Here is a 229,997-nt window from a genome sequence, read left to right on the forward strand (position 1 = left end):
CACCTTGACCTTGCCCGACTTGAACTCGCCAAGCGCGCGCTCGCGCTGCGGCTGGCTCTTGTTGCCGTGGATCGCGTTGGCGGCGATGCCGGCATGGCCGAGCAGCTTCACGACGCGATCGGCACCATGCTTGGTGCGGGTGAAGACCAGGCAGCGCTCGATCTCCGGGTTGCGGAGATGAATGGTGAGCAGCGCCTGCTTTTCCGACTGGTTGACCAGGGTTGCGTACTGCTCGACGCGCTCGGCCGTGGTGGATACCGGCGCGACCTTCACGGTTGCCGGGTCCTTCAGGAACTGGTCGGCCAGCTCGCGGATCGCGTTGGGCATGGTCGCCGAGAAGAACAGGGTCTGGCGATCGCGCGGCACCATCTTCACGATCTTGCGGAGCGCGTGGATGAAGCCGAGGTCGAGCATCTGGTCGGCCTCGTCGAGGACGAGGATCTCAAGCGTCGCGAGGCTCACGAAACGCTGCTCGATCAGGTCGAGCAGGCGGCCCGGCGTGGCGACGAGGATGTCGATGCCACGTGCCATGTCCTGGCGGTTCTTGTTGATGCTGGTGCCGCCGAACACGGTCGCGACCGACATCTTCGAGAACTTGCCATATTCGCGCGCGCTGTCGGCGATCTGGCTGGCCAGCTCGCGCGTCGGCGCCAGGACGAGCATGCGGCAATGAGTCGGCAGCACGTTCTTGGGCGCGTTGACGAGGCGCTGGATGGAGGGAAGGACGAAGGCTGCGGTCTTGCCGGTGCCGGTCTGCGCGATGCCGAGGAGGTCGCGGCCGTCGAGCAGGGTCGGGATCGACTGCTTCTGGATCGGGGTGGGGGTGGTGTAGCCCTTGGCTTCGAGCGCGCGGACGAGCGGCTCGGCCAGGCCGAGATGTGCGAAAGACATATTAGTATAGTCCAATATTAGCCGGGTTCGCGAGTCCGGTGGACGCACGAGTGGCGGGGGAGAATGACACCCCGCGTGAAAAGGGAAGCCCGTTAAAAACGACCGAGGCGGAGCCTGGACCCTGGAGTCCGATCACGCTGCATGACGCCTCGATGGGCGGCATATGCATGCTGCGGCGCAAAAAGTCAATGACGATGGCGAAACGGTTGATGCAGATCATCCCGGAGTCAGGTGACGCGACTGCGGATCCCGCCTAAGAAATGGAGGTGGACACAGGGGACTCCGCTCAGCCGACCGCGTTCGAGCTCGATATCGCCGCGATCAGGCGGATCGACGCCGTGCCCACGATCCTCGACGTGGTCTGCCGTACCACCGGCATGGGCTTCGCCGCGGTCGCGCGCGTCACCGAGGATCGCTGGATCGCCTGCAGCGTGCGCGACGACATCGCCTTCGGGCTGGTGCCGGGCGGCGAGCTCAAGATCGAGACGACGATCTGCAACGAGATTCGCGACAGCCGCGAGCCGGTGATCATCGATCACGTCGCCGAGCATCCCGATTTCTGCCATCACCATACGCCGGCGATGTACGGCTTCCAGAGCTATATCTCGATGCCCATCCTGCTGCCCGACGGGCGCTTCTTCGGCACGCTCTGTGCGATCGATCCACGCCCGGCACAGGTGGACAATCCCGAGACCATCGGCATGTTCCGCATGTTCGCCGATATGATCGCCTTCCATCTCGACGCCCAGGCCCAGATCGACCGGAGCGCCGCGACCCTGTTCGACGAGCGCAGGACCGCCGAACTGCGCGAGCAGTTCATCGCGGTACTCGGCCATGATCTGCGCAATCCGCTAGCCTCGATCGACGCGGGCACCCGCCTGCTGGCGCGAGACCCGGCGCCTGACAAGGCGGCGAAGGTGCTTGGCCTGATGCAGAGCAGCGTCGCGCGCATGGCCGCGCTGATCGACAATGTCCTCGATCTCGCACGTGGACGGCTCGGCGGGGGGCTTACGCTGCAGCGCGCGCCGGTCCAGCTCGAGCCGGTGCTGCGCCAGGTGATCGAGGAACTGCGCGCCAGTCATCCGAAACAGCCGATCGAGGCCGTGCTTGAACTCGATGCCGAGATCGATTGCGATCGCGGCAGGATCGCGCAATTGCTGTCGAACCTGCTCGGCAACGCGTTGACGCACGGCGCCGCCGACCAGCCGGTGCTCGTGCACGCCGCGACTCGGGACCGGGTCTTCGAACTCTCGGTCAGCAATGCCGGCGAGGAAATCCCGCCCGCTGCGATCGAGCGCCTGTTCCAGCCTTTTGCGCGCGGTGCTGTCAGGCCTGACCAGGCCGGGCTCGGCCTTGGTCTCTATATCGCTTCCGAAATCGCCAAGGCGCATGGCGGTTCGCTCAGCGTGGCGTCGTCGCCGATGCAGACGCGCTTCACCTTCCTCATGCCGCTGGACTGACGCGCAAAAAAATTGTGGCGGCTCGTACCCGTTTTCCCCGGTGGTACGTTGATATTCTCTGGGGAGATCGCCGGTGTGCCACGTGCTGATCATCGAGGATGAAGTCCTGATCGCGCTCGATCTTCAGGACATACTGACACTGGCCGGGGCGAAGACCTTCTCTTTTGCCGAAACCGAGCGCGAGGCGCTTGACGCAGCGCGCGAGCATCGGCCCGACGTCATCATGTCCGACGTGATGCTGCGCGAAGGCACCGGCCCGCACGCGGTCGAGGTGATCCAGGGCGAAATGGGGCCGCTCCCGGTGATCTTCATCACCGCCACGCCGGAAGCCTGCCTCAGTTGCGATCCGCCCGCGATCGTGCTGGGCAAGCCGGTGATCGACGCCAGGCTGCGCGAGGCGTTCCGGCTGGTGGCGCCGCACTGAAACAAGCACATCGTCATGCCGGACTTGTTCCGGCATCCACCGCTCCGCAGGAACGAAATCCGGTTATTGTCGCGGAACGGTGGAGCCGGAACAAGTTCGGGGTGACGAATAGTCTTAAAGCGACCGCCCGATCAGTTCCTTCATGATCTCGTTGGTCCCGCCATAAATCCGGCTGACCCGTGCCCCGCGCCATGCCCGCGCGATGGGATATTCGTTCATATAGCCCGCACCGCCATGAAGCTGGAGGCATTTGTCCATCACTTCCCATTGCAGCTCGGTGTGCCACAGCTTGGCGGCGGCGCCCTCGGTCGGGGTCAGTTCCCCCGCCAGATGCCGCTTGATCGCCCAGTCGAGATGCGCCCACCCGACCTGAAGCTTGGTCTTCAGGTCGGCGAGCACGAATCGGGTATTCTGGAAATCGAACACCACGCCGGCGAACGCCTTGCGGTCCTTGGTGAAGGCGACCGTCTCGTCGAACGCCTTTTGCGCCGATGCCTGAACGCCGACCGCGATCGACAGCCGCTCCTGCGGCAACTGGCTCATCAGATAGATGAAGCCCTTGCCCTCCTCGCCTAGGCAATTGGTCATCGGCACGCGCACATCCTCGAAGAACAGCTCCGAGGTATCGGCTGCGTCCTGCCCGATCTTGTCGAGGTTGCGGCCGCGCTTGAAGCCTTCCCGGTCGCTCTCGACCAGGATGATCGACATGCCCTTGTACGCCGGCTTCGCGTCGGGATCGGTCTTGGCGACGACCAGGATCAGGTCGGCATTCTGGCCGTTGGTGATGTAGGTCTTTGACCCGTTGACGATATAGTGGTTGCCATCCTTCTTCGCACTGGTGCGGATCGATTGCAGGTCGGATCCGGTACCGGGCTCCGTCATCGCGATCGCGGTGATCGTCTCGCCCGAAACGAGGCGCGGCAGCCACTGCTTCTTCTGCTCTTCGGAGCCGTACTGGACGATATAGTCGCAGACGATGTCCGACTGGAGCGAGAAGCCGAGCGGGGTGCCGGCATAGCTGATCTCCTCGTCGATGATCGCGTTATAGCCGAAATCAAGGCCAAGCCCGCCATATTCCTCGGGCACCGTGGGGCAGAGCATCCCGATCGCGCCCGCCTTGGTCCAGATCGACTTGTCGACGATGCCGGCCTCTTCCCATTCAGTGACATGGGGAACGGCTTCCTTCTGCAGGAAGCTGCGCACGCTCTGGCGGAATGCCTCGTGATCCTCGGTATAGGCGAATCGACCGGGCACGGTATCGAGGGACATTTCAGTTCTCTCCTGCAACCTTTTGCAGCGGTGTGCGGTTCGTTTACGCGAACGTCAAGCTCGCCGACGCTCGACAGCCGGAGCGATCGGACTATGCTTTGCCGAAACACAGGAGAATGCATGAAACTGGCCAGCCTCAAGCATGGACGCGACGGGAAGCTCGTCGTCGTTTCGAACGATCTGGCCTGGTATGCCGATGCGGGGCACATCGCCCCCACGCTGCAGGCGGCGCTTGACGATTGGGACCGGCTGCTGCCCGATCTCGCCAATCTCGCGACCGATCTCGACCATGAGATGATCCCGATGCGCCGCTTTCACGAACATGGCGCGGCGGCGCCCCTGCCGCGCGCCTATCAATGGGCTGACGGCTCGGCCTATGTGAACCATGTCGCGCTGGTGCGGCAGGCGCGGGGCGCCGAGATGCCCGAGAGCTTCTGGCACGATCCGCTGATGTACCAGGGCGGCTCGGACGGTTTCCTCGGCCCGCGCGATCCGATTCCGCTTGCCGACGCGGCATGGGGCTGCGACCTCGAGGCCGAGGTGGTGGTGGTGACTGGCGACGTGCCGCTCGGCGCGAGCCGGGAAGAGGCGCTGGCGGCGGTCCGCCTCGTCGGCCTCACCAACGATGTTTCCCTGCGCAACCTGATCCCGGGCGAACTGGCCAAGGGCTTCGGCTTCTTTCAGTCGAAGCCGGCCAGCGCCTTCTCGCCGGTGTTCGTCACGCCCGACTCGCTGGGGGACTGGTGGCGGGACGGGAAGCTTCACCGCAAGCTGATGGTCGACCTCAACGGCAAGCCTTTCGGCCGCGCCGAGGCGGGCGAGGACATGACCTTCGATTTCGGCACGCTGATCGCGCATGCGGCGAAGACGCGGGCGCTGGGCGCCGGAACGATTATCGGTTCGGGCACTGTCTCCAACCGCGATGCCGATGGCGGCCCGGGCAAGCCGATCACTGAGGGCGGCGTCGGCTATTCGTGCATCGCTGAAGTCCGTACGGTCGAGACGATCAAGAGCGGCGCGGCGGTCACCCCGTTCCTGAAGAAAGGCGACACGGTCCGTATCTGGGCGGAGGACGACAAGCACCACCCGATCTTCGGCGTGATCGAACAAACGGTGGAATAAATCCTCCCCGTGCCGGGGAGGATTAATGGAAATCGTGCGATTTGATCGGGATCACTGCCTCCATCCCGTCCCCGAACAACGGCAGTCTCGGCCGGTCGCGCGGGTCGATCGTGCCGCCATGAGTCGCCCCGTCGCCGGGGATGGTCATGGTCGGCAGGTCCAGGTCGCCGATCCCGCGCAGCAAATGGGTGTGATCGACGATCCGGTCGGTGACGACATGGATCACGCCGCTCTCGCTCTGCACCCGTCCCTGCACGCTGATCATCGACGCCGACATCAGGATGCGGCGCTGCGCCTCGAACCGGTCCTTCCACAGGATCGCGTTGGCGATGCCGGTCTCGTCCTCGATGGTCACGAACACGACGCCCTCGGCGCTGCCCGGTCGTTGCCGCACGAGGATGATCCCGGCCACCTCGACTCGTGTCCCGTCCTTCAACGTCTTGAGATCGCTGCATCGCCGGATGCGCAGCCGGTCAAGCGCGCCGCGCAGGAAGCTGACCGGATGATTGCGCAAGGTCAGTTGAGTCGCGCGATAATCCTCGACCACTTCGCGGCCGGCGGTGAGCGGGGTCAGCGCGACGGCTGGCTCGCGCGCTTCGGGAATGATGGCACCCGCCCGCATGTCGGCGGCGGTCAGCAAGGGGAGGGGCGCCTGACCCAGCCCCCTGATCGCCCAGAGCGCCTGGCGCCGGTTGAGGCCGAGGCATTGAAAGGCATCGGCCCGGGCGAGCTTTTCCAGCGCTGCCGGTTTCACCCCGGAACGGCGCCAGGCATCCTCGACCGAGGTGAAGGGGCCGGTCGCGCGGGCCTTTAATATCTCCCCGGCATCATCCTCGCTGAGCCCAAGAACGATCCGCATGCCGAGCCGGAGCGGCAGCAATGCCTCCCAGTCCGCGCCGGTGCCCCAGAACCGGTCATCGCGCGGCCGCGCATTCGGCTGGCCCGGAACGACGATCGTGTCCCAGTCGCTCCGGTTGATGCACACCGGCAACGCCTCGACCCCATGCTCGCGCGCATCGCGGATGATCTGCGCCGGGGCATAGAAACCCATCGGCTGCGCGTTGAGCAGGGCGGTGCAGAAGATCTCGGGATGATGGCATTTCATCCAGCTCGACGCATAGGCGATCTTGGCGAAGCTGGCGGCATGGCTCTCGGGAAAGCCGTAGCTGCCGAAACCCTCGATTTGTTTTACCAGCCGTTCGGCGAAATCGAGGGAAATCTCGTTCGCGAGCATGCCGCTGATCAGCGGCTCGCGGAATTTGCCGACACCGCCCGTCTGCTTGAACGTCGCCATCGCGCGGCGCAGCCGATCCGCTTCGCTCGCCGAGAATCCGGCACCCACCATCGCGACCTGCATCGCCTGTTCCTGGAACAGCGGCACGCCCAGCGTCTTTTTCAGGACCCCTTCCAGCGCGGGGCTCGGATATTCGATCGGCTCCTTCTGCTCGCGCCGCTTGAGATAGGGGTGGACCATGTCGCCCTGGATCGGCCCGGGCCGGACGATCGCGACCTGGATGGCGATGTCGTAGAAATTATCAGGGCGCATCCGCGGCAGCATCGACATCTGTGCCCGGCTCTCGATCTGGAACACGCCGAGGGTGTCGGCCTTGCAGATCATCGCGAAAGTTTCGGCATCGTCTTCCTGCATGATAGGACTATCCAGCCTGAGGCTGATGTCCTTGTGCTCGCGCAGCAAGTCGAAGGTCCGGCGCATGCAGCCGAGCATACCGAGACCGAGAATATCGACTTTCATCAGGCCGAGTTCCTCCACGTCCAGCTTCTCCCACTCGACCACGCGGCGGTCGACCATCGCGGCCGGCTCGATCGGCAGCAATTCATCGAGGCGGTCATGGGCCAGTACGAAACCGCCGGGATGTTGCGACAGGTGCCGGGGTGTCCCGATCAACTGCTTGGCCAGATCGAGCGTGAGGGCTAGCCGCTGTTCGGTCGGATCGAGGTTGAGTGCCTCGACATGCTCGGCGGGCAGGCCGTCGCTCGACCAGCCCCAGACCTGCCCTGAGAGCGCGGCGGTCATGTCCTCCGACAGGCCCAGCGCCTTGCCGACCTCGCGCAGGGCGCCGCGCGTGCGGAAACGGCTGACCACCGCCGTCATCGCGGCATGATCCCTGCCATAGGTCTCATAGATCCACTGGATCACTTCCTCGCGCCGCTCATGTTCGAAATCGACGTCGATATCGGGCGGCTCGTGGCGCTCGGTCGAGATGAAGCGCTCGAACAGCAGCTTGTGGAAGACCGGATCGATCGAAGTGATGCCGAGCACGAAGCAGATCACCGAATTGGCCGCCGAACCACGGCCCTGACACAATATCTCCTGGCTGCGGGCGAACCGCACGATCGAGTTCACGGTCAGGAAATAGGGTGCGTATCCCATCTGCTCGACCAGCGCGAGTTCATGCTCGAGAAGCGTGGTGTAATCGGGCGGGATCGGCTCGGGCGCGAACCGTTCCGCGAGCGCGGTGCGTGCCATCTTCGCCAGCGCGTCCTGCGGCGTCCTGCCGCTGATCACCACCTCGTCGGGATAGCGATATTGTTCCTTCAACTCGCGCAGCGAGAAGGTGCAGCGCTCGACGATCGCCTCGGACGCGGCGAGCGCCGCCGGATAGCGCCTGAACCGCCGCGCCATCTCCTCCGGCGATTTGAGGTGGCGATCGGCGCTCCGCTCCCGCCTGAAACCGAGATCGTCGATCGTGCAGGTGTTGCGGATCGCGGTGACGACATCCTGCAGCATGCGCCGCTCGGGCGTGTCGTAGAGCACGTCCCCGGTGGCGAGCGGGGTCAGGCCGAACGCCCGTGCCTTCTGTTCGAGCAGGTGCAGGCGCATCGCATCGCCGGGGCGGCGATGCTGGGTCAGGCAGAGATGCCCGCGCTCGCCGAACACGTCAGCCATCCAGCGCAGCGCGAGATCGTCCTGTTCGAACGTTTCGGTCAGGCCGGGTACGATCGCGCCGACCAGCCCCCGGGCATGGTCGGCGACGTCCTCCCAGTGCAGGAAACACTGCCCCTTCTCGCCCTTCTGCGCATCGGCACGGCCCTTGCCGAGCGTCAGCAGGCGGGTGAGGCGGCTCCACGCCGCCCGGTCCTCGGGCCAGACGAGCAGGGAGGTGCCGTCGACCAGGTCGAGCCGGCACCCCGCGACCATGCGGATCGGCACGCCCTGTTGCGCGATCTGCTCGGCGGCCACCAGCGCGCGCACCACCCCGCCCACCGAATTGCGATCGGTGATGCCCAGCGCCGGCATGCCGTCCAGCGCGGCGGCTTCGAACAACTGCTCTGGCGAGGAGGCGCCGCGCAGGAAGCTGTAATGCGTCGTCACCTGGAGTTCGGCATAGGTCATTGGCGGGCGTCGCCCGTTTCATCGTCACCCCGGACTCGTTCCGGGGGCCATCGTTCCGCAAGCGCAACGCTGATGATGTTCGCGGAACGATGGATGCCGGAATGAATCCGGCATGACGAAAGAAGGCGATTCACCCGCCCGGTGCCGCCTTGAAAGGACCGATTCGGGGCCGACGCATCGCGCACCACCTCACCCGAACGCCCCGTGCATGAACCAGGCGAGGTCGCCGGTCTCCGTCCGCTCGCCATCGCCGCGGCGGAACAGCCAGAAACGCTGGCCGGCCTCGTCCTCAACCCGGAAATAGTCGCGTACGCTGTCCCGTTCGGTCGCGCGCTTCCACCATTCGCCGTTCACCCGCTCGGGGCCGTCGGCGCGTACCACCTTGTGGGTCGTGCCGCGCCAGGTGAAGCGGCGGGGCGGATGATCGGGCATTTCGGCGATGACGTGATCCAGCAGTTCGGGCCGGCGCAGCATGCGCACCGGGCGCGGCCAGCGAGGGTGCCAGGGATGGAGATCGGGCGTCCGGTCGAGCCGGCGCACATCGCCTGGCTTGAGCGGCGCCGCGGGTCGCCCGGGCGGGTCGAGCGCCGGTGCCGGTTCGACCGATCGTTCGGGCACGTCGCTCTCCACCGGCCGGCTGCGCCACAGCCGCGTCTCGCCGATCCGGTTGGCCAGCGTGTCGACCAGTGGCGCGATATCGGCCGGGGTCTCCTCAAGCCGTTCCTCGACGGGCAGCGGGCCAAGCGGATCGGCGCGGCGGACATGCAGCGCCAGCGCGTCGATGCCATAGCCGGGGGCGATCTCCTCGATACGCCGGACGATCAGACGAAGCAGATGCGCCGGGTCGCGGTTCGGGCGGGCGAGGCCGATGCGCAGCCGCTGCGGCACGCCGTCGATCCGGTCGGCGACCAGCTCGATCGCGCGCGCGCCCCGGCCCGCCTGAGCCAGCGCGGTGACGAGGCGCGGCATGAGGTGCGCCAGCCAATGCTCGATCGCCTCGGCGGTTGCGATCGGCTCGGCGAAGCGCTGGATCACGGCGATATGTCCGGGCGGGACGACGGGATCGAGCGGCTCGCCGATCCGCCCGCCCGCCTGGTCGAGGCGCAGTACCAGCGCCTTGCCGAACCGGCGCGCGAGCGGCGCGCGGGGCATCGCGGCAAGCTGGCCGATCGTCTCCACGCCGAGACGCTTTAGCAGCTCGATCGCGGCTGGCTCGACCCGCAACGCGGCGATGGGCAGGGGGGCGATGGCATCGTGCTGCGTGCCGGGTGGGCAGATCGTCACGCCGTCCTGCGGCTGGCGGCCGTGGCGCGCGAGCGCCCAGGCAGCGCCCGTCGTGTCCGCGACAGCGATCCGTGCCCTCACGCCTAGCCGTGCGAGCAGCCGAACGATCCGCCGCGCCATCCTCTCTTCACCGCCGAACAGGTGCGCGGTGCCGGTCAGCTCGATGAACAGCCCATCCTCTCCCGACAGCGCGACGATCGGCGACCAGCGCCGCGCGGCGGTGATGGCGAGGCGTTCGAGATCGGCCCGGTCGCCCTCCGGATCGGCCGGCCGGATATCGAGATCAGGCACCTGGGCGCGCGCCTGAGTCACCGCCATGCCGGCCCGGATGCCGAGCAGATGCGCGGCATGGCTGGTCGCGGCGACAAGGATCCTGCTGCCTTCGCGGATCGAGGTGACGAGGGGTGGCTTCAAATCCTCCCTGGTACGGGGTGGGGGGCTTCCCCCAACGTTGCGCTTGCGGAAGGGCACCTCCACCGCCTGGAGTGGTCCCCCTCCCTGTGCCGGGGAGGAATCCGCCGCTTCCCCTCGTGCCCAGCGCGCGCCGGGGCGCCAGCCGCGGTTTCGCGGGGCTGCCTTGATGTCGACGATCGGCTGCGCGCGCGGCGGTGCGTCAGGCGGCGCGGCGGTGCGTTCCGCCCGCCGCAGCCGATCGATCGGCCAGTCGGGCAGGTAGAGCGAGGCGACCCGTTTCATCGCATGCCTCCATCGTCCAGTTATGGGGTTCGCCGCCGCGCTGCCGGACCAGCTCGATCCGCCAGCGCGGGCAGCCGACGCCTTCGACCGGAAGCGGGGTCGAGGGCGCGGCGGCGATTCTCCAGCGAGTCACCGCGGCTGACGGCACGGCGAGCGGGTTGCCGCCCTCGCGGGCATGGCGCTTGAGCAGCAGCGCGATCGTCTTGCCGCCCTCCGCCGCGAGTTGCAGCCGGCGGGTATTCGCCATGGAAGCGCTCTTCGCCTCGCCGATCACCGCGCCAAGCCCGCGATGGCGCAGCCCTTCCTCCATCAGCGCGAGCAGTTCGGCGTCATCGGCCGCTTCGGCATAAAGGATGCGTTCGGGTGCCAGCCCCGCCTGGTACAGGCCGGGCGCGAACAGGTCCCGCCGGCGTACCACCCACAGGACCGGCCCCCAGGCGCGCGCGGCGATGCCGGCCATGAACAGGGTGGCGGCGGCATCGTCGCCCATGCCGGGACTGGCCGCCGCGACCTCGTGCAGAGACCCGAGCGTGAGCCCGCCGCTCGCGATCCGCGAATCGATCGGGCCGATCCCGAAGGGCAGCACGGCGCGTCGGCGCAATCCATCCCCCTCGATTGCGCGAAGGGTTTCGCGTAAGGCGGAAAGGGCGGCGGCAGACGACAAGGACACGACTCGCTGAATGAGTTTGTTCCTATTTTGTTCCTATCGGCACAGGAGTCAATCGCAGAGTGAATTTGGCCGTGACTGATCCAGCCCTTCGGCCAATAGTGTTTTCCAATCGGAAAACACTACGAGAGGGCGAAGAAAAAATGCTGTCATGATCGGCACAGCCGCAGGGGCCTATCGCCAAGCGCTTTGAAATTTTATAACAAGGCTCGAACAAGCGATTCCCTGTGTTCGCCCGATGCGGACACGACGATCTCGCACTGATTGGAGAGAGCATGGCAAGCGACAGTCCGCGCGCCAATTTACAACCATTGTCGCTTTATGTGCCGGAACCCAAGTTCCGCCCGGGCGACACGGTCGATTTCACCGAGGTCGCGATTCCCGCGGCCGGCGAAGCCCGTCGTCCCGACACCGCCGACCGGCCCGAGACCTTCATCGATCTCGCTTATGAGTTGGTCCGCGTGCTCGACGACGAGGGCAATGCCGTCGGCCCGTGGAACCCGCGGCTTTCGCCCGATACGCTCCGCGCGATGCTGCGCAGCATGGTGCTGGTCCGGGCGTTCGACGAGCGCATGTTCCGCGCCCAGCGCCAGGGCAAGACCAGCTTCTACATGAAGTGCCTCGGCGAGGAGGCTGTCGCGGTCGCCGCGGCGTTCGCGCTCGATTACGAGGATATGTGCTTCCCCTCCTATCGCCAGCAGGGGCTGCTCGTCGCACGGGGCTGGAGCCTCGTCGACATGATGAACCAGATCTATTCGAACAGGGGCGACCGGCTTCAGGGCAAGCAGCTCCCGATCATGTATTCGGTCAGGGACGCCGGCTTCTTCTCGATCTCCGGGAACCTCACCACGCAATATCCCCAGGCCGTCGGCTGGGCGATGGCGTCGGCGGCGAAGGGCGACACCCGAATCGCCGCCACCTGGTGCGGCGAGGGCTCGACGGCGGAGGGCGATTTCCATTCGGCCTGCACCTTCGCCAGCGTCTATCGCGCGCCGGTGATCTTCAACGTCGTCAACAACCAGTGGGCGATCTCGAGCTTCTCCGGCTTCGCCGGTGCCGAATCGACCACCTTCGCGGCACGTGCGATCGGCTATGGCATCGCCGGCCTGCGCGTCGACGGTAACGACGCGCTCGCCGTCTATGCCGCGACCGCCTGGGCGGCGGAGCGCGCCCGCACCAACCAGGGCCCGACCCTGATCGAGCATTTCACCTATCGCGCCGAAGGTCATTCGACCTCGGACGATCCCGGCCAGTATCGTTCGGCCGGGGAGCCGACCGCCTGGCCGCTGGGCGATCCGATCAAGCGGCTGAAGGACCATCTCATCGCGATCGGCGAATGGGACGAGGATCGCCACGCCGCGCAGGATCTCGAACTCGCCGAGGAAGTGAAGCGCGCGCAGAAGGAGGCCGAGCAGAACGGCATCCTCGGCCATGGCCTCCACCAGCCGCTGGACACGCTGTTCGACGGCGTGTTCGAGGAGATGCCGTGGCATCTCAGGGAACAACAGGCACAGATGCTCGCGGAAGAAACCGCCTCGGGCCGGCCATGGGCACGCAAGTCATGAGCGACCTCACATCATATCCCCATTCGTCTGGGTCCTTTGCAGGGCTCGCGACGTCCACCCCTTCTTCCGTCACCCCGGACTTGTTCCGGGGGCCACGGTCCCGCAAAATCAAGGGTCGATGAGTATGCGGAGCAGTGGATGCCGGAACGAGTCCGGCATGACGGAGTGGGGCCTTTTCGAGGAAACAGGCGCATGAGCGACATCACCGACCCAGCCGACATCATCGCCTCCGGGGCGCCCGGCGAGGTAGTCGCCCCTGAAGGCGGTCCAGACGGCACTGCCCGCATGAACATGATCCAGGCGATCAACTCCGCCATGGACGTGATGATGGCGCGCGATCCCGACGTGATCGTGATGGGCGAGGATGTCGGCTATTTCGGCGGCGTGTTCCGCGCGACGGCGGGGCTGCAGGCGAAATACGGCAAGACCCGTGTGTTCGACACGCCGATCACCGAATGCGGCATCATCGGCGTCGCGGTGGGCATGGGCGCCTATGGCCTGCGTCCCGTGCCGGAGATCCAGTTCGCCGATTACATCTACCCGGCGCTCGACCAGCTCGTGTCGGAGGCGGCGCGTCTGCGTTACCGTTCGGCGGGCGAGTTCATCTCGCCGATCACGGTGCGCTCGCCGTTCGGCGGCGGCATCTTCGGCGGCCAGACCCACAGCCAGTCGCCTGAGGGCATCTTCACTCATGTCTCGGGCATCAAGACGGTGATCCCGTCGACGCCCTATGACGCGAAGGGCCTGCTGATCGCCGCGATCGAGGATAATGATCCGACGCTCTTCTTCGAACCGAAGCGTATCTATAACGGCCCGTTCGACGGCCATTGGGATCGCCCGACGAAGAACTGGTCGCAACATCCCGCGGGCGAGGTGCCGACCGGCTATTACAAGATCCCGCTGGGCAAGGCGAATGTGGCCCGCGCCGGGGAGGCGCTGACCATCCTTGCCTATGGCACGATGGTGCATGTCTGCCTTGCGGTGGTCGAGGAGGCCGGTGTGGATGCCGAGGTCATCGACCTGCGCACCCTGGTGCCGCTCGATATCGAGACGATCGAGGCCTCGGTGAAGAAGACCGGGCGTTGCATGATCGTGCATGAGGCGACCCGGACCAGCGGTTTCGGTGCAGAGCTGTCGGCGCTGGTGCAGGAACGCTGCTTCTACCATCTCGAGGCACCGATCGAGCGCGTGACCGGTTTCGACACGCCTTATCCGCATAGCCTGGAATGGGCCTATTTCCCCGGCCCGGTCCGCATCGGCGAGGCGCTGAAAAAGGTGATGAAGGACTGATTTCGATGGCTCTGCCCATCCCCGTTCGTGTCGAGCGAAGTCGAGACACCAACGCGGCCCCCTGTTTCTCGACTTCGCTCGAAACGAACGGATTACGCTAATGGCACGCTTCACCTTCAAGCTTCCAGACATTGGGGAAGGCATCTCCGAGGCGGAGATCGTCGCGTGGCACGTGGCGGTCGGGGATCGCGTGGAGGAGGACCAGGGCCTTGCCGACATGATGACGGACAAGGCGACGGTGGAGATGGAATCGCCGGTCGCGGGCGTGGTGGTCGAACTGGCCGGCGAGGTCGGCGACCAGGTGTCGATCGGGGCTGCCTTGGTGGTGATCGAGACCGATGCCGCCGAGACGGTGGCCGATGCCGCGCCAGCCGAGACCAAAGCCGAAGAGGTCGAGGAACAGATCGAGGCGGAAACGCCAGGGGCCGAGGAGGTGGCTGAAAAGACCTCTCCCCATCGCGGAGAGGGTTTGGAAGAGGCGCAGTCACAAGCGCCATCGCCCGAAACTGCCCCTCTCCCCGACCCTCTCCCCCAAGGGGAGAGGGAGAAGAGCGCCCATGTCCTCGCATCCCCCGCGGTCCGCGCTCGCGCGGCCGACCTCGGCATCGACCTTGGCAGCGTGAAGGCCGAGGGCGACCGGATCCGCCACGCCGATCTCGATGCGTATCTGCGTTATGGGTCAGGCCAGGGCTATCACGCGCCGCACGTGTCGCGCGCCCGCGCCGACGAGCCAATCAAGGTCATCGGCATGCGCCGTCGTATCGCCGAGAACATGGCCGCCTCGAAGCGGACCATCCCGCACTTCACTTATGTCGACGAGATCGACGTCACCGCGCTGGAGGAGATGCGTGCAGACCTCAACGCACACCGCGGCAACCGGCCCAAGCTGACCATGCTGCCGCTGATGATCGTCGCGATCTGCAAGTCGATCCCCGACTTCCCGATGCTCAACGCGCGCTATGACGATGAGGCGGGCGTGGTGACGCGCCACGGATCGATCCATCTTGGCATGGCGACGCAGACCCCGGCCGGCCTGATGGTCCCGGTGATCCGCGACGCGCAGGACCTGAACGTCTGGCAGCTCGCCAGCGAGATCACCCGCCTCGCCGAGGCAGCCCGCACCGGCAAGGCGAAGTCGGAGGAACTCAGCGGCTCGACGCTGACCATCACCTCGCTCGGGCCACTCGGCGGCATCGCTACCACGCCCGTCATCAACCGGCCCGAGGTTGCGATCATCGGCCCGAACAAGATCGTCGAGCGCCCCGTCTTCCGCGGCGACGACATCGTCCGCGCCAGGCTGATGAACCTCTCGATCAGCTGCGACCACCGCGTCGTCGACGGGTGGGACGCCGCAAGCTACGTCCAGGCCCTCAAGAAATATCTCGAAACCCCCGTCCTCCTCTTCACTGACTGAGGATGTCGAACCGCCTCGTCCCCGGATCGATCGAGGCGCAGCAGCGCGCGCTTGTCATGGGCGTGGTGCTTGCCTTGCCGGTGGCGATCGGGCTGTGGTTCTTCATCGATCGATCGCTGCCGCCGGTCCCGGGCATGGCGACCCAGACGGCGCGCTTCTTCTTCGCGCTTCACTGTGTCGGCATCGCGACCCTGCTCGCGCTGTTGCCGGGGATCGAGGCGGTCGCGCACGAACGGCTCGTCACCCCTGCGATCGACCCGCTGGCCGGGGCCGAATCGCGGCGGATGCGGGTCAACCAGCGCTACGTCCAGAATACCATCGAGCAGCTCTGGCTGTTCGTGCCGGGGCTGCTGATGCTCGCCGTCCAGGCGCGCGATGGCGCGTCGATGCGCGCGGTGGTCGCCTGCACCATCGTGTGGGTGCTCGCGCGCTGGGCCTTCTGGATCGGCTATATGCTCGGCGCGCGATTCCGCTCGGCCGGGCTGGTCGGCATGGTGCAGAGCATGATGGTCCTGCTCTATTGCGTCGGGCGCTTCGGCTATCTGTGGCTCGGCTGGGCCGGCGCGGTGGCCTTGATCGCGCCTTTCGTCGCGGCCGAACTGTTCATCATCGGCATGCTGCGCTGGGAAAGCTGGCGGGCTCAGGACGAGGCCTGATTCTCCCGCGCGGTTGCGTCAGCGCCGCCCGGCCGCGCCCCGGCGTGCCGCGGATCGCCGTTCCCGTTCGTGAAAGGCGGCACGCTGCAGCAGCAGGTCGAGATCCTCGCGGCTGACGTCGAAGGTCTCGCCCAGATCGGCCAGTGCCTGGTCGATCGCCTCGGGATGGAAACCGGCATGCTTGTCCTGCGCCATGGCCGGCCGGTGCGGATAGCTGTGGCCCGAGAAGCGGTGGAACAGCAGCCCGACCAGCACCAGCGCAAGGGAGTTGGTCGCAACCGGCATGAGCGCGAACAGATAGCCCGATCCCGCGATCACCGGTCCGCCGATCACCGCGGTCAGGGCCACCGCGCCGCCCGGCGGGTGAAGGCAGCGCAGCAGCGACATCGCCAGGATCGCGCCGGAGACCGCCAGTCCGGCCGCCAGCATCGGCGGCAGCATCAAATGGGCCATGGTCACGCCGGCGATCGCCGACACTATATTGCCGCCGACCACTGACCAGGGCTGGGCGAGCGGGCTGGCGGGAACGGCGAACACCAGCACCGCCGACGCGCCGATCGGTGCCAGCAGGAACGGCAGTTCAGCCATGCTCAGGTGAAGGCCGGTGCAGGCAAAGGCGGTGAGCGCGATGCCGATCAGCGCGCCGATACAGGCGATCAACCGATCACGCAGGCTCGCGCCCGCCAGCAATGGATTGAAGAGACGCGGTAACGTGTTGCCCAGCTTCATTGATCCCCCAGGCGGCCCGGGCCGAATGCCCGCCGCCTGAGTGTCAGTCACCCGTGCAGAGTCAATGACAGCGTTTCTATGGCCGCCGCAACAAGGATACCGTGCCGTGCCCGCCATCAGCGCAGACGCTGACCACGGCCCAGCTTCCGCCCGGCAGCGCCCACAGTTCCTTCACTGCCTGGCTGAGATCGCGCGCGCCGGTCGCTGCAAAAGGATGGCCGATCGCCACCGATCCGCCATTGGGATTGACCCGGTCCCAGGGGAAGGGCCCGAAATCGAATGCCACGCCGGCGCGGTCGCGCGTCCAGTCCGGTTTCTCCAGCGCGGCGACATTGGCCAGCACCTGCGCTGAAAAGGCCTCGTGGATCTCCCACAGGGCGATGTCCTCGTAGCGCAGTCCATGCCGTGCCAGCAGGCGGGGAATGGCGAAGCTCGGCGCCATCAACAGCCCGTCGACCGCGTGGTCGACCGCAGCGATCTCGTGGTCGACCAGCTCGGCATGGGGCGTGTCCACGGGCAGCTTCTTCAGCCCGGCTTCGGTCGCGACCCAGCAGGCGGCCGCGCCGTCAGTGATGGGGGAGCTGTTGCCCGCGGTCAGCGTGCCCTTACCGCTGGTCTTGTCGAACGCGACGGGGAGGCCCGCGAGTTTCTCGGCGGAGGTGTCGGCGCGCGGATTGGCGTCGCGCTGGATTTCCGGGAGCGGGATGACGAGATCGTCGAAGAAGCCGTTCTCCCATCCCGCGACGGCGCGTTGGTGGCTCTTGAGCGACCAGTCATCCTGAGCTTCGCGGGAAATCTCCCAGATCTTCGCCGTTTCCTCCATATGGTCACCCATCGTCCGGCCGGTGATCCGATTGGCGAAGCCCTTGATCGGCAGCACCAGGTCGTTCGGGGTGAGTGCCTGCAAGGCGGCGAGCGCTTCGGCCGGGTTGGTGCGGAACAGCTTCACGATCCGCTTCGACGCATCGAGCTTCAGCCCGATCGGCGGGTTGCTCATCACTTCGGAGCCGCCGACCAGGGCGAGGTCCTTGTCGCCGCCAAGCATGCCGGCCGCGGCCCATGCCGCGATCATCGAGGTCGAGCAGGCAAGTACCGCCGAGAAGGATGGCACGGTCGGGTCGAGGCCCGCATCGAGCCAGATCTCGCGCCCGATATTGCTCCAGCCAAGGCTCGGGATCACCGTGCCCCAGACGAACAGGTCGGGCCGTGCCTTCGCCGCCATCGCCTGCGCCACCGGTACCGCGAGCGTGATGGCGTCATGGTCGGCGAGCGCCCCGCCGCCGCGCCCGAACGGGGTTCGAAGGCCGGATGCGATATAGATGGGCTGGGCAAAGCGCTGCATGACCGGTCTCCTTCGTTTCGGCCCTGAACCTGATGTCTCCCGGCCGCGACCGCAAGGCCGGAGCCCCAAGAAGAATTGTTCAACCAGTTAGTTGACAATTCCGCCGAATCCACAGATATTGAACCTCATGGTTGAACGACTCGACATCACCTTCGCCGCGCTGGCCGATCCCACTCGCCGCGCCATGCTGGCCAGCCTGTCGGCGGGCGAGCGCAGCATCGGCGAACTCGCCGCGCCGCATGCGATGAGCTTCGCTGGCGCCTCAAAGCACGTGCGCGCGCTTGAGCGGGCCGGGCTGGTCGAGCGCCGCAAGGCGGGGCGCCAGCAATTGTGCCGGCTGAAGGCCGAGCCGTTGCGCGAAGCCCAGGCCTGGCTGCGTCAGTGGGAGAAATTCTGGAACGAGCGGCTCGATATCCTCGAAGACCTGCTAAAGGCTGAGAAGGAGAGGGCCGAATGACCGCCCCCGTTATCCTCACCGTCGTCCGCGATTTCGATGCCTCTCCCGAGGCTGTGTTCGACGCCTGGCTCGACCCGGCCAGGGCGGCCGCCTTCCTGTTCAGGACGCCCGACGGCGCGATGCTGAAGGTCGAGATCGACGCGCGAGTCGGCGGTCGCGCGCTGATCGTCGAGCGCCGCGCCTCGGGTGACGCGCACCACCATCTGCGTTTCGAGGAGATCGACCGTCCGCGCCGCCTCGTCTTCCTCTTCGCGGCCGATCCGGCGGTGGAAGGACAGTGGACCCGCGTGTCGATCGATATCGTCGCCCGGGGCGACGGCTCGACGCTGACGCTCACGCACGAAATGGCCCCCGAATGGGCGGCCTATGAAGACCAGACCCGCGCGGGCTGGACGATGATCCTCGGCAGCCTTGCCGATCTTTTGGAGAAACGATGATGATTGCCATCGAAACGACCGCCCCGGGCACTATCCGTCTCGAACGCATCCTCGACGCGCCGATCGACACCGTCTGGCATTATCTGGTCGATGCCGATCTGCGCGCCCAATGGTTCGCGGGCGGCAATCTCGAACCGCATGTCGGCGGTTCGCTGGAACTCGTCTTCGATCATGACAATCTCTCGACTGACGATGTGCCCTATCCCGAGAAATATTGCGCGCACAGGTGCACCGTATCGCGCGAGCAGGTGACGGCGTTCGACGCGCCGCATCTGGTCGCCTGGAGCTGGGAAGGCGGCAAGCAGGGCGAGGCCCGGTTCGAGCTCACGTCGCTGGGCGACAAGACCCGGCTCGTGCTGACGCACAGCGGCATCGCCGGTCCGGCCGGCATGCTTGATTTCGGCGGCGGCTGGCACTCGCATCTCGCGGTGCTTCAGTCGAAATTCGCCGGCGAACCAGTCCGCGATTTCTGGGCGCTCCATGCGCGATCCGAAGCCACGGTCAGGGAAGCGCTCGGTCAGGACGCCTGACTCATGTGCCCTCTCTCCTCTTCAGGGGAGAGAGGGATACGCCTCAGACGATTTCGAACAGCCCCGCCGCGCCCATGCCGCCGGCGGTGCACATCGATACCACGACATAGCGCACGCCGCGCCTGCGTCCCTCGATGAGCGCATGGCCGACCAGCCGCGACCCGGTCATCCCGAACGGATGGCCCACCGCGATCGCCCCGCCATTGACGTTATACTTGTCGGGATCGATGCCGAGATGATCGCGGCAATAGAGGCACTGGCTGGCAAAGGCTTCGTTCAGTTCCCACAGCCCGATATCGGCCACTGACAGCCCGGCGCGCCGGAGCAGCTTGGGGATCGCGAACACAGGCCCGATGCCCATCTCGTCAGGTCCGCACCCGGCCGCCTGGAAGCCGCGATAGATGCCGAGGATCTCCTTGCCCTCCGCCTCGGCGGTCGCCCGGTCCATCAGGATCTGCGCCGACGCGCCGTCGGACAGCTGGCTGGCATTGCCCGCCGTGACGTTTGATCCCGGCCCGGTGAATTCGCCGCCCTGCCACACCGTCTTCAGGCCGCGCAGCGCCTCGATCGTGGTGCCCGCGCGGATTCCCTCGTCCCGCGACACGGTCACCGTTTCGGTTCCGGTGCGGTTGCCTTCCTTGTCGAACACTGCCTTCTCGACCGTGATCGGCGCGATCTCCTTGGTGAATGCCCCGTTTTCCAGCCCGGCGGCCGCGCGCTGCTGGCTTGCCGCGCCATAGGCATCCTGTGCCTCGCGGCTGATGCCATAGCGTTCGGCGACGATCTCGGCCGTCTCGATCATGGGAATGTACGCGGCGGGTTCGTTGGCGATCACCGATTTGTTGACGAAGCGCGGCGCGTCCTTGGTCACCGTCAGGCTGATCGATTCCATGCCCCCGGCCAGCGCCACGTCCATCTCGTCGCACAGGATCGATCGCGCCGCGAGCGCCACCGCGGTCAACCCCGATCCGCATTTCCGGTCGAGCGAAAAGGCCGGCACGGTCTGCGGCAAATTGCTCGCGAAGATCGCCATCCGGCCGGCATTTCCCCCTTGAGTCCCCCATTGGTTGCCCACGCCCCAGAACACCTCGTCGATCCGCGCCGGGTCGATCCCGGCCCGTTCCGTCGCCGCGTTCATCACATGGCCGGCCAGCACCGGCGCCTCGGTGATGTTGAACGCGCCGCGATAGGCTTTCCCGATCGGGGTGCGGGCTGTGGCGACGATGGCTGCTTCACGCATGACAGGGCCTTTCGAGGATCGGGTATGGTATGACCTTTAGGTGGAGGGACACCGTTTTGAAAGGGGTGTTGGCCAGCATCGCCCTCTTCCTGTTCAGGGGCGAGGGCGATGCAGGTCTGCACCATTTCTCCATATGCACCGGATGATGAGTCGATGGCGCGGGTCTAGATCGTACCCGTCACCCCGGACTTGTTCCGGGGTCCACTGTCCCGCGCGCGCAACGCCGATTGTGCTGGGGGAAGGGTGGATGCCGGAACAAGCCCGGCATGACGGAGATGATTGAACCGTTGACCGCCAGCCCCGCAGGACCACAATGAAACCCATGAGCCACCGCATCCTCGTCGTCGACGACGATCCGCACATCCGCGAGCTGCTCGTCTTCGCGCTCGGTAAAGCCGGCATGCGGCCGAGCGAGGCAGCCGACGGCGAGGAGGCGCTTGAGGCGATCGGGCGGGAGATGCCCGACCTGATGGTGCTCGACATCAACATGCCGCGCCTCAACGGCCTCGACCTGTGCCGCCGGTTGCGCGCTGCGGGCGGGGCCGGGGCGGGGTTGCCGATCCTGTTCCTTTCCTCGCGCGACGACGAGATCGACCGGATCGTCGGTATCGAGATCGGCGGCGACGATTATGTCGTGAAGCCCTTCTCCCCACGCGAGGTGGTCGCCCGGGTCGGTGCCATCCTCAAGCGCGGCGTGCCGCCGCCCGAGCCGGAAAATGTCGTCCGCAACCGCCTGGCGCTCGATACCGACGGGTGGGAGGCGCGTTGGGACGGCATGCCGGTGCCGCTGACCGCCACCGAATTCCAGCTCCTGCTGCTGCTCGCGGCCACTCCGGCCAAGGTCTATACCCGCGACGCGATCATCGACCGGCTGCACGGCCCCGGCTTCGCCATCACTGACCGCACGATCGACAGCCATGTCCGCAACCTCCGCGCGAAGTTCGATTCGGCCAACCTGATCGAGACGCGCGCCGGCATCGGCTACCGGATCGGCGCCTGCGATTGATCGGGGGTTCGATCCGGGCGTTCAAGACCTTCGCCAAGGCACATTGGCCGACGCTGAGGCTGCGCTCGATCCTGCTCGGCACCCTGTTGTTCGTCGCGGCGCTGCCCGGTGTCGCGGCGCTGTTCCTGCGTGTCTATGAAAACACCATCGTCCAGCAGACAGAGGCCGAGCTGATCTCGCAGAGCGTGGTGCTCGCCTCAGCCTATAAATCGGCCTGGCGGGACGGTGTGCCCGACGCCAACCGGCGCTTCCTCGCGCCCGAGATCCCGACGATCGACCTGCGCACCATGCCGGTCCTGCCGCCCCGCCCGGCCGAGACCCGGCGCGGGCTGCCCGATCGCCATGCCGCCATGGTCGCGCGCACGCTGATGCCGATGGCGAGCGACGCGGCCGCCATCACGCTCACCGCGACGCGCCTGCTCGACGCGCGCGGCGTAGTCGTGCTCGGGCGGGACGATGTGCTGCTCAGCTACGCCAATCTGCCCGAGGTCCAGTCGGCGCTTGCCGGCCATCCGCGCACCGTGTTGCGCGCGCGCGGGCAATATGAGGCGCGGAGCTGGCTCGCCCTGTTCAGCCGCGCCTATGCGATCCGGGTCCATCATGCCCGCCCGGTGATCGATCAGGGGCGGGTGATCGGCGTCGTCATGCTGTCGCGCACCCCGCGCGGCCTGTTCGTCGGCCTCTACCAGGATCGCGGCAAGATATTGCTCGGCATCGGCCTGATCCTCGGCACCTTGCTGGTGCTGGTCGCGCTGCTCTCGCGCGGCATCGCCCGGCCGATCGACGCGCTGGCCCGGGCGAGCGAGGATGTCGCGCGCGGCCGCGTCGCGATCCCCGAGACACCCGTCACCGCGGCGATCGAGATCGCGCAACTCTACGACAATTTCCGCGCCATGGCCGACCGGATCGAGCGCCGCTCGCGCTACCTCAAGGATTTCGCGGCGGCGGTCAGCCACGAATTCAAGACGCCGATCGCGGGCATCCGCGGCGCGCTCGAACTGCTTGACGAGCACGGCGCGGAGATGAGCGAGGAGGAACGCCGCCGCTTCATCGCCAATGCCGCCGCCGATGCGGATCGTCTGTCGCGCCTCGTCCAGCGCCTGCTCGATCTCGCCCGCGCCGACATGGCGAGCATCGATGCCGGCGCGCGGGCCGATATCGTCGCCTCGGCGCGCCGCGTGGCTGATTCCTTCCGGTCGGATCGCTTCGCGGTCGATGTCGCGGCGGGCAATGCCCCGATGGCGCGGATCACGCCGGAGGTGGTCGAGACCCTGCTCGAAACGCTGGTCGAGAACAGCCGTCAGGCCGGGGCCGGGCGGGTGAGCATCCGCATCGAGCCGGATGATGGCGGCGTGATCCTGTGGGTTACCGACGACGGTCCCGGCATCGCGGTGGCCGATCTGGAGCGTATCTTCGAACCTTTCTTCACTGGCCGGCGCGAGGCGGGCGGGGCCGGCCTCGGCCTCGCCATCGCGCGGTCCCTGCTGTCGGCGACGGGCGGGACGATCGAGGCGAAGGACGTGCCGGCCGGCGCGTGTTTTCGCCTGCGGCTGCCGGTGGCGTGACCTTTCCTCTTCTTTTCCCTCTCCCCCTGTGGGAGAGGGAAGGGGCCCGCGCCGAAGGCGTGGGAAGGGTGAGGGGGACACTCGTTAGTGTCGCGAACCTCACTTCCCCTCATCCGGCCCTTCGGGCCACCTTCTCCCACAGGGGGAGAAGGAAGAAGGCTTAATGACCCATCCCCACCCCTACGACACCATTATCCTCGGCGCCGGCGCGGCCGGCATGATGTGCGCGCTTACTGCCGGCCAGCGCGGGCGGCGGGTGCTGCTGCTCGACCACGCCGACGCGCCCGGCAAGAAGATCCTCATCTCGGGCGGGGGGCGGTGCAACTTCACCAATATCAACACCGCGCCCGACCGCTATCTCTCCGCCAACCCGCATTTCGCGAAGTCGGCGCTCGGTCGCTATTCGGCGCAGGATTTCATCGAACTGGTCGATCGCCACGGCATCGCCTGGCATGAAAAGACCCTTGGCCAGCTTTTCTGCGACGGCTCGGCGAAGCAGATCGTCGCGATGCTGCTCGACGAATGCGATGCGGGGGGCGTCACGCTCGGCCTCGGCCATGTGATCCGCGAGCTGGACCATGCCGATGGCCAGTACCGCGTCACCTTCGGCGACCGCATCGCGACCGCGCCGTCGCTGGTGATCGCGACCGGCGGCCCCTCGATCCCCAAAATGGGCGCGACCGGCTTCGCTTATGATCTCGCCCGCCGCTTCGGCCTCAAGGTGGTCGAGCCGCGCCCGGCGCTGGTGCCCTTCACGCTTGGCGGGGAGGAGACGCTGTTCCGCTCGCTGTCGGGCGTCGCGGCGGAGGTCGTCGCCCGCTGCGGCAAGACGGCGTTTCGGGAAGCGGCGCTATTCACCCACAAGGGCCTGTCAGGCCCGGCGATCCTCCAGATATCCTCCTATTGGCGCCACGGCGACTCGATCGGGATCGATTTTCTGCCCGATCTCAATGCCGGCTGGCTGGCCGAGGCGAAGCGGGCGAGCCCGCGCATGGCCTTTCGGAAACTGCTCGCGAGCCACCTCCCGGCCCGTCTCGCCGAAACCCTCGCTGACCGGCTTGCCATCGAGGGCGATCTAGTTGGCCAGACCGACAAGCGTCTCGACGAAGCCGCCCGCCGCCTGGCCGACTGGCGCTTCACCCCGAACGGCACCGAAGGACTCGCCAAGGCCGAGGTCGTCGCCGGCGGCATCGCCACCGACGGCCTGTCCTCGCAGACGATGGAGGCCCGCAAGGTCCCCGGCCTCCATGCGATCGGCGAGGCGGTGGATGTCACCGGCTGGCTCGGCGGCTATAATTTCCAATGGGCCTGGGCCAGCGGTTGGGCGGCCGGGCAGGTGGTGTGAGGATGGCCCGGCAGTCCGATGCTGGGTAGCGCAATCAACTTCAGCGCGAGGCAAACAAGGCATGTCGAACGAGGACGACGGCACCAGGATCATTCCCCGCAGGACGTCGGAATCGGCGGCCATGGTGGCCAGTGTCAGGCGGGCGATGGCGATCACCCCGGTGCTCAACCGGCTGACGTTCGAGGATGCCGACGAAATCCGGGCCGTGTTCAGCGACCTGATCGGCAGCAAGGTCGACGACGGCTTCTCGCTGATCCCGCCATTCTACACGACCGGCGGCGAGAACATCCGTGTCGGGCGCAATGTGTTCATCAACCAGAATTGCACCCTGTACGATCTTGGCGGGATCGACATCGGCGATGACGTGATGATCGGGCCGAACGTCAGCATCATCACCTCGGGCCACCCCGTCGAACCCTCCCGGCGACGTGACGGCGTGATCGCGAAGCCGGTCGTGATCGAGCGGAACGTCTGGATCGCAGCCGGCGCAACGATCATCGGTGGTGTGACGGTGGGGGAGAACGCCGTCGTGGCCGCTGGTTCGGTGGTCACCCGCGACGTTCCCCGCAACAGCCTTGTCGGAGGCAATCCGGCGCGGGTCATCCGGTCGATCGGCGATTGAGGGAAGGGAGTAGCGGTTGACACGACGTCATCATGCATCATACAAAGTTACATGATATAAGGCTGGTTGCCCGGCGCGTTCGGCGTGTGGCGCAGGGCGGCGGCTTTATCCGTGGAGAACCTACATGAAGCATGATGCCATCATCGTCGGCGGTGGTTTCGCCGGTCTGGCCGCCGCGACCTACCTCGCCCGCGCGCGGCGTAGCGTGTGCGTCATCGACACGGGCCAGCCGCGCAATCGCTTTGCCACCGCCTCGCACGGCTTTCTCGGCTTCGACGGCAGCCGGCCGCAGGCGATCCTCGCCAGGGCGCGCGATCAGCTCTCCGCTTATCCCGGGGTGCGCATGATCGACGCCGAAGCGGTCGCCGCCCGATCCAGTGAAGATGGCTTCTCCGTCTCCCTGTCGAGCGGCGAGGAAATCTCGGCGCGCAAGGCGGTTCTCGCCTTCGGGCTGCGCGACATGCTGGAACCGATCCCCGGCCTCGGGGAACGCTGGGGCAGGACGGTGCTGCATTGTCCCTATTGCCATGGCTTCGAGTTCGCCGACCGCCGGCTCGGCGTACTCTATCGCACGCCCATGTCGGCGCACCAGGCCCGCCTGATCGCAGAATGGGGGCCGACGACCCTGTATCTCAACGGTGCCGGGCTCGATCCGGAAAGCGCGGCAACGCTGGCCGAACAGGGCGTCGAGGTGGAGCCGGGCAAGGTGAGGCGACTGGTCGGCGAGCACGAGGCCCTTTCCGCCATCGAGTTGGAGGACGGGCGGACCAGCCCGGTCGAGGCGCTCTATGTGGCGCCCCAGTCCTGCCTCTCGAGCCCGATCGCTGAACAGCTCGGTGTGGTGATCGACGAAGGGCTGATGGGACCCGTCATCAGGACCGATGCCGACAAGATGACCAATGTGCCCGGCCTCTATGCCGCCGGCGATATCGCACGCGCGCCGCACAGCGTGAGCTGGGCGGTCGCGGACGGGGTCACGGCGGGCACCTCAGCTCATCGCGCGCTCGTGTTCGGCTGAACGATGCAGCCGAATCAACCTTTCACCGATCCCGCGATGGTGGCCGGCTATGCGGAGGGCACGCCGCAAAAGGTGCCCGGCTTCGCCGACCTTCACCGCATGGCGGCGCTCCTGCTGGCTGAGCATGCGCCGGACGAGGCGGCTATTCTGGTGCTCGGCGCGGGCGGGGGCCTCGAGCTGAAGGCGTTCGTCGAGGCGCAACCGCGGTGGCGCTTCACGGGCGTCGACCCCTCGGCCGAGATGCTGGGTCTGGCGCGGTTGATCCTCGGGCCGCTTCAGCAGCGGGTCGAGTTGAAGCAAGGCTATGTCGATACGGCGCCGCCGGGGCCGTTCGACGGCGCGACCTGTCTGCTCACCCTGCACTTCCTTCCAAGGGAGGAACGGCTGCGCACGTTGCGCGACCTGCACCGGCGGCTGAGGGCGGGTGCGCCGCTGGTCGTCGCCCACCATAGCTGTCCTGACGACGGCGATCTTCACCGCTGGCTGTCGCGATCGGTGGCCTTCGCCGGTGGGGCAGGCGCGGATGTCGCGCGGGCCTCGGCCTCGGCCGCCGCCATGGCGGAGCGCCTGCCCGTCCTCCGGGCCAGCGAGGACGAAGCGCTCCTCCGCGAGGCCGGCTTTTCCGGCGTCGCCCTGTTCTACGCCGGCTTTTCGTTCCGCGGCTGGGTCGCCCTTGCCTGATGATGCCGCCCGCGCGCCTCGTGCAGCGCGAACAGGATCAGGCCGACCGCGAGCGGCAGCAGATAATAGATGAACCGATACACCAGCAGCGCGGCGAACAGCGTCGCGCGGTTGATGTCGTGCAGCGCCACCAGCATCACCGCTTCGAACACGCCGACACCGCCGGGCGCGTGGGTGATCAGCCCCGAAACGAACGCGGTGATATAGCCGACCAGAACGGCAGGGAAACTTGCGAGATCGAGGCCCGGGACAAGGACGAACAGCGCCGCAGTCGCCAGCGTGATGTCGATCATCGCGAGCGCGAACTGGCCGAGCGCCAGGCCGACCGTCGGCAGCACCAGCGACCAGCCGAACAGGCGCACGGGCCGTCCCGCGCGGAAATGGAGTAGCACCAGATAGCCGACAAGGCCGGCCAGGATCACTGATCCGCCCAGGGCCTGGTATCGGTACGGCACCTGCCATCCTTCCTGGGCGAACACGCCCGGAATGGCGATCAGGGCGATGCCGAGCATCAGGAAGACGCCGAACCAGAAGGTGATGCCGGCGAGCGCGATAACCTGCGCGACCTCGCCGAGGCTCAGCCCCTTGCGGCGATAGATTCGGTACCGCGCAAGCCCGCCGGTGAGCACGGCGAACCCGAAATTATGGCTGAAGATGTAGCTGGTGAAGGATGCCAGCGCGGCCGTCCGGTACGGGACTTTCCGGCCGATCGAGCGCAGGGCGAGCACGTCATAGCCGGTCAGCACCAGATAGCTGAGCGCGGTGAGCGCCACCGACGCGGCCAGGTTGACGATGCCGATCCGCCCGAACGCCGCGCGGATATCCTCCCAGCTCGTCTCGCTCAGGATGTTGAACAGCGCCGCGACCGCGATCCCGACCACCGCGATCATCAACACCCCCGCCGCCAGGTTGCGGGTGGCTGAATGGGCAAGGATCTGGCGAAAGGCGGAAGGGGGCGCTGGGGAGGTGGTCACGCGACTGGCTTGTCCGCCCGATCCTGACTCGGCGATGAACGCCCGCCCCATATCGTCGCCGGTTTCAGCACGGCTCGGCCCGGATGCGACCGTGTCTATGCCGCGAGCTGCCAGCGGCTGCGCCCGGCGCGCTTCGCCGCGTACAGTGCCTCGTCGGCCCGGCAGACCAGCTCGCGTAGCGAAACGTCGCCGTCTTCGGTGCAGGATACGCCGACGCTCGCGCCGATATGGGCGAAGGCCCCATCGACTTCATAGACGGTGCCGAGCTGCTTCACGATCCGCGCCGCCGTGCGTTCGGCCAGCGCACGGTCGGCATGATGCATGATGATGCCGAATTCGTCCCCGCCGACCCGGGCGACGACATCGCCGTCGCGAATCTGGCGGGGCAGGCGCCGGCCGACCTCGGCCAGCACCATGTCGCCGGCCCTGTGGCCCAGCCGGTCGTTGATATGCTTGAAATGGTCGAGGTCGATCAGCAACAGGCTCGCCTGATGTCCCAGCGGGCCGGCCAGCGCTTCCTCGAAGCCGCGCCGGTTGTACAGGCCGGTCAGATGGTCGGTGACGACCTGGTGCTGCAACCGGCTATTGGCTTCCTGCAGCGCCTGGCGCGCCTCAAGGCGTTCGGTCAGGTCGACCACCTCCGAAAGGAAGCTGATCGGCGTGCCGTCCTCCTCGCGCACCACCGTCGCGGTCAGCAGGACATGGACGATGCCGCCGTCCTTGTGAAGATAGCGTTTCTCCATCTGGTAGCTGTCGCGCTCGCCGCGCATCACTTCCTCGAACAAATGCAGGTCGGCCCGGATATCGTGCGGATGCGTGAAATCGGCGAAATGCATGCCGGCCAGCGCGTCGGGGGCATGGCCGAGCAACGCCGCCAGCGACGCATTCACTTCGACGCAGATGCCCGTCACGTCGACGATCGCCTTGCCCGTCGCCGCCGCATGGAATGCCGCCCTGAACATCTGTCGGCTGGTCCGAAGCTCCCGCTCCAGCGCGCCGATACCACCATCCGTCATCATGCCCGATCCTGCAGCCTGATCGCGAAGTCCATCAGCGCGTCGAAGGACGATAGGGGGGCTGGGTTAACGAGTGATGGGCAAATGGCGGGATGCGTTATTTCTGGCAGGCGACGATGGCAGCGATCGCGGCCAGCGTGTCCCCCGGGTCGCGCACCCGGACCGTGTCGAGCCCAAGCTCCTTGGCCGGATAGTCGTTGCCGCCGGGGAAGATCGCGTCGCCGATGAACAGCATCGCGTCGAGCGCGATGCCGCTCGTGTCGCGCAGCTTCTTCAGGCCATAGGCCTTATCGACGCCTTCCCGCGTGACGTCGATCGAGGTCGCGCCGCCCATGTTGATCGACAGGCCGGGCAGGCGCTTGCGCAGGTCGGCCTGGATCACCTTACGCTTGGCGAAGTCAGGGTCCCAATGCTCCTTCGCGTCGAGCGGCGCCTGCTGGCCCAGCGCGGAAAAGGTGATCTGGCTGCCGCGATCCTCGATCCGCTCGCCCCAGGTCTTTTCCGGCACGAAGCCGGTCGCCTTCAGTGCCGCGTCGAACGCGTCGAAGATGGCATGTTTCTGGGCATCGTCGAACAGTTCGGCGTAAACGGCACGCCAAGACCCGTCATATCGGTAGAGCTTGGTGCCGGTCGTCGGCATCAGCCAGAGGCGGGTCAGGTCGGCGCGGGCGGGCAGTCGGCTCGCCACCTGCTTCTCGAACTGCGGCCAGTCCCCGCCGGAGATCACCGCGACCTGCGCGACGCCGAGCAGGTCGGCCAGCGCCTCGCCCATCGGCTCCTGCAAAGGCTGCTTGCTCTCGGCGAGCGTTCCGTCGAGGTCGAAGGCGACCAGCTGCTTCATGCGCGGCTCCTGAAAAAATCCGCCGCGCAAGGCGACGGGACGGCATGCAAGCGCCCGATCCGGCAGGAAGTTCCCGTGACGATGGAACAGTTGTGGAATCGCATCGTTGGTCCCGAAACAAAAGGGGCCATCATGTCATCGCAGACTCCGTTCACCTGGTCGGGAAGGACTCAAGCCGGCCTTGGGCTGTTCGCTGCCTCCCTGCTCTATCTCGCCATCGCCGCGCCCAATCCGGTCTCTATCGCCTTCGCTGTCGGTGCGGGGGCGTGCCTCGCCCTGTTCGGGGTCACCGGGGCGCGGCTGGTGCTGGTCGCGCTCACCCTGCTGATGCTCGCCGTCGCCGCCGCAGGATTGTTCGCGGCGCTGGTGGTCGGCAGCTACCTGCTGCTGCCGGTGGCGCTGGCGCAGATCGTCGCGGTGGCGCTGGTCGAGGCGCGTGACCAGGACTGGGTGAACGACGCCGCGGCCGAGGCTTCGCCGGCCCGATCCGGGCTGCCGGCCGGCCTTGCGCGCCAGCGTATCTGATCGCGTTACCGACGGGCGTGCTTTAATCCGGATTATCTGCTAGGGCCCCGCTTTGCGCGCGAACACGCGGCCCCCCAAATCCGGAATAACATGCCCTTCTCACATCTGCCCACGCTTCTCGCCGAAGCGCTCTCCGCCCGTGGCTATGCCGCGCCCACTCCAGTCCAGGCCGCGGTGATCGAGCCCCAGGCCGAGGGCCGCGACATGATCGTCTCGGCGCAGACCGGCTCAGGCAAGACAGTCGCTTTCGGCCTCGCCATCGCGCCGCAGCTTCTTGGCGAGGAAGGCGCGCTGCCCCCGGCTCGCGCCCCGCTCGCCCTGGCCATCGCGCCGACGCGCGAGCTTGCGCTCCAGGTCAGCCGTGAGCTCGGCTGGCTTTATGAAAAGGCCGGCGCGCGCATCGCCACCTGTGTCGGCGGCATGGACGCGTCGAGCGAACGCCGCGCCCTGTCGCGCGGCGCGCATATCGTCGTCGGCACGCCGGGCCGCCTGCGCGATCATATCGAGCGCGGCGCGCTCGATCTCGGCGCGCTCAAGGCAGTCATCCTCGACGAAGCCGACGAGATGCTCGACATGGGCTTCCGCGAGGATCTCGAGCAGATTCTCGACGCGACCCCCGATCAGCGCCGCACGCTCCTCTTCTCGGCGACCATGCCGAAGCAGATCGTCGCGCTCGCCAAGCGTTACCAGCGCGACGCGCTGCGCATTTCGACGGTGGGCGAGGATCGCGGGCATGGCGACATCAGCTACCAGGCGGTCACCGTCGCCCCGGCCGATATCGAGAATGCCGTGGTCAACCTGCTCCGCCTGCACGAGGCCGAATCGGCGATGCTGTTCTGCGCGACGCGCGACAATGTCCGCCATCTCCATGCCAGCCTGGTCGAGCGCGGCTTCGCCGCCGTTGCCCTGTCGGGCGAGCACACCCAGAACGAGCGCAACGCGGCGATGCAGGCGCTGCGCGACCAGCGCGCCCGGGTCTGCGTCGCGACCGATGTCGCCGCGCGGGGCATCGATCTGCCGACGCTGAGCCTGGTCATCCATGTCGAGCTGCCGCGCGATGCCGAGACGCTTCAGCACCGTTCGGGCCGCACCGGCCGCGCGGGCAAGAAGGGCACCGCCGTCCTGATCGTCCCCTATCAGCGCAAACGCCGGGTCGAGATGATGCTGCGCGGCGCGCGCATCGCGGTCGAATGGGTCAATGCGCCCACCGCCGACGACATTCGCAAGGCGGACCGCACCCGCCTGATGGAAATGCTGCTCGAGACGATCGAGGTCGATGATGACGATCGCGCGCTCGCCGCGCAGCTCATGGAGCAGAAGTCGCCCGAGGATATCGCGGCGGCGCTGGTCAAGACCTATCGCGCGCGCCTGCCCGCCCCGGAGGAGATGCTGACCCAGGGCGCCGCCCAGCCGGCCGGCAAGGAGCATCACCGCGAAGGCTTCGACGACATCGTATGGTTCCGCATGGATATCGGCCGCCGCCAGAACGCCGATCCGCGCTGGATCCTGCCGCTGATCTGCCGCCGGGGGCACATCACCAAGAACGAGGTCGGCGCGATCCGCATCGGCCCGAACGAGACCGCCTTCCAGATTCCGCGCGCCATTGCCGGCAAGTTCATGGCCTCGGTCAAGCGCACGGTGGGCGAGGAGGCCGAGGGCGGCGTCCAGTTCGAAGTGCTCGAAGGCGGTCCGCAACAGGCCGCCCGCGAGCCGCGCCGCCACAACGGCCCGGCCCCCGTGCGCCACCAGCCGCGCCCGACCCTGCGCAAGCGCCCGCGCGGCTAGGCACGCCCCACCGTCATGCCGGACTTGTTCCGGCATCCGCTCCTCCGCGCACGCGTCGCTGGTTGTCCGTGCGAATCCCCTGACCTCACTCTTCCCCGGCGAAGGCCGGGGCCCAGTCGGGAAGGCCGATGTAACGACGCGTCCTGCCATCCACGGTCGCCCCCCAACTGGGCCCCGGCCTTCGCCGGGGAAGAGTGAGAGGGCGGCGGCACCGGGACGACCTTGAGCGTGAATGGGCTAACTTTGCTGTTCCAGTCGGCCCTGAATCCCTCTAGTGCCCGCCGCCATGAGCAAATCAGCCACCGACGTGATGCAGGACATCGTCTTTTCCGCCATCATCGATTCGATCGGTGCGCTGAAGGCAGCGTCGAAGGGCGTGCCCAACACGCTGCTGCGCGATCTCAATTCGGTGCACGCCAACACCACGCTGGCCGATCTGCCGCCTGAGCTGCAGGCGGCGATCGCCACCAACGTGCGCGCTGCGTTCACGCGGCTGCTCAAGGAAGGCTATACGGTCGCGCCGGCCGGCTCGACCGTGCCGAGGACTGCGCCGCCGCCGCCGCGGCCAGCCTCGCGCGATGCCCAGCGCCATCGCCGCCCCAACGCGCCGCCGCCCAAGCCGGGCGGCAACGATCCGGCCAAGCCGCGCGGCCCGCGCCCGAACCGCCCGCCCAAGCCGCGTTCCTGATCCTCCCCGTTTTCGGGGCGGATCGCTCGCCTTCCAATCCGCCCTGCACCCCGCTAGGGCCGATCGCATGACCGCACCGAAACCCAAAGACTGGATCATGGCGATCGCTCCCTATGTGCCGGGGCGTTCCACCACTGATGCCGGCGCGCCGATCGCCAAGCTCTCCTCCAACGAGAACCCGCTCGGCACCAGCGATCAGGCGCGCGCCGCCTTCTCGGCGCATGTCGGCGATCTCTATCGCTATCCCGATGCCAGCGCGGCCGACCTGCGCGAGGCGATCGCGGCCTATCACGATCTCGATCCCGCCCGGATCATCTACGGCACCGGCTCGGACGAGGTGCTCCACCTCGCGGCCGGGGCCTATGCCGGGCCCGGCGACGAGGTGATCTTCGTCCAATATGGCTTCGCGGTGTACGAGATTGCGACCCGCCGAGTCGGCGCCACCGTCGTGGTCGCCCCCGACAAGGACTATGCGACCGATGTCGACGCGATCCTCGCTTGCGTCACGCCGCGCACGCGAATCGTGTTCGTCGCCAACCCCAACAACCCGACCGGCACCTATGCCCCGCGCGGCGAGATCCTGCGCCTTCACGCGAACCTGCCGTCGGACGTGATGCTGGTGATCGACCAGGCCTATGCCGAATATCTGACGCCGGAAGAGGATGATGGCGGCCTCGATCTTGCGCGCAACGCGCCCAATGTGATCGTTACGCGCACCTTCTCCAAGATCCACGGCCTCGCCGCGGAGCGGATCGGCTGGGGCTATGGTTCGGCCGAGGCGGTCGCCGCGATGCACCGCATCCGCGCGCCCTTCTGCATCACCACGGCTGGCCAGCGGGCGGCGATCGCCGCGCTCGGCGCGACCGACTTCATCGAGCATAGCCGCGCGCACAATATCGAATGGCGCGCCTGGCTGGCGGGCGAGATCGCCAAGCTCGGCAACGCGGGCCTGCGCGTCGTGCCGAGCCACGCGAACTTCCTGCTCGTCCTGTTCGAAGGCGCGTTGACGGCGGAGGTCGCCTATCGCCAGCTGATGGAGCGCGGCATCATCGTGCGCTGGCTGCCGGGGCAGGGGCTTGCGCAGGGGTTGCGCATGACGATCGGTACCGAGACGGAAACGCGGGTACTGGCCGATGCGCTGCGCGATATCGTCGCCGAACACAACTGATGGCCGCGCCGATCGAGGCGCTGGCATTTGACGTCTTCGGCACGGTGGTCGACTGGCGCACCAGCATCGCGCGCGAGGCTGCCTCCTTCTTCGCCGACTTCGGCCGCCGCGATATCGATCCGGCTGGTTTCGCCGATCAGTGGCGCGGGCTCTACCAGCCGGCGATGGAGGAATGCCGCTCGGGGCGCCGACCGTTCGTCCGGCTTGACGTGCTCAACCGCGAGACGCTCGACACGCTGCTCGATCGCCACGGGGTCATCGGTGCGGATGAGGACGATATCGCCCGGTTCGCCCTTGCCTGGCGCCGGCTCGATCCCTGGCCCGATGCAGTCGAGGGGCTGACCCGGCTCAAGGCGCGCTACCCGATCGTCACCCTTTCCAACGGCAATATCGCACTGATGCTTGAGATGGCGCGGCGCGGCGGCCTGCCCTGGGACGCGATCCTGGGCGCTGAGGTGACGGGCGCCTACAAGCCCGAGCCACGGGCTTATCTCGGTGCAGCCGAAACATTGGGTATCGATCCTTCCGCCCTGTGCCTCGTCGCCGCGCATCACAGCGATCTCGCCGCTGCCCGTGCCTGCGGCCTCGCCACCGCCTATATCGATCGTCCGCTTGAATATGGCGGCAGGCCAGCGCCCGACCGTCATTTCCGGCAGGAATGGGATCATACGGCCGGCAGTCTGGTCGATCTCGCTACCCGGCTCGGGTGCTGATCGCGCTGGACTTGTCGGCGCCGTCGTGATCCTGCGTCCGCTGTCATAAAAGTGACATGCGAGAGAAAAGACCATCGACCAGATTGCCGCCCTTCCATACCGAATCGAGCCCGATGGCAGCGCGTGCGTGATGCTGATCACCTCGCGGGATACGGGGCGCTGGGTGATTCCCAAGGGCAATCCGATCAAAGGGCTGGCCCCGCACGAGGCTGCCGCTGAGGAGGCGTTCGAGGAGGCCGGCGTGCGCGGCATCGCCTGTCCCTCGCCGATCGGCAGCTTCTCCTATCTGAAACGCCGCCGCGCCGGGCGCAGCCGTCAACTGGTCGTGACGGTGTTCCCGATCGCGGTGGTCGAGCAGGTCGGCGACTGGCCGGAGCGGCATCAGCGCGACACGCGCTGGTTCGATCTGCCCTCAGCAGCGGCGGCAGTCGACGAGCCCGAGCTCAGGACGTTGATTGCGTCTTTCCGCGAACCGGTGATTCCGGCTAGACTGGCGCAGCGCGTCCTTCCCGCGTTCCGGACCCAGGCAAGAAAGAGAATTCCCATGGTCGCTTGGTTCCAGGCCCTGATGCCGACCCAGGGTCGGTTCTTCGACCAGTTCGAGGCGCATGCCGCGACGCTCGTCGCCGGCGCGGACGCGCTTGCCAAGCTGCTCCACAATGAAGGGCCGATCGCCGATAATATCGCGACGATCGTCAATCGGGAGCATGACGCTGACGATATCACCCGAGAGGTGCTTCAGGATGTGCGCCGCGTGTTCGTCACGCCGTTCGATCGAAGTGCGATCACCAGCCTGATCGGCGTGATGGACGACGCGATCGACCAGATGAACGGTACCGCCAAGTCGATCGAGCTGTACGAGGTCACGACCTTCGAGCCGCAGATGCGCGACATGGCGGGCATCGTGGTCGAGGCCGCGCGTGTAACGGCGGAGGCGATCCCGCTGCTCCGGTCACTCAACACCAATTCGGCGCGCCTGCACGAATTGACTTCGCGGCTGATCCAGATCGAGGGCCATGCCGACGACATCCATGATGCCGGGCTGAAGGCGCTGTTCAAGGCGCATGGCGCCACCGCGCCGATGGATTTCATCGTCGGGCGGGAAATCTACAGCCATCTGGAAAAGATCGTCGACCGGTTCGAGGATGTCGCGAACGAGATCCAGGGTCTCGTGATCGACCACGCCTGAGCCGCTGGTGACGCTTTCCCTTCCCCTGCTGATCGGCCTGATCGGCGTCGCGCTGCTGTTCGATTTCCTGAACGGCCTGCACGACGCCGCCAACTCGATCGCCACCGTCGTTTCGACCCGCGTGCTGAAACCGCATCACGCGGTGCTCTGGGCCGCCTTCTTCAACTTCATCGCCTTCGCCGTGTTCGGCCAGCATGTCGCGCAGACGGTCGGCACCGGCATCATCTCGACCCAGATCGTCGATCCCCAGGTCATCTTCGCCGCGCTCATCGGCGCGATCGTGTGGAACGTCATCACCTGGATGCTCGGCATCCCGTCGAGCAGCAGCCATGCGCTGATCGGTGGCCTTCTCGGCGCCGGCATCGCCAAGGCGGGGCTCAGCGTCGTGGTGTGGGCCGGCGTGCTCAAGACGGTGGTCGGCATCTTCGCCTCGCCCGCGGTCGGGCTGGCGCTCGCGCTGGTGCTGGTGCTGCTCGTCGCCTGGACCAGCCTGAAGCTCACGCCGATGGGTGTCGACAAGCGTTTCCGCAAACTCCAGCTCCTCTCCGCCGCCGCCTATTCGCTGGGGCATGGCGGCAATGACGCGCAGAAGACGATGGGCATCATCACCGTCCTGCTCTTTTCGCAGGGCGTCTATCACGGCGACTTCCATGTGCCCTTCTGGGTGGTGCTCTCCTGCCAGGCCGCGATGGCGCTCGGCACCATGTCGGGCGGGTGGAAGATCGTTCACACCATGGGCTCGAAGATCACCCGGCTGACCCCGGCCCAGGGTTTCTGCGCGGAGACGGGCGGCGCGATCACCCTGTTCATGGCGACCTTCGGTGGCGTGCCCGTCTCCTCCACCCACACCATCACTGGCGCGATCGTCGGGGTGGGTGCGGCGCGGCGTTTTTCCGCCGTCCGCTGGAACGTCGCGAGCAACATCGTCATCGCCTGGTTCGTGACGCTCCCGGCGGCGGCGCTGGTCGCGGCGCTGACCTGGTGGATCACGGGGCTGTTCGTCTAGCGGCCGGGGCCGTGAGGCCCGGCATGCGCTATGTCACGCATCTTTCGGCCTTTCTTGTTTGCGCGAAGCGTCGCGATGCCATAGCGCGCGGGGCGCGGGAAACGAGAGTGTGCATGACCGGCCAGACAGGAAAACAGTCGGCAACCGACCTGGCCCTTGCCGCCGCGCATGGCGCCGGCCGGCTTCGGTTCAATGCGGAAGCCAATCGCTGGCTGCTTACCTCGTTCGACGGCGCCCGGGCCATGGTGGCCGATCAGAGCTTTCACCTGACGCCGGTCACGGCCTCCGCGCCCCGTCCGGATTCGGGGGCGATCGGCATGCTGCTTCAGCGCGGGACACATCTCCAGGCGCTATGGCACGAATCCCATATGCGAATCCGTCCGGTCGCGGCGAGCGCGCTGAAGCCCGGAGCGCTGGCCGGATTGGATACCGCGATCCGCGCTCGCGCCCGGCGGCTGATCGAGGCGGCCATCGCGTCCCAGGCGGGGGATCTGGAGGCAGCGTTTGTCATGCCCCTGGTCGGCGACACCTTCATGGACCTGTTGGGCGTACCGGAATCACGGCGGACCTTCGTGCTTCGCTGCGGCACGATGTTCGGCGGCTTTTTCGGCCATGGCGCCACGATGATCGATGCGGCGATGGCGCAGGCGTCGGTCGGGCAGTTCTTCGAACGCCTGTTGCGGGAGCCGCCGGCACAGGGTGCCGTCATCCTCCAGACCGCGCAGGCCGGGTTGGCCGATGGGGCGCTGACCGGGGATGAGGCGGTGACCCTGTTGTCCGACCTGCTGTTCGGATCGATGCACGCGACCCCGGTGACGCTCGCTTTCCTGCTCGGGCAGCTCACCGATCCGGCATTGCGGCAGGCGATCGTCGGTGGCGAGACATCGATCGAGACCGTGATCGACGAGGCGGCCCGGCTGCGCTCGGCGCGCTACCCCCAGGGTCGCGTTTCGACGCGCGAGGTGCGGCTTGATGGAGAAACCATCCCGGCAGGCGCGCGCTTCGGGCTCGATTATGACGCGATCAACCGCGATCCTGATCGTTTCGCCAGCCCGCGCGACTTCGATCCCGATCGTCGGGACGCTGACGCGATGGCATTCGGCGGGGGGATGCACCGCTGCGTCGGGCGGCATCTGGCGCGGATCGAATTGCGGATCGGCGCTGAGACCTTTCTGGATGCGGTGTCGCATCTGTCCGTCGAGGGACTGGCCCGGCTCGCGGCGCTGACCAGGGATTGAACGGCACCGACATGCTCGATCTTTATGGTTTGCGTATCGCGGTCGTTGACGGGCCGGACGCCCCCGCATCGGGCGCGTATGACCTGCTCTGGCGACGGCTGACCGTTAGCGAACTGCAACCGCCCGGAGCGCCGAACGTGACGACGAGCGATCGCGCCGACGGACGATGGACCCATCATGTCTTCGGTGATGCCCGGCGCACCGGCAGCGAATTCGACGTGTCGCCCGATGGCACGATTGTCATCTCGCGCAGCCTGCCGATCGCGATCGAAGGCGATGTGTTCAGCCTGTTCGCGGAACCGGTGATGCGCAGCATCCTCCATCGCCGCGGGCTTGTCTCGCTCCATGGCGCCACGCTGAGCCGGGACGGCCGCTGCATCATGCTGGTCGGCGACAAGGGGGCGGGCAAGTCCACGCTGGCGGGTGCGCTGCTTCGCCATGGCTGGTCGTTGCTGACCGACGATCTGTCACGGCTGCGTCGATCCGATGGCGGGTGGAGCGTGCCGGTCGGATTCCGCCAGTTGAAGCTGCGCGAGGATGCGATCGCACAGCTTGGCTATGATTCAGCCAGTGTCGATCGGCGCTGGCGGCATCCCGAAGCGCCCGGGGATAGCGAGATCAACAAATATGCGGTCCATGACGACGAAGCATTGGAGGGCGAGGCCCGGCTCGATGCCATCTATATCCTCGGCCAGCGCACGCACGGGGCGATCAGCGCCGCTGTCGCGCGCCTGTCGCCGGTCGATCAGCTTCGTGCTCTGCTCGACAATATGAGCGAGGATCCCGCCGATCCCCGGGCCGCGCCGACCCGGTCCGAGGTTGCCGCGGCTGGTGCTGTCCTGCGCGACGTGGGTGTCTATCGCCTGACCATGCCGGGGGATATCGCACGGGCGATCGTCGCCGCCGCCGATCTTCCGCTGGTGCCGGCATGACGAACGACACCGATATGCCGGCACCGCTGACCGAGTATCAGCGTGAGCTCGGCACCGAATATGAACGCATGTTCCGGTCGAAGATCTACCAGCATGAAGGCTGGGAGGGCTTCACCAATTTCGGCCTGTTCGAGGCTGGCGTGAGCGGCCAGGCCGACGCCAGCCGGAACCTGGCGGACAGGGTGATCGCGTTGCTCGATGTGGCGGAGGGGCAGGCGCTTGACGTTGGCTGCGGGCTTGGCGGGCCAACGCGGCGGCTGGGCGAACGCTTTGGTGCCGGCAACGTCCATGGCATCAACATCTCGGATTATCAGCTCGAACGGTGCCGCCACAATGCGCCCGGCGTCAGCTTTCACCGCATGCCCGCCGAGTGCATGACCTTTGGCGATGCGACGTTCGACGCGGTGATCAGCGTCGAGGCCGCACCCCATTTCCGGGGGCGGCGCGAATTCCTGGCCGAGGCGTTTCGCGTGCTCAAGCCCGGCGGCGAACTCGCGGTGGCGGATTTGCTGTTTCATGGGCAGCCCGTCGGTTTCGATGGAATGCTGGAACAGCAGGAACTCCATCCCGCCCAGGATGCGTATCGTGCGCTGTGGGAGGAGGCCGGGTTCGTCGATGTGCGGTGCCACGATGTGACCGACGCCTGCTGGAAGGGCTATTACCGGAGCATCCGCAACCAGGCGCTGCACGATCGCCTTGCCAACACGATCGATGCCAGGGGCTTCCAGCAACGGCTTGGCGTGGCCTCGCAGCTCGAACAACTGCCGGTATCCTGGTATCTGCTGGTCCACGCGATCAAGCCGTGCTGACCGGATGATCCCGGACGCCGATCTTTCCGAACATCATCAAGCGCTCGATGCGCTGTATCGGGATCTCTTCCGTGCTGCGGGCGGCGTGGGGACCGACGGTTTCTACACCAATATGGGCTATTTCGAGCCCGGTACCGCGAACCAGAGCGAGGCAAGCGAAGCGCTGGTCGAACAGGTCATCGGGTTGCTGCGCCGCCGTCAGGGAATGGTGCTCGATGTTGGATGCGGCCTGGGTGGCGGCACGCATCATCTCGGGCGCTATTATCCTGCGGGAAACATCCATGCGATCAACATCTCGGCATCGCAGCTGGAGGTGGCCCGGCGGCATGCGCCCGGAAGCCATTTCCACCTGATGCCGGCGGAGCACCTGTCCTTCGGCGATGCGACCTTCGATGCCGTGGTCAGCGTCGAGGCCGCGCTTCATTTTCAGGGGCGGCGTGAGTTCCTCGCCGAAGCCCGGCGGGTCCTCAAGCCCGGTGGGGAGATTGCGGTGGCCGATCTGCTGTTTCGCGAACAGCCGCCGGGCCCGGGCGGATTTTTCGCGCGGCAGGAAGCTTATGACTCGCTGAAGGCCTATCGGGCGCTGTGGGAAGAGGCCGGCTTCACCGACATCGCCTGCCGCGACGTGACGTCGCAATGCTGGCGGGGCTTTATCGCCTATCTGCGGATCAAGGCCCTGCGCGATCTGCGGGCCGGCGGCATCTCCGCCGATGCGTTTGGGCGGTCGATGGCGGTGGCGGACGGCATGGCTGCCTTGCCGGTCACAGCCTATGTCCTCGTCCACGGAACCAGGCCGGCCTGACGCCGGCCCGGTTTATCGTGAATGTCGGGGGTCAGGACGTATAGACGCTCATCCCGCCGCCGTCATTGATCGCACCCGTGTACGGATTCCGCGTCTCGGTGATTTCTGCCGCGTCGCCATACAGGACGATCTCGGGTGTTTCGTAGCGACGTTTTTCGTTCGAAACCATGTCTTCCATGCGAAGCCCCCTTGGGTGGATATGGGGTGGAGCCATAGCGATGGCGGCTCCGGTCGAGAAGCCATAATCTGGCGCCATGGCATTGTTTTTGCCGGGCTAGTTCGATCAGCGGGGCGTCATTGGCGGCTGCGACGCCGGTGTCGCACTATCAGGCGGCGGCGAGCCAATAGGCGAGACCTTCGGCCCAGCTTAGGGAGAAGGTGGTTTCGATTTCCGGCGCAGCGATGCAACGGCGGAGCGTGGGGAGATCGATATAGGCACCGATTCCCGGGGCGGCTGCGATCCCGGCCTCCTGTCTGGCCTGCACCACGGCCTCCCGCTGGTTGGCGAGGCTGGCATAGCCGAGCGGTGTCTTCGGGCGGCGCACCACTTCTTGCGGGAGTAGCGGTGCCATCGCGTTGCGCAAGACCTGCTTGTGGCGCAGTTGCGCCGCCGGCAGGCGCGCGGCGAAATCCGCGAGCCTGACGTCGAGGAACGGATTGCATGATTCGATCGGCAGGCCGGTTTGCCCGGATGCGCCAAGCGACACCAGGTTCGACCAGAACACGCCGTTCAGGCTCGCCAGGCCGGCGGCGTGGCTCGCTGCGAAATAGTCACTCAGCCGCTCCTGCAGCCGGATGCGGCGCGCGAAATCAGCAGCGATCCACGGAGGCGGTTTGAGCGCATCGATCCGGCGACGGTGATGGTGCGCGCGCACCACGTCGCGCAGGCCGGTTCCCGGCAACCCGAGCCGCGCGACATACCGCGCCGTGGCCAGCGGCGATCGCCAGCCTTCCGCGCGCACGATCCGGGTCACATCCTCCACCTGGTCCACCAGCAATGCGTCGCCGGCCAGGCCGGAGAACAGCGCGCCGCCATAGGGGGCGATCGCCATCGCCGCGGCGAATTGTGGCGATAGCTGCGGAATGATCCCGGGCTGGGCCGGTCGCCAGCGTGCATCGCCGGCCTTGGATTGGCGGATATAGTCCTCCGCCACGGTAAGCGTCAGTGGAATGCCGAGATGCTTCGCCGCCAGCGCCGCATAATGGCCTTCCTGCTCCTCGAAGCTGTTCATCACGACGGTATAGCCGGTTACGCGCCCGGCGGTTTCGGTGGCGCCAAGTCGATGGCGGATTCCGGCCGCAACCGCGGTCGAATCCATGCCGCCGCTCAGGAGGATGGCGATCGGCCCCTTTTCCGGAATCCGGTCGCCGACCGCGTCGAAGAACAGGTCGCGGAACTGGTCGGCATAGTCCTGCGGGTTCCGGTACAGCAGCAACGGCGCATGCGGTGCGATCCGGTAATAGGCATCGACCCGCAACGCGCCGTTGGTCACGGTCAGGCTATGCCCGGCCGGTATGCGGCGGATGGCGGTATAGACGGTAATCCCGGGATCGGTGGCGAAGCCCAGGCACAGCATGTCGCCGATGAAATCCTCATCCAGCGCAAGGTCGATCGGTCCGCTGTCGCGCAATACGGGAATCGAATCGCTGATCAGCAGCCTGTTGCCGGCCCGGGCATGGAAAAGCGGTCGTGTGCCGAATTGATCGGTCGCCGCGATCAGGGTCTGGCGCGGGGCGTCCCACAACACAAAGGCGAAATCGCCCGAGATGTGGTGGAGCAGATCGTCGCCCCATGTCTCATGCGCGAGCAGCAGCAGGCCGGCGTCGTTGGTGCCGGCCGGCGCCGACAGCGTTGCGGCCAGCGCCGTGCGCGCATCGAAGCGCGACAACGCGACGACGAAGACGCCGCGATCCGACTGCGCATGGCTCGGCTTGCGGCCCACCGGCGAGGTTGCCAGCACGCAGGCGAAGCGGCCCGCGCCGGCGGTCTCGACCTTGGCCCCGAACGCGGCCCCGAACGCGGCTAGGGCGTGGGTCAGCCGCGCGGTGATATCCCGGTCGGCCTGTGGCGCCTCCAGGTCGAGACAGACGGCGAAGGCCGACATTGGATCAGCGCCGGCGGAGCACGCCGTGCGTCTCGAGATCGGCAACGACCCGTGCGACATCGGTGCGGGCCGTTGCGATATCGACGTCGAATTCCTGCGTCATGATCTCGACGATATCGTCGGCGCTGTATTTGCGCTCATCGATCAGCTGCCAGATCCGGACGCCCGACCCGCGCAGCCCGAAATAGACCGGTGTTTCCGAGTTCATTGTCAGGAAGACGATCTCATCCTCGACCTGGGTGCAGATCGCGTCGTCGGCCGGTTCGAGCAACAGGGAGGCGGTCATCGGGGGGTCATCCGGCAGAGAGGGGAAGGGCGCTGGCGCGGGGCGGTATCGGCGCCTCCTAGAAACGAAGGCCCGCTGTATCAACCGCGTCGCGAATAATGGGCCCACCGCGCGGTCCAGTCGATGCGGAACGCCTCGGCAAGCTCGTCCCCGGAAAAGGCGAAATCGGCGGTGCAGGTGCAAAGGGCGTCCGCATCCGCATCGGCGGGCAGCGCCGCGATCCGAGCACGCAGGTCAGCATCGGTGCGGGCCGCGCGGATGAATTTGAGCGCGTCGGGAAGGCTCACAGGCCGCTCCCGTGGCGGCGGATCATGCCGAGCGCGCCGGCCACCGCCGCGGTCGTGAAGGACCGGCGCTGGTCGATCGTCACCCGCCCCGCGTCAAGTGTCGCATCCGTCGATCCGGGCATCGGCACCCGAAGCCGGGCGCCCTCCCGCCAACTGCCGTCATCGTCCTGATGCTCCAGAAGCCGGGCGATGGCCGGGCCGATGACGTCGTCATGCGGCCCCGGGTCCGCCAGCAGGATGCGAAGGCAGAAGGCGGCATCGAATGCCGTGGGGCCGCCCTCGCTGCCCAAGGCCCGCAGCCAAGCACGCGCGCGTTCGGCCGCCGCGGCGATGCGGGGCCCGTCGCCGGCAATCGGCGATCCGGCCAGTCCCTCGACCGCCAGCGCGGTGGCATAGGCGTCGTGCGCCCACCAATAGCCATGCCATTGGCCGTCCTGCTGGGTCGTGCGCAGATAGGACAGTGCCGTGCCGGGGAGGAATGGCGCGGCTGCCGCGGTCACGCATTGATGCGGCTGGCGCCATCCAGCGAAGGAGGCATTGGCGGGCAGGCCGATCCGCGCGGCCAGCGCCGCCTGCTCGGCATAGGTGGTCACACCACCCTCGGGCATCGCATGTCGGGCAAGGAAAGCGCGGCCCCGATGCGCCGTCTCTTCCGTCTCATGGCCTAGCGCCGTGGCCAGGCGGAGCGTCCAGGCGGTGCTGTCCGCATCGGGCGGATAGTCGCGACTATACCCCCAACCACCATCGGGCCGCTGGCATCGTTCCAGCCGCCGCCACGCCCGGTCGGCGCCGCGCCGCGCCGGGGCTCCCCCGGCAAGCATCAGGTGTGTCGCGACAAAGGCGGTGACCCATTCGTCCGCGATGCCGTCCCCGATCCTGAAATCGCGCCAGAAATCGGATTGCTGCTGCCGGGCGCACAACAGGGTGACTGCCGCCTCGATCGCGCGGTCCAGGCCGTTGCCGGTCGCCTGTACCGGGTCCGCCGGCCGGGCGGCGGCGGGCCTGGCAAAGGTCGGTTGCCCGCGTTGCCCCGTCCGGCCCGGCGTCAGCCACAAATGCCCCGCGCCGAAATAGGCCTTGGCTTCGCGGTGCATGCCCAGTGTTTCGGTCACCTTGATATGGGCGACACGACGGGCAAAGGCGGAAAAGTCGGTTTCTCCCTGCAGCAGGGCGGCGCGCAGGAACGGGGTCGGCCAGTCCTGCCCGGCCCTTGGCGGGACGGTCTCGCCGGGCACTGCCAGGAAGGGGGCGATCTTGTCGGGGGCGCACAGTCCCTGATCGGCAAGGTCGCGCAGGAAGATGCCCCAGCGCTGGTCCTCGCCGGGCTGATCGTCGAAGAGGCATTCGATGCCGATCCGTGGGAACGGCGCATGGCCGATATCCAGCGCCAGGGTCACGCGATCGGACCGGAGCACCCCGTCGTCCAGCAGCCGCACCGCGCCGTCCGGATCGCCGGGCCATGCGCAATCCGCCAGGAAGCGTGGCAGGTCGGCCGGCCGCATGCCTTTGATGTTGACCCGAACCGCATCGACCTGCCGGCTCAGCATCATGCCGATATGCGAGACGCGGGCTTCATCGGGGCATGCCGAAAAGCAGCGTGCTATGGATACCGCCATGCCATCGGGCAGGGGTTCGCCGCGCAGCAGCGTTGCCGCCTCGATGGTGATGGCGCGCGCCACGGCCTGATCCTCGGGCAGTGAGAAGAACACCGACGGCGCGCTGGGGGGAGCAGCGGCCACCGGCAGGTCGAACTCAAGGAATATCTCCGTGATGCCGGGCGACAGCGCCGAATCCGCATGCGCCACCGCCTCCGCGAACGCCTTCAGTCCCCTGGCCCATGCCGCGTCCGGATGGGCCAGGGCGAGCGCCCGCGCATGCTCCGCCAATACAAGGACTCCGTCGTCCTCGTGCCGGAAACATTGCTGGATATCGACCTGGTCATTCGCCGCCGCCAGCCGGCACTCAACCGCGATCCTGGGAATGCCGGGCATGGTGCGTGCCGCCGCCGCGATCCGGGCACGCGCTGAAGGTGGGATGAGCTGACCCATCTCCCCCGGCAGCAGCAGATCGAGATAGGCCGCCAGGGTCCGGCGTGCTGGAATTTCGTCGTCGAAACCGTTCTGTAGCCACATGGGCGCGGCAATGATCGGCTGCGCGATTCCTGTCCAGTGGCGAAGCCGGGCCATGGCATGGCCCGACTGGCGTTGTTTCCACAGGCGCGCGCCCGGCGCCGATCTTCAGAAGTCGACCGTCGCCGATAGCCAGAGCCGCCGACCCTCCTGAAGGTTGGCATATTCGGCTGCATAGACCGTGTTCGCGCCGCTCCGATATGGCAAATACCGGACAAAATCGGTGTCGAGCAGATTGTAGATGCTCGCGCTAAGCCGGAATTGCCTGCTCACCTGGAGCGATCCGCCGAGGTGGAACAGCGCATAGCCCTTATAGTTGCCAAGGGCATCCTGGACGACGCCGGCACCACGATATCGGTCCGAGCGGATATCGGCGCGCAGCCAGGTGCTCACCTTGTCGCTCGGTTTCCAGCGCAGATTGCCGTTGACCATGTGCCGGGGCGTGTTGACGAGCGGCTGGCCCCGTTCGCTGCCGCTCTTCTGCTCGCTCTCCGTATAGGTGTAGTTGAGCCCCAGCGAGAGCGCATCGGTGAACGCGAACCGCATCGCGACCTCGCCGCCGCGGGTCACCGCCTCGTCGATGTTGATCGACTGGCCGAACAGCTCGACATTGGGGAAGGCGCCCACGTCCAGGCAGCCGGGTCGATTGGGGTTGCCCGCGAAGCGGCAATTGGGGATGCCGGGGCCGCTGGCGATCTTGTCCTTGAACTCGTTGTTGAAGACCGTGACGTTGCCGCTGAAGAAGCCGCCATTGTCGAAATAGACCCCCGCCTCATAGGTGGTGCTGGTCTCCGGCTTCAGGCCCGGGCTGCCGAGCAGCGGGATCGTGCCCTGGCCACCGAAACCGGTGATGCCTTCAGCGATCTGGTCGAGCCGGGGTGTCTTGAAGCCGCGGCTGACGCCGCCCTTCAAGGTCAGCGACGGCGTTGCGTTCCACACCAGATAGCCGCGCGGCGACAGCTTGCCGCCAAAGGTCGAATGATCGTCATACCGCGCGCCGAGGGTGAGGCGCAGCGTCTCCATGATCCTCAGTTCGTTTTCGGCAAACAGCGCCCATTGCTGGAACTTGTAGGGGGCCGGGGCGACGGCATCGATCATCTTGGCGTCCCAATATTGCCCGCCGAGCGTGAAGGTGAAGAGGCCCGCCTTGCCCACAAAGCGCGTGTCCGCGATGGTGTTGGTCGCCTCCAGCGTGCGGGGCGTACCCGCGACCACGCCCGGCGTGTTCGGCGGTACGGTGCGGCCGATCGTCTCGGTGACGTTGCGGGTCAGCGTGGTTTCGAGGCTGGCCGAGGTTCCCATCCGCCAGGTGTGGGCTAGCACATAATTGTCGCGGTTGAACTTCTGATAGGGGCCATAGCCGCCCGCGACGCTGTAGGTGCCAAGCTGGCCCTTGCGATTGTCATAGGTCTGCTGGGACCGGTCGAACTCAACCCACAGATCATGGTCCGGCCCCGGTGTCAGCGACAGGCGGCCGCCATAGGTATAGATGTCGGCCTTTACCGGGCTCGGCCCACGGGTGCTGACCACCACCGGCTGGCCGCTGATATTCTCATATTCGAGGGTGGCTGCATCGCGGTGATAGACGCTGCCGCGCAACGTCAGCCCGATCAGGTCGCGTACCACTGGCCCCTGCGCATAGCCGTTGATCGACTGGACGCCGCCGAAGCCGCGACGCTCCTGGATCGTGCTCTCGGCACTGACCGTGCCCGCCCAGCGGCTGCCCACCTTGCGCGTGATCAGATTGACCACGCCGCCCATCGCGTCCGATCCGTACAGGGTGGACATGGGGCCGCGCACCACTTCGATCCGCTCGATCGCGGAGAAGGGGGGCAGGAAGCCTGAGGAGGTCTCGCCAAAGCCGTTCGGCGTCACGCTGCCCGGTGCATTCTGGCGGCGGCCATCGACCAGCACCAGCGTATAGTCGCTCGGCATGCCGCGGATCGAGATGGTCAGCCCGCCGGTCTTGCCAGCGGTCGCGCCGACATCGACCCCTTCGACGTCGCCCAGCGCCTCGGCCAGGCTGCCGAAGCGTTTCTCCTGAAGCTGCTCGCGGCTGAGCACGCTGATGCTGGCCGGGGCGTTGGTGATCTTCTGCTCGAACCCGGCGGCGGTGACGACGATGTCGGCGCCATCCTGGGCGGCATCAGCCTGGCTTTCGCCGGCGGGCGCGGCTTGGGGCGGTTGCGCCGATGCCGGCTGGACGGCGGCGAGCGCGGCCAGCGCCGCGCCCGAGCAAAGCCGGGCCGCGAGCCGGCGCGTGGAATCGATCATGGAACCCCCGAATAATATTGCGAATGATTAGCAATTGGCGGGGCGCTTGATCCGCGTGCGGGTTCGGGTCAACGCCGCGAGGGGGAGGAGCAACGCTTTATTACAATGGTCCGGCCTATCGCGGGGCCGGGACTCGCCATTCGGCATGGCGGCACCAGAGAGAGGCGGGAACAGATGGATCGCGACGGCTGCCCCAGCGACAAAGAGGTGGAGGCGCTCGGGTCGTTCACGGTGTCGCCGGACCGGCCGGCAGCATGAGCGGCGCCCTGCCCGATGTCCGTTTCCCGCCGGTCGGCCGCTGCATCTATTGCGGTGCCACCACCGCCCGTCCGGGCGGCAGGGGACGGCTCACCGAAGAGCATATCATTCCCTTCGCGCTCGACGGCCACATGATCCTGCCTGAAGCGAGCTGCGATTCCTGCCAGAAGATCACCTCCGGGTTCGAGACCGCCGTGCTGCGGGGCGGCTATCGGCCCATGAGGGAATGGCTCGGGATGAGCAGCCGGGCGAAAGGGCGGCCGAAGACGCTGCCGATGTTCGTCGATACCGGCAAGGGAACGAAGCGGGTCGATGTGCCGGTGGATATCTATCCGGTCAGCCTGCTCGTGCCGGTGCAGCCGGTGCCCACGCTCTTGCTCGATCGCTTCGGGCCGTCGCCCGCCGGTGGCCCGCCGATCTGGGCGCGCATGATCGCCGGCGATTCCGCCGCGCTTGAAGCGATGGGCCTGCCGGGGGCGGCGTCGCAGTCGCTCGATGCGTTCGCCTGTTTTCGCATGGTCGCCAAGATCGCCCATTGCATGGCGATCGCGACGTTCGGCTTCGGCTCGTTCGAGCCGTTGCTGCTGGACTGCATCCTCAACGGATGGGACGATGCGCAGGAAGCATTCATCGGGTCGTTGCCCGGCATCGAACCGCCCGCAACGGCGATGCACCGGGTCGACCTGAGCCCGCCGGGATGGCGTGACGGGGATGGCGATCTGCTGATCGCCAAGGTGCGCCTGTTCGCCCGCTATGGCGCGCCCACCTTCCTAGTGGTCGTTGGCCGGCGCCCGCCATCGCGACGACGCCGATATCCCGATCGCGCCCTTTGTATTCGCCCCGGCAAAGGCTTATATCATGACGTCAGGGCCGTGTGGCCACATCGAGGGCCACGGAGTAACTCGAACGCGAGACGGGCGGCGGCCCGCTCTGCCTCGCCTGGAGAGGCACGTCATGGTCGCCATTGCCCCCGTCACACCTGCCGCATCGATTGATCCGCCTGTCGTCCGGGAGATCGGCCGCGCCGACCTCTATTGGGCGCTGCGCGAAGGCTGGTCCGATTTCCGGGAGAAACGCGGCGATCTCGTGCTGGCTGCCCTGCTGTATCCCGTGGTGATGCTGGTCGTCGCCGGGGTCACGCTCGGCGGTGCGCTGTTCCCGCTCATGCTGCCATTGCTCGCCGGCCTGTCGTTGCTCGGCCCGCTCGTCGCGGTCGGCTTTTACGAACTGGCGCGCCGCCGCGAAGAGGGGCGGGATGCGCGCTGGGTGCATTTCCTCGATCCCTTCCGGCGTTCCTCGGCGACCCAGATCGCCGCGCTCGGCACTTTTCTAGGCCTGTTGTTCTTCGCCTGGATCGGTGTGGCCTGGACGATCTACCACGCCACGCTCGGCACGCTTCAGCCTGCCGATCCGGCGACTTTCCTCGGCCTGCTCTTCACCACGCGCGAAGGGTGGGAACTGATCCTGTTCGGCAATCTGGCCGGCTTCGCCTTCGCCGCGATCACGCTGGTGACGACGGTGGTGTCCTTCCCGCTGCTCGTCGACCGGCCGGTCGATTTCGTCCTCGCGGTGCAGACATCGCTTCGCGCGGCGCGGCGCAACCCGGTGGAGATCGCCATCTGGGGCCTCATCGTCGCTGTCCTGCTGGCCATTGCCTCGATCCCGCTGTTCATGGGCCTCGCGGTGGTGCTGCCGGTGCTCGGCTATGCGAGCTGGCATCTCTACACCCGGCTGGTCGACCGCGGCGTCTAGAGGTTTATCCAGCCGACCTCGCATGCCGGCCAGGATCGTCATGCCGGACTTGTTCCGGCATCCCCTGTTCCGCAAGAGCCGCAACCGGTTGGTACAGGGGCACGGTGGACCCTGGAACAAGTCCGGGGTCACGATTCGAGCGGGATGGATCGGAATCCGGGAGCATCGTGCATGAAGTCTGGACCAGCCGCTCCCGCTCGTGCCGGGTAGATCGAGACGCCACGACAAGCCTGATGCTGTTTCAGACGGGCGGATGACGGGACGAGTCAGCTTGTGCATCCTAAAATTGCTGCACCTGCACACAAACGATTGACTCGCCCGTTTCCCGAAGATACCGGACGGTCGGTTTCAATGGCCTGATCGGTTCAACGCGTGCTTCCACCCATCGGCTATGAACGGCGCAAGGAGCCTGAAAAGGTCCGTGCCGCGCTGATCGCGGCCGCGGCGCAGCTCATTGCCGAACGCGGGTTGCCCCGGCTGACGGTCGATGCCGTCGCCAGGGCCGCCGGCGTCACCAAGGGCGGGCTGTTCCATCATTTTCCGACCAAGCAGGATCTGGTGCGCGGCGTGCTCGGGGCCATGGTCGAGTTCGCCGACGCGACGATCGATGCCCAGATGGCGACCGATCCGGAACCGCATGGCCGCTTCACCCGGGCCTATCTCGACGGTGTCTTCGCCGACCACCGGCTTGACGGCACCACCTCGTCCCGGACCCTGTGCCTGGCGATGCTCGCCGACCCGGACCTGCAGGACGGCTGGTCCGGCTGGGTCGAGGGCCGAGTCGCGATCCATGCCGAGACTGACGACAATCCGGCCTGCGCCCTCGTCCGCCTCGCGGCGGACGGTGCCTGGCTTAACTCGCTTCAGCATCCCGATCATCCACCGCCTCTGCCCGTGGAAGTACACGACATGCTGATGGATCTGACCCGCCCGGGTCGCTGACCGCACCCGTTACCGACTTGTTTTTCACCGGCCGCTGAACCCGGAGTTTCCCCGTGACCTACACCATCGCCCGCCGTTTTGCCTTTGGCTCTATCCTTCTCGCGCTCTCCGCCTGTGGCGGGGGTGGCCCGCAACAGGGCGGCGGCGGGGGCGGTATGGGGGCGATGCCGCCCCCGCTGGTCGTCGCGATGACCGTGCGCACCCAGGAGGTGCCCAACATCGTCGAGCTGCCGGGCCGCATCCAGGCAGTGCGCACCGCCGAAGTCCGCGCGCGCGCCGACGGCATCGTCGAACGCCGGCTGTATCAGGAAGGCACCGACGTCACCGCCGGCCAGCCGATGTTTCGGATCGATCCGCGCGATCTCTCGCAGCAGGTCGAGCAGGGCCGCGCCGCGCTCGCCCGCGCCGAGGCGGCGCGCGCCAATGCCGCGTCGGTGGTCCGCCGCTACACGCCGCTGGTCAACGAACGCGCCGTCAGCGCGCAGGAATTCGACCAAGCCCAGGCGACCCTGCGCCAGGAAACCGCCAATGTCGCCGATGCCCGCGCCGCGCTCGCCCGGTCGCGCCTCCAGCTCAGCTACACGATCGTCCGCGCGCCGATTTCCGGCCGCGCCGGACGCGCTCAGGTGACCGAGGGCGCGCTGGTCAGCGCCAGCCAGGCGACCTTGCTCGCCACGATCGAGCAGCCCTCGCCGATCTACGCCGTGTTCACTCAGTCGAACGCGGCGATCCTCGACATGCGCCAGGCCGGCAGCGCGCCCGCCGCCAAGGCCCTCTCCCAGGTCGAGGTGCGCCTGCTCCTCGCCAATGGCCGCGAATATGGCCCAGTCGGGAAGCTCGATTTCGCCGACCAGGTGGTCGATCCGCAGACCGGCAGCCAGGTGATCCGCGCGGTCTTCCCGAACGCCGAGCGGCTGTTGCTCCCGGGCCAGTTCATCCGCGGCCGAATCGCGATGGGTACCAGCCCCAACGGCATCCTGCTCCCCGCCCGCGCCGTGCAGATCGGGGAACGCGGCGCCAGCGTCTCGGTCGTCGCCAAGGACGGATCGGTCACCACGCGCGGGGTCCAGCTCGGCGGCCAGACCGGCAGCAACTGGCTGATCAAGTCGGGGCTCAAGGCAGGCGAGCGAATCATCACCGACGGCTGGCAGAAGGTCCAGCCGGGGCAGAAGGTGCAGATCCAGGGCGATCCAGCGCCCGCCGGCCAGCAGCCTCAGCCGAAGCAGGGGAACTGATCGTCATGGACAGCTTTTTCGTCCATCGCCCGGTCTTCGCCTGGGTCATCGCCGCCTTCATCGCGCTGTTCGGCACGATGGCGCTGCTCAACCTGCCGATCGAGCAATATCCCTCGGTCGCGCCGCCCTCCCTGACGCTCAGCTATACCTATAACGGCGCCGACGCCGACACGATGGACAAGAACGTCACGGCCGTGATCGAGCGAGAGCTCAATTCGGTCGAGAAATATCTCTACATGTCGTCGACCAGCCGCGCGAACGGCACCGGCGAGATCATCGTGACCTTTAAGTCGGGCACCAACCTGGATGTCGCCCGCACCCAGGTGCAGGACCGGCTGAACCGCGCCGAGCCGCGCCTGCCCGAGGACGTGCGCCGCCTCGGCATCCAGATCACTGACAATTCCGCCGGCTTCCTCGAGGTCATCGGCATCCAGTCCAAGTCGGGCAAGACCCCCGATCTGGAGCTTGGCGACTTCGCCTCGACCAAGATCGTGAACGAACTGCGGCGCGTGCCGGGCGTTGGCAACGTCCAGCTCTTCTCGTCCGAAAAGGCGATGCGCATCTGGCTCGATCCGGAAAAGCTCGCCGGCTTCAACCTGTCGCCCTCCGACGCGCTTGCCGCCGTGCAGGAGCAGAACAGCCAGACCGCGGGCGGCGGCATCGGCGACCAGCCGGTGGCGCGCGGCACCGAATTCAACGCCAAGATCATCACCCAGAACCGTTTCCAGACGCCGGAGCAGTTCCGCGACATCATCATCCGCGCGAACCCGGACGGATCGACCGTGCGGCTCGGCGATGTCGCCCGGGTCGAGATCGGCGCCGACAACTATCAGTTCAAATCGACGCTCAACGGCAAGGAAGTCGCGGGCATCGCGGTTCAGCTCGCCACCGGCGCCAACGCCATCGCCACGCGCGACGCGGTGTCGGCGCGGATGGCCGAGCTCGAGCGCAACTTCCCGCCCGACATCAAATGGTCGCTGTCCTACGATACCACGCCGTTCATCTCGAGTTCGATCACCAACGTGATCCGCACGCTGGCGGAGGCGATGCTGCTCGTCTTTCTCGTGATGTTCCTCTTCCTGCAGAGCTGGCGCGCGACCATCATCCCGGCGGTCGTCGTGCCGATCGCGCTGGCGGGCGGCTGCCTCGGCCTCTGGGCGTTCGGCTTCTCGATCAATACGCTGTCGCTGTTCGCGATGGTGGTGGCGATCGGCATCCTGGTCGACGACGCGATCGTCGTGGTCGAGAATGTCGAGCGGATCATGGCTGAGGAGGGGCTGTCGCCGCCGCGCGCCACGATCAAGGCGATGGGCCAGATCCGCGGCGCGATTATCGGCATCACCCTGGTGCTGATCGCGGTGTTCATCCCGATGGCGTTCTTCCCCGGGTCGACCGGCGGCATCTACCGCCAGTTCTCGGTCACGCTCGCCGTGTCGATCTTCTGTTCGGCGCTGCTCGCGCTGACGCTGACGCCTGCGCTCTGCGCGACCCTGCTGAAGCCGCACAAGGAAGCGCCCGGCGAACGGCGGGAGCCGCGCGAGGGCTGGAGGGGCTATCCACAGCGTTTCTTCAACTGGTTCAACGACCGTTTCGGCCGGGCGACCGACGCCTATGTCGGCGGCGTGGGCAAGATGCTGTCCCGCCCGCTGCGCTGGCTTGCCGTGTTCGCCGCGCTCTTCGCGGTGACGCTGCTGCTGTTCGCGCGCCTTCCCGGCGGGTTCCTGCCCGACGAGGACCAGGGCTATTTCATCGTCAACTATGACGCGCCGGTCGGCGCCACGTCCGACCGCACCACCGCGGCGGTCAAGGCGACCGAGGCCTATCTCTACAAGCAGCCGCAGTTCGAGCAGATGTTCTCGGTCATCGGCTTCAACTTCTTCGGCCAGGGCCAGTCGGCGGCGCTCTCCTTCGTCAGCCTCAAGCCTTATGAGGATCGCAAGGGCGCCGCGAATTCGGTGCAGTCGGTGATCGGCGGCACCTTCGGGGCGACCGCGGGCATCACCGGCGCGACGATCTTCGCGCTCAACCCGCCGGCGATCCAGGCGCTCGGCAACGCCACCGGCTTCTCGATGAAGATCGAGGACCGTGTCGGCAACGATCCGCAAGGCTTGCAGGCGGCGATGGGCGAGATCCTCGCCCAGGCGGCGAAGAGCCCGAAGCTTGCCGGCGTCAGGCCGGAAGGGCAGGCGCCGTCGCCGCAGCTCTATGTCGATATCGACCGGGTCCAGGCGCGCGCGCTCGGCCTGTCCATCGCCGACGTCAACGCGACGCTCGCGATCAGCTTCGGCTCGGCCTATGCCAACGACTTCTCGAACCAGGGCACGGTCCAGCGCGTCTATCTCCAGTCCGACGCATCAAGCCGGATGACCGCCGAGGACGTGCTTGCCCTCAGGGTCCGCAACCAGGCCGGGACGATGGTGCCCTTCTCCGCCTTCACCAAGGTGTCGTGGACGGCGGGCGCGACTCAGCTCCAGCGCTATAACGGCTATCCGTCGGTCACCATTTCGGGCCAGGCGGCACCGGGCCAGAGCTCGGGTGCCGCGCTGGCCGAGATGGAGCGGATCGCCGACAGCGTGCTGAAATCGGGCTTCGGCCATGAATGGACCGGCACCGCCTATGAGGAGAAGCAGGCAGGTGGCCAGATCGGGCTTCTGCTCGGCCTGTCGTTGGTCGTCGTCTTCCTGCTGCTGGCGGCGCTCTACAACAGCTGGGCGATCCCCTTCTCGGTGCTGATGGTGGTGCCGTTCGGGGTGCTTGGCGCGGTGGTCTTCACCATGCTGCGCGGGCTGTCGGCCGACGTCTATTTCAACATCGGCCTTATCACGATCATCGGGCTGGCGGCGAAGAACGCGATCCTGGTCGTCGAATTCGCGATCGACGATGAGGTCGGCGACCGCGGTCCGCTTGAAGCGACGCTGGAGGCGGTTCGCCAGCGTCTTCGCCCGATCCTGATGACCAGCCTCGCCTTCATCCTCGGCATGGTGCCGCTGGTCATCGCGGCCGGGGCAGGGGCGGCCAGCCGCCATGCGGTCGGCACGGGCGTGATGGGCGGGATGATCGCGGCCACCGCGTTCGGCATCTTCTTCACCCCCGTCTTCTATTATGCCGCGCGCAAATGGCTGTCGCACAAGCGTCGGCCGATCGACGACGACACGTCCGATGGCGCGGCCGATCATGGAGCACCCGCTCATGCGTAAGTTCCCCGTCCTGACTGTTCTGGCCGGTGCCACCACGCTCGCCTCGTGCAACTTCGCGCCGGCCTGGCGCCAGCCGGTCGCGCCGGTCTCGGCCACCTTCCCGGAGGCGCCGGCCGCGGCCGGCGCGCGGGCGGCGACGGATATCGGCTGGCGCGACTATTTCGGCGATCCGCGCCTCCAGGTGCTGATCGCCGCCGCGCTCGCCAACAACCGCGATCTCGCCCAGTCGGTCGCCCGTGTCGCCCAGGCGCGTGCTCAATACCGCATCCAGGATGCCGACCGTCTGCCCCAGCTCGGCCTGCAGGCGGGCGCCTCGCGCACGCGCACGCCGCTCAATTCGCTTGCCTTCCCCACCTCGGGCGGCGGCGGCGCCAATACGCCTGACGCCTTCACGCTCAACCAGTTCTCGGTCGGCGCGTCGGTGTCCAGCTTCGAGCTCGATTTCTGGGGGCGCGTCCGCAACCTGTCCGACGCGCAGCGCCACGAATATCTCGCGACCGTGGAGGCCGAGCGCGCTTTCCGCCTGTCGCTCGTGGGTCAGGTCGCCGCGACCTATCTCCAGATCCGTGCCGGCGAGGAGCAGATCGCGCTGGCCGAGCGCTCGGTCGCCGGCCGCCGCGAAGGGCTGGTCATCGCGCGCAAGCGCATGGATGCCGGCGTCACCTCAACGGTCGATTACGACCAGTCGGCGCTGCTGGTCACCCAGGCCGAGACCGAGCTCGCCGAACTGCGCCGCACCACGCAGCAGTCGGAAAATCTGCTGACCGTCCTGGTCGGCGGCCCGATCGCCGATCCGCTGCCGCCAGCGCGGCCCTTGTCCGACCCGGGCCAGTACACAACGCTTGAGCCCGGCCTGCCCTCCGCGCTGCTCGTCAACCGGCCTGACATCCTGCAGGCCGAACAGCGGCTGCGCGCGGCGAATGCGAATATCGGTGCGGCGCGCGCTGCGTTCCTGCCGCAGATCTCGCTCACCGGCTTGCTCGGCTTCGTCTCGCCGGCGCTGAGCGGCCTGGTGTCGAGCGGGTCGTTCCAGTACCAGACGGCGGCGAACGCGACCCTGCCGATCCTCACCTGGGGCAAGACCTCGGCGGGCGTCGCCCTCAGCAAGGCGCAGGCCGACGAACTGGTCGCCGCCTATCAGCGCGCCGCCCAGGGCGCCTTCCGCGAAGTCGCCGACGCGCTGGTCGCGCGGCGCCAATATGCGGAACAGATCGAGGCGCAGGTCCGCACCGTCGACGCCCAGCGCCGCCTCGCCCGGGTCGCGCGCATGCGCTACGACAATGGCCTGTCGATCTATCTCGAAGTGCTCGACGCGGAGCGCAACCTGTTCTCGGCCGAGCAGCAGCTTCTCGCCCTGCGCAGCGCTCAGTTGCAGAGCGAAGTGTCGCTCTATGTGGCGCTGGGCGGGGGATTGCGGGAGACCGTGGCGGGCAGCTGAGGCCCCCGCCGGCCCGACGCGATTTCCCGCAAGTTGGACAATGTCGAGCCGCATCGATCCCATCGCCGAAATTCCCCCTTGAACTCTTTGGCGCTTGATCGGCCAGGGGATGCGGTGGATGCTGGCACGCCGGCGAAGTCTATCGCTAGTCGCCGTTGGCTGAAATACCGCGGAGGGTGGGATCATGCAGACATCTGCCGAGTTACGCGCAAGATACGCAACCATTCGGCAGCTTCACGATCGCGGTATCTGGCGTCATGGTCCTGTACGGCAAACCAATCTCAGATTGACATCCACGAGCGAGACCCCTGACATCTCCGTGAAAGCGCTGGAAAGTCTCATCGGCTACGCCCGCGATCGGCTCGATGTCGATCTGGATTTGCAGGGCGGGGGCACCGGATGTTTCGATCTGGTTCTCGGATCGAACGACGATCGCGGGAAGGCGATCGAGCATGCGATACTGAACGACCCTCATTTCCAGGTTCTGCTCGGGGAGGTGAACGTCAACCTCGCGCGCGTCCGCCTTGGCGGCGGCTATCAGGCCTATGCGAGCCATATTCGATTCAATGCGGGCATCGCCACCAACAGGGCGCGCAACCCGAACCCCGCCGCCGATGATCTTCGCACCTGCTTCAACGCGCAACTGGCCGATAACGTGTCGTTTGCCGTCGCCGAATTCCATATCCTCGATCTTGCGCGGAGCCCCGGGACCGTCCCCGTCGCCAATCGGATCTGGAAGGCCATCACGCTTACCCTGGGGGACATTCGCAATCGGCGTGAAGACTATGAAGTCGCGCGGATCGAATACATGGCGGCATCCGGGTTCGAAACGCTGCTGAAGCATGCCGACGCGCAGTCGCTGATCCTATCCCTGCATGGGTACGCAAATGATTTTTCCGCCGCGATGATGTCGTTCGCCAAATTCGTGGACAAGACCCGCATCTATCAAATGGGCCATTTCCCCATCTTGTTCAGCTGGCCATCGCCCGGCGAACCGATGCTGTATTTATCCGATACCGATGTGGCCGCCAACAGCCAGGACCCGTTCGCCTCGGTGGTGAATCTGATCGGGCGCGCGGCGGGGGATCGACCGATCAGGGCGATCGCGCACAGCCACGGCAACAAGATATTGGTGGAGGTCGCGCGCGACCGGGCAAATCAGGGCGCAAAGCCTTTGTTCAAACGCATGATATTCGTCGAGCCGGACGTGAACGCCCACTATATGGCGGGCAAGCTGGAGCTGCTGACGGCGGCTACGTCGGGGATGACATTCTATCACTCGGAGAATGACCGCGCGCTCGCGATCGCCGAGATGGTGTTCAAGGGGAAACGGGCGGGCCAGACCGGTGTGCAGGTTCCCGGGAATATCGCCAATATAGCGGACATTGAGGTCGTCGATGCGTCCAGGGTCGCGGTGGGGTGGACGAGGCACGCCCCGCATGTCGACGCGATCCAGGTGATTTACGATATTCGCGACGTCATCGAGGGCAAGCCTCCGCTCAAGCGAGGGCTGATCCCGTGCCCGGGCGTCGGATGCTGGAGCATTTCCTGATCGTCGTGAAGGCACGGCCCCGTGGGCAAGAACGGGTAGCAGCTCACCGGCGGTTCCATGCCATGGTCGCCGCAGCCCGGTGAATGCAGCCGAGTTGGATCGCCGATATCAGATAGGCGCCCGCCACCGCCGCGGCGACCGCGCCAACTCGGTTGCCCGGGCACAGCAATTACGCCATGTCACCGTTATTCCCTGCCCGATCAGCGGTGAACTGGTTCACGCCTGGACGACATGATCTTTCCTGATGAATTGGAAAGGCACGAGCAACACAGCCGCGCTAGCGGCATGCCCATGCCCAACATCCTGCGCGCCGCGCCGATTGCCGCCGTTCTGCTTTGCATCTCCACCAACGCGCATGCCCAAACCCGCGAGGACGAGCACGTCTGGATCAACCTGACATCCATTGGTCCGCTTTCCGGCGATCTCGTCTATTTTGCGGAGGTGCAGCCAAGAATCGGCGACGGATCATCGCGCCTTGACCAGATGATCTTGCGCGGTGCGATAGGTGTGAAGCTGAACCGCGCCGTCACCTTCTACCAGGGCTATGCTCATGTCGTGCTGCCCGTGGAGGGCAGGCGTGACGTCAATGAGGAGCGTAGTTTCCAGCAACTGAACTGGACGATCGGTCAGAAGATGGGCGGGGAGCTATCCTCCCGGACCCGGTTCGAGCAGCGTTGGCGTTCGGACGGTCGGGACATGGGCTGGCGATTGCGCGAGATGCTCCGCTACGAGACTCCGTTGAAGCCGGGCACTCAGGGGCCGAGCGCGCTCCTCTATTCCGAACTCTTCGTGGCGTTGAACACTACCGACTGGGGCGCTCGAGCTGGCTTCGATCAGATACGCAATTTCGTCGGCCTCGAAATCCCGGTCGGTGGTGCCTCGACGATCGAGGCCGGGTATCTCAACCAGTTGGTCGATCAGTCAGGCAAGCGCAGCCGGATGAACCATGTCGCCTCGTTAAGCTTGTTCTTCCGGCACTGAGGCCGCGACCATTGGCCCGATTCCGGTGACAGCGATTCCGGTGACAGTGCATTTAATTGCTCCGGCGGTACGGCTGTGGTAATATCCGGCCCATGGCACGCCTGGCACGCGCGATATTTCCGGGACATCCTCACCATGTGACGCAGCGCGGCAACGGTCGTGCCCAGACATTTTTCGGCGACGGGGATTATGCGCTCTATCGCGATCTGCTCGGCGAGCATTGTGCAGCGTCTGGTGTCGACATCTGGTCCTGGGTGCTGATGCCGAACCATGTTCATCTGATCCTCGCGCCGGGTGACCCGGACGGGCTGCGGCGGGCGCTGTCAGCGGTGCATCGGCGCTATGCGGGCCATATCCACGCCCGATTGAAGCGCACTGGCCATTTCTGGCAGGGGCGCTTCGGCTGCGTGGCGATGGACGAGGCGCATCTCGGCGCCGCGCTGCGGTACGTCGCATTGAACCCGGTGCGCGCCAGACTGGCGGCGCGGGCGGTGGACTGGCCATGGTCGAGCGTTCACGCCCATCTCGGCCGCATCGACGATGGTATCACGGCGCGTGAGCCCGTATTCTCGCGCTATCCGGACTTTGCCGGGCTGCTCGCTGCCGGAGAGGATGAGGAAGGGGTGAGGCGACTGCGCAAGGCGGAACAGGTCGGTCGGCCGATCGGTGATACCGCATTTCTCGATCGGCTTGAGCGCGAGGCGGGCCGAGCGCTCAGGCCCGGCAAACCCGGCCCCAAGCCAAAATAAGCGCACTGTCACCGGAATGCCCTGTCACCGGAATGCCCAACTTCGCATCAAGCAGGGGGATGGCTACCTCAACTATGCAACATCGTAACTATCTGGTTGTCCTGGATCATCGTTGGGCGCCTGCGCCTTTGCCCGTTCCAATGACGACAGCCGATCTTTGAACCTCCGAACCGCCTCACCGATGGATATTCCATCAATGATCTTGCTCTCCAGTTCGATCTCGATGTCCTGGCCGATCCCCGCCTTCTGGGCAGCATCGGGAGTGAGGCTCACAACAATGCCCGCATCGGTTTCGCGGATGTCATGAACCAGATCATAACCCTCGACATCCAACGTCCCGGTATCGATATGCACTCCATCTAGCCCAAGCTGCAGCTCCTGTTCGTCAGGTTGATTTGGCAGGTCGAGCATGACGTAATTCACAGGTTCAAGCGGGTCGTCGGCGAACGCTAACAGCGTCGCATCTCCGTCATCGCTGAAGCTGGCTACCTTGGCTAAAAATGCAGTCTTCATACCCTCACTTCCGCTTTGGCGTCGCTACCCAGGTTAGCGTCTTTCCATCCTGACGCCATTGATATTTAATTGTTGCGCCAGTTTCAGCTGCAGCTCGATTCATCGACCCGCGGCATGGCTTGCAGGGGGGCAGCTGGCCTGTGATCGTCATAGTATCGCCAGGTCGTAGATCGATCCCGCGAACCGCACGAGCTTCGGTATGTGTAGCCAGCATATTCTTGGGGAAACCAAGCGCCTTCTCCTCCGCAGTCATGCTTCCGCTAACAAGGCGCTGGTGAGTGACGATCTTTCCTGACGCATCGCTAACGAGTACGTTTGCATTATGGCGAGCTGCATCCACTGAACCGCGCCGGGTCTGCCGGAGGCCTTGGGTTGTGAGTCACGCTGCCATATCGAGGTTGCTTGCGGCAGCATAATATTGATCTTCGGCTTCGGCAGGCGGGATGTTGCCGATAGGCTCCAGCAGCCGGCGATGGTTGAACCAGTCGACCCATTCGAGCGTGGCGTATTCGACGGCTTCGAAGCTGCGCCACGGCCCGCGCCTGTGGATCACCTCAGCCTTGTAGAGGCCGTTGATCGTCTCGGCCAAAGCGTTGTCATAGCTGTCACCGACGCTGCCGACCGAGGGTTCGATCCCGGCCTCGGCGAGGCGCTCGGTGTATTTGATGGACACGTATTGCGAGCCCCGATCGCTGTGATGGATGAGGCCGCCCCGATGGGCCGGCCGGCGATCGTGAAGCGCCTGCTCCAGGGCATCGAGGACGAAGCTGGCATGCGCCGTCCTGCTGGCCCGCCAGCCGACGATCCGCCTGGCGTAGGTATCGATGACGAAGGCGACGTAGACGAACCCCGCCCAGGTCGCGACATAGGTAAAGTCCGACACCCACAGCATGTTCGGCGCTGGCGCGTAGAACCTGCGATTGACGTGATCGAGCGGGCACGGCGCCGCTTTGTCACTGATGGTCGTGCGCACCGGCTTGCCCCGGATCACCCCTGCCAGGCCCATCTCGCGCATCAGCCGTTGCACGGTGCAGCGCGCTATCGGAAAGCCCTCCCGCATCATATGCCGCCAGACCTTGCGTACGCCGTAGACCGCGAAGTTCTCGGCAAATACGCGCGCGATCTCCGGCTTCAAGGCGACATCGCGCTGCGCCCGCGCCGACAGGCGTGTCGGATCCTGTCGCTGCGCGACGCGCTCGTGATAGGTGGATGGGGCGATCGGCAGAACGCGGCAGATCGGCTCGACCCCATAGGCATCGCGGTGATCGTCAATGAAAGCGATCATCGCCGGAACGGGCGGTCGAGCTCCGCCTGCGCAAAATATGCCGACGCCTTGCGCAGAATCTCGTTGGCCTGCCGCAGCTCACGGACCTCGCGCTCCAGCGCCTTCACCTTGTCGGCAACCTCGGTCGGGACGCCCGCCCGCTTGCCGCTGTTCACCTCGGCCTTCTTCACCCACTCCAGCAGCGTGTGGCCTGAACAACCGATCTTCTCGGCAATGGATATGATCGCTGCCCATCGCGACGGGTGATCGTGCTCGTGATCCAGCACCATCCGTACCGCTCGCTCGCGGACCTCAGGTGCAAACTTGTTCGTCGTCTTGCTCATACAGGCTCCACCTTCTCAGGAGTTGGAGCCTCCGGCAAACCCGGAGCGGTTCACACGCCCTTCTGCCCCAGGCGCGGAACAAGGTTTATAGTTCCTTTGTCTGCAATGCTAAGTCCGGTTCTCAGAAAGCCTGTGGCCTTCGCCCAAGGGAAAACCGCTGCCAAATCGAGAACTCCAGCAGCAATGCCATTGCCGGTCAAATGCCACTTGTAGATACTTGAATTCTCAGACGGATAGTCGAAGAAGGAAAATCCGGGATTTATCGCATAGTAATCCGAGCTGAGGGGCGCGGACATCGCTCTGCGTATTCCATGCTCCTCCGCCAACGCTTGTTTTTCGACCGATGCCTGTCGGGCGCGTTCGAATGGCTCCGCGGCGGGCCGCGCGGGAAGGCCCTTCAAGCTCCGGAGGATGTCTGCGGGATTGCCGCCCCTTTTCTCGGCGAGGTCGAGCGCGACGGCGCGATCCTGGGCAAAGGAACCGCCGTCCTGCATCATGGCGGCGGGCAGGAAGGCGGGCGCTCCAACCCCGCCGGCGGCGAGTGTCGGGGCAGGTGATATCCGTCCGTCGAGCGTCCCGCCAAGCCGCTGCCGCGAGACGGCCTCGCCGCCCGGCGGATAGCGCCCGATCGCCTGTTGTTGCCGAACAAATGCATCATATTCAGTCGGCGCAACCAGATCCCGCACCAGACGCAGGTCCTGTCTGCCAAAATCGGCCGGCTGATAGGTTGCCATCAGTTGCAGTTGTAGGGCGGTCATGCCCTGCGGTGCGATCGGGACAGGATCGAGATTCCGCTCCGCCTGTCGTGCAAGCGAGGTTGCCGTGGCCTCGTCGAGGTCACGGCGTATGGCAGCGGGAAGCTGCGTGATTGAGGTGAAGCCCGAACCGAGCTGCTGCGCTGTGGCGAACGCTGCCTCCTTCGCGGCGTCTGCCGTCTGCCTGCGTCGCCGTTCCTCGCGCAGGCCCCGCTCGGCAAGGTCCGCGCGCGCATAACGCTTGCGCGCCTCGGTCCAGTCTTCCGCCTCGATCTTTCGTGCAGCGTCCTCGCGCTGTCCCGGCGTCAGCGGCGACGCCGCTTCGTCAGGGGCCTGCTTCGGCAGCAGCCCGTCCACATCTCCTGTCGCCAGCGCGCGGGCGAGCGGCTCGAACAATTCCGCCTCGGTTGCCTGCCGGTCGGCCTGGGTCATCCCGTCGCGCATCAGCCGGTAGCGGTTGGCGGCCGCGATTGGATCGCGGTCGGTCAGGCCCTGCACCACGCGGCGCCGGATGCCCGAGCCATAGGCCATGGTGTTGCGACCGATGGCGGCCGGATCGTCACCGCGCCTCATGCCCCGCGCCACGATCGAATCGATCCCGGTGTGGAGATGCTTGTCGAACAGCATTGGATCGTCGGCATTGTCGGCCGCGTCGTCCGCCGCATTGCGTTCGAGCAGCACGCTCTGCTGGTCCTGCCCCCGGCGCAGCGCCTGTTCGGCCCCGGCAACCGCACCCGAAATATCATAGTCGAAGCGCTCGGCGATCACCTGGTCGAACTGGCCGCGCTGGCGATCGTTCTTCAGCCCGCTCCTGATCCAGTCGCGCAGCCCGCCATAGTCCCGCGTCATGCTCTCCAGCATGTCCTGGGGATCGGCCTCGGCCTTGCCGAGCGCGTCCGTCCGAATGCCACGCGCGCCCTCGGCATAGGCGTTCCACGCCTTCTTGACCTCGAATTCGTCGTTGCGGGCTTGCCGTTCCTGCAGGTCGCCCGCGATCCGCGCGCCCGTTCCACCGAGCTGCTGCATCCCGGCGCCCAGCGCCTGCAGCCCGGTGCCGGAATAGTCGCCGGGCTGGAGCTTCGCGTTCGTCACATCGGCGATACCGACGCGGTTCTGTTCTCTCGGGACCGTCGGCATCTCAGCGTACCGGTCGCGGGTTGGGGAATAGGGCGGCCACAGGCACCTCCTTGATTGGAAGATAGGCTTAAGCGGCCAGGGGAAAGCTTTGAATCAAACCAACCGAGGCGATCGACGGATGGGAAAATTTGATCGGTCAAAGGTGACAATTAATAAACTGGCACCGTAATTGTGGCACCGTAATTGTGGATGCGTCACGCGTCGCGGTGGGGTGGACGAAGCATGCTCCGCACGTCGATGCCATCGAGGTAATCCATGATATTCGCGATGTCATCGAAGGTAAGCCCCCACTCAAGCGCGGGCTGATCCCGTGCTCCGGCGTCGGGTGCTGGAGCATTTCCTGATATGGCGAGCGCACCGCCTCAATTAATGATCTTCAAAATTGATGCCACCCCACATCGCCGTGAACAATGGCATCGCTATTTCTCTGCGCTTCTGATGCACCTCCGTTATGGTCATTTAATTTTACGCCGAAGCTCAATTTCACTCTGCGTTAGCATTCGAACATATGGGCAGGTCTTCGGGTTTATTGTGACGATCCGGGCCCTGATGAGCGGCCCGATCAGTTCATCGGTCAGGGGTGGCGGGCGTGAGTCCCATTTTCCTCCTGCCGGCTCAATCTTGTACTTGAAGAATCCTTCGACCACTACTTCATGGCCGTAGGTGCGCCATAATTCTTCCTCTGCGTTCGGCAGTTTCCTGATCAACAAATTTGGATGAACATCGTCTTTTGGTCTGAAACAATCGTCAAGAGAGGGGCCGTAGCCGCTCTCGTCTAAATAGCCGACGACCCTGATTCTGGTGTTTTTGAAGCGAGGCCTTCTTTCTGCAACTGCTCCAAGCTTATCGTTTCGGGGACGCGGTCTGAAAAGGCTGGCTCGCCAAGGGTGGAGCAACTCGACAAAAGGGTCAGCCAAGCGGTCTTCGCTACGATCTCATCTTCCATCTCGCTCAAGTGCGCTGTTGATCAGCCCGGCATGTTCCGATTCGGCATCATTGTTCTTCTTTCGTTCCGAATTGTCAACGAAAAGGATCGCAAGCGAACGCGTCCTATTCTTCATCGCAGTCTGAAAAAGAGCGCGTTCCAAAACCAAGTGCGGCAGGCGAAGTAGAGGATGGGCTCGCCAGACTGCGCTGCTCAAATATGTGGTCCAGGAGACCCCGTTCAATTGAAAATTAAGAAATGTAAGGTTCGAAGGGTTGATTGTATTTCTCTTCAATGAATCTTCCGGTTTCGTAATTGCATTCGTTATCAAAATCGAAATCTTTCGCCAATCTAAGTCCGTATTCCTTTTTTGTGATAGTCAGTCTTTCAAGCACTCCTGGAACGCTTGCTGGCTGCAACAAGGTTATGATAACAGAAAACTGTCCTATATTGATCATTCTAGGACAATAAGCGCGACGAGAGTGGTCGATAGATTTTGTTGTCCATGCGACATTTCCCTTCCAGCTCGGCATAAAGTAGTGAATAAGGCGAATTGCGTTGCTGTTGGTGGCGTCAACGAATTTCTGATCTTTTCGGAAACCGAAATTGATCGTAACTTCAACTGTTTCGATAGCCGATCCCTTTGCGCTGATCGCGATACGATCAATCCCGGCGGCGGTGGATGTACACATATCTGCGCCATAGCGTCTCGAACAGAAACCCAATATAGTCAGGTCGTCGATTGCCGCCGACGGGCTCTTTTCCATTCCAGCCACGGATTCTTTTGGTGTGGCAGGAGTGTGCTTTCCGCAAGATGCTAACCCCAGCGAGAACAAGGCTAAAAACAGACATCCGGCAATTCGCAAATCGATCATCTGCTCAGACCTCATGGTACACTGTTCTGCCTCCGTATGATGTTCACTCTACGTTCGCGGTTTGTCAACAGCTTGGCGGGCGGAGTGTCCGATCAGTGGGAAGGGCTTGAAGGCCCAAGCTTCTTCTCCCAAATGGCCCTCAGGCGTTTGTACATCGTGACCGCCTCGGCGATGTCGATCGACGGCTGAAGCCTCTTCGTCCCGCTCTTCATATACTTGCTGGTATTCTTGACTGGATCAGGAAGGGACGCCCATTCGTCGGCTCCCTTCGCTATCGCTCCTTCGATATCGCCGGCGAGTAGGCGCTCACGAACACCTCTTTTCCGCAGCAGAAACATCGCGGTCATACGTTGCGTCTGGGGGCTGAAATCATTCAGGCCGAGGCGGGCCACCGCAATCTCGTCATAGGTCCTTCCCTGTATTTGGAACATGCCAGAGGCATCTGAAATGCCAGTACCGTAGTAGAATTTTTTCAAATCCTTGAGACGTTTGCGCCCGTAACGTTCATAATATTGGTGATGTCCATTCGTGCCCTCGGTGATGGAAACCAGGGTGAGAAAAGCCATCAGAGCCGGGTTCTTCATATCCTCCTCGGTGATCTTGCGATTGCTCGCCTGATCTTCGGGAGACCGGATATGCTGCGTGCCGATATGGGGCTCTCCATCAACCACATAAATTTCGTGAGGCTTCCGAGCTTTCTCCTTGGCCTCAGTCCCCGTGGCGAATGCCGGGCCCTGTGCGTTCCGTTTGGTCGTCTCGACGACTGGAAACACTCTAGGGTTATCGCCCGCCCGCCAAGCAGCGTCACGCGGGTAACTTGCTTGTTCCAATGTCCGACGTTGAATGACTGCGTAGATAGGGGGCCTGCTTCCACTCAGGCCGTGCTGGATCTGCACGAATCGGTCATATTCCTCCCGTGTCACCTTGCCCCGCACCAGTCGCAGATCCTCCTTGGCGAAGGCGGCTGGATTCTCCGACGCCATGATGTTCATCATCAGCGCTGCCTCGCCGCCCGGGGCGATCCGCGTCGGGTCGAGGTTCGCTCGCGCCAGACTCCTCAGCGCCTGATCGGCCTCCTCGTCGAGATCGCGGCGCACGGCGGCGGGGATCTGCGTGATGGAGGTGAAGTCTGATCCGAGTTGGTCGGCCCTCGCCAACCCGATTTCCCGGGCCGCGTCCGCTACCTGCTTGCGCGAACGTGCCTGCAGGGAGGCGCGTTCGTCCAGATCGTCCAGGGCGTAGCGCTTCAACGCCTCGGTTAAAGGCCAGCCTTTGATCTCCTGCGCGATTGCCGCCTGCCGTTCGGGGGAGAGCGTGCCGTCCCTCTCCCCGGGAGGCAGGAGCTTGTCCACCTCCTTCGCCGCGAGCGCGCGGGCGAGCGGTTCGAACAGTTCCTCCTCGGTCGCCTGCCGGTCGCTCGGGGTCATCGCGTCGCGCATCAGCCAATAGCGGTTGGCTGCCGCCACCGGGTCCCGGTCGGTCAGCCCCTGCACCACGCGCCGCCGGATATCCGAGCCATAGGCCATGGTGCTGCGATCGATCGCGGCCGGATCGTCACCGCGTCTCATGCCCCGCGCCACGATCGAATCGATCCCGGTGTGGAGATGCTTGTCGAACAGCACGGGATCGTCGGCATTGTCGGCCGCATCGTCCGCCGCATTGCGTTCGAGCAGCACGCTCTGCTGGTCCTGCCCCCGGCGTAGCGCCTGCCCGGCCTCGGCAAGCGCGCCCGAAATGTCATAGTCGAAGCGCTCGGCGATCACCTGGTCGAACTGGCCGCGCTGACGATCGTTCTTCAGCCCGCTCCTGATCCAGTCGCGCAGTCCGCCATAGTCCCGCGTCATGCTCTCCAGCATGTCCTGGGGATCGGCCTCGGCCTTGCCGAGCGCGTCCGTCCGAATGCCACGCGCGCCCTCGGCATAGGCGTTCCACGCCTTCTTGACCTCGAACTCGTCGTTGCGCGCTTGCCGCTCCTGCACCTCGCCCGCGATCCGCGCGCCGGTGCCGCCGAGCTGCTGCATCCCGGCGCCCAGCGCCTGCAGCCCGGTGCCGGAATAGTCGCCGGGCTGGAGCTTCGCGTTCGTCACGTCGACGATGCCAACGCGGTTCTGTTCTCTCGGGACCGTCGGCATCTCAGCGTACCGGTCGCGGGTTGGGGAATAGGGCGGCCACAGGCACCTCCTTGATTGGAAGATGGGCTTAAGCGGCCAGGGGAAAGCTTTGAATCAAGCCGGCCGAGGCGATCGACGGGTGGGAAAATGTGATGGCGATTTGTTGATGGGCCTTTGCGATGCGCCTGCCGCGTCAGTCGATCACCACCCCTAGTCGCCACCCAATTCCCCCGATACGCTGGCCCCAAAACCACAAACCGGCACGGGGGCATCATGATCCAGACGAACAGGCGCGAACTCCTCACGGGCGCAGGCGCACTTGGGTTGACCGCGGCACTCCCCGCCTGGGCCGTCCAGACCGCCGCCGCCACCCCCGCCGACTCCGCCGCCCAAAGCCTGCTCTCGGCCATGGCCGAGGACCTCCTGTCCGACTCTCCCGAAGCCGCCCTCACCCTCGGCATCGACAAGGGCGCGCGCGCCGCGCTGCACGGGCGTTTCATGGATCGCAGCGCCGCCGGGGATCAGGCGCGCGCCGCCCGCTGCACCGCCCGGCTCGGCCAGCTGCGCAAGCTCGACCGCGCCGGCCTTACCCCCGCCACCGCGCTCGATGTTGATACCGCCGAGACCGCCTATGCCCTGGCGGAGGAAGGCTGGCGGGCCATGCCGGTCGGTGAGGTCGCGGTACTCGATGCCAATGCCAGCTTCCGCAGCACGCCCTATATCGTCTCCCAGCTCGGCGGCGCCTATTCGGACCTGCCCGACCTGCTCGAAAACAAGCATGATGTCGCGGGCGCGGCCGATGCCGACGCCTATCTGTCGCGGCTCGAAAGCTATGCGGCGGCGGTCGACGGGGAAACCGGCCGAATCCATGCCGACGCCGCGAAGGGCGCGATCCCGCCGGTGCTGGTGATCGACATCACCGCCGGCCAGTTGAAGGGCATTCGTAGCACCCCCGTCGCCGATTGGGGCATCGTCAAGAGCTTCGGGGAGAAATGCGCCAGGGCCGGGCTGCCCGCGTCCTTCGTGCAGCGCGCCGCGACACTCTGCGCCGAGAAGGTCTCCCCCGCGCTCGATCGCCAGATCGCCGCCTTCGCCGCGATCCGGGCGAAGGCGAGCGAGGTCCCCGGCGTGTGGCAACGCCCGCACGGCGACGACTGGTATGGCTGGCTGGTCAAGGCGGGCACCACCACCAATGCGACCCCGGACGAGATCCACGCGCTCGGCCTCGCGCAGAACAAGGCGATCAATGCTGAGATCGACACGCTGCTCAAGGGCCAGGGCCTGACCAGGGGCAGCGTTGGGGAGCGGCTGACCGCGCTGAGCAAGCGGCCCGATCTGCTGTTCAGCAACGACGATGTCGGGCGGGAAAAGCTGCTCGCCTATCTCAACGGCCGCATCGCCGATGTCCGCACCCGCCTGCCGCGCGCCTTCGGCAATCTGGTGAAGGGCAATCTCATCATCAAGCGCGTGCCGCCCGCCATCCAGGACGGCGCGCCCAATGGCTATGCCGGGCCTGGCTCGATGGACGGGTCCCAGCCGGGCATCTATTACATCAACCTCAAATCGACCGGCACCTGGCCGCGCTATTCGCTGCCGACGCTCTGTTATCACGAGGGCATTCCGGGCCATGTCTGGCAGGGCGAGTACAGCTATCGCCTGCCGCTGATCCGCTCGTTGCTCGCCTTCAACGCCTATTCGGAAGGCTGGGCGCTTTATGCCGAACAGCTTGCCGGGGAACTCGGCGTCTATGACGACGATCCGCTCGGCCGGATCGGTTATCTCCAGTCGATGAACTTCCGCGCCTGCCGGCTGGTGGTCGATACCGGCATCCACGCCAAGCGCTGGACCTTCGAGCAGGCGCTCGCGTGGTTCCAGCAGGCGACCGGCATGCCGCTTGGGCAGCTCACCGCTGAGCTGCAACGCTATTGCGCGATGCCGGGCCAGGCCTGCGGCTACAAGATGGGCCATAACGAGATCAACCGCCTGCGCGACCGGGCCAAGGCGGCGCTCGGGCCCCGCTACGATCTCAAGGCCTATGACGATGTCGTGGTGGAGACCGGCAACGTCCCGCTGACCCTGCTTGAGCGCGTGGTCGACGGCTATATCGCGAAAGCGAAGGGGTAGGATCTCCCCGCTGCTCGCGGGCAATCTCGGTCGTCATGCCGGACTTGTTCGGGCATCCACCGTCCCGCAAGCTCGCCGGCCTCTTGATTGCGGCGCGGTGGACCCCCGGGACGAGCCCGGGGTGACGATGTGATGTTTGGTGAGGCGTCTCGATTCAACCCGACCCCAAAATCGTGCAGCGCTCACCAAGACCGGCCACCCATCCGCGCCGCTTCGCTCTTTCTCATGACCGCACAAGAACAGACGAAACCCCGCATGGTTCGCCATGAAAACAGCGCCGTTTTCGCGTCATATCGCGCGGATTTACCGCTGTTATGCATAACAGCGGTAAAAGCCCGTATCCGATTGAACAGAAAGCGAAATTTCGCCCGGAAAATCCAACATAACAGCGGAAGAAAAAATCATCCGCGCGAATGGCGAAAGAGCGCCCCGGCCCGCCTCTTTATCCGGGCGTCAGCAGGTCGAGTTGCGCCGCATCTTCCTCCCCGCCATCGAAGGTCGACAGCGTCACCCCGATCAGCCTGATCCCGGCCCGCAGCGGATATAGCGTCCGCACCAGCGCGACCGCTGTCTCGTGCAGCGTCTCGCGATCGTTCACCGGGGCGTTCCTGGTCCGGCTGCGCGTCACCGTCCGGAAATCGGCATAGCGGCATTTCACCGTTACCGTTCGGCCCCGCCCGCCCGATTTCTCGCACCATGCCCATACATCGTCGGCCATGTCGCACACGCCCGCCTCGACCTGTTCGGGCGTGATCAGGTCATCGCTATAGGTCGTCTCCGATCCCGATGATTTGCGCGGCCGGTCCGGCGTGACCAGCCGGTCGTCCTCGCCGCGCGATATGGCGTGGTACCAGGCGCCCGCCTTGCCGAAATGCGCCTGGAGGAAGGCGAGGTCGTGCGCGCGCAGGTCGGCGCCGCTGTGGATGCCGAGCCGGTTCATCTTCTCCGCTGTCTTGGGGCCGATGCCGTGGAATCGCCCGACCTCGAGCTTCTCGACGAACGCGGCGCCGGCGCCGGGCGTGATGACGCATTGCCCGTTCGGCTTGTTCTGGTCCGAGGCGAGCTTGGCGAGGAACTTGTTGTAGGAGATGCCGGCCGAGGCGGTCAGCCCGGTCGTGTCGAAGATACGCGCGCGGATCTCCGCCGCCGTCTCGGTCGCCGAGGGGATGCCGCGCAGATTTTCCGTCACGTCGAGATAGGCCTCGTCGAGCGACAGCGGCTCGACCAGCGGGGTATAGTCGAGGAAGATCGCCCTGATCTGCTGCGAGACGGCGCGGTACACCTCGAAGCGTGGCGGCACGAAGACGAGCTCCGGGCAGCGCCGCAGCGCGGTGACCGAAGGCATCGCGCTCCGCACCCCGAACCGCCGCGCTTCATAACTCGCCGCCGCCACCACGCCGCGCCCGCTCGCGCTGCCCACCGCCAGCGGCCGGCCGCGCAGGGCCGGGTCGTCGCGCTGCTCGACCGACGCGTAGAAGGCGTCCATGTCGACATGGATGATCTTGCGGGTCACGGTCCCGCCTTCTGGCACTGTACGCTGTTTTCAGGAACATGCGTTCCGGCGACGGCAGGCTCAAACCGGTTGGCGCGCTGGCTCCTCATCGCCGACGATATCGCACAACAGCCCGTCGCCGAGCCAGCGGCCCAGCAGCGTTCCGGCCAGCGCGATGCCGCTTTCTTCGCCATGCTGCTCGACCAGCGCGGTGCAGAGCGAGGCGAACGGCATGCCGGCACGGGCAAGCGTCAGCGCGCCGAGTTCCTCGCTATCGATCGCGCGGAACCGCGATATCTGCGCGTGCCGCCACACCAGGATCGCCCCGGCCTCCGGCAGCATCGCGACAGGCGGCGGCATCTCCCCGGCATCGAGCGCCGACCAAAGCGCCGGGGCGTTGGTGATCGAGGCCCGGTGGTCGAGCGTGGGGGTGAAGCGCAGTATCGCCGCGTCCCAGTCGACCGCCGCGACCTGGTCGGGGCCGATCGCGGGGGCGTCGGGCCCGACAAAGGCTTCGCCAAGCGCCAGTTCGATCCAGGCGAGCTCGGCGATTTCCGGATCGTCCGGGTTCAGCGCGGCGAGCGTCGCGGGGAAGTCGCGCGGATAGGCGTCGAGCGTCCAGCTGCTCGGCGGGAAACGGTCGATATGCGTGACCACCGCCGCGTGAAACGCCTCGCCGCCGATCCACGCCAGCGTATGCGGGAAGCTTTGCTCGAGACAGGCGATGAGCTGAGCGCGATAATTATTCTGGTACACGCGCAGGCCCGGGGCATGGCGGTGCCCGATGCGGTTCATCGAGTCCTCGCTGCCGCTTTTCAGCCAGCCGCTGAAATCGCGCTGCATCGCCAGCAGGCTCATGCCGCGATCCTCTCGCCCGCGCCGCCGATCCGGCGCGCGATCGCCAGTTCGGCGAGCAGGTCGGCGAGCGGCGGGATATCGTCGTCGCGCTCGATCATCGTCGCCACCGGGCCGAGCCGCGGCAGGACATGGGCGTACAGGTCCCAGACCGAGACGGGCACTGGCTGGTCGTGCGAATCGATCAGCAATTCCTCTCCCTGGCTGTGCCCGGCGAGATGGATCTGGCTGACCCGGTCGTGCGGCACGCCGTCGAGATAGGCGATCGGGTCGAAGCCGTGGTTCGAGGCGCTGACGAACACATTGTTGACGTCGAGCAGCAGCCCGCATCCGGTTCGCGCGCACAGGGCGTCGAGGAACTGCCATTCGGTCCGGTCGGCGCCGTCGAAGGCGAGGTAGCTCGAGGGGTTTTCGATCAGCATCGCGCGCCCGAGCGAATCCTGTGCGCGGCCGATATTGGCGCAGACCAGGTCGAGCGCCTCGTCGGTATAGGGCAGGGGCAACAGGTCATGCGAACTGAACCCTTCGATCCGGGTCCAGCTCAGATGGTCGGATATGAACAGCGGCTCGATCTCGTCGGCAAGCGCGCGCAGGCGGCGCAGATAGGCGCCGTCGACCCCGTCGGCCGATCCGACCGACATCGACACGCCGTGCAGCGCGACCGGGTAGCGCTCGCGCACCTCGCGCAGGATCGCGCGGGGGCGGCCGCCATCGACCATGAAATTCTCCGAGATCACCTCGACGAAGTCGACCGCGACCCGGTGAGTCAGGAACTCGGCATAATGCGGCTTGCGCAGGCCCAGGCCGTAACCTGAAAAGACTGGCTGGATCATGGTGATGCTCTCCCGGGGCGGAAAGGAGGGTGGCCCGGACGCACCGCGCCCGGGCCCTGCGCTTGTCAGTTGGGCGCGGTCAGGCTGCCGCCCGCCTTGGTGCAGGCCTTGGCGCTGAGTTCCTTGAAGCCCTGGCCCTTGCAGTCGTTCTGGCCCTTGCAGTCGTTCTTCGCTGTCTTGCAGTCGGACGTGCCCTTGCAGGTGTTGATGCCGTAGCAATGGACCTTGGCGGCGCCGGCACCCGCGGCGAAGGCGGGGGCGGTCGGCGCGGCGGCGGCGATTGCGATGACGGCGGCGGAAGCGGCGAAGCTGACGCTGGTACGGAACATGGTCATGGTGGAAACTCCTGGAAAGGATCTGCCTGATTGGCCCCTCCAGTTCGCCGCCCGCCGCCCGCCGGTTACAGCGGCGGAATATTTACCAGCGCAGCAGGCGCGGGCCGAGCAGCGCGCCCAGCAGGGTCGCGAGCAGGATGCCGAGCGAATACCAGGTGAGCACGAAGATCGCCGAGACCTCGGGACAGTGGAGGCAATAGACCGTCGCCGCGAAGGCGCCCGCCGCCAGCCCCGCCGCCGCGCCCGCGGCGCGCAACCGGGTCGGCGCCAGCCGCCGGAACGACCAGAGCAGCCCGGCGAAGATCGGCATCGCCAGCGCGAACACCCGCCAGGGGCACAGCCTCCAGCTATGCCCGAGCCACATCGCCAGCCATTCGGTTTCGGGGGTGCGGATCAGCTCCACCGCGGCGAGCCCGGCGAGCAGGCTGACGGGCACGGCCAGCAGCCATAGCCAGCGCAGGCTCCCGCTGTCAGGCCGCGCGAGCCGCACGGTCGCCACGATCGCGCAGAGCGAGAGCGACAGCGTGTAGCCCCACTTCACCCAGAACGGGAAGCCGTGCATCGCGGTGCCGAGATCGGGCCTGACGCCCATGCCGATCACGACATAGGCGATCGACACCAGTGCCCCGACCGCGGCGCCGATCGCGATCCGGCGGCCGACCGCATTGCGCCGCACCGGCGGCACGTCGCGCGAAAGCTGGTCGATGAGCTGGTCGGTATTCATCGGCCGATCCCCTGGACGCGCGCCATCAGCGCCTTGAGTCCGCGATGTACCGATACCTTGACGTCGGATTCGCCGATCCCGCCGGCGGCGGCGGCTTCGGCGATGCTCTCGCCCTCGATCCGCGTCGCGCGGATCATCCGCGCCTGCTTGGGCGGCAGGGTTTCGAGGAGCTGGTCGATATCCATCCGCGCATCGCTCGATTCCTCGAAACCTTCGGCGACCAGCAGTTCCTCCAGCCCCTCGACCGGCACGAACCGCCGGGTGCGCCGGAAATGATCGATCATCTTGTAGCGCGCGATCGCGAACAGCCATCCGGTGAAGATCCGGGTCCGGTCATAGGTGCCGCGACGGCTATGCACGGCGATCAGCGTTTCCTGCACCAGGTCCTCGATATCGTCGCCGCCACCCGACCAGCGGCGGCGGTAAAAAGCGCGGAGCAGCGGCGCCAGCGCGCGCAGCAGCGCGGCATGGTCGGCGGCGTTGCCGTCCAGCCCGCTGATCATCAACGCTCGCAACTGGTCCTCGCTCGCCCGCATCAGCGCTCCTCGAGTCCTTCTTCGCCGCCCGCGGGGAAAAGGTTACGGCATTGCGGCCGGGCATGCGCGAAATAATTCGCGACCCGTGCGTAACCTTGGCCGTCCTCCGGGCGAATTGCCATCGTGACCCGGTTTCGACCCTCTCCTCCGGTCACCGCACGGCCCGGATCGTCCCGTCCGGGTCGTGCGCGAGGTGTCCCATCATCAAAGGATTTCCATCATGCGTCCCACCCATGCCCGTTTCGCCGCCGCCATCGCGCTTGCCGCCGCCGGTACCGCGATCGCAACTTCTGCCTCGGCCCAGGCTCCGGCAATGGAGAAATGCTACGGCGTCGCCCTTGCCGGCAAGAACGACTGCAAGGCCGGCGCGGGTACGAGCTGCGCCGGTACCTCCAGGGTCAATTACCAGGGCGATGCCTGGAAGCTGGTCAAGGCGGGCACCTGCGCCGGCATCAAGACCCCAAAGGGCAATGGCTCGCTCACGCCCAGGGCCTGATGGTTCCGGCCGGGGCTCCTCCCGCCCCGGCCACCCTTTCTCGCGGAGACCCGCCATGATCTCGCTCGTCGCGCTCTACGATCGCGCCGCCGGCCGCCTGACGGCGCTGGTGCCCGATGCCTTCCTCCTCCTGATCGCACGGCTCGGCATCGCTGGCGTGTTCTTCCAGTCCGGCCGGACTAAGGTCGAAGGGCTGATCAGCATCACCCCCGGGACCTATGAACTGTTCCGCACCGACTATCGACTGCCGCTCATTCCGCCCGACATCGCCGCGGTCGCTGCGACATGGTCTGAACATGTCTTCTCGATCCTGCTGGTGATGGGCCTGATGACGCGCTTCTCCGCCGCGTCGCTGCTTGGCATGACGCTGGTGATCGAGATCTTCGTCTATCCGGATGCATGGCCGACTCATCTGAGCTGGGCCGCGATCCTTCTCCCGCTGGTCGCCCGCGGTGGCGGTGCATGGTCGCTTGACCGGCTGATCCACGGGGTCGCCAGCCCCTTGCACCGCGGTGCGGCCCGCTAGGGCATTGGTTTCGACCGAGCGGGCAGCAGCGCCTTGTCGATCCGCGCCGAGACGCCGACGCTGCGTCCAGCGAGGTTGGCCACGGTGAAGCTGACCGCGCTGCCCATCACCTGCGCGCCCTGCGACAGGGTCAGGCCGTAATCCTGCTGGAGCCACTGGAGCAGCCCGGTGCTCGCTGCCTTCAGGGCCTCGTCGAGCGATCCCGCCTGGCCGAGCACCATGATCTGAGTCGGCGATTCGACACGCGGCGATCCGAAAGACCTGCCCTTGATCACGTCGACGCTGAATTCGACGTCCATCGACGTCTCGAGCGCATATTGCGATGTCTCCCCGTCGCCCTGCAGCGCATGCGCGTCGCCGAGATAGAGCAGCGCGCCTGGCTGCTGCACCGGCAGGTAGACGGTGTTGCCCGCGACGACTTCGTTGAAATCCATGTTGCCGCCGATGCGCCCGGTGTCGCCGGTCGACATCGGCGCCGAGCCGAAGCCCGGCGCGACGGCGAGGCCGCCAAGCATTGGTCGCATCGGCACCGACAGGTCCTTCAGCGCCCCCGTTGCTCCCTCCGGGCTGGCCCGTCCCGCCGCGCGATCGAGCTTCCACCGCACCGGCTTGCCGAGGTCGCCCGCCTTCGCGACCAGGCTCGATCCGAGCGCGCGCCCGACGACGCTGTCCAGGCTGTCGGCATAGTCCCGGTTCGGGGTCAGGCGCTTGAGATGGATCGCCAGCGTATCGCCAGGCACCGCGCCCGCGACATAGAAGGGCCCGGTCTGCGGGTTGCCGAACAACGCGCGGGTGACGCCCGCCGCGTCGACCCCGCCGGAATCAACCGTGCTGGTGCGCACCGTGTCGCCCGGCCAGATCGTCAGGACCGGCGCGCGGTCGGCGCTGAACAGGTTGGAATAGTCGGTCGGGCTGAAGTCATGGGTGCGTGGCGGGCCATCGGGCCGCTCGGGCAGGCGGCGGGCAGTGAAGCGGTGGCGCACCCGCGTGCCGGGCGTGTTGGAATCGGCGAGATCGGCCTCGCCCGCCATCGCCGCGCCGTTCCGCGTGCCGGCATAGCGATAGTCGGTGCCCTTCGCGTCGGTCGCGACGAAGCGAAGCATCTTGCCCGACGCGTCGCCCTTCAGGGGATCGCCATCCAGGTCGCCCGACAGCCGGCCGCCGTCGCTGACCAGCGTCAGCGTCGAATAGGCCGGGGTGCCCCACATGTCGGTGACAAGAAGCCAATGCTCGTCCACCCGTGCCGCGTCGCGGGCAGAACCCGGTGCGGAGAGGGTAAGGGCGACGGGCGCCAGAATAGCGATGGCAAGCAGCTTCTTCACATGGAGCTCCGGTATTGTCGATTACATCTGTAGTCGATAGCGCCGTTATGCGCCGATGCAAGCACCTATCGGGTCAGTTTAGTCCTGCCCGCGCCTCGAGCGCCGGGCGGTCGCGGATCGTCACGGCCCGCGCGCCGGGGAGGGCGACGATGCCCGCGTCCCTTAATCCGGTCATCTGCCGGCTGACCGTTTCGATGCTCAGGCCCAGCACATCGGCGATCTGCCCGCGCGACAGCGGCAGGTCGAAGGTCACTGGTCCTTCGGGGGTCGCTCGGCAGCCCGACCCGGCCACGCGATCGGCCATGCCCAGCAGCAGGCCCGCGACCTTCTCCGCAGCCGAACTGCGCGCCAGCATGAGCATCCTGCTCCGTGCCTCCTCAAGCGCGGCGAAGGTGCGCTGGAGCAGCAGCCGCTCCATCCGCGCATGATCCTCAAGCACCTTCTCGAACGATGCCCTGGGGAAGACGCAAAGCTCGGCATCGGTCAGCGCGGTGACGGTGACATCCGCCTCCCCGGCATAGGGACGCCCGACGAAATCGGCGGGATAGAGCAGGCCGACGATCTGCTCGCGCCCGTCCGGGGTCGACACGCTCAGCTTGAGCACGCCCGTCAGGAGATTGGCGCAGACCACGCTTTGCCTCCCGGCCCAGATCAGCGTCTCGCCGCGCGCGACCTTCTGCCGGCGGCCGAGCGTGTTGAGCGCGCCCAGTTCGCGATCGGTCAGGCTGCCGCACAGCGCCCGGTCCCTGACGGCGCAGTCGGCGCAGATGTCGCTCGCGATCATGGTCCGCCTATAGGATCGTGCGCGTGCCTTGTCTGCGGACATGAATTTGACGCGGGTCAAAGCCTCCCCACCGGGAAGCGCGCACGCTTCGCTCCTCACCTGGATGGAGCAGTTCGATGGACGGCAGTTATTTCCTGTATCTCGTGGTCGGCGGCATGAGCCTCTTCCTGCTGGTGCTCGGCTCGCTCGGCATCGAGGACGCGATCAGCCATCGGGAACCATAGGATCGTCAGGCAGCGGGCTCGATCCGGTAATGGATCGGCTTGAAGCTGCCGCCGTTCGAATCCGGTGCCGAGCAGGCGGTCAGGCCGATGATCAGGTCGGCCGCAGCTCGGAAGGCGATATGGTCGCCTGCCTTGCTCAGCGGCGGCAGCACCTTGAGTTCGCCCGTCGCGCCGTCGACCGGCACGTTCATGAAACAGTTGAACGCTATCGGGATTCGGTCGGGCGCGATGCCGTGAGGCTCGAGCGCCGCGGCGAGATTGCCGAAGCACCCCCGGTGTGGCGCCAGGTCGTCGTAGAGCAGGCGAAAGGTGTCGGCCGAACAGGGCGTCAGCAGGAAATCATGGCGTCCGACCGTGTCGGCGACGATTTCGAGCAAGATGTTCGACCGGTTCGAATAGAGCTTGTCGCCCGTGGTGAGATAGAGGCGCGACGCATAGTCGAGCGTCCTTCCGGACGATATCACCTCGTTCACGTCAGCCGCGCTGAACGCAAGCAGGTCAGCCACCTGCTCGCCGCGGGGATCGATCACCACCAGCGTCTCGCCTATTGCCAGAGGGAACGCCGTTCCGCTTCTTTCGGGAATCTCGGTCACAGCGTTCAAGGCGTATCTCCTGCATAGCGGAACGGGCAGCGCCAGTCGGCGCCCACTTCCCGGCCACTATATTGCCGGGCTTCGCTTGTCTCGCCGTGCCGCGCGAGCATCGGATTGCGTGATCCGGCCAGCGCTTCGTCGCGCACCAGGATCTTCTCGCGCATCCCTTCATATTTCCCCTGGGCGCGCAGGGTCTCGAACTGGTCGTGCAGGTTGAAGATCATCGTCGGCCGGGCGAACCGACGTGCCGGACGGCTGGCATGGGGATGCAGCCCGACGATGAAGAACGCCTCTCCGCCGAAGCTCAGCGAGAAATGCGGATTCTCCGGATCGGGGCTGACCGCCGGATCATAGTGCTGGCCGCGCCACACATCCTTGTCCGAGAGCGACTGGACTCTATCCCACAGCGCCGCTTCGAAATTGGTTTCGCGCAGGTCTTCGGGCCCTTCGAACACTACGGCGAAGCTGCGAAACAGCGCGGGAGCCTCGCGATAGGCGGTGGCGAAGGCGAGCAGCCCATCATGGATGCGCAGATCGTCCCATGCGCTGTCGATCCGGTTGCACGCGAGCACCTCCAGCGTGCCGCGCGCCAGTGCCGCCTTGGCGCCGACACAAGGAAAGCGCGTCTCGTCGACGAGATCGTGCAGCATCGCCTGCAATGCGTCCTGTGCTTGGTGCCGCCAGGGGTGAAGGGGAGTGCTGGGTGGTGACATGGTGGTGGGAAGACGCCCCGCCGCCAGGGTCGTTCCGGGGATTCACACTGATCGAAAGCAAGCAAATGCGGTGAATTGGATCGACATTGGGGCCACCTGCGCTTGGGTGGCTCCGCAGAGTATGACATTTCTCCGGCATGCCGATGTTCGAACCGACTTCGCGGCCGATGACCGATTATGGCGGATTCCATCAGAGTAGCGGCATCTATTGGCGCTTCGCTCCGCCGGACGTGGGGTCGCTATGGGCCGGCCTTGCCGAGGTGAAGGGGCGCGGCATGGCGGTGCGGATCAGGGGTGCCGGCTATTCGATGAACGGCTCGTCGATCCCGCGCTCGGGCGAAGTGCTGATCGAGACGAAGGGCCTCGATTCCTATGTCTTCGCCCATCCCGGCACGATCACCGCCGGCGCGGGCGCGACGATGTGGGACGTGCAGCGCCTGCTTCAGCCGTTCGGCTATGAACTGCTCGTCCTCGATGACGGCAATATGGCGGCGGCCACGATCGGCGGCTATATCTCGGCGGGCGGCTTCGGGGCGCAGAGCCCCCGCCACGGCGGCTTCTGGGAATGTGTCGAGAGCATCGATATCGTCACCCTGGAGGGCGCGGTGCGGACCGTCGGGCGCACCGATCCGCTTTTTCCCTGGCTGTTCGGGTCGATGGGCCAGCTCTGCATCATCGTTTCGGCGACCCTCGCGGTCAGGCCGCGCTCCGGTGCCGGCCAACCCTTCCCGGCGGGCAAGCGCGGCCGCGTGCCGTCGAGCCGCCGCACCTGGGAGAAGGCGATCTGTTTCTCGGCCTTTGTGCCTCGCCCCGTCTGGAACCAGGCCCGGAAGGAGCTGGCGGCGATCGGCGATCGGCATCGCCATGCGTGGCTGGCACGGCCGGCCTATGCCTGTTCGCTGCCCTTCCGCCACTTCACCCCGCCGCTGATCCACCCGGGCCAGCAGGACCTGGTCGCGGTCGGCATCTGGGGCGAGGAACCTGAAGGCGGCTGGGACCATATCGCGATCCGCGCGCTAGATGCGGAATTCAGCCTGTGGCTGCGGGCCCATCCGAATTTCCGCCGCTATGCCCAGACTGAGCTCCTCTATCCCGGCTTCGATATCGCTGCCCATTTCGGCGTCGAGTGTTTCGACCGCTTCCGCGACTGGAAGACGATGCTCGATCCGACCGGCCGGCTCGCGCCGGGCCTGCTCGACCTGCCCGCCCGGCGCGAAAGCGCCTGAGCGACGGAAGGCCGCATTCCGATCGCCGCCCGGACGAACGGCGCTTGGCGGCGGGCGCGGCGCAGGGCATGGTCGGCCGCGGCGCCGACTGACGGGGCCTTCCGGGGAACTGGCTTGGATCTCGACGCGCTGCTTCATCATTATTTCGGTACGACCGCGATCGAGACGCTCGACGATCCGGCGATCGAGCTGGGGATCGAACGGCTCGGCACCGCCTTCTGGACCGAGCGCGAGCCCGGCCGCCGCTTTGCGCTGTGGGCGCTGCTCCATTCGCTCGGCGACGCGCCCGATCCGGCCACCGCCTTCAAGGACCAGCGCGAGCGCGATGCGGCCATTGACTGGATCCGCGCGGCCGAACGGGCTGAACGATCCTGAGCGCAATCCCGTCCGAGACGATGTCGCAGGCCCAGGCGCGACGGATCGCGCTCGCCGCGCAGGGCTTCGGTGCCGAACATCCTGCGCGCGCCGATCAGGGCCATTTGCGCCGGACGATCGAGCGGCTGGCGCTGCACCAGATCGACAGCGTCAACGTGCTTGCCCGCGCGCATTATTTCCCCGCCTTTTCCCGGCTCGGGAATTACGACCGAACGCTGCTCGACACAGCCGCCTGGGGGCGCAAGGCGGAACGGCGGCTGTTCGAATATTGGGCGCACGAGGCATCGCTCCTGCCATTGGGGCTTCATCCCCTGCTGCGCTGGCGCATGGCCCGGGCCGATGCGGGCGGCGCCGGCTGGAAAAGCATGCGCGCCTTTGCCGGCGAACGTCGTTCGGAAGCGGAGGCCATCCTCGCCCGTATCCGCGCTGAAGGTCCGCTTGCCGCGTCCGATTTCGAGGAGGGGAAAAGCAGCACGGGCTGGTGGGCCTGGGGCCCGACCAAGCATGCGCTCGAATTCCTGTTCTGGGCCGGCCATATCACCACGGCGACCCGCCGCCGCAGCTTCGAGCGCGTCTATGACCTGACCGAGCGTGTCATCCCGCCGCGCATCCTCGCGCTGCCGACGCCGCCCGAAGCCGAGGCTCACCGCGCGCTGATCGAGCGTGCCGCCCGTGCGCACGGCATCGCCACCGCCACTGATCTGCGCGACTATTTCCGCCACAAGCCGGCCGAGGCGAGCACTGCCATCGCAACGCTGGCGGAGGAGGGGGTGCTGATCCCCGTCGCGGTGAAGGGCTGGTCCCAGCAGGCCTGGCTCCATCGCGACGCGAAGCGCCCGCGCCGGATCCGGACGGCGGCCCTGCTTGCCCCGTTCGATCCGCTGGTGTGGGAACGCGACCGTGCCGAGCGGCTGTTCAATTTCCGTTACCGGATCGAGATCTACACGCCCGCCGAGAAGCGCATCCACGGCTATTACGTCCTGCCCTTCCTGCTCGACGACCGGATCGTCGCGCGCGTCGATCTCAAGGCCGATCGCCAGTCGTCACGCCTCGTCGCGCACCGCATCACGCTTGAGCCCGCCGCGGCCGCCGGGACGATGGAGCGCCTGACCGCCGAACTGCGCCGCATGGCCGACTGGCTGGCGCTGGACGATGTGGCGATCGGGTCGGTCGTCTGACGTCGTCCGGGGAGCTTGCTGCAACCGATCTACTTCAAGCACGCGCAAGCCAAAATAGCAGCTTCCTATCATCGGACACTTCATGAGGCGGCCAGCGCGTCGACCTCGTGGGCAGGGGCAATGTATAGCTGCGTCGGTACTATGGAGTCGGTGAGCACGCTGCCGCGAGAACCGGGCGAGGCGTCGCTTTCCAAAGCGCGGCGGTGCGTATGGTATATGACGCGTTTACCGAAGAACGGGTCAATACTAGGATGAAGTCTCGGTCGGACCTTATCTGACCATGTGCAATCCGGCTTGCCGGCAGAGTTCGCCTCGCCTCATGCCCTCGTACAAGCCGCTTGACCGAAACCTGCGTGTCGAAACGGCCGTGGCCGAGCACGTCATCATTGCCGGTCATGTCGGTATAGGCGAGGGTCTTCACGCGTCCGATCGCCACGACATCGTTGCATCCCCAATCGAGAACACCGCCTTTTTCCGCGGCAGCAGCAACGTTACCGTTCAATAGCAAGAGCGCCGCTAGCGCGGCAACGTGCTTCAGAGACATGGCCTTAGATTAGCTGGCTGCGGGCCGATCGTCGAGCAGGTCACAGTAGAGTAGACGAGGGACTTGTCCCTCGAACCGCAATCCGACAACGATTGCACGTGACGATGAACGATCCGGCGCGCATGCCGTTGTCACTCAGCCCGGATATCGGCCGCCTCATCAAGGATCGCTGCATGAAGCCTGAAGGCAGTAAACCCGGGCTGATCAAGCAACTCGGCCCCGGCCTCATCACCGGCGCGGCCGATGACGATCCGAGCGGTATCGCCACCTATTCGCAGGCCGGCGCGCAGTTCGGCTTCGGGCTGCTCTGGACTCTGGTGCTCACTTATCCGCTGATGACCGCGGTGCAGCTGGTCAGCGCGCGGATCGGCCGCGTCACCGATGCGGGGCTGGCGAGCAACATGGTGAAGATCATGCCGCGCTGGATCGTCACCGGCCTCGTCATGATGCTGTTCGTCGCCAACACGATCAATATCGGCGCCGATCTCGCGGCGATGGGGGCGGCCGCGCAGCTCGTGCTTGGGGCGGGGGACCACATCTTCACCGCGATCTTCGCGATCGTGTCGCTGCTGCTCCAGGTCTTCGTGCCCTATCACCGCTATGCCGGGATCCTGAAATGGATGACCCTGGTGCTGCTCGCCTATGTCGCCCTGGTCTTCATGGTGAAGGTCGACTGGGCGGCGGTCGGCTGGGGCATGGTCTGGCCGACCGTGGCCGGCACCACCGCCATCACCACCGTGGTGGCGATCTTCGGCACGACGATCAGCCCCTATCTCTTCTTCTGGCAAAGCTCGCAGGAAGTGGAAGAGGTCGATCGCGACGACGCCAAGCACGCCCTGAACGACGCGCCGGGCGAGGCGCGCGGCGAATTCAGCCGGATCAATTTCGACACCTTCAGCGGCATGGCGGTGTCGAACCTCGTCGCGCTGGCGATCATGATCGGCACGGCGGCGACGCTGCACGCGGCAGGCAAGACAGACATTGCCACCGCCGCCGACGCGGCCAGCGCGCTGAAGCCGGTGGCGGGCCAGTTCGCCTTCCTGCTGTTCAGCCTCGGCATCATCGGCACCGGCCTGCTCGCCATTCCGGTCCTTGCCGGCTCGACCGCCTATGCCATCGGCGAAGCGCGCGGCTGGAAGATCGGCCTGGAAAACAAGCTGTTCGAGGCGAGGGGCTTTTACTCGGTCATCGCCGTATCGACGCTGCTCGGCATCGGCATAGACTGGTCGCCGATCGACCCGATCAAGGCGTTGTTCTGGAGCGCGGTCATCAACGGCGTGGTCGCGGTGCCGATCATGGCGGTGATGATGATCGTCGTCTCGCGCCGGTCGATCATGGGCGACTATACGGCGACGCTGAGACTGCGTTTCTTCGGCTGGGCGGCGACGGCGGTGATGGGCGCCGCCGCGGTGGCGATGGTGGTGATGTAGGGCGCGGGCGCCCGAGTCACCATCGTGCGTATCGAGCCAGGCTGGCGTGCTGCGCTTGTCCCTCGATACGCCGCCCCGACACGCTCGACGGCTATTCGCGACGAACGGAAGAGGGGGTGAACAAATCCCGGTGCTGGCGCGGCTGTGACCTCAGATACTGGTCGGGTGCCTTCACCCGTCCACCGAGATGCGCGGCCGCGTGCCAGGGCCAGCGCGGATCGTAGAGAATGCCGCGGGCAAGCGCGACGAAGTCGGCATCGCCGGTGCCGATGATCGCCTCGGCCTGCTCGTAGTCGGTGATCAGCCCGACCGCGACCACCGGCAGGCCGGTCGCCTGCTTCACCGCGCGGGCGAGCGGCACCTGGTAGCTGGGGCCGACCGGGATATCCTGCCGCGGGTCGAGCCCACCGCTCGATACGTGCACGGCGCTGCAGCCATGCGCCTCGAGCGCCTGGGCAAACGCGACGGTCTGCTCGACGTCCCAGCCGCCCTCGACCCAGTCGCTGCCGGAGAGTCGCATCGTCACCGGCCGGTCGGCGGGGAAGGCAGCGCGGACAGCATCGAACACCTCGAGCGGAAAGCGCATCCTGTTCTCAAGGCTGCCGCCATAATCGTCGTCGCGGCGGTTCGACAGCGGCGACAGGAACTGGTGGAGCAGATAGCCATGCGCGCCGTGGATCTGCACCGCGTCAAGGCCGAGCCGTGCCGCACGCCGGGCCGAAGCGGCGAACGCCTCCCGCACCCGATCGAGCCCGGCCCGGTCGAGCGCCAGCGGGGCATTGTCCTTGTGATGAAAGGCGATCGGGGAGGGCGCCACCGTCTGCCAGCCGAGCGGGGCGCCCGGCGCGATCTGCGCGCCGCCCTTCCACGGTACTTCGGTCGATGCCTTGCGGCCGGCATGGGCGAGCTGGATCGCGACCGGCATGTCGGACCAGCGACGGACGCTGTCGAGCGTCCGGGCGATCGCCGCCTCGGTCGCGTCGTCGTAGAGGCCGACATCGGCATGGGAAATGCGGCCTTCGGGGAGCACCGCGGTCGCCTCGATCGTGAGCAGCGCCGCGCCCGACAGCGCCAGATTGCCGAGATGGATCTGGTGCCAGTCGGTCATGCAGCCGTCGACCGCCGAATATTGGCACATCGGCGCGATCACGATCCGGTTCGACAGCGTCAGCGCGCCGATCGACCGGGGTTCGAACAGCCTGGGTCCCGCCATCTTGCGTCTCCGAATTGCAACCCGGCGCGAATGTCGCCGCGCCGTGCAGATCGGGATGCTCCAACCAACAGTCAACCGCACCCATATCCACTGATGGATGCATGTTCCTTTTCTGGCAGGCGATCCTCTTCCCCGCTCAGAGCCGAGGCCAGCCATTAGCCGACGAAGGCGCGCTCGATCACATAATGGCCGGGCTTGTTGTTCGACCCTTCCTCGAACCCGCATGCCTCGAGCATCGCCGCGGTGTCGCGGATCATCGCGGTGCTGCCGCACAACATCACCCGGTCATGCTCCGGATCGAACGCCTTCGCCCCGGTCAGCGGCGGACCGAACAAATGGCCATTCTCCACCAGCGTGTCGATCCGCCCGCAGGTCCTGAACGGCTCGCGCGTCACCGTCGGCACATAATGGAACTGAAGCAGCGCCTGGTCGCCCACCAGCGGATCACCGGCGAGCTGCGCGGTCAGTTCGTCATGATAGGCGAGGTCGCTCACGCGCCGCACCGAATGGACGATCACCACCTGCCCAAACCTGTCGTAGACATCTGGGTCGCGCGCCACGCTCAGGAAGGGGGCCAGCCCCGTGCCGGTCGATAGCAGGAACAGCCGTTTCCCGCCGAGCAGCGCGTCAAGCACGAGGGTGCCGGTTGGCTTGCGGCCGAGATAGAGCTGGTCGTCGGGCCTGATCGTCTGGAGCCGCGAGGTCAGCGGTCCGTCCGGCACCTTGATCGACAGGAACTCGATCTCGTCGGACCAGGCCGGGCTGGCGATCGAATAGGCGCGCATCAGCGGCCTGCCGCCGGGATCCTCGTCGCCGGGCAGTCCGATCATCACGAACTCGCCTGACCTGAAGCGGAAGCTTGCCGGCCGCTCGACCGCGAAGCTGAACAGATGCTCGTTCCAGTGCCGCACCCAACGGACCGGCACGGTCTGGAACGCGGCATGATCGGGGATGGTCCTTGGCGGGCGCACGGGCATGTTCATGGGCGCTGCACCGTCGTGTCGGTCATCGCGGTCGCGACGAAATCGGCCGCCTGCGCCAGTCTGGCCACCGCGTCCTCGGTCACCAGCCCGGCCGCCACGCGCTTGAGCCGCCCGATCGGCCCTTCCTGCGCCGTCGCGAACAGCGCCAGCAACCGCGCCTCGTCGTCGGTCGTCCTGGCCGATCCGGCGCTACCGAAGCGCACCTGGCTGAGGCTTTCCTGGTCGAGCGTCGCCATCAGCATGTTGAAATCGGGCAGCGCTTCGGCGATGCCGCGCCGCGCGAAACCGGCATGGAGCGCGTGGCAGCAGCACCGCCCGGCGCGCGCCGCGCCGACCCATGTCCGCATTGCCGTGAGCAGGAAACGCTCGGGCTCTTCGAGCCGGCCGACCGCGCGGTCGAGATAACGGTACATCATGCTTCCTTATTGCGAGTGCGTCGCATTATTGTGAATGGTGCGATGCGTCAATGCTCGACTGAGCTGAATTCGTCGCGGATGTGGTTGGGTCGGGTTGAGGACAATTCCGCCACGCCCTATCGTCAGGCCGGGGGACCGCGCCGTGACGATGGAGGAGCCTGATATCGTCGATCGGCCCGCCATGGCGCGGCGTCGTCTGTTCGGCCTGCAATATTTGCGTGCGATCGCGGCGACCGGCGTGGTCCTGTTCCACGCGACCGAGGCGGCCGGCGCGCCCTGGCGAATCGGTTCCCGCGGCGTCGACCTCTTCTTCGTGCTCAGCGGTTTCCTGATGATCGCGATCACTGACGGCGGCGCGCGGCCCTGGCCTTTCTTCAAGGACAGGCTGTTGCGGGTAGCCCCGCTCTACTGGATCGCGACCGCCGCGCTCATCATGGTCGCCGTGGTCGGCCTCGCGCCATACATGACGCTCGATCCGGTCCGGATCCTGACCTCCTTCGCCTTCATTCCCTATGGTGACCTCACTGCCGGGCGAATCATCCTGCCGATCCTTCCGGTCGGCTGGACGCTGAACGTCGAGATGCTGTTCTACACGCTTTTCGCGCTGATCCTGGTGCTGCCACGCTACCGGATGCTGGTGCTGACCTGCGTGATCTGCGGCCTGGTCACGCTTGGCTTCCTCTGCGGCCCGACCGGGGCGGGGGCTGCCTGGACCCAGCCGATATTGCTTGAATTCGTCGCGGGCGGCTGGGTCGGCATGGCCTGGGTCAGGCCGGAACGGCGGCGGCAGATACTCGTCTTCCTGCTGCCCGCGCTGTGTGTGTGGACTGCCCTGCCGGTCGGAAGGGTCGGCGTGATGGTGACGCTGATCCTGGCGGCCGTCCTGTTCTTCGAGGCGCGGGGCGCCGGCATTCCGAAATGGCGCCCGCTCCTGCTGCTCGGCGACGCAAGCTATTCCATCTATCTGTGGCAGATCTTCCCGCTGCAATTCGTCTTCGTCCTTGGCCAGCGCCTGAACGTGCCGCCCGCCATCCTCGCCGTCACCGCCAGCCTTGCCGCGATCGGCGGTGGAATCCTGGCCTATCTGCTGCTTGAACGCCCGCTGCTCGCCCTGCTCCACCGCCGGCGCACCAGGCACGGCATCACTATCCCGGCGGGGCCATGATCAGCGTCCGGCGAAGGCTGGTCGGGCACCGCGCTATTTGATACTGTCGGCTGACGTTTTGCGGGGGCAGACGACATGGCGACAATAGTGGGCGGCTTCGGGCGGGATGCGGTCGTCAGGGACCGTGGTTTCTTCCTCATCATGGCACTGGCGATTTCAGCGACGGTGGTCGCCGGATTCACGCTTCAACTCGTCGCCGGCCGGTCGAGCTTCGCCTCGCCCTGGTGGGTGCATGTCCACGGCATCACCTTCATGGGCTGGCTCGCCATCTATGTGGCGCAGAATGTCCTCGTCTATCGCAACGACATCGCGCTGCATCGCCGGCTCGGCCGGTTCGCGGCAGGCTATGTCGGCTGGATGGTGCTGGTCGGGCTCAGCGTGAACACGCTGGCGGCGATCAATCACCGAATCCCGCCCTTTTTCGAAATCAATGTCTTCCTGGTGATGGACTGGCTGACCGTGCTGGTCTTCGCCGGCCTCACCTGGGCCGGGGTACGGATGCGGCACCGGACCGACTGGCACCGCCGGCTGATGCTGTGCGCTGCGATCATGATCATGACGCCCGGCGCCGGCCGGCTGCTGCCGCTGCCGCTGCTCGGCACCTGGATCATCTGGTCGATCTGGCTGATCATGCTGGTCTATATCGGCGTGGCGGTGACCTATGATCTGGTCACGCGCGGCAAGGTGCATCCGGCGTATTTCTGGGGCTTCGGCGCCATCACCCTGGCGACCGCGCTGATGCGTCCGCTGGCCTTCACCCCGCCGATGCTCGCGATCACCGCTGCGCTGACCGGCTGATCGGAGCCGCGGGGTATCTTGACGCGGTCTCTCGTCCGGGCGAGTCTCCTGCGCAAAGGAGAGACATGAATGTTCAGCCACATGATGGTCGGCAGCAACGACATCGCCCGATCGAAGGCCTTCTACGACGCGCTCTTCGGCACTCTCGGCGGCAAGCCCGCCTTCCAGGATGACAAAGGCCGCCTGATCTACATGCACAATGGCGGAATCTTCATGGTGTCGGCCCCAATCGACGGCAAGAATGCCTGCCATGCCAATGGCGGGACCATTGGCTTCACGATGGCAAGCCCGGAAGAGACCGATGCCTGGCACAAGGCGGGGGTCGAGCATGGCGGCAGCTCGATCGAGGACCCGCCCGGCCTGCGCGATGGCGGCTTCGGGCCGATGTATCTCGCCTATCTGCGCGATCCCGACGGGAACAAGCTGTGCGGCCTGCACCGGGTGAAGGCCTGACGGAATCCGCCGTCGCGCCCTTTCTGAAAGCCGACCGCGCCATGCCGCTTCCGCACGTTGCCCCGGCCACGCTGGCCATCATGGGCACGCCCGATCGTTTTCCTGTCCGGCGCATCTTTTGCGTCGGGCAGAACTACGCCGATCATGCGCGGGAAATGGGCTCCGATCCCGACCGGCAGAAACCCTTCTTCTTCACCAAGCCGGCCGACGCCGTCGTCGATGGCGGCACTGTGCTGCCGTTCCCCGCCCGCACCGCCGATCTTCATCATGAGGTCGAGCTGGTCGTGGCGCTGTCCGGGGGCGGCACTGACATCCCGGTGGCTGACGCCGCCGGGCTGATCTTCGGCTATGCGGCCGGGCTCGACCTCACCCGCCGCGATCTCCAGGCGGAAGCGAAAAAGGCTGGCCGCCCCTGGGACATGGCCAAGGGTTTCGACCGCTCAGCGCCGATCGGCCCGCTGACCCCCGGCATTCCGCCGGCCAGCGGCAGGATTTCCCTCACGATCAACGGCGATCCGCGCCAGTCGGGTACGCTCGACCAGATGATCTGGAATGTGCCCGAGATCATCGCCGAGCTGTCAACCTATGTCGACCTCAGGCCCGGCGACCTGATCTTCACCGGCACCCCCGCCGGCGTCGGCCCGATCCTGCGCGGCGACCGGCTTGAGGCGATGGTCGAGGGCGCTGCGCCCTTGCTGGTCGCGTTCGCCGGATAGGCCGCGGGCTTGCAAGCCGGCATGCCGACGCTGCTGCGCAGGCGGTTCAAAGGGGGCAGTCGGCGGAAAATGGACAGGCACCGGCTGGACCGAAAGGCCGTCAGCTGGCACAAACCGCCCATGACCTTCCCGGTTCACATTGCAGGCGCCGCGATCAGCGGTCGAATTAAGCACCCGGCCTGATCCGTCAGGCCGGGTCCGCCCGCATGTGAACACCATGGCGCCCGACGCGCCACGCTCAAGGTCTATGATGATGTCAACGCAGGAAACGACGCTGCACCTCATCTGCGGCAAGATCGCCGCCGGGAAATCGACGCTTACCGCCAGCCTCGGCGCCCTCCCTCGCACCATCGTGGTGGCTGAGGATCAATGGCTTGCCAGGCTCTATCCCGGCGAGCAGACCAGTCTCGCCGATTATGTGCGCAATTCGACGCGCCTACGGAATGCGATGGCGCCGCATCTGGTGGCGCTGCTGCGAACCGGTGTTTCCGTCGTCCTGGATTTTCCCGCGAACACCCTGGCCAGTCGGGCGTGGATGCGCATTCTGTTCGAGGAGGCGGGGGTGGCGCACCAGCTCCATTATCTCGACGTCGCCGACGAGATTTGCAAAGCGCGCCTTCGCGAACGAAATGCCAAGGGCGAGCACGAGTTCATCGTGACGGACGAGGAGTTCGACCTGTTCACCCGGCATTTCGTGGCACCGGCCCCCGATGAAGGCTTCAACATCGTCCTTCATCGCCAATAGAGGTGCCATGCGCTCCTCGGAGAAAGTCGCGGGGTCGGGTGCCGCGGCCCTCAAGCCGTTGTCGTGACTCCCCGGTAAACCGGATCCTCCAGCGCGCGCCCGGCGCCCATCGCGACGCAGATCAGTGCGTTTTCCGCAACGATCACCGGCAGGCCAGTCGCCTTGGCCAGCGCCTCGTCGATGCCGGAGAGAAGCGATCCGCCGCCGGTCATGACGATGCCCTGGTCGTAGAGATCGGCGGCCAGCTCCGGTTCGGTCCGCTCGAGCGCGCCGAGCACCGTCTCGACTACCTGGCCGACCAGGTCGGCGAGCGAGCCGGCGATCTCGGCCTGGGTGACCTCGACCTCCTTGGGCACGCCGGCGACCAGATCGCGTCCCTTGACCCGCATGACCAGGCCGTCCTGCGCTGTCTCCGCGCTGGCCATTCCGATCTCGATCTTCACGCGTTCGGCGGTCGATTCACCGATCATCAGGTTGTGCTTGCGGCGGATGTACGAGGCGATCGCATCGTCCATCCGGTCCCCGCCGACCCGCGCCGAGGTGCTGTAGGCGAGGCCGCGCAGCGACAGCACCGCCACCTCGGTCGTACCGCCGCCGATATCGACCACCATCGCGCCGATCGGCTCGGTGACAGGAAGGCCCGCGCCGATCGCCGCGGCCATCGGCTCCTCGATCAGGTGGACGGTTCGCGCGCCCGCATTCTCAGCCGCCTGGCGGATCGCGCGCCGCTCGACCGGGGTCGCGCCGGAGGGGATGCAGATCGCGACCTCGGGGTTGCGCGGCAGCCGGCTCTTCCCGCCATGCGCCTTGTCGATGAACGCCTTGATCATCTGTTCGGCGACGTCGATGTCGGCGATCACCCCGTCGCGCATCGGCCGGACGGTACGAAGCGTGTCGGGCGTCTTGCCCATCATCAGCTTGGCTTCGGCGCCCACCGCGCGCACGCGCTGGACGCCGTCCAGCGTCTCGATGGCCACGACGGAGGGTTCGTTGAGCACGATGCCCCGGTCGCGCAGATAGACGACGGTGTTGGCGGTCCCGAGATCGATCGCCATGTCATTGGACGCTCGGCTGAACAGGCGAGGAAAACGCATTGAGATGTAATCATTTCCGAATTAGCGGCGCGCGCCGGCTCGCCTGAACTATGGCGCATAAGTTGGGAGCGGCGGCGTGGGCGCGTCGGCACAGCGCGTCAAGGTCCGGGGTGGACCGGGTGCGTCCGACCGGGCTTTGCGGGCGACGAGGGGGTGGCACCGCGTTGCTCCACAGCGCCGCTTCGGTTGTAACACTTCCGGAATAAGCGTTATTCCCCGTGCTTCGCGGATGATGGGGACTGCATGATGGCTTCGAGCGCAACCACGACGACGTCGCCGCTTTCGCCCAAGGCGACGACCAATCCGGACGGCAGCTTCTTTCTCGCCTCGACTGACTGGATCACGCTCCAGACTTATCTTCAGGCGGCGGTGACGCTGCCGATCACTGGGGCGGAGGCGATTGCCAAGCTCGGCATCAACAGCGCGGATGCCGATTATTTCGCGCCGCTGTGGAGCGCCTATTCGGGCGTTCACGATCATTGCCACGATTTCTCGATCAACACCTTCCCGGAAACCGTGTCCCTCGCCTCCGACATCGTCGATTACGGGCGCAACAAGGTGCCGGTGTTCTACGGCGCGATCTCGAAGATCGCCGACAAGGTCAGTGACGGGGTGCTGACCGAGGAGAAGGCGCAGGTCCAGATCACCCAGGTGCTGACCAACCTGGTCAAGGATGCCCAGACACGCGGCGATCGCGCGGCAGCGGTCGAGGCGGCGATCGCCAGCTTCATTGCCCAGACCCAGGCCGACAAGGCGCTGCTCGATCCGTTGCAGACGCGTTACCGTAACGAGCTTGAGGGCGATAACGGTCGCATCGCCGAGCTGGAGGCGGATCTCGCGACCGAACAGGCGGTGATCGACGCCGAAAATGCGGAATATGCGAAGGACGTGAAGCTCGCCGCGACCACCCCGACCTATGGCTGGATCGTGCCGGCGGGCACTATCGCCGCAGCGGTGGTCGCCGGCATCTATGGCGCGCGCGCGACGGCCGCGCTCAGGGCGATGCGCGCCGCGCAGGAGCAGTTCGACAAGGATTCCGACGAACTCGCCAGCAAGCGGCTGATGGCGCAGGACCTGACCACGGCGGGCACCAGCCTGGACGGGGTGCTGACCGCGCTTAATTCGGCGCTGCCGATCGTGCAGAAGGCGCGGGGCGCCTGGCATGCGCTGTCGGACGATATCGGCAGCGTCCTGAAGACGCTGGCCAACGATATCGGGGGGCAGGAATCCTTCATCGCCTCGCTCGGCGTGGATACGGCGATCAGCGAATGGTCGGAACTGGCCAAGAAGGCCGACACCTACCGCGCAAACGCCTTCATCACCGTGCTGAGCGAAGCGGAGGTCACCGCGCGGATTGCCGCCGATCCGAACGCCTTTGCCGTATCGCACGGCTGATCCGGCACCTCCACCACTCGACAGGGAACCGCCCATGCCCGAGGCACATGTCACACCGGCCCCGCTCGCCTCGCCGCTCGCGCCCGCCGCGGCGCTCGGCGGCGGCAGCGATTTCTTCATGTCACAGGGCGACTGGGCACTGGTCCAGGCCTATCTCGACACCGGCATCAGGCTGCCTGTCGACGCGACCCAGGCGGCGAAGGTGATCGGTTTCACTGTCGACGAGGCAGGGGATTATGACGATCTGTGGACTGCCTTCTCCACGATCCACGACCATTGCAGCGATTTCCTCAACACCAGCTACCCCGCCATCGTCGGCGTCGCTTCCACGATCGCGACCTTCGGGACAAGCAAGGTGCCGGTCTTCTACGGCGCGATCGACAAGATCATCGCGCAGGTGAAGGCGGGCACGATGACGCTGGACAAGGCGGTCGTGCAGATGCGCACGATCCTGCTCAACCTCCAGGCTGATGCGCAGACGAAGGACACCGACGTCGCCGCTCAGGCGGCCGTGGTCGACAGCTTCATCGCCCAGATGAAGACCGATGCGGCGATGCTCGCGCCGATCAAGGCGAAATATCAGGCCCAGCTAGACGGCGAGGATGGGGTGATCGCCACCCTGCGCGTGATGGTCTCGGCGCTTCGACAGCAAGTCGAAGACGAGTTCAGGGAGGTCGCCAGGGATGAGGAAATCGCGATGGGCTCCGTCGTCCTTTTCGCTGTTCCGGTGCTCGGTACGATCACGGCAGCCTGTCTCACGGCGGTCTATTTCGAGCGCGCGCGCCAGGAACGCATCATCGCGGAAAAGGACGCGGAGAAGCTGACCGACCTGCAGGCGCGCCTCAAGGTCGCTCTCGCGCTTGACGGCCACCTCGAGCTGTCGATGCACGCCCTGGGCAAGGTGGATGACGCGCTCACCGCCGCCACCCCGGCACTGGCCAAGGCACAGGCCGCGTGGACCGCGCTCGACACCGGGATCGCGGGCATCCTCGCCACGCTGGCGACCGATATCAGGGATATCGCCACGCTCGGGACGAAGCTCGATATCGATACCGTCATCGCTGCCTGGAAGACGATGGCTGACGACGCGGACGATTTCCGCGCCAACGCGTTCATCACGATCACGCCGGCACCCGACCCCGATGCGGCGGCGGGCGGCACGCCGACACCCACTCCTTCCGCCACGACCGCCGGCTGAGGGCGGTCGCGATGGGCACTCTCCTCTTGTTTGGCCGGGCACCCGGCGTGGCGCCTGGGACACCGGACGGCACGGGCAATGTGGACAAGGGCTGGATCGAGGCGCCGCGCGTCGACCTGCACAAGGAGTCGGTCGACGGGTCTGTCGTGCAGGACACGGGGCAGGGAGGGCTGTCGGCCGATCTATGGGTGGCGCTGACGGCGTTTCTCGATCAGGCGCGCCACGCGCGAGGCGCTGTCGACGCGCTTGGCCTGCCCGGTGGCGGGCCGCCTGCCTTCCCGGCGCTCTGGGCCAGTTGGGGGCGCTTCACGTCGGCGCTCGATCAGTGGCAGGCAACGCGCGATGCGCTCGTCGCCCTGGCGAACGACATCGTCAGCTATGCGACGGCGGTGGTTCCGCAAAGCTATGGCCGGATCGAGGGCATGCTGAATGACGGCGCGTCGGTCGACGCCATCGCCGCCCTGCTCGGCGAGGCGATCGCCCAGGCCGGACAGCGTGCCGACCGGGCGCGCGCACTGGCGGCGGCCATCGCGCCGCCGGTCGCGGCGATCAATGACCTGGCGGGCGCCTTTCATGCGGTCCAGCGCAACCCGCCAACACGCATCACGTTGCGCAGCGCCCCGTCGCTCTGCCTCGCCTATGACGGCAATGGCGATGCAGTGGTCAGCAATACGGGCGGTGGCGACAATCCGGCGCAGCATTGGACGATCGAGCCGGTTCGCATGCTCATTCCCGGCTGGGTGTTCCGTACCGCCGCCCGCGATCGCACGCTGACGGTGCCGGCCGGCGATACCGGCGAGCGCGAAGGATCGCGTCCGCGACTGATCTCGACCGGCCAGGCTGGTCCGAACGGTCTGGATGGCGGGGCGGCTGTCTTCATCCATTACAGCAGCGGTTATCTCCAGCCGGGCAAATGGTCCGGGCACACGCTTGATTGTGCCGGGAATTCTGGCTGGAATTCAGGCACGCCGGTCCTGTGCTGGGAACAGAATGACGGCGATAACCAGAAATGGTCGTTCACCGCGCGCAGCCTTGGCGATCTCGATTTCTATGATGCGATCGCGCCGGTGGTCATCACCAGCGGCTCGGGCCTCGGCGCGCTTCAGCATCTGGAAGGTGACTGGCGTGCTGTCGCTGACGATCTTGGCGATGGTCTCGCCCAGCTTCGCGCGGTCGATTCCACCGCTGGCTTCATCGGCGGGCTCCAGATCGAGAGCGTCATGGGCGAATGGGCCGATCTTGCGCGGGAGGCACAGGCGGCGATCACCCTGCTCTGACGCACGATGTCCGTCGGCGTCGCACGGTGACGGATGGAGCGGCCAAGGGGTAAACCGTCACCACAATAGAGGAGAGCGCGACCCACCCTATTGACCGCCATGGCGTGTGCGGGCAGCCTGATCGAATCACCGTGGAGCGTTGCGTTCGACAACGAAGCGGAGGGGGAGCCGATGGATGAAATCGTGAAGACCAGGGATCTGATCGGCGAACTTCTCGTTCGCTGGGGCGACAGCGCCGTTGCGCTCGATACCGCGCTCCGCTTGCTTCACGCGCAGGATCGGACCGGCGACGCGCTCATCCTGATTTCGCAGGCGATGCAGGATGCTTTCCAATATGGTCCGATCTGCCCCTGGTGACCGAATGCAAGGCGTGCGCCGGCTGAAGCGACTACCGGGCGCGCCGCCCTGATCTCGTGTGAGCGGCCCGGCGATCCCGCGTCGAGCCGTCTCCGCCGGATCAGTCAGCGGTCACGATCGGATAGTCCAGCCTGACCGTATCGAGCAGTCGCTCGATCTCAGCGATCTCCCGCGTTCCGCCGCTCGGTCGTACCGACCAGTTGAACGGGCCGTGGGTGGCGACGTCATGCAGATGAACCGGCCCGATCGCCATCCGCCAGGAACGGGCGCTGCCGCCTGCCTTGCGGGTCAATCGGGCGACGAGGAGATCCTGAAGCTGGCTGGCGGTCATCGTCCGCCTTTTGCGGGCTGGACGCGATTGCGCAAGCTGCGGATGCACCGGATGAAGCCTGCCTGCGGCGAAGAGCCACCCTGCTGCCGTTTCACCGCAATGCAGCTTGCCCTTGCCCCGCCTCGGCGTGCACCGGACCGTGCTCGATGTTCGCTACATGCGGCGGCGCATGCTGTTCCCGCCCCCCTTCGCTCAGTCTGGTTATGACGATCCCCGTGCAAGCAGCACCCGCACAGATGTAGGACAGTGCAAGCATGCTCTCGAAAACAATTTCCATCCACGGCCTCCGATTCTTCATGGTAATTTCCAGTTCGTGATCTGGGATTTGAACGAACGGAGTGAGCAGTTTCGCACATCGATATTTTTTATCGCGAATGTGCGGAATCCGCGGCTTCATCCGTTCAAGTGACAAAGAAGGAAGAGACGGCGAGGCAGGGCTGGAGGAAGCTGCGATGAATGATTTCGAACGCGCGCGTAACCAGGCGTATGACCGGATTCATCAGCGATTGCAGGCGACCGCGCGGGCATTCACAGCAACGTCATCTTACCCGATCCTCTCTGAACCGAATGATCTCGCGCAAGCGGCGATGCTGAAAGTTCATGAATTCATCACCAGGCGTGAGTTGTTTCTGGGCGACGAGTTCATTCTCGACCAAGCGATGGAACGCGAGGCAGCGGGCTGGGGTACGACGTGCCTGAAACATTCCCTGATCGACGAGATTCGCGCCGTCCGACTCCGCTTGCCAAGGACGATGCGTCCGAAATCGACGGATGGCGAAGAGGATCCCCCGGATGAAACACCCAGTATGGAGCCCTCGGCGGAGGAGAATGTTTGCGCGACGACTTTACTCAAAGCGCTGCGGACATTGAAATCTCGCCATCGCGAGAAATATGTCGGGGGCCTCGAAACGATGCTGCGGTCCGTATCGGACTCGAATTTCACCAGAGCGACGCTCGGCCACATTACCAACCTTACCCATACGCAACTCGGACGTATCGAGAACGAAATCGTAAGGAGCGGGATTGCCGACCGGAGCAGCGCCAAGGATGCGAACAATGAAACTTAACTATGTGGGACAGCTGTCGGGGGCAGAACTTGACAGGCTGGAAGCACGCACGGTCGAAGGATTATTCGACGAGGTTTGCGATTTGCTGGACTATGCTAGCGACGATGCTTTGGAGGACTTCCTTTGCGAGATGGATGGGGCGCGTGCCAACGCAAGGCCGGTGGTTTCATTCGAGCACGGGTCGATCGATGAGCGGGGAACTCTCGAACTCGATACGCCGATATACGCGGATGTGGCTGCGCGCGTCGTGCTGAGCCAGCGGTGGCAGTCGCGGCGATCGATGGCGGACTAAAGGGTAGACTGTGTGTCGGGCTGGTCCCTGTCGCGTAGCTAGATCGCGTAGCCCGCGCGCTGCGGCCGGCTCAGCATGGCGTTGGCCGCGTCGTCGCCGATGAAGCGTTCCGCCACCGGGTCCCATGCCAGGCGCCGCCCGGTCCGCATCGCGGTCCAGTGGAGCAGGCAGGTCGAGCACGCGCGATGGCCCAGCTCTGCCGGCGAGATGTTGGGCGCCCCCGTCCTGATGGAATCGAGCCAGTTGCGATGCTGTTCCGGGCTTTTCGGCAAATGGATTTCATTGGGCCCGATCACGCTGTCGAGGACCTTCGGATTGCTCGCCAGCAGCCCGCTCGTTCCGGCCGCGGCGATCGCGGGGTCGCTCGCGGTGACGCCGCCGGTGCGGGTGACGAAGATCGATCCTTCGGTGCCGATGAACTTCACGCCATTGGGCAGCGCGCCGGAGATCTTCATCTCCACCCCGTTGGCGTAGCGCCCATGGGTCTCGAACGGGCCGTGCACGTTCCACAGGCCGCTTTTCGGGAATTCGGCGGTACCCCAGATCTCGACCGGGCCGCCATGCTCCGTGTCCATGCCCCAATGCGCGATATCGACATGGTGCGCGCCCCAGCCGGTGATCATGCCGGCGCCGAACTGCTCGCAGCGAAGCCAGCCGGGCCGGCCGAACTTGCCGTCCTGCGGGTGCACGCGGATCTCGGTGTAATAGACCTCGGGGGTGGTGCCGAGCCACGCGTCGTAGTTGAGATTCGCCGGAATCGGCATCGCCGCGGCTTCGGGCCCGGAAGGGTCGCCGGGCAGGCCGATCTCGACATGAGTCAGCGTGCCGATCCGTCCGTTGCGCACCAGCTCGCATGCCCGGTGGAATTGCGGCCAGGGGTCTTGTGATCGCTGCTGCGATCCGATCTGCAGCACGCGGTCGGTCTTCGCCACCGCGTTCGCCATCTGCCGCCCTTCGGCGATCGTCAGTGATGCCGGCTTCTGGCAATAGACATGCTTGCCGGCCTGTACCGCGTGGATCGAATTCGGCGCGTGCTGGTGGTCGGGGGTCGAGATGATGACCGCATCGATATCCTTGTTGGCCAGCAGCTCCCGGTAATCGGTATAGCCGCGCGTGCCCGAATAGGGCTTGCCCGCCTTCTCGCCATAGGTCGTGTCGACCAGTTCGATTCCCTGCTGCACGCGCCGCGTATCGAGGTCGCAAACGGCGACGATATGGGCGTCGTCACACTTGAAGACCTCGACCATGTCATGGATGCGCGAGATGCGACCGACGCCGATCGCGCCGATGTTGATTCGCTTGCTCGGCGCGTTCCGGCCGAACACGCTGGCCGGCACGATCGACGGGAAGCCGATCGCGGCGATCGCCCCGGTCCTGATCAGGTCGCGCCGCGAAAACCCTGTTCTGGTGGTCATGACACTATCCCTCCGTCAGGCCGTGATCGGCCGGGTGGCGTTCTTCTGGGCGATGAGCACGAGCTCGGCGGCGAGCAGCGCCTGGTCCTGGTCCTGCGCGATCGATGTGCGCTCGACCACGTCAGTCACGAATTGCGGGCCGAACGGCAGGTATACGTCCTTGCAATCGAGATAGCGGGCGCTCTTGCCATCCACGACGAACAGGTGGTTGCCGCCGGGCTTGCCGGTCGGGTCGGCATATTTGCGTAGTTCGATATAGCCCTCGGTCCCCAGCACGAAGAGCCGCCCGTCGCCCCAGGTGCCGAGCCCCTTCGGCGTGAACCAGTCGACCCGCAGATAGCCGGTACCGCCATTCCCGCTCATCGTCATGTCGCCGAAATCCTCGAACAGCGGATGGTCGGGATGGTTGACGTTGCCGGTCTGCGACGCGACGACTTTCGCGCGGCGGCTCTTGGTGAAGAACAGGAACTGTTCGGCCTGGTGGCTGCCGATATCGGTCAGGATGCCGCCGTATCGCGCCTTGTCCCAGAACCAGCCGGGGCGGCTGGCCGGGTTCACCTGGTGCGGGGCGATGTTGATGGTCTGCACGACACGCCCGATCGTACCCTGTTCGATCAGCTCGCCCGCCTTGATCGCGGCGGGCACCTCGAGCCGTTCCGAATACATGATCGCGAATTTGCGTCCCGTCGTCTTGATCGCCGCGCGGACATCGGCAAGCTGCTTGAGGCTGGTGATCGCCGGCTTGTCGCCGAGAAAGTCCTTGCCCGCCCGCATCGCGCGGATGCCGAGCGGCGCGCGCAGGTCGGGGATCGGTGCGCCCGCGATGAGCTGGATCGATGTGTCTTCCAGGATCTCCGCTTCGCTCCGTGCGAGCTTCGCGGTCGGGAAGCGCTTCTGGAAATCGGCGAGCTGCTTCGCGTCGGTGGCATGGACCCACACCAGGTCGCCGCCACCGCGGATCACCGCCGCCGTCATCGCATAGATATGGTTGTGGTCGAGGCCGATCACCGCGAACCTGATGTGATGCTTCGGTTGCGGGTCGGTCGGCGCGCCGGTGTTGACCACCTCGGGAATGGCGTTGCCGCTCAACGCCTGCGCCAGCACGTCGCCCGGCAGCGCGGCGGCGAACCCCGCAAAGCCGGCGCCGGTCAGCATCGAACGGCGATCGATCGGATTCATCGCGTCTCTCCTTGGCGCTGGTGCTCAGTTCTTCGGCGTCGCCGGGGTGGACCAGTTGATCACATGATAGGTGGTGTCGGTGGTGCCGACGTTGCGCAGTCCGTGCAGCGAATTGGATGCGTTGAAGATCACCGATCCCGGCCCGAGCCGTTTCCACACGCCGTCCGACAAGGTTTCGACCGTGCCGTCGCGGATGATCACCAGTTCCTCGTTGGGGTGCCTGTGCGGCGCGTGCGAGGTCTGGCCAGGCTTCAGCGTGGTGACGTGCATCTCGAGATCGTCGAGCGTCGCGGTCGGCCCGTTACCAAGGCTGCGTACCTCGCCGACATCGGTCGGCGTGACTTTCATCGCGTTCCAGTCCCACACGGACGGACCGATGACCTTCTTGCCCTGGGCGAGCACCCCGGCAGAACAGGTAAGCGCGACGGCCCCCAGCGCGACGACGATATCCCTGTGGGTGATGCGCATCGTGATGTTCCTCTCCTGGCCGGTGCGCCGCTTGCCGGGCGTCATCGGGTCAGCGCCGATGGTAGCGTTAACCAGAGGCTTATTGCTGATCCTATAGGATTTTCAAAGCGCCAAATTGGCGTCGATGACGATTCCGGTCGCTTCTGCCTGCGGCTCACCGACGCGCAGCATGGCGAGCGCCGAGAGCGCCATCAGCGCGCCCGCGATGGCGATCGTCCAGATCGGCTCCTCGGGGAAGACATTGTGGATCAGGCTGCCCATCACCGTCGCGATGAAGAGCTGGGGCAGGACGATGAAGACGTTGAAAATGCCCATATAAACGCCCAGCGTCCCGTGCGGCAGCACGCCGGCCAGCATCGCATAGGGGATGGTCAGGATCGATGCCCAGGCCACCCCGATGGCGATCATCGGCAGGATCAGCAGCACCGGATCGCGGATGACCAGCATCGCGGCAAAACCTGCCGCGCCGGCCAGCAGGCAGGCCATATGAGTCCGGCCCATGCCGATCCGTCGCACCAGCCCCGGCAGCAGGAAGGCGGCCAGGGCCGCGACCCCGTTATAGACGGAGAAGAGGATGCCGACCCAGTCGGCGCCGTCATTATAAGCCCTGGACGCCGTATCGGTCGACGCGAAGACGTAACGGGTGACGACCGGCGTCGTGTAGACCCACAGGACGAAGAGCGCCGACCAGGAAAAGAACTGGACAAGCGCGAGGCGGCGCATCTCCACCGGCATCTGGACGATATCCCGGGCGATGCGGGTCAGCGCGTTGCCCCCCTGACCGGCATCGCGCGCCGGGGCATCCTCGCCGGCAAAGGCGCGCATCTGTTCGGGCGGGTATTCGTGCGTGGTGAGCACGGTCCACAGCACGGCGCAGAAGATCGCCACGCCGCCAAGGTAGAAGGAATAGCGCACTGCGTCGGGGATGACGCCAGCGGGCGCCACGTTGCTCGCCCCGAGCGCGGTGATCGCGAACGGCGCGATCGACCCAAGCACTGCGCCCGCGCCGATAAAGGCGGTCTGGAAGGCATAGCCGAGGGTGCGCTGCGTCGGGCCGACCATGTCGCCGACAAAGGCGCGGAACGGCTCCATCGAGATGTTGATCGATCCGTCGAGTATCCACAGCAGCGATGCCGCCACCAGCAGCACCGGCGCGTGCGGCATGGCGATCAGCGCCAGTGCGGCAAGTGCCGCGCCTGCCAGAAAATAGGGCCGCCGCCGCCCGAACCGACCCCAGGTGCGGTCGCTGAAATGGCCGATCAGCGGCTGGACGATCAGCCCGGTTATCGGCCCGGCGATCCACAGCAGGGCAAGCGTGTCGACATCGCTGCCGAGCGACTGGAAGATGCGGCTGATGTTCGCGTTCTGCAGGCCGAACGCGACCTGGATTCCGAAGAATCCGAACGAGATGTTCCACAGTCCGGCCAGGGACTGGCGCGGCCGCCCGGTCACTCGCTCCAAACCCCCTGCTGTATGTTTTTTGTTTTCTGCCGGGCAGGATGTCAGTGACTTGGCGCCCCGGCAATCCCCGTTCGCGCGAGGCCATTGCTTTCCGGCGGGCGCGGCGGGCAAAAGGACGGCGAGCCGCAAGGGAGAGGCCGTTGAGCAGTTCGGAACTTGGGCGCGAGTGGTGGCGCGGGGCGGCGATCTACCAGATCTATCCACGAAGCTTCGCCGATTCGAACGGCGACGGCGTTGGCGATCTCGCCGGCATCACCGCGCATCTCGATCATGTCGCGTCGCTTGGCGTTGATGCGGTGTGGCTATCGCCCTTCTTCCCGTCGCCGATGAAGGATTTCGGCTATGACGTGTCGGATTATCGCGGGGTCGATCCGCTGTTCGGCACGCTGGCGGATTTCGACGCGCTGGTAGCGCGTGCCCATGCGCTTGGTCTGAAGGTGATCGTCGACCAGGTCTATGCGCATACGTCCGACAAACACGACTGGTTCGCGGAGAGCCGCCGTGACCGGACCAACGCCCGGCAAGACTGGTATGTCTGGGCCGATGCGAAGGCGGACGGCACGCCGCCCAACAACTGGCAATCGGTGTTCGGCGGGCCGGGCTGGACCTGGGACGCGCGGCGCGGCCAATATTACATGCACAATTTCCTGAGCAGCCAGCCGCAGCTCAACGTGCACGAGGCGGCGGTGCAGGACGCGCTGCTCGACGTCGCGCGCTTCTGGCTAGATCGTGGGGTCGACGGATTCAGGCTCGACGCGATCAGCTGCGCGATGGTCGATCCGGCGCTGCGCGACAATCCGGCAAGACCGCCGACGAATAGCCGCCGTACCCGTCCGTTCGATTTCCAGTTCCACATCCATAGCCAGTCGCATCCCGACATTCCGCTCTTCCTCGAACGGGTGCGTGCGCTGACCGACACTTATCCTGGTCGATTCACCGTGGCCGAGGTCGGCGGCCCGAATGTCGAGCTGGAGATGCAGGCCTTCACGCAAGGCGACCACCGGCTGAACACGGCATATGGCTTCAACTTCCTTTACGCGAAGGCGCTGACCCCGGCGCTGGTGCGCGAGGTGCTTGAACGCTGGCCCGATACGCCCGGCACTGGCTGGCCGAGCTGGGCGTTCGAGAATCACGATGCGCCGCGCGCTGTGTCGCGCTGGGCGCCGCCGGGGCATGAGGAGGCGTTCGGGCGGATGAAGATGCTGCTGCTCATGGCGCTGCGCGGCAATATCTTCCTCTATCAGGGCGAGGAGCTTGGCCTGACCCAGGTCGATATCCCGTTCGACCGGCTGCGCGATCCGGAGGCGATCGCCAACTGGCCGCTGACCCTGGGCCGGGACGGCGCGCGGACGCCGATGCCCTGGGTGGCCGGAGAGGCGGGGCTGGGTTTCTCGACGGTTGAGCCATGGTTGCCGTTCGGGCCGGACCATGCGGCGCTGGCGGTCGCTCGGCAGGAGCGGGATGGGGCGTCGATGCTCGCGCTGACCCGGCGGTTGCTGGCGATGCGCAAGGCGAACGCCGCGCTGGTGACGGGGGCGATCCGGTTTGTCGAGGCGACGGAGACGGTGCTCGCGTTCGAACGGGAGTCGGGCGGGCAACGGCTGTTGTGCGTGTTCAATTTCGCGGCTGAGGCACGGGAGTGGCTGCCCGAGGATGCTGACTCGTGGCGCGTGGTCGAGCAGGTCGGCGAGGTCGAGCAATGGCGGCTCGGCCCGTTCGCCGGGGTGATCGCGGAACGGCCTGCCTGAATCCCGCCGTCACCCCGGACTTGTTCCGGGGCCCACCGTCGTTCGGGCGCTTTGCTTCATGGTGCGCGCTGCGTCTCGCCGCGGAGTGGATGCCGGAACGAGTCCGGCATGACGTCAGGGGATGTCGAACGCGAACGCTTCCACCTCGTGCCGCACCCCAAGTTCAAGCGCCTCGGCCACCAGCCGCAACGGTGCCGGATCCACATCGCTCTCCCCGCGCGCCATCAGGTCGGCGAAGCGCGCATAGAGACGCTGATATTCCACATTCCTACCCACTGGGACCGCCTTGCCCGCAATGGTCAGCTCGGCACCGCCCATCGCCAGCTTCAGCATGCCGTCGGGCGTATCGATCTCGATATCCCAGCGCTGCACGCCCTCATGGAGGAAATCGAGTTCGACCGAGACCGGCACCGCGCCGCCGCGCAGCGCGAGCGTTGCCGCGATCGGCTGCGTCCGGCCCTTCGGCACCGCCAGTCCGGCTGCCTCCACCGCCAGCGGCATGGGCAGGATGTCGGTCAGGATCGACAGCGCGTTGATCCCGGGATCGAACACGCCGAAGCCGCCGGCCTCCAGAATCCATTCCTGCCCCGGATGCCAGACGCGGATGTCTTCCTTCCAGATCACCCGCACGGCTTCGATCACGCGGCCGGCCAGCCAGGCGCGCGCCGCATCGACCCCGGCCGCCTCCTGCGAATGCCACGCGGTGAACAGGGTGACGCCTGCATCCCGTGCCAGCGTTTCGAGGTCAGCGACCTCGGCGAGCGTCAGTCCCGGCGGTTTCTCCAGCAGCACATGGAGTCCCGCCGCGATCGCCTCCCGCGCCACCGCGACGCGCGCGGCGGGCGGGGTGCAGATCGCCACCGCCGCCGGCGCATCGGCGGCGAGCAGGGCGGCAAGATCGGGATGGACCGGCACCGCGCCCGACACGGCATGCGGGTCAACCGCGCCGGTCAGGCGGAACCGGTCATCGGCGTCGATCGCCGGGACATGCTGGTCCCGGGCGATCTTGCCATAGCCGATGATCCCGATCGGCAGCATCAGCCGCGCGTCACTTCAGCGCCACCACGGTCACTGACTTGGCCGGCAGGGTCAGCACCACCTTGCCGCCAGTCACCGGCACCGCCGCGATGTCGCGGGGCGCGACCGCCAGCGGCTCGCCGATGCGGTTATGCGCATCGATCCGGTCAGCGGTCAGTACCTTGCCCGACAGGGTCGAGGCCGTCCCGCCATCCAGGTTGAGAGTCACGGTCAGCGCATTCACCGGATCGAGATTCGCCAGCGACACATGCACCGCGCCGTCGGCGCCGCGCACGGCCGATGTGTTGAGCGACGCCATGGTCCATTGATCCTTGTTGTACCACGGGCTTGTCTGGTCGACCGGCAATTGAGTCGCATCCTGCCACGGCACGTACATGCCGAACACCTGGTAGGTCGGCGTGACCACCATCTTGTCGCCATCAGTCAGGATCATCGCCTGAAGCACGTTGATCATCTGGGCGATGTTGGCCATCTTCACGCGCTCGGCATGGCGGGTGAAGATGTTGAGGTTGATCGCCGCGACCAGCGCGTCGCGCAGGCTGTTCTGCTGCTGAAGGAAACCGGGGTTGCTGCCCGGTGTCGGATCGTACCAGGTGCCCCATTCGTCGACCGCCAGCCACACGCGGCGTTCCGGATCGTACTTGTCCATGACCGCGCTGTGCTTCGTCACATACTCGTCCATGAGCAGCGTCTTCGACAGGGTGCGCGCCCAGCTCGCCTCGTCGAAGCCGGTCGCGGAGCCTTTCCGTTTCCAGTCATCGGGCACGGTGTAATAATGCACGCCCAGGCCGTCGATCCGGTCGCCGGCGTCGCGCATCATCACTTCGGTCCAGTTGTAGTTCGAATCGCTCGCGCCGCTCGCGATCTTCAGGATCTTCGTGTTCGCCGGCGCCTTGACGAAGGTCGCGTAGCGCCGCGTCTCGTTCGCCGCATAGTCGGGATGCATGTTGCCGCCGCAGCCCCACAGCTCGTTGCCGAGGCCGAAATAGGGGAGCTTCCACGGCTCCTTGCGGCCGTTCGCGCGGCGCTCATTGGCGAGCGTCGAGGCGGTCGGCGACGTCATATATTCGACCCAGTCGGCCATTTCCTGCGGCGAGCCGCTGCCGACATTGCCGGAGACATAGGCTTCCGCGCCGACCATCTCGGTGAAGTTCATGAACTCGTGGGTGCCGACCGAATTTGGCTCGGTCACGCCGCCCCAATGGGTGTTGACCTTGACCGGCCGCTTCGCGCCGACGCCCTCGCGCCAGTGATATTCGTCGGCGAAGCAGCCGCCCGGCCAGCGGATCAGCGGCACCTTGATCGCGCGCAACGCCGCGATCACGTCGTTGCGGAAACCGTCGCTGTTGGGAATGCGGGAATTCCTGCCCACCCACAGCCCGCCATAGATGCCGGTGCCGAGATGCTCGGCGAACTGGCCGAAGATCTCGCGCTGCACCTTGGGCCCGGGCTTGTCGGCGTGGATGGTCACGCTCGCCTCGCGCCCCTGTGCCCAGGCCACTCCCGACGCGAAGACAAGCGCCGCCGCCAGCGCGATCCGCGCGCCCGTTCTCAACCGTTTCAATGCCGCCATTGCCCGTATCCTCCCATGATGCCGTTCGACGACGACTGGCTTTAGTTTATTGTCTGAGTATATGGCTACGCAAGCGAATAAAGTTTGGCGGATAGTGGGAGTCGATATGCGGACGTCGCTGGTGCAGTTCATCGATGCCGGAGGCACGCGCGGCGTGGCCGTGCTGCGCGGCGATCAACCGCCGCAACGGCTGGCGGGCGTGGAAAGCGTGCGTGCGCTCGCCGAGGCGGCGCTGGCGGCCGGCAACGGCCTGGCCGATCAGGCGGCGCTGGCCGGTTATGCGGGCGTGGTCGATCTCGATACGGTCGCCTTGCTGTCGCCGATCGACCATGGCGATCCGGCGCATCTGCTGCTGACGGGCACTGGCCTCACCCATCTCGGCTCGGCCGAGGGACGCGACAAGATGCACCGCTCGATGACCGAGGCGGCGCAGCAGACCGATTCGATGCGCATGTTCCTGATGGGCGTGGAGGGCGGCAAGCCCGACGCGGGTGAGACCGGCGCTCAGCCCGAATGGTTCTACAAGGGCAATGGCGAGCAGCTTGCCGCGCCCGGCGCACCGTTGCGCTCGCCCGCCTTCGCGCTCGATGCGGGGGAGGAGCCGGAGATCGCCGGCATCTATCTCATCGACAGCGAGGGTAATCCGGTCAGGCTCGGCTTCGCCATCGGCAACGAATTCTCCGATCATGTGACGGAGCGCGGCAATTATCTCTGGCTTGCCCATTCGAAGCTGCGCGCCGCGGCATTGGGGCCGGAACTGCTGCTCGGCGATCTGCCCGAGGATATCCGTGGCACCAGCCGGATCGTGCGGAACGGCGAGACCTTGTGGGAACGTCCGTTCGTGACGGGCGAGGCGAACATGTCGCACAGCATCGTCAATCTCGAACATCATCATTTCAAATACGACCTGTTCCGCCATCCCGGCGACGTGCATGTCCATTTCTTCGGCACGGCGACCCTGTCCTTCTCTGAAGGCATCCGTACCGAGCCGGGGGATGTGTTCGAGATCGAGGCGCCGCCGTTCCGCCTGCCGGCGCGCAATCCGATCGTGATCGAACAGGCACGTGATGTTCGGATAAGGATACTCTAGGGGTATCGCGATACGGCTCGTTTCGCGAAGATAGCGGGCCGAACGGAGGGAAGGCGGATGGGGAACACGTGACGCCGGGACAGCAGCCAAAAGGGCGCCGGATCCACGGCACGATCGCGCATGATCTGGGCGTCGAGATCGTCACGGGGGTGTACAAGCCGGGCGATGTCCTGCCGGGCGAGATCGAGTTTGCCGAACAACTCCACGTGTCGCGCAGCGTCTATCGCGAGGCGGTGCGCATGCTGATGGCCAAGGGTCTGGTCGAAAGCCGGCCCAAGGCTGGCACCAGCGTCAGCCCGCGCAGCCGCTGGAACCTGCTCGATCCCGACGTGCTTGCCTGGATGTTCGAGGGCGAGCCGAGCGAGGTGTTCATCCGCAGCCTGTTCGAGCTGCGCATGATCGTCGAGCCAGCCGCCGCGGCGCTCGCGGCGGAGCGCCGGACGGGCCGTGAACTGGCGCAGATGGGGCATGCGCTTGAGGAGATGGGGCGCTACGGTCTCGCCACGCCCGAGGGACGGGTGGCCGACCAGCATTTCCATCACCTGATCCTGGAGGCGACGCGCAACGAGCCGCTGACCACCTTGTCGAGCACCATCGCGGCGGCCGTCGGCTGGACGACGATCTTCAAACAGCGCAACCGCAAGCTGCCGCGCGACCCGTTGCCCGAGCATCAGCTGCTCTACGATGCGATCGCCGATGCCGATCCGGAGGCCGCGCGTTCCGCCATGGCCGAGCTGATCCGCCGCGCGCTTGAGGATACGGAACTGGCCATGGAGCCGGGTGAGGGCTGAGAGTTCCCCCTCTCGCTTTTCTCTCCTCTGACCTTCCCCGGCGGGGGCCGGGGTCCAGTCGGGAAGGCCCTTGTGATGACGCATGGCGTCCGTTTCTCGACGTTCCCCAACTGGACTCCGGCCTTCGCCGGGGAAGGTGAGGGGAGGCAGGTAGGGATAATAACTCCTACAAATTTCTTGACCAGGGCGATCCCACCGCCATAGCCTCGCGCCGTTTCGGGAAAGGCGCGACCGGAAAGGTCGCCGCGCGGAGGGAAGGTGTCAGTGGCAACGCTCGCTCAAATCGTTGCTCGCCTGTCCGCGCTGATGTTCATCACAATATCCGGTGCGTCCGGCGCACAGGCCCAGACCGCGCCGCGCGAGCGGATTTCGATCAATGCCGGCTGGCGTTTCCATATGGGCGACCCCGCCGGCGTGACCGGCCTGTCCTATAACGTGCGGCCGGAGATCGGGAAGAGCGAGGACGGCAAGGCTGCCGATGCCCGGCCCGACGAGGCCAGGGCAGTCACCGCCGCCGGCCAGGCGGTGCTCAAGCCCTGGATCCTCCCGAGCGCCAACGCCTTCATCCGCGACCCGGCGAAGCGGCATGTGCGACCGGCGGGTAATCCCGGCGGCGATGTTTCCTTTGTCCAGGCCGGTTTCGACGACAGCGCATGGCGGAAGGTGACCCTGCCGCACGACTGGGCGATCGAGCGGCCCTTCCTGACCAGCGGTCCTTATGGCGGCATGGGCCGGCTGGAGAGCTGGGGGATCGGCTGGTACCGCAAGGCGCTCGACATTCCGGCGCGCGACAAGGGCAAGTCGGTGTTCCTCGATGTGGACGGTGCAATGTCCTATTCGGCGGTGTGGCTGAACGGGAAACTCGTCGGCGGCTGGCCCTATGGCTATAATGGCTGGCGGCTCGACCTGACCCCCTATCTGGCGTTCGGCGGCAGGAACGAGCTAGTCATCCGCCTCGACAATCCGCCTGAATCGGCGCGCTGGTATCCCGGTGGCGGGCTCTACCGGAATGTCTGGCTGACCAAGACCAGCCCGGTTCATATCGGCCAATGGGGCACGCGGGTGACCACGCCCGACGTTTCGAAGGCCTCGGCGACCATCGCGCTCGACGTGTCGCTCGACAATGAATCCCGGGCCGAGGCGAGCGCCAGCGTCAGCACCGACATTTATGCGCTGGACGCGGCGGGCCGGAAGACCGGCGCCATCGTCGCGCGCATCGCGCCGACCAGCGCGCGTATCGCGGCGGGCGCCAGCACGACGGTCGCCGGGTCGACTGCGCTCGCCAATCCCCGTCTCTGGGGCCCACCGCCGACTCAGCAGCCAAACCGCTATGTCGCGGTCACCATTGTCTCGCTCAACGGCAGGATGGTCGACCGTTATGAAACGTCGTTCGGCATCCGCACCGTCACCTTCGATGCGAACAAGGGCGTGTTCGTCAATGGCGAGCGCATCGACCTGAAGGGCGTCAACAACCATCACGATCTCGGCGCGCTCGGCGCTGCGTTCAATGTCCGCGCGGCGGAGCGCCAGCTCGAAATGCTGCAGGAGATGGGCAGCAACGCGATCCGCATGAGCCATAATCCGCCCGCGCCGGAGCTGCTTGAGCTGACCGATCGCATGGGTCTGCTGGTGATCGACGAAGTGTTCGATGTGTGGGAGCGCAAGAAGACCCCGCTCGATTTCCACCTGATCTTCCCCGACTGGCATGAGGCTGACCTGCGGTCGATGCTGCGCCGCGATCGCAACAATCCGTCGGTCATCCTGTGGAGCGTCGGTAACGAAGTCGGCGAACAATATACCGGGGAAGAGGGCGCAGCGATCGCCAGGGGCCTTGTGCGGATGGTGCGCGAGGAGGATCCGACCCGCCCGACCACGACCGCGATGAACTATGCCAAGCCCGACATGGCGATGCCCGGCACGGTCGACGTGATCGGCCTCAACTATCAGGGCACCGGCGTGCGCGCCTATCCCGGCCAGTTCGCCGCCTTTCACGAAAAATATCCCGACAAGGTGATCATGAGCACCGAGAGCGCGTCGGCGCTCAGCAGTCGCGGCGACTATCTCTTCCCCGTGATGGGCGCGATCAGCGGGCCTGTCCGCCCAGGTTCGGGCGGTGACCCGGACACGAAACAGGTCAGCGCCTATGAACTCCATGCCGCCGATTTCGGCTCCTCGCCCGACCGGGTCTTCGCGACGAACGACCAGAACCCGTTCGTCGCGGGCGAATTCGTCTGGACCGGGTTCGACTATCTCGGCGAGCCGACGCCCTATTACGCCGCGCGCAGTTCCTATTCCGGCATCATCGATCTGGCGGGATTCAGGAAGGATCGCTTCTGGCTTTACCAGGCGCGCTGGCGGCCTGCCCTGAAATTCGCGCACATCCTGCCGCACTGGACCTGGCCCGGCCGCGAGGGGCAGGTCACCCCGGTCCATGTCTTCACCTCGGCCGACGAGGCGGAACTGTTCGTCAACGGCATGTCGCAGGGCAGGAGGACGCGGGCGCCCTATGAATATCGCTTCCGCTGGGATTATGTCACCTACGCGCCCGGCGAGGTGAAGGTCGTTACCTGGAAGGGCGGCAAGCCATGGGCGACCGAGATCGTGAAGACCACAGGCGCCCCCGCCGGGCTGGAGGCGACGCCCGACCGCGCGCGGATCAGCGCCGATGGCCGCGACCTGTCCTTCGTCACGGTGCGCGTCACCGACAAGGACGGGCTCACCGTGCCCCGCGCCGACAATGCGGTCAGCTTCACGATCGACGGCCCGGGCGAGATCGTCGCCACCGACAATGGCGATCCGGCCAGCTTCGAATCCTTCCAGTCGCCGACGCGCAAGGTGTACAACGGCCTTGTCCTGGTCGTGGTGCGCGCGATGCCGGGCAAGCCGGGCGCGATCACGCTGCACGCCCGGTCCGGGGCACTCAGGGGTTCCACGATAGTGCTGAAGAGCGTGGCCGCTGTCACGCAGACCTTGCGCTAGGGCAGGGTTCGTTTCGAGCGCTGTGCGATCCTCAACCACTACCGTCACCCCGGACGTGTTCCGGGGTCTATCGTTCCGCAAACGCAACCGGTGCGGCGCCTGCTGAGACTTGGATGCCGGAACCAGTCCGGCATGACGGGCTAGGTGTCAGTGGTTGTCCCTTGGCAACCCGCGCGTCTGGGCGATCCGCTGATACTGCTCCGATCCTTCAAGGATCGCGCCGCTGTCGAGTTGCCCGACGACCGCGCGCTGGATTTCTTGCCACGGCGTCTGCGAGGCGGGATAGGCATAGCCGCCCGCGTCCATCAGCACGCGGCGGCGCTCGGCCAGTTCCTCGTCGCCGATCAGCAGGTTCGCCGTGCCCGCGCGCAGATCGATCCGCACCCGGTCGCCGGTGCGGATCAGCGCGAGGCCGCCATTGGCCGCCGCCTCGGGCGAGGCGTTCAGGATCGAGGGCGATCCCGAGGTGCCCGATTGTCGCCCGTCGCCGATGCACGGCATGGCGTGCACGCCTTCGCGGATCAGATAGGCGGGCGGGCGCATGTTCACGACCTCGGCCGCGCCGGGATAGCCGATCGGCCCGGCACCGCGCATGAACAACAGGGTCTCGCGCGTGATGCCGGTTGCCGGATCGTCGATCCGCGCGTGATAATCCTCGGGCCCGTCGAACACGACCGCCGGCCCCTCGAACGCATCCGGATCGGCCGGGTCGGAGAGATAGCGGTCGCGGAATTCCCGCGAGATCACGCTTGTCTTCATGATCGCGGCGTCGAACAGATTGCCCTTCAGCACGACGAAGCCGGCATCCTCCATCAGTGGGGTGGCGAAGGGGCGGATCACATCCGCATCCTCGATCACGGCGTCACGGCAATTGTCGCCGATGGTGCGGCCGTTGGCGGTGATCGAATCCTCGCGGATCAGCCCGGCGCGCATCAGCTCGGCCACCACCGCGGGCACGCCGCCGGCATGGTAGAAATCCTCGCCGAGATACGCACCCGCCGGCTGCAGGTTGACCATCAGCGGCACGTGATGGCCGTGCGTCTGCCAGTCGTCGAGCGGCAGGTCGACGCCGATATGGCGCGCGATCGCGGCGAGATGGATCGGCGCATTGGTCGATCCGCCGATCGCCGAATTGACCACGATCGCATTGGTGAAGGCATCGCGCGTCAGGATGTCGCTTGGCTTCAGGTCCTCTGCGACCATCTCGACGATTCGCTTGCCGGTGCGGTATGCGATTTCCTGGCGGTCGCGGTATGGCGCGGGGATCGCGGCCGATCCGGGCAATTGCATGCCCAGCGCCTCGGCCAGGCTGTTCATCGTCGTCGCCGTGCCCATGGTGTTGCAATAGCCGGTCGAGGGTGCCGACGAGGCGACGAGCTTAACGAAGCCGGCATGGTCGATCTCGCCCGCCGCGAGCAGTTCGCGCGCCTTCCACACGATCGTGCCCGATCCGGTGCGTTCGCCCTTGTGCCAGCCATTGAGCATCGGCCCGACCGAGAGGGCGATGGCGGGGATGTTCACCGTCGCCGCCGCCATCAGGCAGGCGGGCGTTGTCTTGTCGCAGCCGATCGTCAGCACCACGCCGTCGAGCGGATAGCCGTACAGCACCTCGACCAGCGCCAGATAGGCGAGGTTGCGGTCGAGCCCGGCGGTCGGGCGCTTGCCGGTTTCCTGGATCGGATGGACCGGGAACTCGATCGCGATGCCGCCCGCTTCGCGAATGCCCTCGCGCAGCCGTTCCGCCAGCACGAGGTGGTGGCGGTTGCAGGGCGACAGGTCGGAACCGGTCTGGGCGATGCCGATGATTGGCTTGCCCGATTGAAGCTCCTCCTGGGAGAGGCCGAAATTCATGTAGCGCTCGATATAGAGCGCGGTCATGTCGATATTGGCGGGGTTGTCGAACCAGGCGCGCGACCGGAGGCCGGCAGGGGGTGTTTGGGTCATTGGTGGCGGGGTCCGTTCATCGCGCCACCGACAGGCGATAGATCATCAGGTGGCGATAGGGCTTGCCCGGATCGACCCGCGCCGAGCCGAAGGCGGGCTGGTTGGGCGTATCCGGGAATTTCTGCGGTTCCATCGCGACGCCGTCACCCATGCGATAGACATGGCCGTGCTTGCCGATCAGCGTGCCGTCGAGGAAATTGCCGGTATACAGTTGCAGTCCGGGCTCGGTGCTGAACACTTCGAGCACGCGGCCGGACTCACTGTCCTCAAGCCGGGCGGCGAGCTTGGGTTCAGTCGTCAGCCCGGCATCGATCGCGAAGTTGTGATCATAGCCGCGGCCCGCCACGATCTGCGGGTCGCGACCGTCGCGCACGCCGTCGGCGAGCGTGCGGCCCTTGCGGAAATCGAACACGCTTCCCTCGACCGGGCGCAGTTCGCCGGTCGGGATCAGGGTCGCGTCGACCGGCGTATAGGCGCGCGCGGGCATGGTCAGCTTGTGGCCGAGCGCACCCAAGGGCGATCCTTCGCCAGCGAGATCGAAGATCGCGTGGTTGGTCATGTTGACGATGGTCGGCTTGTCGGTCGCGGCCTTATATTCGATCGACAGCGATCCCTTCTCGTCCAGGCCATAAATGACGGTCACGTCGAGCTTGCCGGGATAGCCCTGGTCCCCGTCAGGACTGACATAGGCGAAGGTCACGCGGGCAACGGGCCCGTTTTCGACCGAGACGACGCGCCACACGACCTTGTCGAAGCCCTTCGTGCCGCCATGAAGCGAATTGGGGGCATTGTTGATCGGCAACTGCCAGGTCTTGCCGTCGATCGAGAAGCGGCCCTTCGCGATCCGGTTGGCATAGCGGCCGACCGTCACGCCGAAGAAATTGGGCTTTCCGACATAGCTGGCCAGGTCGTCATAGCCGAGCACCACATCCGCCGGCTTGCCGTTGCGGTCGGGCGCGATCAGCGATTGCAGGGTCGCGCCATAGCTCAGGATGCGCGCCTTCACGCCATTGGCGTTGGCCAGCGTGATCGCCTCGACCTTCGCGCCGGCGACCTCGCCCACGGTCTCCCGCGCCGCCGATGCGGCATGGGCGTTCGCCGCCACCGCGACTGTTCCGATCGCCGCCAGCATGATCAAACTCTTGTGCATGAATATCGCCCTCCACCGCAGCCGCTCGAACCGGCGGCGTTGACCGCGATTTTGCTTGCATATACTCAGACAAAAAACAAGCGATGCAGCAGAGGATGTGAGAATGGCGGGACCGGCAATCGATACATCGACACCGCTCGCGGCGGGCACGGGGTCGGGTTCCGCCGGGTCGGGCTATCGCGCCACGCTGAGCCTGCTCGCCACCCTGTTCTTCATGTGGGGGTTCATCACCGTCATCAACGGCACGCTGCTGCCGCACCTGCGCAGCGTGTTCGATCTCAATTATACCCAGACAACCTTGATCGAGTCGGTGTGGTTCATCGCCTATTTCTTCGCGTCGATCCCTTCGGCGATGCTGATCGAGCGGATCGGCTACAAACGCTCGATCGTCGCCGGCCTGATCATCATGGCGTTCGGCGCGGTGATGATGGTGCCGGCGTCGATGATCCCCTCCTATTGGGTCGTGCTGGCGGCCTTGTTCGTCATCGCCGCCGGCATCACGCTGCTTCAGGTCGCGGCCAACCCCTATGTCGCGGTGATCGGATCGCCCGAGACATCATCCTCGCGGCTGAATCTGGTCCAGGCCTTCAACTCCATGGGGACGACCTTCGCGCCCCTGTTCGGCGGCTATCTCATCCTTGGCCGCAGCACGTCGGGCAACGCCGCGGCGGGCGCGGTGCTGACCCCGGCCGAGCGTCTTGCCGACGCGCAGTCGGTGCAGCTTCCCTATCTGATCGTGGCGGCCGTGCTGGTCGTGCTCGCGGTGGTCATCGCGCGCTTCCGCCTGCCCGACATGAACGCCTCGACCCGGGGCCGTGCGCAACAGGAACGGCGAGGCCATAGCCTGTGGCGGCACCGCAACCTGGTGTTCGGCGTGCCGGCGATCTTCATCTACCTGATCGCCGAGATCGGGGTCGGCAATTTGTTCATCAACTTCGTCTCCGCGCCGGAGATCGGCAACCTGACTCATGCCCAGGCTTCCAACTATCTTTTCCTGCTCTGGGGCGGGATGATGGTCGGGCGCTTCCTGGGCAGCGTCCTGATGCAGCGCGTTGCCGCCGAGCATGTGCTGGCGGCATTCAGCATCGGGGCGCTGGTCGTGATGCTGGTCGCGACCTTCACCACCGGCCCCGTCGCGATGTGGGCGCTGATCTCGGTCGGGCTGTTCCACTCGATCATGTTCCCCACGATCTTCACCCTCGGCATTCGGGGCCTTGGCCCGCTGACCGAGGAAGGATCGGGCCTGCTGATCATGGCGATCGCCGGTGGCGCGCTGGTGATCGTCCAGGGCTGGCTGGCGGACGCCTATGGGTTGCAGATGTCGTTCCTGCTGACCGCCGCCTGCGAACTCTATGTGCTGTTCTATGCGGTGTACGGTTCGCGGTCGACGGCGGCCGAGACCGCATAGATACCCATAGACACTGGCGGTTTAGCGCCGGCGGTCAGTGGCCCGCCGGCCGCAGGCTGCTCCCGGCCTTCCAGGCGGGGGCAGCTTCCTGGTCGGCCACGCGCTCGACCAGCGTCTTGAAGAAGCGGTTGAAATCGGCCGCTGCCTTCCAGTCGATGTGCTGGTGCGGATCATCCAGCGGCGTATGGTAGCCGGTCCTGTACCACTGGCGGTAAATACGCTCGCTTTCAGTTCCCGGCCGGTACCCGAAGACGAAGGCGGTCGCTGGAATGCCGGCCTGCAGGAACGGCCATTGATCGGAGCGGCGCAGCAGATTGCGCGCCGGCTCCGGATCGTGCTGGACGGCGATGTTCATGCCGTTGGCGACGGCGCGCACGTCGTCGCCCAGGCTTGTATCGTCCAGGGCATGGACAGTGAGCAGGTCGAGCGGAAAGATCGGGCGCAACTGGTCGAGGTTGATATTGGCCGCGATCGAGGTCCTGGGCAGCGTCGGGTGGGCGACGAACCAGGTCGACCCGAGCAGGCCCTTCTCCTCCCCCGTGAAGGCAGCGAAGATCACCGGGCGGCGATATCCCTTGCCCCGGCGCTGCTCCGCCACCCGGATCAGCAGCGCGACATAGGCTGCGTCATCCAGCGTGCCGTTGTAGAGGCCGTCGCCATTGACCGGCGTGCCGAACCCATAGCCGTCGAGATGCGCTGAAAGGACGATCGCCTGATCGGTGCTCGCAGGGTCGCTTCCGGGCAGCAGGCCGATCACGTTGGAGGAGGTGATCTGCCGCCGTTTCACCGTGAACGTCGCATGGAAGGATTCGCGGATGTCGAAGCCGGGGAGGGGCTCGCCGGCGCTCCCCTTCGCAATGAGATCGCCAGCATCGGGCCCATGGTCGCCGATCGCCTTTTTCAGGGCATCGGCCTTGAGCCGCAGGCGCAGGAAGCCATCGGTATCGGGCGAGGCGTTCGCGAGCGTCACTGAACGGGCATAGGCGAAGGGCCAACGCGGCGGTTCGATGGCGAAGCCCGGATCGGCGATCGTCGCAAGGCCGATGCCTCCCGCTGCCTTGACCGCCGCGATCCGCTCGGCGGCGCCGGGCAGGCCGGGCCGGTTCACGCCGTGGCATATCACGATCTTGCCGCGGACGTCGCCAAGCGCCGCCGCGCCGCAATAACCGCGATAGGCGAGCGGCGCATCGACCGTCACCGGCATGGCGTTGGACGGGTCGACGGTGATGTCCTGGAGGAAGACGAGCGGACGATCGCCGACGCCGATGCCGGCGCGTTCGATCGCGATTTCGTTCATCGCCACCGGCTGGAACCAGCTTCCCTTGTCGCCGAGCGGCTTCAATCCCGCCGCCTTGAATTTGTCGGCGACCAGTTGCGCCGCGCGATCATATCCTGCCGAGCCGGTGTCCCGGCCCTCCATCCTGTCGTTCGACAGCGCCTCGGTGATTGTCCACCAGGCGCGGGTTTCGGCATCGGGGCCCTGTCCCGGCGCGGCGGCGGCCTGCCATGCGAGCAGCAGTGCGGCCGGAAATGCCATGATCGCGGCTGTCGAGAATTTCATGCTGCCCCCGTGCTTGTTTCAGGCAAGTCGTATCGGACGATCGGCGCGATGGCGAGAGAGCGTCGCGGGGCTCGACGTGCGATCCGTGTCGGCGTCAGTGCGCCGATGCGCCCTCCGCGCCGATCCCCGTTTCCGAGCGTACCCGCTGTTCCAGATATCCGCCCCGATCCACCGCCGCGCGCCGCGACGTGTCGAGTTTCGACACCAGCCAGATGGTGAAGAACGCCAGCGGCACGGAGAAGATCGCGGGCGACGAATAGGGGAAGATCGCCTTGTCGTGATGCAGGATCGCCACCCAGATCGCCGGCGACAGGATCGTCAGCACCAGCGCGGTCAGCAGGCCGATCGATCCGCCGACCACCACGCCCCGCGTCGTGCAGCCTTTCCACAGCAGCGACAACAGCAGCACCGGGAAATTGCCCGACGCAGCCAGCGCGAAGGCGAGGCTGACCATGAAGGCGACATTCTGCTTCTCGAACAATATGCCGAGCAGGATCGCCACCACCGCCAGCACCAGCACGGTGCGCCGCGACACACGCAGCTCCGCCGCTGAATCGGCCTTACCCTTGCGGAACACCGTCGCATAGAGATCGTGACTCACCGCCGACGCGCCCGACAGGGTCAGCCCGGCCACCACCGCCAGGATCGTCGCGAACGCCACCGCCGAGACGAAGCCGAGGAAGATGTTCCCCCCGATCGCCTGTGCAAGATGGATCGCCGCCATGTTGCCGCCGCCGCGCAGCGCGCCGGTCGAGTCGAGATAACCCGGATCGGTCGCCACCAGCACGATCGCGCCGAAGCCGATGATGAAGGTCAGCAAATAGAAATAGCCGATCCATCCCGTCGCCCACAGCACTGAACTGCGCGCCGCCCTGGCATCGGGCACGGTGAAGAAGCGCATCAATATATGCGGCAGGCCGGCGGTGCCGAACATCAGCGCCATGCCGAAGGAGATGGCCGAGACCGGGTCCTTGATGAAATTACCCGGCCCCATGATCGATCGCCCGCGCTCCGCCGCTTCCGGCGCCGACAGGCCGGTCGCCACGGCGAGATCGGTCTTCACCTGCACCGCGCGGGCGAACAGCGCCTCGGGCGAGAAGCCGAACCGTGCCATCACCATGAACGCCATGAAGCTGGCGCAGCCGAGCAGCAGCACTGCCTTGATGATCTGCACCCAGGTGGTCGCGGTCATCCCGCCGAACAGGACATAGAGCATCATCAGCACGCCGACGATGATCACGGCATAGGCATAGTCCAGCCCGAACAGCAATTTGATGAGCTGCCCGGCGCCGACCATCTGCGCGATCAGGTAGAACAGCACGACGACGAGCGTGCTGAGCGCCGCGAAGCTGCGCACCGGCGTCTGCGCGAAGCGGAACGAGGCGACATCGGCAAAAGTGTAGCGGCCGAGATTGCGCAGCCGTTCCGCCATCAGGAACAGGATGATCGGCCAGCCGACCAGGAAGCCGATCGAATAGATCAGCCCGTCATAGCCATCGGCGAAAATCTGCGCCGAGATGCCGAGGAACGAGGCGGCCGACATATAGTCGCCCGCGATGGCGAGGCCGTTCTGGAAGCCGGTGATGCCGCCGCCCGCCGTGTAGAAATCGGATGCGGTCCGCGTCCGCCGCGCTGCCCAGCGGGTGATGCCGAGCGTCAGGATCGCGAAGGCCGCGAACAGGACGATCGCGGTCCAGTTTGTCGCCTGCCGCACCGTCTGCCCCGCGACGCCGTCGGCAAGGGCGGGGGTGGCGATCAGCAGGGCGGCGGAGAGAAGCGCGACGGCGCGGGCGAGCTTCATTCGCCTTCGCCCTCGACCAGGCTCTGCACCAGCGCGTCATAGTCGCGATTGGCGCGGCGCACATACAGGCCGGTCAGCCCGATCGCGAGCAGGATCACGCCGAGCCCGACCGGAATGCCGATCGACGTCACGCCCGATCCGATCGGCGCGGCAAGCAGGCTCTTGTCGAAGGCGATCAGCAGGATGAAGCCGAAATAGGCGACCAGCATGATGCAGGTCAGCGTCCAGGTGAAACGCCCGCGCCGGCGCGTCAGCGCGAGATATCGCGGGTCGGCCGCCACGCGTGCCAGACGTTCTGAATCGGCCATCGCACTCTCCCCCTGCCGCTCGTTGGCGGTAGCGTTACCAAGCCCAATCACCGACGCGATGCAAGACCGCAATTGGACTGGCGGTCAGGTCCTTGTCCCAAGCGCGGTGCGCCAGGGGCGGGCGAGGCCGTGATAGAGCCGTTCCTTGCACACCAGGGCCGACACCGCATGCGCGATCAGCGCGGCGAGGAACAGCGGCAGGATCAGGCCGCGGCTCGCCGTCGCCTCGACGATGATGATCACCGCGGTCAGCGGCGCGCGGACCACGCCGGTGAAATAGGCGACCATGCCGAGCAGGACGACGGCGCCGCCCGGATCGCCGGGAAACATCGGCCGGAGCAGCGCGCCGAGCCCCGCCCCGGTGGCGAGCGACGGCGCGAAGATGCCGCCGGGCAGCCCGGATGCGGCGGTCGCCAGGGTCGTTGCGAATTTCGCGGGGCCGAACCAATAGGGCGCGTTGGTGCCGTCGATGATCGCGCGCGCCGGGGCATAGCCGGTGCCCCAGGTCAGGCCGGTCGAGACGCCGACGACGGCCACGATCGTGCCGCACAGCAACGCCCAGGCCACCGGCCGGCCCTTCAGGAACGGAATCCACCGGTCGCGTGCCGCGCCGATGCCCAGCATCGCCCGGGCGAACAGCCCGCCGGACAGGCCACCCAGCACGCCGGCGACGGGAGCGACCTGCAGGGCGGCGCCGACCTTCATCGTCTCGCCGACCGCGCCGAAATAGACATAGTCGCCCGCCAGCCCAAGGCTGACGATGCCCGCGATCAGGATCGTGGTCATCACCAGCAGCGCGACGCGTTGTTCATAGGCGTCGGCCAGTTCCTCGATCGCGAAGGTGACGCCGGCCAGTGGCGTGTTGAACGCGGCCGCCACGCCAGCCGCGCCGCCCGCAATGATCATCGACGCCCTGATCGGCGCGCGGAACAACCGGCTGTGCCAGTTGAGGATCGCCGCCGAGATCTGCACCGTCGGCCCCTCGCGGCCGACCGAGGCGCCGCACAGCAATGCCGCGACGGTGAAGGCACCCTTGAGCAACGCCGCCTTCAGCGAGATCAGCAGGCGTCCGGCGCGCGCGGGATCCTGTGCCGCCGCGATCACCTGCGGGATGCCAGATCCAGCGGCTTCCGGGGCAATCCGCCGGGTCAGCCAGACGATCAGCACGAAACCGGCGGGCGTCAGGACTAGCGGCAGCCACCAATGGCCGCGGGCCATACCGCCGAACAGGCTGCTGGCTGCGTCGGCAAGCCTGGCGAACAGCAGCGCGGCGAGGCCGATCGAGACCGCGCCGGTGCCCATCGCGATCCGCCGCCGCCATACCGCTGACGCCGGGCCGTGACGCCGCAGCAGCACGCGCCAGCGCCTGTTCAGGGGAAGCCTCATGGCGACGTCCTATCCGTCCCGGCCGTTTCGCGCCACCGTCGCATAGCAGCGCGGGATTTGCACGTGGCCGCAAAAGGCTCCTAATGCCGCCACTTCGGCCTGAGGGCGCAGTGGGAGATGTAGCGATGTCGATCGCCCAATCGTATCCGGCGGCTGAACACCGCTGGCAACGCACCGTGCTCTATCGCTGGTGGCGCCGCGCCGTCGTCGGGTCGGTCGATCACGCCGAAGTAAAGACGCGCATCGAGGAGGAGAGTGGCTGGTCGCCGCGCTACGCCTTCATGATCACCATGTCCGCCGGGATCGCGGTGCTTGGCCTGCTGCTCTCGTCGCCCGCAGTGGTGATCGGCGCGATGCTGATCTCGCCGCTGATGAGCCCGATCCTCGGCCTGGGGTTCGCGCTGGCCCTGTTCGACCTGGCGGAGGCGCGGCGTGCGCTGGTCGCGCTGGCGATCGGCACCGCCCTGGCGGTTGCCTTTACCGCGCTGCTGGTCCTGCTCTCGCCACTCAAGGCGCCGACGGCGGAAATCCTCGCGCGGACCAGGCCGAACCTGTTCGACCTGATGGTCGCGCTGTTCGCGGCGCTGGCCGGTTCCTTCGCGGTCATCCGGGGCAAGGGCGAGACGATCGTCGGCGTCGCCATCGCGACCGCGCTGATGCCGCCACTCGCCGTGGTCGGCTATGGTCTCGCGACCTGGAACATGCCGGTGCTGGGCGGTGCCTTCGCGCTGTTCGTCACCAATTTCATCACCATCGCCCTGTCAGCGACGGTGATGGCCCGTTTCTACGGTTTCGGCCATCGCCTCTCCAGCCAGCAGAGCTGGGCGCAGACCATCGTCCTGTTGCTGGTATTCGTCGCCATGGCGATACCGCTCGGCTTCTCGCTCAGCCGGATCGCGGGCGAGGCGGTGACGGCGACGCAGGTGCGTGCCTTCCTCTCCGACCGGTTCGGGGAGAAGGCGCGGGTGACCCAACTCGATATCGATTTCGACAGCGATCCGTTGCTGGTGCGCTCGGTCGTCATCGCGCCGCGCGCGGCCGCTATCGCCAACGCGCCGTTGCAAACGGCATTGTCGGATCGGCTCGGGCGGCCGGTCAGCCTGCAGGTCGATCAGGTGCTGCTCGATCCCGGCGCCGGTACGATCGAGGCGCAGCGTGCCGAAATCCAGCGCGTACTGACGGCAAGTGACGCGGAAAATGCGGAGGCGCGGAGGATCGCGACCCTGGTGGCGATCGGTGCGGGCGTCGCATCCGACGAAGTGACGATCGATCGCGACCACCACCGTGCGACGGCACGGGCGAACGCGCTGCCGGGCGCCACCTCGGCAACCTATCGTGCGCTGGAGGAGCGCCTGGCCGAATCCGCCAAGGGCTGGCAAATTGTCCTTGTCCCGCCGTTCGGCGGTTTCCCGCAGATCCGTTTCGGTGGCGATTCCGATAGCCTGGACGATGTAGCGCGAGAGGCGGTGCTGTTGTCGGCCTGGGAGGCTAAACGCTGGAATATCGCCGCGCTTGCGGTGCCGGGGCTGCCCGAAGATGCCGAGCCTGCCAGACCGAGCCTGATTCAGCGCCGCGCCCTGGCCATCGCGGCGCTGTTGCGGGCACAGAATGTCCGGGCCGTGCCGGCCCGTGCGGCGGGAGCCGTCTTCGCGCTGGCGCCCGGCGACGTGGCGGGGCGATAGCAGCGCGCGGCGCGCGTCGATCTGTCGACGACGTCGCGGCGGACGCACCGATTGAGCTATGCGCCGCATGCGCTATGGTAGCGGTATCTTGATCCGCTTCCGCTGAAGAGGCGGGGATAGGAACCGATCGCCCCTAGGCGACGGCAACATTGCCCAGGAGAAGATGGTGAGAGGCTACAGACTCTATTTGTCGTTCGCGGCGACGGCGTTGCTGTTTCAACCGATCGTGGCCGGGGCGCAGGCCCGCCGGGTCTGGACGCGAAGCTGGCAGGCGGTGCCGATGGAGATGCCAGCGCCCGTGGCGCGGCCGGGCCAGTCAGGTCCACCGCCACAGCCGGCGCCACCTCCTTCGGCCGACGCCACGTACCGCATGACGGCGCGCCTCTCCGCCGGCGGCACGATCCTGCGGTTGCGGCTCTCCAACGAAATGTGGACGGCGCCCTTGCCGGTCGGCGCGGTCCATGTCGCGCTGGCCGGCCCGGACGGGGAGATCGTTGCCGGCACTGATCGCGCCGTTACCTTCGGCGGTGATGCCTCTCCCGTCATTCCGGCCGGTGCGCCGCTGATCAGCGATCCGGTCGCGCTGAAGGTCGCGCCGCTGGCCCGGATCGTGGTCAGCATTCATGTGCCGGGCGACACGCCCCATCTCTCGGTCCATCAACTCGGCGTGGCGACGACGCGGATCGTCCCTGGCAACCAGGCATCGGCCCCCGTGCTGGCGGCTGGCGGGGCGACCAGCACGATGCGCTATCTCCTCACCGCGATCGATGTGGCGGGTGGTCCGGCCACCGGCACGATCGTGACGATCGGCGATTCGATCACTGACGGCGCCGCTTCCAGCAAGGACGCCGATCGCCGCTGGCCTGACATTCTGGCGGAGCGGCTGAACAAGGCGGGCAAGAACGGCTTCGCGGTGGCCAATGCGGGCATCTCGGGCAATCGGCTGCTCAAGACCGGGGCGGGGCCGGCCGCGCTGGCGCGGTTCGACCGCGACATATTGTCGGTGCCCGGCGTTCGCTATGTCGTGATCCTCGAAGGCATCAACGATATCGGCAGCGCGAAGGGTGCCGGCAGCGCGCCGCCGACCGTGGCCGATATCACGGGCGCCTATCGCCAGATGATCGATCGCGCGCATGATCGCGGTATCAAGGTGATCGGTGCGACCGTGCTGCCCTACAAGGGTGCTGGCTATTACGCGGCCGACGGCGACGCCGTGCGCGTCGCGGTCAACACATGGATCCGCGCGCCAGGCCATTTCGACGGGGTGATCGATTTCGATCGGGCCGTCGCCGACAAGGCCGATCCGCTCCGCATGGCCAAGGCCTATGACAGCGGCGACGCGCTCCACCCCGGCGATGCGGGCTATCGCGCGATGGGCGAGGCGATCGACCTGAACCTGTTCCGCTGATCCCGCCTCTCGGAGACTTCCGCATGACACGAACTGAAAAGAGGCGGGCGGGCCTCGTTGCGCTAGCCGTCTGTCTCTCCGCCGCGGGAACGGCGCAGGCGCAGCAGATCGCCTTCACCTGGGACGACCTTCCTTCCCATGGCGCGCTGCCCGAGGGCATGACCCGTGTCGAGATCGGGGACAGGATCATCGCTGCGTGGAAGGCGGCGAAGCTCCCCCCGGTCTATGGCTTCGTCAATGGCGCGCGCACCGTGGAGGAACCTGAATCGACCATGGTGCTCGATCATTGGCGCGCCGCCGGCCTGCCGCTCGGCAACCATGCCTGGTCGCACATGAACCTCGCGACGCACAGCGCGGCCGAGTTCGAGCAGGACGTGATCAAGGGCGAGGGTGTCGTCGCCGGCCGGATGAAGGGACTGGACTGGCACTGGTTCCGCTATCCCAATCTGTCGGAGGGCGAGACGCCGGAGAAGAAGGCGGCGGTGCGCAAGCTGCTCGCCGATCGCGGCTATCGCATCGCCGGCGTCACGATGAGCTTCGGCGATTATATGTGGAACGCGCCCTATGCCCGCTGCGTCGCGAGGAAGGATGATAAGGCGATTGCCTGGCTGGAGAAGAGCTATCTCGCCGCCGCCGACGACAGCATCACTTATGGACGCACTGTCTTCAAATCGCTGCTCGGCCGTGACATCCCCTATGTGCTGTTGATGCATGTCGGCGCGCTGGACGCGGTGATGCTTCCCCGGCTGATCGACCTCTACAGGCGCCGCGGCTTCACGTTCGTAACGCTCGAACAGGCTCAGCGCGATCCCTGGTACAAGGGCTATATGAATCCGCGCTTGCCCGACGCGCCGGTTGGGCCGGAAGCGCAACTCCGGGCGAAGGGCCTGCCGGTGCCCACGCGGCATGATTACGGGCCTGAGCTGGAGGCGATCTGCAAATAGGACGCCTTCCAGTATCGACGGAGCCGGGAGATCGGGAAGCGTGGCATCATCGTCGCAATCGCGTGCATGTGTCCTCGGGTTTCGGCTATAGGATAGTGTGAGAGTCGTCGGACGGTGGCCTTGCGGGCGCCCGGCCTTTTGTGTTTCATCGGGCGCGTGGCACGGGGAATGGCATGACCGACGTCAAGCTTGCCATTGCCGGAGCTCAGCCTGACCAGCCCGGGCCGTGGACCGCGCTTGGCGCCCTGGGCATTGTCTTCGGAGACCTTGCGACAAGCCCGCTCTATACCTTGCAGACCGTGGTCCAGGCCACGGGCGGCCACTTTACCGCCCAGAGTGCGCTCGGGATTCTGTCCCTGATCGTCTGGACGCTCATCGTCACGATTTCGGTCAAATACTGCCTTTTCGTAATGCGGGCGGACAATCACGGGGAGGGCGGCATCTTGGCGCTGATGTCGCTGGTCGGCGCCAACACCCTGCGCGGCCGGGCGGCGGGGCTGACGTTCATGGGCCTGCTCGGCGCCGCGCTCCTCTATGGCGACGGGATCATCACCCCGGCGATTTCAGTGCTGAGCGCGCTTGAGGGCGTCAACGTCGTAACCGACGCGTTCAAGCCGCTGGTGATGCCGCTCGCCGTCGTCATTCTGCTGCTGCTCTTCGGTGTTCAGCGTTTCGGCACGGCGAGGATCGGTCGCGCCTTTGGCCCGATCATGCTGCTCTGGTGCGTGGTCATCGCCCTTCTCGGCCTGACCGGTGTCATTCGTCAGCCACAGGTTCTGCTGGCGATCGACCCTCGTCACGCAATCGATTTTCTCGGCCACAGCGGCACCAGCGGCTTCCTGGTGCTGGGTGGCGCCTTTCTCTGCATCACCGGCGGCGAGGCACTCTACGCCGATATGGGCCATTTTGGTAAAGGCCCGATTCGTCTGTCCTGGTACGCGATCGTGTTGCCGGCCTTGCTGCTCAGCTATGCGGGGCAGACCGCGCTCCTGATGGAAAGGGGGACGATCCAGGGCAATCCGTTTTTCGAACTCGCGCCTTCCTGGGCCATCTATCCGCTGGTCGTGCTGGCGACCGCCGCCACGATCATCGCGAGTCAGGCGATCATCACCGGTTCCTTCTCGATGACCCGCCAGGCCATGCAGCTGGGATGGTTGCCGGGCCTCAATATCCGCCAGACCTCGGACAGGATGTACGGGCAAATCTATGTGCCGGTCGTCAACTGGCTGATGATGGCGGCAACGCTTGGCGTCGTGATCGGGTTTGGCAGTTCCGACCGCCTGGCCGGCGCCTATGGCACGGCGGTTTCCACCACCATGCTCCTCACCACCTGTTTGCTGTTCACGGCGATGCGCAAGGTGTGGCGCTGGTCGTTGCCGGCGTCGTTGGTCGTGGCGGGCATCTTCCTGGTCGTCGATATCAGCTATTTCAGCGCCAATCTGCTGAAGATCGCCGATGGCGGCTGGCTGCCGCTCACCTTCGGCGCGATCGTGTTCGGCATCATGGCCATCTGGCGGACCGGCATCGATGCCGTCCATGCGAGCCTTGGCCGATTGTCGGTGCCGCCCAGGCGGTTCCTCGCCGATCTGGATTCGGGCCGTATCTCGCGGGTGCCGGGCACGGCGATTTTCCTGACAAAGGCGACCGACCAGATTCCGCCCATCATGATTGATCACGTCAGGCATATGGGCGCGCTTCACCATAATGTGATCGCGCTCACCGTCCTGTTCGAGGAAACGCCGCGTGTTCCCGACGAGGAGCGCTGCGCGGTCGAGCTGATCGCCACCGACTTCTGGCATGTGACGATCCGGTTTGGTTTCATCGAGATTCCAGACGTCGCCGCCGCGCTGAAGCGGGTGAAAGGGCTGGGCGGATCAATCGATCTCGACAAGGCCGTCTATTTCGCGATGCGTGATCTCGTCGTCTCTGAACCCAGGGCATCGATCCTGTCGCGCTGGGCGCTGCCGCTTTTCGCCTTTCTCTACCGCAACGCGGTAAGAGCGGTCGATCGCTTCAGCCTCCCGCCCGCCAATGTGGTCGAAGTCGCGCGGCAGATAGAAATCTGATGGCGACATCGCACGCCGCGGCGACCGCGAAAACCGTACAGGAGGATGGTCGGCTCAGTGCTTGCAGTGGCGATGCGGGCGAACGGGGCAATGGGTGGGAATTTCCGATCACCACACGCAGGCAATCAAGTATAGCGTCCCCTTAGCACCGCATGCCTATGCCCGGTGACGGTTCGCGGACCCGTGGGCCGCCCTTTTCACGAGAAAGGCACGCGGCGTTTCCGGCATCGCCTGGTGCACCCGGTTTCGTCCGGCATGCTTCGCGGCGTAGAGCGCGGCGTCGGCCGCCGCGAACAGGGCCTCGGCGTCGAATGCATGGGGATCGAGCGTTTCCGCGATGCCCGCCGAGGCGCTCAGTCGCAGCAACTTGTCGCCCCATATGATCGGCATCGACAGGCGCTCCAGACCGCGCTCGACGCGCTGTTGCAATGGCTTGTCCGGCGATCCGGGGCCCGTCAGCACGGCGAACTCGTCGCCGCCGATCCGGGCGACCATCAGCGCGTCGCTGAATCCGGCGCACAACCGGTCCGCCACCGATTCAAGGCAGGCGTCGCCCGCCGCATGGCCGTGCCGGTCGTTGATCTGCTTGAATCCGTCGATGTCGAACAGGATCAGCGCACCGAGCGGCGTCATCGGCGCCGCGCAATCGAGGAAGCGGCTCTGGAACAGCTGGCGATTGGCCAGGCCGGTCAGCGGGTCCTGCTCGGCGATCCGGCGCATCGTTTCAAGCCGGGCCTTGTCCTCGGTGATATCCTGTTTCAGGCCGTAGAGGCGGACAGGCCGGCGCCCGTTACAGGCCACGTCGGCGGTCAGCCGCATCCAGCGTTCCGCGCCGTCGGTGCGGACGATCCGCGCGTCGAGCGTGAAGGGCCGGCAGCGCGCGATCGCATCGGTGCGCAGCCGCTCCATCGTCGCGCGCGATTCCTCGCCGTACATGGAGAGGGTATCGCGCCGGTCGATCCTGGCACCGCGCGGCAGCCCGAACAGGTCGTAGGTACCGGATGTCCAGTGCAGCGTGTCGTCCGCCAGGTCGCAACACCAGGCGCCGACCCCCGCCAGCGCCATGGCGCAATCGAGCAGATCCCCCGATCCTGCCCCTTGCTCGATGCCGGCATGCTGCGCCTGGCGGATCCATTCGAGGCTCACTGCGCGGTTCCCCACCGCGCACCGCCTCTACTGCACGAGCCCTTCATAGCATCAAGCTAAACGGAACTCCTTAACGGAGAGTAAGGATTCGAAGAAATCGGCACGCTCGATGTCGTTTATTCGGCGGGGGTGCCGGGGCGCGGAATTCGCGCGATGGCCGGCGCGGATCGCACGCCTGCGCCGGTCGTCCGACGCTTCTCTGCTGCAGCGCGGCACATAAATTAAAACTGTAGCAAAACAGACTCCGGGACGTCTTGGACAGCCCCTACGCGCCGCGCATCGAGCGGCCCTGACGAGGGGGCCGCCAAATTGGGGAAACACGATGCGCAAATCGGTTACGTGCCTGCTCACCGGAGCGGCTTCGGCGGCGGTTCTGGCCGCCATGCCGGCCTGGGCCAGCGAAGACGCCGCGCCCGCCAGCACCGTGGCCGCCGCGACGCCGGCCGCCGACGCGGAAACGCCGGCTGAACCCGGCACGGCCAATGACGACATCGTCGTCACCGGGCGTACCACGCGATCGGTCACTCAGGTCACGGGCGTCGAGATCCAGAAGATCCTGCCCGGCGTCAGCCCGCTGAAGGCGATCCAGACCCTGCCCGGCGTCACGTTCCTGACCGCCGATCCCTGGGGCAACAACGAACAGAATATCTCGCTGTTCGTTCACGGCTTCAGCGCGTCGCAGCTGGGCTACACGCTCGACGGCGTTCCGCTCGGCGACCAGACCTATGGCAATTATAACGGCCTGTCGCCGCAGCGTGCGATCATCTCCGAGAATGTCGGACGCGTGACGCTCGCTTCGGGCTCGGGCGATCTCGGCACTGCATCGACCAGCAATCTGGGCGGCACGATCGACACCTTCTCGAGCGACCCCAAGGCGAAGATGGGCGCGACGATCGACCAGACGATCGGCAGCTATTCGACCTTCCGCACCTTCGTCCGCGTCGACAGCGGCACCTTCGGCAACGGCAATTCGCTGTATCTCTCCGGCGTGCGCCAGGATGCGCGGGCATGGGACTTCAACGGCAAGCAGGGCGGATACCAGGCGAACGGCAAGTTCGTGCACGAGGACTCGACCGGCAAGCTGACCATCTACGGCGCCTATTCGGACAAGACCGAGCCGAACGAGGACGCGACGGTGATCAACATCTCAAAGGGCGAAACCCCCGATAAGGTCCCCTATACGCGTCCATTCTTCTATCCCGATTTCGCGGGTATGCAGACCTATCTCAGCTCCGGCGCATACAAGGCCGCAGTCGACAATTACCGCAATTATTACAGCGACGCGCAGCGCACCGACTATCTCGGCTACATCAAATATGACTGGAACGTCAGCGACAAGATCGTCTGGTCGAACCAGGCCTATTATCATCATAATGACGGCGTCGGCGTGGTCGCCGGCCCGATCGACGTGGCCGGCCTGCCGGGCCTGTTCGCGAAATATTTCCCGACGCTGACCGCGGCGCAGCTCAGCACCCAGTTCGGCGGTTCGGGCCTTGCCACGCGCACGACCGAATATCGTATCGATCGCGAGGGTCTGCTCTCGACCCTCCAGGTCGAGCTCGGCAATCACCAGATCGAACTCGGCGGCTGGTATGAGCATCAGAGCTCGTCGGCGTTTCGCCGCTGGTACGCGCTCGACGTCAAGAATCCGAGCTCGCCCTATACGCGGCCGCTCGATCTCGCCGCGCCGCAGATCACCCAATATGGCAGCGAAGTGCGCGTCGACGAAATCCAGACGCATCTGCAGGACAGCTGGAAGATCCTGCCCAACCTGACGGTCATCGCCGGCTTCAAGAGCACGTTCCAGCGCGCGAAACAGGCGGTGCCGGTGCAGCCGATCCCCGGTTCCTTCACCGGGTCGACCGCGCTGCCCGTGGGCAAGCTCAACACCGACATGGCGTTCCTGCCGCAGGTCGGCGCCCTGTGGGAAGTGAGCGGCAGCGAGCAGATATTCGTCAACGCGCAGCAGAACATCCGCCAGTTCCAGACGAGCGCGGCCAGCGGCCTTTCCCCCTTCGCGCTGGGCAGCCAGCAGGTGTTCGACGATTTCAAGGCGACGGTGAAGCCCGAGACGAGCTGGACCTATGAAATCGGCGCGCGCACCCGGCGGTCGTTCCAGTTCGGGCCGATCACCGGTTTCGAAGGGCAGATCAGCTATTATCACGTCGATTTCAGCAACCGCCTGCTCGCGATCAGCCCGACCACGGTGATCACCTCGATCGCCAGCGGTGCTGCGATCCTGCAGAATGTCGGCGGCGTGAAGACCGACGGCATCGACATCGCCGGCACGCTGCGCTTCGGCGAGCATTTCTCGATCTACAACGCGCTGTCGTTCAACCATTCGCGCTTCCAGGACAATTACCGGGTCGGCATCGCGCAGACGCTGGTACCGACGGCGGGCAAGAACGTGCCGGGCTCGCCCGACATGCTCAACAAGACGGTGGTCTCCGCCAATTACGGCATCTTCGACGTGCAACTGGTCGGTGACTATCTCGGCAAGCGCTATGCGACTTTCACCAACGACCTGTCGGTCCCGGGCTATTTCACCCTGGCCGGCCGCATCGGCGCCTCGATCCCGCTCTCGAACGGCGCGTTCGTGAAGCGCATCGGGGTTAGCCTGAACGTGACCAACATCACCGACAAGAAGGGCGCGTCGACGCTGAGCATCGCTCAGCCGACCAACACCTACAACGCCTTCCCGCTGGCGCCGCGCCAGGTGTTCGGGACGGTGAACGTCGGATTCTGACGGAAGCCGCGCCGCGCCGTCAGCCGACGGCGCGGCCCTTCGCCTTGCCAGGTGTAGGCCGGCTCGACCGAGTGACGACTAGAACAGGCTCCACAACGGGCTGCGCGGGTCCGACAGGAGCTTGACCGTCAGCGCGAACGACATGACGACGAGAAGCGGGCGAACACCCCGGCCGCCAAAGCGAATGGCAAGCCGGGCGCCGACCTGGTTGCCGGCGACATTCGCCGCGGCCATCCCGAACCCGAGCAGCCACAGCACCTTGCCGCCCACGATCATGGCGGAGAGGCCGGCGACATTGGTCGCCAGGTTGATGAACTTCGTATTCGCGATCGCGCGCACGAGACCAAGGCCCCCGAGGGCGACCAGGGCGGTCGTCAGGAACGAGCCGGTGCCGGGGCCGAAGAAGCCGTCATAGAATCCGATGCCGGTGGTGACGGCGGTAAGCCCAAGCCGCCCCAGGCGGGCATGGCGATCGACCTCGCTCATTGGCGGGGCCAGGAGGAAATAGAGGCCCATCGCGACCAGCAGGACCGGCACGAATGCCGACAGGAGCGAGGGGTCGATATATTGCACGGCCGTCGCCCCGGCGACGGAGCCGATGAATGCCCCGGCGGCGGGGATCAGGAAAAGCCGCAGATCGACCTTCCCCGCCCGCAGGAATGTCAGGAACGCGGATGATGTGCCGATGGTGCTCTGGAGCTTGTTGGTCGCCAGCGCGGCAACCGGCGGCACGCCGGCCGCCATCAGCGCTGGAATGGTCAGCAGCCCGCCGCCGCCGGCCAGTGCATCGATGGCACCGGCGACAAAGGCGATGGCGACAAGAAAGAGGATTGCATCGACGGTCAACTGCACACCGGCCCGCTAGCGCGGTTCGACCGCCCGGCAAAGCCTTACTGCTACTTTAACCCGGCGGTTTGCGAACAAGGGACTCCGAACGTGGCGAGCCTATGCCTCCGTGCCCTCAGGTGAATCGCTCAACTGCCTGAGGAGTGCCTCGGCAAGCGGTTCGGCGCTGATCGGATTCCGGCCGGTGATGAGCTCGACCCCGACCGGGCGGAGGAGCTCTGCGCCCTGTCGCGCGGCACTATCGAGATGTATATCGCCAATCTGGAAGCCGCACTGAACATTTGAGGCCGAACGTCCGTGCCGTCATTTGAGTATGTGAGCGGTCAACGGATATCCGGATGATTCTGGGCCTGTCAGGTCGCGTTTACTTCCCGTTCTCGTACTTTCCGTTCTTGCAATGTCGGATCATCGGTGCTGCCCTGGCGCGAACGCGGGAGGGTGATGATGCTGCTTTGGACGCTTCGACTTGTGCGGGTAAACGGGATCGCGTTGACGGCGCTGTGGTCCATCTCGGCTGCATCGGCCGATGCCACCGAAATCTCTTATTCCTACGATGCCATGGGCCGACTGGTGTCGGTATGCGAAGCGGCCCCGAACGCTGGTGAACTGACGACCTATCAATATGACGCGGCAAGCAACCGGAAGCGCTATTCCCACCAGCGTGTCGACCAAAGCCTTGCAGTGGAAACCAGTATCCTGTCCCCTAACGGGAAGGTCATGTTCCGCATGCAATCCGATGGCAACCTGGTTGTCTACGGCGATCTCGGATCAGGCTGGGTGCCGCTGGGGTGGGCGACGAACACGGTTGGCACCGGGGCGAACGTCGCCGCTTTTCAAAGTGACGGCAATCTCGTTCTCTACGGCCCCAGCGGGGCTATCTGGAGTTCCGAGACCTGGAGCAGTCATTGCGCGACGCTGTCGGTGCAGAACGATGGCAACGTCGTGATAAAGAACATCCAGGGCAATATCGTTTGGTCCACCAATACCGGAGGGCATTAGGGTCGCCGCGTCGTAGCCCGCGATAGCTGATCGTGTCCTGGGCTCTTCCGGGGCAACGACAAATCCGGGAGATGGAACCGAATCCGGCGTAATCCCGGCACCCCAAATTCCCTTTCCCGAGGAAATCGGGGTACTTATCGAAATGCCACCATTTCCGTTGCTATTTCAATCAATTGACGCGCTTTCTCTCGCGATGAAAACCTCGTCTCCGCAAGAACGAAGCAATTTCTTCGTAAGGGGGACAGCATGCATCTTACCCACGCCAGCGGCGAGTTGTCGGCGCGCGATGTGACCATGGTCGAAACCGACAAGCGGGTGGTGCGCTGGATCGCGCAGGCCGCCGTGAATGTCGAACTGTTCACCATCCCGCTCTACATGACGACGCTGTATTCGATCGAGGGCTTCCACCCGATCACCGGCAAGGGTAATGATTTCTACAAGGGCCGGATCTGGCCCGGCGCCAAGGCGGCGGCCTTTACCGATACGCCGAAGGACAAGCCCGGCTGGGGCAACAAGCGGGCGTTCAACGTCATCTTCTCGATCTTCATCCAGGAGATGCTTCACCTCCAGATGGCGGCCAACATCGCCACCGCGATCGGCCACACGCCCAGCTTCACTGATCCGGCGCTGCAGGACAGGAACAATGGCTGGACCTGCTATGGTCCCGATCTGACCGCGATCCCGACGATCGTCGACCTGCGCGACACCTCGACCTATGCCGGGGTGAAGGTCGATGTCGGCCCGCTCGACGAGGATCGCATCGAGCTGTTACTCGCGATCGAGCAGCCGCAGGACGATGCCGAGCGCGACATCATCCACAACAAGGGCAAATATTTCCCCAAGGTGCCGTTCGACCGCGGCGATCCGGATTACGATCCGGCCGCGGCCGATATCTGGTTCGGCTCGATCGGCTATATGTACCAATGCTACCGCGACTATCTGCAAATCCGCTACGATGACGGATCGTGCCTGTGGGACCATGTGTTCGACCAGGATGGGCAGCAGAACGACCTGTTCAACAATTTCAGCTTCCCCGGCCATCCGATGCGCGAATATATGGGCGTGGAAACGACGATCGCGCTTACCGACAGCGGCATTGCCTTCCGCCAGGCGCTCAACATGATGAACGCCATCACCGACCAGGGCGAGGGTGCGACGCTCAAGGCCCGGCTGAAGATCGCCAACGAGGCGGGGCTGCTCAAGTCGGTCGAGGTCCGCTACCGCCCTGACAAGGATGCGCTTGAATCGGATTATCCGAGCTTTTCGGATACCGGCGAGCAAGTCCCCTCGGGCGATGCGGCGGCGCGTTTCGACAATGACGGGGAGGATCATTTCGCCCGCTTCAAGGAAGTCCGCGGGCTCATGCGCGACGGCGGCATCGTCACATGGGACAAGGCAGGCAAGGCCGGCAACTGGACCGCGGCCGACCTCACCACCCATGATTTCGATCCCGACAACAACCCCTATGACCTGCCAGCGCCGGAGCAGATCGCGACCGCGCTCAACAATCTCCATGCCCCGGATGTTCGCGAGCAGAGCCACCAGATTCTGAGCCAGGCGGTGGTAGGCGCAATCAAGGGCGTGACGACCGTGCTCGACCAATATTGGAACCCGAAGGGTGCCTCGGTCTCCTTCCCCTATCCTTCGATGGCCGGGTCGGGCGATCGCATGGCGACTGCCTGGGCAGCGACGGGGCGAACGCCCGATCTCAGCCAGGGCGTGCCCGCGCCCAATATGCGGATCGTCAACCACACCTGCCAGGGGCTCGACCTCAACGCGCCGGGCGGCATCGGCACCAATTCTTGCGCGCTGACCCAGGTCTATCACACCTGTCGCGGGTCGAACCTGTGCAAGGGCATGGGCGGCTGCGGCTTCGTCCAGCCGGCGGGCGGCGGTGGCGGCGGTTGCAGCTCGAGCCTGCGCGCCGCGGCACCGCCCGAGCCGACGCCCGGCAAGCCCCAGGGCGGTGGTTGTTCGGCGGTGGCGGTGCGCGCCAGGGGCGGGTTGTGCGGCACGCCGACCCCGACGCCTACCGCGACGCATTTCACCGCGCCCAGCGACAACCAGTGCGGCGGCTTCGGCGGGTGCGCGGTGCCGATCTCGGCCTGCCAGATCTATCCGGTCAGCGGCACGATGGACCTGTACCTGCTCGCCGCGGCCAAGCCGACCAAGTTCGGCACTCTGCCGTTCAACAAGGGCGACAAGGTGGAGGATATCGCGTTCAAGGCCTTCACCGCCGTCGCCGAGAAGATGGGGCGGGACAAGCCGGTGTATCAGGCGCCGAACGACATCCGCCTCGCCTTCCCGCCCTCGACCTGAGGATCGATGGAGCAGGGATGCCCGCGCCGCTCGCTGCCGTCACCCCGGAGGTGTTCCGGGGGCCACGGTTCCGTGCGCGCCGCGTGCCCGTTGCCGGCTTCCCAACTGGGCCCCGGCCTCCGCCGGGGAAGGGAAGGGGGTGCGGGATGTGGCTTCCCACCTCTCAGTCGGCGATTCATGAGATGAACCGCGCGCCCGTCCCCGTCCAGCCGCGCCTCGGCCTGCCCGATCCCGGCGACGGGGTCGGGCTGCGCGAGGAGCATTATCCGCACCTCATGCGCACCCCGCCCGAGGACTGGGGTGTCGGCTGGTTCGAGATCATCTCGGAAAATTACCTCGATAACGAGGGCTATGGCATGCGCGTGCTTGAGCATGTGGCGGCGCACCGTCCGGTGGTGATGCACGGCGTATCGCTGTCGATCGGCAGCACCGCGCCGCTGGACCGGACCTATCTGGCGAAGCTCAGGGCGCTCGCCGCGCGCGTCTCGCCGCTATGGGTCTCGGACCACCTTTGCTGGACGGGAGTGGGCGGGCTCAACAGCCACGACCTGTTGCCGATGCCGCTGACCGAACAGAGCCTTGCCCACACCGCCGACCGGGTGCGCGCGGTGCAGGATGTGCTCGGCCGCCCGATCGTGCTGGAGAATCCCAGCACCTATCTGGCCTTCCACGCCAGCCGAATGCCCGAATGGGAATTCATCGGCCGCCTTGCCGAGGATACCGGCTGCGGCCTGCTGCTCGACGTCAACAATGTACATGTCAGCGCGGTCAACCAGGCGTTCGATCCAATCGCCTATATCGATGCGGTGCCGGCGGACCATGTCGTGCAGATTCATCTCGCCGGGCCGAGCGACCATGGCACGCACCTGATCGACACGCATGACCACCCAGTGCCCGACGCGGTCTGGCCGCTCTATGCCCGTGCCTGGGAACGCTGCGGCCCGGTCGCGACCCTGCTCGAATGGGACGCCAACATCCCGCCTTTCGAGGAGCTGCTCGCCGAACTGACCAAGGCAAGGATGGTGCGCGAGGGGCTTGGCATGGCCCGGGTCGCCGCCTGATGGCTGGCACCGCCGATCTCCAGGCCTGGCTTCAGGCGGCGATGCTCGACGGCGAGGCGTCCGACGCGCGCGAGCATGTCCTTGGCGACAACCGCCTGACCGCCGAGATGCGGATCGGTATCTATGCCCAGGGCTATCGCCTCCGCCTGCTCGGATGCCTCGGCACTGAGTATCCGGTCCTGTCGGCGCTCGCCGGGCCGACCGCCTTCGGCCTGTTCGCGCAGGGCTATATCGCTGCCCATCCGTCGCGCTCCTACACGCTGTACGATTTCGGTGCGGGTTTCGCCGACTATCTCGACGCTGCCCGCCCCACCGGTGACGGCACCCCGCAAACGGTCGAGGCGATCCCGGCGGCACTGGCACGGGTGGAACGGGCCAGGGCCGAAGTCCACCGCGCGCGCGGCGTTGAGGGCAGGACACCGGTCGCGGCGGAAACCGGTTTCGATGCGGTGATGGCCTCTATTCTCGGCCTTGGCCTCGGCCGGGCCTGGTCGCGTCCTGACAGCGTGCGGCTGCTTGAGCTGCCTTTCGACTTCACCGAGACCCTCGCGGCCGTCGATCGCGGCGAGCCGCCCTGCCTGCCCGTCGCCACGCCGTCCTTCATGGCGGTGGCGCGGATCGACTATCGGGTCGCCTGCCATCGGCTTGAAGGCTGGCAATATGACTGGCTCGCGCGCTTGCCCGTGGACGCGGCGATTGCGTGTCCGGCGCCGGACGATCAGCACCTCGCGGCCTGGCTCCCCGTCGCGGTCACTCAAGGACTGGTGGCGCCGCGCGCATAGCCGTCTGCGGATCACCCCTCCGTCGGCGCTGCATCCGCCCTGGCGAAGAAGATGGTGACGCGCATGCCGGCTCCGGGCGCCGACTCGATCTCGATCCGGGCCTTGGCATTCTGGCGCAACGACTGGGCAATCAGTGCGCCCAGCTTGCCGGCCTTGGGCCAGGTCACGCCCTCCGCCAGGCCGATCCCGTCATCCGCCACGACGACACGGCACCCGGTGTCGTCGACAATGCTGTGGAGCGTGATGGTGCCCCCGTCGCGCCCGGCAAAGGCGTGCTTCAGCGCGTTGGTCAGCAGCTCGTTGACGACCAGCCCGGCCGGCATCGCGACATTGACCGAGACCGGCCAGGTATCGATCTGAAGGTCGAGATGGATTCCCTCGACCGCATGGGCGCGCATCACCGACGAGGCGATCTCGCTGAGATAGATGCCAAGATCGATGCTTTCGCCCACCCCCTCGTCGGATAGCGAACGGTAGAGCAGCGCCAGTGCATCGATCCGCCCGGCCAGCCGGTCGAAGCGCCGTTCGGTCGCGTCGTCGGGCAGGTTGCGCGCCTCGAGCCGGATCAGGGCGGTGATCATCTGCAGGTTGTTCTTCACCCGGTGCTGCAATTCGCGCAGCAGCGTGTCGCTGTTCCTGAGCCGCTGTTCCAGGTCGGCGCTATCTTCGCGCGGCCTGACCTCGGCCAGCGCGACGAGCCGGAACAGCGCCGATCCGTCATCGCCCTGGATCATGGTCGACCATGCATCGACGGTAATTGTGGTCTCGGCATCTGCGATGGTGAATGTGCCGAGATAGTCGTCACCTGCGACAACCGCCTCGCGCAACGCTCGTCCGTCATCGGCGGTGACGTGGGATGGCAGCGCATCCCAGCTCTTGCCCTCGATCAGCGCCGCGGACTGGCCCGTCAGGCGCTCAAATTCGAGATTGGCGTAGGTGATCCTCTCGGCCGGATGAAGCTCGGAAACGGCGATCGCCACCGGCACATGGTCGAGGAACTGCTTGAAACGGTCGCTTTCGAGCGCATCGGCGAGGTCGGGCGTTTCGAGCAGTTGCTCGATCCCGGCATTGTCGCTGTCTTTAGCCATGATACGCCCGTTCCCGATGATCCGATCGCCTGCGCTACCAGATAATCGGGAAGGGCGCTGGAAAGAGTCGAGGCTAGACCGTCCGGCGGCCGGTGACGAAGTGGAGGATCACCATCACCACCGCGATAACGAGCAGCAGGTGGATCAGGCCGCCGGCGACGTGAAAGGCAAAGAAACCGAGCAGCCAGAGGACCACCAGGATTGCGGCGATAGTTCCCAACATCGGATTGTCCTTTTATTGAACCTACGAAACGAACGCGCAACCTTGCGGTTCCAGCCGATCAGGCGAGTGTGCGCACGCCGGGCTCGCGGTCCCAGAACCGTTTCGCGGCAGCGGTCGTGAAGCTCTTGTCCAACGGCACCACGCCCTCGTCCGGCACGACTCCGGCCTTGTCGAGCAGCGGCTGGGCCTCGGGCGAATGGCCGATCGCCTTCAGATTTCCGAACGCGTCCATGACGAACTGCACCGCCGCGGCTTCCTTCAGCAGCGCCGCGCATCCCTGATCGGAGAGCACTATCGCCACCGCATCGGCGAGCACCGAGGGATAGCCGGCAAGCTGGGCATCGGCCTTGAGCAGGCTCCCGTCAGACAGCTTGGCCCCGCCCACCCTGGGCGCGACGATCACCGCGCGGGCACCAGCGCCGGTGATGGAGTCGACCAGCGCCGATACCGCCTTGGCGTCCGATCCGTCGGCGACCAGCACGGCGATGGAATGGCCCTTGATATCGGCCGGCGCCCGCGGCCCCTCGATGATGCGCAGCGCGGGCGAGGGTTCGAGATCCTGCGCGGGTACCGATGCCCGGGAGGCCTTGGGCAGCGGCATGTTGAGCCCGGCGGCGACGCGCTTCGCCAGATCGGGATCGACGTTGACCAGGTTTGACATCATCCGCACCCGGACATGCTCAAGTCCCACCTTGGAGAGCTCGAACACCAGCGCCGAGGCGAGATGCGCCTGTTCCGGCACGGCCAGCGAGCGGAAGAACAGCCGCGCCTGGCTGTAATGATCGGCGAAGCTTTCAGGCCGGATGCGCAGCTTGCCGCCCTGCTCGTCTTCATCGGACCGGCCGGCAAAGGTGGCGAAGCCGGTCATCGGGCATTCGCGCGGGCCGCCATCCTCGCCGACGTCGGCCAGGCTGTTCGGCTCGTAATTCGCCCGGCCCTTCGGCACGGTCATCTGCATCTGCCCGTCGCGCTGGAAGTTCATCACCGGGCATTTCGGCGCGTTGATCGGCAACTGGTGAAAATTGGCGGTGCCGAGCCGCGACTTCTGCGTGTCGAGATAGGAGAAGAGCCGCCCCTGCAGCAGCGGATCATTGGTGAAATCCACGCCCGGCACCACGTTCGCCGGGCAGTAGGCGACCTGTTCCGTCTCGGCGAAGAAATTGTCGGGATAGCGATCAAGCACCATCCGTCCGACGATCCGAACCGGCAGCACTTCCTCAGGGATGATCTTGGTCGGATCGAGCACGTCGAACGGCAGGCTGTCGGCGAATTTCTGGTCGAATGCCTGAATGCCCAGTTCCCATTCGGGAAAGTCACCCCGGTCGATCGCCTCGAACAGGTCGCGCCGGTGGAAATCGGGGTCGGCGCCGGCGATCTTCACCGCTTCGTCCCAGCAGGTCGATTGAACGCCCTGCTTCGGTTTCCAGTGGAACTTGACGAAGGTCGACTTGCCTTTGGCATTGACCAGCCGGAAGGTGTGGATGCCGAACCCTTCCATCGTGCGCAGCGAGCGCGGAATCGTCCGGTCGGACATCGCCCACATGATCATATGGGTCGATTCAGGCATCAGGCTGATGAAGTCCCAGAAGGTGTCATGCGCGCTGGCTGCCTGCGGATAACCGGTCTGGGCCTCCATCTTCACTGAATGGATCAGATCGGGGAACTTGATCGCATCCTGGATGAAGAACACGGGGATATTGTTGCCGACCAGATCCCAATTGCCCTCCTTCGTATAGAATTTCACCGCGAAACCGCGCACGTCGCGCGGCGTGTCGACCGACCCCGCGCCGCCCGCGACGGTGGAGAAACGCGTGAACAGCGGCGTGCGCTCGCCGGCGCGCTGGAACAGGTCGGCCTTGGTAATGTCGGCAAGGCTTTCATAACATTCGAAGAAGCCGTGCGCTGCCGATCCCCGGGCGTGAACGATCCGCTCCGGGATACGCTCATGGTCGAAGTGGAAGATCTTCTCGCGAAGGACGAAATCCTCCAGCAGTACCGGGCCGCGCGCGCCGGATTTGAGCTGGTTCTGGTTGTCGGAAACCCGGATGCCCTGGTTGGTGGTCAGGCCGTTCTCGGCTTCGTTCGGCGCAACCTGATGTGTTTCGCCGCCATTGCCCGATTTCACGCCGCTTTTCGTCGCCATCATCAGCTCCCGTCACTGTTCGGGGGTTCAACCTTGGGGCGACGGGAAAGGTCCGACGCATCAGCAGGAACTTGCTTTGGATCAGCGCGATTCTTTTACGAGCCGGTCCTCCGGGAATTCTCCGGCGGCACCCCGATTCAACCGTCGCCCGGTCGAGCCTATTATCCCGTCGTCGTCGGTCCATGCCGCTGATCAGGGGTCGTCGCGCCATGTCCTTATTCAATGCCGATATGTCAGGTCACGGCGGTAAAGCTGCACTGCCTCCTGACCAATTCTCGAAAATGCGGAAGAAAAGTGCCAATATTATGGCCGAGCGGTTTCGCTGCGCTTGTCCTGGTAATTCAAGCGGCCCTGGCTCGAATAGCCTCAGTGCTGTCCATCATCATAGTATCGGTTCGAAAATTCCGGGTCGGCGTTGGGTGGCGATAATCATCCTTTACTGTCCGACTTACGGCACGTTCCAACATGATTTCTTGCGGCTCGAATCAGACCCCGGAATAGCCGCCGGTGATCGCCATGGTCGTCCTCACCGGTCGAGGCGGACAGAATGCATGGGGGAGAGGGTCCGCTCCCCTGTCCGGGATGGCCATGGTGGCGACCGCCTGCTAGAATGTTCCCAGTTCGTTCCGGAGATGACATTGGCCAATCGCGCCGGCAGCGCCGATCTTCCCCTGCATGGCGGCCATGTGCCGCCATGGCTGGGCGTCCGCACGGCGAGCCTCGGCGCTGTCATGTCGCAGGCGATCATCCATCATTACGGGCGGGACGAGCTGTTGCGCCGGCTGGCGCACCCCTTCTGGTTCCAGAGCTTCGGGGCGGTGATGGGAATGGACTGGCATTCGTCGGGCATCACCACCAGCGTGATCGGCGCACTGAAGCGCGGCCTCGCGCCGCTGTCGGGGGAGCTCGGACTCCATGTCTGCGGTGGCCGGGGCAAGCAATCGCGCCGCACGCCTGACGAACTGGTCGCGATCGGCGATCGGGTCGGGCTCGACGGGGCTGCCCTGGCGCGGACCAGCCGGCTCGTCGCCAAGGTCGACAGCGCTGCGGTGCAGGATGGGTTCGACCTCTATCTCCACGGCTTCATCGTCGCTGACGACGGGCAATGGGTGGTGGTGCAGCAGGGAATGAACGGCGCGGCGCGGCAGGCGCGGCGCTATCACTGGTCGTCGGAAGGGCTGGGCAGCTTCGTCGATGCCCCGCACGCGGCAATCGAGGGCAGGGGCGGGGGCGAGATCGTCAACCTCACCGATCGCCGGGCTGCCGCCTCGCGCGATGCACAGCTCGATCTGCTCCGCGATCTCGGGCCCGACCGGATCGCTCGCGAAGCCGCCGCGCTTGAGCCGCCGAAGCCAACGGCAAAGGACGATCAGCCGATGCTGCCGCACCTGGTGCTGCCGGGCCATCACGACGTTCGCCCGGCCGACGTGATGATCCGTCGCCTCCACGGCACGCTCGCCGCCGCGGCGGAGAATGGCCCGGCGGACTTCCCGGAGCTGCTGCTCGTTCCCGGCGTCGGCGCCCGCACGGTGCGCTCGCTGGCGATGGTGGCTGAGATAATCCACGGCGCCCCCTGCCGCTTCGCCGATCCGGCGCGCTTCTCGCTCGCGCATGGCGGCAAGGATCGCCACCCCTATCCGGTGCCGATCAAGGTCTTCGACAGGACCATCGCGGTGATGAAGGACGCGGTGGGCAAGGCGAAGCTCGGCAATGAGGAGAAGCTGGCGGCGATCCGGCGTCTCGACGCGCAGGCACGCGCGATGGAGCGCCACGCGACCGGCCTGACCCTGCCCGACTTCGTGGCGGAGGAATTCCGCAATGCGCACGATTATGGCGGCCGCAGCGTCTTCGGCTGGGAACCGCCGGTTGCCGACGAACGAGCAGCCGGAAGCGTTTAGCAGCGACGTCGCCCCACACGCTTCCCGTCACCCCGGACTTGTTCCGGGGTCTACCGCGGGGCAAACCAAATTGCCGGTGAGAGTGCGGGCCGGTGGATGCCGGAACAAGCCCCGGCATGACGGAAGGGAACAGCCGCTTCCCGTTCCCCCAAGGCAATGACGGTCGATTCAACCATTCGCCGGCTTGATACAATGTGCCGGCCGGATGCATGAAAACCCGCTCCCGCTGTTTCTCATGATGGCCGATTGCTCACGCGTTGACCGTCCCTGTTTCCTGATTTTAGCCCGCTGTTACGCGGGCGGTTTCCGCTGTTAATTCCATAACAGGGAAAAGGCGGGTCAATCTATTGAAATACCTGGCTAAAAATTGCTAGGAAAATCCAACTTTTCCCCTGTTAATTCGTCGGAAAAAATGCGTCCTTTTATCCGCGCTAACAGAGGGGCGCTTATCCACCGGGCGTCACTTCACCCCGATCAGCCATGGCTGAACCCCGCCGGTCGGCTTTGGCGTCCCGTCGATCCGCTCGGCCCTGATTAGCGGCACCGGTGTCAGGATCATCTGCCCCTTCATCGGGCCTGATCCGCCGCCGATCGGCCGGGCGAGGATCTTGCGCACCACGTCCATGCCTTCGACGACATGGCCGAATGCCGCATAGCCGGTATAGCCGGGCTTCGCGTCCATGCTGGGATGCGCGCCGAGCATGATCGCGAAATTGCCCGTCGCGCCATTCTCGTCGCGGCCATGCGCCATGGAGATCACCGTATCGACATGGCGGATGCCAGTCCGGCTGGTCGGCTCAAGCGGGACCGGCGACGGCAGCATGCGCCGCGCGTCGGTGCCGATCCCGCCCTGTACGAAGCCATAGGCGGGATCGGCCTTGCTGCGTGCCGAGCGGTAGAAGCTGGTATTGTCCAGCCGCTTGTCGTCGACATAGGCGAGGAAGTTGGCGGTAGTCCTGGGCGCGCGCTTCGCGTCGAGCGCGATCACGATCGGGCCGAGCGAGGTGACGATCCGCACGCGCACGATCCCCGGTGTGGGCTTGCTGGCCGGGCCCGGGGCGGCGGTCGACGATGCAGCGAGCGTCGCCAGGGCCAGGGCGAAAAGGATAGGGCGCATCGTCAGCTCGTACCGGAGGATTGCGGGTCCGCTAAGGCGTGCCAGCCATGTGTGCAAGATGCTCAGGCGGCCTTGCCAAGGGCATATTGCCGACAATGCTCGAGATAGCCCGCCTCATGGCTGCCCGACAGGTCGACGACGCTTTCCCACAACCACGACGGGGCATCGAGCGCGCCGTCCCGCCGGGCTGCCAGCATCTTCTGCCATGCGGCACGTGTCGACGTCTCCATCTGCCGCGCATGGGCCTTGCCGACGACATAGGCGAGATAGCGCGCCGCGCGTGCCGCTTCGCCGCGGGTGAACTGCGCGACCTCAAGCTTCAGGTCCTGTGGGGCAAGCTCGCGCAGGAAGACCGGGCGGTCGAGCAATGTCGCCGCGATCATGCGTTCGCCAAGATGGGGGGACAGCGCCCGGGCACCCGTGACGACGCGTTCCGCCTGGTCCTTCGGCATGGCCGGGTGCCTCGCCGCCGGGGCTGCGGGGATGGTGGCTTCCTTCACGTCGATCAGGCCATATTCTTCACGCCCTTTGGCGCCGTGGATCGCCACGACAACCGCGTAGCGCATCAGGCCAAGCGAGCTGCACCCTTTCACCCACCATGCGGCATCGACCAGCCTTACCTCGCGGTGCTTGTCCTCCCGGCCCAGCGACAGGATCAGCCTTTGGGTACCGGCATCCTCGAACAGCTCGACCAGCGCCGCGCGCTCCTCTGGCGAGACCGCCCAGAATTTCTTGCCGAGCGGAATCTGCGGCTCCGCATCGTCGATCCGTTCGCGGGCAAGATGGTGCCAGCGCCGGCCAAGCGCACGGTGGTTGATCACCCGCACCGCGTCGGGCTCGGGGCCGGGCCCGGCGCCATCGCCCCTGGCGTCGGGATCGCTCAGCGCGTCGCTATAGCCCTCGACCATCTGCTCGATCATGCGCGCGGTGACGACGCCGGGCAGGTCCGATCCGCGCGCTGCCGTGGCGAGCGACAGGGCGAGGCGGATCAGGTCGTGCGCCGGGTTGCCGATCACTGTCTGGTCGAGGTCGCGAATCTGGATCTCGATCCCGCCGCGCCCGTCCGCCAGCGGGCCGAGATTGCCGAGATGGCAATCGCCGCAAATCCAGATCGCCGGGCCGGCCGGCAATCGCCTTGCCGAAGGGGAGGCGGCAAGCCAGTCATAGAATTTCGCTGTGTTGCCACGCACGAAGGCATGGGCTGACCGCGCCATCTTCATTGCGCGGGCGGATTCGAGCACGGCTGACCGGTCGCTCGGCGAAAGCTGCTTCATGCGCCTCCTTGGGGAAGTCGTTGAGCAGGCCAAACGCACGGTCGGCGAAAACGAGCCTATGGTCGAAAGGCCGTGCCGGACGGGCGGCCTGCGCTATGGCAAGCCGCCCGCGAGGCGTTTACCGCGCGGCGATCACCGGCCGCTGCCACCCGCCGCCGAGCGACCGGAACAGGTCGATCTGGGCGCTGGCGATCCGTGCGTTGGATGCGGCGAGGTCAGCATCGGTATCGGCGAAGGTCCGCTCGGCATCCAGCACGTCGAGGAAGTCGATCTGCCCCTCGCGCTGGCGGGCGCGGGTGATGCGGGCTGCTGCCTCCGCCCCGTCACGCGCCGCCTGCAACGCGGTGCGGCGCTTCAACTCGCCCTGATAGGTGGCGAGCGCGGTTTCGGTTTCCTCGAGCGCCTGGAGCACCGACCCGTCGAACGTCGCCAGCGCGGCGCGGGTGTCGGCCTCGCTCGCGGCGATGCGCGAACGCGCCGCCTCCTGGTTGGGGAAGGACCAGCTGATCAGCGGACCTACCAGGAAGCGCAATGCGCCGCCGGTGAACAGATCGCCGATGCTCATGCTGCTCGATCCGACCGATCCGCCGAGCGAGATGCGCGGGTAAAGCTCGGCCGTCGCGACGCCGATTCGTGCGGTGGCCGCCGCGAGCCGCTGTTCGGCCGCCCGTACATCGGGCCGCCTTGCAAGCAACGCGGCGCCGTCACCGACCGGAATCGGCTGGTCGAGGCGCGGCGTGTCGGTCCGCGCGGCGGCGATCTCGGGCAGCTCCTGCGGCGTGCGGCCGGTCAGCGTCGCCAGACGGAACAGGGCCGCCTGGCGCTGCGCCTCGATCGCCGGGACGAGCGCCGCGCGCTGGTCGCGCAGGGTGGTGATCCGGACCAGGTCGAGCTTGGCCGCGCGGCCGGCATCGACTCGCTTGCCGGTCAGGGTCGCTGATTTGTCGAGCAGTTCGACGATCCGTTTCGCCACCCCAAGCCGCTCGGCGGAAGAGGCCGCGTCGACATAGGCGCCGGTCGTCGCGGCAACCACCGCGACGCGCACCGCATCCGCATCGGCGTCGGCCGCGCGGACATCGCCGCGTGCCGCCTCGATATTGCGGCGGACGCGCCCGGCGAGATCGACCTCATAGGAGACGCTCAGGCCGATATCGTAGGATTCACCCTCGGACGCCGTGCCGGGCAGGCGCTGGCTGTCGGGGGTGCGGCCATAACCGCCGGTCGCGCCGATCGACGTCTGGGGCAGGCGATCGGACCGCACGCCGCGCAACGAGGCGCGCGCCCGGTCAAGCCGGGCGACGGCGACCCGGATGTCGGTATTGGCGGCCAGCGCATCGGCGACGAGCTGGTCGAGCGTCGGGTCGCGGTAGAGCTGCCACCAGTGGTCGTCCGCCTGCGCGGTCGACACGGTGGGGCTCGCGCTGCCGACGAACTGGCCCGCCGCCTTGGGCGGGGCCACCGGCGCGACGAAGTTCGGGCCGGCGGCGCAGGCGGATAGCGCCAGGGCGGAGAGGGAGGCGAGCAATAGCTGTTTCATGACGGCCGCTCCTTATTCGGCGGGCTGAAGAGTCGCCGGCAGGTCGTGCTCGCGGCGGCGGGAGAACCGCGCCGCGAGCGCCCGGCAGACGACGTAGAAGGTCGGCGTGAAGAGCAGGCCGAAGGCGGTGACGCCGATCATCCCGAAGAATACCGCGGTGCCCAGCGCCTGGCGAAGCTCGGCGCCTGCCCCGCTCGCCAGCACCAGCGGCACCGTGCCGAGGATGAAGGCGAAGCTGGTCATCAGGATCGGGCGGAGGCGGGTCTGCGCCGCGCGCACCGCCGCCTCGACCGGCGAGAGTCCATCCTGCTCCTCGGCCTGCTTGGCGAACTCGACCACGAGGATCGCGTTCTTCGCGGCAAGCGCGATCAGCACGACCAGCCCGATCTGGGTCAGGACGTTGTTGTCCATGCCCCGCAGGTTCACGCCGGTCATCGCCGCCAGCAGACACATCGGCACGATCAGCACGATGGCCAGCGGCAGGGTGATGCTCTCATATTGCGCCGCCAGCACCAGGAAGACGAACACCACCGCCATCAGGAAGACGAGACCGGCGGTGCTGCCCGCCGCCTTTTGCTGGTACGCGATACCCGTCCATTCGTGCGAGTAACCCGCTGGCAGGCTCGCATCGGCAAGCTTCTCCATCGTCACCAGCGACTGGCCCGAGGAGAATCCGGGAGCCGTGTCGCCATCCACCTCGACCGCGGGGAAGAGGTTGTAGCGGACGACGCGGTACGGACCGGTCTTGTCCTGGAAGGTCGCGACCGACCCGATCGGCACCATCTGGCCCGAGTTGGAACGGGTCTTCAGGTTGGCGATGTCGGCGGTGGTGTTACGGAATGGCGCATCGGCCTGCGCGGTGACGCGATAGGTGCGCCCCAGCAGGTTGAAGTCGTTCACGAACGCCGAGCCGAGATACACCTGCAGCGCCTCGAACACCCGCTCCGGCGGCACGCCGAGCATGTTCGCCTTGGGCCGGTCGACATCGGCGAAGATGCGCGGCGTCGCGGTGTCGAAGAAGGTGTAGATCTGCGCGAGGCCGCTGGTCTGGTTGGCCTTGCCGATCAGGTCGTAGGATGCCTTGCCCAGATCGGCATAGCCGCGCCCTTCGGTGTCCTGGACCATCATGCGATAGCCGCCGGCCGAGCCGATGCCCTGGATCAGCGGCGGCGGCACGATCATCAGCCGTGCCTCGTCGACATCGGCGGTCGCCTTGCGTGCCTCGTCCATGATCCCCTGGAAGGTGACGCCAAGCGCCTTGCGCTCCTCGAAGCTCTTCAGCGGGAAATAGGCTGCGGCCGAATTAGGGGCGAGCGTCTGCGACGGGCCGTCGAAACCGGCCAGCATCACTGAACCCTTGATGCCTTTCAGCGGCAGGATCTTCGCGGCGACCTTGCGCATCACCGCGTCGGTCCGCTCGATCGAGGAGCCGGGCGGAAGCTGGATCACGGTCAGGAAATAGCCCTGGTCCTGCGCCGGCACGAAGCCGGTCGGCGTGATCCAGAAGACCCCGCCGGTCAGCGCGATCAGGCCGGCATAGGCGAACATCATCTTCTTCGGTGCGTTGACCAGCCGGCGGGTGAGCGCGGCGTAGCCGAGGCTCATCCGTTCGAACCCGCGGTTGAACGCGTCACCCGCGCGGTTGACGATCTGCTGGAACCGGTTGCCCGTTCCCGTTTCCTTGTGGCGGAGCAGCAGAGCGGCGAGGGCCGGCGACAGCGTCAGCGACAGGACGAGCGAGATGATCGTCGCGGTCGAGATGGTCACCGCGAACTGGCGGTAGAAGGCGCCCGACAGGCCGGTGAGGAACACCGTCGGCACGAACACCGCGCAGAGCACGAGGACGATCGCGACCAGCGCGCCCGACACCTCGTCCATCGAGGTCCGCGCGGCCTCAAGCGGGGTCAGCCCGCGTTCGAGGTTGCGCTCCACATTCTCCACCACGACGATGGCGTCGTCGACGACGACGCCGATCGCCAGCACCAGCCCGAACAGCGACAGGTTGTTGAGCGAGTAGCCGAAGGCGGCGAGCACCGCGAAGGTACCGATCAGCGAGACCGGGATCGCGACCACCGGGATGATCGCCGCGCGCCATTTCTGGAGGAACACCAGGATGACGAGCACGACCAGGATGATTGCCTCGAACAGCGTATCCTTCACCGCGTCGATCGACTGGGCGATGAACTCGGTCGGGTTGTAGATGACCTTATACTCGAGGCCCTTGGGGAAGCGGGCCGACATGGACTTCATCTCGGCGGAGACGCCTTCGGCCGCAGCGAGCGCGTTGGAGCCGGGGCGCTGGAACACGGCGACGATGACCGTCGGCTTGCCGCTGAGATAGGTGTTGCTGCCATAATCCTGCGCGCCGAGCTCGACGCGGGCGACGTCGGACACCTTGACCTGGCGGCCATTGGCATCAGTGCGGATCACCACATCGGCGAACTGCTTCGGATCGGTCAGGCGGCCCTGGGTCTCGACGTTGAGCTGGAAGGCGTTGCCGCTCGCATAAGGCGGCTGGCCGAGCGTGCCGGCGGCGACCTGGACGTTCTGCGCGCGGAGCGCCGCGACGATCTCGCCGGCGGTCAGGTCGAGCGCGGCGGCGTGGCCGGGATCGATCCAGACGCGCATCGAATAGTCGCGCGAGCCGAAGAGCTGCACGTCGCCCACGCCGTCGATACGGCTGAGGCGGTCGCGCACCTGGGTGAGCGCATAGTTGGAGATATAGCCGCGATCGAGCGAGTTGTCGGGCGAGACCAGGTTCACGACCATCAGGAAGTCGGGCGAGGTCTTGCGCGTCACCACGCCGAGCCGCTGCACATCCTCGGGCAGGCGCGGCACCGCGATGGCGACACGGTTCTGTACCAGCACCTGCGCGGCATCGAGATCGGTGCCCTGCTTGAAGGTGACGGTGATGACGACCTTGCCGTCACCGGTCGATTGCGACGACTGGTATAGCATGTTGTCGACGCCGTTGATCTCCTGCTCGATCGGCGCGGCGACGGTTTCGGCGACCGTCTCGGCCGAGGCGCCCGGGTAATTGGCGGTCACGGTCACGGTCGGCGGCACGATATCGGGATATTGCGACACCGGCAGGGACATATAGGCGATCGCACCGACAAGGGTGATGACGACAGCGATCACCGCGGCGAAGATCGGCCGCGTGATGAAGAAGCGCGAGAAGCGCATGGATTTCGTCCTCGAGAAAGAGGGTTGCGTGACCCGTCACACGAGCAGGAGGATTTTGAAGAACGAACGCTTGCCCGATCCGCGATGCCGGACTTGTTCCGGCATCCGCCGACCCGTGAGAGCAATCAGCGCTGATCTCCCGGACCGGTGGACCCCGGAACAGGTCCGGGGTGGCGGTGTGAATGTTGGGCGTTCCCGTTCTGCAAAAACCTCCTGGCGTGCGAAGAGCGAGACGTTCAGTTCGCGATCGTGGCCTCGCCCGCGATCGGCAGCGATACAGCCGGTCCGGCCGGAGCCGCCGCACCAGTGCCGATGCGGCCGGGCTTGGGCGCGACCTTGGCGCCGGGCATTGCCATCTGGTTGCCGGCGATGATCACGCGGTCCTTCACCGTCAGGCCTGACCGCACGACACGCAGGCCATCGACGACTGGGCCGAGTTCAACTGGCTTGGCGGAAACCTGGTTCTGGGCGTCGACCGTCAGCACGATCTTGCGGGCCTGGTCGGTCTGGATCGCGGTGTCGGGCACCAGCAGGGCCGGCGCCTTGCCGCCGCTGGCGAGCCGCATATTGCCGAACATGCCGGGGGTCAGGAAATAATTGGCGTTGGACAGGACGGCGCGGCCACGGATCGTACCCGACCGCTGGTCAAGGCCGTTGTCGGTGAAATCGAGTCGCCCCTTCCAGCGGTGCTCGGTCTCGTCCTGAAGCTGGATCTCGACCGCCGCCGGCGCCGCGCCCGGCTGGCGGGCGCGCTGAGTCTTCAGGTACAGCGCTTCCGATCCGTCGAAGGTGAAGTAGATCGGGTCGAGCGCGTTGATCGTGGTCAGCACCGTGCCGTTGGTGCCTTCGCCGCCCGCCACCTGGTTGCCGGCATCGACCTTGCGGTCCGAGATGCGGCCGGCGATCGGCGCGCGGACCTGAGTGAATTCGACATCGAGCGCGCGGACGCGCACGCGGGCATCGGCCGCGGCAAGCGCCGCCTGTGCCGCCTGCAATTTGGCGCGAAGCGAGTCTACTTCGCCGGCCGAGACCGCCTCGTCGGCGATGAGGCGGGTCGCGCGGCCGAGATCGGCCTGTGCCAGCGCCAGCGCGCTGCGGGCGCTGGCCGCATTGGCCCGGGCCTCGGCCAGTGCCGCGGCGAACGGGCGCGGATCTATGGTGAAGAGCAGCTGGCCCTTCTGGACGATCTCGCCGTCGCGGAAGTGGATGCCGGTCACTTCGCCCGCCACGCGCGGACGGATCTCGACCGTGCGGCTCGGGGCGAAACGGCCGACATAGTCGTCCCATTCGCTGACCTCGCGCACCAGCGGTGCCGCGACCGTTACCGACGCCGGGGGAGGAGCGGCGGCAACGGCCGGGGACTCTTCGGCCAGCTTGGTGCCGGCCGCGGCGACGAGCGCCAGAGGGATAAGCACGATCGCCGCGCGCCGCGTTCGCGACATGCGGTTGAAACCGTCGACGAGCGGTCGCGCGGTCGTGCTTTCGATAGGGGTGATCATGTTCATGCGGCGATCCTTGGATTGGCGTAGATCTGGACAAGGCCGACACGGTCGCCGGTGACGCTCGCCACCAGGGTCTCGGCCTGGGAAAGGGTGAAGCCGGCATCGAGGAACCGGTCGATCTCGGCCTGGGCGACAGCATAGCCGCGGCGCCACGCATGGACCGCGAGCCGGCGCAGTGCCTCAAGCCTGCTATCGGCAAGCCGCGATTTGGCGCCGAAGCCGAACAGGCTTCCCAGCGCGCGCGAAACCCGGCCCGGTTCCTCGAGGCTGGACAGGCTATCGCGGCGCGACACCGCGATGACGCTCCATTCGAGTGCCGAGAAGCCGGTCTCCCCGCTCTCCGTCGCGGCGGCTGACGCCATAGCGCGGCTGCGGACGGGGGCGGCGAACATGTTGTCGATATCGAGATAGGCCATGGCTATTCCCCTTGAAGTTGATTGGCCGCAGGGCGCCGATCGCGAAGACGGATGTCTTCGCGCGCAGATACGCACCGGGCGTGACTGGTCGGCACGGAGCAGCTTGAAGCTGCCCGCCTGGCCGTCCGGAAATGGTGGAGCGCGATCGACCTCAGGCCGGTCGCGGCTGGTTCAGCAGTTCGTCTTGGTCATGGGCGTTTCCCTCCGCCGCTGGCGAGACCGGCGAAGGACCCGCATTCAATACCAATCGGTATATAACCCTATGCTGCGGCGCGTCAAGCGTCTTCTGTACCGCGAGGTATATTTAATTTCAATCAGCGAGTGGGCCAGATCGACAGGCTGGTTTCGACCAATTGGCCGAGCTCCTGGCAAGTCGCGCCGGATCCCGCCTGGACCGAGAGTCCCTGCAGCAGTGCGAAGAGATAACGCACCAGCGCGACCGGCTCGATCGTATCGGGGAGATCGCCCTCGGCCTTGGCCCGTTCGAACCGCGCGATCAGCGCTGCCTCGGACGAGGCGCGACGCTTGACCACTTCGGCCTTGATCGATTCAGCCTCGACGCCGCACGCGCTCACGCTGATCACACCCAGGCAACCGCAGGGATCGCCGGTATTCATCTGCAGCTCGAGCGCGCCGCGCAACAGCCGCTCCGCCACGCCCCGGGCGGTCGACGCGTCGAGTGCGCTGCGCATGTAAGCGAGCTTCTCGCGCTCGTAGAGATCGAGCGCCTTGTGGAACAGCGCTTCCTTGTTGCCGAATGCCGCGTAGAGACTCGGCTTGGTAATGCCCATCTCAGTGGTCAGTTCAGCCATTGACGCACCCTCATAGCCGCGCGTCCAGAATACCCGGAGAGCGGATGCCAGCGCTTCCTCGACGCAGAACTCCCGGGGCCGTCCCTTGATCGGAGCCGGGGCAAGAATCTGTTCCATACCGATCGGTATATAGCGTGCTTTCCGTAAACGTCCAGTGGGCACCCCAGGATCCGGCCAGGATCCGGCCCGCATCCGGCACCGACCGATTTGACAGCCAGTCCTATCCTGCCTAGCAAGTGCAAACGCGAATCACTCGCATTAGCATCAAGCTTAGGGGTTACCGATGATCGAGCAGTCCACCACGCCGCGCGCGGCCATCAGGTCCGGGGCCGCCGTGCTGGCGATCGCCTGGGCGTTGAGCGCCGGCGCGGCCTTTGCCGCGGACGAGGCTCACCCCGGTGACGAGAACAGGGATCTCGTCACCGTCACCGCGACGCGTATCCCGCAACCGGTCGCCAATGTGCCGGCCACCGTCACCGTGATCGACGCGGAGACGATCGCCGACCAGATGGCCTCCGACATCAAGGACCTGGTCCGCTTCGAGCCGGGCGTCAGCGTCCGCCGTGCCCCGAGTCGCTTCGGCGCGGCGCAGGGCGTCACTGGGCGCGACGGCAATGCCGGCTTCAATATCCGCGGGCTCGAGGGCAATCGCGTGCTGATCCAGGTCGATGGCGTGCGCGTGCCTGACGGCTTCGAATTCGGGGCGCAGTCGGCCGGGCGCGGCGATTATGTTGATCTCGGCGTGATCAAGTCGGTCGAGATCCTGCGCGGCCCGGCATCGGCGCTCTACGGCAGCGACGGCCTCGCCGGTGCGGTCAGCTTCGTGACCAGCGACCCGCAGGATTTCCTGAGCGGCGGCAAGTCGATCGGCGGCATCGCGCGTGCCGCTTATGATTCGGCCGACAACCAGTTCTCCGAAACCGGCATCGTCGCCGGCGCTTCGGGCGCCTGGTCAGGCATGGTCGCCTATACCCGACGCGACGGGCATGAGCTCGACAACAAGGGCACGAACGAATCGCCCAACGCGAGCCGTACCGCGCCGAACCCGCAGGACGCTTTCTCCAACGCGTTGCTGGCCAAGATCGTGTGGTCGCCCGATGACCATAACCGGGTCCGTCTGACTTATGACCATCTCGACGCTCATGTCCGCACCGATGTGCTAAGCGGTATTTCCGCCGCGGTGCCGGTACCCGGGAACGGCGTGATTGGCCTGAAGGCGAGCGATCGCACGCGACGCGACCGGGTCAGCCTCGACTGGCGCTATACCGGCACGGGCGCGATCGCTTCGGCGCAGGTGACGGGCTGGTATCAGGACGGCGAGAACCGGCAATTCACCGCCGAGGATCGCAACACCAGCCCCGATCGTACCCGGCTCAACACCTTTGCGAACCGGGTCTTTGGCGCCAGCGCGGAACTGCGCAGCGATTTCGCCACCGGCCCGCTGACCCACAGGCTGGTCTATGGCGGCGACGTCAGCTTCACGCGACAGCAGGGTGAGCGCGACGGCACGGTGCCGACACCGCCGGACGTCTTTCCGACCCGCGCTTTCCCGATCACGGATTACACGCTGGCCGGCGGTTACGTCTCGGACGAGATCGGCATTGCCGATGGCGTGCTGACGCTGTTCCCGGCACTGCGCTTCGACCATTACAGCTTGAATCCCAAGCACGATCCGTTGTTGTCCGGCTTCGCCGTGGCGAAGCAGAGCGATTCGCGCGTCTCGCCCAAGTTCGGGGCGGTCGTGCGACCCGTCGAGGGCGTGCGCCTGTTTGCCAACTATGCGCGCGGCTTCAAGGCGCCGTCGCCAACCCAGGTGAACCAGTTCTTCCAGAACCTGTCCCAAGGCTACACCTCGATTCCCAACCCCAATCTTCGACCGGAAACGAGCGAAACCTGGGAAGGCGGGCTGAAGGTCGGCAGCGGCCCGATCCGCGCTGAGGTCACCGGGTTCACCGGGCGATACAAGGATTTCATCAGCCAGGAAGTGGTGGGCGGGGCCTTCACCCCCGCCAATCCGGCGGTCTTCCAGTTCATCAACCTCAATCGCGTCAAGATCGAGGGTGTCGAGGGCAAGATCGAGGCACGCAGCGGCGGTTTCAGCGGCCGGCTCGCGGTCAGCTATGCCAAGGGAACGGTCACTGGCACCGGCGGCGTAAAGTCGCCGCTGTCCACGATCGATCCGGTCAAGCTGGTCGGCGGCGTCGGCTATGATGCGCCTGACCGGCGTTTCGGCGGCCAGCTCATTGCGACTCATTCGGCGCAGAAGCCGCTATCCGCGACGACTTACGTCGGCACGACCGGCCCTGCGAGCATCTGTACCGGCATCGGCGGCTGCTTCCGCCCCGGCGGCTTCACCATCCTCGACGCGACCGCCTATGTGAAAGTCGGTGATATCGTCACCGTCCGGGCCGGCATCTTCAACATCTTCGACCGTAAATATGCCTGGTGGAGTGATGTCCGCGGCCTTGCCGCCAGTTCGGCCGTCACCGACGCCTATACCCAGCCGGGCCGCAATGCGAGCGTATCGCTGACGGCCCGCTTCTAACCAGCTTTCCTCTCCCCGCTTCCCTCTCCCACCGTCTCCGGGAGGGGGCTGGGGAGAGGGGCAGTCGCACCCACCGGTCTTGCCCCTCCGGGACTGTCCCTCTCCCCGATTTTTTCGATATCCGAAAGGAGCCGATGCTCATGAAGACCGCATTCCGCCTGGCGCTCGCCGCCGCCCTCATCACCCTGCCGCTCGCTGCCCCGGCGCTTGCCGACGGGCCAGTCGCGACGCGTAGCGCCGCCGACGAAAAGGCCGCCTTCGATGCCGATCGTGCATCGATCCTGGCCATGGCCGGCAACTACAAGGTCACCTTCGACATGCGCGAGACCACGCCGTGGCGCGCCGACTACACGCCGATCCCGGCCAAGATTTCCAGCGGGCATGAAAGCGTCCGGGTGATCGAGGACAGCGGCCGCCATATCGTGCTGCAGCACCTGCTCGTCGTCACCAGCGAGGGCAAGACCATGGTGATCAAGCATTGGCGGCAGGACTGGAGCTTCGAGCCGGCCTCGGTCCTCGTCTATGCCGGCCAGGGCCGGTGGAACGAGGAGGCGGTGCCTGAGCGGATGCGCAAGGGCCGCTGGTCGCAGACCGTGTGGCAGACCGACGATTCCCCGCGCTATGGCGGCTGGGGCGAATGGACCGAGGAAGGCGGCGTGCGGCGCTGGCGCAGCAACTGGACCTGGCGCCCGCTCGCCCGCCGCGATGCGATCCGCCACCCGCGCTACGACCGCTATCTCGGGATCAACCGCCATTCGCCGTCGCCGGCCGGCTGGATCCACTGGCAGGACAATATCAAGATGGGGCTGGTCGACGGCAAGGTCGTGCCGTTTGTCCAGGAATCGGTGCTCAACACCTATGCCAAGGACGATGCGTATGACGTGAAGGCGGGCGACGACTATTGGGCCGCGACGAAGGACTATTGGGCCGCCATCCGGACTGCCTGGGATGCGGCGATCGCCAGGGACAAGGGCGTGTCGGTCGCCGAAGTGGCTGAAACCGGTTCCGCCTCGGGCGAGCGGCTGATGGGCTATGCCGACGACGTGCAGGCGAAGAAGCTGACGACCGCGGCGGCAATCGACAAGGGCAAGGCGGTGATCGCCGAGGTGACGAAGCAGTAGGGCGCTTTACTTCCTGCCGTCATGACTTTCCGTCGTCATGCCGGACTTGCTCCGGCATCCATGCTTCCGCGAGCGTAACCGGCGTTGCGTTTGCGGAACGATGGACCCTGGAACAAGTCCGGGTGGTCTTGTGATAGCTGGTGGAAATTGCATTTGTGACCTCAGCGGCCCGTTGCATTGTCACCCCGGTTCCGAAAACGCCTTATCTCGGTATCCACGAAACCGGCAGCAACTCATTCTTCCAAACCTGCGGTCAGTCGAACTTGGAGGTCGGACCCGACGCGGCGAAAACCGAGCAGTCGCGCAGCGGAGCGAATTAGGTCTGCATCGGCTCCTCCCGCATTATCGCCCCGAGCAATGGCCAATGCGCCTCGAATTTCGAGCATCGAAATCGCATCAGCTTTAAGCGTAGCGCCATATTCTTCGCTGCGGTCACGCACTGGCGGTTCGTCCCGCTGCGCGGAGGTAAACCAAAAATCATTGTCGCTGCGCAGTTCAGACGAGATGCGAGCCTGACCTACGAGGGCTTGTCGGGCCACAGCGAGAATGCGTCGCCCAGCTTTTTCGCGCCCGAAGCATGCTGCGATTCGACGCGCAACCTCCTCGATACAAATCGGCCCTTCGACTTCGACAATGCGCTTAGCCAACGGTCCCAGTGTCGCCATAGAAACCTCATGCGGTTCTAGGTGGCTGCTCACCGGGAAGTGCGCGCGGATATAGGCAGGCATCTTACGTTCGACGCTTGGCGGCACCACGAATGTTTCAACAATCGGCGGGCCTGCGTCATCCGAAACCGGACGCGCAACGTTTGCACCATTAATGCGAACGCCAGACGTGTCATCGCGCGCTTCCGCGAGTACCGCCCGCAACCGCTCAATCTCAGCGCGACGATTGTAGAACCAATCGGTACTCCAAATGCGATGAAAGCGCCAACCAAGGTGCTCCAGTACATCTTGGCGCAGCCTGTCCCGCTCACGCGCCCACAGGGCGGAGTGATAGGTTGCGCCATCGCACTCGACCGCGAGCAAGTAGGTGCCGGGCTTGTCGGGGTGGCGTACACCTATATCGATACGGAAGCCTGCCGAACCGACCTGCGGGTCTGCGAGGAAACCAAACGATCGAATTACGTCGGCAACATCTTCCTCGAACGGCGTATCAGCAGGTTCGCCAGTAACGACCGCATCGTCGAGCTTGCCCGATTTGGCGAACTCCAGAAAACGTCGAAGGATGCGCGGCCCCTCACGCGAGACTCGGCTCGCATCAATGTCACCGGGATCGAAGGAAGCAAAAACCTCGCACCTGATCCGAGCGCGAGTGAACAGCACGTTTAGTCGGCGTTCACCGCCTTCACCGTTGACCGGACCAAAGCTCATGCTGGTCAACCTTCCGCCAGCGATCGTCGGACCATAGCCTACGCTGACTAGAATCACGTCCCGTTCGTCGCCCTGCACGTTCTCGATGTTCTTCACGAACAGGTCTTCCGATTGGCCCTCGCGAAGAAAGGTATCGAGCGCGCCGTCAGTGCGGCGGGCGAGTTCGAGTAGTTCCGTGATTGTATTTTTCTGCGCAGATGAGAACGTTACGATGCCGAGAGAAAGATCAGGGTTTGCGCGCGCATGCTCGGAAACGCGCTTGATGATTGCCTCGCCCTCCCGCCGATTGTCGCGTTTGCCGCCCTTGTCATAAACACCATCGACCTTGGTGAAGATCAGCCCATAGGCAGGGTCTTCCTGTAGCGGCGATGGCGGGAGTATCAGTCCGTCTTCATAAAATTCGCGATTGGAAACTCGGATCAAAGAAGGATCGCGGGACCGATAGTGCCATTGCAACATACGCGACGAGAGACCGCGAGCCTCGCACAGCGATAGGATGCTTTCCAACGATCCCAGAGCTGCGGCGCCTCCCAACAGATTCTCTTCGCCTTCCTCATCCTCTTCATCGTTTTCGCCATCGTCGGCGACCAATCGGTCAAAGAAGGAGGATGGTGGCAATTGTTTCTGATCACCCACAACAACAATCTGCCGCGCCCGCGCGATTGCACCAAGCGCATCTTCTGGACGCACCTGGCTTGCTTCATCAATCACCAGCAAATCAAAACTGAGTCGTCCCGGCGTGAGGTACTGAGCCACCGAAATCGGACTCATCAACAGGACCGGCTTGATCCGTTGGAGTGCAGCCGGTGCCTGCTCAAACAACCGTCTCAGCGCTATGTGCGCGCGCCTCTTGCCGATCTCTCCCCTTACGATCTTCATCTCACCAAATGCGCCTTGCGGCACCTGCCCCAGATGCCCTGCGAGGATCGTGGTCACATTCTCTTTCAATCGCTTACGCTCAAGGCCGGCAAACTCTTGGGCAAGCGCATGCCGGTTAAGGTTTCCGATCTCCTTCAGTTCAGGCCATGCTGAAATAGCATCGCGCCAGAGTCTTTCAGCCCGCGCGAACTTCAATTCGATGACGGCGGCATTGCCATCGAGCGCACTGCCAGCAACGCGTGCTGCAAGGGCGGCCACCCCGCCAGCCGCCAGCCGATTTTCCAATCTGCGCAATCTGGCCCATTCGGCATAGCGATCAACGGAATCGGCCATCGCAGAGAATCTTGCGGTGATATCGATCAGATCGACACCCTCCATTCCACCATCAAATATTTCCGGATCGAGTTGCAAAATTCCGGTGACGCGATCGATCGCGTCTCGCGTCGTAGGCGACTGTCGTTCAAGCGTATCGATCATCGCCTGAAGTGCTGCCGCCGCTGCGCCCAGATCAATGGCTTGTTCGATATCAATTGTTAGCGGGACATCGCGAGCCTTGGAAACCCAACGAGCTATCCCCGCTACTCGCGCGAAGCCGGTTCTCTCTCCACGCCATATCTCGCCAAGCGCCGCGCTCATGAAAGCCTCGTCGTCACCCCAGCGGGTGCGCAACCGCTTCACCTCCAGCAACCGATCAACCAAGTTCACGCGATCAGTTGCGCTTTTGGGTAACTGGATGCGCAACATGCCTCCCAATTGACGGGAGGCACCGCGATACGCTGATCCCCACCTCGCGAAAAACGACCCGGTGCCAGCAACCAACGGTGCACGTATCGAAGCAACTTCGCCATCGAATGCTGGCTCGGTAAATTCTGCCGCTTCCGTATCGCGAAGTTTGCGCCAAGCCGTCGCCGTATCCAAAGCTTCAGTGAGGCGCGCCGGATCAGAGGTGCGCGAGATTGCGCTTGCAAGCGCGGCTTCACCTTCGGGAAGACCGATCAACCCGCGCATAGTCTCGACGACACCCGATACCGTCGACAGCGACCGCGCCAGCGGCAAGCGCATAGCGGTCAATGGTCCATCGAGAGCATCACGCAATCCCTGAGCTACCACAGCGGCGGCAGTCAGGTCGCTTTTCAAACGTGCCAGTTCAACGGGCTGTAGCTCAAGCGCTCCGACTCCCCAGAAGGGGTGGGACCGCAATAAACCTAAGGCTTGAAGCAGAGACCCGAACTCAAGAAGATCGTTAGCAAGATCGCGTTCTTGTGCCTTCGGCATTGTAGCCAGCACATCTGCGTCGAAGCTCGGCGTTGGCGCATTCATGCCCATATACCGCGCTTGACGCGCAAGTGCGGAGAATGGCGTTTCACCCGTGGTCGCAATCGGTGCGTGAAGCGCTTCCGCGATCCTGTTCAAGCGGTCCCGCGTTTCCGTCAAAGCAACCGGCCCTTGCGGCATGGCAGGAATGGCTTGTGCAGCGCCAAGCGTCCTTGCGACTTCCGCTAGCACGACCTTCTTATTGGCCGATTTGGAATGCAGTTCGAGGCAAACGTTACGCAGGCCGACTTTGACCAGACGATCGTGAACCACCGAAAGCGCAGCCATCTTTTCGGCGACGAACAAAACGGTTTTGCCCTCTTTGGCGGCCGCTGCGATGATATTGGTGATCGTCTGGCTCTTGCCTGTGCCAGGCGGGCCTTGAACAACTAGGTTTCGTCCCGAACGGACTTCCTCGATCACCCGCGCCTGACTTGAATCAGCATCGACTACGTGGAACATCTTTTCAGGCGGCAGAATGTCGTCAAGGCGGTCATCGGGTCCAAACAGCGGTTGTTCGGAATCGAACCCCTCATACAATAGCCCGCGTGTCAGGGCGTGGCCTTCCAGTGCGTTGTCGGGCCAAGCATCGAGCGCGAGATCGAGATACATCAGCAGCTTAGAAAATGAAAAAAATCCCAGCTGCATCGCATCGCCGTCAATTTTCCATCGCGCGCGCTCGGTAATCACGCCTTCGACCTGCGCATAATAGTCGGAGGGATTCCAATTTTCTCCGACCTCGACCGCGGGAAGCCTGATCCCGAAATCATCCGCCAACCGCTGTTGGAGCGGAAGGTTTGTGATCAAATCCTCATCCCGAAACCTCACATCGTAAGTCGAAGTGCGGGCGTTGCGTACCAGCTCTACCGGCAGCAGGATAAGGGGAGCCTCGCGAGCTACGGTTGAGGTCGTGTCCTCGAACCAAGTCAGGAATCCGAGAGCGAGGTAGAGGATGTTGACGCCTTGCTCTTCCTCAGCCGTTTTCGCTTCACGCGCGATTTTGAGCAGCTTTTTCGCCAGTGCGTCCGGCCCCAATCGCGTTTCCAACTGATTGTCGGTGTAGCGATCGGCGTCCGCCTCCTCGAAATCATCGTTTGCCAAGACAATATCGGGCACGTCATTTCCGCGCCGGGTATCATGTCCCAGCGCTCGAAAACGCATGGCTTTTCCAGACGAAAGGATGGTCCAAACATTGTCCGATCGCTCGTTTGCAATATTGACAACGTTTCCCCGCGTGTTTGCGCGGTTGACGTGCACGAGCCGATTTCGGGTACCAGTTTCTACCAGCCGCTTGCGCGTGTCATCGAACAGCTTTTGGATCGAGCGAGCGCTAGTTGTTTGCACGCCATCGCGATCATATCCGCTATCGCCCAGTAGCGCTTCGTCATGCACGGATTGAAACCTTTCGATATTTCGCGGCGCGGCCAAAGCGGCTGGCAACTAAACGTCTCGCGCTAGAGTGGAGATTGGGAACCGATCTCGGTTCAAACCGCCTTTTTGCCCTCAAGCTCATTGATGCGTGCTTCCAGTAAGGGAGCAAGCTTATAGATGTCTGTCAGGTCGCTGATTAGATTTCGATTTTCACCCTGTCCATCAAATGTCCCGACATACTTCGTTGTCAGACCATTAAAGTGCAATCGCGCCAGCGATTTGCGATTGTTATCATCGAGCAGGACCGCGCAATAGGACTTCGCATCACGCATAATGACACGCTTGGGATCGATCAGCCTCGACGCGATGGCCTGTACGATCCGAAACCCGCTCACCTCTTCTTCGGTCGTAATGATTTCTTCCGCTGACACGACACCCGGGCCTTCATCCAGTTCCGGAACGGTTGAGGCGTTCAAGGCAGATGTAAGACGATCGTTCACATGGTCCCTCACGATCGCCGAAAATGAACTGGCGATCAGGCGCGTGAAATTATCTTTTACCTGCGACGTGACCTGACCTGAATAGACCCGCTTTGCGATCAAGCGGGCAAACTCCTCCGAAGCCGTACCCATCTCGCTTTCCAGTTCTTTGCGAACCAGTGATTCCAGTTTCAGGTTCGACGCTTCGCGGACAATCGCGCCGATATCGAAGCCAGCCTTGGTGAAGCTTTCGAGAATGCGCACATCCGATTTGCGAACGGCATCCAAGCTCAGCGTGAAAAATGGCTGCGTGTCCATTTTGTTCGGCTGCTCAAGGTCGGAGAAGAATTTATAGATCACGCCATTGGTGAGGATCGCAAGCCTCGCATCAGTCACGCTGAAATAGCGAAATAACTGTGACGCATGATTGATCGTGAGATCGCCGGTGGACGGTTTGCATTCAATCAGAATTGAAAGTTTTTTGTCTATGCATATGGCGTAGTCGACCTTCTCGCCCTTTTTTGTCCCCACGTCGGCGGTATACTCCGGGACCACCTCGGACGGGTTGAACACGTCATAACCCAAGAGGTTAATGAACGGCATGACGAGAGCGGTCTTAGCCGCCTCTTCAGTCAGCAAGACTTCCCGGTGCTGTTGAGTTTTTGTAGCCAATTCTGTGAGACGTGTCGCCAAATCCATGCTCTTCCCCCTATCTCTGAGTTAGGAACGTGCATGCAAATCAATCCAAAGGCAATCGAACAACTATTCAGAACGGCGTCGCTCTGCGCTAGCCAGGCGAGTGTGGTAGGGCGGTGTCCATATTCCACTTATCACTATACCCCCCGAAACAAGCCCGGGGTGTCGGGGAGTTACTGGTCGGGGCAATCCCCTTACTCAAGCGATTCCACCAGGTCCTTGGTTTCCTTCAGGCCCAAATGGGTGACATCCCGGGCGAGCTTGATCGCATCGATCTTGCGCCCCGCCGCCATCAGCGCGCGGACCTGTTCCTCCACCTCGGGCGGCAGGGGCAGGGAGGGTGCCGCCATCGAAACTTTGCGCGGGGCCGGCGCGGCTCGATAGGCGGGGGGCTGTCCGCCACCCATCAGCGGATCTCGCCCGCGCGAGGATCGCAGGGCCCAGACGATCAGCAGCAGGAAGACGATGCCGATTGCAACCAGCACGGGAAGGGGAACGAACATCTCTGCTCCAGTGTCGCTGGTGATCGCTTCAAAGCGTACCGGCTATCGACGAGGTGTTAAAGCGCCCTTTGCCGACCGATCATTGTCGTCATGGCGAACTCGGGTACACTGCCCGCATGAAGCGGCTGGCATTCGGTTTTGTCGTGGCGGTCATCTGCTCGCCTTTTCCGGCGGTGGCATGTGTATTTCCGACACCGAGGACCCTTGCCTGGGCATCATGCGCGATTGCTGCGATGCCGAGGCGGGACGCCGCGGCCCTGGCAAAACTGGAAGATCAAATGCAGTCTTCACCGCTGCAATTCGAGCAGGTGACGCGGCGGAAGATTCGAAAATGGACGCCGACGCTGAAACGAGTCTGTGGGTCCTATGCGATGCTTCGCCGAGCGGAAGAACATAGAATGAAGATGCCGGGACCCCGGTTGACCCAGTATGTTCCCGAGAGCCGGGCTGAAGTGATCAGCATCCTGCTGTTGATGCGGCGGCAGAATATCACCGTTGGTTGCGGCGGGTAAGCCGCGTCCGCGTCATCGCCTCACCTGCCAGGTTTGCGACTGCCCTACCGGGTCACCACATCCCCCGAAACGGTCACCCGCTCAAGCACCCGTTCGGCGGGCCAGTAATCGCCGACCGCATAGTGCTGGGTCGAGCGATTGTCCCAGATGCCGATCGCATTCGGCGTCCAGCGGAACCGGACCTGATATTCGGGCACCTTGATCCGCTCGTAGAGCAGGCGGAGCAGTTCCTTGCTTTCCTCCTCCGGGATGCCGAGGATCCGGGTCGTGAAGGTATAGTTGACGTAGAGGATCTTCTCGCCCGTCTCGGGATGGCTGCGCACCACGGGATGAGTCGCTGCCGGGAAATCGCGGGCTAGCTGCGCCCGCTTCTCCTCGCTCACGCGTCCGCCGAAGCTTGCGACGATATCGTGCTCGGCATCGAGATGGGCGATACGCTCCTTCACTGCCTGGGGCAGGCCTTCATAGGCGGCGGCCGTGTCCGACCAGATCGTGTCGCCGCCCAGGGCCGGGAGCAGCCGGGCGCGCAGCACCGAGGCAATCGAGGGGCGTTCGCGAAAGGTCACGTCAGTGTGCCATTTGTTGTACGCCTTGAACGGCGCGAAACTCTCCGCCGTCAGCTGCACGCCCTCGACACCCTTGATCAGCAGCACCTCGGGATAGCCCTCGACGTGCGGAATGACCGGATGGCCCTCAAGCTCGCCGAACAGCCGGCCGAGGCGGAGATGGCTCTCGTAATCAATGTCCTGGTCGCGAAAGAAGATCACCTTGTGCGCCAGCCAGGCCTCGCGCACGATCTCGGCGACGCTGTCGTCGAGCGGATGGTTCAGGCCGATGCCCGATATCTCGGCGCCGATCGTCGGGGTCGACGGCGTGATGACGATCCCGCGCGACGCTGCGCGGTCCTGCAGGTCAGTCCCGATGTTCAAAGCGGTCGCCATGGCGGTCTCCTCTCCATGTTCAATGTCTGCCCTCGCGCAAGGTTGCGCAATGGCCGTGCCTATCCTTCCGGAAATAGCGGTGGTGCCTCGGCGGCGGCGAAGGACAGGGCCGGCGGCTGCATGACGAGCGCGCCCGGCGCGACGTCCTCCGTCACCCACACATTGCCGCCGATCGTCGCGCCGCGCCCGATCCTGACCCGGCCGAGGATCGTCGCGCCGGCATAGACCACCACATCGTCCTCGACGATCGGATGGCGTGCGAAACGCTCGCGCACGCTATGGCCGTCCTCCGGCGGCAGACGCCGCGCGCCAAGCGTGACATGCTGGTACAGCCGTACGCGCGCGCCGATGATCGTCGTCTCGCCGATCACCACGCCAGTGCCGTGGTCGATGAAGAAGCTCGGCCCGATCGTCGCGCCCGGATGGATGTCGATGCCGGTCCGGCTATTGGCGATCTCGGAAATCACCCGCGCGACCAGCGGCGCTCCGAGCTCGAAGAGCTGGTGCGCCAGCCGGTGGTACATCACCGCCGCCGCGCAGGGGTAGCAGATCAGGATCTCGTCGACGCTGCGCGCCGCCGGATCTCCCTGGAAGGCAGCGGCCACGTCGCTGTCGATCAGCCGGCGTATCTCGGGCAACGCCGCGGCGAACAGGCGGACGATGATGTCGCCATGGTCGCAGTCGAACCGGTCGCCGGTCTCGGCTTCCCAATAACGCAGCTCGCGCCCGATCTCCGCCTCGAGCAGACCAAAGGCCTGTTCGAGGCGGAGCCGGACGAAGACATCCTCGGTCGTGCCCTCGAAATGGCCGAGCCGCTGCGGGAACAGCGCCGCCTCAAGATGTTCAAGCATGAACTCGAGCGCGACGCGCGAGGGGAAACGGGTCGTACCGGCATTGGCGTGGCGCTGGTGCGCGGCGCGCCAGTCCCGCCTGGCCGATGCCAGGCCGAGCACGACGGCGTCGAGCGGATCGTTGGCCATCAGCATCACGGGAAGGTCGCTGGTGTCGAGGGCATGATCACGCCGACCTGCCTGCCATAATCGTCCCAGGCGGCGGCGAGGGCGGCGACGCGTTTCGGGTCCTGCTTCGCCAGGTCGCGCGTCTCGCCCGGATCTTTCGCGACATCGAACAATTTCCAGCCGTCGCCGAGATTGACCGCCTTCCAGTCGCCCTGGCGGATCGCCCGCCTGCCGAACAACTCGCTGCCGACATGCTCGTCGGGCGCGTGGACCCGTTCCGCCCTGCCGGTCAGATAGGGCTGCCAGCTTGCCCCGCGCACCGGCTGCACCGTACGCCCGGCATAGGTCGCGCCCCGCCAGTCGCCGCCCGCCGCCTCGACCAGCGTGGGTACGACATCCATGACGGTGCCATAGATGTTGCTCACCCCGCGCCGCACGCCGCCGGGCCAGTCGATGAACGCGGCGACGCGGGTGCCGCCTTCGGTGGTGTAGCCCTTGTAGAGCCAGGACGGTGCGGTCGCCGCCTGCGCCCAGCCCGGACCATAGCCGATATAGGAGGTCGGCCTGCCGTAATTGGCCAGGCTGTTGTCGGCGGCTTTCACCCGCTCGCTGAGGCCGGGAATCTCGGCGGTGGCGACGTCGAGTCCCTCGGCGCCATTGTCAGCGGTGAACAGGATGATCGTGTTGTCATATTGCCCGGTCGCCTTGAGATGGGCGATCACCCGCCCGATATTCTGGTCCATCCGGTCGACCATCGCGGCATAGACCTCCATCGCCCGCGACTGTTCGAGCTTCTGGTCTGGCGTCAGGCTTGCCCAATCCCTGCCTTTCTTGAGCTGGAGCGGGTGCGCCGCGACATTGGCCGGGACCAGCCCGAGCTGCTTCATCCGCGCAAGGCGCTGCTCGCGCAGCACCTCGAACCCGGCATCATATTTGCCGCGATAGCGCGCGATATCCTCTTCAGGCGCCTGGAGCGGCCAGTGCGGGGCGGTGAAGGTGAGATAGGCGAAGAAAGGCCTGGTCTTGTCAGCCTTGCCGAGGAACTCGATCAGCTTCGAGGCATAGGTGTCTGACGAATAGAAATCGGCTGGCAGGGCGGTCAACTGCTGGCCATTCTCCCAATAGGTCGTGCCCTTGTCGCCTGGCGCTTTCGACAGGTCGAGGCCATAGTGGTTGCCGCCCCCCTGGGCGAGGTCGAAGCTCTGCTCGAAGCCGCGCCGCGCGGGGCTGTCCTCGGGCCGGGTGCCGAGATGCCATTTGCCCGACATCAGCGTTGCATAGTTCAGGTCGCGCAGCCGTTCGGCCAGGCTGACGACGTCTGCGGGCAGATAGCCTTCATAGCCGCGCTGCCCCTTCTGATTGGGCGCGAGCAGTTCGGCCATGTTGCCGAGGCCGGCCAGATGATTGTCGGTGCCGCTCATCAGCATCGACCGGGTCGGGGAGCAGGTCGGGGCGCTGTGCCAGCCGGTCAGCTTCAACCCGCGCGCGGCAAGCGCGTCGAGGTTCGGCGTGCGGATCTCGCCGCCGAACGCGCCGACATCCGAATAGCCGAGATCGTCGGCGACGATGATCAGGATGTTGGGCCTGGCCGGCTCCGGCGCTGCCGCTTCCAGCGGCGCCGGGGTGGTGCCGCCGTGAAGGAGGAGAAGCGGTGCCATCGCGACGATCGCGGCGGAGAGGATGGTGTAACGTTTCATTGGCTCGGCTTTCTCCCTTCCCGCTTGCGGGGAGGGGGCAGGGTAGAGGGGCGGTCCGGGGAGGAGGGGCCAGTGTGTCTCACTGCCCGTCTCCCCTGCCGTCTCCCCGCAAGCGGGGAGAGGGAGACTTGAGCTCACTCGGCCGCCAAGAGTTCCGGCTCGGGCTTCAGCACGCGGCTATGGTTGCCGTCCACGCCGACCGGCACCGATCCGGCGATCGTCGCGCGGCGCAGCAGCCGGGCCTGTTTCGCGAAATCGGCGATCGCCCGGTGCTGGGTCGCGCGATTGTCCCAGATCGCCACGTCGCCCGGCGTCCAACGCCAGCGCACCGTGTTCTCCGGCTTCGTGATATGATCCTGCAACAGGCCGAAGATCCGGGCGAAATCGTCGCGGTTCAGCCCGACGAACGACTTCACGAAATTGCCCAGCAGCAGGACGCGTTCCTGAGTCTCGGGGTGGATATGCACGACCGGATGCTCGGTCTCGTAGACGGTCGAGGCGAAGACCTCGCGGTGACGCCTGATCTGGTCGTTCGAGGCCTCGGGCCGGCTCGCCGCATAATCATAGGCGTTGGTGTGCACGGCGCGGAGTCGCTCAACCAGCGCCTTGAGCGGCGCGGGAAGGCTGGCATAGGCCGCCGCTCCGTTGGCCCATAGGGTGTCGCCGCCGGCGGGCGGGATGGTCAGCGCGCGCAGGATCGAGGCCGAGGGGAAGGCCGGCAGAAAGGTGATGTCGGTGTGCCAGGCGGAGGCGGCCTCGCCTTCCTTCGAATTGAGTTCGAGCAGGAAGCGCGATCCTTCGGCCACCGGCACGGTCGGGTGGGCGAGCGGTTCACCGAGCCGGGCGGCGAAGGCTTCGTGCGCCGCGTCGTCCAGATGAGTTTGGTCGCGGAAGAAGATCACCTTGTGCCGCACCAGCGCGGCGCGGATCGCGGCGACGATATCGTCATCCAGGTCTCCGCTGAGGCGCACGTCGCGGATCTCGGCGCCGATCCGGCCACCCACCGGCACGATGTCGAGCGGGCCGTCGGCATCGGCGACATTGTCGAAATGATGGATCAGGGCAGTCATGGCATATCTCCTTCAGGCAGTCTTGGCGGTGGGGGAGGAATGTTCGGCATCGAGCGCGCGGCGGACCTCGCGGTAGGCGGCCTCGTCGAGCGGGAAACGCCAGATCAGGGCGGCGGCGATGATGTGCGCGAGCGCGGGGCCGAGCGCGAAAGTGTATTTCAGTGCTTCGAGCGATCCGGGCGCGCTCGCCGCCTTGGGGTCGAAACCGAACCAGGCGACCAGCGGCAGGGCAAGGCCGATGCCGAGGGCGGGACCGAGCTTCGCCGACAGGCTGAACACCGAATAGAACAGGCCGGTCCGCTCGTGCCCGGTCTTCAGCCGGTGCGCGTCGGCGACATCGCCGACCATCGCGCGCAGCATCAGGTTGCCGGAACCCTGGGTCAGGCCCTGCGCCACGGTGAGCGCGATCATCAGGCCGAGCATCCCGGGGAAGACGAAGACCAGCCCGATATTGATCGCCGCCTGGGCGAGCTCGCCCACGATGGCGGTCTGGCGCTTGCCCAGCCCGTAGCCGATACGCAGCCAGATCGGACCGGCCAGCACGCCGAAGATGAATTGCAACAGGTAAAGGCCGCTCGCCCAGGCGGGCAGGCCCATATAGTTGACCGCGAAGAACACGATCAGCCCGGCGCGGATGCTCTGCCCGGCGGTCACCGCGACGTCGGAGGCGAGCACGCGGAGCAGCAGGCCGTCGGAGAGGATGACCTTCGCCGTCGCCCAGAAGCCGGCCCGAACCGGCGGCGTATCGGGCAGAGGCGGCTCGCGAAAGGCGAGCAGGCTGGCGAACAGCGCCGGGATCAGCGTGACGATGATGAAGCCGCCGACTACCTGTAGTTTCAGCCCGCCATCGCCCGGCCTGACCTGGTCGAGCAGCGTCGGCAGCACCAGCACGAGCAGCAGCCCGATCGAGCGGAGGGTGAGTTGATAGGTCACCACCCGGGTGCGGCCGTGATAGTCGCGGTCGATCTCCCCCGCCCAGGCGGAGAAGGGAATCTCGATCATCGTCCAGCCGAGATAGAAGACGAACAGGACGAGCCCGAGATACAGCGGCCCGACCAGAGCCGACGGCGGGAAGAACAGCAGCGCCGAGCCCAGCCCGAACAGCACGCCGCCCGCCGCGATCCAGGGGCGTCGCCGCCCGAAGCGGCTGCGCGTGCGGTCGCTGAGCACGCCGACGATCGGGTCCGACGCCACGTCCCAGAGGCGGCCGAGCAGGAAGATGAAGCCGATCGTGGCCAGCGATATGCCGAAATGCGTCGCGTAGAGTTGCGGCACGAAGATCGCGAGCGGCAGCCCGGCCCCCGCGATCGGCACCGCCATCGACGCGAAGCCGATCAGCCTGAGCGCGGCAGGGCGATCCGATGCAAGGGCTGCCTTGGCGGGAACCGGGAAATCGTGGAAGGCGAGCGTTGCCATGGACCCTCAGATCCTCACGCGGAAGGTGGCGCCAGCGGTGCGGGGATCGCCCAGATTGGCGGTGATCACACCGCTGGCGACGATCGACAGGGTCTGGAAATAATCCTTGTCGAAGATGTTCTTGGCCCAGACCGACAGGTCGTAACGCCCGCCATCGAGGCGCACGCCGATGCGCGCGTTGCCGATCCCGTAGGAGGGCACGAGCGAGAAGCGGCTGTCGCTGACCGCGGTGTAGAAGGACGATCGCCAGCTATAGTCGGCATGGCCGTACAACTCGGTGCCGCCGCCCAGCGGCCGGCGGAAATCGCCGCCGCCGGTGAAGGTCCATTTCGGCACGCCCGCCAGCGGCTTGCCGGACAGGTCGGTCGAGGGGGAGATGTTGCTCGTCTCGACCGGCGTCGGGCCCTTTGGGTAGCTCACATAATAGGCGTCGGTATAGGCGCCCGACAGGTTGAGGCTGATCTTGCTGGTAATTGCCCAGACCGCATCCGCCTCAACGCCGCGCGACCGCGCGAGCGGGATGTTGGTGATGTAGTTGCGGAAATTGGTGGTGCTGGGGATCTGCTCGGTGATCGCCGTCTGATAGTTGGCGACATCGGTCCAGAAGGCGGCGGCGTTCAGCGTGAGCGCGCGGTTGAAGAGCTGGCTCTTCACGCCGACCTCGTAATTGTCGACCTTCTCCGGCGCGACCACCGCGCTGACGCCGGCCGGGAGGTTGGAGAGGTTGAGCCCGCCCGACTTGTTACCGCGCGAATAGCTCGCATAGAGCAGCACGTCGTCGGTCGCCTTCCAGCTCAGCGTGGCCAGGCCGGACAGGCTGTCGTCGCTGGTCTCGGCGGTATAGGCGGTGACCGGGTTGAGCTGGTTGCGCAGCGCCTGCGCCGCTGTCCGCTGCGCCTGGGTCAGCCCGGCCAGCGAAAGCCCCGCGACCTGTTGCTGGGCAAAGCCGCCGACCTTCTTCTCATGCGTATAGCGCAGGCCGGTGGTCAGGCTGAGGGCATCGCTGATATGCCAGACGGTCTGGCCGAACAGCGCGTAGCTGCGCGTCACCGGTGTCGATTGCGATTGCGCCTCGAAGCCGTTGACGGCTGCGTTGGTCGCGACCGGGTCCGCCGCATATTGTGCGGGGAACAGCCATTTGGGCGCTGCCGATCCATAGGCGGATGACCCATAGCCACGGATGATCTGGTAGAAATAATAGGCGCCGACGACATAGTCGATCCTGTTGGTGCCGTTCGAGGCGAGGCGCAGTTCCTGGCTGAACTGGCGCTGGTTGTTCTGTTGCTGGCTCTTCAGATTGACCGGCAGGGCGGTGTAATCGGCATCGTTCGCCGGGAACCAGTTCCACTGGCGGCTTGCCGTGACCGAGGTGAGCGTGACCGGCCCGACATCCCAGTCGAGCTGGCCCGATACGCCCCAGGTATCCATGTTCGCCTGGAAATTCGCCTCCGCGTCGGTGACGCGGGCGAAGGGCGTGAAGGGCAGCGGCGTGTAGCCCGCGCGATTGACCCGATCGATGAAGTTGTTCGCGATCGGCGCCCCATTGTCATATTTCGTGATGACCCCGGCAATCAGCGGGATGCAGCAATTCTGTTTCTGCTTGCCGTAATCGGCGATGATCCGCGCGGTCAGGTTGGGCGTGGGAGTGATCAGCAATTGCCCGCGCGCGGTGAAATTGTCGAAATCATGGACCTTCCTGCCCGTCGTGATGTTGCTGATGAAGCCATCGCGATGCGTGTCGCTGATGCTGATCCGGGCGGCGACCAGATTGTCGATCAGCCCGCCGCTGATCGATCCGCGGACCTGGTGGAAACCGTAATTGCCGCCGGTCGCTTCGCCGAAGCCCTGCAGGTCGAAGGTCGGTGCCTTGCTGGTGATGTTGATCGCGCCGGCAGTGGTGTTCTTGCCGAACAAGGTGCCCTGCGGTCCGCGCAGCACCTCGATCCGGTCGAGATCGACCAGCTCGAACTGGCTCTGGCCGAGGCGGCCGTAATAGACTTGGTCGATATAGATGCCGACGCCGTTCTCCAGCCCGTCATTGGTGAGTGCGACGTTGGAACCGAGGCCGCGGATGTTCACATTGGTGTTGCGCGGGTTGAAGCTGAAGACCTGCAGGCTCGGCACGCTCTGCTGGATCGTACCGAGCGTATAGTCGCCCCGGGCGCGCAGGCTTTCCTCGCTGACCACGCTGAGCGCGATCGGCACGTCCTGGGCGCGTTCCGACCGGCGCCGTGCGGTGACGACGACGTCGTCGGCCGCCTCGTCAGTCGCGGTCGCGTCGTTGCTGGCAAGGTGCTGACCGTCCAACGCCGTCTGTGCGGTCGCGGGCTGGGCGAGCAGCGCCAATGGCGCGGCGCCTGCGAGCGCAACGAAACGGAAATGCCGGCCTGAATCCATGTTTGTCATACCCTTTTCATGTTCGATCCGCGAACGGCACAGCTCTCCGTTCCCGGAATCAATCGACACCGAGGCTAAAGATGCAACAATAGGCCGCGCGGACCGCGCGTTATAAGCTATTGATCAAGAACCGGTCCTTCAGGACCTATTGTTGTTCAAGCAATTCCAGATGGCAGGTGAAAGCAATCGCTGCGCATATTCGCGGGCTCCTTGCCGAGTTACGGGCCGTGGTCGATCAGGCAATATGATCATGCTGATCGAACGACTCATACCCTATCGATTCGATAGGGTATGAGAAGCAAAGTTCGACTTGTTGGTACGAAAGCGCGACTAACGACGTGGGCGACGCGCGGCCTGCCGCGTCGCGAAACCGGATGACGGTTTTTTCACGAAGCATCCACTACACCGTCAGACCCCGGAGCCTAGGTGCGAGCGATGGAAATGCCGCGTCTTGTCGATCGTCCGATCCGCCGCCGTCCGGCCCGCCGCGCCTTGCGCTGGCTGGGTGGGGGGGCGGTGCTGATCGTCGCCGCGCTGCTGGCGCTGGCGGGCATTGCCGGTTTCTTCGACCGCGATCCAATCCACCAGTTCGGCCATTTCGGTCAGGAGCGGGTCCCGGTCGTCGGCCTGTTCTTCTCGGGTGATATGGGGCTTCGGTTCGGCATGGGTCCGCACGTCACCAGCGCGCTGGCGGCGCAGGGCATCCCGGTGATGGGGGTGAATTCCCCGACGATCTTCGGCCGGCGCCGCAACCGCGCCGAGGTCGATGACCTGGTCGCGGGCACCGTGCGGGCCGCGCTGGAGCGGGCGCATGCCGACCGGGTCGTGCTGGTCGGACAGTCGTTCGGGTCGGATATCATCGGTACCGGCATCGCCCGGCTGCCGGCCGATCTCCGCGCGAAGGTCGCCGCGATCGTGCTGGTGGTGCCGGGACGGAGCGTGTTCTTCCGCGCCGATCCAACCAGCCTCGCCTATCGCGGCACGCCCGACGCCCAGGCGATCGACGCGGCACGGACCCTGTCCTGGGCGCCGCTGACCTGCATCTATGGCGCGCGCGAGACCGACAGCCTGTGCCCGCTGCTTGGCGGGGTCGCGCGGCGCATCGAACTACCCGGGGGGCATTTCCTCAACAATGATCCGGCCCGGCTGATCCCGACGATCCTCGGCGCGCTGCGCCCGGTCCTGCCCAAGAGTATCCCGTCATGATCTTGCGACTCCTCATCCTGATGCTCGCCCTTGTCGCCACGCCCGTTTTTGCCGGGACGACAGCCACTCGCGACATGCCGATCGGGCTGTGGCAGAACCCGAAGGGCACGCTCCGCGTGCGCACCATGGCTTGCGGAGATGCGCTGTGCGGCGCGATCGCCGCCGCCACGCCCGTTGCCGAGGCCGATGCGCGCGATGCCGGGATCGACAAGCTGGTCGGTATCGAATTGCTGAAGGACTATCGCAAGATCGGACTCGATCGCTGGGCCGGCACCGTTTATGTGCCAGACATGGGGCACAGCTTCTCTTCGCGGATACAAAGGCTCGCGCCTGATACGCTGAAGATCTCCGGTTGTCTTATCGGAGGGTTCCTGTGCAAGTCGCAGATCTGGAAACGCGTCTGATCCACGCCAAGGCGCGATCGGGCACGGCGCAGTGGATGCTCCGGCATCGCCGCTGGCTGGTCGCCGCCGCGGTGCTGGCGGTCGCGCTTCTCGGCTTCGCCGCTCTCCGCGAGCTGCTCGCCGAAGTCCGGCTCAAGGAAGTGCGGGCCGCATTGCACGCGATACCCGACGCCTCGATCGGCCTCGCCCTTGCGCTGACGGTCGGCAGCTATCTCTGCCTGACGCTCTACGACGTGCTGGCGCTCCGTGCGATCGGGCGGCCGCTGCCTTGGCGGACGGCGGCGCTCGCCTCCTTCACCAGCTATACCGTCAGCCATAATCTCGGCCTCTCGCTGCTGACGGGCGGATCGGCGCGCTACCGGGTCTATGCGACCGCCGGGCTTGAACTCGGCGATGTCGCGCGGGTGACCCTGCTCGCCTCGGCGACGTTCTGGGGCGGGGTCGCCGTGGTCGGGGCGGCGGCGCTCTTCTTCGCCGCGACGCCGATCGAACTTGGCATCGTCACGATCGCGCCGCTTGCTGGGCACCTCGCCGGCGCGGCGCTGCTTGGGGGCATCGTCCTGCTGTTCGCCGTGCGCGCATCCGGGCGCAAACGGATTGGCTGGGGCGATTTCGTCCTGCCGGTCCCGTCGCTCCCGATCCTGTCGGCGCAGATCGGGGTGGCGGCGCTCGACCTGCTGCTTGCCGCGACGACGCTGTACGTGCTGCTGCCCGCCGCCTCGGCACCGCCGCTCGACCTGTTCCTTGTCGCCTATGCGGTCGGGCTCGTGGCGATACTGGTGACTCATGTGCCCGGCGGTATCGGCGTGTTCGAGGCAGTGATGCTGGCGACGGTGCCCGGCGACCGGCCGGGGCTGTTCGCCGCGCTGCTGCTGTACCGCGTCATCTATTACCTGTTGCCGCTGGCCACCGCGGCCGGTTTGCTGGGCGTGCTCGAAGGGCGGCGCCTGCGCCACCCGATCGCGGTCGGCGTGTCGATGGTCGAGCAGGCAAGCCGGGCGCTGGCTCCGCCTCTGCTCGCCGCACTCGTCTTCACCGGCGGCTTGGTGCTGCTTGTGTCGGGTGCGCTGCCCGCCGCGCGCGACCGCATCTTCTGGCTGGCTGACGTCCTGCCGCTGCCCTTTATCGAGGCATCGCATTTCTCGGCGAGCCTGGCGGGCACTGTGCTGATCATGGTGTCGCCAGCGATCAACGCGCGGCTGCGCAGCGGCTTCATCGCCGCGCGGCTGCTGCTGGTCGGGGGGGCTGTCTTCTCGATCCTGAAGGGCGTGGATTATGAGGAAGCGGCGATCCTGACGGTGATCGCGGGCATCCTGCAATATTGCCGTCCCGCCTTCTATCGCCGCGCCGGTGTGTTCGACGCGCCGTTCCAGCGCCTGTGGCTCGCCGCCGCGATGGTCGCGCTCGCGCTCAGCCTGTGGGCCGGCTTCTTCGCGTACAAGCGCGTGCCCTATTCGACCGACCTGTGGTGGGAATTCGCCTGGCGGGGCAATGCCCCCCGCTTCCTCCGGGCGAGCGTCGGCGCGGTCGTCGTCCTCGTCGCGGTGGCGGCGTGGCGGCTGCTCGCTGCGCCGGTGCGCGCGCATGGCGAAAGCGTGCTGGCGCGCGAGATCGCCGACCGCGCCTTCGCCGTTTCTTCCCGCGCCGACGCGGCGCTCGCCTATACCGGCGACAAGCATTTCATCGTTTCGGCCTCGGCCGACGCCTTCCTGATGTACCGCGTGCAGGGCCGCACCTGGGTCGTGATGGGGGACCCGGTCGGCCCGGTCGCCGCCTGGTCCGAACTGGTCTGGCGGATCCGCGCCGAATGCGATGCGGCGCATGGCCGGCTCTGCTTCTATCAGGCGAGCACCGACATGCTGCCGCTGCTGGTCGAACTCGGCCTGCAGACGATGAAATATGGGGAGGAGGCGCATGTGCCGCTCGATCCCTTCTCTCTCGACGGCCCCACCGGCAAGTCGCTGCGTCATTCGGTGCGTCGGGCCGAGGCGGCCGGGCTGCGGTTCGAGATACTGCCTGTCGCGAACGTCGCCGCTTATGGCCCGGCGCTGAAAGAAGTGTCAGACGCGTGGCTGCGCGGCAAGGCAGGGGCGGAGAAGCGTTTCAGCATCGGGCGCTTCGACCCCGATTACCTGGTCCGGTTCGATTGCGCGGTGTTGTGGCAGGAGGATCGCATCATTGCCTTCGCCAATATCTGGGCGACGCGGAACCGTCACGAATTGTCGGTCGACCTGATGCGGCATTTCCCCGACACGCCCTATGGCACGATGGATCTGCTGCTCGTCCGTCTGATGCAATGGGGGGAGGCCGAGGGCTATCGCCGTTTCAACCTGGGCATGGCGCCGTTGTCGGGGCTGGGCGGCGGGCGGCTCGCGCCGGGTTGGTCGCGGATCGGCCATGCCATCTACGGCCATGGCGAGGCGCTGTACGGCTTTGCGGGGCTCCGGTCGTTCAAGGCGAAGTTCCACCCCGACTGGCAACCGCGCTATGTCGCGACGCCGCCCGGGCTTCCTGCTGCCCGCACGATGATCGACCTGATCGCGCTGATCGGGGGCTGAGCGTCAGTTCCTCGCGGCCATTGTCCCGTCCGTAGAGGCTACACGTCCCGGCGGTTCAGTCCATGACCTCGGTCGCCCCGATCCACAGCGAGCTCGATCCGCGCGCGTCATGCTCGACCCGCAGGCGCAGGCCCCAGCCGCGAATCGTTTCGATCGGCTTCTTCGCGCCCATTGCAGCGAATTTGCGGCGGATACGGAACACCAGCACTTCGCAGGTATCTGGCTGCGCATTGTTCTCGGCGAGCAGGTTGCGCAGATCGGACCAGGTGGCACGGCCACGCTTGATCAGCTTCACCACGATCGCCGCCTCTAGAGGAGACAACGGCACTGGCCGGCCATTCCAGCAAACCTCGAGCGGATCGAAGGTCGCGGTCAGCGAGCCTCGCTTGATCAGCGGACGACGCCCTTCCTCGTCCGGAATCGACGTGACTGGCGCGTGGGATCGGACATCGGAACGAGGGGCGGTGCCGTGCATGCAATATATGATAGTCGGGCGACATGGCGTCTCACCCGGGATGCCGCGAACGGCGTTCAGCCCCGGACGAACGGCATAAATGGCGCGAACGGCACGTAGAGCCCGATCAACGTCACAAAGGTGCTGTTTACCGGTCAAGCGGTCGCTGGCTACGATGGCTGGTGCATGTGACGATGGAATCCCTTCCGCAGGAGAATGAGAGCGTCCGGGCGATCCGGCGCACGATGATCTGGTTCATCCTGCTGTTCTGGACGACGCAATTCTCGATCCTGACGCTGATGCGCCGGCTGAACATGGGCGACGAGGAGAAGCTGTCCTACCTCCTGCCGCGCCTCTACGTGACGATTATCGCGATCGGCCTGTCCTTCGTCATCGCCAACCAGCTTCGGCGCTTCGCCGGCCGATCGATGAAGGTCAAGCTGATCGCTGCCCTGGTCGCGGCGCTTGTCGGCTGCGCCCTCCATGGCGCGGCGAACCTCTTAATCTTCGACTGGCTGGTCCCCGAATCGAACATGGATTCCTTCTCGACAGGCCTTTATGTCGTCGCACTGCTGCAATGGTTCTGGTCCTACGCCGCGCTGTGCGCCTTGCTGGTCGCCGTCACCAGCAGCCTCGAACTGAGCGACCGGGAGCGGCGGATCGCCCGTCTGCAGCGCATCGCCCATGCTGCCCAGCTCCGCGCGCTGCGGTATCAGCTCAACCCGCATTTCATGTTCAATACGCTCAATTCGATCGCGGCATTGATCTCCCGGCGCGAGGCGGAGAGTGCCGAGGCTATGGTGGAAAACCTCGCTGATTTCCTGCGCGCCGGCCTGTCGCTCGATCCGCACGAGGACATCCCGCTGGAAAAGGAGATCGAGCTCCAGTCGCTTTACCTGTCGATCGAGGAATTGCGGTTTCCCGATCGGCTGAAGGTCGAAATCGATGTTCCCGAAGATGTCCGGTCTGCGCTGGTGCCGAGCCTCGTCACCCAGCCGCTGGTGGAGAATGCCGTGCGCCATGCGGTCGCGACCAGCCTTGAGCCGATCATGCTGCGCATCGCCGCGCGGCGCGAGGGCGAATGGTTGCGTATCGCCGTGTGCAACAGCGCGCCGGTGGGCGGAACGCCGTGCGTCAGGGGCACTGGCGTCGGCCTGACCAATGTCGCGGATCGGCTGCGCGCGCGCTTCGCGCGGAATTGTCACTTCCTCGCCGAGCGGCAGAGCGATGGGGGCTTCATGGTGACCATCGAAATCCCCTGGTCGACGGCGGGGTGAGGCGATGATCCGGCTTCTCCTTTGCGACGATGAATTGCTGGCGATCCAGCGGCTGCAGGACCTGCTTGGCCGGATCGAAGGGGTGGAAATCGTCGGCACCGCGGCCAACGGTACCGCGGCACTCGCGGAGATCGCTGCCTGTGCCCCCGATGCGGTGCTGCTTGACGTCGAGATGCCCGCGCTCGACGGATTCGACGTGGTGGAAGAACTGGCCCGCGTCGGCGAGGCCGCGCCGCTGATCGTGTTCGTCACTGCCTATCCCCATTTCGCCGCGACGGCGTTCGAAGCGGGGGCGATCGATTTCCTCACCAAGCCGATCCGGCTGGGCCGGTTGCAGACGGCGATCGACCGCATCCGCCGCTCGATCGAGGACCGCAGCGCCCGGGCCCGGCTCAACGAGCTGGCGGGCCAGCTCGACGCGCTGCGCCGGGAGCGGGCGGGCGACGTTGCCGAATCCCGCCATATCTGGGTGCAGCGCCGGGGCGAGACGGTGCGTGTCGATCTCGACCGGGTCGACTGGGTCGCCGCGGAGGGCGAATATGTCCGGCTGCATCTTGGCGACGCCAATTATCTTCACCGCGAATCGCTGACCGCGTTGCTCGAGCAGCTCGATACCCAACGCTTCGCCAGGATCCACCGCTCCTATATCGTCAATCGGGAGCGTATTTCGTCAGTGCGGCGACTGGCGACGGGAAGCTATCAGCTCAGCACCGATGCCGGAAACAAGCTGCCGGTGGGACGCAGCTATCGCCGGACCGTCCGCGACATGATCGCCAACGACCGGATTCCCCCGGACTAGCGAGTGGCCGTGTCGTTGCGCGGCAATGCGCGCAGCATGGCGTCGAGCCATTCGATGCGGGCGCGGATCGAGCGCATGGCGTTGTCGTGGACGAACGCCTTGAATGGTACCGAGACACCTTCCTCATAGCGCTCGAGCGCCTCGACCTGGGCAGTGAGCAATTGCCTGGTTTCGAGGATCCACTCGATCCGTTCGCGTTCGGTCAGCAGGTCGAAGGACTGGACCTTGGTTCGCAGGGGATCTTCCAGGAGGAGGTGACCGGGCCGTATCTCCTTCACCCAGGCGCGCACCGCTTCCTCGCCGGCGGCGGTGCAGCTCAACTGCTCGGTGCCACGGGCATCGCCTTCGACGACTTGCTTCAGGAGCAACCCGCGTTCCGCCAGGCGCCGGATGAGCGGATAGATCTTGCCCTTGCTCGTGTTGAAGTTGCTGACGGGCGATCCGTCATAGATCTTGGAGACAAGATAGGCGGTGACTGGCTGGATCCGCAGCACTAGCGCCAGGAAGGTGCCCTCGTGATCGGTAAGGCTCAGGTCGCGATCAACCAACGGCATTCCCATCCCACGATGCTTAGCAGCAGCACCGCGCGGTCAGCAAGCGGGCGTCTGGCGGATCAATAGAGCCCGGGTGGCAGGTCTGCCGCATCGGGTTCCCGCGTCGGTCCTTGGGTATCCTTCGGACGTGCGTCGTCGCGTCGGGACGTGTCCGTGGCTGGCGCGGTTTCCGTGTCCGGCGGGTTTCCGGTGCATTCGGCCTTCATGCGGTGCGGCTATCGCGACCGCACGGCCGCTCCGCCCGGAATGTGCCGAGTGTCCGGCCTGCTGTCGCGACTGTCGCGCTGAACCGTCGAACGGCATGCTTTTCCGGTCCGGCGGTTTGTCGCTGGCCGACATCGGAATTCTGTTGCGGGCGTCGTGATGTGTATGCAAGCTTCCCTTGTCCTATATCCTATTCAGCGGGGAGTGGGGTGCGCTGCGCATCCGGAAGAGACTGAGATGATCCGGCCAATGGCGCTGTACACCTGGTGACGGGCGTGTCCGACGCGGCGCCGACGCCGCGCCAGTTGCTGCGCGCGCTGTTCGACGAAGCTGTCGGTGCCGTCACCGCCGAACGCTGCATGCCCGCCGGGATCGTCGGCGAACCAGTGGCCGGCCGCACCCTGATCGTCGCGATCGGCAAGGCAGCGGCGGCGATGGCTTCGGTCGCGGCGGGCATGGTGCGCGGGCCGGTGTCGGGGCTGGTGATCACCCGCCATGGCCATTCCGGACCACCGCACCTTCTGCCTCCCGATTTCGAGGTGATCGAGGCTGGCCATCCAGTGCCCGATACGGCAAGCCTCGCCGCCGCCGTGCGCGCGCTTGAGCTTGTCCGGGCCCTGGGCGCGGAGGATCGGCTGCTCGCGCTGGTCTCGGGCGGCGGCTCCGCGTTGTTCGTCATGCCGGTGCCGGGTGTCTCGCTGGCGGACAAGCAGGCCGTTACGCGGGCACTCCTTCGCTCTGGCGCGGCGATCGCCGAGATCAACAGCGTCAGGAAGCATTTGTCGATGGTGAAGGGCGGGCGGCTCGCGGTTGCCGCCGCGCCGGCGCGTGTCATCACGCTGATCGTCTCCGATGTACCGGGGGACGACCCTTCCTTCGTCGCTTCGGGACCGACCGTGGCTGATCATACGAGCCTGGAAACGGCGCGTGCGATCGTCGCGCGCTACGCCATCCCCTTGCCTGCTCCGGTCGTGGCGGCGCTTGGCGACCCGGCCAACGAGACGCCGCCGGCTGACTCACCCGGGCTAGCGGAGGGCGAGGTGCTGATCGTCGCGCGTGCCCGGGACGCGCTCCAGGCTGCGCGGCTGCTCGCTGAGAAGCACGGCTGCGAGGTCACCGATCTGGGCGACGATCTCGAAGGGGAGGCGCGGCATCTCGGTGCTGAGCACGCCCGGCTCGCGCGTCGGCTCGCGGCGGAGGGGAAAGCGCGGGTGATCCTGTCGGGCGGCGAGACGGTGGTGCGGGTGACCAATCCGAAAGGGCAGGGCGGGCGTAACCTGGAATATCTGCTCGGTCTGGCCATCGCGCTTGACGGGGCCCCGGCTATCCATGCGATCGCCTGCGATACCGACGGCATCGACGGGACGGGGGACAATGCCGGGGCGATCGTCACACCAAATACCCTCGCGCGGGCCAGCGCGCTGGGGCTCGATGCGCGGGCGATGCTCGATGCGAACCTGGCTTATCCGTTTTTCGAAGCGCTCGGTGACCTGGTCGTGACCGGGCCGACACGCACCAATGTCAACGATTTGCGCGCGATCCTGATAGCGCCGGAAGGGGGCCGACTGAACCGGTACCGATAAAAGCGCGGGGGGATGAAAGGCGCCTGCAGAAGGTGACATCGGAACAGATTCATTTGTCACCCGCCCTGATGGCGGCTGCGGACGGGCCCACCAGTCGGGGTCGGGAGGCCAGTGTCCTTTTCAGTCCTCCGCCGCGCGGTGTCGACTTGCGACTGCCGTCGCGCTGACCGGCAACGCATGTCGCGGCCGCGGCGATTCGGCGTTATGGAGGCCCGATGTGCAACGACTATCGTCTCGAGGTGGATGCGGCGACGCTGATCGATGGCTTCGCCGAGCTGGAGATCGATATCCGTTTTCCGGAAGGCCTGCCCAACATCGAGCCGCGAGCTGACATCAAGATCACGGATAGCGCGCCGATCGTCTGTTCAGTGGCGGGGGTGCGCGCGGCGGGCGAACTGGTGCAGCGCCGCTGGAGCTGGCCCGGGCCGAACCGCAAGCCGGTCTATAATTTCCGCTCCGACGGCCGCGAATTCCCGAATGGGCGCTGTCTGGTCCTCGCCGACGGCTTCTACGAATTCACCGCGCCCGAGGACCCGAAGAAGAAGCGCAAGGACAAGTGGTTGTTCACCATGAGGGGCCAGCCCTGGTTCTGCATCGCCGGCCTGTGGCGCACCAGCGACGTGGGCGAGGCCTTTACCCTGCTGACCATGGAGCCGGGGCCGGACATCGCACCGTATCATGACCGCCAGATCGCGATCCTCGACCGGTCGCGCTGGGCGGACTGGCTCGATCCGTCGGTGCCGGCGCGAGAGGTGCTGCACGCACTTCCGGCGGGTAGCCTGGCGGTGGCGCAGGTTGGGTAACCAGTCCCAACCCCCGTTCGTTTCGAGCGAAGTCGAGAAACATTGATAGAACGTCCAGTCGGGTTTCTCGATTTCGCTCGAAACGAACGGAGAAAGGCTCGATGCGCATGAACGGAAGAAGCGCTTAGCCGCTTGCTGCCATCGTCCTCGACACCGCCTCCGCGGTAGCCGCGTCGGCAGGAAAAAACGTCTCCAGAGTCAGCTCCGCCAGCGTCACGTCCTGCGCGGTGCCGAACACCGTCGTGGTGCTGAGGAAGCTTAATACCAGGTCGCCCACCAGCAATTTCAGCGGGACTGCGATTCCGCCGAGATCCTCGGGTCTCGCATCTGACGACGGCGGGGCGGGATAGCCGTCGAGCTCGGTCACCAGCGCGTCCAGGTCCGCGTCGCCTGCTGCTTGTGCCTGGCGCTTGAGCCGCGCGATCAGGTGGTGCCGCCACTCGGCCAGGTTGAGGATGCGCGGCGCGAGTCCCTGCGGGTGAAGCGCCAGCCGCATGACGTTCGGCCTGTCGAGTAGCAGGGGATCCACCCCGATCAGCAGCGGCGCCACGCCGCGGTTGGACGCGACCAAGTTCCAGTGCCGGTCGACCGCCAGTGCCGGCCATGGCTCGTGCCCGGCAAGGATCAGGTCGATCGCGCGCCGCGCGCCGGCCATTTCGGGATCGTCGAGCGATCGCTCGCCGAACAGGGGGGCGAAGCCCGCGGCCGTCAGCATCAGGTTGCGCTCCCGCATCGGCATGTCGAGTTGCTCCGACAGGCGAAGCACCATCTCGCGGCTTGGCCTCGCCCGCCCGGTTTCGAGAAAGCTCAGGTGACGCGCCGAGATCTCGGCGTCGAGCGCCAGGTCGAGCTGGCTCAGCCGCCGTATCCGGCGCCATTCGCGCAAATGATCCCCGACGTTCCGTGCGGCGACAGTCATTTTCGTTCCTCCCTCGGCGCCTGACTCTGTACCGGTGACCAATGCGGCACCATTACCTCAGGGGTAATCGACGCACCTACCTCCTTCGCCGAAAACGGCTGCACCAACCAGAAGGAGGTAACCATGACCGATACGACCAAAACCATCCGCACCATCCTTGGTGTCGATGCCCTGACCTGCCTCGCCGCCGGTGCCGTAATGAGTCTCGGGTCGGGCCTTCTCGCCGGGCCGACCGGGCTTCACCCAAGCCTGTTGCTGGTGGCGGGGTGTAGCCTGTTTCCGGTCGCGGCGCTGTTTGCCTGGATGGCGAAGACGTCGCTGCTCAATGGTCCGCTGGTGCTGCTCGCCGTTGTCGGCAATATCGGTTGGGTCGCGGCAAGCATCGCCGTGGTCCTGATGACGGAGCCGACCCTGTTCGGCACGGTGTTCGTCTTGGCCCAGGCGGCGACGGTGGCTGTGCTTGCCTGGCTTGAGTTCGGCCACCGGCCGCAGTCGGGGCGGACACTGGCCGCATGAGGGCGTTCAGGGACGGCTCCGATGGGCCGTCCTTTTTCGATGCCGATTTCCCCGCGGCGTGGCAATGAAGGCGATCGACGCCATCATATGGAGTTCAGCCGGGAAACATGGGCAAGGCACGTACCGCGATGGACGGCCCGGCGCACCCGGCGTCTCCGGTCGACAGCGCCATCGGCAACGTCGCGCGGGTCCGCGCCATCCTGATCGCCTCGGCCAGGGCGGGCGAGGCGATCAGCTATTCGCACCTGCTGGCCGAACTCGGCCACCGCTTCACCCGGCCGAAGATGCGGGCCGTATGCAAGACGCTCGACGCGGTCGATGCCGCGGGGGCCGAAGTGGGCGAGCCCGAACTGGCTGTCCTGGTCGTGCGCGAATCCGATGGGTTGCCGGGCCAGGGATGGTGGGTTGGCGGCGTCGCGATACGGCGCGGCTATGAAGGCCCCTGGATCGGAGCTGAGGCTTTGCGCTTCGTGCGGGGGCTGCAGGAGGAGGCGTTTGACTGGTGGCGGGCCAAATGACGCCTCGCCGGTAAACCGGAACTGACTGTCGCGATTGGCGCAGGAAGCAATTTTCTGCATATCGGCCGCGTTGGAATCAGCAGCCGGCATGAGACGACCGATGCGCCAAATGAGGTGGGCCGCAGCCGCGGCCTTGCTGGTGGCCGGATGGCAACCGGCCGCCGCCGCTGACGGGGACGCAGCGATCGGCATATGGCGCAACACGCAGGACAGCGTTCATATCGAGGCGCGTCACTGCGGCGCCAGCATGTGCGGGAAGGTCGTCTGGGCAAACGCCAAGGCCATCGCCGATGCGAGAAGGGGCGGCACCGCGAACCTGGTCGGCACCGATCTTTTCCGGGATTTTCGCAAGGACAAGAAGGGGCCATGGCGCGGCAAGGTGTTCGTCCCCGATATCAACAAGACCTTTTCCGGCACGGTGATGCTGATCGACGCGAACACGGCAAAGGGCAGCGGATGTCTTGTCGGCCGCGTGGGTTGCCGATCGCAGACGCTGACGCGGCTCAAATGACCGGACAGGACCGGGAGGGGCGCGGCGAACCGCCCGCCGCCCAGTCTTGCCGCCAAGTGTCATTCGGCGCCCGACACCACCGGTAGCCAGACCGCGCTTGGCGTCTCGCCGCCACGCTCGATCGTGACGGTCGCCTTCTTGTAGTCGGTCTTCTTCGCGAAGAAGATGTTCGGCACATACGTCTGCGGGTTGCGGTCGTAGAGCGGGAAAAGGCTCGACTGGATCTGCACCATGATCTTGTGGCCCGGCTTGAACACATGGTTCACCGCGGGCAGGCGAAAGCGGTAGCGCTGGACCTTGTCGGCCGGGATCGCGCTCGGCCTGGCGAAGCTGTCGCGGTATCGGCCGCGGAAGATGTCGAGGCTCACGGCGAGCTGGTACCCGCCCATCGTCTTGTCGCTCGCGACTTCGTCCGGATAGACGTCGATCACCTTGACCACGAAATCGCCGTCGGTGCCGGTGGTCTTCGCATAGATGTCGGCCATCGGCACGCCGGATACCGCCACCGCCTTGGTGAGCACCGGCGTCTCGTAGGTCAGCACGTCGGGGCGGCCGTCCGCATGGCGTTGGTCGCTGACCAGCCAGCTTTGCCAGCGTCCGTCACCGAAATTCACCGGACGCGGCAGATGCGGCACTGGCTTGGCCGGGTCGGAGACATAGCTGTCGCCCCCTGCCTCAGGCTTGTCGAAGCCGAGGCCCCAATCCCCCGACATGTAGATCGGCTTCATCGGTGCCGCGCAGCCGGTGTCGCAGGCGAGCGGCCATTTGTCGAACCTGTTCCACTTGTTCTCGCCGGTGTTGTAGAAGGTCACCGATGGCGGCGTGAAGGCTGGCGCCCCGTCCTTGAGATAGGCGTTGAAGAAAGGCAGCAGCACGTCGCGCCGTGCCTGCAGCGCGGTGTCGCCCTCGAACTTGAGTGCACCGAGGGATGAGCCGTTATAGTTGAACCCGCTGTGCCGCCACGGGCCCATCAGCAGGAAATTGTTGCCGCCGTGGCCGACCTTGTTGAGTTCCTCCCAGGCGTGGATCGCGCCGTACATGTCCTCCTGGTCCCAGATGCCCTGTTCCCACAGGGTCGGCACCCTGGACGGTGCGGCGGCGAGCAGTTTGTCGAGTGCCTGTCCCGACCAGAATGCGTCATAGGCGGGGTGCTTCGACATGCGGTTCCAGTAGGGCAACTGGTCGAAGCCCGACTGTTTCGCCCACTCGCCGGCTGAGCCGACCTTGCGGAACGTGTCGTAATCGTCCCAGGCCGGTGAACCTGCCGACTTGCCCGCGCCCTTGTAGCCGGTCTGCCCGGCGAGCCAGCCGATATTGGTCAGGCGGAACGCGCCGTAATGGAACCAGTCGTCGCCCATCCAGCCGTCGATCATCGGGCTCTCCGGCGCCGCGACCTTCAGCGCCGGATGCGGGTTGAGCAGCGCCATGACCACGGTGAAGCCCTCATAGCTCGACCCGAGCATGCCGACCTTGCCATTGCTTTCGGGCAGGTTCGCCTTGTTCACCAGCCAGTCGATCGTGTCGTACGCGTCGGTGACATGGTCGACCTTGGTCTTGTTCAGCGGGCCGATCACCGGGCGGGTGACGATGTAGTCGCCCTCGGAGTCGTATTTGCCGCGGATGTCCTGGAACACGCGGATATAGCCGTCCTTGACGAACAGCTCGTCGCCCTCGGGCAGGGTCGAGATCATATTGGGACTGTCGATGCGCATCACGCGGCCGGATGCATTGTAGGGCGTGCGGGTCAGCAGGATCGGTGCGTTCTTCGCGTTCTTGGCGACGATGATGACGGTGTGGAGCTTCACCCCGTCGCGCATCGGGATCATCACCTCGCGCTTCTCATAGTCATAGCTGGCGGTGGGCGGCGTGAACTTGGCGGGGATGTCGCCACCGGGCGCCGTGGTCGGCGTCGACTGGGCCACGGCCATGGAAGAGAGAAGCGTCGTGGCGAGAAGCGCGAACCCGAACCGCATGAGCAATTTCCCTGTTATATTTATGTCCCTCCACATGGCATGGCCAATGGTGCTTTACCGTGTCAACCCGGTGGCACGGGATGGGTGCCACCGGGCGATCGTCCCCCAGCGGTGCCCGGGCGACCAGCATCGAATGCATGGCGCGACGCCGTGCGGGAAAGGCCCCGCGTGGTGGTTGTGCCCCGCTCTGGCAATCCCGTTCGATGCCGAAGATCCGGACGGTGTCAGGCACATCCTGTTCGACAAAAGGGATCGGCAACCGGCGGAGGCTATCCTATGAGCAAGGTAGCGGGATGGGGTAGGGGGAAAGACGTCGATGTCTGGGGCGAAACAGCTTCATCATGAGCGGATGCGGCAATGTGCCTGCCCGACCGATGCCGCACGGCGCAGATGAGGCGCTATCCCGCCGCCCTCGCGCGTCGGATGCGGGCGTTGTTGCGCCGTCGGACCACGGCCGAGCTTCAATCCTCGGCGACGATCGATCTGCGTTCGCCCGGGATCGCGGCTGATCCCTTTCCCCATTATGAAACCCTGAGGCGGGAAGGATCGGTACTGTTCCTGCCGCAGAACGACTACTGGATCGTCCTTGGCCATGAGGCGGTCCGTTCGGCGCTCGCCCGGCCCGAGCATTTCTCCAATGCACCCTACCGGGACGTGGACGCTGTCCTGCTCGCCGCCGATCCACCCGTCCAGACGGTGATCCGGCGCACGGTCGCGCGGCTATTCTCTCCCGCCGTGACGGCCCGGCTGGAAGCGACCGCGTCGCGACTGTCGGAGGCGCTTGTTCGGCCCGAGCTGGATGCCGTCGCGAACTATGCGATCCCGGTCAGCCGGGGGGTCACGGCGGACCTGCTCGGCCTCGACGCGGCGGGCATGGACGATATCGTCCATGCCGAGGAAGTGTCGCGGGGAACGGCGGACCCGCTGGGCAATTTCGTCCGCAGCCTCGACGCGCTGGCGCCTCGCTCGACGATGTTCGGTGCGCTGACCGGTGCAGGGATTCCCGAAGAGTCGGCGCGAAGCCTTGTCCGGCTGATGTGGCTCGCCGGCACCACCACGACTCAACGGGTGATCTCGCGGACGATCCTTCGCGTTATCGAATGCGACAGTGACCAGCGGGCACTGCGGGCGGACCCTGCTCTGCTGAGGCCGTTCGTCGAAGAGATACTTCGGTTGCATCCGCCCGAACATATGGTGCCGCGCCTGGCGATGGCCGATGTCGAACTGGACGGCGTCACCATTCCGGCGGGGGCCGATGTCAGGTTGTGCCTGAGCGCGGCCAATCGCGATCCCGCTCAATTCGGACAACCCGACCGGATTCGGTTCGACCGGGGGAATGCCCGGCATTTCGCGTTCGGCTCCGGTGCTCATGCCTGTATCGGCGCGCAAGTCGGCCGCGCGACGGCCAACATCGCCGTGGCGACCTTGTTGCACCGTTCCGCCGCCCTCCACGCTCTCCGGCCGCTGCATGAAATCCGCTATTTCGCGACCGAGGCGGCGCTTTCCCCGGAAAGCCTGGAAATCGGGGTGATGCCGATATGATCGCCGCTGCCGCAACCTCCGCAGGAACGGCGGGGGGACTTCGTCCGGCGAGGGAGCGGCTATGACTCTCTCCCGCGTTGCGGCATAGGCGGCCGATGGAAGACATCGTCTATAGCGCCAGCCCGGAGCTACGCCGGCCGCGCCATTTTTCGGCGAAGGCGATGGTCGACCTGCGCGCCTCGGGCGCGATCGCGTGGCGGCTCTTCCGCAGCAACCTGCGCGTACGGCACCGCAGGACCTTTCTGGGTTATCTCTGGCTGCTGATGCCGGTGATGGGTACCGTGCTGATCTGCAGCTATATCCATTCGCGGCGGATCGTCAGCATCGCGCCGACCAGCCTGCCCTATCCGCTGTTCGTGCTCTCGGGCATGATCCTGTGGCAATCCTTCGTCGACGCCATCAATGCGCCGTTGCAGCAACTGACGGCCGCGCGACAGCTGATCACGCGAAGCCGGGTCCCGCATGAGGCGATCATCCTCGCGGGAGCGATGGAGGTGCTGCTCAACGCCGTGGTCCGTCTCGCGGTGCTTGTGGTGGTGATCGCCATCTGGGTACCCTTCGTGCCGTCGATGGCGCTGATCCCGGCGGGCGTCGTGGCGCTGGTGGTGTTCGGTCTGGCGATCGGGCTGGCGGTGGCGCCGCTGGGGCTGCTGTATGACGATATCGGCCGCGTGATCGCGATGGCGATGACCTTCTGGTTCTTTCTGACCCCGGTGATCTATCCCTTGCCCTCCTTTGGGCCGCTCCGTTTCAATCCGGTCGCGCCGCTGCTCGTTACGACCCGGAACTGGTTGCTGGGCTGGTGGGGCGTTTCCAACGGCTTTCTGGTGATCGTCGGCATCGCCCTTGTCGGCCTGGTCGCCGCCTGGCTGTGGTACCGGCTTGCCCGACCGCATGTCGTCAGCCGGTTGGGTTGAGCGATGGAGGTCGCAGCGCCCCCCTTTGCCGGTCTCGACATGTCAGACGCACCTGATCGCGCCGCGCGTTCGGGGAAGGGCGATACGACGCTGTCGGTTTCCAACCTGTCCAAGAAATATTGCGGCGATCTGAAAAAGGCGCTGTTCTACGGTCTGGGCGACATCGCGGGCGAGATGTCGGGGCGACAATGGTGGGCAGGTCGCCTGCGCCCCGGCGAATTCTGGGCGCTCGACGATGTTTCGTTCGACGTGCGGCGCGGCGAGGCTGTCGCCGTGATTGGGCGCAACGGTGCCGGCAAGAGCACCTTGCTGCGGGTGATCTACGGTCTTCTGAAACCCGATATGGGGCAGGTGCGCATCGCGGGTCGGTCCGAGGCGATCATCGAGCTCGGCACCGGTTTCAACCCGCTGCTTACCGGCCGCGAGAATATCGAGGTCGGCGCGTCGCTTCATGGCCTTGATCCGGACGCGACCGGGCGTCTGCTCGAGGCAGTGATCGATTTCGCTGAACTGGCGGAGTTTATCGATGCCCCGCTGCTGTCCTACAGTTCGGGCATGAAGGCACGTCTCGCCTATTCGCTCGCCGCGCATCTCGGGCCGGACCTGTTGCTGGTGGACGAGGCGCTGGCGGTGGGGGATCTCGCTTTCCAGCACAAATGCATTCGCCACATGCGGCAGTTCGTCCAGGGCGGCGGATCGCTGCTCCTGGTCTCCCACAATGTGCAGCAGATTCAGACGGCGTGCGACCGCGCGGTGTTGCTCGAACGGGGGCGCGTGATACTCGAGGGCGGCGTGGCCGATGCGGTCAGCAGGATGCTTGAGCAGCGGCCGGCGGTCGAGGCGAGCCAGACGGGCGACTTCGCCGCCAATGGCCCGGTGCGCATGGGCGGGCTCAACATGGTACCGGGAAGCGGCGAGGATATCCGCACAGGACGGCCGGCCGAGGTGACGCTTCGCTACGAGGCCGACCTGGCGACCGAGGTGATATGGGCGCTGAGCATCTGGACCGAGGACCGATGGACCTGTGTTTGCGGTGCGGTCGATACGGCACCGCGGCGTCTCGACGCGGGTCGCGGCATTCTCCGGTGTATCCTGCCCGATGTGCCGCTGCTCGCCGGCCGCTACATCGTCCGCGCGACATTGCTCGATGCCACCACACACTACCCGATCGCGCTGGAGAGTTCGCGGAGCCGGGAATGCCATATCCAGGTGCATACCGATCCGGATCCTGTCCTGAATCTGCAGATCTGGGCGAATCAGCTGGTGCGGCTTGATGCGCAATGGGATGAGCCGCTCCGGGTGTCGCCGGACGGGCCTGACGGGAAATGACCGAAGGGTCTGCCGAGGAGAATTCCGCAATGCGGCGTGATATGGATGAAGCGTTGCTTGCCAGGCTCGTCTGCCCGTCGACGCGGACTCCGTTGCGGCATGATGCGATCGCCGGCGAGCTGGTTTCGGATCAGGCCGGTCTCGCCTACCCGATCCGCGACGGCATTCCCGTCCTGTTGATCGAGGCGGCACGGCGGATCGACACCGACTGATCGCGATGGCCCGCTGGCGACTGGAGCCGTCGACAGCGCAATGGCGACTGGCTAAGCGTCGCCGGATGAACGACGTTCCGGCTTGTCTGGGTCCGAACGGGAATCCGGGAATGGCAATCGTGACACCCAAGGGCAGATTCGACCGCGCCGATGTGCGGGCAGCGCTTGCCGGAGGTCTCGCCTTTCTGGAACGCGTCCAGCTCGACAGCGGGGAGTTCCGCGTGGTGACGTCGCTGCGCAGGGACATGACCGGTGATTGCGAACCCGATCCGTCGATCTTCCCGACCGCCCTGATCGCGCATTGCCTGTCCTTCGCTCCGGCCGCCAACCTGATGCGCGACCGTGGCCTGGCGTTCCTGCTCGCCCAGCGCGATCGCCATGGCCTATGGCGGCACTGGACCCGGGATCACCCGTTCTTTCGCCAGTTGCCGCCCGATATGGACGATACGTGTTGCGTGTCGGCCGCCCTTGCGACCGCTGGCTCGACGGACGGTGCGGACCCGGCGCTGCTCCTGGCGAACCGTGATGCGCAGGGCATGTTCCTGACGTGGATCATGCCCCGGGCTCGCTGGATGGGCCGGGCGCATATGCGGGTGACGCTGCCGCAGCTTCGCCATCTCGTGACGCTCTGGTTCTTCTTCAAGAAGACTTCTGCGGCGCCAGCCGATGTCGATGCGGGCGTGAATGCCAATTGCCTTCATTATCTCGGTAGCTTCCCGGGCGATGCGCGCGTGGTCGAGCGGCTGGTCGGGATATTGCGCCGGGGCGGTGAGCCAGATGCCGACAAATGGTATGAGAACCCCTTCGTACTCTGGTATTTCTTCGCCCGCGCGCTTGGGGACCGTTCGGAAGAGGCACGGGGCTTGCTCCTCGCCAGGCTGGACGCCGCGCCTCCGACGAGTGCGCTGGAGATCGCCTTGTCGATCGCCGCCCGGCTCTATTGCGGTGCGATGCCGCCGGACGAGCTGATCGATGCGTTGCTCGCTCGCCAGTCTTCCGATGGAAGCTGGCCGCGCGCGCCGGTCTATTTCGGAGGGCGCGAACGCCGCCGTGACGGCAGCCTTGCGCCCGCGCATCCCGATACGCCGCACTGGGGATCGGAGGAACTGACCACCGGCTTCTGCATCGAGGCGCTTGCACGGGTATCGCGGACGGAGGCGGCGTGACCCGTCATCTGATTCATATCGGCTATCCGAAGACCGGCTCGACCTTTTTGCAGCGCTGGTTCGCCGCCCATCCGCAGATCGCCTATGCGCATGGCGGCATCGCCGGATTCCGCAGCATTCATTCTCTTGTTGCGGAGGCGGCTGGAAAGGATCCCGGCTATCTGTGGCGCGTCACCAGCCACGAGGCATTCACCTTCCCGTTTCTCGATGCCGGGCGGCGCGATATCGATTTGTCGCATCCGGGCGAAGGAACGCTGGAAGAACGACAGGCGCGCGCCTGCGCCCTGCTCGCGGACAATTTCCCGGATGCGCATGTGCTGATCGTCACGCGCGGATTCCGGTCGATGATCCTGTCCTCCTATTCGCAATATGTCCGGGTCGGCGGCACTGACGATCTGGAAACGCAGATGTGGTTGGGCGGCAAAAATCCCTGGTGCTATGATGAACTGATCGCGATGTACCGCGCCCGTTTCGGCGATCGGGTGATCGTGCTGCCCTATGAATTGCTGGCGCGCGATCCGGCCGGGTTCCGCGCTGAGATGGAACGGCGGCTCGGCGTGGCGCCGTTCGATTTCAAGGACGCCGTGGTCAATCGTTCTCTCTCTCCGGTCGAGCTGCGATGGTATCCTCGCATCGCCCGGCTGGTCAGGCGTCTGCCGTTTCGTCGGCGGATGTCGCGCCTGTACCTTGGTCTCGTTTTCGACAACCGGTTGAGCCGGCCGATCGCGCTGCTCAATCGGCTTTCATCCGCAAAACCGGTCGACAGGACGGTTGTCACTGATGAATTGCTGGAGGCGGTGCGCGGTACCGCCGATGGATTGGCGGCAGATCCGATCTACCGGCCCTTTGCCCGCGACTATCTGTTCGAGCACCGGCTGAATCCGCAATAGACCGCGCCCGGTTGTGGCGCGGACCAGCTATTCGGCAGCCCCGACGAGTTCCTCGCCATAGTCCCTGGCCGGTGCCTGCACGGCGCCCTTGTCGACAAGGCGCAGGACGATGTCGGCGAAGGTGCTGGCAGGATCGCGCGGCACCTGGGTGCGGATGCTGGCGGCGGCGGCGGCGGCGATCGCAGGCCATGTCGCCCGTGCGGCCCAGGCGCGCTCCATTGCCTCGTCGATGGCAGCTTCAGTCGGTGCGGCCGCGATGAAGCCGGTCTCGCCGTCGCTGCAGACCTCTGCGCTGCCGGCCACGTCGGTCGTGATCGTCACCCGCCCGGCCAGCATCGTCTCGACCACCACCAGCGGCAGCCCTTCGGCGCGCGTCGGCAGGATCAGGGCGTGATGCTGTGCCCAGATCCCTCCCTGGACGTTCCGGACGAAACCGGGGAAGGCGACATTGTCGAGCCCAAGGAAGGCCGCCATTTCCTTCAGGCCCTCGGCGCGATCGCCGGCGCCGAAGAAGGAGACGCTGACGTCGCGGGCGCGCCACTTGGGCAGCGCCATCACCCGCAGCAACATGTCCTGGCCCTTCTCCATCGGGAAGAAGCGGCCGACACAGGCGAGCCTCAGCCCGTCGCCCGTATCGGGCCAGGGAAGCGGCGCATCCCAGGCGGTGAGGAACGGATTGCGCACGACCTCACCCCTGGGGATCGCCATGCCCATCTGCTCTTCGGTGAGTCGATGATTGTGGTGCGAGACGAAATAGGCTCCCTGCGCGTCGGCATACATCGCCTTGCACCGCTCGCGCATCCAGTCGGACGGCCAGTAGAGCTCAGTCGCCTTCTGGCAGATCAGCGCATAGGGAATGCCGAGCCGTCGCAGCACGCCTGCATAGAGGAAGCCGTCCCAATTGCCGCCTTGCGACAGGATGACCATGTCGGGGCGTGAGAAGCGCAGCGCGATATCGAGGCGGGCGAGTTGCCAGCTCAGCCCGGCGGCGCGGCTGATCAACGAGAAGATGCCGTAAAATGCCTTGGGCAGCAGCGGGAACTTGGCAAGATCGTGCAATGTGCACTTCGCCTCGTTCAGCCGCTTGATCGCCGGTTCGCCCTTGGGAAGGTTGGGCTTGGCGACCGATATGCGGTGACCGCGGCGGGCCAGTTCGGCGGCGGCAGCCCCCCAAAGTTCCTCGCTGCCCCCCCAATGTGTCTCGTTGCAGCTGATAAAAGCAATGTGGCGCGGATCGGCGATTTTCAAAAACGGAGCCCCCTCTGTGCTGTCGCTACCACGTTGCCCCTTTATGCCGTCAATCAAAAATCGCAGGATTTTGTAAAACAAGCAGTTATGTCGTGGCGAAATATCGGCGATGAACGGGTCGACCAGGGGGAATGAATCAGGTGCGGATCGGGCAAATCATCCGGGCGACGGAGTGGTGGGAGTATAAGCTGCTCCCGATCCTCGGCGTTTTCTATGCGACGCTCGCCTATCGCCGCGCATCGATTGCCGCTGCCTGGCCTGTCGTGATCGAATTGCTGATCGGGATCGCGGCCGGTGCCGTTTATGTGAGTGTGATCAACGATCTTACCGACCGTGACGAGGATCGGCGGGCTGGCAAGCCGAACCGGCTTGAGGGGCGATCGGGCGTGACGACCGTGCTGCTCGTTGCCGTGCCGCTGCTGATCGGGCTGGCAATGGCATGGCGCTGGCGTGACGATCCGTTGCTGCTGGCGGCCTATGGCGCAGCGTGGCTGGCATTCAGTGCCTATTCGCTGCCGCCCTTGCGGCTGAAGACGCGGGGCCTGTTGGGGGTGATGGCCGATGCGAGCGGCGCGCATCTGTTTCCCGCGCTGGTCGCGGCGCTGCTCGCCTTTCGCGCTGGCGGTGTGGCGCCCGATCTCGCCTGGCTCGTGCTGGTCGGCGTGTGGGCCGGTGCCTTCGGGATACGCGGCATCCTGTGGCATCAGCTGAGCGACGAGGAGGCCGACCGGATCGGCAATGTGCGCACCTTCGTGCAGCGGCATGGCGGGCGCTGGGCCAGGGCGATCGGGGCCAGGGCGATGTTCCCGCTGGAATGCGCCGCCCTGTTCGCCTTGCTGTGGCTGCTCGATGATCGCATCCCGTTCGTCGCGCTCGTGCTCTACGCCTTTCTCGTGATCTTCAAGCTGGAGCGGTTCGAGATGCACGCGGCGATCGTCCAGCCGCGCCCGCGCCATCTGATCCTGCTCAATGAATATTATGAGGTTTTCCTGCCGGTCTCGCTGCTGGTCGCCTCCGCGCTGGCGCATCCGGCGGACTGGATCATGCTGGCGCTGCATTGCCTGTTCTTTCCCGGCCGGTTGAGCCAGGTGATCTCCGACGCATGGAAGCTGCCGCGCCGTATTCATCAATAGGGGGCTGGTTTGAATCGGACCCCGGCCGGTCTCTCATGGCGCCGGGGTTCAGCGGATCTTTGCGACCGGTCCGGCTGCCGCGATCGGAAACGGGGTGCCGAAGGTCGCCATGAACTCGGCCGCGGGTACCGCCTTGCCATAATGATAGCCCTGGCCCGCGTCGCACCGCCAGGCGCGGAGCAGCGCCTCCTGCCCGGCCGTCTCGATGCCTTCCGCAATTACGTCCAGGCCAAGGCTGTGGCCGATCGCGACGACGCCCTTCACGATCGCCTCGCTATGCGGGTCCAGGCCGATATCCTCGACGAAGCTGCGATCGAGCTTGAGGCGTGAAAGGGGGAAGTCCTTCAACGTGCTGAGCGATGCGAAGCCCGTGCCGAAATCGTCGAAGGCGATGCTGACGCCGCGCGCGTGCAGCTCGCGGAGTGGTTCCAGCTCCTCGATGTCGTGGCGAAGCGCGATGGTTTCGGTGATCTCGATCTCGAGGTCCGCCGGGGAAAGCCGATGCCGGGCGAGCGTGCTCTCGATCACATCGACCAGGGTGCCGGCGCGGAGCTGGGCAGCGAACAGGTTGACGCCGATCCTGATCGGCGCGAGCCCGGCGTGGCGCCAGGCGGCTAGTGTGCGGCACGCGTCGTCGAGTACCCAGCACCCGGCTTCGAAAGCGAGGGCGTGCGTTTCGAGCACCGGCAGGAAGGCCTTGGGATAGAGCAGGCCGCGGGTCGGATGGCGCCAGCGTAGCAGCGCCTCCGCGCCGATCAGGCGGCCGTCGGCCAGGCTGACCTGAGGCTGGAAATGCAGTTCGAGCTGCCGGTCGGTGAAGGCGTAGCGCAACTCGTCCTGAAAGGCGCGATTGGTGGCGAGCTGGCTTTCCATGCCGGTATCGAACAGGCGGTAGCGCCGTCCGCCCGTGTTCTTCGCGCGGAAGAGCGCAAGATCGGCGCGAACCACCAGTTCGTCGGCGTTGCCCGCATGGAACGGGGCGAGCGCGACCCCGATGCTGGCGGACAGGTGGAACTGGTGCCCGCAGACCGAGAAGGGCCGGCCTATCAGCTCGAGCAGCGCGTCGGCGCGGCTGGCGATCTCGAGCGGGTCGCGATCATTGGGCATCAGGATCGCAAACTCGTCGCCACCCAGCCGCGCCAGCACGTCGTCAGGCCCCAACGATGCCGCGAGCCGCAGCGCCAATGCCTGCAACAACGTATCGCCCGCGGCATGGCCGAGCCCGTCATTGACGTCCTTGAACCCGTCCAGATCGAAGACCATCACCGTCGCAGCGGCGGTGCTTTCGAGCTGGGCCTCGATCCGCGCACGGAAGCTGTTGCGATTGAGCAGGCCGGTCAGTTCGTCGTGGTTCGCGAGATGATGGAGCCGTTCCTCGCGCGCGCGCCGGTCCGATATGTCCTGCAGTTGCGCGCCGAAGCCGAGGCCGAGCGACCCGCTCCACACCGACAGCGACAATTCTGCCGGAAACTCCGATCCGTCGCGGCGGACGGCGAGCACTTCGAGCGGTCGTCCGGTCATTCGCGCCTGCGCGCCGCCCGCGATCCGCATCAGCCCTTCGCGATGCGCCGCGCGAAAGCGCTCGGGCACGATCAGCTCGACGAAACGGCCTTCGACTTCGCGCGCCGCATAGCCGAACATTGCCTGCGCACCGTGATTCCAGAAGGTGATGCGCCCCTCTTCGTCAGTCGTGATGAGCGCCTGGTGGGCGACATCGGCAAAGGCGATGAGGGTATTCGCCGTTCGGCTGGCGTGGCGGCGTTCGAACAGATCGACGACGATGCCGGCCATCCGCGACAGCAGGGATTGCTGGCCGTCGGAGAAATCATGCCTCGGCTTCACGTCCAGCAGGCCGAAGCTGCCCAGCGCGAGGCCGTCCCGCGTGATCAGCGGTGCGCCCGCGTAGAAACGGATTCCTGCCCCGGCGACCAGATCGCTGGTCGCGAAGCGCTGATCGGCCAGCGCATCGGCGACGACCATCGGATCGATGCCGCGGACGACTTCGGCGCAGAAGGAGCCTTCGCGCTGGAGCGAATCGATTTCGACGCCGAACCTGGCCCTCAGCCAGACCTGCTCGCGGCCAACGAGCGTGATCGCGCAGATCGGTACGCCGAACATCTCGGCACCCAGGCGCACGATGCGGTCGAGATCGGGCTCGCCGGGCGTGCCGTCCAGGCCGTAGCGTCGCAAGCATTCGAGACGCTGCCGTTCGGCGCCTGCGGTCTCGCCATGGTGATCGATGATATTCGGCAATGGCACGACCTCTTACCGGGGTACCATTGCCGGGCGTATGTTACGCAAGTCTAAATGTTCGGCTCCGGTATAACCACTTGCGGTTGCGATCGGCGAAACCGGGGCCATTGAGTAGCCGGTCTCACAGACCGGCATTGGCCTCGACCGTCTTCGCCATCGATGCCCAGTCGAGTTCCGGCCGCTCGCGCGCCATCGTGGCGATCAGCCGGTCGCGGCCAAGCGACAGCATCGGCATCGGTACGCCGGCGGCGACGGCAGCCTCGGCGACCAGGCTCATGTCCTTGAAGCCGAGGGGCAGGGTGAAGCCGGCGGGCTCGTACTTCTCCTCGACCAGCACCTTGCCGTACACTTCGTAGATCAGCCCGCCGAAGACCGAGCCGGTCAGCGTGTCGAGCAACATGCTCTTGTCGACGCCATAGCGCCCTGCGAGCGTCATTGCCTCAGCCAGGGATTCGATCACCGTCATGATCAGGAAATTCCCGCTGAGCTTGACGATATTGGCCTTGTTGGGCGTCTCGCCCAGATTGAAGCTGCGCTGGCCGACCGCGTCGAACAACGGCTGGCAGATCGCGACTGCCTCGGCCGGGCCGGCCGCGACCACGAACAGCTTCTTCGCGGCCGCCGCCAGTGGCCTGCCGAAGACCGGCGCCGAGACGAAGGTCTGGCCAGCGTCCCGATGGGCGCTGGCCAGCCGGTCGGCGATGGCGATGCTGATCGTGCTCATCGAGACATGGATGGTCGGCGTGCCCGAGGCGAGGATGCCGTCCTCGCCGAAGGCCACTGCCTCGAGCGCCCTGTCGTCGGCCAGCATGCTCATCACCACCGGTTGCCGGGCGGCTTCGGCGGGGGTTGCGGCCAGGCTCGCGCCCTCGGCGACCAGCGGGGCGGCCTTGTCCGCGCTGCGGTTCCACACGGTGACCCGATGTCCCGCCTCGATCAGATTGCCCGCGATCTGGCTGCCCATCTGGCCCAGGCCGATGAAACCGACGTCCATGAACTGGCTCCCTGTGCGTTTAATCAGAAATCGTCGCGTTAGGTCGGGGTAGGGTAGTGCACAATCTCGGAGTTCGCGCCTGCCTGCCGCCCGGGTGCCCGCCTGTGGCCCGGATCGTAGCGTCGCGGGCCGGAACAAGAACCGAAACGGCGATGGTCGTCACTCCTGACGGGCACTGCGATTCGTCCCAAGAAATAGGACGTTTTGCCCCCTTCGATGCGAAAGTATTGTTCCGCGCACAGCAATGCAATTTGCGTGTCGTATCGGGCACGCAATGGATAAGGAGGGGCTGGCCCTCGGCGGGGAGGCACGATCCGGGCACGCGAATGCTTTCCAAGCGCTTACCATAAAGTAGATTGCTCCGAATGGGACCGAATCGACTCGACGGCCTGACCGCCCGCCAGCTGCAATGTCTTCGCGGCAAATGGGATCGGAAGATGGACAAGGAGATCGCGCACGAGCTCGGCATCTCCCAGCGTGCGGTCGAGGGGCATCTGCGCGGTGCGCGCGAGAAGCTCGGTACGGCCTCCACCCGTGCCGCCGTGCTGATGGTCGCCGTGCGGGAGGGGTGGGAGGGTTCGGTTGAACCGAACCGTGGACCGTCCGATCTTCCGAACCCCGGCGATTCCGGCGCAATCCTGTTTCCGGACGAGGAGGGGCCGGTTCCCGCTTCCGCTTCGGTCCGCGACAGCTGGTCCCGGTCGGGTCAGCAATGGTCGCCGATCGGAGCGGAAGCGCGCTGGCCCATCCCAACACGGGAAGGGCAACGCAATGACCTGAGCACGCTTCAGCGACTGGCCTGGCCGTTCGCGATCGCGACACTGGTGATGGCCATTCTTTTTCTGGGTTTCGGTGTGGTCAACGGCGCCGGCGAATTCATCGGCACGGTTCTGAACCGCACATTCTGACAGCACATTCTTGATAGCGCCCGCGTCCTGCGCCGGCGCAGGGGGTAATCATGCTCAACGATCGTCTTTCCGCGGCGCGCAAAGTCGCGCAGACCCTGATCCCGGCAGAGCGCAATCTCGACGCCTCGTTGCGCAGCAACGCGGAACTGACGCTGGCGATGCTGGCGGCGCGCGAGGAAGCGCGGCTGCCGCTGTCGATTGCCAGCGACGCCCTGCGGCATAATGCGGACGCGAACGTCGCGCTCGCCAAGGCCTGGTCGAGCATCGCGCTGGTCCATGGCGCGTTGCGGGCGGCGCAGCACGATGTCGGGCTCGACGGCGTCAAGGCGTGGTTCGGCGATCAGTCGCTTTGCGAGGATACCGCGCTCGGCACCGCCACGGTTGTCTCGATCAGCACGGCCGCATGATCGCGGGTTGACGAGAGGGCTGGTTGGATGCTCCGCTCCGGACATGCTGCGCATCATTCTGTACGAGATGATTCTGATCATCTGCTGCGCCTACGCGCTGGCGCGGGGCGGCGCGCCGGAGCGGAGCGCGGCGGCCATGATGCTGGCCGCCTCGCTCGCCAGCTTCGTCACCCAGTCGCAGCCCTTCTCCGGCTCCTTTCAGAAAATGCAGATGTGGGTCTTCGTGATCGACATGCTGTTGCTGGTGGGTCTGTTCGTCCTGGCGGTCGCCTCGACGCGTTTCTGGCCGCTGTGGCTCGCCGGCTTTCAGCTTCTGGCGGTCGCCGCGCATTTCATCCGCGCGGTGGACCAGAGCGCCTTGTCCAGGGGCTATCAGTTCCTGATCTCGTTCGAGGCGTATCCGATGTTGCTGCTGGTGGCGCTTGGCGCGTGGCGGCACCGGCGGCGGCTTCAACTCTACGGTGCCGACAGATCCTGGAGGGATTCCTCGAGCCTGTAGCGGGGGCCGGCGCGGCCGGCCTGTCCGCCCGGCTGGTGGAGGAGTTCGGCTCGCTGCCCGGCGTGCTGGCGGCGAGCGGGCAGGCGCGGTTGCGCGTGCTGGAGGGCAGGCCCGATCTCGACGCACTGCTTGGCGGGCTCGACGTGGCGCTGGCGCATATCGCCACGCTGCGCTTCGCGCGCGGGCCGGTGGTCGACAGCTGGCCGGCACTGCTCGACTATCTGCGGCTCACCCATGCCTTCAGCGCGGTGGAAATCGCGCGGGTGCTTCACCTGGACGGCCAGGGCAGGCTGATCCTCGACGAGGAGATATCGCGCGGGACGATCGACGAAGCGACGATCCATGTGCGCGAGGTGATCCGCCGCGCGGTGGAGCTTCACGCGGCGTCGATCGTGCTGGTGCACAACCACCCGAGCGGGGATCCGGCACCGAGCCGGGCGGACGTCGACATCACCCGCCGCATCGCCCGAGCGGGCCAGCCGCTGGGGATCGCGGTGCACGACCATCTGATCATGTCGACCAGCGGCCATGCGAGCATGCGGGAACTGGGGTTAATCTAGGGGGCAATCTTCAGGGGGTGGTCGGAAAATGGTACCGACGTGACCGCGGGGCTTCCCAACTTGGGGCTAGCCGGTCGCGCCTCTGCACTCTACTCCCGCGGTTCAACTGAATGTCGAACTGGGCGTAGGCAGTATGATGAAGGGCGCCGGGACAGTTGCGGCAGAGGGCATCGGGGTGGCGCCGGCGCCATTGCTCGAGGGTGGGCAATCTGTTCGCGTGGGCGTGACTGATCCCGATCGGAAATATGTGTTTGGCCTGGATGTGATCCGGGCAAGCGCGATCCTGCTGGTCATCATCTCGCACACCAAGGTCGCATTGATGGGCCTTGGGGTCGCCGGCGTCGAACTGTTCTTCGTCCTCAGCGGCTATCTGGTCGGCGGAATCTTCCTGACCGAGATCCTGCGAGCGCGGGACGGCTTCGGCACGCTGCTGGTGCGTTTCTGGCGGCGGCGGTGGGCCCGGACGATACCCAGCTATCTGCTGTTCTTCGTGATCTGGCTCGTCCTGCTCCCGCCGGCGGATATGTCCGTGTCGAACCTGGCGCGCTACGCCCTGTTTCTCCAGAACTTCGCCTGGCCCAGCGACGGCTTCTACGCTGTTTCGTGGAGCCTCGCGGTCGAGGAATGGTTCTATATCATTATACCGGGGCTGGCGACGATCCTGCTCGTCGCCACGCGCCGACCCTGGCTGTCGCTTGGCGTTACCTGCGCCTTCATCGTTGTCGCTTCAGCGATCATCAGGCTGATCCCCGTGATCACCGATTTCAACTTCGGCATGCGCATGCTCGTGATCTATCGGCTGGATGCCCTGGCGATCGGCGTGTTGGCCGCGATGCTGGCGCGACAGAAGCCCCATTTGTGGCTGCTCTGCGGCCGTGCATGGCCGGCCGCGCTCCTCGTCCTCGCGGTGCTGAGCTACGTCACTATCGACTATCGCGTGGGCATGCCGAACTGGCAGGCGACGCTGCTGCTGTCGTCGTTGCCGCTGGCGAGCGTCATATTGTTGGCGCGCGCGGTGCCGTTCCGGGATAGGGGCGGCGCTATCGGTGCGTCGATCAAGAAGATCAGCCAGTGGTCCTATTCTCTGTACCTATGCCACTTTCCTATTCTTATGATGCTGTATCAGATACCCGGCTATTCCGATCTTTCTTCATTTGAAAAGATGTTGGCCAAGATTGTTGCATTGGGTGTCGCAATATTGATTTCAGCAGCGCTGTATACTTTATTCGAGAAGCCGTTTCTTTATGTGCTGAGTCCCCGCAAGCTTGTGCGAACGGGCGACTCTGGAGAAGCGTTGCGGGACCGGTCTGAGCTCAGTCCGCCCGTGTTTGGACACCGCTGAGTAGTAGGCAACTGGCTCGGCGCGACCGAGGCGGATGGTATCTCAGGGAAATGAGTTGGCGTTCGCGACCTGTTTATGTGGGCATTCCATTTCAGCCGGATCGTCTGAGGGCTGCGATGGCGTGGGCAAATGGAGATCTCTTTTTGAGATAGAAAAAGAGGAGCGGACCCCGATAGGGATATCGGCACATACAAAGACCCAAGGCGCTGAATCCACTCGGTATCGTCGGGCCGAATGTTGTTCGAGCGAAATGCCTGAATCTGCGCCGCGCAGAACGAATGGCTAACTCCGCCAGGAGGCAGGAATGCCGATCGTGTGGCGGAGGCAGAGATCGCTGATCGCCCGTATGGCGACGGATACATCGCTGGCCAGCAAGCGAAACTTGTTGCGTCTGTGAACTCGCCCCCGCTCGAATCAACCTGTATAGGCGCGGCTTCGAGCGTAGAACGATGGCAATATTCGAGTCAGGGTGGGGCGATGCAAACAAGGGCGATAGATACGACGGCGGCGCAGGCTCTAAGCAGGCGCTTGTTCGCGCCCGTTCGCGGCGAAAGTCGGCACTTTTTCTTGATCGATCTCGTGCGTGGGTTCGCAGCCTTGGCCGTCGTTATTTTCCACTATCAGAATTTCGCAATACCGGCTGGTTCGATCGAGCAGGTTCTAGTGGTGCGTGATGCTATGCCTTGGCGAACCCTCTTGTGGCCAATATACGATTTTGGTCTCTTTGCAGTGCAGCTATTCTGGCTAATTTCTGGTTTCGTATTCACTGGGGTTTATGTTGGCCATGCTCATACAACCCGTTATTTTGTAGCGAGCAGAATCGCCCGCCTTTATCCACTTCACCTGATCACACTTCTCATGGTTGCGGGTCTCCAGTTTGGTCGACTTGGTACCTTGGGTAATTTCGCAATCTATCAGGCGAACGATACCTATCATTTTGTACTGCATCTTTTCATGGCTTCTGACTGGGGGTTTCAGCGAGCGCCCTCATTTAATGCTCCAATCTGGTCGGTCTCACTAGAAATATTGATATACGCCATATTCTGGTTGATAGCGTCTCGGCTTTACCGGTTTGGCCTGATAGGCCCTTTTGCATTGGCAGGCGCTTTCGCGATGGGGAGTATTTTCAATTTTCCGGGTACGTTGTTCTGGCAATGTGGTTTCTATTTCTTCCTCGGATCTGCGGCGCATTGCGCATATATCGTAGCGGGTAAGAAATCTCGCTGGCTTGCCATTCCGGGGATAGCGGGCCTCGGCCTCGTTGCAGCCCTATTGGCTGTGCATCCGGCCATCGGTGTGCCCAAGCTAATGCCGGCGATCCTGCCAAGCCTGTTTTTGATTATTTGCAGTGTCGAATCGTCACATCTGGTCCTGCCGAAATGGGCGCGCGCCATCGGTGATATGACATACGGCGTTTATCTGTGGCATATCCCGCTAATGTTGACTGCCATGCTCGTCTTGGATGGTATCATTGGGTCGCGCAGGATCGTTTTGCAGCCGGGCTTTTTGATCGCTTATGCCGCTGTCATCGCATTGATCGGCGCGCTGTCATTCTATCTGATCGAGAGGCCATCCAAGAGGGCGTTGATGCGCTTGCTTGAGGGTGGGATGGCTAGAAAACGCCAAGGAATTTAGATCGCACCCTTTTTGTCGCCAAAACATCCCGCGCCTCACAACGAGCAACAATTCCCACCGCATCGGTATAGCGGCCGTTTGCCACCTCAAGCTGCCCAGTCTGTTCGATGAAGCCCGATTGCCATGGCCGCGCGTCGTCATGTCCGTCGGGCAGCTTGGCGCTCTCGGGCAGGGCCGCCGGGGATACGCCGTTGAGCCAGCTACTCGGCAACAGGGCCGAGCAGGGTGATGCATTTGCCTGAATGACGGTATGAGCGCAGCCGGCAAGCAGCGCGATCGGCAGCATCGTTGCTATCGCCGCCAGGTGCCTGATTGATCGCATCTCTTCCCTCCTTCACGGTCTCATGGATGGATCGCTCGGCCGCCTGGGCGTTGCCGAGCGTCTGGACTGCGTCGTGCCCACTTTCGATCGCGGCCCCGCGCTGGCCGGCCGCAAGGCGGGCTTCAGTTGCCGCCTTGCGTGCCGTGCCGCATGATCGGAGCGCGAACAGGCCGGCAAGCAACGCGATCAGGATCGTCGCCAATGCGATCCTGAACAAGGCTGCGACAGGGACGGCCGGCACTATGCCACCCCCTTGATCTTCTCGGCGAACTTGAAGCCGTAGACCGTGCCGGCCCAGGCAAGCGACATGCCCGCCGCGGTGATATCGAACCGGTCGAACAGCAGAGGCTGCAGGATCATTGTCCAGGCGACTGTCGCGTTGGTGATCCAGTCGAGCGTCGGGCGGGCGAGCCGAACGAACGCCTGATACCAGGCCTGTTCGCGGATCCGGTGATCGGGCATGTTGATCGCGTTCGTCGGTGCAGCTTTCGTCATCTCTACGACAATCGGCTCGACGGGGTCGCCGATAGCCGTGCCGCTCACGCCGCCCTCGCCAGCCAGCCATACAGAAAGGCCTCGTTGGCGGTCCGGTCTTCAGTCAGCGAGAGATAGCGCTCACCTTGAAGGGCGTTGAGCAGCACGAGCAGTCGCCGTTCGCCTTCCGCTCCGCGTCTGGCAAGAAACGCCTTCAATGCGGCGAGCGTCGTCGTGCCAACCGCTCCATCGATGGTAAGGTCCGGATAATCCCGTGCGCCGTTATTGAGTCCGTTGAGCGAGCGTTGCAGGAAAGCCGTGGCGACCACCGGGCCCATATTCACGCCGGTATCGACCAGTTCTGCAGCAACCGGCATTGATACCGTGGCAATCTGGTCGAAGCGTGGCGCGATCACATAACGACGCCGATAAATCTCGAAGGCGAAGTCCCGCGTCATGGCGCGCATCGGCCCCGTAAAGCCTTGGCTGCGCGCGATTGCTGCGGTGATGCCGTGGTTCGTCTCGCCGCCGGCGTCGTTGGGGTTATTGACATAGCCTCCCTCGTTCGCCAGCACTTGTTCGATCACTGCGTCAATCGTCTTCATCACGGCTTTCCCTTCAATAGCATCCAGAGGGCGAGCCCCGCGCCGGCCAGCCAGCCGACGAGAGGTGAGCGAACAACCCAGCCGCCGAAGCTCATTGCTCCGTCGCGGCGATGTCTGTCCGCTTCGAGCGCTAGCACGCGCTTTTCGAGTTCCTTGACCTTGACCGGAAGGTCGGCCGCGCTGATTACCCTTTCGCCGAGTGCGTCAAGTTTGGTCGACATCATGTTCAAATTGTGGATAACTTCACGAAGTTGACCCTTCATCTCGCCTAGCATCATCCCTGTAGTATCGAGTTGTTCTGTCATATTGTTAAATCCAAGAAAATATCAGCAATTGGAAATTAGATAATAAGGCGAACGGGTTGCTGGTATAATGCAAGGCTTTATCTTCGTGGCTTTTGACATATATGACTGGCCTGGGTTTGTGCGTGAGTATGTCCAAGTGTAATGCGAGGCGTATGGTAAAGTCCCCGTAAACCCGAAAGACGCCGAGTGCGATGCTAAGCGCAAGGTCGCGCGCTGTAGATATAGTCGCCAAAGATACTTTGTCTTTGAGCATTACAACGTTATTTGTTGAGCGGCTGCCACCTTGGCGTAACCTGAGGCGTTCGGATGGAGGCCATCGGAGGTGTCTGTCACTGGATCGATCCAGCCATCTGTGTTGACAAAAATGATGTTGGCGTCCCCAATCGCAGTCACGGCCGCCAATATTGCACTGTTGTAGGTGTTCCGCTGTGCGTAGTTCGCAATGGTGGTTCCTACAGAAAGGATGCCTCGTGCATATATCTTCGCTGAAGGTAGCCCCGCACGGATGAGGGAAAGCATGGTCTGGTAGTCGGACCGGAAGGTGGCGATCGGGACCCCCGTAATCATGTCGTTGACGCCGCCAGCGCAGAAGACGCGGGTGGGAATAGAGGTTAGGCTAGTTATCTGGGAGGTCGTATCACGAAGGCCTGTAGAGACTTTGGCTCCTGACCCACCCCGCCTGATGGAAACCCTGCCTGTAGCCTGCGCGAGGATGTAAGGGTCCATGAGACGTGAGTCTGCTTGGGAGGCGAGGGCATTTCCCTGTACGATGGAGTCCCCGAAATACGCGTCCACTTGTTTGGGGGTATGTAAGGAAGCGCTTAGACTGTCTACGAGGATAGCATTGACATAGATCGTGGCGCTAACCGAGATGAACTTGACCTCATACTCGTGGGTCCCGGACAGGCCTGTAGCAAGGGCGACGACCTCATAGTTGGAAGACATGGCAGGAGTGACCGAGGCTATCTCCACTCCGTCCTGCAGCAGAACGATTGCTCCTGTGCCGAAGCCGTTGAACATCCAGAGGCGCACTGAGGTTGTGGTGGCTGCAAACCTTAGTCCGCAGCCACTAGGCTGCGACCAATAGCGTTGCTCGTTCCCAGTCGCGTACAGCGAGGCGCTGCCGGTGATGCCTTCAGCTGCGATATAATTTGAATACGGGGCCGTGCCCACCGGATAGAAATTGGGCACGTCCGAAGGGCGGGTTATTTGAGGCGCGATCCCCGCAATACGATAGCAAAGATCGTTGTCAAAGTACTGGCCCTTCAACTTGATCCGATGATTTCCCTCGGGAAGGCGGAAGAGTGGGACGAAAGACCAGCCTGCGGGGGCTACAATTGTGGTTGGGGTTCCTCCATCTATCTGAAGCGTGTAGTTTCCTCCGAAGAGTTGCGCGGAGAGGTCCGTGCCACGGATCATCGCATCAAGGTAACAGTTCCCAAGGCCCATTCCCAAACCGGGGACCCCCACCACGTTATGCCCACTTGAGGCCACCGGAGCGGCGTATCCGCCTAGCTTGGCTACTGCGCTGTCTCCGAATGCTACGTCCAAGGTTATCGGAAGTCTGACCGCCTCTAGATAGCTGCCAGCTTCGACTGCGGTGTTTCCAATGTCGGACGTATTCTGTGACCAGGATATGCCGAAGCTGCCGGCATTCGGCCCGTTTGCGATAAGTGCATCTATCTCGATCCAGCCCGACCCGGCCGCTCCTGTTATCGAGATGTCCGCCGCACTGAAAGTGGTATCCACAGCGATATTACTTAGAGCGGCGTCCCCCGGAGCGATGCTATAGTGCTGCACGCGAATTCTCGTGGCTGCGGCGGGGCCGAGGTGGCGCCACTTGAAATCTGCCGCCGCAGTGGTGGTGAAATAGATCTTGCCGTTGATTCGGGTTAGTGTGTTTGCAGCCAATGGCACTGAAAGATCGGTGTCGATGTTCAGCGTCGCATCTGCCGTGATCGTCGTTGAGGTGCTCTTAGTATAGCGAATGGGAAGGGCGGCAACTGCAAGAGTTGTGGTCGCAAGATCAAGTGCTGTCTGTCTGGCGGCTGCCGATGCTATGTCTCGCGCGGCCTGGCTCTCCATTACGGCCTCTGCTACAGATGTTGCGTCGTTCGGCACCGCGATGAACTGCGTTCCGTCATGGCCGAGCACCTTGCCTGCAAGCTCCGAGGCCGGCGGTAAGGTGGGCGCGGGATCGCCCAACGGCACCTTAAGCGCGCGCGTGCCCAAATCGTGGTTGACCAGATCCCGGATCGCCCCGCGCCGGTTGATCATGTTCACGGTCGAAAGATTGTACGCGCCCTGGTCCGCGAATTCGCTGGTCTGGAGATAATCCGGTTCGGAGATGAGCAGGATCTGCGTCCCGCTGGCCGGCGGCGTGGTGAAGGTCACCGTGCCGGAGGTGGCGCCGAAGGTGACGCCATAGTGTGTCGAATAGGTCTTGCGGACGCCGTCGACATAAACGCCGACATCCGTTGCTGCGACGATCGAGAAATTGAATGGGAACTCGGCCTGCGTGCCGGTGCCATTCTGGGGTTCGCTTGAAATGTTCGGACTGATTGCGGCCACGCGGCACCTCCTGTGATGGAGGTGGCTTAGGCGGTGGCGGGAAAGGTTTGAATCAACCCGCGCCGGACGGAGATAGATCCGGAATCCGATCTATCATCTCGTTTGTCTGTGCGCCTTGAATTCCGTGACATAATAGGTTGACGAATCGGGAGCGTAACGTTCGGGCGGCGGGTGTCCGTTCTTCGCTTCGGGAACGCTGCGCGCAGAGGAATGGCCGGATGCGACAAACGACTTTGTCCGTGGCACTGGAGGTCAAGCCGGAAAGCCAGGACAAGCTTTCCGCCCTGATCGACCGGCTGCACGACAACGGCTCCGTCGCGAGCGCGGGTGGCCCCGGCGATTATGCCTGGTTCATGCGGGGCGTGCCGTCGGTGCATTTCCTGTCGATGAGCATGTTCCCCGGCGCTGACTATGATCCGCTGTTCGTGCTCGAGGCCAATTTCGACGGGGCGCCTGGCATCTTCTGGGGGCAGCTCGAGGCAGCGATCGGCGTCGACCTGCGTAACATGCTGCGGTGCTGCAAGCGCCCGCTGGATCCATGCGGGCCGCTTTACGATGCGGTGACGGCGCCGGATTCGCGGGCGCCGGTCGCGCCCTATATGGAAGCGCGCTCGCTTGAGCCGAGTGTCTACCATCACGGCAATCGCGGCATGACGCGCGATCGCATCCTTGCCGAGAGCGACCTGTTCCGCGCGACCCGGACCGAGATCGCGACCGCCAACGGTACCGGGCCAAGCCCCTATCGTGGCGCGGTGACCCCGGCCGACATCCACCACCATCTCCGTGCCGCGTTGCTGCCCGCCTTTCCCTGGCTTGCCGAGCGCGCGCCGGCTCGTATCCCGTTCTTCACGCGTTGCGGCGATTATCTCAAGGTGGCGGTCTTTGCCCTGCTCGTCGTCCTCGCACTGGCGCTGCCGGGGCTGATCCTCGCACCGCTCATGCCGGACAACCGCTTCTTCCTGCTGCTCGCCTTCGGCCTGATCTACACGGGCATCCGCCTCTACATGATCCGCGAGCCGTTGCCGGGCACCGACACGGCAGGGACGTTCAACCTGATCACTGCCCTGTTCAAGCCGCAGACTCTGGTGCTGATCCTGGTTGGGGCGATCCTCTACGCGGTGCTTGCCCCGCTGATCACCATCACCATCTCGATCATGACCGGTCTGCCGCTCGAGCTGGCGCGCCAGCATGCGCCGCGGATCACCCTGTTCGGTCTCCTCAGCGTACCCTTCTCGGTGCTGCTGATCCTCTGCTGGCTGCGCTATCTCGAACGGCGCGATTCCTCGCAGGACGAGCCGCCGATCGATGAGGAGATGGTGCGCCAGATGGCGCAGCGCGAGGACTGGATTCCGCAGAACCACATGGGCTCGGTCGTGCTGATCAAGCCGGGCGTGCTGCGCACCATCATCGTCCGCGCGGGCCATCATGGGCTCGGGTTGGTGCTGCGCGCGATGCCGAACAGCGGCGTGCGCGGCTATCTCGGCAGCATGCGCACCGTCCATTTCGCGCATTGGGCATTCGTCAACAATGGCAGCCGGCTGATGTTCTTCAGCAATTTCGATCAGAGCTGGGAAAGTTATCTCGATGATTTCATCGAGAAGGCGCATGTCGGCCTCACCCTCGCCTGGGGATGTGGGGTCGGCTTTCCGGCGACGCGGTTCCTCATCCAGGACGGCGCCAGCCATGGCCGCAAGTTCAAGGGCTGGGCGCGCCATTCAATGGCGGTCAGCCGCTTCTGGTACAGCGCCTATAGCGACCTGACCGTCGACCAGGTCGAACGCAACAACCGCATCGCCAACGGCCTGCGCAAACCGTCGCTCACGAACAAGGAGGCGTCCGCGTGGATCAACGACCTGTGAGCGAGACGCCACGAAAGAAGCCGCCGAGCTGGCAGTTGAAGGCACCGCACTGCACCCTGACTCAGGGGCTTGTCGTCAGCGGCTTCGCGTCGTTGCCGACCGGGCGGGCACTGTTCCTCGAATTCACCTGGAAGGGAAAGGGTGGCGGCGCCTGGCTCCGGACGGTGCAGGAACTCGCGCCGGTCACCGACGCGGACGGGCGGGATGCGCGGGCGACCGCCATCTCGTTCGCTTATGCCGGGCTCGAAAAGATGGGCCTGCCGAAACCAGCGCTCGACTCTTTTGCCGCACCGTTCAAGGAGGGGATGTTCCAGGAGGATCGGCTGCGCCGCCTGGGTGATCGCCGCAAGGGCGAATGGCTCGGCACGGTCATCGAAGGCGGGCCGAAATGGAGTTCGAATGCGCGACAACGTGGTGCGCTGACGAGCGTTGAAGCGGGACAATCGCGCTCCAGCACATCGACCGGGCATCGCGAGGAACAGATCGTCACGCCGCTTACCGTCCATGCCCTGCTGCTGCTCTACGACAAGGACGAGGACAGCGCCGAGGCCTGGGCCGAACAGGTCGAGACGGCGCTGAAGCCGCATGACGTGCGGGTCGTCCACCGCCTGCCGCTCGATCTGCGCCCGGATGAGAAGGGCGTGGCGCGCGAGCATTTCGGTTTTGCCGACGGCATCTCGCAGCCGATCCCGTTCGATGACGAGGACGCGATCGTCCTCAGTACGGGCGCGCCGGCAGTGCGCGATTTCTGGAACGGCGTGCCGCTTGGCGAGATCCTGTTCGGGCACACCAACGGCCATCATGAAAAGGCGCCCGGGCCGATCGTGCCCGACGATGACAAGGCCCGGGCCGCCGGCCTGCCGCCACATCCGCTGGCGGAGGGCTCGCTCGATTTCGGGCTCGACGGCAGCTACATGGTGGTGCGCGAGCTGAAGCAGGATGTCGTTGCCTTCTGGCAATCGATGCGCGCGAATGCCGCGCACATCCGCGAGCGCGATCCGGAAGGGTCGGCGCATGTGACCACCACCTGGCTTGCCGAGCGGGTGGTCGGCCGCAACACCAAGGGCGATCTGCTCTGTCCGGCCGGCTATTTGCCGCCCGATGCCTATGAGCAGCCGGAGAATGATTTCGGCTTTTTCGACCGCGATCTGCACGGCATCGGCTGCCCGGCTGGGTCGCATGTCCGTCGCTCCAACCCGCGAGACGGTCTTGCGCCTACAACTGGCGACAAGCAGACCCTGCTCGACGCGGCGAACAACCACCGCATCCTGCGCCGCGGCCGTAAATATGGCTCGACGATCAGCGTGCCGCCAAAGGAAGACGGGGTCGATCGCGGGCTGCTGTTCATCTGCCTCAACACTGATATCGCCCGCCAGTTCGAGTTCGTGCAGCAGACCTGGTTGCTCAACCCGAACTTCGCGACCCTGTTCGACGAGACCGATCCGCTGATCGGGCCCAAGGGCAAGATGACGATCCGGGAACAGCCGCTGCGCCGGATCGTGGATGTCGAGACCTTTGTCCGCATGGCCGGCGGGGATTATTTCTTCCTGCCGAGCATACCGGCACTGCGCTATCTGGCGTCGCTATGAGCGTGCTTTCCTCGACCGAGGTGCTGCGGCCCGGCCCCACGGGCCTGAAGCGATTGCTGATGCAAGGCATGATGGCGGCGATGCCGTTCGCGTTTCGGCTGCTGCGCCGGTTGAAGCCCATCCCCCGCTTCGGCAAGACCTATGTGGTCACCTTGCATGATGACGTGCGGGAGGTGTTCGCGACCGATCCGGCGTTCGGCGTCACCTATAAGGAAAAACTCGACGTCATCATGGGCGGGGAGCCCTTCTTCCTCGGCATGGGCGACACCCCGCAATATCGCGCTGATACCGCGGCGATGCGCAAGGTCGTCCGGCCGGCCGACCTGCCGCTGCTCGCGGCAAAGGTCGAGGCGCAGGCCGAGGCGATCGTCGCCGGCGCGGGCGGGCGGATCGAGGTGGTCGATACGCTGGTGCGGCGCGTCACCTTTGATTTCCTCGCGGAGTATTTCGGCATCCCCGCGCCTCCGGGCGGCGATCTGCGCGTCTGGGGTACTCGACTGTTCGAATATCAATTCGTTGCTAGTGACGCGCCGCTTGTCGAAGAGGTCAAGGTGATCGCGCCGGCACTGCGCGCGCACATCCAGAATCAGATCGAGCAGCGGCGTGCCAAGCCCGGCGCCGACGATGTGCTAGGCCGTTGCCTCAAGCTGCAAAAGGCGGGTGAACCCGGTTTCAGCGATGCGCAGATTCGTACGGCGTTGATGGGTTTCATCGTCGGGGGCCCACCCCAGCCGCCGATGGTCGTGCCCCAGGCGATGGAACAATTGCTCCGCCGGCCCGATGCGCTGCGGGGCGCCCAGGCAGCGGCGCGCGCCGGGGATGATGTGCTGCTTGCCGGCTATGTTCGCGAGGCGATGCGCTTCGATCCGCTCGCCCCGGGCTTGCCGCGCGTGGTGCTGAAGGACTGGACGGTCGCTCAGGGCACCAGGCATCAGCGCACCATTCCAGCTGGATCGACAGTGCTTGCCGCCTTTGCCTCGGCAATGCGCGACGGGCGCCGCGTGCCCGATCCCGAGCGTTTCGATCCGCGCCGATTGCCGCATGAGTATATCCATTTCGGCTACGACCTGCATCAATGCTTCGGTATCCACATCAACAACGCGACGCTTCACCTGATGCTGAAACCACTGCTGAAGCGCGGGAACCTCCGCCGCGCGCCGGGCGCTGCCGGCAAGCTGCGCAAGAACGGGGCCTTTGCTGAATCGCTGACGGTGGAGTTCGACTGAAGCAGCGTGATTATGCGGGCGGGGCTCGCTAACAACACCTATGGCTTCCCTCGAAACGATCGTCGTCGATATCGCGGCCGAGATGGCGGACGCGCCGGATCGCGGCACCGTGGCTGATTATATCCCCGGTCTTGCTGAGGTCCCTGCCGACAAGTTCGGCATCGCCGTGATCGAGGCGGACGGCACCTGGCATATGGCGGGCGATGCGGAAGAACCCTTCTCGATTCAGAGCATCTCGAAAGTGTTCAGCCTGACCCTGGCCCTCGGCGCGATCGGTGACAGGCTGTGGGACAGGGTCGGGCGCGAACCGTCGGGCAGCGCGTTCAACTCGATCGTCCAGCTCGAGACTGAATCCGGCATCCCGCGCAATCCGTTCATCAATGCCGGCGCGATCGTCGTCGCCGACATGATCCTGGGTGCGCACGAACCGGTCGAAGCGATCGGTGAAATCCTGCGCTTCGTCCGGTCGCTGGCTGACGACGACAGCATTTTCATTGACGAACGCATCGCGCGAGCGGAACAGGCGACGGGTTTCCGCAACATTGCGCTGGCCAACTATATGCGCGCGTTCGGCAATATCCGTAATCCGGTCGAGCGGACGTTGGGCGTCTATTTCCATCAATGCGCACTAGCGATGAGCTGTCGCCAGCTCGCGCTTGCGGGCAGGTATCTCATGGCGGGCGGAGTCAATCCGGCGACCGGCCATTCGATCGTCTCGACCCAGCGCGCACGGCGCATCAATGCGCTGATGATGACCTGTGGCCATTATGACGGATCGGGCGAGTTCGCCTTCCGCGTCGGCCTGCCGGGCAAGTCGGGCGTCGGCGGCGGTATCCTGGCGATCGCGCCCGGCAAGGCGTCGATCGCCGTGTGGTCGCCCGGTCTCAACCCGCGCGGTACATCGCAACTGGGCGCACTGGCGCTGGAGCGGCTGGTGCAACGTACCGGCTGGTCAGTGTTCGAGCCTTCCGATCCCCGGGCGGGACTGAAAGTCAATGACAGCTAAGTCCTCGGCAGTGGAGAGGCGAACGGGTTTTGCGCTGGCGGGGCTGATTTCTTGCCAACCGGATTCTTCTTCCCCGCGACTTGCGAGGCGCCGCCCAACGCCGTCGAGAGCCCGTCGAAAACACCCTTCATCAACGCCCCCCCGGCCTTGGCCCGGTTCGCCGAGGCCTCGGATCTGTAGTTGAACGCATTGATGTCGAAGCCGCGTGTCCGTTCGTTGCCGCCCCTGTAGATCTGGCCGATATCCTCGGCGCCGATCATCGCGGTATCCTTCTGGATATCGACCGGTGATCCGAAATTGAGATCGACGCCGTTCGCCGCCATCGCGGCGGTCTGCGCGCCCTTCATCTGCGCCAGCTCGCGATAGCGGCGTTGTGCCTCCAGATTGGTGTTCTCGATCGAATCGCGCGCCTGTTCATTCGCCAGCCGGGCATTCTGGTCGGCGATCTGCGCCTGATAGCGATATTGCTGGGCCTGCCCGATGCCGGCCGTCACGGCGCCGATGCTTGACATGGCGGTGGAGGCGATCAGCAAAGCGGTTGTGGGTTCGCACATCAGCGGCGCTCCTGGGAGAAGGGGACGAAGCGGGTTCCGGCGATCATGATCACCTCCTTTCCGATGGTGAAGCCGATCCGCCGCAGGAAGCGGACGGCGCGGTGATTGTCTTCCGCTACTAGGTTCTCCAGCACCGGGGTTGAATCGAACATCGCCGAAAGGATGCGCGGTCCCCAGCGCAGCATCGTGCGCGGCTGGCGGTAGATCGCGTCGCTGCCGAGCATCCAGGGCGACCCCTCGCCGCACAGTGCGTTCGTCACCACCAGGCCGAACATCGCCTCGGGCCGCCCGTCGACCGTGGCGGTAAGGCATAATGAGGAGGACAGCAGGCCAGCCCGCAATGCCTGTCTTGGCGTATGGCCCATCGCCGCGCACTCGGTCACATCGGCCTCGCGCATCCGTGATGCGATCGGGCCGACATGGACTGGCGTGGCGCTGACCAGCGCGACCTGGCTATTCGGAGACGGAGGGATCGAGATAGATCGCGCTCACGGTCATCGGCAGCGGATCGTCGGATCGCACCACCATGCGCGCGCCGCCATTGATGTCGGCGCGCAGATACGTTCCGTACAGGCCCGTCATCAGCTGGGGCGGCTGGCCGGGGAGCTCGTTGACGCGGGCGCGGAGCGGCTCGAGCGTCGCGTCGGTCGGCCCCGCTTTCACGCCGCGGCTGCTGACCAGCCGGACCACCGCCCTGGCCTGGGTCTGCGGCTTGGCGATCGTCCAGCCGCCCTGGCCCTGCCAGGCGAGCGGCAATGTCTCGATCGTGGCGCTGTAGGGCAGGCCGATGGTCACCTTGCTCGCCGGCTCGGGCAGGGTGACGCTGCCATTGCCGACAATCAGCCCTGTCACGACCCCGCCATCGGCAAGGGCCGAGACAGTCCTGCCTTCCAGATGCTGCAGGTTTCGCAGCACGGTTTGCGGCGTATCGAAACGATAGCTGACCGCGCTGTCGAGGAAACAACAATCCTCCACGGCATCCCATCTGGCCGTCGCCATGCGCTCGATCAGCAGCCTCCCGTTCCGTCGCACGGTCAGGTAGAGCCGGTCCTCGCCACCTTCGGAGATCACGCAGACGCTCTCGACCAGGCCATCGGTCTCGCAGATCGTCCAGCCCCAGACCTGCTGCTCCTGCTCCCAGGTGAAGCACAGCAGCTTGCCGTCGTCGCGGACCGCCCAGATCAGCGATCGCGGTTCCTGCGCATAGGCCCAGGATGTGATGTTGAAGCCACGGAACAGATGTGGGGAGAAGATCGTCACATCGTTGGAATTGATGCTGTCGCTCGAGAATTCATAGCCGAGCGTCCGCACGCCGTTGCCGACGCTGGTCTGGTAGAAGACGACGCTGTCGATCACCAGCGGAGAGAGGCGTGCCGATCCGCGCCCGTTCTGGCGTCGGCTCACAAAATCGGTCGCGGTCAGATAGCCATTCTGCCCCCCTTCGATCCTGAAGATGGAATCCGAAGTGAGGGCGAGCAGGCTGGTCGTCGAGACGAGCTGGTTCACCGCGTTGACCCGTCCCGAGACGAGCGCGAAGCTCAGGCTGTCCGATGCCTTGAGCGGGCGCGAGATATCCATGTTCTCGAAGCTGCCCGACCGGGAGCCCCAGATCGCATTGGGATGACTTGTCGTGCGGCCCCAGAGCAGGCGCTGCTCGAAGAAGGTGATGGTGGAGGGGTAGTTCCGCAGGTCCTTCACGGTGACCGCCGTGCTTGCTGCCGTTTGCGATGGCGTGACGGTATAGGTACCTGCGGCCCCTGTCGCGCCGGTAAGCTGTCCGACGACCAGCGTGCCGGCCGCTATGCCGGTGCCGGAAAGCGTTTTGCCTTCGGTGATCTCGCCGCTCGTCACCGCGGTCACGGTCATCACGGATCCGGCGATGCTCGCCGTGACGACGGCGGGGAAGTCATCGAAAGGGTTCGTGGCGATCGGCGGCCCGTCGGAATAATCTGGACCGATATTGTCATCCACGAAGCTCAGGCTCGTCGTGGTGCCGATATAGCCGAATTCCTGGGTGTTGTCGGCCTTGTAGACTCGGTACCGCGACGCACCGGCCACCGCCGCCCACCCGATGCTGTTATAGTTGCGCTTCAGCGTCAGGTCGTTGCTGGCGAACTGCGCGATGGAGGCACGGCTCTCTGTGCCGCTGGCATCGTCGATCGAGGTCACGACATATCGGGCGGGCTGGTAGAATATCTCGGTGGTGTTCGGGGTGGTCGCGGTGACGCTGACGCTCGCCGGGGCGGCGAGTGTCGGGGTGAAGCCGATCGTCGAGAAGGTCCAGGCCGTATGGTTCTTGCGGACAAGCTTGGTCGGCGCATGGTTGAGGTGCGCCAGGTACATGGTGTCGGCCGACTGCTCGAAGTCGACTTCCGGCAGTTCCTCGCCGTTGAAAGGTGAGCCGACGCGATAGATGCGGGCGACGCTCATGCGAAATGCTCAGTCATAATTCCGCTCCCAGACCTTGTTGTGGGACAGGATGCCGGCCGAGATGTAAGTATGGGCGTCGGCGATCGTGATCCGCGCAACCCAGGCGGACCCGGCTGCGGTGCCGATCGTGTCGGCGCGGACCCAGTCGTCGCTGATCCGGAAGCGATGTTCCGCGGTCGCGCGGATCGTTACCTCATTCACGGCGCAGGCAAATACGGGCTGCCATGCGGCACTGACTGCTTCGACCGGATAGTCGCCCCATTCCATCGTCGCGGCATGCTGCGTCCGCACCCGCATGCCGACCTTGACGTGGCGGGCTTCGATCTCCCGTCCGTCCGCCATCAGGATCGGTGTGTCGTCGGCAACGCAATAGTCGCCCCTTCCGCCGCCGCCCCCGCCCACATCGGGTGGCGGCGGTGGTGGCGCTGTCGGTGGAACGGGCGGCGGCGGCGGTGGTGGCGGAGGTATCCCCGGCCTGGCCGTGCCGCCGGTGTCGGCGGTGAACGGTGTGAACCCGGTCGAATCGACGTCGATCGTGAAGGTCCCGCCGGCGGTGCTTCCTCCCGAAACGCTGAGGATGCGGGCGACCCGGCCGTTCAGCTCGGTCGTTCCCTCAATGCCCGAAAGATAGATCTGATCGCCGATCGCATAGTCGTGATAGGCCGCCTGGATCGTGGTGACGGCGCCGAGAGTGATGCTCATGATCGACAGCTTGTCTTCGAGCAACAGGCCACCGAGCGCCGCGGGGCGCATATAACCCTGTCCCATTTCGAGGGCATAGGTCTGGTCGATCGAGAACTGGAACGGCATCAGCCGGACGCCCCTGTCCGCATAGACCTCGGCGACCAGCCGCGTGCCGGGGCGCTTGGTCACGCCGCCATATTTGAGGATGATGATATTGCGCGCGCGTCGCAGGCCGGTCGCATAGGCAGCGACATCGACGCGTGCGATCAGATCCTCGGCAAGCTCGCCCTTGGAAAAATTCGGTTGCCCGGTGCGAAGCGGCATCAGTTCGCTCCGCTTGTGCAACCGGCCCCGGCACTGCGTGTGGCGGCGACTTCATCGGGCGTGCGCGCATCGCGATTGGGCTGGCGGTTGATGTCGTCGGCGATGGCGCGTTGTGCGGCCACCTCGGCTTGCTGGAGCAACTGCCCCTTGGTTTCGCGGCTGTCACGCAGCGGCACGGCCAGCCGGGCGGCGAGGGCATAGGCCAGCGCGTCGCAGAACAGGCCGGGCATGTCCGACTCGCTCACGTCCCGCGTGGTATATTCAAGGATCGCCCCGCGCATCTGGCTGAACAACGTACCATCCTCGATGATGAAGGGCTGGGCCAGCACGGGCGCGACGGGACGGTTCGCCGTGCCGCTCGGCCAGCCGCTTGCCGGCGGTACAAGCCGCTGCGCGGTGGCGAGGTCTGCGGGCAGCGCATAGGCATGGGCCCATTCGCTCGCCCGCGGATTCACGCTCAGCTCGGCGAGCGAGGCGATCCGCGTGGCGAAGCTCCAGTCGAAGCGTTCGAGCTGCAGCTTGAGGCAATGCGCATAATAGCGCTTGCACTCCGCCGCCTCGGTGGTCGCCTCATCGATATCGACGATCGGGGGTGCGCGGAGCTCGCCAAGGGCGAGATTGCAGACAGTGATGCTGATGGCCATGCGACGGGATTAGGCCAGCTGCGACAGGGTTTGAATCAAGGGCCCGCGGCGAGGCAGCGGCGGTCCGGACAATTGGCCTGTGCCGCGAAAAAGATGCTGTTCCGGTGCCTTGGCGCCCGACAGGCCAGTTGACGGGCGGTGCGGAAAGATGTGGTAGTCGCGTATCGGAGAAAGAGGAGAGAATGCAGGACCGCGACCTTCTTGAGGGCGAGACGCGCGAAGTCGGCCGCCGCGTGCGCGAGCAGATTGCGCGTCGCCGAATCTCGCGCCAGGCGCTGGCCGATATGGCGAAGATCAGCCTGTCCACCCTGGAAAAGGCGCTGTCCGGCGGGCGTCCCTTCACGCTGGCGACGACGATCCGCCTGGAGGAAGCGCTGGGCGTGACGCTCCGTCCGGTAGCGCCGCCGCCGGCCGCCGCCTCCAACGACCTCGCGCCCGAAACCATGGGGGCCTATGCCCGTGCCGCGATACGCTGGATCGAGGGGCGCTATCTGACGTTGCGGCCAAGCTTCGGCAGCCCGGGTGACATTTTCGCCTATGTCACCACGATCTGCTGGATCGAGGAGGCGGGGCATCTCGGCTTTGCTGAATCGCAGCGCACCGACGCGCGGTTCGAACAGGCAGGGCATGTCTCGATGCCGAACCTGTCGGGCCATATCTATCTCGTCACCAATGTGGCGGGGCAGCACCGGCTCGCGATCCTCGGCCGCCCGACGATCGAGGGGGCATTGTACGGGGTGATGACCACGCTCCAGGTCGGTACGGGCTCGCAGCTCGTACCGGTCGCCTGTCCTGTCGCCCTGGCGAAGCTTGATGCCCAGGCCGATCCCGTCATCGGCCGCGTCGTCTTGGGCATGGCGGAGCATCGCGACTATCGCGAGCGGCTGGACTACGCGACGCAGGGCGATTTCGTTCGGTTGTACCGATAGGCGTAGCTGGCGGGGAGAGTGGGCCGCCATGGCGCGCGCGACCCGACCAAACCCAACGGGCCGCCCCGGACCGCGCCCGGCTCGCTGGATCGGCCGGCTATGGCTTGGCGGTATCGAGAATGATGTCCTGCACCGCGATCCTGCCGCCGCGAACCACGAAGACGTCAACGCCCGACACCTGCTGCGGCGTGCCCCGGAATTGTATCCAGCGCAGCAGCGCGACGTCGCCGCCCAGCGGTTCGACCACCGTTTCCATCGCGCGGATGCCGCCGATGCTGTCCTTGCCGGTCAGCACGACGAACACTTTCCGGGCATTCGTCTTGCCCGAATAGACACCCGGTGCATTGGCGGGCTGTTGCGTCGGCACCAGGCCGGGCGGGGTGACGACGACGGTGTCCTCGGCATAATCGGCCATCACCGCATCGATATTGGCGGTCTTCATCGCGGCGACGTGATCCTTCACGACCTGTTCCGCGGTTCGGTCCGCGGCGAAGGCAGGCACCGCCGCCAGCAACGTCAGCGTCGCCGCGAGCTTCACCAGATTGAACATCATTTCTCTCCCCGCATTTGTGGCTTTATCAGGTCGGGATGTCTCATAGATATGATATAGGATTCAAGGGGCGCTAACGAACAATCGTCTGAATTCTGCTCTGCCCGACGGAGGGTGGTTCTATTCGCTTGGCGCCTTTCCCATATTCGGGCCTTCCTCTTCCGGAGATTCTGCCATGTTGAAGCGACGCCTGGGAGCGCAAGGGCTTGAGGTTTCCGAACTGGGCCTTGGCTGCATGGGGATGAGCCAGTCCTATGGCAGCTTTGATGACGCGGAATCGGTCGCGACGGTTCACCGTGCCATCGAACTGGGTGTTACGCTGTTCGACACGGCCGAGGTGTACGGCCCCTTCATCAACGAGGAATTGCTCGGCCGCGCACTTGCGGGCAAGCGTGACAGGGTAGTGATCGCGACCAAGTTTGGCTTCGACATCCAGCGCAGCAACCGTACCGGAGGAGTCGACAGCCGGCCCGAGCATATCCGGGCCGTGGCGGAGGCCTCGCTCAAGCGCCTGGCCACCGATCATATCGACCTGTTCTATCAGCACCGTGTCGATCCCGCCGTGCCGATCGAGGATGTTGCCGGTACGGTCGGCGAGCTGATCCGCGAAGGCAAGGTGCGTTATTTCGGCCTGTCCGAGGCCGGCGCCGCGAACATCCGGCGCGCGCATGCGGTACAACCGATCAGTGCGCTGCAGAGCGAATATTCCTTGTGGGAACGCGGACTGGAGTCTGAGATCCTTCCTGTATTGCGGGAACTCGGGATCGGGCTCGTGCCGTTCAGCCCGCTTGGCCGTGGATTCCTCACCGGCACGGCGCAGCGTGCGGAAGATTATCCGGAGGGTGATTTCCGGCGCGGCGATCCGCGCTTCCAGGGCGAGAACTTCACTGCGAACATGCGCGCTGCGGACGCAGTACGCACGCTGGCCGATACGAAGGGCGTGAAACCGGGCCAGATCGCGCTCGCCTGGCTGCTCCACCGGGGCAAGGACGTGGTCCCGATCCCCGGCACCAAGCGGCGCACCTATCTGGAGGAGAATGTCGCCGCGTCCGATATCGCGCTCGGCGACGAGGATCTGGCGGGGTTGGACGAAGCGCTTCGTCCGGGGATTGCCGCTGGCGAACGCTATGGCAGCGCAGGGTTGGCGATGCTCGATCGCTGATCCCGGCGCCGTTCAGGGCTTGTCGGTGAAGCGTTTGACTTTCACCGGCAGGTCCTTGCCCTTGGTCCGCCGCGACGGGATCTGCACCGGGTGCTTTTTCTTCCACGCTGCCCAGGTCATCGGCCCGTCGGGCGTGTCGATGATCTGATCGTCGATCGAGTCGGTCACGGCGGGCCCCCTGAATATCCTATTTGGTGGCGATGTCGCCAGCCTCTGCGCTGTATTGCTCACGGACATAGGCTTTTGCCAGGGTCTGGGTGCGGAAGCCTTCATCGAGCAGCTCGGCGGAGACGAGGGGATATCCCTGCGAATTGTAGCGCGTGGTGCGGACGGTCACGCGAAAGACGCCTTCGTCATCCTTGGCGACGAGGAACGGGCGAACGGCGGCTCTTGAAACGGCTGGCGACATGGCAGGCTCCGGGGGAAAGGTGAATTGGGGATGGGGGAACGTCTCGTTCCCCGCCGCCTCGGTCAGCTTTCGCGCCATACCGCCCGGCATCGTCCAAAAGACCGTGGTCGATAGCGGGCGACGGCACAAGCCCGTAAAGCTTCGTGCCGTTGCCAAGCCGTCAGCCTTTTACCGCCTTCACCTTGGTATAGGGCACGAACTCGCCCAGGCCGACAAAGCCGGTCTGGAAGCGCGATGTCCGGTCTACCAGGTTGATCGTGTCCAGGCTGCAGAGCTGCGACCCATAGGTTCTGCTCACCAGGATGTCGTCGCTGTCCAGGGAGGTCTGCCCCATGCGCGGTCGGTTGACATAGAGCGTACTGCCGGACCGATAGACGATCGCGGTGCCATCATAGATCTGGGACGAGGTGATGTTGCTCAGGGTGATGCAACTCACGGGCTTGCCCGGGACGCGGCCTTCAAGCGCCTTGGCAAGCTTCGCCTCAGCTTGGCTGTTGTCGCGCGGCGCGGCAGGGGCGGCGGCGCTCATGCCGATCAGGGCGGCGCCGAGGAGCAATGAGGACAGGATACGCATGACCGACTCTCGCTGATTGACTATGGCGAGGGTCATATCACATCGTTGCTGAACTGAGGATGAGCTACCGGGTCGGCCCCCGTTCAGCTACCGGATATCGGCTACCCGGCGTGCCGTGATGATCCGGATCGTCGGGGCGAGCATCTGCCCCTTCATGGCGCCTTCGCCTTCGGTAGGAGATGTGGGCGCCGTGCCGATGCGGCGCACGACGTCCATCCCTTCCACGACGTGCCCGAAGGCGGCAAAGCCGAGATTGTCGCCGGGCTGGTCGGGTTTCGCGTCGAGCGAGGAAAGATCGCCGATCGCGATGAAGAAATCCGCGGTCGCGCTGCCCGGCTTGTCGCGCGCCATCGAGATCGCGCCGTCCTTGTTGCTCAGGCCGGTCTGGGTGGTGGGCTCATGCGGGACGGGCGGGAAGAGTTTCCTGGGATCATTGCGCAGCCCGCCCTGGATCAGCCCCAGCTCAGGCTGGAGCTTCATGGCGCGGTAGAAGGTCGTGCCGTCGAAACGCTTCGTATCGACATATCGAAGGAAGTTCGCCGTGGTCTTGGGCGCGCGGTCCTTTTCCAGCTCGAGCGTGATGGGGCCCTCGCTCGTCGTAAGCACTACGCGGACGGTGGCCGGCGGTATCGCGGGGCCAGGGGCGACGGCGGTTTGCGCAGTCGCAGTGCCGATACCGAGCAACAGGATGGCGAGCGTGGCGAATCGTTTGAGCATGCGATCAGCCTAGAGCGTCGCCATGCGCTCTGCCAACCCGGTGGATAGTGTCCCCGCGCGGACCTGCCGCGCGGGGACCTGTCCGTTCAGAACTCGGCGCTTACGCCGAAGGTGAAGGTGCGTCCGCTGGTCGTATAGACCTCGGAACGGTTGGCATTGATATCGGCGAACTGCCGGATCGCCTGGTTGGTCAGGTTGATGCCCTCGGCCACAACGCGGATCTTCGGCGTGATGTTGTAATGCGCCTGGAAATCGATGTTGTTGGTGCCCTTGATGCCGTCGCCGGTATTGGCGACATTGCCCGTGTTGATCAGATACTGGCTGCGATAGGCGTCCGACACGCGCACGCCCCAGTCCTTGTCCTCATAATAGAGGGTGACGTTCGCCGCCCATTTGGAAAGGTTGAGCAGCGGCAGGGTTTCGATCCTGGTCGTGGTGCCCGAGGTGTAGATCGCCTTCTGGTGCCCGTCGAACCAGGTGCCGTTGGCGACGACGCCGAGATGGTCGAACGGGGCCGGCAGGAAGGTGAAGTCGTGCTGGAACGCCACTTCGATGCCCTTGATGTCGGCGCCTGGACCGTTGACAGGCCGGCTCACATCGTACGGCGTGTTGCCGTCCTGGCCTTGGATCAGCAGCGACAGCGGCAGGCCCGTCTGGCTGTACGGGATCGTCGTGCTGCTCGACGTGATGAAGCTGTCCATGTGCTTGTAGAAGAAGCCTATCGAGGCGAAGCCGGTGCGATCCATGTAATATTCGATCGAGCCCTCCACCGAGGTTGCCTTGTAGGGCTTCAGGAAGGGGTTGCCGAAGGAGGCGCTCCCGCCGTTCGGCCGGGTGGTGAGCGTCCCGGCCGCCGCCAGGTCGCCCAGCGCCGGCCGGTTGACGTTGCGGCTCGCGCTCAGCCGGACCACCAGGTCTTTCGCGACGTCGAGCGCGAAATTGGCCGCGGGCAGCCAGCCGCTGCTATTGGTGCCGATCACCACCGGCACGAGCGTATTCACGCCGTTCACCGGTGCGGTGAGATGGCCCGACGAGGTCAGGTCGGTCGAGAAATAGCGCAGGCCGGCATTGCCGCGCAGGCGCATGCCGCCGACATGAGTGTCGAGATCGACCTGGGCGAAGCCGCTCCAGGTCTTCTCGTCGACCAGATAGTCGCTGCCGGCCTGCAGGTATTTCGCCGACAGGTCCCGCGGATCGCCGATATAGGCGTACACCCCGTCCACACTGCCGACGATATAGGGCAGCAGCGAATCGCGCCCGATCACTTCTTTCAGATTGTTCGGAATCGCCACATTGGCCGGGACGTTGTGGAAGACCTTGTTGACATAAATGTAGCCGCTGTTGCTGAAATGCTTGAACTCGCCGCCGACCTTGAAAGTCAGTGCATCTGTCGCACTGTAGGCGGCGGCCAGCTTTCCGTTGGCATATTTGCTGGTGATCCCGTTTTCCTGCACGTCGAGGCGCTGCAACGTCCAGTTGTTGGGGTCGGTCAGGTCCTTCCCATAGGTGTTGACCGGAATCGTCGGCCGGGTGTCGAAGCTGAAGGCCATGTTCTTGGCCTCCATGAACACCTTGTCGAACACAGGCTGGCTGAAGTCGGATTCCTCATAGCCGCCCAGTGCGGTGATCGTCAGGCGATCGGTCACCTTCCAGCTTGCATTCGCCACGCCCTGGTAGAAATCGGTGTGGTTCCTGACGATGTGGTGCTCGGAACGCTGGTCGATGCCGGTATAACTCGCCGCGCGCAGCGTGTTGCCGTCGATCACCGCTGACTGGATGATCTGGCCGCCATTGACGGTCGCGCCGGTCAGCGCGTTGCTGCCGGCGCTGGCGATGGCATAGTCGTCGCGGTAATCCCAAAGTCGGCCGTAGAGGAAGTCGACATCGATCTTGAACCGGTCGCCGGGATGATATTGCAGCGAGGATGTGACACCCAGCCGCCTGCGGTCGGTGTACCAGGTCGAGGGCGATTCAGCCTGGGGCGCGACGATAGTGCCCGATTGCAGCAACTGCGAGGTCGCCGCGTCGATATTGGGGCCGATATTGCCGGGCGCATATTTGACATAGCCCCAGCCCCAGTTGCGATACCCGTATTCGTTGCTCTTGATCTGGCTGTACGCGACGGAGACGAGCGCGCCGAAATCGCCCCAGTGCCCGGACGCGAGGCCGACGACGCGCGGCGTGATGCCGCTGGTGTTGGTGTTGGTCTGGCCCTTCGCCGAGACGACGAATTTCGAACCGTTGTAATCGAACGGCTTGGCGGTGGTCAGCCCCACGGTGCCGGCGATGCCGCCTTCGTCCTGTTCGGCTGCGTAGGATTTCTGGACCGACACGCGGTTGAACAGTTCCGACGCGAACAGGCTGTAGTCGAACGAGCGCGACCGGCTGACGCCGCCGCGATTGTCCATGCCCGATGCAGTGTTGCCCAGCACTTCCATGCCGTTGAGCTGGGTACGGGTGAATTCGGCGCCCAGGCCCCTGAGCGCGATCTGGCGGCCTTCGCCGGAATCGCGCGTGATGGTGATGCCGGGGACGCGCTGGAGCGATTCAGCGAGGTTCAGATCGGGAAAGGCGGCGATATCCTGCGCCAGGATATCGTCCTCCGATCCGATCGCACGGCGCTTGAGGTCCTGCGCGCGTGTGAGGCTCTGGCGATAGCCTGACACGATGATATCGGGCGCGACGGCGGTCTCGTCCTCCGGCGCTGCGCCCGCTGCCGTGATCTCCGCAATCTCGCGTACGGCATGTGCGGGGCGGCGGATCGCGGCCGGAGCCGGGGCGACCGGTTTCAGCACAGCCACGCCATCGCTGATCGACGCCGACAGGTTGGTGCCGCGCAGCATCAGGTCGAGCGCTTCACGCACGCTGTGCGCGCCCCGCACGCCGGCGGTGCGGCGCTTCGCGACGACGTCCGGCGCCACGATGACCTGCACGCCCGTCGCACGCGAGAAGCGCGAGATGGCGCTGCGCAGGTCGGATGCACCGATATCGAACTGCATCTGCCGCGCCAGCGTGCCCTCGACCGGCTTTGCCTGCGCCATGGCCGGCGCGGCGAGCGCCGCCGCCAGCGCGATCAATGAAAGTCCCTTTGTACGATCCATGATGTTCCTCCGCTCAGGCGTTTGTTCGCCTCGGACGGAGGACGGGGTTTGGGGCCCCGTCCGGACAAAAGAATTTTATTGCAGTGCAATGACATAGATGTGACGAATATGGGACTCACTGCTCGGCCGGCGCGAGCCGCAGCTTTTCTCCCTCGGTCACGACCTGGAAGCCATAGACGGTTCCGATTGCCCTGAGCAATTGCTGTGGTTTATCAAGCTTGAAGCGGCCGGACAGTGCGATGCTGCCCAGTGCGGGCGATGGCTCCAGAATCATGGGGCCGCCACGTCGGTTGAGCGCATCGACCAGATCGGCCAGGCGCATATCGTCGGTGTCGACCCAATCCTGGCGCCAATCCTGTTGCGTTGCGTCAAAGCGTGTCGGCGCATGCGCCACCCCGCCTTCGAAGCGCGAACGCCAGCCGGCAGGAACCTCGACGCTGCGCGAATCCGTACTGATGCCGCCGAACCGCACCCGTCCACGATAGACCGCGAGCTTCACCTCGCCCCGCGCCATGTCGACATCGAACGCGGTGCCCAGTACTCGTGTCGACGACGCGCCGGCGCGGACGATGAACGGCCGGTCTTTCTCATGCGCGACGTCGAAATAGGCCTCGCCCCGGTTGAGCGCGACCTCGCGCTGCTTTTCGTCGAGCGTGACGTCGAGGCTGGTCGCGCCATTGAGATGGAGCGTCGATCCGTCAGCGAGCGCGACGTCACGTTGCTCGCCGCGTTGGGTTTCATAATGGGCGACGATCGGGGCGGGCCCGTTGACGAACCAGCCGTTCGACCAGCCCCCTACGCCGAGCGCTGCCACCAGCACGACCGCGCCGAAGGTCGCGATGCCACGCCGCCGCGTGGCCCGCATCGCAAGGATGTCGCCGTCGGAGAGGCGACCGAACGAAGCGCTTTGTTCGAGCGCCTCTGTCAGTGCCGGATCGTCCAGCGTCGCCTGGACCTCGGCAGCGAGTGGTGGTGCTGCTGCCGGTGTCGCGTTCTCGGCCATTGCCCAGCGGGCGGCGTCGCGCAGGGCGGCGCGGCGGCTCATGCCCGGGCCCCGGCGGGCAGCCCGCGCCGCTCTAGCGCGGCGCGCAGATCGGCCAGCGCGCGGCTGCAATGCTTCTCGATCGCCGATACGCTGAGCTGCAGGTCGTTCGCGATCACGGCGGCGGGGATGCCGTCGAGCCGCCGGCGCAGGAACACCTCGCGGCGCAGCGGCGGCATCACCTTGATCGCGCGCACCAGTATTTCCACCCGCTGGCGGTAGTCGAGAATCTCTTCGGCGCGGGGCTGGGGACAAGCGATGTCGTCCGCCAGTTCGGCGCTCTGCGGCTGAGCGTGGCGGCGGCGAAGATGATCGAACACCAGGTTGCGCGCGACCGCGAAGCAGAAGGCGCCGACATCGGCCACCGGCCGGGTACGGCGATAGCTGTAGAGCCGGACATAAGTTTCCTGGACGATGTCCTCGCCATCATTGCGGTCGCGCAGGCGCCCTTCGACAAAGCGCTGCAACGCCTGGCGAAGATCGATCTCGTCCCGCGCGAGGCCCCGCGCCGTTATAGGCGACAACTCATTCATCGACTGTGCCCGGCGCGGGCAGGCGGGGCGCGATGGCGCGGCATGCCGGTCATTGGTCGCTCCCGTCCCTGGAATTCACACGAGTCTCGCCCCTCTAGGCGTGCTCCATGACCCGGCGGTGACAGTCGTACGGACGAAATGCAGGTCGTCGCTCAACTGTAACGCGGGCTCCCTAAAGCCGCGTCCTTTGCTGGCGGGAGTGGATGATGCGCAGGGCGATGGTGATGGCGACGATGGCGGCACTCGCCATGACCGGCTCAGCTCCGGCGCGACAGCGCGAGCGGCCCTTGTTCAGCATCGGCGCCATCGCCGACGCGCAATATGCGGTGGAGCCCGACAGCGGCCAGCGCCTCTATCACACCACGCCGGCCAAGCTCGCCAGCGCTGTCGCCGATCTCAACCGGCAAAGGCTCACTTTCGTCGTCCATCTCGGTGATTTCATCGATCGCGACTGGGCAAGCTATGATCTGCTGCTGCCGGTCGCGCGTAAGCTCACGCACCCCTGGCAGTTCGTCCTGGGCAATCACGAATTCTCGATCGACGACGCCCACAAGCTGCTGGTCCCCGCCAAGCTCGGCATGAAGGCGCGCTATCACAGCTTCGTCGAGCATGGCTGGATGTTCATCGTCACCGACGGCAACGATCTCAGCAGCTACGCATGGCCCGAGGGCAGTGCCGAACTCAAGCAGAGCATGGACACCCACGCCGCGCTCTATGCCGACAAGCCGTTATGGGACGGTGGCATCGGCGACGCCCAACTCAGCTGGATCGACGCTCAGCTTGCCGAGGCCGACCGGCGCGGCCTGAAGGCAATGCTCTTCAACCATTTCCCGCTCTATCCCGAGAACCAGCACAACCTCTGGAATGCGCCCGCGGTGATGGCGCTGCTCGAACGCCATCCTTCAGCGAAGATCTGGCTCGACGGCCACAACCATGACGGCAATTACGGCGCCCGTGGCGGCATCCACTATGTCAACCTGAAGGCGATGCTCGACACCGAGGAGACTTCATACGCCCGGCTCGATTTCTTCCCCGACAAGGTGGTGGTGCACGGCACCGGGCGGCAACAGGATATGACCCTCCCGCTGCGGTGATGCTGGCCGATCCGGATTTCCGCGCTTAGACTGATCCCGTCAGGTGCCGTGGAGAGGAACCGTCATGCAGATCATCGACCGCGCGCCCGTGAAGGGTTCGCTGCGCCCGAGCAACCACCCCTATCTCAACGGTGCCTGGACGCCGCTGCATGAGGAAGTGACGGCGGTCGATCTGGAGGTGATCGAGGGCGTGATCCCGACCGACATCGACGGCGTCTATCTGCGCAATACCGAGAACCAGCTTCACCAGCCGCTTGGCCGCTATCATCCCTTCGATGGCGACGGGATGATCCACCAGATCGATTTCCGCAACGGCACCGCCTCCTATCGCAACCGTTTCGTGCGCACCCGCTGCTTTCAGGCCGAGCAGGAAGAGGGCGGGTCGCTCTGGGGTGGGCTGGCCGATCGTGCGGGCACGTCGCTGCGCCCCGGCTTCGGTGCGCATGGATCGCTCAAGGACAGCAGCAGCACCGACATCATCGTCCATGCCGGAAAGGCGATCTCGACCTTCTATCAGTGCGGCGAAGGCTATGTGCTCGATCCGGAGACGCTCGAGCAGCACGGCATGGCGCCCTGGGTACCGCTCGACGGTATCTCGGCGCATCCCAAGGTGGACGATCGCACCGGTGAGCTGATGTTCTTCAATTACTCGAAGCACGCACCCTTCATGCATTATGGCGTGGTCGATCGCGACGGGCGGCTGACCCATTATATCCCGGTGCCGTTGCCGGGCCCGCGCCTGCCGCACGACATGACCTTTTCGGAAAACTGGTCGATCGTGAACGACCTGCCGGTGTTCTGGGATGCCGAGTTGCTCAAGCGCGACATCCACGCCGCGCGGTTGCACGAGGGCGTGCCTGCTCGCTTCGCGCTGATCCCGCGCCATGGCGGACCGGACGAGATACGCTGGTTCGAGGCGGCGCCCACCTATGTCCTCCATTTCCTCAACGCTTATGAGGAGGGCGACGAGGTGGTGATGGACGGTTATTTCCAGGAGAATCCGACGCCCGCCCCGCTGGAGAATGCGGACGGCTACGGGCATCTCATGGCCTATGTCGACGAACACAGTTTCCGCCCGAAGCTCCACCGCTGGCGTTTCAACCTGGCTGACGGTTCGACGCGCGAGGAACGGCTTGACGATCGCATCCTCGAATTCGGCATGATCAACCAGCGCGTGGCGGGTCGAAAACATCGGTATATCTATTCGACCACGTCGAGGCCCGGCTGGTTCCTGTTCAACGGTTTCGTCAAGCATGACCTTGAGACGGGACAATCCTGGGAGGTGATGCTGGAGGACGGTCGCTATGCCAGCGAGGCCCCGTTTGCGCCGCGCAGTAACGCGATCGATGAGGATGATGGCTATCTGGTGAGCTTCGTCATCGACGAGAATCGCGGCACGTCCGAGTGCGTGCTGATTGATTGCAAACGGTTTGAAGATGGCCCGATCTGCCGCATCGCGCTGCCGCACAAAATTTGTAGCGGTACCCACGCGCATTGGGCTGAGCGAGCGGCGTTGCGGGCATAATTTTCCTGTTCAGCCGGGAGAAGGCAATCACCCCTTCGGCCACCACGGGACGAACCCCGACGTCCGTCGCACATAATCCTGATAGCCGGCCCTTTTGCGTTTCAGCCGCCCCTCGATCGTCGGTACGCCTGACCATCGCATCAGGGTCCACGTCAGCAACACCGGCCCGGGCAAGGCCCAGATCCCTGACCAGCTTTCGGCGGCGATCAGGTAGAGGCCCCACCACGTCAGCGCGTCGCCGAAATAATTGGGATGCCGCGTATAGCGCCAAAGCCCCGTCGCCAGCACCTTGCCGGCATTGGCCGGATCACCGCGGAAGCGAACCAGTTGCCAGTCGCCGACGCTCTCGAACAGGATTCCGCCGATCGCGAAGCTTGCACCGGCCATGCCCAGCAGGCCGACCGGCGGCCCGGCGTCAATCTGCCCAAGCTGCACCGGCAGGCAGACGATGAACAGCAGCGGCGCCTGCGTCGCGAACACCAGCAAGAGCGAGGCGCGGGCGAACCCCCAGCCCTTGGCCTCCTCGACCATCGCGAACATCTTGCCATAGCGGCGGTCCGGTCCATGGCGGCGCCAGCGCCAGAGGAGGTAAAGGCCCAGCCGAACGCCCCACAGGGCGCACAGGCCGAGCAGCAATGCCTTGCGCGTCGGATCGCCGCCGGTGTGGAGGAAGCTCGCCGCCGCGAGGAACACCATGCCGAGTGCCCAGACGCTGTCGATCGGCGTCACGTCCCGCGTCTTCAGGCAGACCAGCCAGAGCAGGACGAACAGCGTGACCAGCAGGGCCGCGTTGGTGGCGAGCAGGACGATCGCGTTCATGCAGCGGCGTGCTCGACGATGAAGCTTACGGTCGTGGTGGTCGATCCGCCGATATTGAGTGTCTGCACCCGCTTCGCTCCGTCGACCTGATAGTCGCCTGCCGCACCTGTCACCTGTTTCGACGCATCGAGCAGCATCCGAACCCCCGTGGCCCCGACCGGATGGCCGAGGCCGATCAACCCGCCCGAGGGATTCAC

Annotated in this window: 203 protein-coding genes and 1 other annotated feature (2 of these 204 running past the window's edge); of the genes, 103 read left to right on the plus strand and 100 right to left on the minus strand. The window is 65.4% G+C overall.

Going from position 1 to position 229,997, the window contains the following annotated elements:
* A protein-coding gene (locus NDN01_RS23665) for a DEAD/DEAH box helicase (RefSeq protein WP_272624632.1) crosses the window boundary here: on the minus strand, positions 1-891 show its 5' portion. Its footprint begins 552 nt before the window's first position; 891 of the gene's 1,443 nt are visible here — the first part of the coding sequence; its start codon is at positions 889-891; its stop codon lies beyond the left edge, outside the window.
* 266 nt (positions 892-1,157) lie between these two features.
* Here NDN01_RS23665 and NDN01_RS23670 point away from each other — a divergent pair, with 266 nt between their 5' ends.
* Both NDN01_RS23670 and NDN01_RS23675 read left to right on the plus strand, forming a co-directional pair.
* Entirely contained in the window at positions 1,158-2,351 is a 1,194-nt protein-coding gene (locus NDN01_RS23670; protein WP_272624633.1) for a GAF domain-containing sensor histidine kinase, read from the plus strand.
* A gap of 73 nt (positions 2,352-2,424) precedes the next feature.
* A complete protein-coding gene (locus NDN01_RS23675; protein WP_272624635.1) occupies positions 2,425-2,775 on the plus strand; it encodes a response regulator in 351 nt (116 codons plus the stop codon).
* A gap of 114 nt (positions 2,776-2,889) precedes the next feature.
* Here the strand turns inward: NDN01_RS23675 and NDN01_RS23680 are convergent, their stop codons facing one another.
* Complete coding sequence (locus NDN01_RS23680) at positions 2,890-4,044, minus strand: acyl-CoA dehydrogenase family protein (RefSeq protein WP_272624637.1); 1,155 nt, start codon at positions 4,042-4,044, stop codon at positions 2,890-2,892.
* A gap of 120 nt (positions 4,045-4,164) precedes the next feature.
* Between NDN01_RS23680 and NDN01_RS23685 the strand changes: the two genes are divergently transcribed.
* Positions 4,165-5,166, plus strand: coding sequence for a fumarylacetoacetate hydrolase family protein (locus NDN01_RS23685; RefSeq protein WP_272624639.1), 1,002 nt, complete (start codon positions 4,165-4,167; stop codon positions 5,164-5,166).
* Positions 5,167-5,188: 22 nt separating this feature from the next.
* Here NDN01_RS23685 and NDN01_RS23690 read toward each other — a convergent pair whose 3' ends face one another.
* From NDN01_RS23690 to NDN01_RS23700, 3 genes are all read right to left on the minus strand, one after another.
* Positions 5,189-8,521, minus strand: coding sequence for an error-prone DNA polymerase (locus tag NDN01_RS23690; protein WP_272624640.1), 3,333 nt, complete (start codon positions 8,519-8,521; stop codon positions 5,189-5,191).
* Between the two features lie 189 nt (positions 8,522-8,710).
* A complete protein-coding gene (locus NDN01_RS23695; protein ID WP_272624642.1) occupies positions 8,711-10,501 on the minus strand; it encodes a Y-family DNA polymerase in 1,791 nt (596 codons plus the stop codon).
* Entirely contained in the window at positions 10,419-11,102 is a 684-nt protein-coding gene (locus NDN01_RS23700) for an ImuA family protein (RefSeq protein WP_272624644.1), read from the minus strand. The genes NDN01_RS23695 and NDN01_RS23700 overlap by 83 nt, the downstream gene beginning before the upstream one ends.
* 341 nt (positions 11,103-11,443) lie before the next feature.
* Here NDN01_RS23700 and NDN01_RS23705 point away from each other — a divergent pair, with 341 nt between their 5' ends.
* The 4 genes from NDN01_RS23705 to NDN01_RS23720 all read left to right on the plus strand — a co-directional run bounded on the left by NDN01_RS23705 (position 11,444) and on the right by NDN01_RS23720 (position 16,093).
* Positions 11,444-12,733 (plus strand): 3-methyl-2-oxobutanoate dehydrogenase (2-methylpropanoyl-transferring) subunit alpha, encoded by a 1,290-nt coding sequence (locus tag NDN01_RS23705; protein WP_272624645.1) that lies wholly within the window; start codon positions 11,444-11,446, stop codon positions 12,731-12,733.
* 285 nt (positions 12,734-13,018) lie between these two features.
* The gene (locus NDN01_RS23710; RefSeq protein ID WP_272628394.1) at positions 13,019-14,023 is read left to right on the plus strand and encodes an alpha-ketoacid dehydrogenase subunit beta; all 1,005 of its coding nucleotides are present in this window, start codon (positions 13,019-13,021) and stop codon (positions 14,021-14,023) included.
* Between the two features lie 100 nt (positions 14,024-14,123).
* Positions 14,124-15,437: a dihydrolipoamide acetyltransferase family protein gene (locus NDN01_RS23715; RefSeq protein ID WP_272624647.1), complete on the plus strand. Its 1,314-nt coding sequence runs from the start codon at positions 14,124-14,126 to the stop codon at positions 15,435-15,437.
* A gap of 2 nt (positions 15,438-15,439) precedes the next feature.
* Positions 15,440-16,093: an MAPEG family protein gene (locus NDN01_RS23720; protein ID WP_272624649.1), complete on the plus strand. Its 654-nt coding sequence runs from the start codon at positions 15,440-15,442 to the stop codon at positions 16,091-16,093.
* Between the two features lie 18 nt (positions 16,094-16,111).
* Here NDN01_RS23720 and NDN01_RS23725 read toward each other — a convergent pair whose 3' ends face one another.
* Together NDN01_RS23725 and NDN01_RS23730 are read right to left on the minus strand one after the other, a co-directional pair.
* Positions 16,112-16,822: an HPP family protein gene (locus tag NDN01_RS23725; RefSeq protein ID WP_272624651.1), complete on the minus strand. Its 711-nt coding sequence runs from the start codon at positions 16,820-16,822 to the stop codon at positions 16,112-16,114.
* A gap of 76 nt (positions 16,823-16,898) precedes the next feature.
* Positions 16,899-18,164: a thiolase family protein gene (locus NDN01_RS23730; protein ID WP_272624653.1), complete on the minus strand. Its 1,266-nt coding sequence runs from the start codon at positions 18,162-18,164 to the stop codon at positions 16,899-16,901.
* 127 nt (positions 18,165-18,291) lie between these two features.
* On the opposite strand from NDN01_RS23730, the gene NDN01_RS23735 reads away from it, so the two are divergent.
* From NDN01_RS23735 to NDN01_RS23745, 3 genes are read left to right on the plus strand one after another with little or no spacing between them, the layout of a single operon-like run.
* A complete protein-coding gene (locus tag NDN01_RS23735) occupies positions 18,292-18,621 on the plus strand; it encodes an ArsR/SmtB family transcription factor (protein ID WP_272628396.1) in 330 nt (109 codons plus the stop codon).
* A complete protein-coding gene (locus NDN01_RS23740) occupies positions 18,618-19,058 on the plus strand; it encodes an SRPBCC family protein (RefSeq protein WP_272624655.1) in 441 nt (146 codons plus the stop codon). Before NDN01_RS23735 ends, NDN01_RS23740 begins: the two co-directional genes overlap by 4 nt.
* Entirely contained in the window at positions 19,055-19,588 is a 534-nt protein-coding gene (locus NDN01_RS23745) for an SRPBCC family protein (RefSeq protein ID WP_272624656.1), read from the plus strand. Before NDN01_RS23740 ends, NDN01_RS23745 begins: the two co-directional genes overlap by 4 nt.
* Positions 19,589-19,631: 43 nt before the next feature.
* On the opposite strand, the gene NDN01_RS23750 is transcribed toward NDN01_RS23745, so the two are convergent.
* Entirely contained in the window at positions 19,632-20,828 is a 1,197-nt protein-coding gene (locus tag NDN01_RS23750) for an acetyl-CoA C-acyltransferase (protein ID WP_272624658.1), read from the minus strand.
* Between the two features lie 322 nt (positions 20,829-21,150).
* Between NDN01_RS23750 and NDN01_RS23755 the strand changes: the two genes are divergently transcribed.
* From NDN01_RS23755 to NDN01_RS23780, 6 genes are all read left to right on the plus strand, one after another.
* On the plus strand, positions 21,151-21,834 hold the full coding sequence (locus NDN01_RS23755; protein ID WP_272624659.1) for a response regulator transcription factor: 684 nt from the start codon (positions 21,151-21,153) through the stop codon (positions 21,832-21,834).
* Positions 21,831-23,399: a sensor histidine kinase gene (locus NDN01_RS23760; protein ID WP_272624662.1), complete on the plus strand. Its 1,569-nt coding sequence runs from the start codon at positions 21,831-21,833 to the stop codon at positions 23,397-23,399. The genes NDN01_RS23755 and NDN01_RS23760 overlap by 4 nt, the downstream gene beginning before the upstream one ends.
* Before the next feature lie 163 nt (positions 23,400-23,562).
* Positions 23,563-24,744 (plus strand): NAD(P)/FAD-dependent oxidoreductase, encoded by a 1,182-nt coding sequence (locus NDN01_RS23765; protein WP_272624664.1) that lies wholly within the window; start codon positions 23,563-23,565, stop codon positions 24,742-24,744.
* Positions 24,745-24,805: 61 nt separating this feature from the next.
* Positions 24,806-25,366, plus strand: a complete 561-nt coding sequence (locus tag NDN01_RS23770; RefSeq protein ID WP_272624666.1) for a sugar O-acetyltransferase — start codon at positions 24,806-24,808, stop codon at positions 25,364-25,366.
* A 124-nt stretch (positions 25,367-25,490) separates the two neighbouring features.
* Complete coding sequence (locus NDN01_RS23775) at positions 25,491-26,384, plus strand: NAD(P)/FAD-dependent oxidoreductase (RefSeq protein WP_272624667.1); 894 nt, start codon at positions 25,491-25,493, stop codon at positions 26,382-26,384.
* A 3-nt stretch (positions 26,385-26,387) separates the two neighbouring features.
* Positions 26,388-27,065, plus strand: a complete 678-nt coding sequence (locus NDN01_RS23780; protein WP_272624669.1) for a class I SAM-dependent methyltransferase — start codon at positions 26,388-26,390, stop codon at positions 27,063-27,065.
* Here the strand turns inward: NDN01_RS23780 and NDN01_RS23785 are convergent.
* From NDN01_RS23785 to NDN01_RS23795, 3 genes are all read right to left on the minus strand, one after another.
* Positions 27,023-28,039: a lysylphosphatidylglycerol synthase domain-containing protein gene (locus NDN01_RS23785; protein ID WP_272624671.1), complete on the minus strand. Its 1,017-nt coding sequence runs from the start codon at positions 28,037-28,039 to the stop codon at positions 27,023-27,025. The genes NDN01_RS23780 and NDN01_RS23785 overlap by 43 nt on opposite strands.
* A gap of 95 nt (positions 28,040-28,134) precedes the next feature.
* Complete coding sequence (locus tag NDN01_RS23790; RefSeq protein ID WP_272624673.1) at positions 28,135-29,058, minus strand: GGDEF domain-containing protein; 924 nt, start codon at positions 29,056-29,058, stop codon at positions 28,135-28,137.
* Between the two features lie 94 nt (positions 29,059-29,152).
* Positions 29,153-29,896 (minus strand): HAD-IIB family hydrolase, encoded by a 744-nt coding sequence (locus NDN01_RS23795; RefSeq protein WP_272624675.1) that lies wholly within the window; start codon positions 29,894-29,896, stop codon positions 29,153-29,155.
* A 132-nt stretch (positions 29,897-30,028) separates the two neighbouring features.
* On the opposite strand from NDN01_RS23795, the gene NDN01_RS23800 reads away from it, so the two are divergent.
* The 11 genes from NDN01_RS23800 to NDN01_RS23850 all read left to right on the plus strand — a co-directional run bounded on the left by NDN01_RS23800 (position 30,029) and on the right by NDN01_RS23850 (position 40,751).
* Complete coding sequence (locus NDN01_RS23800; RefSeq protein WP_272624677.1) at positions 30,029-30,421, plus strand: hypothetical protein; 393 nt, start codon at positions 30,029-30,031, stop codon at positions 30,419-30,421.
* A gap of 90 nt (positions 30,422-30,511) precedes the next feature.
* Entirely contained in the window at positions 30,512-32,206 is a 1,695-nt protein-coding gene (locus tag NDN01_RS23805) for a DEAD/DEAH box helicase (protein ID WP_272624679.1), read from the plus strand.
* A gap of 286 nt (positions 32,207-32,492) precedes the next feature.
* The gene (locus NDN01_RS23810; protein WP_272624681.1) at positions 32,493-32,894 is read left to right on the plus strand and encodes a hypothetical protein; all 402 of its coding nucleotides are present in this window, start codon (positions 32,493-32,495) and stop codon (positions 32,892-32,894) included.
* A 67-nt stretch (positions 32,895-32,961) separates the two neighbouring features.
* Positions 32,962-34,062, plus strand: coding sequence for a histidinol-phosphate transaminase (gene hisC, locus NDN01_RS23815; protein WP_272624682.1), 1,101 nt, complete (start codon positions 32,962-32,964; stop codon positions 34,060-34,062).
* Positions 34,062-34,775, plus strand: coding sequence for a haloacid dehalogenase type II (locus tag NDN01_RS23820; RefSeq protein WP_272624683.1), 714 nt, complete (start codon positions 34,062-34,064; stop codon positions 34,773-34,775). The genes hisC and NDN01_RS23820 overlap by 1 nt, the downstream gene beginning before the upstream one ends.
* A 73-nt stretch (positions 34,776-34,848) precedes the next feature.
* Positions 34,849-35,964 carry a DUF47 family protein gene (locus NDN01_RS23825; protein ID WP_272628399.1) on the plus strand — a complete coding sequence of 372 codons (1,116 nt, stop codon included), beginning with the start codon at positions 34,849-34,851 and terminating at the stop codon, positions 35,962-35,964.
* A gap of 4 nt (positions 35,965-35,968) precedes the next feature.
* A complete protein-coding gene (locus NDN01_RS23830; protein WP_272628401.1) occupies positions 35,969-36,970 on the plus strand; it encodes an inorganic phosphate transporter in 1,002 nt (333 codons plus the stop codon).
* Between the two features lie 113 nt (positions 36,971-37,083).
* On the plus strand, positions 37,084-38,208 hold the full coding sequence (locus NDN01_RS23835; RefSeq protein WP_272624685.1) for a cytochrome P450: 1,125 nt from the start codon (positions 37,084-37,086) through the stop codon (positions 38,206-38,208).
* Positions 38,205-39,140: a hypothetical protein gene (locus tag NDN01_RS23840; RefSeq protein WP_272624686.1), complete on the plus strand. Its 936-nt coding sequence runs from the start codon at positions 38,205-38,207 to the stop codon at positions 39,138-39,140. Before NDN01_RS23835 ends, NDN01_RS23840 begins: the two co-directional genes overlap by 4 nt.
* Positions 39,137-39,949, plus strand: a complete 813-nt coding sequence (locus tag NDN01_RS23845) for a class I SAM-dependent methyltransferase (RefSeq protein ID WP_272624688.1) — start codon at positions 39,137-39,139, stop codon at positions 39,947-39,949. Before NDN01_RS23840 ends, NDN01_RS23845 begins: the two co-directional genes overlap by 4 nt.
* 4 nt (positions 39,950-39,953) lie before the next feature.
* Complete coding sequence (locus NDN01_RS23850; protein WP_272624690.1) at positions 39,954-40,751, plus strand: class I SAM-dependent methyltransferase; 798 nt, start codon at positions 39,954-39,956, stop codon at positions 40,749-40,751.
* Between the two features lie 31 nt (positions 40,752-40,782).
* Here NDN01_RS23850 and NDN01_RS23855 read toward each other — a convergent pair whose 3' ends face one another.
* From NDN01_RS23855 to NDN01_RS23880, 6 genes are all read right to left on the minus strand, one after another.
* A complete protein-coding gene (locus tag NDN01_RS23855; RefSeq protein WP_272624692.1) occupies positions 40,783-40,929 on the minus strand; it encodes a hypothetical protein in 147 nt (48 codons plus the stop codon).
* A gap of 148 nt (positions 40,930-41,077) precedes the next feature.
* Positions 41,078-42,856, minus strand: coding sequence for an asparagine synthase-related protein (locus tag NDN01_RS23860; protein WP_272624694.1), 1,779 nt, complete (start codon positions 42,854-42,856; stop codon positions 41,078-41,080).
* Between the two features lie 4 nt (positions 42,857-42,860).
* Complete coding sequence (locus tag NDN01_RS23865) at positions 42,861-43,142, minus strand: PqqD family protein (RefSeq protein ID WP_272624696.1); 282 nt, start codon at positions 43,140-43,142, stop codon at positions 42,861-42,863.
* Between the two features lie 80 nt (positions 43,143-43,222).
* A complete protein-coding gene (locus NDN01_RS23870) occupies positions 43,223-43,429 on the minus strand; it encodes a hypothetical protein (protein WP_272624698.1) in 207 nt (68 codons plus the stop codon).
* Positions 43,426-45,615: a prenyltransferase/squalene oxidase repeat-containing protein gene (locus NDN01_RS23875; protein WP_272624700.1), complete on the minus strand. Its 2,190-nt coding sequence runs from the start codon at positions 45,613-45,615 to the stop codon at positions 43,426-43,428. Before NDN01_RS23875 ends, NDN01_RS23870 begins: the two co-directional genes overlap by 4 nt.
* 51 nt (positions 45,616-45,666) lie before the next feature.
* Positions 45,667-47,832: a TonB-dependent receptor domain-containing protein gene (locus tag NDN01_RS23880; protein WP_272624702.1), complete on the minus strand. Its 2,166-nt coding sequence runs from the start codon at positions 47,830-47,832 to the stop codon at positions 45,667-45,669.
* Between the two features lie 254 nt (positions 47,833-48,086).
* On the opposite strand from NDN01_RS23880, the gene NDN01_RS23885 reads away from it, so the two are divergent.
* The 9 genes from NDN01_RS23885 (at position 48,087) to NDN01_RS23925 (ending at position 59,936) form a co-directional block, all read left to right on the plus strand.
* Positions 48,087-49,085 carry a hypothetical protein gene (locus tag NDN01_RS23885; RefSeq protein ID WP_272624704.1) on the plus strand — a complete coding sequence of 333 codons (999 nt, stop codon included), beginning with the start codon at positions 48,087-48,089 and terminating at the stop codon, positions 49,083-49,085.
* Positions 49,045-49,842 carry a DUF2189 domain-containing protein gene (locus NDN01_RS23890; protein WP_272624706.1) on the plus strand — a complete coding sequence of 266 codons (798 nt, stop codon included), beginning with the start codon at positions 49,045-49,047 and terminating at the stop codon, positions 49,840-49,842. The genes NDN01_RS23885 and NDN01_RS23890 overlap by 41 nt, the downstream gene beginning before the upstream one ends.
* Before the next feature lie 372 nt (positions 49,843-50,214).
* The gene (locus tag NDN01_RS23895) at positions 50,215-50,784 is read left to right on the plus strand and encodes a TetR/AcrR family transcriptional regulator (protein ID WP_272624708.1); all 570 of its coding nucleotides are present in this window, start codon (positions 50,215-50,217) and stop codon (positions 50,782-50,784) included.
* Positions 50,785-50,837: 53 nt separating this feature from the next.
* Entirely contained in the window at positions 50,838-52,019 is a 1,182-nt protein-coding gene (locus NDN01_RS23900; RefSeq protein WP_272624710.1) for an efflux RND transporter periplasmic adaptor subunit, read from the plus strand.
* Between the two features lie 5 nt (positions 52,020-52,024).
* Positions 52,025-55,216: a multidrug efflux RND transporter permease subunit gene (locus tag NDN01_RS23905; RefSeq protein WP_272624711.1), complete on the plus strand. Its 3,192-nt coding sequence runs from the start codon at positions 52,025-52,027 to the stop codon at positions 55,214-55,216.
* Positions 55,209-56,654: an efflux transporter outer membrane subunit gene (locus NDN01_RS23910; protein WP_272624712.1), complete on the plus strand. Its 1,446-nt coding sequence runs from the start codon at positions 55,209-55,211 to the stop codon at positions 56,652-56,654. Before NDN01_RS23905 ends, NDN01_RS23910 begins: the two co-directional genes overlap by 8 nt.
* A gap of 319 nt (positions 56,655-56,973) precedes the next feature.
* Entirely contained in the window at positions 56,974-58,206 is a 1,233-nt protein-coding gene (locus tag NDN01_RS23915; RefSeq protein WP_272624714.1) for an alpha/beta hydrolase, read from the plus strand.
* 291 nt (positions 58,207-58,497) lie between these two features.
* The gene (locus tag NDN01_RS23920; protein WP_272624716.1) at positions 58,498-59,187 is read left to right on the plus strand and encodes a DUF2490 domain-containing protein; all 690 of its coding nucleotides are present in this window, start codon (positions 58,498-58,500) and stop codon (positions 59,185-59,187) included.
* 137 nt (positions 59,188-59,324) lie between these two features.
* On the plus strand, positions 59,325-59,936 hold the full coding sequence (locus tag NDN01_RS23925) for a transposase (protein WP_272624718.1): 612 nt from the start codon (positions 59,325-59,327) through the stop codon (positions 59,934-59,936).
* A 72-nt stretch (positions 59,937-60,008) separates the two neighbouring features.
* Here the strand turns inward: NDN01_RS23925 and NDN01_RS23930 are convergent, their stop codons facing one another.
* From NDN01_RS23930 to NDN01_RS23955, 7 genes are all read right to left on the minus strand, one after another.
* Positions 60,009-60,449, minus strand: coding sequence for a hypothetical protein (locus tag NDN01_RS23930; RefSeq protein WP_272624720.1), 441 nt, complete (start codon positions 60,447-60,449; stop codon positions 60,009-60,011).
* Positions 60,450-60,453: 4 nt separating this feature from the next.
* The gene (locus NDN01_RS26050) at positions 60,454-60,789 is read right to left on the minus strand and encodes a hypothetical protein (RefSeq protein WP_443025167.1); all 336 of its coding nucleotides are present in this window, start codon (positions 60,787-60,789) and stop codon (positions 60,454-60,456) included.
* 39 nt (positions 60,790-60,828) lie between these two features.
* A protein-coding gene (locus NDN01_RS23935; protein ID WP_272624721.1) for an IS3 family transposase occupies positions 60,829-62,057 on the minus strand; the annotation gives its coding sequence in 2 pieces (ribosomal slippage) (positions 60,829-61,769 and positions 61,769-62,057; 1,230 coding nt in all).
* Positions 61,660-61,776: a sequence feature (AL1L pseudoknot), on the minus strand. It overlaps the preceding gene by 117 nt.
* Before the next feature lie 50 nt (positions 62,058-62,107).
* Complete coding sequence (locus NDN01_RS23940; RefSeq protein WP_272624722.1) at positions 62,108-63,949, minus strand: hypothetical protein; 1,842 nt, start codon at positions 63,947-63,949, stop codon at positions 62,108-62,110.
* 455 nt (positions 63,950-64,404) lie between these two features.
* Entirely contained in the window at positions 64,405-64,866 is a 462-nt protein-coding gene (locus NDN01_RS23945; RefSeq protein WP_272624723.1) for a hypothetical protein, read from the minus strand.
* A gap of 259 nt (positions 64,867-65,125) precedes the next feature.
* Positions 65,126-65,764: a hypothetical protein gene (locus tag NDN01_RS23950; RefSeq protein ID WP_272624724.1), complete on the minus strand. Its 639-nt coding sequence runs from the start codon at positions 65,762-65,764 to the stop codon at positions 65,126-65,128.
* Between the two features lie 77 nt (positions 65,765-65,841).
* Positions 65,842-67,881, minus strand: a complete 2,040-nt coding sequence (locus NDN01_RS23955) for a hypothetical protein (RefSeq protein ID WP_272624725.1) — start codon at positions 67,879-67,881, stop codon at positions 65,842-65,844.
* 252 nt (positions 67,882-68,133) lie between these two features.
* Between NDN01_RS23955 and NDN01_RS23960 the strand changes: the two genes are divergently transcribed.
* Entirely contained in the window at positions 68,134-69,984 is a 1,851-nt protein-coding gene (locus NDN01_RS23960) for a DUF885 domain-containing protein (protein ID WP_272624726.1), read from the plus strand.
* Between the two features lie 442 nt (positions 69,985-70,426).
* On the opposite strand, the gene dinB is transcribed toward NDN01_RS23960, so the two are convergent.
* The 6 genes from dinB to NDN01_RS23990 all read right to left on the minus strand — a co-directional run bounded on the left by dinB (position 70,427) and on the right by NDN01_RS23990 (position 74,759).
* The gene (dinB, locus tag NDN01_RS23965; RefSeq protein ID WP_443025267.1) at positions 70,427-71,470 is read right to left on the minus strand and encodes a DNA polymerase IV; all 1,044 of its coding nucleotides are present in this window, start codon (positions 71,468-71,470) and stop codon (positions 70,427-70,429) included.
* 87 nt (positions 71,471-71,557) lie between these two features.
* Entirely contained in the window at positions 71,558-72,334 is a 777-nt protein-coding gene (locus tag NDN01_RS23970; RefSeq protein WP_272624728.1) for an HvfC/BufC N-terminal domain-containing protein, read from the minus strand.
* Positions 72,331-73,164 (minus strand): MNIO family bufferin maturase, encoded by an 834-nt coding sequence (gene bufB / locus NDN01_RS23975; protein WP_272624729.1) that lies wholly within the window; start codon positions 73,162-73,164, stop codon positions 72,331-72,333. Before bufB (NDN01_RS23975) ends, NDN01_RS23970 begins: the two co-directional genes overlap by 4 nt.
* A gap of 65 nt (positions 73,165-73,229) precedes the next feature.
* Entirely contained in the window at positions 73,230-73,499 is a 270-nt protein-coding gene (gene bufA2, locus NDN01_RS23980; protein WP_272624730.1) for a BufA2 family periplasmic bufferin-type metallophore, read from the minus strand.
* Between the two features lie 82 nt (positions 73,500-73,581).
* The gene (locus NDN01_RS23985) at positions 73,582-74,223 is read right to left on the minus strand and encodes a DUF1109 domain-containing protein (protein WP_272624731.1); all 642 of its coding nucleotides are present in this window, start codon (positions 74,221-74,223) and stop codon (positions 73,582-73,584) included.
* Positions 74,220-74,759, minus strand: coding sequence for a sigma-70 family RNA polymerase sigma factor (locus NDN01_RS23990; RefSeq protein ID WP_272624732.1), 540 nt, complete (start codon positions 74,757-74,759; stop codon positions 74,220-74,222). Before NDN01_RS23990 ends, NDN01_RS23985 begins: the two co-directional genes overlap by 4 nt.
* 220 nt (positions 74,760-74,979) lie before the next feature.
* Between NDN01_RS23990 and NDN01_RS23995 the strand changes: the two genes are divergently transcribed.
* Together NDN01_RS23995 and NDN01_RS24000 are read left to right on the plus strand one after the other, a co-directional pair.
* A complete protein-coding gene (locus NDN01_RS23995; RefSeq protein ID WP_272624733.1) occupies positions 74,980-75,255 on the plus strand; it encodes a BufA1 family periplasmic bufferin-type metallophore in 276 nt (91 codons plus the stop codon).
* Positions 75,256-75,310: 55 nt separating this feature from the next.
* On the plus strand, positions 75,311-75,781 hold the full coding sequence (locus NDN01_RS24000) for a DoxX family protein (RefSeq protein WP_272624734.1): 471 nt from the start codon (positions 75,311-75,313) through the stop codon (positions 75,779-75,781).
* Here the strand turns inward: NDN01_RS24000 and NDN01_RS24005 are convergent.
* The 4 genes from NDN01_RS24005 to gntA form a co-directional block, all read right to left on the minus strand.
* Positions 75,778-77,103, minus strand: a complete 1,326-nt coding sequence (locus NDN01_RS24005; RefSeq protein WP_272624735.1) for an acetamidase/formamidase family protein — start codon at positions 77,101-77,103, stop codon at positions 75,778-75,780. The genes NDN01_RS24000 and NDN01_RS24005 overlap by 4 nt on opposite strands.
* Positions 77,104-77,176: 73 nt before the next feature.
* On the minus strand, positions 77,177-77,887 hold the full coding sequence (locus tag NDN01_RS24010) for a Crp/Fnr family transcriptional regulator (RefSeq protein ID WP_272624736.1): 711 nt from the start codon (positions 77,885-77,887) through the stop codon (positions 77,177-77,179).
* A gap of 229 nt (positions 77,888-78,116) precedes the next feature.
* Positions 78,117-78,713 carry an urea carboxylase-associated family protein gene (locus tag NDN01_RS24015; protein ID WP_272624737.1) on the minus strand — a complete coding sequence of 199 codons (597 nt, stop codon included), beginning with the start codon at positions 78,711-78,713 and terminating at the stop codon, positions 78,117-78,119.
* Complete coding sequence (gntA, locus tag NDN01_RS24020) at positions 78,710-79,417, minus strand: guanitoxin biosynthesis heme-dependent pre-guanitoxin N-hydroxylase GntA (RefSeq protein WP_272624738.1); 708 nt, start codon at positions 79,415-79,417, stop codon at positions 78,710-78,712. Before gntA ends, NDN01_RS24015 begins: the two co-directional genes overlap by 4 nt.
* A gap of 137 nt (positions 79,418-79,554) precedes the next feature.
* Here gntA and NDN01_RS24025 point away from each other — a divergent pair, with 137 nt between their 5' ends.
* From NDN01_RS24025 to NDN01_RS24035, 3 genes are all read left to right on the plus strand, one after another.
* A complete protein-coding gene (locus NDN01_RS24025) occupies positions 79,555-80,643 on the plus strand; it encodes an FAD-binding oxidoreductase (protein WP_272624739.1) in 1,089 nt (362 codons plus the stop codon).
* Between the two features lie 114 nt (positions 80,644-80,757).
* Positions 80,758-81,018, plus strand: a complete 261-nt coding sequence (locus tag NDN01_RS24030; RefSeq protein ID WP_272624740.1) for a hypothetical protein — start codon at positions 80,758-80,760, stop codon at positions 81,016-81,018.
* Positions 81,019-81,038: 20 nt separating this feature from the next.
* The gene (locus NDN01_RS24035; protein ID WP_272624741.1) at positions 81,039-82,196 is read left to right on the plus strand and encodes a winged helix-turn-helix domain-containing protein; all 1,158 of its coding nucleotides are present in this window, start codon (positions 81,039-81,041) and stop codon (positions 82,194-82,196) included.
* A gap of 139 nt (positions 82,197-82,335) precedes the next feature.
* On the opposite strand, the gene NDN01_RS24040 is transcribed toward NDN01_RS24035, so the two are convergent.
* Positions 82,336-82,740, minus strand: coding sequence for a hypothetical protein (locus tag NDN01_RS24040; protein WP_272624742.1), 405 nt, complete (start codon positions 82,738-82,740; stop codon positions 82,336-82,338).
* A 104-nt stretch (positions 82,741-82,844) separates the two neighbouring features.
* Between NDN01_RS24040 and NDN01_RS24045 the strand changes: the two genes are divergently transcribed.
* Positions 82,845-84,170 (plus strand): NRAMP family divalent metal transporter, encoded by a 1,326-nt coding sequence (locus NDN01_RS24045; RefSeq protein ID WP_272624743.1) that lies wholly within the window; start codon positions 82,845-82,847, stop codon positions 84,168-84,170.
* Positions 84,171-84,261: 91 nt separating this feature from the next.
* Here NDN01_RS24045 and NDN01_RS24050 read toward each other — a convergent pair whose 3' ends face one another.
* From NDN01_RS24050 to NDN01_RS24060, 3 genes are all read right to left on the minus strand, one after another.
* On the minus strand, positions 84,262-85,383 hold the full coding sequence (locus tag NDN01_RS24050; RefSeq protein ID WP_272624744.1) for an NADH:flavin oxidoreductase/NADH oxidase: 1,122 nt from the start codon (positions 85,381-85,383) through the stop codon (positions 84,262-84,264).
* A 155-nt stretch (positions 85,384-85,538) separates the two neighbouring features.
* Positions 85,539-86,360: a ferredoxin--NADP reductase gene (locus NDN01_RS24055; protein ID WP_272628403.1), complete on the minus strand. Its 822-nt coding sequence runs from the start codon at positions 86,358-86,360 to the stop codon at positions 85,539-85,541.
* 2 nt (positions 86,361-86,362) lie between these two features.
* Positions 86,363-86,782, minus strand: coding sequence for a hypothetical protein (locus NDN01_RS24060; protein WP_272624745.1), 420 nt, complete (start codon positions 86,780-86,782; stop codon positions 86,363-86,365).
* Between the two features lie 148 nt (positions 86,783-86,930).
* Here NDN01_RS24060 and NDN01_RS24065 point away from each other — a divergent pair, with 148 nt between their 5' ends.
* The 5 genes from NDN01_RS24065 to NDN01_RS24085 all read left to right on the plus strand — a co-directional run bounded on the left by NDN01_RS24065 (position 86,931) and on the right by NDN01_RS24085 (position 90,659).
* Positions 86,931-87,947, plus strand: a complete 1,017-nt coding sequence (locus NDN01_RS24065) for an acyltransferase family protein (RefSeq protein ID WP_272624746.1) — start codon at positions 86,931-86,933, stop codon at positions 87,945-87,947.
* Positions 87,948-88,022: 75 nt separating this feature from the next.
* Positions 88,023-88,745: a hypothetical protein gene (locus NDN01_RS24070; RefSeq protein WP_272624747.1), complete on the plus strand. Its 723-nt coding sequence runs from the start codon at positions 88,023-88,025 to the stop codon at positions 88,743-88,745.
* A 69-nt stretch (positions 88,746-88,814) separates the two neighbouring features.
* Positions 88,815-89,198: a VOC family protein gene (locus NDN01_RS24075; protein ID WP_272624748.1), complete on the plus strand. Its 384-nt coding sequence runs from the start codon at positions 88,815-88,817 to the stop codon at positions 89,196-89,198.
* Positions 89,199-89,239: 41 nt separating this feature from the next.
* Positions 89,240-89,914, plus strand: a complete 675-nt coding sequence (locus NDN01_RS24080; RefSeq protein ID WP_272624749.1) for a fumarylacetoacetate hydrolase family protein — start codon at positions 89,240-89,242, stop codon at positions 89,912-89,914.
* Positions 89,915-90,131: 217 nt separating this feature from the next.
* A complete protein-coding gene (locus tag NDN01_RS24085) occupies positions 90,132-90,659 on the plus strand; it encodes an AAA family ATPase (RefSeq protein ID WP_272624750.1) in 528 nt (175 codons plus the stop codon).
* A 50-nt stretch (positions 90,660-90,709) separates the two neighbouring features.
* Here the strand turns inward: NDN01_RS24085 and NDN01_RS24090 are convergent, their stop codons facing one another.
* Positions 90,710-91,753: a rod shape-determining protein gene (locus NDN01_RS24090; protein WP_272624751.1), complete on the minus strand. Its 1,044-nt coding sequence runs from the start codon at positions 91,751-91,753 to the stop codon at positions 90,710-90,712.
* 243 nt (positions 91,754-91,996) lie between these two features.
* Here NDN01_RS24090 and NDN01_RS24095 point away from each other — a divergent pair, with 243 nt between their 5' ends.
* The 4 genes from NDN01_RS24095 (at position 91,997) to NDN01_RS24110 (ending at position 95,980) form a co-directional block, all read left to right on the plus strand.
* The gene (locus NDN01_RS24095; protein WP_272624752.1) at positions 91,997-93,148 is read left to right on the plus strand and encodes an alpha-xenorhabdolysin family binary toxin subunit A; all 1,152 of its coding nucleotides are present in this window, start codon (positions 91,997-91,999) and stop codon (positions 93,146-93,148) included.
* A gap of 34 nt (positions 93,149-93,182) precedes the next feature.
* On the plus strand, positions 93,183-94,346 hold the full coding sequence (locus tag NDN01_RS24100; protein WP_272624753.1) for a hypothetical protein: 1,164 nt from the start codon (positions 93,183-93,185) through the stop codon (positions 94,344-94,346).
* 11 nt (positions 94,347-94,357) lie between these two features.
* The gene (locus tag NDN01_RS24105) at positions 94,358-95,623 is read left to right on the plus strand and encodes an RICIN domain-containing protein (protein ID WP_272624754.1); all 1,266 of its coding nucleotides are present in this window, start codon (positions 94,358-94,360) and stop codon (positions 95,621-95,623) included.
* A gap of 99 nt (positions 95,624-95,722) precedes the next feature.
* Positions 95,723-95,980, plus strand: a complete 258-nt coding sequence (locus tag NDN01_RS24110) for a hypothetical protein (RefSeq protein WP_272624755.1) — start codon at positions 95,723-95,725, stop codon at positions 95,978-95,980.
* A 100-nt stretch (positions 95,981-96,080) separates the two neighbouring features.
* On the opposite strand, the gene NDN01_RS24115 is transcribed toward NDN01_RS24110, so the two are convergent.
* The gene (locus tag NDN01_RS24115) at positions 96,081-96,311 is read right to left on the minus strand and encodes a hypothetical protein (protein WP_272624756.1); all 231 of its coding nucleotides are present in this window, start codon (positions 96,309-96,311) and stop codon (positions 96,081-96,083) included.
* 452 nt (positions 96,312-96,763) lie between these two features.
* Here NDN01_RS24115 and NDN01_RS24120 point away from each other — a divergent pair, with 452 nt between their 5' ends.
* Together NDN01_RS24120 and NDN01_RS24125 are read left to right on the plus strand one after the other, a co-directional pair.
* A complete protein-coding gene (locus NDN01_RS24120) occupies positions 96,764-97,378 on the plus strand; it encodes a hypothetical protein (protein ID WP_272624757.1) in 615 nt (204 codons plus the stop codon).
* Positions 97,368-97,670, plus strand: coding sequence for a hypothetical protein (locus NDN01_RS24125; protein WP_272624758.1), 303 nt, complete (start codon positions 97,368-97,370; stop codon positions 97,668-97,670). Before NDN01_RS24120 ends, NDN01_RS24125 begins: the two co-directional genes overlap by 11 nt.
* Positions 97,671-97,708: 38 nt before the next feature.
* Here the strand turns inward: NDN01_RS24125 and NDN01_RS24130 are convergent, their stop codons facing one another.
* From NDN01_RS24130 to NDN01_RS24145, 4 genes are all read right to left on the minus strand, one after another.
* Positions 97,709-99,085 (minus strand): Gfo/Idh/MocA family protein, encoded by a 1,377-nt coding sequence (locus tag NDN01_RS24130; protein WP_272624759.1) that lies wholly within the window; start codon positions 99,083-99,085, stop codon positions 97,709-97,711.
* Between the two features lie 15 nt (positions 99,086-99,100).
* On the minus strand, positions 99,101-100,264 hold the full coding sequence (locus NDN01_RS24135; RefSeq protein WP_272624760.1) for a Gfo/Idh/MocA family protein: 1,164 nt from the start codon (positions 100,262-100,264) through the stop codon (positions 99,101-99,103).
* A gap of 24 nt (positions 100,265-100,288) precedes the next feature.
* On the minus strand, positions 100,289-100,732 hold the full coding sequence (locus NDN01_RS24140) for a cupin domain-containing protein (protein WP_272624761.1): 444 nt from the start codon (positions 100,730-100,732) through the stop codon (positions 100,289-100,291).
* A 102-nt stretch (positions 100,733-100,834) separates the two neighbouring features.
* Positions 100,835-102,193 (minus strand): MFS transporter, encoded by a 1,359-nt coding sequence (locus tag NDN01_RS24145; RefSeq protein WP_443025168.1) that lies wholly within the window; start codon positions 102,191-102,193, stop codon positions 100,835-100,837.
* Positions 102,194-102,333: 140 nt separating this feature from the next.
* Here NDN01_RS24145 and NDN01_RS24150 point away from each other — a divergent pair, with 140 nt between their 5' ends.
* Positions 102,334-103,941 (plus strand): alpha-glucosidase family protein, encoded by a 1,608-nt coding sequence (locus NDN01_RS24150; protein WP_272624763.1) that lies wholly within the window; start codon positions 102,334-102,336, stop codon positions 103,939-103,941.
* Between the two features lie 114 nt (positions 103,942-104,055).
* Here the strand turns inward: NDN01_RS24150 and NDN01_RS24155 are convergent, their stop codons facing one another.
* Both NDN01_RS24155 and NDN01_RS24160 read right to left on the minus strand, forming a co-directional pair.
* A complete protein-coding gene (locus tag NDN01_RS24155; protein ID WP_272624764.1) occupies positions 104,056-104,979 on the minus strand; it encodes a Gfo/Idh/MocA family protein in 924 nt (307 codons plus the stop codon).
* Positions 104,980-104,989: 10 nt separating this feature from the next.
* A complete protein-coding gene (locus tag NDN01_RS24160; RefSeq protein ID WP_272624765.1) occupies positions 104,990-106,552 on the minus strand; it encodes an alpha-N-arabinofuranosidase in 1,563 nt (520 codons plus the stop codon).
* Positions 106,553-106,658: 106 nt separating this feature from the next.
* Here NDN01_RS24160 and araD1 point away from each other — a divergent pair, with 106 nt between their 5' ends.
* From araD1 to galB, 3 genes are all read left to right on the plus strand, one after another.
* Positions 106,659-107,642, plus strand: a complete 984-nt coding sequence (gene araD1, locus NDN01_RS24165) for an AraD1 family protein (protein ID WP_272624766.1) — start codon at positions 106,659-106,661, stop codon at positions 107,640-107,642.
* Between the two features lie 68 nt (positions 107,643-107,710).
* Positions 107,711-108,433: a FadR/GntR family transcriptional regulator gene (locus tag NDN01_RS24170; protein ID WP_272624767.1), complete on the plus strand. Its 723-nt coding sequence runs from the start codon at positions 107,711-107,713 to the stop codon at positions 108,431-108,433.
* A gap of 264 nt (positions 108,434-108,697) precedes the next feature.
* Complete coding sequence (galB, locus tag NDN01_RS24175) at positions 108,698-111,412, plus strand: beta-galactosidase GalB (RefSeq protein ID WP_272624768.1); 2,715 nt, start codon at positions 108,698-108,700, stop codon at positions 111,410-111,412.
* Between the two features lie 147 nt (positions 111,413-111,559).
* On the opposite strand, the gene NDN01_RS24180 is transcribed toward galB, so the two are convergent.
* Both NDN01_RS24180 and NDN01_RS24185 read right to left on the minus strand, forming a co-directional pair.
* Entirely contained in the window at positions 111,560-113,356 is a 1,797-nt protein-coding gene (locus NDN01_RS24180; protein ID WP_272624769.1) for an IlvD/Edd family dehydratase, read from the minus strand.
* A 16-nt stretch (positions 113,357-113,372) separates the two neighbouring features.
* Complete coding sequence (locus NDN01_RS24185; RefSeq protein ID WP_272624770.1) at positions 113,373-114,506, minus strand: aldose epimerase family protein; 1,134 nt, start codon at positions 114,504-114,506, stop codon at positions 113,373-113,375.
* Positions 114,507-114,609: 103 nt separating this feature from the next.
* On the opposite strand from NDN01_RS24185, the gene NDN01_RS24190 reads away from it, so the two are divergent.
* A complete protein-coding gene (locus tag NDN01_RS24190) occupies positions 114,610-115,914 on the plus strand; it encodes a sugar MFS transporter (RefSeq protein WP_272624771.1) in 1,305 nt (434 codons plus the stop codon).
* 34 nt (positions 115,915-115,948) lie between these two features.
* On the opposite strand, the gene NDN01_RS24195 is transcribed toward NDN01_RS24190, so the two are convergent.
* The 4 genes from NDN01_RS24195 to NDN01_RS24210 all read right to left on the minus strand — a co-directional run bounded on the left by NDN01_RS24195 (position 115,949) and on the right by NDN01_RS24210 (position 120,970).
* Positions 115,949-117,475, minus strand: coding sequence for a M28 family peptidase (locus NDN01_RS24195; protein WP_272624772.1), 1,527 nt, complete (start codon positions 117,473-117,475; stop codon positions 115,949-115,951).
* Positions 117,476-117,569: 94 nt separating this feature from the next.
* The gene (locus NDN01_RS24200; RefSeq protein WP_272624773.1) at positions 117,570-119,276 is read right to left on the minus strand and encodes a cation acetate symporter; all 1,707 of its coding nucleotides are present in this window, start codon (positions 119,274-119,276) and stop codon (positions 117,570-117,572) included.
* Positions 119,273-119,584 carry a DUF485 domain-containing protein gene (locus tag NDN01_RS24205; RefSeq protein ID WP_272624774.1) on the minus strand — a complete coding sequence of 104 codons (312 nt, stop codon included), beginning with the start codon at positions 119,582-119,584 and terminating at the stop codon, positions 119,273-119,275. The genes NDN01_RS24200 and NDN01_RS24205 overlap by 4 nt, the downstream gene beginning before the upstream one ends.
* Before the next feature lie 84 nt (positions 119,585-119,668).
* Complete coding sequence (locus NDN01_RS24210) at positions 119,669-120,970, minus strand: chloride channel protein (RefSeq protein WP_272624775.1); 1,302 nt, start codon at positions 120,968-120,970, stop codon at positions 119,669-119,671.
* A gap of 125 nt (positions 120,971-121,095) precedes the next feature.
* On the opposite strand from NDN01_RS24210, the gene NDN01_RS24215 reads away from it, so the two are divergent.
* From NDN01_RS24215 to NDN01_RS24230, 4 genes are all read left to right on the plus strand, one after another.
* Entirely contained in the window at positions 121,096-122,652 is a 1,557-nt protein-coding gene (locus NDN01_RS24215) for a DUF389 domain-containing protein (RefSeq protein WP_272624776.1), read from the plus strand.
* A 163-nt stretch (positions 122,653-122,815) separates the two neighbouring features.
* A complete protein-coding gene (locus NDN01_RS24220; RefSeq protein ID WP_272624777.1) occupies positions 122,816-124,060 on the plus strand; it encodes an SGNH/GDSL hydrolase family protein in 1,245 nt (414 codons plus the stop codon).
* A 23-nt stretch (positions 124,061-124,083) separates the two neighbouring features.
* Positions 124,084-125,004: a polysaccharide deacetylase family protein gene (locus NDN01_RS24225; RefSeq protein ID WP_272624778.1), complete on the plus strand. Its 921-nt coding sequence runs from the start codon at positions 124,084-124,086 to the stop codon at positions 125,002-125,004.
* Positions 125,005-125,177: 173 nt separating this feature from the next.
* Complete coding sequence (locus NDN01_RS24230) at positions 125,178-127,070, plus strand: potassium transporter Kup (protein ID WP_336298328.1); 1,893 nt, start codon at positions 125,178-125,180, stop codon at positions 127,068-127,070.
* A 156-nt stretch (positions 127,071-127,226) separates the two neighbouring features.
* On the opposite strand, the gene NDN01_RS24235 is transcribed toward NDN01_RS24230, so the two are convergent.
* Complete coding sequence (locus NDN01_RS24235; RefSeq protein ID WP_272624779.1) at positions 127,227-128,216, minus strand: GGDEF domain-containing protein; 990 nt, start codon at positions 128,214-128,216, stop codon at positions 127,227-127,229.
* A 322-nt stretch (positions 128,217-128,538) separates the two neighbouring features.
* On the opposite strand from NDN01_RS24235, the gene NDN01_RS24240 reads away from it, so the two are divergent.
* On the plus strand, positions 128,539-130,962 hold the full coding sequence (locus NDN01_RS24240) for a TonB-dependent receptor (RefSeq protein ID WP_272624780.1): 2,424 nt from the start codon (positions 128,539-128,541) through the stop codon (positions 130,960-130,962).
* 78 nt (positions 130,963-131,040) lie between these two features.
* On the opposite strand, the gene NDN01_RS24245 is transcribed toward NDN01_RS24240, so the two are convergent.
* Entirely contained in the window at positions 131,041-131,814 is a 774-nt protein-coding gene (locus tag NDN01_RS24245; protein WP_272624781.1) for a TSUP family transporter, read from the minus strand.
* Positions 131,815-132,246: 432 nt separating this feature from the next.
* Here NDN01_RS24245 and NDN01_RS24250 point away from each other — a divergent pair, with 432 nt between their 5' ends.
* The 4 genes from NDN01_RS24250 to NDN01_RS24265 all read left to right on the plus strand — a co-directional run bounded on the left by NDN01_RS24250 (position 132,247) and on the right by NDN01_RS24265 (position 136,969).
* Complete coding sequence (locus NDN01_RS24250; protein ID WP_272624782.1) at positions 132,247-132,807, plus strand: hypothetical protein; 561 nt, start codon at positions 132,247-132,249, stop codon at positions 132,805-132,807.
* Positions 132,808-133,053: 246 nt separating this feature from the next.
* Positions 133,054-135,126, plus strand: coding sequence for a ferritin-like domain-containing protein (locus NDN01_RS24255; RefSeq protein WP_272624783.1), 2,073 nt, complete (start codon positions 133,054-133,056; stop codon positions 135,124-135,126).
* 182 nt (positions 135,127-135,308) lie between these two features.
* Entirely contained in the window at positions 135,309-136,187 is an 879-nt protein-coding gene (gene bufB, locus NDN01_RS24260; RefSeq protein ID WP_272624784.1) for an MNIO family bufferin maturase, read from the plus strand.
* Entirely contained in the window at positions 136,187-136,969 is a 783-nt protein-coding gene (locus NDN01_RS24265) for an HvfC/BufC N-terminal domain-containing protein (protein WP_272624785.1), read from the plus strand. Before bufB (NDN01_RS24260) ends, NDN01_RS24265 begins: the two co-directional genes overlap by 1 nt.
* Positions 136,970-136,980: 11 nt before the next feature.
* Here NDN01_RS24265 and NDN01_RS24270 read toward each other — a convergent pair whose 3' ends face one another.
* The 3 genes from NDN01_RS24270 to NDN01_RS24280 all read right to left on the minus strand — a co-directional run bounded on the left by NDN01_RS24270 (position 136,981) and on the right by NDN01_RS24280 (position 140,426).
* Positions 136,981-138,057: a sensor histidine kinase gene (locus NDN01_RS24270; RefSeq protein ID WP_272624786.1), complete on the minus strand. Its 1,077-nt coding sequence runs from the start codon at positions 138,055-138,057 to the stop codon at positions 136,981-136,983.
* Between the two features lie 73 nt (positions 138,058-138,130).
* The gene (locus NDN01_RS24275) at positions 138,131-138,280 is read right to left on the minus strand and encodes a lmo0937 family membrane protein (RefSeq protein ID WP_272624787.1); all 150 of its coding nucleotides are present in this window, start codon (positions 138,278-138,280) and stop codon (positions 138,131-138,133) included.
* 58 nt (positions 138,281-138,338) lie between these two features.
* Positions 138,339-140,426, minus strand: a complete 2,088-nt coding sequence (locus NDN01_RS24280; RefSeq protein ID WP_443025169.1) for a catalase — start codon at positions 140,424-140,426, stop codon at positions 138,339-138,341.
* Between the two features lie 635 nt (positions 140,427-141,061).
* Between NDN01_RS24280 and NDN01_RS24285 the strand changes: the two genes are divergently transcribed.
* Positions 141,062-142,321 (plus strand): DUF763 domain-containing protein, encoded by a 1,260-nt coding sequence (locus NDN01_RS24285; RefSeq protein WP_272624788.1) that lies wholly within the window; start codon positions 141,062-141,064, stop codon positions 142,319-142,321.
* A 460-nt stretch (positions 142,322-142,781) separates the two neighbouring features.
* On the opposite strand, the gene NDN01_RS24290 is transcribed toward NDN01_RS24285, so the two are convergent.
* The 7 genes from NDN01_RS24290 to NDN01_RS24320 all read right to left on the minus strand — a co-directional run bounded on the left by NDN01_RS24290 (position 142,782) and on the right by NDN01_RS24320 (position 152,282).
* On the minus strand, positions 142,782-143,438 hold the full coding sequence (locus tag NDN01_RS24290; RefSeq protein WP_272624789.1) for a peptidylprolyl isomerase: 657 nt from the start codon (positions 143,436-143,438) through the stop codon (positions 142,782-142,784).
* 62 nt (positions 143,439-143,500) lie between these two features.
* Positions 143,501-144,712 (minus strand): DUF2252 family protein, encoded by a 1,212-nt coding sequence (locus NDN01_RS24295; protein WP_272624790.1) that lies wholly within the window; start codon positions 144,710-144,712, stop codon positions 143,501-143,503.
* Positions 144,713-144,830: 118 nt separating this feature from the next.
* Positions 144,831-146,249: an efflux transporter outer membrane subunit gene (locus NDN01_RS24300; RefSeq protein WP_272624791.1), complete on the minus strand. Its 1,419-nt coding sequence runs from the start codon at positions 146,247-146,249 to the stop codon at positions 144,831-144,833.
* Positions 146,250-146,261: 12 nt separating this feature from the next.
* Positions 146,262-149,435, minus strand: coding sequence for an efflux RND transporter permease subunit (locus NDN01_RS24305; protein WP_272624792.1), 3,174 nt, complete (start codon positions 149,433-149,435; stop codon positions 146,262-146,264).
* A gap of 236 nt (positions 149,436-149,671) precedes the next feature.
* Positions 149,672-150,940: an efflux RND transporter periplasmic adaptor subunit gene (locus NDN01_RS24310; RefSeq protein WP_272624793.1), complete on the minus strand. Its 1,269-nt coding sequence runs from the start codon at positions 150,938-150,940 to the stop codon at positions 149,672-149,674.
* Positions 150,937-151,353 (minus strand): hypothetical protein, encoded by a 417-nt coding sequence (locus NDN01_RS24315; RefSeq protein ID WP_272624794.1) that lies wholly within the window; start codon positions 151,351-151,353, stop codon positions 150,937-150,939. Before NDN01_RS24315 ends, NDN01_RS24310 begins: the two co-directional genes overlap by 4 nt.
* Before the next feature lie 314 nt (positions 151,354-151,667).
* A complete protein-coding gene (locus NDN01_RS24320) occupies positions 151,668-152,282 on the minus strand; it encodes a TetR/AcrR family transcriptional regulator (RefSeq protein ID WP_272624795.1) in 615 nt (204 codons plus the stop codon).
* A 166-nt stretch (positions 152,283-152,448) separates the two neighbouring features.
* On the opposite strand from NDN01_RS24320, the gene NDN01_RS24325 reads away from it, so the two are divergent.
* Positions 152,449-154,710 (plus strand): TonB-dependent hemoglobin/transferrin/lactoferrin family receptor, encoded by a 2,262-nt coding sequence (locus NDN01_RS24325; protein ID WP_272624796.1) that lies wholly within the window; start codon positions 152,449-152,451, stop codon positions 154,708-154,710.
* A 140-nt stretch (positions 154,711-154,850) separates the two neighbouring features.
* Complete coding sequence (locus NDN01_RS24330; protein ID WP_272624797.1) at positions 154,851-155,831, plus strand: DUF6607 family protein; 981 nt, start codon at positions 154,851-154,853, stop codon at positions 155,829-155,831.
* A gap of 233 nt (positions 155,832-156,064) precedes the next feature.
* On the opposite strand, the gene NDN01_RS24335 is transcribed toward NDN01_RS24330, so the two are convergent.
* From NDN01_RS24335 to NDN01_RS24345, 3 genes are all read right to left on the minus strand, one after another.
* A complete protein-coding gene (locus NDN01_RS24335) occupies positions 156,065-160,789 on the minus strand; it encodes a DUF3320 domain-containing protein (protein ID WP_272624798.1) in 4,725 nt (1,574 codons plus the stop codon).
* A 92-nt stretch (positions 160,790-160,881) separates the two neighbouring features.
* Complete coding sequence (locus NDN01_RS24340) at positions 160,882-161,946, minus strand: type I restriction endonuclease (protein ID WP_272624799.1); 1,065 nt, start codon at positions 161,944-161,946, stop codon at positions 160,882-160,884.
* 191 nt (positions 161,947-162,137) lie between these two features.
* Positions 162,138-162,446, minus strand: a complete 309-nt coding sequence (locus tag NDN01_RS24345; RefSeq protein WP_272624800.1) for a ribosomal protein L7/L12 — start codon at positions 162,444-162,446, stop codon at positions 162,138-162,140.
* Positions 162,447-162,562: 116 nt separating this feature from the next.
* Here NDN01_RS24345 and NDN01_RS24350 point away from each other — a divergent pair, with 116 nt between their 5' ends.
* Positions 162,563-162,958, plus strand: a complete 396-nt coding sequence (locus NDN01_RS24350) for a hypothetical protein (protein WP_272624801.1) — start codon at positions 162,563-162,565, stop codon at positions 162,956-162,958.
* A gap of 44 nt (positions 162,959-163,002) precedes the next feature.
* Here NDN01_RS24350 and NDN01_RS24355 read toward each other — a convergent pair whose 3' ends face one another.
* From NDN01_RS24355 to NDN01_RS24380, 6 genes are all read right to left on the minus strand, one after another.
* Entirely contained in the window at positions 163,003-163,899 is an 897-nt protein-coding gene (locus NDN01_RS24355) for a TauD/TfdA dioxygenase family protein (RefSeq protein WP_272624802.1), read from the minus strand.
* 59 nt (positions 163,900-163,958) lie between these two features.
* Positions 163,959-164,885, minus strand: coding sequence for a serine O-acetyltransferase EpsC (epsC, locus tag NDN01_RS24360; protein ID WP_272628407.1), 927 nt, complete (start codon positions 164,883-164,885; stop codon positions 163,959-163,961).
* A complete protein-coding gene (locus NDN01_RS24365; protein WP_272624803.1) occupies positions 164,885-166,555 on the minus strand; it encodes an arylsulfatase in 1,671 nt (556 codons plus the stop codon). Before NDN01_RS24365 ends, epsC begins: the two co-directional genes overlap by 1 nt.
* Positions 166,556-166,689: 134 nt before the next feature.
* Positions 166,690-167,625 carry a TauD/TfdA dioxygenase family protein gene (locus tag NDN01_RS24370; RefSeq protein ID WP_272624804.1) on the minus strand — a complete coding sequence of 312 codons (936 nt, stop codon included), beginning with the start codon at positions 167,623-167,625 and terminating at the stop codon, positions 166,690-166,692.
* 12 nt (positions 167,626-167,637) lie between these two features.
* The gene (locus NDN01_RS24375; protein WP_272624805.1) at positions 167,638-169,041 is read right to left on the minus strand and encodes an MFS transporter; all 1,404 of its coding nucleotides are present in this window, start codon (positions 169,039-169,041) and stop codon (positions 167,638-167,640) included.
* Between the two features lie 6 nt (positions 169,042-169,047).
* The gene (locus tag NDN01_RS24380; RefSeq protein ID WP_272624806.1) at positions 169,048-171,447 is read right to left on the minus strand and encodes a TonB-dependent receptor; all 2,400 of its coding nucleotides are present in this window, start codon (positions 171,445-171,447) and stop codon (positions 169,048-169,050) included.
* A 426-nt stretch (positions 171,448-171,873) separates the two neighbouring features.
* Between NDN01_RS24380 and NDN01_RS24385 the strand changes: the two genes are divergently transcribed.
* From NDN01_RS24385 to mprF, 3 genes are read left to right on the plus strand one after another with little or no spacing between them, the layout of a single operon-like run.
* Positions 171,874-172,644, plus strand: coding sequence for an AcvB/VirJ family lysyl-phosphatidylglycerol hydrolase (locus NDN01_RS24385; RefSeq protein ID WP_272624807.1), 771 nt, complete (start codon positions 171,874-171,876; stop codon positions 172,642-172,644).
* Entirely contained in the window at positions 172,641-173,048 is a 408-nt protein-coding gene (locus tag NDN01_RS24390) for a DUF2147 domain-containing protein (RefSeq protein WP_272624808.1), read from the plus strand. Before NDN01_RS24385 ends, NDN01_RS24390 begins: the two co-directional genes overlap by 4 nt.
* Positions 173,018-175,606: a bifunctional lysylphosphatidylglycerol flippase/synthetase MprF gene (gene mprF / locus NDN01_RS24395; RefSeq protein ID WP_336298329.1), complete on the plus strand. Its 2,589-nt coding sequence runs from the start codon at positions 173,018-173,020 to the stop codon at positions 175,604-175,606. The genes NDN01_RS24390 and mprF overlap by 31 nt, the downstream gene beginning before the upstream one ends.
* A 55-nt stretch (positions 175,607-175,661) precedes the next feature.
* Here mprF and NDN01_RS24400 read toward each other — a convergent pair whose 3' ends face one another.
* Entirely contained in the window at positions 175,662-176,081 is a 420-nt protein-coding gene (locus NDN01_RS24400) for a hypothetical protein (RefSeq protein ID WP_272624809.1), read from the minus strand.
* Between the two features lie 173 nt (positions 176,082-176,254).
* Here NDN01_RS24400 and NDN01_RS24405 point away from each other — a divergent pair, with 173 nt between their 5' ends.
* Positions 176,255-177,337 (plus strand): sensor histidine kinase, encoded by a 1,083-nt coding sequence (locus NDN01_RS24405; RefSeq protein ID WP_272624810.1) that lies wholly within the window; start codon positions 176,255-176,257, stop codon positions 177,335-177,337.
* A gap of 4 nt (positions 177,338-177,341) precedes the next feature.
* Positions 177,342-178,136, plus strand: coding sequence for a LytR/AlgR family response regulator transcription factor (locus NDN01_RS24410; RefSeq protein WP_272624811.1), 795 nt, complete (start codon positions 177,342-177,344; stop codon positions 178,134-178,136).
* Here the strand turns inward: NDN01_RS24410 and NDN01_RS24415 are convergent.
* Complete coding sequence (locus tag NDN01_RS24415; RefSeq protein ID WP_272624812.1) at positions 178,133-178,690, minus strand: hypothetical protein; 558 nt, start codon at positions 178,688-178,690, stop codon at positions 178,133-178,135. The genes NDN01_RS24410 and NDN01_RS24415 overlap by 4 nt on opposite strands.
* Before the next feature lie 470 nt (positions 178,691-179,160).
* On the opposite strand from NDN01_RS24415, the gene NDN01_RS24420 reads away from it, so the two are divergent.
* The gene (locus NDN01_RS24420; protein WP_272624813.1) at positions 179,161-180,477 is read left to right on the plus strand and encodes a glycerate kinase type-2 family protein; all 1,317 of its coding nucleotides are present in this window, start codon (positions 179,161-179,163) and stop codon (positions 180,475-180,477) included.
* 215 nt (positions 180,478-180,692) lie between these two features.
* Complete coding sequence (locus NDN01_RS24425) at positions 180,693-181,280, plus strand: SOS response-associated peptidase family protein (protein ID WP_272624814.1); 588 nt, start codon at positions 180,693-180,695, stop codon at positions 181,278-181,280.
* A gap of 124 nt (positions 181,281-181,404) precedes the next feature.
* On the opposite strand, the gene NDN01_RS24430 is transcribed toward NDN01_RS24425, so the two are convergent.
* Entirely contained in the window at positions 181,405-182,199 is a 795-nt protein-coding gene (locus NDN01_RS24430; RefSeq protein ID WP_272624815.1) for a helix-turn-helix domain-containing protein, read from the minus strand.
* 123 nt (positions 182,200-182,322) lie between these two features.
* On the opposite strand from NDN01_RS24430, the gene NDN01_RS24435 reads away from it, so the two are divergent.
* From NDN01_RS24435 to NDN01_RS24445, 3 genes are all read left to right on the plus strand, one after another.
* Complete coding sequence (locus NDN01_RS24435) at positions 182,323-182,715, plus strand: hypothetical protein (RefSeq protein ID WP_272624816.1); 393 nt, start codon at positions 182,323-182,325, stop codon at positions 182,713-182,715.
* Positions 182,716-182,822: 107 nt separating this feature from the next.
* Positions 182,823-183,233, plus strand: coding sequence for a ribose-phosphate pyrophosphokinase (locus tag NDN01_RS24440; protein WP_272624817.1), 411 nt, complete (start codon positions 182,823-182,825; stop codon positions 183,231-183,233).
* A 34-nt stretch (positions 183,234-183,267) separates the two neighbouring features.
* On the plus strand, positions 183,268-183,744 hold the full coding sequence (locus tag NDN01_RS24445) for a DUF2147 domain-containing protein (protein WP_272624818.1): 477 nt from the start codon (positions 183,268-183,270) through the stop codon (positions 183,742-183,744).
* A gap of 59 nt (positions 183,745-183,803) precedes the next feature.
* On the opposite strand, the gene NDN01_RS24450 is transcribed toward NDN01_RS24445, so the two are convergent.
* A complete protein-coding gene (locus NDN01_RS24450) occupies positions 183,804-185,717 on the minus strand; it encodes a CocE/NonD family hydrolase (RefSeq protein ID WP_443025170.1) in 1,914 nt (637 codons plus the stop codon).
* Positions 185,718-186,107: 390 nt separating this feature from the next.
* Here NDN01_RS24450 and NDN01_RS24455 point away from each other — a divergent pair, with 390 nt between their 5' ends.
* The 6 genes from NDN01_RS24455 to NDN01_RS24480 all read left to right on the plus strand — a co-directional run bounded on the left by NDN01_RS24455 (position 186,108) and on the right by NDN01_RS24480 (position 191,773).
* Positions 186,108-187,259, plus strand: a complete 1,152-nt coding sequence (locus tag NDN01_RS24455; RefSeq protein ID WP_272624819.1) for a cytochrome P450 — start codon at positions 186,108-186,110, stop codon at positions 187,257-187,259.
* Positions 187,260-187,354: 95 nt separating this feature from the next.
* The gene (locus NDN01_RS24460) at positions 187,355-188,176 is read left to right on the plus strand and encodes an ABC transporter permease (protein ID WP_272624820.1); all 822 of its coding nucleotides are present in this window, start codon (positions 187,355-187,357) and stop codon (positions 188,174-188,176) included.
* 39 nt (positions 188,177-188,215) lie between these two features.
* A complete protein-coding gene (locus NDN01_RS24465) occupies positions 188,216-189,505 on the plus strand; it encodes an ABC transporter ATP-binding protein (protein WP_272624821.1) in 1,290 nt (429 codons plus the stop codon).
* 29 nt (positions 189,506-189,534) lie between these two features.
* Positions 189,535-189,717: a Trm112 family protein gene (locus tag NDN01_RS24470; RefSeq protein ID WP_272624822.1), complete on the plus strand. Its 183-nt coding sequence runs from the start codon at positions 189,535-189,537 to the stop codon at positions 189,715-189,717.
* A 110-nt stretch (positions 189,718-189,827) separates the two neighbouring features.
* Positions 189,828-190,883 (plus strand): hypothetical protein, encoded by a 1,056-nt coding sequence (locus NDN01_RS24475; protein ID WP_272624823.1) that lies wholly within the window; start codon positions 189,828-189,830, stop codon positions 190,881-190,883.
* Positions 190,880-191,773, plus strand: a complete 894-nt coding sequence (locus tag NDN01_RS24480; RefSeq protein WP_272624824.1) for a sulfotransferase domain-containing protein — start codon at positions 190,880-190,882, stop codon at positions 191,771-191,773. The genes NDN01_RS24475 and NDN01_RS24480 overlap by 4 nt, the downstream gene beginning before the upstream one ends.
* A gap of 27 nt (positions 191,774-191,800) precedes the next feature.
* Here NDN01_RS24480 and NDN01_RS24485 read toward each other — a convergent pair whose 3' ends face one another.
* Positions 191,801-193,021, minus strand: a complete 1,221-nt coding sequence (locus NDN01_RS24485) for a glycosyltransferase family 4 protein (protein ID WP_272624825.1) — start codon at positions 193,019-193,021, stop codon at positions 191,801-191,803.
* Between the two features lie 140 nt (positions 193,022-193,161).
* Here NDN01_RS24485 and NDN01_RS24490 point away from each other — a divergent pair, with 140 nt between their 5' ends.
* Complete coding sequence (locus NDN01_RS24490; protein WP_272624826.1) at positions 193,162-194,154, plus strand: UbiA family prenyltransferase; 993 nt, start codon at positions 193,162-193,164, stop codon at positions 194,152-194,154.
* Positions 194,155-194,202: 48 nt separating this feature from the next.
* Here NDN01_RS24490 and NDN01_RS24495 read toward each other — a convergent pair whose 3' ends face one another.
* Both NDN01_RS24495 and NDN01_RS24500 read right to left on the minus strand, forming a co-directional pair.
* Positions 194,203-196,413: a putative bifunctional diguanylate cyclase/phosphodiesterase gene (locus NDN01_RS24495; protein ID WP_272624827.1), complete on the minus strand. Its 2,211-nt coding sequence runs from the start codon at positions 196,411-196,413 to the stop codon at positions 194,203-194,205.
* Positions 196,414-196,528: 115 nt separating this feature from the next.
* Positions 196,529-197,401, minus strand: coding sequence for an NAD(P)-dependent oxidoreductase (locus NDN01_RS24500; RefSeq protein ID WP_272624828.1), 873 nt, complete (start codon positions 197,399-197,401; stop codon positions 196,529-196,531).
* A gap of 437 nt (positions 197,402-197,838) precedes the next feature.
* Here NDN01_RS24500 and NDN01_RS24505 point away from each other — a divergent pair, with 437 nt between their 5' ends.
* From NDN01_RS24505 to NDN01_RS24530, 6 genes are all read left to right on the plus strand, one after another.
* Complete coding sequence (locus tag NDN01_RS24505) at positions 197,839-198,309, plus strand: LuxR C-terminal-related transcriptional regulator (protein ID WP_443025171.1); 471 nt, start codon at positions 197,839-197,841, stop codon at positions 198,307-198,309.
* A 50-nt stretch (positions 198,310-198,359) separates the two neighbouring features.
* On the plus strand, positions 198,360-198,716 hold the full coding sequence (locus NDN01_RS24510; protein WP_272624830.1) for a hypothetical protein: 357 nt from the start codon (positions 198,360-198,362) through the stop codon (positions 198,714-198,716).
* 43 nt (positions 198,717-198,759) lie between these two features.
* Positions 198,760-199,215 carry a hypothetical protein gene (locus NDN01_RS24515; RefSeq protein WP_272624831.1) on the plus strand — a complete coding sequence of 152 codons (456 nt, stop codon included), beginning with the start codon at positions 198,760-198,762 and terminating at the stop codon, positions 199,213-199,215.
* Positions 199,146-199,775 carry a JAB domain-containing protein gene (locus NDN01_RS24520; protein WP_272624832.1) on the plus strand — a complete coding sequence of 210 codons (630 nt, stop codon included), beginning with the start codon at positions 199,146-199,148 and terminating at the stop codon, positions 199,773-199,775. The genes NDN01_RS24515 and NDN01_RS24520 overlap by 70 nt, the downstream gene beginning before the upstream one ends.
* Positions 199,776-199,908: 133 nt before the next feature.
* A complete protein-coding gene (locus NDN01_RS24525) occupies positions 199,909-201,117 on the plus strand; it encodes an acyltransferase family protein (RefSeq protein ID WP_272624833.1) in 1,209 nt (402 codons plus the stop codon).
* A 567-nt stretch (positions 201,118-201,684) separates the two neighbouring features.
* On the plus strand, positions 201,685-202,752 hold the full coding sequence (locus tag NDN01_RS24530; protein WP_272624834.1) for an acyltransferase family protein: 1,068 nt from the start codon (positions 201,685-201,687) through the stop codon (positions 202,750-202,752).
* 200 nt (positions 202,753-202,952) lie between these two features.
* On the opposite strand, the gene NDN01_RS24535 is transcribed toward NDN01_RS24530, so the two are convergent.
* The 5 genes from NDN01_RS24535 to NDN01_RS24555 all read right to left on the minus strand — a co-directional run bounded on the left by NDN01_RS24535 (position 202,953) and on the right by NDN01_RS24555 (position 207,029).
* Positions 202,953-203,315, minus strand: coding sequence for a hypothetical protein (locus tag NDN01_RS24535; protein ID WP_272624835.1), 363 nt, complete (start codon positions 203,313-203,315; stop codon positions 202,953-202,955).
* On the minus strand, positions 203,315-203,617 hold the full coding sequence (locus NDN01_RS24540; protein ID WP_272624836.1) for a hypothetical protein: 303 nt from the start codon (positions 203,615-203,617) through the stop codon (positions 203,315-203,317). The genes NDN01_RS24535 and NDN01_RS24540 overlap by 1 nt, the downstream gene beginning before the upstream one ends.
* On the minus strand, positions 203,614-204,153 hold the full coding sequence (locus NDN01_RS24545) for a glycoside hydrolase family 108 protein (RefSeq protein WP_272624837.1): 540 nt from the start codon (positions 204,151-204,153) through the stop codon (positions 203,614-203,616). Before NDN01_RS24545 ends, NDN01_RS24540 begins: the two co-directional genes overlap by 4 nt.
* Complete coding sequence (locus NDN01_RS24550) at positions 204,153-204,458, minus strand: hypothetical protein (protein ID WP_272624838.1); 306 nt, start codon at positions 204,456-204,458, stop codon at positions 204,153-204,155. The genes NDN01_RS24545 and NDN01_RS24550 overlap by 1 nt, the downstream gene beginning before the upstream one ends.
* 252 nt (positions 204,459-204,710) lie before the next feature.
* Positions 204,711-207,029, minus strand: a complete 2,319-nt coding sequence (locus NDN01_RS24555; RefSeq protein ID WP_272624839.1) for an SGNH/GDSL hydrolase family protein — start codon at positions 207,027-207,029, stop codon at positions 204,711-204,713.
* A 218-nt stretch (positions 207,030-207,247) separates the two neighbouring features.
* Here NDN01_RS24555 and NDN01_RS24560 point away from each other — a divergent pair, with 218 nt between their 5' ends.
* Genes NDN01_RS24560 through NDN01_RS24575 form a run of 4 tightly spaced genes read left to right on the plus strand, consistent with a single transcriptional unit; the run spans position 207,248 to position 212,709 of the window.
* Positions 207,248-208,888, plus strand: a complete 1,641-nt coding sequence (locus tag NDN01_RS24560; protein WP_272624840.1) for a hypothetical protein — start codon at positions 207,248-207,250, stop codon at positions 208,886-208,888.
* Positions 208,870-210,477, plus strand: coding sequence for a Dyp-type peroxidase (locus tag NDN01_RS24565; RefSeq protein ID WP_272624841.1), 1,608 nt, complete (start codon positions 208,870-208,872; stop codon positions 210,475-210,477). Before NDN01_RS24560 ends, NDN01_RS24565 begins: the two co-directional genes overlap by 19 nt.
* Complete coding sequence (locus tag NDN01_RS24570; protein ID WP_272624842.1) at positions 210,474-211,703, plus strand: cytochrome P450; 1,230 nt, start codon at positions 210,474-210,476, stop codon at positions 211,701-211,703. Before NDN01_RS24565 ends, NDN01_RS24570 begins: the two co-directional genes overlap by 4 nt.
* A 40-nt stretch (positions 211,704-211,743) precedes the next feature.
* Entirely contained in the window at positions 211,744-212,709 is a 966-nt protein-coding gene (locus tag NDN01_RS24575; protein ID WP_272624843.1) for a glutaminase, read from the plus strand.
* Here NDN01_RS24575 and NDN01_RS24580 read toward each other — a convergent pair.
* From NDN01_RS24580 to NDN01_RS24600, 5 genes are read right to left on the minus strand one after another with little or no spacing between them, the layout of a single operon-like run.
* The gene (locus NDN01_RS24580) at positions 212,706-213,263 is read right to left on the minus strand and encodes a virion core protein, T7 gp14 family (protein ID WP_272624844.1); all 558 of its coding nucleotides are present in this window, start codon (positions 213,261-213,263) and stop codon (positions 212,706-212,708) included. The two genes, NDN01_RS24575 and NDN01_RS24580, sit on opposite strands and share 4 nt — an antisense overlap.
* Positions 213,263-213,661, minus strand: coding sequence for a hypothetical protein (locus NDN01_RS24585; protein WP_272624845.1), 399 nt, complete (start codon positions 213,659-213,661; stop codon positions 213,263-213,265). Before NDN01_RS24585 ends, NDN01_RS24580 begins: the two co-directional genes overlap by 1 nt.
* 55 nt (positions 213,662-213,716) lie before the next feature.
* A complete protein-coding gene (locus NDN01_RS24590; protein WP_272624846.1) occupies positions 213,717-215,693 on the minus strand; it encodes a hypothetical protein in 1,977 nt (658 codons plus the stop codon).
* A gap of 9 nt (positions 215,694-215,702) precedes the next feature.
* Positions 215,703-216,701 (minus strand): hypothetical protein, encoded by a 999-nt coding sequence (locus NDN01_RS24595; RefSeq protein WP_272624847.1) that lies wholly within the window; start codon positions 216,699-216,701, stop codon positions 215,703-215,705.
* Entirely contained in the window at positions 216,701-217,345 is a 645-nt protein-coding gene (locus tag NDN01_RS24600) for a hypothetical protein (RefSeq protein ID WP_272624848.1), read from the minus strand. Before NDN01_RS24600 ends, NDN01_RS24595 begins: the two co-directional genes overlap by 1 nt.
* Before the next feature lie 182 nt (positions 217,346-217,527).
* Between NDN01_RS24600 and NDN01_RS24605 the strand changes: the two genes are divergently transcribed.
* Entirely contained in the window at positions 217,528-218,274 is a 747-nt protein-coding gene (locus NDN01_RS24605) for a helix-turn-helix domain-containing protein (RefSeq protein ID WP_272624849.1), read from the plus strand.
* A 97-nt stretch (positions 218,275-218,371) separates the two neighbouring features.
* On the opposite strand, the gene NDN01_RS24610 is transcribed toward NDN01_RS24605, so the two are convergent.
* Positions 218,372-218,827 carry a nuclear transport factor 2 family protein gene (locus NDN01_RS24610; RefSeq protein WP_272624850.1) on the minus strand — a complete coding sequence of 152 codons (456 nt, stop codon included), beginning with the start codon at positions 218,825-218,827 and terminating at the stop codon, positions 218,372-218,374.
* A 172-nt stretch (positions 218,828-218,999) separates the two neighbouring features.
* On the opposite strand from NDN01_RS24610, the gene NDN01_RS24615 reads away from it, so the two are divergent.
* Entirely contained in the window at positions 219,000-219,986 is a 987-nt protein-coding gene (locus tag NDN01_RS24615; RefSeq protein WP_272624851.1) for an aldo/keto reductase, read from the plus strand.
* Positions 219,987-219,998: 12 nt separating this feature from the next.
* Here NDN01_RS24615 and NDN01_RS24620 read toward each other — a convergent pair whose 3' ends face one another.
* The 7 genes from NDN01_RS24620 to NDN01_RS24650 all read right to left on the minus strand — a co-directional run bounded on the left by NDN01_RS24620 (position 219,999) and on the right by NDN01_RS24650 (position 226,362).
* On the minus strand, positions 219,999-220,154 hold the full coding sequence (locus tag NDN01_RS24620) for a hypothetical protein (protein ID WP_272624852.1): 156 nt from the start codon (positions 220,152-220,154) through the stop codon (positions 219,999-220,001).
* A 19-nt stretch (positions 220,155-220,173) separates the two neighbouring features.
* A complete protein-coding gene (locus NDN01_RS24625; protein ID WP_272624853.1) occupies positions 220,174-220,473 on the minus strand; it encodes a hypothetical protein in 300 nt (99 codons plus the stop codon).
* A gap of 82 nt (positions 220,474-220,555) precedes the next feature.
* Positions 220,556-220,969, minus strand: coding sequence for a hypothetical protein (locus NDN01_RS24630; RefSeq protein ID WP_272624854.1), 414 nt, complete (start codon positions 220,967-220,969; stop codon positions 220,556-220,558).
* Positions 220,970-221,056: 87 nt separating this feature from the next.
* Positions 221,057-221,686, minus strand: coding sequence for a peptidylprolyl isomerase (locus NDN01_RS24635; RefSeq protein ID WP_272624855.1), 630 nt, complete (start codon positions 221,684-221,686; stop codon positions 221,057-221,059).
* Between the two features lie 86 nt (positions 221,687-221,772).
* A complete protein-coding gene (locus NDN01_RS24640) occupies positions 221,773-224,787 on the minus strand; it encodes a TonB-dependent receptor (protein ID WP_272624856.1) in 3,015 nt (1,004 codons plus the stop codon).
* Between the two features lie 115 nt (positions 224,788-224,902).
* Positions 224,903-225,832: a FecR family protein gene (locus NDN01_RS24645; protein ID WP_272624857.1), complete on the minus strand. Its 930-nt coding sequence runs from the start codon at positions 225,830-225,832 to the stop codon at positions 224,903-224,905.
* Positions 225,829-226,362 carry an RNA polymerase sigma factor gene (locus NDN01_RS24650; protein ID WP_272624858.1) on the minus strand — a complete coding sequence of 178 codons (534 nt, stop codon included), beginning with the start codon at positions 226,360-226,362 and terminating at the stop codon, positions 225,829-225,831. The genes NDN01_RS24645 and NDN01_RS24650 overlap by 4 nt, the downstream gene beginning before the upstream one ends.
* Before the next feature lie 203 nt (positions 226,363-226,565).
* Here NDN01_RS24650 and NDN01_RS24655 point away from each other — a divergent pair, with 203 nt between their 5' ends.
* Together NDN01_RS24655 and NDN01_RS24660 are read left to right on the plus strand one after the other, a co-directional pair.
* Positions 226,566-227,456, plus strand: coding sequence for a metallophosphoesterase (locus NDN01_RS24655; protein ID WP_272624859.1), 891 nt, complete (start codon positions 226,566-226,568; stop codon positions 227,454-227,456).
* A 64-nt stretch (positions 227,457-227,520) separates the two neighbouring features.
* Positions 227,521-228,981 carry a carotenoid oxygenase family protein gene (locus tag NDN01_RS24660; protein ID WP_272624860.1) on the plus strand — a complete coding sequence of 487 codons (1,461 nt, stop codon included), beginning with the start codon at positions 227,521-227,523 and terminating at the stop codon, positions 228,979-228,981.
* 27 nt (positions 228,982-229,008) lie between these two features.
* Here NDN01_RS24660 and NDN01_RS24665 read toward each other — a convergent pair whose 3' ends face one another.
* The gene (locus tag NDN01_RS24665) at positions 229,009-229,800 is read right to left on the minus strand and encodes a DUF1295 domain-containing protein (protein ID WP_272624861.1); all 792 of its coding nucleotides are present in this window, start codon (positions 229,798-229,800) and stop codon (positions 229,009-229,011) included.
* Positions 229,797-229,997: the final stretch of an acetyl-CoA acetyltransferase gene (locus tag NDN01_RS24670; protein ID WP_272624862.1), read on the minus strand. 1,029 nt of this gene lie beyond the right edge of the window; only the last 201 of its 1,230 coding nucleotides appear in the window; the start codon falls outside the window, past its right edge; its stop codon occupies positions 229,797-229,799. Before NDN01_RS24670 ends, NDN01_RS24665 begins: the two co-directional genes overlap by 4 nt.

The sequence above is a fragment of the Sphingomonas sp. QA11 genome, from assembly GCF_028473665.1.
Classification (GTDB): Bacteria; Pseudomonadota; Alphaproteobacteria; order Sphingomonadales; family Sphingomonadaceae; genus Sphingomonas; species Sphingomonas phytovorans.

What these genes read in the sequence shown, in the direction of transcription:
- NDN01_RS23970 (WP_272624728.1), bottom strand. Translation starts at nt 72,334, where the DNA reads ATGAGCCTGCTGGCGATGCAGCGCGATTTCAGCGGCTGGCTGAAAAGC.
- NDN01_RS24090 (WP_272624751.1), bottom strand. Translation starts at nt 91,753, where the DNA reads ATGCGTTTTCCTCGCCTGTTCAGCCGAGCGTCCAATGACATGGCGATC.
- NDN01_RS23990 (WP_272624732.1), bottom strand. Translation starts at nt 74,759, where the DNA reads ATGCGGGCGAGCGAGGACCAGTTGCGAGCGTTGATGATCAGCGGGCTG.
- NDN01_RS24435 (WP_272624816.1), top strand. Translation starts at nt 182,323, where the DNA reads ATGACCGATACGACCAAAACCATCCGCACCATCCTTGGTGTCGATGCC.
- NDN01_RS24545 (WP_272624837.1), bottom strand. Translation starts at nt 204,153, where the DNA reads ATGAAGACGATTGACGCAGTGATCGAACAAGTGCTGGCGAACGAGGGA.
- NDN01_RS24205 (WP_272624774.1), bottom strand. Translation starts at nt 119,584, where the DNA reads ATGGCCGATTCAGAACGTCTGGCACGCGTGGCGGCCGACCCGCGATAT.
- NDN01_RS24605 (WP_272624849.1), top strand. Translation starts at nt 217,528, where the DNA reads ATGCAGGACCGCGACCTTCTTGAGGGCGAGACGCGCGAAGTCGGCCGC.
- NDN01_RS24055 (WP_272628403.1), bottom strand. Translation starts at nt 86,360, where the DNA reads ATGCCCGTGCGCCCGCCAAGGACCATCCCCGATCATGCCGCGTTCCAG.
- NDN01_RS23680 (WP_272624637.1), bottom strand. Translation starts at nt 4,044, where the DNA reads ATGTCCCTCGATACCGTGCCCGGTCGATTCGCCTATACCGAGGATCAC.
- NDN01_RS23835 (WP_272624685.1), top strand. Translation starts at nt 37,084, where the DNA reads ATGACCGGCCAGACAGGAAAACAGTCGGCAACCGACCTGGCCCTTGCC.
- NDN01_RS24610 (WP_272624850.1), bottom strand. Translation starts at nt 218,827, where the DNA reads ATGATGTTCAATCTGGTGAAGCTCGCGGCGACGCTGACGTTGCTGGCG.
- NDN01_RS24460 (WP_272624820.1), top strand. Translation starts at nt 187,355, where the DNA reads ATGGAAGACATCGTCTATAGCGCCAGCCCGGAGCTACGCCGGCCGCGC.
- NDN01_RS23800 (WP_272624677.1), top strand. Translation starts at nt 30,029, where the DNA reads ATGTCATCGCAGACTCCGTTCACCTGGTCGGGAAGGACTCAAGCCGGC.
- NDN01_RS24225 (WP_272624778.1), top strand. Translation starts at nt 124,084, where the DNA reads ATGACACGAACTGAAAAGAGGCGGGCGGGCCTCGTTGCGCTAGCCGTC.
- NDN01_RS23740 (WP_272624655.1), top strand. Translation starts at nt 18,618, where the DNA reads ATGACCGCCCCCGTTATCCTCACCGTCGTCCGCGATTTCGATGCCTCT.
- NDN01_RS24180 (WP_272624769.1), bottom strand. Translation starts at nt 113,356, where the DNA reads ATGACCCAAACACCCCCTGCCGGCCTCCGGTCGCGCGCCTGGTTCGAC.
- NDN01_RS24350 (WP_272624801.1), top strand. Translation starts at nt 162,563, where the DNA reads ATGAAGCGGCTGGCATTCGGTTTTGTCGTGGCGGTCATCTGCTCGCCT.
- NDN01_RS24590 (WP_272624846.1), bottom strand. Translation starts at nt 215,693, where the DNA reads ATGAGCGTCGCCCGCATCTATCGCGTCGGCTCACCTTTCAACGGCGAG.
- NDN01_RS24450 (WP_443025170.1), bottom strand. Translation starts at nt 185,717, where the DNA reads ATGCGGTTCGGGTTCGCGCTTCTCGCCACGACGCTTCTCTCTTCCATG.
- NDN01_RS24340 (WP_272624799.1), bottom strand. Translation starts at nt 161,946, where the DNA reads ATGGATTTGGCGACACGTCTCACAGAATTGGCTACAAAAACTCAACAG.
- NDN01_RS24220 (WP_272624777.1), top strand. Translation starts at nt 122,816, where the DNA reads ATGGTGAGAGGCTACAGACTCTATTTGTCGTTCGCGGCGACGGCGTTG.
- NDN01_RS24110 (WP_272624755.1), top strand. Translation starts at nt 95,723, where the DNA reads ATGGCGTGTGCGGGCAGCCTGATCGAATCACCGTGGAGCGTTGCGTTC.
- NDN01_RS24405 (WP_272624810.1), top strand. Translation starts at nt 176,255, where the DNA reads ATGGAATCCCTTCCGCAGGAGAATGAGAGCGTCCGGGCGATCCGGCGC.
- NDN01_RS23845 (WP_272624688.1), top strand. Translation starts at nt 39,137, where the DNA reads ATGACGAACGACACCGATATGCCGGCACCGCTGACCGAGTATCAGCGT.
- NDN01_RS24425 (WP_272624814.1), top strand. Translation starts at nt 180,693, where the DNA reads ATGTGCAACGACTATCGTCTCGAGGTGGATGCGGCGACGCTGATCGAT.
- NDN01_RS23985 (WP_272624731.1), bottom strand. Translation starts at nt 74,223, where the DNA reads ATGAATACCGACCAGCTCATCGACCAGCTTTCGCGCGACGTGCCGCCG.
- NDN01_RS24375 (WP_272624805.1), bottom strand. Translation starts at nt 169,041, where the DNA reads ATGGCAACGCTCGCCTTCCACGATTTCCCGGTTCCCGCCAAGGCAGCC.
- NDN01_RS24345 (WP_272624800.1), bottom strand. Translation starts at nt 162,446, where the DNA reads ATGTTCGTTCCCCTTCCCGTGCTGGTTGCAATCGGCATCGTCTTCCTG.
- NDN01_RS23765 (WP_272624664.1), top strand. Translation starts at nt 23,563, where the DNA reads ATGACCCATCCCCACCCCTACGACACCATTATCCTCGGCGCCGGCGCG.
- NDN01_RS23690 (WP_272624640.1), bottom strand. Translation starts at nt 8,521, where the DNA reads ATGACCTATGCCGAACTCCAGGTGACGACGCATTACAGCTTCCTGCGC.
- NDN01_RS23770 (WP_272624666.1), top strand. Translation starts at nt 24,806, where the DNA reads ATGTCGAACGAGGACGACGGCACCAGGATCATTCCCCGCAGGACGTCG.
- NDN01_RS24115 (WP_272624756.1), bottom strand. Translation starts at nt 96,311, where the DNA reads ATGACCGCCAGCCAGCTTCAGGATCTCCTCGTCGCCCGATTGACCCGC.
- NDN01_RS23810 (WP_272624681.1), top strand. Translation starts at nt 32,493, where the DNA reads ATGAGCAAATCAGCCACCGACGTGATGCAGGACATCGTCTTTTCCGCC.
- NDN01_RS24010 (WP_272624736.1), bottom strand. Translation starts at nt 77,887, where the DNA reads ATGATCGCGAGCGACATCTGCGCCGACTGCGCCGTCAGGGACCGGGCG.
- NDN01_RS24270 (WP_272624786.1), bottom strand. Translation starts at nt 138,057, where the DNA reads ATGGCTAAAGACAGCGACAATGCCGGGATCGAGCAACTGCTCGAAACG.
- NDN01_RS24615 (WP_272624851.1), top strand. Translation starts at nt 219,000, where the DNA reads ATGTTGAAGCGACGCCTGGGAGCGCAAGGGCTTGAGGTTTCCGAACTG.
- NDN01_RS24085 (WP_272624750.1), top strand. Translation starts at nt 90,132, where the DNA reads ATGGCGCCCGACGCGCCACGCTCAAGGTCTATGATGATGTCAACGCAG.
- NDN01_RS23715 (WP_272624647.1), top strand. Translation starts at nt 14,124, where the DNA reads ATGGCACGCTTCACCTTCAAGCTTCCAGACATTGGGGAAGGCATCTCC.
- NDN01_RS23865 (WP_272624696.1), bottom strand. Translation starts at nt 43,142, where the DNA reads ATGACCGCCTCCCTGTTGCTCGAACCGGCCGACGACGCGATCTGCACC.
- NDN01_RS23855 (WP_272624692.1), bottom strand. Translation starts at nt 40,929, where the DNA reads ATGGAAGACATGGTTTCGAACGAAAAACGTCGCTACGAAACACCCGAG.
- NDN01_RS24640 (WP_272624856.1), bottom strand. Translation starts at nt 224,787, where the DNA reads ATGGATCGTACAAAGGGACTTTCATTGATCGCGCTGGCGGCGGCGCTC.
- araD1 (WP_272624766.1), top strand. Translation starts at nt 106,659, where the DNA reads ATGCGGACGTCGCTGGTGCAGTTCATCGATGCCGGAGGCACGCGCGGC.
- NDN01_RS24315 (WP_272624794.1), bottom strand. Translation starts at nt 151,353, where the DNA reads ATGGCCTATCTCGATATCGACAACATGTTCGCCGCCCCCGTCCGCAGC.
- NDN01_RS23775 (WP_272624667.1), top strand. Translation starts at nt 25,491, where the DNA reads ATGAAGCATGATGCCATCATCGTCGGCGGTGGTTTCGCCGGTCTGGCC.
- NDN01_RS23860 (WP_272624694.1), bottom strand. Translation starts at nt 42,856, where the DNA reads ATGTCGGCCTTCGCCGTCTGTCTCGACCTGGAGGCGCCACAGGCCGAC.
- NDN01_RS24050 (WP_272624744.1), bottom strand. Translation starts at nt 85,383, where the DNA reads ATGGCGGGACCCAGGCTGTTCGAACCCCGGTCGATCGGCGCGCTGACG.
- NDN01_RS24660 (WP_272624860.1), top strand. Translation starts at nt 227,521, where the DNA reads ATGCAGATCATCGACCGCGCGCCCGTGAAGGGTTCGCTGCGCCCGAGC.
- NDN01_RS24105 (WP_272624754.1), top strand. Translation starts at nt 94,358, where the DNA reads ATGGGCACTCTCCTCTTGTTTGGCCGGGCACCCGGCGTGGCGCCTGGG.
- NDN01_RS23685 (WP_272624639.1), top strand. Translation starts at nt 4,165, where the DNA reads ATGAAACTGGCCAGCCTCAAGCATGGACGCGACGGGAAGCTCGTCGTC.
- NDN01_RS23730 (WP_272624653.1), bottom strand. Translation starts at nt 18,164, where the DNA reads ATGCAGCGCTTTGCCCAGCCCATCTATATCGCATCCGGCCTTCGAACC.
- NDN01_RS23910 (WP_272624712.1), top strand. Translation starts at nt 55,209, where the DNA reads ATGCGTAAGTTCCCCGTCCTGACTGTTCTGGCCGGTGCCACCACGCTC.
- NDN01_RS23955 (WP_272624725.1), bottom strand. Translation starts at nt 67,881, where the DNA reads ATGCCGACGGTCCCGAGAGAACAGAACCGCGTTGGCATCGTCGACGTG.
- NDN01_RS24255 (WP_272624783.1), top strand. Translation starts at nt 133,054, where the DNA reads ATGCATCTTACCCACGCCAGCGGCGAGTTGTCGGCGCGCGATGTGACC.
- NDN01_RS23720 (WP_272624649.1), top strand. Translation starts at nt 15,440, where the DNA reads ATGTCGAACCGCCTCGTCCCCGGATCGATCGAGGCGCAGCAGCGCGCG.
- NDN01_RS24455 (WP_272624819.1), top strand. Translation starts at nt 186,108, where the DNA reads ATGAGGCGCTATCCCGCCGCCCTCGCGCGTCGGATGCGGGCGTTGTTG.
- NDN01_RS23875 (WP_272624700.1), bottom strand. Translation starts at nt 45,615, where the DNA reads ATGGCCCGGCTTCGCCACTGGACAGGAATCGCGCAGCCGATCATTGCC.
- NDN01_RS24515 (WP_272624831.1), top strand. Translation starts at nt 198,760, where the DNA reads ATGCTGCGCATCATTCTGTACGAGATGATTCTGATCATCTGCTGCGCC.
- bufB (WP_272624729.1), bottom strand. Translation starts at nt 73,164, where the DNA reads ATGATCCAGCCAGTCTTTTCAGGTTACGGCCTGGGCCTGCGCAAGCCG.
- NDN01_RS23745 (WP_272624656.1), top strand. Translation starts at nt 19,055, where the DNA reads ATGATGATTGCCATCGAAACGACCGCCCCGGGCACTATCCGTCTCGAA.
- NDN01_RS23940 (WP_272624722.1), bottom strand. Translation starts at nt 63,949, where the DNA reads ATGCCGACGGTCCCGAGAGAACAGAACCGCGTCGGTATCGCCGATGTG.
- NDN01_RS23710 (WP_272628394.1), top strand. Translation starts at nt 13,019, where the DNA reads ATGAACATGATCCAGGCGATCAACTCCGCCATGGACGTGATGATGGCG.
- NDN01_RS24120 (WP_272624757.1), top strand. Translation starts at nt 96,764, where the DNA reads ATGAATGATTTCGAACGCGCGCGTAACCAGGCGTATGACCGGATTCAT.
- NDN01_RS24195 (WP_272624772.1), bottom strand. Translation starts at nt 117,475, where the DNA reads ATGAAATTCTCGACAGCCGCGATCATGGCATTTCCGGCCGCACTGCTG.
- NDN01_RS24275 (WP_272624787.1), bottom strand. Translation starts at nt 138,280, where the DNA reads ATGTTGGGAACTATCGCCGCAATCCTGGTGGTCCTCTGGCTGCTCGGT.
- NDN01_RS24040 (WP_272624742.1), bottom strand. Translation starts at nt 82,740, where the DNA reads ATGTCTCTGAAGCACGTTGCCGCGCTAGCGGCGCTCTTGCTATTGAAC.
- NDN01_RS24500 (WP_272624828.1), bottom strand. Translation starts at nt 197,401, where the DNA reads ATGGACGTCGGTTTCATCGGCCTGGGCCAGATGGGCAGCCAGATCGCG.
- dinB (WP_443025267.1), bottom strand. Translation starts at nt 71,470, where the DNA reads ATGGACGCCTTCTACGCGTCGGTCGAGCAGCGCGACGACCCGGCCCTG.
- NDN01_RS23780 (WP_272624669.1), top strand. Translation starts at nt 26,388, where the DNA reads ATGCAGCCGAATCAACCTTTCACCGATCCCGCGATGGTGGCCGGCTAT.
- NDN01_RS24185 (WP_272624770.1), bottom strand. Translation starts at nt 114,506, where the DNA reads ATGCACAAGAGTTTGATCATGCTGGCGGCGATCGGAACAGTCGCGGTG.
- NDN01_RS24310 (WP_272624793.1), bottom strand. Translation starts at nt 150,940, where the DNA reads ATGAACATGATCACCCCTATCGAAAGCACGACCGCGCGACCGCTCGTC.
- NDN01_RS24410 (WP_272624811.1), top strand. Translation starts at nt 177,342, where the DNA reads ATGATCCGGCTTCTCCTTTGCGACGATGAATTGCTGGCGATCCAGCGG.
- NDN01_RS24430 (WP_272624815.1), bottom strand. Translation starts at nt 182,199, where the DNA reads ATGACTGTCGCCGCACGGAACGTCGGGGATCATTTGCGCGAATGGCGC.
- NDN01_RS24470 (WP_272624822.1), top strand. Translation starts at nt 189,535, where the DNA reads ATGCGGCGTGATATGGATGAAGCGTTGCTTGCCAGGCTCGTCTGCCCG.
- NDN01_RS23755 (WP_272624659.1), top strand. Translation starts at nt 21,151, where the DNA reads ATGAGCCACCGCATCCTCGTCGTCGACGACGATCCGCACATCCGCGAG.
- NDN01_RS24370 (WP_272624804.1), bottom strand. Translation starts at nt 167,625, where the DNA reads ATGACTGCCCTGATCCATCATTTCGACAATGTCGCCGATGCCGACGGC.
- NDN01_RS24385 (WP_272624807.1), top strand. Translation starts at nt 171,874, where the DNA reads ATGGAAATGCCGCGTCTTGTCGATCGTCCGATCCGCCGCCGTCCGGCC.
- NDN01_RS24305 (WP_272624792.1), bottom strand. Translation starts at nt 149,435, where the DNA reads ATGCGCTTCTCGCGCTTCTTCATCACGCGGCCGATCTTCGCCGCGGTG.
- NDN01_RS24160 (WP_272624765.1), bottom strand. Translation starts at nt 106,552, where the DNA reads ATGGCGGCATTGAAACGGTTGAGAACGGGCGCGCGGATCGCGCTGGCG.
- NDN01_RS24065 (WP_272624746.1), top strand. Translation starts at nt 86,931, where the DNA reads ATGGAGGAGCCTGATATCGTCGATCGGCCCGCCATGGCGCGGCGTCGT.
- NDN01_RS24400 (WP_272624809.1), bottom strand. Translation starts at nt 176,081, where the DNA reads ATGCACGGCACCGCCCCTCGTTCCGATGTCCGATCCCACGCGCCAGTC.
- NDN01_RS24550 (WP_272624838.1), bottom strand. Translation starts at nt 204,458, where the DNA reads ATGACAGAACAACTCGATACTACAGGGATGATGCTAGGCGAGATGAAG.
- NDN01_RS23795 (WP_272624675.1), bottom strand. Translation starts at nt 29,896, where the DNA reads ATGAAGCAGCTGGTCGCCTTCGACCTCGACGGAACGCTCGCCGAGAGC.
- NDN01_RS24465 (WP_272624821.1), top strand. Translation starts at nt 188,216, where the DNA reads ATGTCAGACGCACCTGATCGCGCCGCGCGTTCGGGGAAGGGCGATACG.
- NDN01_RS24210 (WP_272624775.1), bottom strand. Translation starts at nt 120,970, where the DNA reads ATGAGGCTTCCCCTGAACAGGCGCTGGCGCGTGCTGCTGCGGCGTCAC.
- NDN01_RS24295 (WP_272624790.1), bottom strand. Translation starts at nt 144,712, where the DNA reads ATGAAGCAGCTTTCGCCGAGCGACCGGTCAGCCGTGCTCGAATCCGCC.
- NDN01_RS23790 (WP_272624673.1), bottom strand. Translation starts at nt 29,058, where the DNA reads ATGATGACGGATGGTGGTATCGGCGCGCTGGAGCGGGAGCTTCGGACC.
- NDN01_RS24290 (WP_272624789.1), bottom strand. Translation starts at nt 143,438, where the DNA reads ATGCGCCCTATCCTTTTCGCCCTGGCCCTGGCGACGCTCGCTGCATCG.
- NDN01_RS24655 (WP_272624859.1), top strand. Translation starts at nt 226,566, where the DNA reads ATGATGCGCAGGGCGATGGTGATGGCGACGATGGCGGCACTCGCCATG.
- NDN01_RS24365 (WP_272624803.1), bottom strand. Translation starts at nt 166,555, where the DNA reads ATGAAACGTTACACCATCCTCTCCGCCGCGATCGTCGCGATGGCACCG.
- NDN01_RS23880 (WP_272624702.1), bottom strand. Translation starts at nt 47,832, where the DNA reads ATGATCGATTCCACGCGCCGGCTCGCGGCCCGGCTTTGCTCGGGCGCG.
- NDN01_RS24320 (WP_272624795.1), bottom strand. Translation starts at nt 152,282, where the DNA reads ATGGAACAGATTCTTGCCCCGGCTCCGATCAAGGGACGGCCCCGGGAG.
- NDN01_RS23805 (WP_272624679.1), top strand. Translation starts at nt 30,512, where the DNA reads ATGCCCTTCTCACATCTGCCCACGCTTCTCGCCGAAGCGCTCTCCGCC.
- hisC (WP_272624682.1), top strand. Translation starts at nt 32,962, where the DNA reads ATGACCGCACCGAAACCCAAAGACTGGATCATGGCGATCGCTCCCTAT.
- NDN01_RS24355 (WP_272624802.1), bottom strand. Translation starts at nt 163,899, where the DNA reads ATGGCGACCGCTTTGAACATCGGGACTGACCTGCAGGACCGCGCAGCG.
- NDN01_RS24025 (WP_272624739.1), top strand. Translation starts at nt 79,555, where the DNA reads ATGCCGATGTTCGAACCGACTTCGCGGCCGATGACCGATTATGGCGGA.
- NDN01_RS24325 (WP_272624796.1), top strand. Translation starts at nt 152,449, where the DNA reads ATGATCGAGCAGTCCACCACGCCGCGCGCGGCCATCAGGTCCGGGGCC.
- gntA (WP_272624738.1), bottom strand. Translation starts at nt 79,417, where the DNA reads ATGTCACCACCCAGCACTCCCCTTCACCCCTGGCGGCACCAAGCACAG.
- NDN01_RS24650 (WP_272624858.1), bottom strand. Translation starts at nt 226,362, where the DNA reads ATGAATGAGTTGTCGCCTATAACGGCGCGGGGCCTCGCGCGGGACGAG.
- NDN01_RS24380 (WP_272624806.1), bottom strand. Translation starts at nt 171,447, where the DNA reads ATGACAAACATGGATTCAGGCCGGCATTTCCGTTTCGTTGCGCTCGCA.
- NDN01_RS24155 (WP_272624764.1), bottom strand. Translation starts at nt 104,979, where the DNA reads ATGCTGCCGATCGGGATCATCGGCTATGGCAAGATCGCCCGGGACCAG.
- NDN01_RS24330 (WP_272624797.1), top strand. Translation starts at nt 154,851, where the DNA reads ATGAAGACCGCATTCCGCCTGGCGCTCGCCGCCGCCCTCATCACCCTG.
- NDN01_RS24045 (WP_272624743.1), top strand. Translation starts at nt 82,845, where the DNA reads ATGAACGATCCGGCGCGCATGCCGTTGTCACTCAGCCCGGATATCGGC.
- NDN01_RS24645 (WP_272624857.1), bottom strand. Translation starts at nt 225,832, where the DNA reads ATGAGCCGCCGCGCCGCCCTGCGCGACGCCGCCCGCTGGGCAATGGCC.
- NDN01_RS23960 (WP_272624726.1), top strand. Translation starts at nt 68,134, where the DNA reads ATGATCCAGACGAACAGGCGCGAACTCCTCACGGGCGCAGGCGCACTT.
- NDN01_RS24190 (WP_272624771.1), top strand. Translation starts at nt 114,610, where the DNA reads ATGGCGGGACCGGCAATCGATACATCGACACCGCTCGCGGCGGGCACG.
- NDN01_RS24265 (WP_272624785.1), top strand. Translation starts at nt 136,187, where the DNA reads ATGGCTGGCACCGCCGATCTCCAGGCCTGGCTTCAGGCGGCGATGCTC.
- NDN01_RS23735 (WP_272628396.1), top strand. Translation starts at nt 18,292, where the DNA reads ATGGTTGAACGACTCGACATCACCTTCGCCGCGCTGGCCGATCCCACT.
- NDN01_RS24600 (WP_272624848.1), bottom strand. Translation starts at nt 217,345, where the DNA reads ATGGCCATCAGCATCACTGTCTGCAATCTCGCCCTTGGCGAGCTCCGC.
- NDN01_RS24505 (WP_443025171.1), top strand. Translation starts at nt 197,839, where the DNA reads ATGGACAAGGAGATCGCGCACGAGCTCGGCATCTCCCAGCGTGCGGTC.
- NDN01_RS24070 (WP_272624747.1), top strand. Translation starts at nt 88,023, where the DNA reads ATGGCGACAATAGTGGGCGGCTTCGGGCGGGATGCGGTCGTCAGGGAC.
- NDN01_RS24580 (WP_272624844.1), bottom strand. Translation starts at nt 213,263, where the DNA reads ATGTGCGAACCCACAACCGCTTTGCTGATCGCCTCCACCGCCATGTCA.
- NDN01_RS23905 (WP_272624711.1), top strand. Translation starts at nt 52,025, where the DNA reads ATGGACAGCTTTTTCGTCCATCGCCCGGTCTTCGCCTGGGTCATCGCC.
- NDN01_RS23695 (WP_272624642.1), bottom strand. Translation starts at nt 10,501, where the DNA reads ATGAAACGGGTCGCCTCGCTCTACCTGCCCGACTGGCCGATCGATCGG.
- NDN01_RS24585 (WP_272624845.1), bottom strand. Translation starts at nt 213,661, where the DNA reads ATGCGCGAGGCCGATGTGACCGAGTGCGCGGCGATGGGCCATACGCCA.
- NDN01_RS24230 (WP_336298328.1), top strand. Translation starts at nt 125,178, where the DNA reads ATGACCGACGTCAAGCTTGCCATTGCCGGAGCTCAGCCTGACCAGCCC.
- NDN01_RS24595 (WP_272624847.1), bottom strand. Translation starts at nt 216,701, where the DNA reads ATGCCGCTTCGCACCGGGCAACCGAATTTTTCCAAGGGCGAGCTTGCC.
- NDN01_RS24095 (WP_272624752.1), top strand. Translation starts at nt 91,997, where the DNA reads ATGATGGCTTCGAGCGCAACCACGACGACGTCGCCGCTTTCGCCCAAG.
- NDN01_RS24240 (WP_272624780.1), top strand. Translation starts at nt 128,539, where the DNA reads ATGCGCAAATCGGTTACGTGCCTGCTCACCGGAGCGGCTTCGGCGGCG.
- NDN01_RS24215 (WP_272624776.1), top strand. Translation starts at nt 121,096, where the DNA reads ATGTCGATCGCCCAATCGTATCCGGCGGCTGAACACCGCTGGCAACGC.
- NDN01_RS24630 (WP_272624854.1), bottom strand. Translation starts at nt 220,969, where the DNA reads ATGCGTATCCTGTCCTCATTGCTCCTCGGCGCCGCCCTGATCGGCATG.
- NDN01_RS23920 (WP_272624716.1), top strand. Translation starts at nt 58,498, where the DNA reads ATGCCCAACATCCTGCGCGCCGCGCCGATTGCCGCCGTTCTGCTTTGC.
- NDN01_RS23705 (WP_272624645.1), top strand. Translation starts at nt 11,444, where the DNA reads ATGGCAAGCGACAGTCCGCGCGCCAATTTACAACCATTGTCGCTTTAT.
- NDN01_RS23750 (WP_272624658.1), bottom strand. Translation starts at nt 20,828, where the DNA reads ATGCGTGAAGCAGCCATCGTCGCCACAGCCCGCACCCCGATCGGGAAA.
- NDN01_RS24665 (WP_272624861.1), bottom strand. Translation starts at nt 229,800, where the DNA reads ATGAACGCGATCGTCCTGCTCGCCACCAACGCGGCCCTGCTGGTCACG.
- NDN01_RS23820 (WP_272624683.1), top strand. Translation starts at nt 34,062, where the DNA reads ATGGCCGCGCCGATCGAGGCGCTGGCATTTGACGTCTTCGGCACGGTG.
- NDN01_RS23950 (WP_272624724.1), bottom strand. Translation starts at nt 65,764, where the DNA reads ATGAGGTCTGAGCAGATGATCGATTTGCGAATTGCCGGATGTCTGTTT.
- NDN01_RS23995 (WP_272624733.1), top strand. Translation starts at nt 74,980, where the DNA reads ATGCGTCCCACCCATGCCCGTTTCGCCGCCGCCATCGCGCTTGCCGCC.
- NDN01_RS24575 (WP_272624843.1), top strand. Translation starts at nt 211,744, where the DNA reads ATGGCTTCCCTCGAAACGATCGTCGTCGATATCGCGGCCGAGATGGCG.
- NDN01_RS24635 (WP_272624855.1), bottom strand. Translation starts at nt 221,686, where the DNA reads ATGCTCAAACGATTCGCCACGCTCGCCATCCTGTTGCTCGGTATCGGC.
- NDN01_RS24525 (WP_272624833.1), top strand. Translation starts at nt 199,909, where the DNA reads ATGATGAAGGGCGCCGGGACAGTTGCGGCAGAGGGCATCGGGGTGGCG.
- NDN01_RS24300 (WP_272624791.1), bottom strand. Translation starts at nt 146,249, where the DNA reads ATGAAACAGCTATTGCTCGCCTCCCTCTCCGCCCTGGCGCTATCCGCC.
- NDN01_RS23850 (WP_272624690.1), top strand. Translation starts at nt 39,954, where the DNA reads ATGATCCCGGACGCCGATCTTTCCGAACATCATCAAGCGCTCGATGCG.
- NDN01_RS24125 (WP_272624758.1), top strand. Translation starts at nt 97,368, where the DNA reads ATGAAACTTAACTATGTGGGACAGCTGTCGGGGGCAGAACTTGACAGG.
- NDN01_RS24415 (WP_272624812.1), bottom strand. Translation starts at nt 178,690, where the DNA reads ATGCCGTTGGTTGATCGCGACCTGAGCCTTACCGATCACGAGGGCACC.
- NDN01_RS24135 (WP_272624760.1), bottom strand. Translation starts at nt 100,264, where the DNA reads ATGAATCCGATCGATCGCCGTTCGATGCTGACCGGCGCCGGCTTTGCG.
- NDN01_RS24100 (WP_272624753.1), top strand. Translation starts at nt 93,183, where the DNA reads ATGCCCGAGGCACATGTCACACCGGCCCCGCTCGCCTCGCCGCTCGCG.
- NDN01_RS24390 (WP_272624808.1), top strand. Translation starts at nt 172,641, where the DNA reads ATGATCTTGCGACTCCTCATCCTGATGCTCGCCCTTGTCGCCACGCCC.
- NDN01_RS24510 (WP_272624830.1), top strand. Translation starts at nt 198,360, where the DNA reads ATGCTCAACGATCGTCTTTCCGCGGCGCGCAAAGTCGCGCAGACCCTG.
- NDN01_RS24570 (WP_272624842.1), top strand. Translation starts at nt 210,474, where the DNA reads ATGAGCGTGCTTTCCTCGACCGAGGTGCTGCGGCCCGGCCCCACGGGC.
- epsC (WP_272628407.1), bottom strand. Translation starts at nt 164,885, where the DNA reads ATGCTGATGGCCAACGATCCGCTCGACGCCGTCGTGCTCGGCCTGGCA.
- NDN01_RS24280 (WP_443025169.1), bottom strand. Translation starts at nt 140,426, where the DNA reads ATGATGGCGACGAAAAGCGGCGTGAAATCGGGCAATGGCGGCGAAACA.
- NDN01_RS24625 (WP_272624853.1), bottom strand. Translation starts at nt 220,473, where the DNA reads ATGGCGCGAAAGCTGACCGAGGCGGCGGGGAACGAGACGTTCCCCCAT.
- NDN01_RS24035 (WP_272624741.1), top strand. Translation starts at nt 81,039, where the DNA reads ATGTCGCAGGCCCAGGCGCGACGGATCGCGCTCGCCGCGCAGGGCTTC.
- NDN01_RS24440 (WP_272624817.1), top strand. Translation starts at nt 182,823, where the DNA reads ATGGGCAAGGCACGTACCGCGATGGACGGCCCGGCGCACCCGGCGTCT.
- NDN01_RS23930 (WP_272624720.1), bottom strand. Translation starts at nt 60,449, where the DNA reads ATGAAGACTGCATTTTTAGCCAAGGTAGCCAGCTTCAGCGATGACGGA.
- NDN01_RS24060 (WP_272624745.1), bottom strand. Translation starts at nt 86,782, where the DNA reads ATGATGTACCGTTATCTCGACCGCGCGGTCGGCCGGCTCGAAGAGCCC.
- NDN01_RS24130 (WP_272624759.1), bottom strand. Translation starts at nt 99,085, where the DNA reads ATGACCACCAGAACAGGGTTTTCGCGGCGCGACCTGATCAGGACCGGG.
- NDN01_RS24200 (WP_272624773.1), bottom strand. Translation starts at nt 119,276, where the DNA reads ATGAAGCTCGCCCGCGCCGTCGCGCTTCTCTCCGCCGCCCTGCTGATC.
- NDN01_RS24475 (WP_272624823.1), top strand. Translation starts at nt 189,828, where the DNA reads ATGGCAATCGTGACACCCAAGGGCAGATTCGACCGCGCCGATGTGCGG.
- NDN01_RS24080 (WP_272624749.1), top strand. Translation starts at nt 89,240, where the DNA reads ATGCCGCTTCCGCACGTTGCCCCGGCCACGCTGGCCATCATGGGCACG.
- NDN01_RS23725 (WP_272624651.1), bottom strand. Translation starts at nt 16,822, where the DNA reads ATGAAGCTGGGCAACACGTTACCGCGTCTCTTCAATCCATTGCTGGCG.
- NDN01_RS24560 (WP_272624840.1), top strand. Translation starts at nt 207,248, where the DNA reads ATGCGACAAACGACTTTGTCCGTGGCACTGGAGGTCAAGCCGGAAAGC.
- NDN01_RS24075 (WP_272624748.1), top strand. Translation starts at nt 88,815, where the DNA reads ATGTTCAGCCACATGATGGTCGGCAGCAACGACATCGCCCGATCGAAG.
- bufB (WP_272624784.1), top strand. Translation starts at nt 135,309, where the DNA reads ATGAACCGCGCGCCCGTCCCCGTCCAGCCGCGCCTCGGCCTGCCCGAT.
- NDN01_RS24000 (WP_272624734.1), top strand. Translation starts at nt 75,311, where the DNA reads ATGATCTCGCTCGTCGCGCTCTACGATCGCGCCGCCGGCCGCCTGACG.
- NDN01_RS23885 (WP_272624704.1), top strand. Translation starts at nt 48,087, where the DNA reads ATGAGCGGCGCCCTGCCCGATGTCCGTTTCCCGCCGGTCGGCCGCTGC.
- bufA2 (WP_272624730.1), bottom strand. Translation starts at nt 73,499, where the DNA reads ATGACCATGTTCCGTACCAGCGTCAGCTTCGCCGCTTCCGCCGCCGTC.
- NDN01_RS24140 (WP_272624761.1), bottom strand. Translation starts at nt 100,732, where the DNA reads ATGCGCATCACCCACAGGGATATCGTCGTCGCGCTGGGGGCCGTCGCG.
- NDN01_RS23890 (WP_272624706.1), top strand. Translation starts at nt 49,045, where the DNA reads ATGGTCGCCATTGCCCCCGTCACACCTGCCGCATCGATTGATCCGCCT.